Here is a 207,361-nt window from a genome sequence, read left to right on the forward strand (position 1 = left end):
GAACGCCGACGGTGAGGCGCTCTGCATTCGCTGGGACGACGGCACCGACAGCGGCGAATTGCGGATCGCCAACTTGGGCGACCACATCGAGCGGTTCGAGTTTGCCGATGGGACGGTTCTCAGCGACATAGATCTGAACACACCTGGCCGCGCTGTGCTGACCGGCACTGATGGAGCTGATATCATTATCGGATCTTCGCAAAATGACACCATCATCGGTGGCAATGGTGCCGATACGCTTACCGGCGGCGCCGGGGACGACATCTTTGTTTTTGAACATGAAAGCGGCAATGACCGTGTCAAGGACTTCACCGATGGCGAGGACCTGATCCGGATCGAAAGCGGCGCCTCGGCCTTTGCCGATCTGGTGCTGGAGGCGTCTGGACAGGATGCGCTGGTGAAGTTCGGCAGCACGACGATAACTCTCGAAGATGTCCTGCTTTCCGAACTCGATCAGGGGGATTTCCTGTTCAGCTGAGTTTCGGCGGTTTAAATAACCTTGAGCTGTGAATGGGTGAACGGCGTCAGATGACCATGTAGGGAGTTTTGACGCCGTTGCTTGAGCAGAACCGAAAAAGATGTCCCATCCAATTTTGTAGAAACAAATGCCACCAGCTCAGCAAGTGAGTTTGCTCAAACACCCTGGAACAACACGTCCAAAGCTCTCATTATTTCTGAATGATGCTCATCGAGACTGCCAATTGAATCACTCAATTGCGCTGCAGAAACTGCCGACAGGAATTGGGTCGCCAAAACGAAAGTCTCGTCTTCGAAGGTGAAGACTGGATTTAGGAACTTCGCAGGCGCAGGTGCATTCGATTCAGGAAGCAATGGCACCACAACTCTTGTGTTTAGGTTTTCCAGCAGGTCCGCTTGAACATCCAGAACGAGCACCTGATCGGGTTCAAGCCGATGAAGATGATTTCTTGCCATCAGAAGAGCCGGTTCTTCTCGAGCGGCAATCCATGTTCTTCGACAAAGGCGTTTGAACTTCTCAATGCAGCCTGGTTTTCAAGTTTCCATTGATCAGCAAGCGTTTTCAACACAGTAGAGCGAATACCTTCCTCAGCGGCTTGCGAGATGTTGATCCCGAGTTCCTTCGCCGAGCGAACCAGCGAGGCGTCGATCGTCAGATTGGTTGATTTGCGAGCAGCAGCATGTGCCATGTCTATCAGTCCTGCGATGCACTTTGACACGTTGAATAGTACCTCAAGACATGCGCGGGAACAATGCGCATACAAAATGCGCGTAACACTTATTATGGAACTTCTTTGAGTGTTGGTAAGGTCAATCGCGTTTGGCTCCGGCTCTTAGAAGCAACTCCACGATCGCATTCTGCTTCCGTTGCTGTGCATGCTGAAGCGGACTCACACCGGAGCCGTCAGCAAGGTTCGGATCGGCCTTGGCCGACAGCAACAAGTGCACAACTTCTGTGTGCCTTTCACCCCCATCACCCAGAATGATCGCCTCAAGTAGAGCTGTCCAGCCAAGGTCATTGATGTGATCAACATCGATGTCGGTTTCCAAAAGGATTCCGACCGTCTCTACATGCGCATAGTGGGCAGCAGGTGTAAGCGCTGTCCCACCAAGATGATTGGCGTCTTTCAGATCGGCCCCATTTTGCAGCATCATCTTTATGACATCAGCCCGCCCCTCTACGCCGGCATAGAGAAACGGTGTGTTACCATTGTCATCATCGGCATTTACGTCAGCACCGTTTTCAATAAGCAACCGTGCCACTGCCGTTTGATCATTGCGGGTTGCTATCAAAAGCGCGGTTTGGCCCTGGCTGTCCCGCGTCTCGATATCCACCCCGGCCGTGAGAGCCGCCTGCACCTCGGCAAGGTTTCCAGATTTTGCAGCCGCCAGAAGATCAGCGGGTTTCTCTGCAGCTACTGGCGAGGAAAATAACAACACGAGCAAGGTTGAGAGAATTGAGAACAGCGGCGCTCTACTGGCTGGCTTCATCACGTCCTCCTGTCAACCGGTCAGTGATCTTTCGCGCCAATGGCATCAAGAATTGAATCGACACAAAAGCGATTGGGAATGCAATCGCGAAAGACCGCACCCACCGTCCTGGATAATTGGTATCAAAGCCGGTGTTGATCGCTGTTACGATGCCGGACATGAGAAGACCCATCATGACAGACAGAACGGCAGACATAAGTAGCCCATAGTGTTTCTTAGGAATCATGCCACTGCCATTTCTTCCATGTCGGCAGCTGCGATACCCCGATAAACGGGAACGCTAGCTTCCTGGCTGATCTGCACCACGAACTGAGCCAAAGTAGCTGGCAAACGCAATTCTTTGACCATCGTCAGATTGCGCAGCTCAGCAAAAACCACCAGATCATCAAAGCTGATCGGACGGTTGCGTTGCAGATATATTTCGGTATCCGCCACCACACTGAGTTCTTCCAGACTCGATTTAAGCTGGCTTGTCAGATCATTTGTTTTGGCAAGAGCATCTAGCAAAGACATGCCGATGCTTTCAGGACGTGAAGACAGGAAGTATTCCATGGCCTTGGGCGATCCGAGTTCCGGCAACTTCAGCGCAGGCATACGCGGATAGCAAAGTGCATTGATCGCGGGCCGGTTGGTATCCAACCAGTCTTGAACATCCTTGGATGGAGAAGTGACGGAAAGCAAACGCTCGCCAGAGACACCATCCAGGTGATCAATGATTTGGCTGCTCTCTTGCATGACGCCGTCAAGGCCTTCAGCGGCATTCGGGATTTCTAGGATTGGCACAGAAAATCTACCAACCTTGCCTTTCAGGTGATCGGGCAATGCTCCTGCGACAACGCAATCGATGTCGCAAGGAATGTCCTTTAGCCCGATAAGGGTCCGCGTGCGCGTGCAATACGGGCAGCTATCAAAGACATAGAGTTTCATGGACTAGCCTCCGTGGATCATCGCAAAACCCATCTTTCGAATGTAGGTGGGCAGCGACGCCTCATAGTTTTCGAGATTTTCGTACTCGGGCAATTTTAGGGTCCGACTCATCTCAATGATCGTCGGAACTAGCTTGCTGCCATCGGTCTGAGCCACGTCCTGCAAAGTAGGAAGCATGGCGTCATAGAGATCATTCAAGAATTGGGCTTTGCGCCTAAGCGGTGCGAGGCTTGTGTCATCGGAGTGGACATTTATTGCATGCTCGAGATCCCATCCGGCGATCATATTGAGCAGTCGACGATTGCCGAGCAAGTTCGTGTCGGTCAGGGTGAATGCCCGATTCAAACCTTTGTCGGTGTACATGTCGGCTGTGACAACAATCTTCTCTTTGGGCATATGAATGATCGAAACGGCCAAGCCGTCTGATGCGCCGTAGTGCTTCAGATCAACCGTGGTTGTGCCCATATCGATGGTGAGTTCATCTTCATAGGTTGTGTGGATTTCGGGCGGCAGCATTCCTAGCGGATCAAGGCCGCGATACTCTTCCATGTTCTTGTGGGCAATGATCTCCGCTTCCGGGAAAACCTGAGTGCCGCCGACATGATCAAAGTGCTCATGCGTCATGACAATCTTGGTCACGGGCAAGTCCGTGATCTTCTCGATTTCCTTGCGGAGAATAGAAGCGCGGTAAGGGTTGGCGGTGTCGGTGATCAGCACGTCCTTGTCACCCAAAACGACAAGGCTGTTGTAGTGCATCAAACTGATGGAATAGACGTTCTCAGCAAGCTTTCTCGTCAACACATCTGCTGCGATGGCGGCATTGGCTGTCATCAACAGCGCGGATGACACAACAGCAAACAGCAACTTTTTCATAAGTCTGTCCTTTCGAGAAAAAGGAAAAGGCCAAGCGCATTGCGCCTGACCTTCTTCGTTTGCGGATTAATGGCCGTGCCAGATTGAGTAGGCCATGCGCTCGACGTGAGCGGGCAAGTTCTCTTCGTACATGAACCAATGGCTGAACTCTGGCAGCTTGACGGTCTGCTTCAGCTCTTCGACCGATTTGCCAGCCTGCATGCCTTCCCAGACAGCCTTGAACAACGCTTCATTGAAGGCGAGGTCTTCAGCCAGTTGCTCAGGCGAGGATTTGTGCATGTGGCCGGAAACCACGGTGTCAAAATCCAGTTCAGCGGTGACACGGCGCAGCGTGTTCAGAGAACCAACATAGTCATGTGTGTTGAGACGACCGGGCAGGTTCACCATGCCCTGCAGGTGCCAATCTACGGCCATCAATACCTTGTCTTCAGGCATGTAAATGGCGCTGTTGCACTGGCCATCATTTGCGCCGTAGTAGCGCATCTCGACAACCTTGCCGCCAAGCTCGATGCGGTGAACATCGCCTTCGTAAAGCACGTCCGGCTGGACAACCCGGTTTTCCAGATCACGGGCAAGCAGCTCTGCACATCCTGCATTGGTGATGAACTCTGCGCCTTCATCCTTGAAGATTTGACCGCCGCGAGAGTGATCGAAATGAGGGTGGGAATAGAGCACCTTGACCACTGGCTGATCCGTCAGTTTGGCGATCTCAGCACGCATGGCCTCGGCACGAAATTCGTGGTTGGGGTCAACAACGATGACGCCCTCGTCTGTGATCACCACAAGGCTGGTGTAGTGCGCCATGTGGAATTGATAGACGCCATCTTTCAGTTGGGTCATTTCAGGCTTGGGCGGTTCGTCGCCTGCTGCAAATGCGCTGCCCGCCATAAGCAGGCTGGCACCTAATGCGATCAGTAGTTTTCTCATAGGGATTTCCTTTCAGTTGACGACCACCCGACACTCACGAGAGGTCTGGTATCTGATCATCCGTCGATGTCTGGGTTAGGCAGGTACACCACGCCGAACTGCTCTTCGATCAGATCGAAGTCACGGTCTCCGGTGTGGTTCTGGCGTGAGGTTTCGGCCATAAAATCCTCAGCCCAATCGCCGGGGAAAATGTAGCTGATCAGCTTGGCCGGGCTGTCCCCGACGTTCTTCATGTAATGGGAAACGCCACGTGGACAGTGAACGGAATCGCCAGGACCAATCTTACGCACCTCATCACCGATCTTCGCGATCAACTCACCTTCGATGATGTGGAAAGTCTGGTCTTCCCATTTGTGATAGTGGTCGGGAATGAAACCATCTGGACCGATTACGCCGTCGCTGATGACGTATTCGTTCTGCGTAGCATCCTTGCCAACAACCACGCCAGTATATTCGGTTTCGGACATCCAAAACTTTTTGGAGCCTTCCCATGCGCTGACGACGGTTTGCTTTTTGGTGACCTCGGTTTTTTCGGTCATCTTTCCTCCAATTCAGCGCTCTAGAGCCGAGCAAGTCGAATTTTGGAGAGAAAATATGCTGAACTAAAACATTCATAAATGTCGTTGAAGTAAGATCATAAAGTACATTAAGTTTATAATATGGATAAGCTTAGGAACATGCGCTTGTATTGCCGGGTCGTCGAGCTAGGTAGCTTCGCCCGCACAGCACAGGACCAGAATGTCAGCCCGGCAATAGTCGGACGCCACATAGACAACCTCGAGAAATCCTTGGGTGTGCGTTTGATCAATCGAACCACGCGCACGATGGAAGTTACTTCTGCAGGCAAGCGCTACTATGAGGGGTGCAAGCGACTGATTGCCCAGGTCGAGTCGCTGGAACAATCAGTCGTCGAGGATCCAACCATCCTGCCCTCCGGTATAATCAAGGTGGCAGCCCCCGAAGGACTTGGAACCCCCCTTTTGTTGAACACAATTGAGACGTTCCAAGATCTCTACCCGGATATCAGCGTCGATCTTCTGCTAGAAAACACTCCGACTGATATTGTCGGCGAAAATGTAGATATCGCGGTCCGGTTGGCAACAGTGCTGGAAGACTCGTCACTCATCGTACGGAAGGTGTGTGACACTCGACTGCCTTTGCTCGCGTCACCCCGCTACATTGAACACAAAGGAATGCCTAAAAGCATAAATGATCTCAGAAACCATGACTGCCTGCATTTCAGCACAGCGCGTTATGGTGGAAATTGGCCATACTTGGCCGGTGGAAAGATCAGGAAGTTCAATGCAGACTGGAAGTTCGTTACCAACCACACTGCGACGTTCCTAAACGCGATCGTCCATGGCGTCGGCATCGGTCTGTCGCCGATGATAATGGCACGGCCATTTGTTCAGTCTGGCGAACTTCAGATTGTGGAAATCGAAGAGGACTTTCCAGACGTCAGTGTGTTTTTGGTTTTGCCATACCGCGACCTAGTTCCCAAGCGGGTGTCACTTTTTGCGGATCATTTAACACACCAGATCAAGCAAAACACTGAAGCGAACGGCATCCATTGAAAGTCTAGACTGTCTGCATAACGGACAATGCTGGACAAGAATTCTCACGACGTTCACGCCGCGCGGGCCGACTGTGGACCAAAGCCGATTGCATGTATTATGGAACTTACGCTGAGAGAAGCTCGGCAAATTTAACCGTTCACGGACGCACTCTTTTAGACGGATGCGGCCGAAGGCCGCAAAATAACACTCTGGATCAGAGACAAACGTGATCACATGACGCTGTGTGAATGGATAGCTGGCAAAGTTTCAGTTGCAGAAACTAAGACCCAATTAGATGCTGATGGCGAGCCGACTTTCGCCTTGGAAGTGCCCGTCGGAGTGTAGCCAATTTCTCGGTTAGGCAGCCAAGATGTACGATTGAATTTCGCCGCGGCCTTTGGCCTCAACAACTCCCCTAAGTTCAACCGTGTACTTTTCATCGAGGCTATTGGCGAACTCTTCCGAAACTTGAATCTGACCAGGTATGCCGGTGCATTCCATACGAGCTGCCAGGTTTACGGTATCCCCCCATAAATCATAGGCAAACTTTCTCTTACCGATAACGCCGGCAACAACTTTACCTGAATGAGCACCAATTCTAACTTGCAGAGGTTCTCCTGTATCGGGGCGTCGTAGTCTCTTTGTATGCTCCAGGACATCCAGAGCGAGCGCAACAACCTTGCTTTCAGGGTTCGCTTCCGCGTCCGTGGCTCCCGCGGCGATCATGTATGCGTCACCGATTGTTTTTATCTTCTCAACTTTGTGCTTTTCTACCAGATCATCAACAAGATAGAAGAATTTATTCAAAAACTCTACAAGCTGAGAAGGACTTAACTCCTTACTCATCTTTGTGAAGTCGACAATATCTATAAACATTATTGCTACATTGCCGTGCTCATCCGCGATGACATCGTTAGAAACCTTGAGCTTGTCTGCGATGGGTTCAGGCAAAATGCTCAGCAACAATCGCTCACTTTCCGAGTATGCCAATTCCAGCTCTTTTTCGGTCCGTTCGACGACACGAATGAAAGGAACGACCATTGCAAGCGCTAAAATAGGCCAAACCGTTATCCGGAACCCGTAGTCGGCCAATGAGACCTGAAAATGGGTATAAATAGGCGGATGCGTCAGTGCATAATACTGCGTCAGTGTTACTATTGCTAAAACCGTGAGGGCCAACAATATAGAGAAGCGTAGGGAATAAAACGGCTGCACAAAAACAAGGATCAGGATCAACATAGTTGCGTCGAGTGCACCATAATCAACGCCAACACAGATCGTTGCAGCAACCGCGTGTCCCACAAGCTCGGTCATCGCAATCCAGAAGGCAACTTGGTATTGACCACTTCTCAGAAGAACAAGGCAGACTGTAAACGCAGAAACACTAAAGATATTGAAATATACCATGAACCAAATGTCACGCTCTGCAAAATAGAGCAGAGTTAATGCATGCGACACTGCTGCTAAAAAATAGAAAATCCTCCAATAAACATGATAACGGGCGAAGTGTTCCGGAACGTAGTCTGGAGCAACAGTAATCCATTTGAGCATATCTCTAAGAAAGTCTGGAATTGCTTGGTAACGAAAGTAGTTCCGATCCATCACGTTGCCTTTCACTCTCATGCTCATTTGTCCAAACTAAAATGAAAAATGACAGCTCACACCTTTGTAAATTGCAGTGTCTATCAAGGGAAAAATCCCCGGCGCTGATTTTGAAGTGCCCGGGGATTGATTGATATTCAAAGCCTGAATTGCTGCCTAACCTGGCCAATGAACGTTTCGTCACCCCAGGCCATGCGATTGCTCAGAAGTATCTCAGCATCCGAGCCTACTCTGTAGCGCAGTTTATCGGAATCATCTGTGACCGCACGCCAGATCACCTCGGCCACGAGCTCCGGAGGGGAAGGGATGAATGCATTGGAGCCGAATGCAGTAATCACCTTCCCGACAACGCTTTGATATTCTTCAATGGGTGGATCGTTTGCAAAGTCCAACGAACGCCGAGCGAAGTCTGTCGCAATAACTCCCGGCTCGATGATCTTCATCTTTACGCCGATCGCTTCCAACTCAAAATGCAACGCCTCAGATAGCCCCTCTACCGCAAATTTTGTTCCGTGGTAGAGCGATCCAAGCGGGAAAGTCATCTGTCCGCCGATTGAGCTGATATTGACAATGATACCCGACTTCTTCGCGCGCATATGAGGCAGGACAGCCTTCGTCACCTCAAGAAGTCCAATGACATTGGTATCGAATTGGCGCCGAATGCGGTCCGTTTCAAAACTCTCTAATGGGCCATACGCACCATACCCCGCATTGTTCAGCAACACATCTATGCGGCCGAACCGTTCCATCGTGACGCCGACGGCAGACGTGATAGATGCAGGATCGGTTACGTCCAATCTTATGACCAACACATTGTCTAGCGGGGTTAAATCCGTCCAATCTTCTGCATTGCGCATTGTCGCAATGACATTCCAACCTTGTGCTTGGAAATGCTTCGCCGTTGCGTTACCAATTCCAGACGAGGAGCCAGTAATCAAGATTGTCTTTGGCATAGCATCTTCCTTAATTCTTTAACTTTCTTCGCGTCAAAGCGAATTCAATCCCACTTTCAATTTGTTCGAATTCACCATTGGGATTTTTCATTATTTCTACGCACTGAGGTTGGTGGAAAACGAGAAGCTCCTTGTAGTGGTTGTTTTGTCCATTCTCCTACAAGCAACATCCGCCCACCATCGAACAGACCTTGGTAAGGTTCGCTGGCGTACTGAGCTTTCATTGTGTCCACGGTAAATCATCGCATTCCAAGCCAAGAATCGGACGCACAATAGACCGGAAAACGCTGCGTCCCCATTCGTCCTGTGACCGATGCCTTGGTGACAATACGACCGGAATTTTGCTGTCTCAGGATCGGTGTAACTGCCTGGATGGTTTTCATCACACCTTTGAGGTTGATATCGAGAATAGGATCAACGTTTGATCCTTCAGTTCCGAGGACTGTTTTGAATGGGATAGGTTTCCTCCAACAATTGAGAACTGGCGTGCCCCGCAACGCGTCAGTTCCAATCAATCAGGGTCACACGAAGGCAACCCCGTTTGACAGCATCGGGAGGTGGGTGACACGCGGCCCATTCACAGCAATCGCATTGGCCAGGGCCGGGGCCGAAGGTGGCGTGCCGGGTTCCCCAACGCCTGTCGGAGCTTCGGCTGACGGAACGATATGCACCTCGATTGCTCCGATATCGCCAATGCGCAAAGGCTCATAGTCCGGGAAGTTGGACTGATCCACCTCGCCCTCTGTCAGCGTGATCTCATCGCGCATGGCATGACCAATGCCATAACCGATACCGCCCTCCATCTGGGCTGTGACGACATCCGGATTGACGGCTATACCGCAATCGATGGCACAAGTGACTTTTTCGATCTTGATACCGTTTTCCGCATCGCCGGAAACCTCGACAACCTCGGCCGCATAGCTGTGATATGAGTGGTGAACCGCAATACCCTGGCTGCGGCCAGTAGCAGCTTTGCCCCATCCGGCTTTTTCTGCAGCCAGTTTGAGAACTCCGGCCATACGTTTTTGCACGGGCTCATCGCCTGACAGGTGAGCAAGGCGGAATTCGACCGGATCACGGCCAGCTGCTTTTGCAACTGCGTCCATCATGCTTTCCATCACATAAGCAGTATGAGTATGCCCCACAGAACGCCACCAAAGCACCATGGTTGCTTTTTTGGTGTCAGTTAAACCCGCGCACATGTTTGGGATCGCGTATGGTGTGCCCTGGACGCCTTCTATCGACCAGAAATCGACACCATCCCTCACAACATATTGTTCCCATACCGATCCTCTTGCGATTGACTGGCCAGCGATACGGTGGTCCCAACCGACAATATTGCCGTCAGCATCCAGTCCGACACGGACTTTGTGCGCAAATGCAGGGCGATAGTAACCACCGGTGATGTCATCTTCGCGAGACCAAACGAGCTTGACGGGTCGGGTGCGGTCAGTCATCGCGTAAGCAAGGGCGGCCTCGACCTGGTAATCGCCTGTTGAACTTCCGCGTCGACCGAACGAACCGCCCCCAAACAGTGTATTGATCTGCACTTTTTCAGCCGGAAGCTCCAGGGTCTTGGCCAAAGCCTCGTGTACAACGCTTGTCGCCTGACATCCGTCATGCAACACAATACCGCCATCTGCTCCAGGCTCGACGGTGCACGTCAATGGTTCCATCGGAGCGTGGGCAAGCAGCGGGAAGTAGAAGGTTTCTTCAACCACTGTGGCCGCGTTGTCGATTGCCGTTGCGATCACGGCCCGATCATGCGAACTCAAGTCATATTGCGGGTCAGAGTTGACCGCAGTCATGAGCTCTTCACGGATCTCTTCAGAACTGCGATTTTCAGCCGCCGAGAAATCCCAATCAACTTCGACAACATCACGAGCCTGGAAGGCGGCCCATGTGTGTTCCGCGTAAACGGCAACACCAGCGTTGTTCGGAAGTTCCACTGCACGAATGAAGCCTTTCACATCCTTTGCTGCGCTGTCATCAAAGGACGCAACTGCGCCACCCAGTCTAGGGGTACGCTTGATGACGACGACCATCTGGTTATCAAGATGGAGATCCATGCCGAATTTGGCAGTGCCGTTGACCTTTAGCGGTGTGTCCTTGCGGCGAACGTTTGCATTCCCGATCAGCTTGAATTCAGATGGATCCTTCAGGCGCGGGCTTTCCGGCGCGATCAGAGTGCTGGCGACTGCAACAAACTCACCCAACGGCGCAGTAATGTCCGCACCGACGATTCGGCCATCTTCAATGGTTAGTTGATCAGCGGGTACTTCCCAGGTTTTCGCTGCTGCCTCAATCAGCATTTCGCGCGCAGCAGCACCGGCCTTTCTGTATTGTTCAAAACTGTTGCGCATCGCGGTGGAACCACCGGTGCCCTGAAGTCCACCAAACGCCAGGTTGCCATAAAGTTCGGCATTGGATGGCGCAAACTCGAAACCGATGTCTTCCATCTTAACGCCAAGTTCCTCGGCGATAAGGGTCGTCAGGCCTGTTGCGGGTCCCTGTCCTGCTTCAATGTGCTTGACGATGGCCGTGACGGTGCCGTCGGCGTCAATCTTAACGAACGGGTTCAGATGGGCTGGGGCGGTACCAGCAGCAAGTGCACCGTCCGGGCGGGCACCGATATAAAGAACGGCGGCAGCGGCGGTAGCGCCTTTGAGAAATCCACGGCGGGATACGTTCAGGGTCATATCAGGTCTCCATGATTTCAGCTGCGCGCTGGATCGCGGCACGAATGCGCTGGTAAGTGGCACAGCGGCAGGCATTGCCGCTCATGTACTCGTCAATCTCTGCAACAGTCGGCTTGGGATTTTCGCTGAGAAGCCCAATAGCGGACATGATCTGGCCTGACTGACAATAGCCGCATTGCACCACATCGAGCTCAGTCCAGGCAGCCTGAACAGCGTTAGAGACACTTGAATTCAGCCCTTCGATTGTCGTTATTTCGGCACCATCCACGTCCTCAACATAGGTTTGGCAGGAGCGCACCGGTTCTCCGTTCAGATGCACCGTGCAGGCGCCGCAAGACGCGACACCACATCCGAATTTAGTGCCGGTCAGTTTCAATTCATCCCGGATTACCCACAACAGCGGGGTTCCGGCTTCAGCCTCAACGTCGTGCGTTTGACCGTTGAGTTTCAGTGAAATTGCCATAGCTTTGGAAACCTCCCCTGGCTGTAACTTTCATGGGAACGGGACGTGTTCTGACAGGCCGCCGATTGAAGAATATTGTTGGTGAGATTTGCAGATACTTGCCTGCCGCGATGCCGCCAACGACCAGCTGAATTCCGATGTCAAATTGGGCTGGTGACATATTGACGGCCCCTCAACTTCAGTTACCGCTAATATGAGGAATTCAGTGCAATTCTCTGTGCCTGATCCTCCGGAATGCCTACCCGATCCTCCGAAGTCCAGGAATTACGGTTCTTGTCCGCCCATGCGTGAAATATAATTCAAGGACAGATAGGGGAATGCCATGATATCGAAGGGCTTGATTTCCGACGTTGTGAACTACGTCCGCAACACTGATCAACTTGACTTTACCTGCGAGACAGGGGTCGATGGGTTGTATGCCTTCTGTAGTGAACAAACCACTGAGTTTGAAGCAACCTGTTACGAACCTTTTTTGGGGCTGATATTACAAGGAGCCAAAGAGGCACACCTAGGAGATCAGGTGATCCATTACCCTGCAGGGGCATCATTGGTTGTCAGTCATGCGGTGCCCGTCAAGATCAGAGTGACCGTAGCGTCGCCAAAGGAACCCTATGTAGCTCTGGCGATACGAGTTGACTTGAGCATTGCGCGAAGCCTGATTGACTTGGTTGGCTCGGCCCTAAGAACAGAACGAGTCTCTCTTTCGATTAGCACCGCCGAGGGAGATGCCGCACTAACTGACGCGATGGCCCGTCTGTTTCGGTTGTCACATAATCCTGTGGAGGCGCAAGCACTGGCACCATTGGTTATGAAGGAAGTGCATTTTCGGCTTTTGCGCGCCCAGCACGGTAGTATGTTGCGACAATTATTGCTGCATGAAAGTCCGGCCAATCGGCTTTCCAAAGCCATTTCAATCATCCGCTCCGATTATAAGGCACCGATTTCTGTCGCCGAACTGGCCGCAGCAGCTGGGATGAGCCCTTCAACCTTTCATGAGCACTTCAAATCACTCACGTCGACCACTCCGTTGCAATATCAGAAGGAGTTGCGACTTCTGGAAGCACGGCGATTGCTAATGAACGAAGGGAATTCGGTCGCATCAGTCGCCTATGATGTTGGGTACGAAAGCCCGACGCAGTTCAGCCGTGAATATACACGCAAATTCAGTGTGCCCCCCAGTAAGGACAGAGATAGTTACGCTGTTCCCACAAACCTTAACGGCTAAATGCGAAAAAAGATAAAAACCCGGGTGGAGCGAAAAGGAGTGTCCGTCCGATGAACCTGACCAGGTATTGTGGAGTGGTTTGATTGACTTAACACCACGGCATGAGCTCAACAAGGCGGTTGATTTTATCATCTGCAATGCGCTCCGGGACCCAGCTCAACCAGACTTACGGTCCGACACCAATGTCACGGCCGGCAGGCCGATGATATTGGTGTCGAACTGAAGTTCGATCCGCTTCATCTCGAAGGGTTCCAGTGGACTGTAAGATTAAATAAAGGATACTCCATTGGCTGACATTGGGAGGTGTGTCACGCGTGGTCCGGCAACCGCAATTGCATTAGCGAGAGCCGGCGCAGAAGGTGGCGTGCCCGGTTCGCCGACGCCGGTGGGTGGTTCGTTCGAAGGCATGATATGCACCTCGATGGCTCCGATATCGCTAATGCGCAGAGGCTCGTAGTCGGGGAAGTTGGACTGATCCACCTCGCCCTCTGTCAGAGTGATCTCATCGCGCATGGCGTGGCCGATCCCATAGCCTATGCCGCCCTCCATCTGGGCTTTGATGACATCCGGATTGACGGCTATACCGCAATCGATGGCACAAGTGACTTTTTCGATCTTGATACCGTTCTCGACGTCGCCGGAAACCTCAACGACCTCCGCAGCATAACTTCGGAATGAGTGGTGCACCGCGATACCCTGGCTACGACCGGCCGGAGCGTTACCCCATCCACTTTTTTCTGCCACCAGCTTGAGAACTCCGGCCATACGTTTCTGTTGAGGATTGTCGCCATTCAGGTGAGCAAGACGGAATTCGACCGGATCACGACCGGCAGCCTTTGCAACTGCGTCCATCATGCTTTCCATCACATAAGCAGTGTGAGTATGCCCCACAGAACGCCACCAAAGGACCGAAGTAGCTTTTTTGTTGTCTGTCAGGCCCGCGTACATGTTTGGAATTGCATAAGGTGTGTCTTCAACACCCTCAACGGATAGCCCGTCAACACCATCCCTGACCATATACGCCTCCCAAACGGTTCCTCTTGCGATTGACTGACCAGCGATACGGTGATCCCAACCGACAATGTTCCCGCCGGCATCCAGTCCGACACGGACTTTGTGCGCAAATGCAGGGCGATAATAACCACCGGTAATGTCATCTTCGCGGGACCAGACAAGTTTTACAGGACGCGTGCGATCAGTCATCGCGTAGGCTAGGCTGGCTTCAACTTGATAATCGTTTGTTGGTGATCCACGACGCCCGAATGAACCGCCTGCAAAAAGCGTGTTGATCTGCACTTTTTCCATAGGGAGCTCCAGGGACTGAGCCACAGAGGCATGTGCCCCGCTTGGGGCCTGGCAACCGTCATGCAACACAATTCCGCCATCTGCTGCAGGCTCAATGGCACAGGTCAATGGTTCCATCGGAGCGTGGGCAAGCAGCGGGAAGTAGAAGATTTCTTCAACCACTGTGGCCGCGTTGTCGATTGCTTCCGCAATCTCGATCCGATCATGCGCGCCCAAGTCATATTGCGGGTCAGAATTGACCGCAGTCATGAGCTCTTCACGGATCTCTTCAGAACTGCGATTTTCAGCCGCCGAGAAATCCCAGTTCACCTCGATGGCATCTCGTGCTTGGAACGCCGCCCAGGTATGTTCTGCGTAAACGGCAACACCAGCGTTGTTCGGCAGTTCCACTGCACGAATAAAGCCTTTTACCTCTTTCGCTGCACTGTCATCAAAGGAAGAGACAGTGCCGCCCATGCGGGGAGTACGCTTAATGACAACGACCATCTGGTTTTCAAGATGGAGATCCATGCCGAATTTGGCAGTACCATTGACCTTTGGTGGGGTATCCTTACGCTGGACTTTGGCATTCCCGATCAGCTTGAATTCGGAAGGATCCTTCAGCGTCGGATTTTCGGGGGCAGCCAGCACACTGGCTGCTGCTACAAATTCGCCTAATGGAGCGGAATGGGCTGCACCGACGATCTGGCCATCTTCAATAGTCAGTTGATCAGCGGGAACTTCCCAGGTTTGCGCTGCAGCCTCAATCAGCATTTCACGCGCCGCAGCGCCGGCCTGTCTATATTGTGCAAAGCTGTTCCGCATTGCTGAGGAGCCACCAGTGCCCTGATATCCTCCAGCTTCAGTATTGCCGTAGAGTGCCGCATTGGATGGTGCGAACTCGAACTGGATGTCTTCCATCTTAACGCCCAGCTCCTCGGCGATAAGAGTCGTCAGGCCCGTCGACGGGCCCTGGCCCATTTCAAAGTGTTTGACGATGGCCGTGACGGTCCCGTCGGCGTCAATCTTAACGAACGGGTTCAGATGGGCTGGAGCGGGACCAGCAGCAAGTGCACCGTCCAGGCGAGCACCGATATAAAGAACGGCGGCAGCGGCGGTAGCGCCTTTGAGAAATCCTCGGCGGGATACGTTGAGGGTCATATCAGGTCTCCATGATTTCGGCTGCGCGCTGGATCGCGGCACGAATGCGCTGGTAAGTGGCACAGCGGCAGGCATTGCCGCTCATGTACTCGTCAATCTCAGCAACAGTCGGCTTGGAATTTTCGCTGAGAAGGCCAATGGCGGACATGATCTGGCCTGACTGGCAATAGCCGCATTGCACGACGTCGAGCTCAGTCCAGGCAGCCTGAACAGCGTTAGAGACACTTGAATTCAGCCCTTCGACGGTCGTTATTTCAGCACCATCCACGTCCTCAACATAGGTTTGGCAGGAGCGCACCGGTTCTCCGTTCAGATGCACCGTGCAGGCGCCGCAGGACGCGACACCACATCCGAATTTAGTGCCGGTCAGTTTCAATTCATCCCGGATTACCCACAACAGCGGGGTTCCGGGTTCAGCCTCAACGTCGTGCGTTTGGCCGTTGAGTTTCAGTGAAATTGCCATAGCTTAGGAGGCCTCCCTTGACTGTTAAGTTTCATGAGTGCGGGATGAATTTGCGAAAGCTCAGCGCAATCGGAACGCCGCCGTTATCTGTGGAGCAACGGATCGTGCGAACTCGACCGACGTACACAATGCCGGGCTGTGGCCGACTGTGAGAGGTCTGAGCGATCACGCGTTTTTCTCTCTCGCGCGCGTCAGTTCTTCAGCTGACTGATTGATCCAAAACACACTAAAGCCGGCATGGGCAAAACACGCTGCGACCGACATACCGGGTTTGCTCGTGCCACCTCTCGCGGCGACCAGACAGTTCACTGTGGATGCTTTCCAGCGCATTAGATTCCCTCCCCGCGTTGGCCGCGCACAAAACCGATCTGGCGGTTTCGTTGAAGCAAAGGTAAGGGTGGGCGCAGAATCCTCCTTGCCTGATCTTCCGTATGATCTGCCTAATTTTCCGAAGAGTAGGGGTGGAGGTTCATTGTCGCTCTTCCAATATCTATAAATTGAGGACAAGAGGAGGGACGCCATGGTGCCGCAGGACTTAATTTCCGAAGTTGCGGAATTTGTTCGTGAAATGGATGGATCTGGTTCTTGTCGGAAGACCGGGGTCAATGGGGTCTTTGCTTTTTGCAGCGATACGCCGACTCAGTTTGAGGCGACGTTCTATGTGCCATTCATGGGGCTGGTTTTGCAGGGAGCAAAAGAAGCGCAAATGGAAGACCGGGTGATCCGATATAGTGCGGGTATGTCGCTGATCCTCAGCCACGCGCTCCCGGTCAATGTCAGAGTGATCGATGCTTCGCCGGAAAAACCATATGTTGCGCTGGCAGCGTTGCTGGATCTTGCCACGGCAAGAAGTCTTTATGACGAAGTTGGTTCGATAGAAAATCAGGAACAGGCGATTTACTCGATGAGCGTGGCTGAAGGTGACGCTGCCCTAACCGATGCGATGGCTCGTTTGTTCCGTCTGTCAAGGGATCCAGCGGAGGTGCAGGCGCTTGCCCCTCTGGTTCTTAAGGAAATCCATTTCCGATTGATGCGGGCAAAGCATGGAGGAATGATGCGGCAATTGCTGTTGCAGGAAAGCCCCGCGAGTCGAATTTCCAGGGCAATCTCCAGGATCCGCACGGACTACAAGACATCAATTGCCATGGCCGAACTGGCCACGGCAGCTGGGATGAGTCAATCTTCATTCTATGAACATTTCAAGTCGTTCACATCCACCACGCCGCTGCAATACCAAAAGGAACTGCGCCTGCTGGAAGCGCGGCGACTACTGCAGTGCGGCGGAAAATCTGTCGCTTCTACGGCCTATGATGTGGGCTATGAAAGCCCGACGCAGTTCAGCCGAGAGTATGCTCGCAAATTTGGCATTTCCCCAAAAGACGAGAAAGCTGGTTCCGCTGTTCCACTCTTCATCTCCGAATAGACCTGGTAGCAGCCCACTTTTCAAAGTATCGACACACGCACACCCGAGTGACCGATAGTAAGTATTATGGAACTTTATTAGATCGAACGAACAAAACGGCATCCTACCGGCGAAGGATGCGAACCGATTTGCGCTCTTTGATCGCCCTCACGAGCTCAGTCTGGACCTGCTTGGTGAACCTGATGCTAAACGCGCCGATTCTACCACCTGGTTCGAAATAGTAAGAATGCTCGGGAATGTCTGAGTTGAATTCGTCACAGACTACCCAAAGCCGCAACTGCTCATCGAGCCTGGCCCGTCTTTTCTCGATTTGCGGCACTTCGATGAAGTAGGATCCTTGTTCCGGTTCCTTGGTAGTAATCGGGACAAGGATCACTTCTGTTTGGTTTTCTTGCTTACGGCTCACAAGCGCCAAGGCACAGGGTCTAGCTTTTCGGCCCTCAGTCTCACCATGGCCAGCCTGCCAAGCCCAGAGATAGGGATACTCCCAGACGTCTCCGATTTCCGGAGGACCTCGCCGATCAGTCATTCTCAATACTGTCTTCCAATGCGGAAACCAAGTCACCGGCTTCGACGTCGGACAGCTCTGATACATGGACTGTTTTTCTGCTGTCTCTCTTCTGCTGCAAGCGCTCAAATTCCTCAGCTGAAAGCATGACGAAGCGAGACTTGCCGTGTCGTTGAATGGCAACGGGTTCCTGGGCAGCGGCAGCAAGAACATCGCCGGTCTTGTTAGCCAGTTCGGTTGAGCTGAAGGCACGCATGGCAATCTCCCATTGGGTTTTGATAAAATCACCATACTAGCTAAAATAGCTAAAATCAACATATTTAAAGCTAATCATGAACGTTCTCATGCCAATTCCGGTAGAGAAAACAATGACCAATTTGGGGCCGGGAGGGACTGTGTGGCTCGAACCCTGCGATTGAGTAAGCAGACATTCACCCCTGTTCCGGCTTGGACAGTTTTCGGCCCTTAGCTGCCGTTTGCGCCAACACCGTTTTGCTGCAATGTGTTCGCGAAGCTGGATTTGCGCTGCGAATGCGAGCCCAGAGCATTCGCCGATGACAGCACTGCGGACGAAGCGAGCTTTCGCTGCAGTGCCCCCAAGGTCTTCTTGCTGCAATTATCTTGTTTTCAGGGATAACGCTATGTGATCGAGCAAGCGCTTTGTGAGGGTAAGCCTGCGAGAGGTATCCGGCCAAATCGCCTGCACGGTCCAAGTTGGAAGTTTCCATTGCGGAAGAAGTTTCACCAGTTTCCCAGCGGCTACTGCATCCCCACATAGTGCTGGAGGCATGATGGCGAAACCAACTCCACCCTCTGCCGCTGAAAGTGCCCCGATGATGTTGTTTGTACAAAGTTGCGACGTCTTCAAGTGGACCTCGACCTCATCACCATCACGTTCTAGCACTACGCTATCTCCGAAATTGTCCATTGCTACGAACGGCATTTCTTCCAATTGCTGAGGAGTCTCGGGGGTTCCGCATCTAACCAACAAGTCGGGCGATGCGACAAGAAGATGGGAAACCACGGATAGTTTTCGGGTGATGAAACTGGAGTCAGACGGCGAGCCCACCCTGACGCTGAGATCAATGTGATCGTCGAGCATATCAGTAACGCGGTCTGAATAGTTGAGGGCAATCGACACATTGGGATGGATCTTAATGAAGTTCAGTATGGAGGCCTCGATTCGAGGATCGGGCAGAAACGTTGGCAAAGCTATGTTCAATGCACCGATTGCCTCGTTCTGGGCATCCCTGATTTGCTCCAGAGCATTCCCGGTATGGTCAATCCAGTTTCGGCTTGCATCAAACAAAAGGCGCCCATGCTCTGAGAGCGAGAGCTTACGCGTGGTGCGGTAAATCAGGGTCGCGCCCAGATAATCTTCCAGTTTTGAGACATGGTGACTGACCACGGAGGGTTTCACGCCCAGCCGGTCGGCCGCCTTGTTGAAGGCGCCGGTTTCGGCCACCGCCACAAAGGCGGCAATGCTTTGCAGGTGTTGGTACATTATACGATTTTATCGGATAAAGAGTATCACGCAAGCCGGATTATCAATCTTGGTGTACCGCCTCATATTGTCGTCAAGGCCAAAAAACGGGGCCCACACACCTGCCACGGATCAGACGACATGATCACTTCCACCACAGAAATAACGACAGCCAAGGCCGACGCCTATGTGCAGCAGATGTGCAAGCATTTTGCACACAAAGTTGATGTCACAGAGGTGGGGGATGCCCATGTGGTCCGGTTCGGTTTTGGAACAGGAGAATTACGCGCAGCGGATGACCGGATTGTGCTCAGCGCACATGCCGAAGATCGCCCGCAACTCGAACGTATCGAAACCGTGCTCGGATCGCATCTGGAACGTTTTGCCTTTCGAGAAAGGCTCATTGTCACCTGGCCGCAATCCTGAAACTTCGAACTCCCTTAGCTTAAACAGTCCCAAATAGGAGATGCCCATGAACAAGACACTTCATACTATTGCGGGCGCAGTCGTTATCGCGTTTGCCAGCAGCACAGTCGCCTTTGCCGATACGGAGAAGGAAATCGCTGTTGCCGAGATGGCTTCGCTGTTCAAAACCTTCGATCAGGATGCCGCTCGCAAATTGATCGCCGAAGACTTGATTCAGCACAACCAACATGTTCCCAATGGAGCAGAGGTGTTAATCGACCTCATTCCGCAGCTCAAGGAAAGCGGTATCACCTCGACCACCCACCGTCTGATTGCCGAAGGCGATCTGGTGGTTGCACATAACGAATACAAGAATGCTCAGCTTTTTGGTGGTGATCACCTGGCGGCGTTTGACGTGTTCCGCGTGGAGAACGGTCAGGTTGTCGAACATTGGGACAACCTGTCTCCGGTGACCCCGCCAAACCCGGCTGGTCGCACCCAGTTCGACGGCCCCACCGAGATCACGGACCTGGACAAAACCGCCGATAACAAAGCACTTGTGACCGCTTTCGTGGAAGATGTGCTTCACGGGAAAGCTCCAGAAAAGATCACCGACTACATCTCGACCGAGACCTATCTGCAGCACAACAGCGGCGTAGATGACGGTTTGGACGGCCTCATGGTGGCAATCAAGGTAATGGTCGATGCAGGAACACCGATGACCTACAGCGATACCCACATGATCGTGGCTGAAGGTAACTTTGTCTTCACGGCCTCCGAGGGTCAGTTCATGAATGAACATTCGGCCTTTTACGATCTGTTCCGTGTTGAGGACGGCAAGATTGTCGAGCACTGGGACGTGATTCAGACAATCCTACCAGCGGACCAGGCCAAAAACGACAGCGGCAAGTTCTGATCGACAGTCTAGTTAATCACCAATCGGCAAATCAGTTTCTCGGCGGCGCAATCGTGCCGCCGGTCTTCATTGGGGGACAGACCATGCAACTCAACGACTACGCCAATCGCATCCATCTGTTTGAAGAGCCCGCGCAACCCGGAGCGCATTCGGGAAATGCGTTGGAACACGCGGTTTCAGCGGTCCAATCTGACCTTGGTTTAGCCAAGTTCGTTCAGCGCTATCCAGCACCCTCAAACTCAGCCGAGCAGCGCCAATGGGTGCAGGCGGCCCTGACGGTACGCCCTCCCGGCGGCCTTCCTGCGGCGCTCACCGCTGCAATGGAAGAGCTCCTTCAATCCGAGTTGTCGGCGAAACAGATTATTGATGCCAAATCTCTGCCGCGTCTGTCGGGACCCTATCCGCCGGCTGGCAAGGTCAGCATCTGGGATGGCGATATCACCACGCTCAAAGTGGATGCAATAACAAACGCCGCAAATGCTCAGATGCTTGGGTGTTTCCAGCCGTTCCACGCTTGCATCGATAATGCCATCAACTGCGCGGCAGGACCGCAGCTTCGGGAGGATTGCGAAATGCTGATGCGTCTTCAAGGTCACGAGGAAGAGACTGGCAATGCAAAAATCACCCGTGCCTATAACCTGCCGTCGCTCTTCGTGCTGCACACGGTGGGACCGATTGTCGGGCGCGGAAAGATGCCCACGGCAGAGCAGGAACACCAGCTTGCATCTTGCTACACATCCTGCCTGTCACTAGCGGCCGAAGCCGGTGCGCGCTCGGTGGCGCTTTGCGGCATCTCGACCGGCGTGTTCGGATATCCGGCACCAGCGGCGGCACAGATCGCCCTGCGCACAGTTGCAAAGTGGGTCGGCGTAAACGAGGACGCGCTGGATCACATCGTTTTCAACACTTTTGGTGCCGATATGACCGCGATTTATCTCGATACCGCTCAGAACTGGAGAAAAAATGACCACAATTGAACAAGCACGTGAAGTTGTGCACTGCGCGGATGCCATCCTGATCGGTGCGGGGGCGGGGCTCTCCGCCTCTGCCGGGCTGGACTATACCGACCAGGAGGCATTTGCTGAGCGTTTTCCCGGTATGTTGCAATATCATGCGCGGTGCCAATATCAGCTCATGGGCTATCCGTTTCCGGATGAAGCCCTGAAATGGGGGTACCTGTCAGTTGCCCTCGATCACGTCTACCAGGCGGGTCAAACACAGGTTTATCAGGACCTTTTGAGCCTGATTGGGGAACGCGACTATTTTGTCATCACCTCGAACGTGGATCGCTATTTCCACAAAAACGGGTTCAATCCTGATCGTATTTACACACCACAAGGCGATTACGAGCGTTTCCAATGCATGACGCCCTGCGGTGATCAAGTCTGGGATGGGCGGCCCTCTGTTGCAGAGATGTTACCGCATGTCGATCGAACCACCCAGCTTGTGACAGATCGCAGCACGTTACCAGTCTGCCCAAACTGCGGTGGGCCGGTCTTCATGAATGTGCGCGGCGGAAATTGGTTCATCGAGCACCCTTACAAAGCGGAAGCAGACGCGATTAATACCTGGCTGTCGGAAAATCAGAATAAGACTCTGGCCATTCTCGAAATCGGCGCGGGCTTCAACACTCCGGGCGTAATTCGTTTGCCGATGGAAGCCGTCGCCACTCAATTCCCAAAAGCGACCCTAATCCGCGTCAGTAAAGAACACCCACAGGGGCCAAAAGGTACGATCTCGATACAACTACCGGCACATGACACGCTTTCCAAACTCGTCGGGTAAAGATTGCCTAAGAAACACATCAGCGTCCTCTTCCCGCCCAGTCTGGGAGTTAGATGTGTTCGCGGCGAAAGTCAGGTTTGGGTGACGGTACCGCCTCCTCTCTCTGATCGCATGGCAACAGACAAGTCAAAGCGGAGAAATTTCAACTTCAATAGTGTTCGATCAGCAGTTGAAAGAACATTCGCAGCAAAGTGAACCTTCCCAATAATACAATCGATAATTGTTTCTCTTTGCCCCAACAGTTTTCAGTGTCGTAAAATGTCAAGTTTGAAACTTACGTTAAGTAAGGAGTAAGGATCCCCGTACAGCCTATTGATAATGATCGTTCTACTGGAGGGGACCCACAAATGAAACGCATCAGATTGCAGATTGCGGTACTGGCGGGAATACCAATGCTTGCCGCCATCGGATTCGCCACACTGAGTGTCTATGAAAAAGTAACGGAACGCTCAAATCGCGCTTACATGCGCCCTTTGACGCGTGTCGCGGAAGATGCAGGCAATCTGGTTCATGAGCTTCAAAAAGAACGCGGGATGAGCATCGGTCTGATCAAGTCTGAATACGATCCCAATCTGCGCTCTCTCCTGGCAGAGCAACGACCGAAATCCGACGCAGCGATCAAAGTGTTTGATGAACACCTCGCGTCTCTTGACTTGAACAATGAAGAGTTACTCGCCGATCTTCAACATGTTGCAGAAGAAGTTCATAAGACCGAAGAGCTTCGAAGCGCCATCGATTCAAGAAACTTGCCGATCAAAGACGTCGTCAAAAGATTTTCCAAGGAAATCAATGATCTCATTCATGTCGTAGGAATCGCGACAGAGATGAGCCCTTCCCAAGAAATCACCGCAGAACTTCTCCCCTATCTGACGATCGTTGAAGCAATGGAATCCGGTGGCCTCGAGCGAGCGAACGGCGCTGCTTTGCTTGACGATTTCAACAAAACCGGCACGGTTGATATGGCAACCTATTTGAAAACAGTCTCCCATTCTGGTGGTGAAAGCGCCTTCATTAAAGAGTTCGGTTCTGTGGCAACGAGCGGCCAGAAGGAGATCTGGAACAGTCTCGTCAAGGGACCTGACGTCGAAAACACGCTTAACTGGCGTGAGATCATCCAGACCCTACCTCAGACTTTGGATGCTCAGGGGTTGGAAGCCACGGCCTGGTTCAGCGCTGCGACCAAGCGCTTGAACCTCATGAAAAAAGCATCCGATGAGTTCATCCATCGGGCGGAAGCTGCAGCGGACAAAGATATTGCCAAACTGGACAGTCAAATCTTCTGGTTGTCGATCGCAGCCCTCGTCCTGCTCACGCTTTCAGCCGGTCTCGCCGTATCTCAAGTGGTTTCGATAACACGGACATTGAGCAGACAACGAGATTGCATTTCTGAGCTGGCAGAGGGTGAATTAGACGTTCTTGTCAGCGACACCGACCGCCCGGACGAAATTGGTGACATTGCGCGTGCTTCGGAAGTCTTCCGCGAGAAACTCGTAAAGCAAAGGCAGCTTGAAGACGAAGCTGAGACCGGCCGGATACAACGCCGCAAACGTGCCGAACAGATGGAAAACGCAATCCAGCAGTTCCAAACATCCGTTGCCAGCATTCAGGAACAACTGTTGAGCGAAACCGACAGCATGCGAAGCGGCGCGGACGAAATGGTGAACATCGCCCGACATGCCGACGAAAGCGCCAAAGCCGCGAACTCAGCCACCGAAGAAGCAACAACAAATGTTCAGACCGTCGCTTCGGCGGCAGCCGAACTCTCAGCTTCCATCGATGAAATCTCTCGCCAGGCGTCAACAGCAACAGAAATTTCTGCGACAGCATCTGAAACAGCTGTTGCCGCGGATCGCGATATTTCGGTTCTTGCTGAAACAGCCGACAAGATTGGCGAAGTGGTTGAAATCATCAGAGCAATAGCCGAGCAGACCAATCTCCTGGCGTTGAACGCGACGATTGAGGCTGCAAGAGCAGGTGAGGCCGGCAAGGGATTTGCGGTGGTCGCAGCAGAGGTCAAGGAATTGTCGACACAGACCGCAAGGGCAACAGATGAAATCGCCAGCCAGATTTCCGGCGTACAAAGCTCAACTCAGAAATCTGTGGTCGCAATCCGCTCGATTGTCGAGAAGATCGACGAGGTCCGCTCTGTCAGCGATACGATTTCAACCTCCGTCGATGAACAGAACGCCGCAACCAGCGAAATTACGCAGAGCATCACCTTTGCGTCTGACGGGGCTGCCTCAGCAGCAACAAATGTAGCGGGTGTTTCAAAATCAATCGACCAGACCCGCCATCAATCAGAGACAATGAGCCAAAGTGCCGAGCAACTCGGCCAAGTCGCAACAAGCTTGTCGGAAGCCGTCAGCCTGTTCCTCAACGAAGTTCGAGAAGACGAAGCGGCGTAGGTGGTCAACTCATAGCCACCTCGCCGCTTCGAAGACCAGAGTCCCTCGCACCCCCGATCTATTTCACCTTGGTGAAGTAAAGCATAGGATTTCCATTCAAGCACGGGTTGAGTGAGGGATTGGGCGAAAGGCGAGTATCAGGGCTCTTTTGCCCAACCTGTCAAATGAAACCTTGGGCCTGAATTTGGCGACACTGCACAACCGAAAACTAACAACCGATAGTTTGCATTATGGAATATTTACGCTCATCTCACGAGTGCTTGAGATTAGCTGTTTAGAATCGATACTGCTCACAAGCTGGCCAAACAACTCATTCTAAGTAGAAACTATCGCTGCAAGCTAGCTCATACGAACCATAAGGGTTGCAGCCAAAATCCCACACGAAGACGCAAGTCTCCAACCCGTTATCTTTTCTTTGAGCAGAACAGACGACAGCAAGAGTGCAAACAAAATGCTTGTTTCTCGCGCAGCAGCTACCAATGCAATTGGTGCCGATTTCATAGCGAAAAGAATCATTCCAAATGACAGAAGTTGAATAAGCCCTGCCGCTACTCCGGCCACACCTAGTCCCGGACGGACTTTACCTGTTTTTAGATAAACAAAACCCGACAACACGATTGAACTTGCTAAGCCGTCTAGCAAGAACAACCAAAATGTGAAGCCCAGTGTGTTTTCAGAAACCCGGATACCAGCACCATCGGTGACGTTATAAACCGCTGCACTACCGGCTGTAAGCAGCGCGTACAACAGCGGTTTAGCGTCAAAGTTTCCCGGTGTTTTGCCACCTCGCCAGCCCAATGCGCCAACAGATAATGACATGAGAAAAATCGCGAAAAACCCGAACGCAGAGAGAGTTTCTCCGAGAACGATAAATGATAGCAGAGCAACCATAACAGGAATGGTTCCTCTGACCATTGGATAAGACTGACTAAGATCTCCGGACAGAAACGCTCTAATAGAAAAGTATCGTGCTAATACATGGAATGGTGCGCCTAATAGCAGATACAGTAACGCCGTATTACTAATTGCTCCAAAGTAAGAAACGCCGACCGCACCGACTAAAGCGGACAAGATCGTCTGCCCAATGACAGTTTCCAAGCTGGCGTACTTTTTTAACGCAATATTCCAGGATGCATGAAGTAATGCGGCGAAGAGAACAATAAATAGCGTTGTCAAATCCACTTTAGATTCTCGACGCGTATCTTCTCTGCCTTCTCAATAGACTTCAAATAGCCTGTAGGCATTTTTAGTTGTTTTGCTTCTTCTAATGTGAAAATACCAAGTTCTTTATGCTCGTGGCTCAATACGAGATTGGGATTTTCTTCTTCAGTTTTCAGTAGATATGTGACAATCACAACTTCGGTTGAATTAACTGGATATAGCCAATTGTTCAGTTCAGACACAACAAAAGCTTGAACGTTCAATTCCTCACACGTTTCTCGCGTGACACACTCAACAAGATCTTCACCAGGTTCAAGCTTGCCACCTGGCAACTCCCATTCGTCTCTTTCATTCTTGAGCAGAGGATACTTCCCCCCCAAGTCAAGAACACCCTTAACCGACACCGGAAATTTGTGCGCAAGATTGTCCGTCATCTCACAATCTCCGCGATCTGTTCCTTGACAGCGATATCTCGATTGGAATCGTTCGAGATAGAGAAACCTAAATTGGGGTCATTTTGATTATTCGCAGCTACCAGGTACCGAAGATATTTGCGCTCTCCAACAAAATCCGAGCGGCCATGCAACCAACGTGAATTACTTACGACAAATCCCTGATTTTGTTTTACGCTTATTCTAACGGTGTATTCTTCGACTATTTCCCGAAGTTTCTGAATTGCGTCTATTCCAGCAATTGAACTATAGCAAAGTTCGTCAAATCTGACCCTCGCTATGATCCGATCATCTTCCAGTGCTGTAAAAACCGGAACAGAGCTGAATTGATCTTCAAATCTATGAGCGATTATCTCCGGGTTAGACAAGACTTCGAGGAATTTGGGATACTCAATACTTAATCTGCGGTACACGAGCTTCGAATCTACAAACAGAGACTCACCGCCCACTTGTGCGGGCTGAATGCAAAGTAATGCCAGATATGCCAATGGGGGTGATCTCAGAGCTTGGTCGGTATGGGGAGGAAGTGAGCAATTTGAGAACCCGCGTTGACCTCGCCCATAATCGCGCTTTCCGGTAGCCTCCAACTGAGTAGCCAATCTACCATCGCTATCAGGGTGATTTACAAGTTGCCCCATTCGACTAAGGCCATCTTCCACCTCAGATGTAGAATCAAATTCGAACCTGTAAATGCCGTTGGCTTTCAAATCTTCTTTCATTGCCTGAGCGTCAAACTTCTCAGCTTTTTCAGAAAATGGATCGAATTTCACTTCTTGCCTAAATTCCATATTCCTAGATCCTCAGATTGCAGGGGTGAAAGCACGAGTGATCTCACTCACGCGTGTTGAATTTCAAATCGTTTTCGGCCGAAAAAAGTTTCTCTCGAATGGCGGGAGCTGAGCCGCCTAAATAATTGCGTAACGCAATGTATTTTTGTTTGCAACATTAAATTGCAAAATTTTCTCTTAAAATTTTTTGGTTAGCTGGACAACAGTGTAGTGAACTGAACCGTTTGGATTTTAGTGACTCAATGATGAAATTATTGATCTCAAAACGCTCGCGGTCGGACTCGAGCTCAGTCCAACGGTCGTCCGCGAGTTGTTTCTTTCAACTTGAAGCGGCAGACATGAGCCAAGTTGTTTTTTTTCAATCACCACCGCTCCGAGAAAGGATTTTGTTTTGGAACAAGTGGAAAAGCATTGGGAGAAAACCATTGAATGGGTATTTGCAGTCAAAGTCTCACAAGCGACAAACGCCACATTTGCTCCACTTGCTGCAGCCACTGAAACAAATCTCGCTGATGCATTTGGCCGTTTTGGCGAGAAGTTTGGAATAGTAGAGTTCAAGAAAGATCTCGATGCCGGAGGCATACGTCGCGAGATCGCGAAATTTAAGAACCAGTCACCCAAGGGATTAATGGAAGCAAAAGCAACGTTGTGCAGTGTGGTGGAAACCCTTGAACTTGACTCTCCCTCAATCAGCTTTTCTACGCTACTTGAAGCAAAGTTACCTCATTTGATAATCAGCGGCGACGGATCCGGTGCCGATCTTGAGTTAGTCCAGTCAGATTTTTTCAATGTGCTGATAGCTAAGACCCAAGGCGTTTCTAACAAAAAAAGTCCATTATACGCCGGTTTTGATTGGGAGCGGATCCAGGACGCTTTTGTCTCATGGGAAAAGTTTTACAAATATCTAGTGGCGCTTTTTGTGCTTAAGAATACAACGACCGTGTCAGGAATTTCCGGTGCAGTTGGAATAACCTCCGAAGGTAGAGTTAGCGTCCTCCCACTGTCTTCACTTAGTAAGGCTCTGGCCTTGAATAATATTTCCAAACCGACTCCTCCTAACGAAAGCTCTGGCTTCACAATCTGAAATGTAGTGGTGAACTTCGTTTTAGCCACTGCAAATCTGATTTTCTTACGCCGCCTCTAATGTCTTCCGATCAAACAAGTATAGTCCAGTAAACAAGCCGCCCCCGCTAAAGGGCACTTCCGAGAGGAGGCTATCCGGTTAGACCGGATAGCCAGTGTCATTACTCGCCGTCCTGGTCGTCAGGAGTGCCAGCCTTGGGGGCAAACAAGACGAGCTCGCCGTTGGTCGGTGTTGCAAAGAGCTTGATGGTCATCGCGGCTTTGCTGTCGTCGCCTTGCGGGAATGCCACCCCAACCTTGTGAAAACGGGTTTTGCCGTCGTTGCCGGTAACTGGAGTGGTGACGTTGAGATAGTTGCTCATGGCGATTTCCTTTCGTTTTCGATGCACGTTTCGAAAGGGACCGATCGGACCGGAAGTCAGGCTGAACTTTGGTTCGCGAGGAATGGCCGCGCAGCGGACAGGGGAAAGTTCTGCTTGAAGGAAGTGAGCAACGCTCGCGCCCGTCTGCCGGGCCAGGTCCCGCAAATTGCATCACTCAAGAAAACGGATGGATATCGCTTCGCGCAGTTTGCTCCGGAATTCCCCTGTTCCGCTCACGCCTGGCTACATGCTCTACGCTCACGCGTTGGCAAGTGTCTTGATCAGAACAAGGCAACTCAGATGCTCGCCCCATAATTCGGGCAACTCTTCGAACGGCCGGAAGCCAGCGGAAAAATAGAATGCCCTGGTCCCAGCGTAATTCTTGTCCGAATGCGCCGGCGCAAGTGTCTTCACCGGTCAGAAACCCAAAGTTCTTTTCTGCAGCTCGCAACGCCGCAGCATTGATGAGAGCGGTTCCAACACCGTTGCGGTGATGGTCGGGCAACACGCCCATGGAATGAATCTCGCAATTGATGCCGAAATGCTCACTGAGAGAAACGAAACCGACAATCTCCCCGTCAACTCGGGCGATCAGCATGGGCGAATGTTCGGCATGATCAACATATGACGCGGTGGCGCTCGGAATGCCGAACCATTCAGGGAGTGCGGCCAGGATGGAATTGCAGATCGAGCCGCGGCCGTTCTTAGCTAGTAGAATCTCTGTCATGAAATTCGCTCGCTGAAAAATGCTGTTCGGCTTCAACCGGAATCGGATTTCATTATGAAAATACAGAGAGTTGAAAAACAAGCGACCTGAAACCATTTGGTGAAATTTTGATCAGAACGCAATGACGCACACTAGATCAGTATTTCAAGTCTTTGAGAAAGAACGATAATTTCTAAAAATGTTAAAACAGAATTTATTACAAATAATTCACTTTTAACGCTCATGTCAGCAGTTAAGGTCTAGTAGATAACAAAAAATGTCAGATGGGAGCGAAGCAGGTTATGGATTATCTGTTTATTACACCGATCGAATTTGACATGACGAACGGTCCTCTCAACGATAATGGCGCACCCAAATTACCCGAAACCCAACCTCAAATTGACGACAGCGATTTTGTCGACACCGTGTCAGACGGGTTCGTCTTCGTGGCGTCAGATTACGGCGGTGATCCTGAACCGGGTCCGGAACAACGGGATCTGACCGACATACAAAACGAATTAATTCTTCAAGTTCAAAACCAAAACGAGCACATGGAGACGGTTAATTCACAAGTCGACGCCATGGCAAAGCTGGCCTCTAGAATTACATCAGTCAGTTGAGTCCTCACACAGGACTAACACTTAAGCACGAAAAACCCCTACCGGACGGCAGTCCCGGTAGGGGTCAACGATCAGAGGTCACGATAGAAGGTTTGCGGAATCTTCAATGTGTGATCGATGCAACGACGGTAGAAATGGAAACGATCACTGTCAACGCAGCTCATTGAGCTTGTTCTGCAGCCGCTGCCCGTCCGGTGTCGCCAGCAGATTGAATTTATCTTTGTTGACACCCTTCGGATTGAGCAGCATCCAATTGTCACCGGTGACGCGGGTTTTGCCGTTTTCGGGCTGGAAGGTGAGTTCAACGACAGTGACCGACGCTCCTTTTGTCCGGTCTTTCAACGGGTTGTTGTCGTTGACATTGGCCGGTAGGACCTTGCTGAACAGCAGTTGATTGCTGGATTCACTGACAACCTTGAAGGCAAGCGTCGGCCTGGTGAAAATCGCCTTTGATGCTGCTTTGGCTTCCGGAATGCTTTTGCTCGTTACAACAGTCGGCTTGTTGTCTGGGGCATATGTGGATCCGCTTTCGGTTGTCTGGCACGCGGTCAACATGATCGCGGCACATGCTGCGAGAATGAGTTGTTTCATGGGGTTTGGCTCCTGATTTTAGGGATTGCGGGCTTTCACTTTCCGCGTCGCCGGAAACCGGGGGAGCGGTCTGTCAAGGTCGGCCGGTCTGCCGGCCGCCGGATACGGGAAGCCTTGACAGATCGCGGGGGCCTGCCCCCTGCCCTCAAGTATCTGTCTGACTGGAAGTCAGTCCGCTTTTCGCCGGGTTCATTTCGGAAATCAGACAAGGTTGGATTCCTTTCACGCCGATCGTTCATGTTCGCCATGGATCAGCCTGACCGTCAGGTCAGACCGCTTGCCGTTGCGGATTGGTCGGATTTCATGAGGCCGAAAATGCTCTTGTGAAGGTGAAGCTTACCCTTGCGCGCCCGCTCATGCAGGCCGCGAACAAACCCGCCCGGGTTGGTGACCGGCCGAACAGGATCGGTAAGCCGACGCTCGGTAATGACAATGCAGACCGACGCCGCGGCCGGGCCGATCTCCGCGCGCAAACTGGTCCAAAGTGCGGGGCTCACTCCGAGAAAGACGGCAGCTTGAGAGGTTGCTCTGTCAAGCGCCGCCCAGTTCAAACCGCCCTTCCCGGCTTCCTCGGTGATCATATCAACCATCATGGGGCTGCAAACGGAAAGCACCTGGTCAAAGGTGATGTGCTGGATCCCGGTACTGCCACTGGAGCCAGCACTTTGGCCCGCCTCCGTACCTGGGGAGTTGTCCGGACTGCGAACCCGCCCCCTACTCTCTTCTTCAATGCCGCCCGCATTAGCGGGCTCCGCTTGAGGGATAACTTCATCGCCGGCAGGCGATGTCCGTTCGCTATTACAATCCCTAAAGGGATTCTGCCTTGTATTGTCTGTATATTGGTGTCGGAAGTTTTGTTCCGACTGGTCGGAACTTTCTTCAGAAAAAAGAGGGTCAATCAGCTCCTTAAGTTCAACTGCTGCCTGCTCTGCGTCCAATCTGAGCGAACACAGTTCGATGAAGCTGATCCGCTTGGGAAATGTCCGCGGGATCCGTTTGAAAGTTTCTTCGGCCCGGCTGACTACCTCGGCCTGCAGTCCGTGGGTTTCTGCAAACGCCAAGCGGTCTTTCAGGATACGGCGGAGAGAGCGAATAGTGTCGATCTCCGCATTGCGCATTTCCAGGGCCATGCGGTCGGCTTCCGCCATTTTCTCCAACTCGGAAAGCCGCTCAATAATCGGAGACAGAACCACACCATAGCCGGCGATCAAGTTTCCGTCCTTATCCCGTTTTCCGTAGCGGCGGTGATTTCCGGAATCATTCCAGATGATCAATCCCTTGTGCCCAAGCTGGCGCTCATAGTTATTGATCTGCTTGGGGCTCACGCCCAGGCGGTCAGCCATTTTTTTAACCGGCACAAAGGCGACAGGTGTAGCTCCAGCGTTCCAGTCTTCTTTCTTCGTGTAGGAAATCAACAAATCCAGGAAGCCGAGAACGGCCGGACTGAGGCCGAGGGACAAACGAGCCCCCTTGATGGCCTTGATAGCATCGATCTTGGTTTTGCCTTCAGGTAATCCGGTTGAGGGTCTTAGCGCTCCGATTGATGAGAAATTGCGGCTCATGGCCTGCGCACCTGGTGCTTGCCTTTCCAGGTGCTGAGGGTATTCCGAAAATTCCAATTCCTGCTCCATACTCCCATAGACCTGCAGTTGTGGATAGACAATAGGAAGCCGTTCGCAGAAACTGCGTTCGTGCTTGCCAAATTGTCGGGGGAGAGCTAGAAACTAAGTGTCTGGTTTAGCTTCTAGCTTTTCCCCCCTGGATCCGGGTCGCCGGTTCTGGGGGTTTCTATTTTGGACCCATGAAATGGGCCGCTTTCTTCCTGCCATCGTTAGAGACTGCCAACCGATTACGCAGCACGTATTCGCTCGGTTGTGCAACCTGCCACTTCCCTACCAGCGGCATATTCGACAAGTCTTTAAAATTTGATTTTGGGGCATTTATTATTTATCTGCAATTTTTCCGAAGCTTTATGTCAAATTCTACTAACCTCTATTGCCTCGCAAATTCTAATAACAAGACACCTCAAAGCTAAAACGAACTCAATTTGCACTATTTGTAAGATATTATCCTTAACCATGCGATTTATTTCTACAAATTCCTGTGTGGTATATTTCCTTTTTTCTTGTTCTGGGTTATTACGGCTAGTATAATCTGAAGTTGTATCCAGGAGTAATTCCGATGAAAACCATCTTCAGAGTTGCAGTCATCGAAATCGCCAGACTGCTAAGCTTGTCGAGCGCTGCAGTGTCGTCATTTGCATTTGCCTGGCTCTCACTTTCTCTTATCCTCTTCCCCTTCAGCCTCTATTACGGGAAGGCGCCAGTCACCGATTTGCAGGGTGTTGCTCTCACTCTGCTGATCGCCTTCGGACCTGCCGTTCTGGTTGCATATTTTCCCGGCTATGCGGCAAAAGCCTTTGATATTCGCTTTGGCGGCCGCCGCTTATCGGAACGGGAAAAGGAAATCATCGGAAAGATTGAAGAGCAGCTTGAAGTCTGTGCGTCAGACAGTGGTGTCAAACTGCCGCAGATCGCTTGGCGCGTCCAGGACACGGGCGAGATTAACGCCTATGCCTATGCACATAACCGGGTCTGTTTCACCAAAGGCATCTTGCACAAGTACAGCGACACGCAAAAGGGCATCGAGCGACTTGCAGGTATCGCAGCTCATGAGATCGGGCATCTGCGCAATTGGGATACCCGGATCAACATGTTCCTTCATTACCTGTCGTTGCCAGTGAATTTTGGCATTGGGTTGATGAACAACACCCTGTCCAGGATCCCCGTTGTCGGTTTCCTTTCCACCGCAGTTACGATCTTGCTCCGCACTCCCAGCGACATTGCACATCTGCTGAATGAATCAACGTCGCAGCCACGCGAATATCAGGCCGATCGCTTTGCCGCCAAGCTGATGAATGGCGTCGGTATTTCCGAGTTCCTGGACGATATCAGCCACATGGATGAAAGGAAGGGCGACACATTCTCTCAATGGATGATGCGTTCACACCCGCCGACTGAGCTACGTCATGATGAACTGGCAAAGGCTGCGAATTGATTGCCACTGTCAAGGCGCTTCGATCCAAATGCAGAGCTTCCTGCTCCCCGCTCGAAAGTCGGGCTGTTAGGTCTCTGATTGCCTGCTGCAAAGCTCTCTTTCGAAATCTATTTCAGATGCAACACCATTGAACGACCAATCGTCTCCTTGAATCGATTTGACGGGATCGATTCAGAACATTCATTAGAATTGTCTCTGATTTTACGGGACACTTGGGCATGCCAAACAGTCAAGCCCCACTGCTATTGCTTCGCATCGATCCGAACAAGAACATGCGGCGCTTTTATGCAATGACCGTTCAGCCAAATCTTTTTGGGGGATCTTCGCTTATTCGTACCTGGGGTCGGATTGGCAACAGCGGTCAGCTTAAAGTGGAGTTGTTCGAAGACAAAGCAACAGCACTTCGAGCCCGAGACCGGCTTGCACTGACAAAACAACGACGTGGCTACATTACGCAAGCGGAGGGGAACGAAGGTTCGGTTAATTGACCGCTCGGTGTTTCCCCCAGTGAGACGGAAAAACGAAGCTATCTGAAAACATGTGACAAAGGGCGGCCAACTGGCCGCCCTTGCGCTGTCAGCTCTCCTTGGCAAAGGAGAGAATTTCCAGGTCATTAGCGACAAGGTCGGTGCGGTACACAGTTTGACTCTCTTTTTCGAATGAACTCGACTGGATCGATCCTTCGACAAGGATCAAGTTTCCAGTTTTGCTGGCTTTGGCATTCTTCAGGCGCTTGCGCATCGCGTCAGAAAAAACTGTGACACTATTCCAGACGGTTTCGTTAGACCAATTGCCTTCCACATCCTTTACATTGCGATCAGAAGCGATCGAGATATGGGTGACTTTCTCCCGCTGGTTGATTGAACCGATGCGGCCGATGATGCGAAAGCTTGCGAGGTTGATCATGTTCGTCTCCATGTCGTTTGTGTTTCGATGGGACGTAAACAGGCGAAGGTTCTGACCAAGCGCCATCACCGCAGACCGAATGGTGCGGCCCGCAGGCTTTAGCCGAGGACACGGTTCGGTCGGAGCAGCGAAGCTGTTTAGTGATTGCGAGAAGTCAGGTTCTCAGACACGAACCAATCTCAAGAAACACACCAAAGACGTGGAGATCGAACTTGTTTGATGGCGCAATATTCCGAAGAAGGGCCGTATAAGTGTGTCCAAGTCCCTGGGCAGATGGCGCACATAGATTGTACTCCAATCGATAATGAGAAGGCCCTTGCAAATCTCTCCACGATTGACGCTCCGTATAAACGCCTGTATATACGGGCAATTGGAGATAGACATGCCACAAAAGATGATTAAGCGACAAATCAAGAAGGTTGGAAACGGCGCTTCGATTTCGTTGCATAAGGCTGATCTGGATGACCTTGGCGTACGAGTCGGTACCACGGTCAACGTCACACTTTCCACCGATGATGACAAGTACGCGAAAACAAGAGCTTCAGCTCTTAAGATGCGGCAACGCTATGCAAAAACGCTGAAAATCCTTGGCGAATAATCCGGCATGTCGGACAACATTTATGAGTGGCCAGATCTCGCGGCGTTGATGGACGATTTTGCGGAGTATTTTGACGAAATTGGTCAGGAACTTCGGATTGCAAATACCGACGATTTGGAAGCAGGTTTTGAGCGTGCAAGAAACGCATTCAACTATTTGCCGGACGCTGACGCTGCCCAACTTGCAGCCTTGATCTTCGACGGCATCATCACTCGCCACGCACTTGTTGATGGCAACAAGCGACTTGCCTGGCAGAGTATGACAACGTTCCTCGACATGAATGATGTCTGGTTCGATGCTGGCGAGCTTGAAGCGGTAAAGATCGCATTAGCTGTTGTTGAACGAAAGGTAAGGGCTGATGACCTGGCTCAGTTCATTAGAGACAATACCAGCGTCTGGGTTTCTAAAAATTAGGCCACCGATAAGCGCGTATTAACGATAGTTCTTAGACCGTCAGGACACGTCACAGCTCAATCATGTGAGTTTGATCATTGAAAATTGGGTGAGTTTTCAGGAGCTGCAGGTGAAGGCAGCTTTACGCTGGCCAGTGCAGCAACTTCCTTTTCACTTTTTGCGGTAGCAAGTATGTAGCGATCAGGGCGCAATAGCACCGCATTGACGCCCAGGCGATCAAGGAAAGGTTTCACGGACGGTTCGTGTTGCGCATCTATCGTGGCAATATTCTCGGCACGGTCTCGTAGTATCTTTTCACGCGTGAACAGAACGGGTCCATATCCAACCAAGTCGTCCATACGCCTACAACCCGACAATGTCGGTTGCCCGAAAATTCGACCACTGCTCGCCGATGGGGCTTGTCACGGAAACTCATGCGGACACAGCGAAGGGATTGATACTGGATTTCAGCTGGCTTTGGTCACGGCTACCCATTCCGCCATTGCCAGAAGCCTATGGTTGCGAAACGGCTGGAACGGGGTGGAACGAAATAATTGCGAAGAGCAGATAAAATTGAGACGAAGCGTTGCAGGCTTCCCGGGGATCGAAAGCGCTGTATCATTCGTTCTCGCTTTCGCAGCGGCACATGCGAGTTCTCAGCTCGGTTGTTCAGCCCCTTGTGTGACCAGTGTTCGATGAACGCCATTACTTGCCGCCTTGCGGCTCCATAAGAGCGCAGCTTGTCGGTGATCATCCGCTTAGGCGCAATACCCTGTTTCTTCAGAAGCCGGATCAGCAGTCGCCTGGCGGCTTTGGTGTTGCGGCGGGTCTGAACGATCTCGTCAAGCACGTAGCCATCCTGATCGACGGCGCGCCACAGCCAGTGTTTCTTGCCGGCAATGACGACGCGCATTTCATCGAGAAACCAAACATCATTGCGCGATGGCTGCTTGCAGCGCAGACGATGCACGTAGACCGGACCGAACTTTCTACCCCAGCGTCGGATCGTTTCGTAGGAAATCGTGATGCCGTGTTCCAAGAACATTTCTTCAACCATGCGCAGGCTGAGCGGAAACCGATAATACAGCCACACAGCATGCGCGATGATCTGAGGCGGAAAGCGATGGCGATTGTAATTGACTGGGGCGGTCTTCATACCTGTCGTTCTATCTCGCCAAATCCTGACTGCTTGTTAACGTGACAAGCCCGGTTGATTTCCCGTCATGGCTGAATGCTTGTCGCTCGACAACGAAATTGGCCAAATAGGCACACTTTCCGTTGAAGGGTTGCCAGGTCAAGTTCGCCAATTAATCAAAACGGTCGATGTTCCTTGTATTCTTGAGCATTCAGGACTTGTACCGATGACACCACCGGTTCCTCGCCGTCCGTTTGAACTTTCAGATACTGCCCCTCTGCGTTTGAAAAATAGAAATTACACGGCGCCGATCCTGTCGGAGCACATGTGTCAACTTCAATATAGCCCCTTTCATGATACATGTTCCGGGTCACAAATGAGAGACTAACAGGATCTGGATTGGGTATGGGGTCCCAACCACTGCCAATAATCACAGCGCGCGCTCGGCTATAGCGCATGCCAATGACACTCGACATAGATGAATGGCTGGACCGGCTTTCCGCGAAAGACCCTCCCTGTCCTGACGGCAGAGGTCGGCCGGCGCAGTCGCAAGGCATTGTTTTGACACCGCCAAAAGAGCATTTGGGGAGTATCAGCCCTTCGATCTTCGACGGCCCCCTGGAGAATTCGACCAATACACCGTCCGGTGCCTGACACCAATGTCCCCCCCCCATACGCTCAGAATAGACATCGCATGATTTCCCAAGATAGAATGGTGGATTGCCATCTGACCGAATGACGTATCCATTCGAGTTACAAGAAATATTTCTCGACGCGGAATGCGACGGCTGGACTGTCAAAATTACAAATATAACCAACAATAACCGCATGCAAAAACTCCAAGATAATGTAACCGATACCCTCCAAATGGGATTGTTAGATGCGGTAATAGTGGCATGTCGTCCACCTTTTTCCAACATGGCGTTTGTGGATGTCTTCGGTGGCTGGCCTTTCCGACTTTCAGCAACGTCCATCGTGCCAACGGCCGCTACGCGTGAGGTTGCGGTGACCAGCCGCTTTCCGATCGAACGTGCCGACGAGTAGGGCACCACCGGACAGGCAGCAAACGACCCCAGAGCTGATAATCTGGCGGCGCCACGAACAGCCAGTCAGCAGCGCGCCCGCATTTCGGACTTACACGGTCTTTCACGCGCGCCCTGAAAGCGGACGCTGCGGTTTTATGTTTCCAAGGTCAGCAAGGCGGGACTTAGCGGACGTTTGCGTTTATTGTCATAACGTCAGCTATGAAAAGGGCGAGCATGAACACATTGATAAGCTATTTCGTTACCGCGATCTTTTCTTTGCTTGCAATTTCAGGTGTGGCTAAAGCGCAAACAAAGCAGTCTCTCGTTGGGCTTTGGTACAATGACGACAACCGTTTGGCGACGGTTGAAAAAGACGTGTTCCGGCAGCACTGTAGCGACGGTCGGCTGATCTGGATTCAACGACTTGAAACCAGTTCAATTGCGGAGTGGGAAATCTACATGGGGATCTGGCGCATCAAACAGAACACGCTAACGTATAAAGTTACACTGTTTGAAAGAGCGCAAGCCCCGTCTTTTACTATTTCTAGAAAGACGAATCTAACATCCAGCTTTGATATGCTTGTTGGGCGAGTAGACAGCAGTAGTTTTCAATTTGAACGTAGGTGGGGCTTCCCACCTCGTGGCAATGTGGCCCGACGTGTTGATGCTGTGCCTTTGCCGCGTGTCTTGCGCGACAAAGCAAGTTGCGAGCAGACGACAAGCTAAGGTGAATTCTTAATCTGTTGGCACAACGTCCAGCAGCATCTACTGGAGAGCCGCCATTCGATCATTCCGCAGCATCCGTCAAGATGGGGCTCAAAGCGGTCATTTGTTGCACCGAGCACGAAAATCAGCTTTGGGCCGGGAGCAACAGTCGACCTGATTTGTGTGAATTTCCGCTTCGCTAGAAGCTTATTCCAATAACCGCCATTCCCCTCCCGGCCCCCTTTTCCGACATTCAGTAAATTGTCCTACGGTGCAACGCACTCGACCGTTCGCAACTTTCGAAACTAGATGAGTTGTCCGTGTATGGTTCTAGCGATCTGATCCATGGGGTCTCTCTCCAATGAACCGACCAGCGAATACCGCCAGGGACCGTCCTGCCAGAAAACTGTCAAATATCCCTCGACCTTGTGGAAACGAAACGATTGACTCTCCCGCGGAGCACCGTGCGTGGCCAGTAGGCTGAGCCTGTCTCCGTTTTCGTTTTCATACATGAACAGAGCCGAGGCCCTGTCGCCCGCGGGCAGAAGCCGTCCACCAATGAGGGTAAAGCCGGTCTCGCCCAGGTGTGGAGCTATGATCGCAGCCCCCAGGCGGTTGGAGAGCCATGTCTGCAGATGATCGCGCTCGGTTGCCGCAACCTCAACCGGATGCAGAACCTCGCTGACATAAAGAGAATGGGCCGCACGTGCCTGCTCGGCGAATTGTGCCAGACCGTTTTCCGGTCCGGCACCTAGACGCGGCAAAACGTAACCAAGCCCCAGACCGATCACAAAAATGGCAATCGAAGCAGCAACACGGAGCAGCGAAACCGGTTTACGGGACTGCTGCGCGCGTTCCTTGAGTTCTCGCAGATGCGTGGCAGACGGTACGGGAATTGTTTGGCGGATCAGCTCGGCCTGGCGCTGCAAATCCCGATAATGCGCGGCATCTTCCGGGTGTGTCGACAGATGCTGATCGAGGGTTTGGCGTTCTTCCGCCGTCAGCTCGTTGTCGATCCCACGCTGGATCAGGTCTTCGATCGTTTTGCGCTGTCTCATTTCACGCTCCTGATCTTCGGGGCAGCAGATGCGTCCATATCAGCTTTCAGTTTGGCGCGTGCACGGGATATGCGCGACATCAGCGTCCCCCTGGGAATGCCCAAGGCGGATGCGACTTCTTCATAGCTCAGTCCCGCGGCCACCACCGCCAGCAATGCCTGGCGCTGTTCCGGCGGCAGCTTGTCCAGGCTCTTCCAGATTTCCTTGGCCTTCAGCCTTTCTTCCGGGCTGGCACTGAGCTCGGCTACGTTGCTGATCTGGTCCAGTGTAACCGTCTGACGACGGGATTCGCTGCGCAATCGATCCCGGTAGAGGTTGAGGAGTATTTTCGTCAGCCAGGGTTTCAAGGGCCGTCCGGGTATCCAGAGTAGGCGTTTGCGCAAGGCACGTTCAATGCAGTCCTGCACCAGATCGTCCGCAACGCTCCGGTCACGCGTCAGCGACCAGGCGTAGCGCCAAAGATCTGGGAGACTTTTTTCCAGTTGGGTTTCAAAGGATTGGATCATCAGTGATTGACAGGGGTGGACCGGGAATCCACCCCCGGAACCTTCCGGTTATGGGCGGGCGGTGTGCCAAACGCCTTTGACGCCGTCACCGGTCATGTCGCCGGGTTTCTCGTCCTTGAACCACAGATAAAGCGGCTGCCCCTTGTAGGCGACCTGCCAGGTACCGTCCTTGCGCTCCACGAGGCTGTAGAACTCGGTAAGGGTGGTGCCGTCTTCACCCAAAAGCGGAGGCCATTTTTCAGCGCAGGCATCGTAGCAGTTCGAGACACCGTTCTTATCCTTGTCGAACGTATAGAGCGTCATCTTGTGCGCATCCATGAGATAGGATTTGCCGTTGATTTCACCGGCAACGGCTGGTGCACCGGTATGGCCGTCGGCACTGGCAGCCATGGTGGAAACGATCAGAGTGGCACCGGTTAATGCAAGGGACTTTAACATCATGTCTTTACTCCAATTTGAAAAAAGCCTGCTGAGCGACAGACATGACAACTACGACTGGGTGACGGGATTATTCCGACCCGCAGGAATTTTTTTCGCAATCGGCAGGGCACAGGCACACAGAGCCGCCAAGGCGCCGCCTGCTGCCAACGTCAGGAACCCGAGGCCCCAACCGGAAGGTCCCGGGAAAATATCGAGAACCAGACCAAAGCTGACCGGCGCGACTGCACCTGCACCGATTCCCAGAACAGAGCGAAGTCCAAGGGCTTTTCCCAGGTGTCCGGGAGGAACGGCATCAGCCATGGCGGATGACAATACCGCCGAATCTCCGATCGCCGCAAAGCCGTAAATTGCGACCAGTAAGACGAGCAGCACCGGCGGCAGCGAAATTGCCCAGCCGACCGAAGCGGAACAAACCATCCCGAGGAGCGCAAACGCGATCAGCACACGACGCGCACCAAATCTGTCTGCGGCAATGCCTGACAGAAACGACGCGAAGAAACCCGACATGTGCAACGCAAGAGCCGTCCAGATCCCCAGCTCGACCGCGCTCATGCCCGTGTTTCCCATCAGGGCGACGGCTAGAAACGCCGGAACCCAGGCCCACATTCCAAGCAACTCCCAAGTATGACCGATGTATCCCAGGATCAGCAGGCGTGACGTTCTGCGCTGATCCGGCTGCATGGAGTTCGCAGCGGCTTCAGCTGTCGCATCGATGTCTTTTGCATGCCGGGTGGAAAACCAGGAAAGCAGCGCCCCCAGGACCGACAATATCGCGACACTCAGGAAGGCTAGGCGATAGTCCCCCAGGGAGATCATAAGATTGCTGAGAACGATCGAAATGACATATCCGGCCGACATTCCCGCAAGCACCCAGCCGACCGTAGCATTCCTGCGTTGCGGAGCCGCGTTGGCCGAGGCCAGCATGATCGCGGGCGTGTATGTGCCCCCCTGAGTCAGTCCGATCAGCGAAATCATGATCAGCCCGCTGTTGAAATCCCGGGCCCAGGCCGCGGCCATGAGGCCCGCGAGCGCCGACGCGAGCGATGCGGCGGCGAATACCCTGCGCGCACCAAACCGGTCGCACAGGTAAGATGTCACCAGGAGGGAAAGCGCCATGGAGATCGTGAAGCCGCCCTGAACCAGCCCGGCCTCGGTTGCGGTCATGTCCCACTCTGCAAGCAGGAAACTCAAACAGGCCGGATAGACCATGAACACGGAGGTGGTGCAAATGCGTGCCGCCACCAGCAACGGCAAATTCAGGGTGTTTCGGTCTGTAGACATTTGGCGGTCATCACGGCTATTTACATTAGTACTAATGCATTAAATTCATATTAGCGCTAATGCAATGGAAAAAGAGATGAGCCCAAAGGAAGTCGGTATCGGAGAATTGTTGCGTCACCTGAGTGACCTCTTCGACAGGGATGCCGAACGAATATATGCCAGCATGAAGCTCGGCGTGGACTATCGCGCCCGCTATACACCGGTCATCCGGGCATTCGGTGACGGCCCGATGTCGATCGGTGAGTTACAAAAGATAGTCCGCGTGACCCAGGGCGCTATCAGTCAAACGGTAAAGCTGATGAAGGAGGCAGGGCTTCTGGAAGCGGCTGACTCCACCGACCAGCGTGTGAGCAGGGTCGACCTGACGAAGCTTGGCCGCAGCGTGAAAGCGACACTGACCGCGGAATGGGAAATGCATATCGACGTGATCAACGACCTGGAACGTGAGATCGACGTCCCCTTGAGGGAAGCACTAGCGGAGATGATTTCCGCCTTGGAGCGGAAAAGTTATTTTGAGCGGATCGAAGAGAAGACGAAAACAGAAGGATGTGGAATCCGATAAGAAGAACCATCGTTAAGCCCCTTTGCCGACATTCGTTCCCTTTGCATTTGGAGCAGGAACTCCAACCTAGGCCCACTTCGGTAGTTGCTGTCCACATCAGTGAGAGAACAATTCTCAAAGAAATTTGTTCCGTGTTTGCACTAGCTTAGCGTTGGTTGGCGGGAAATCAACGCTAAGCCCTCTAGAAGCCGTTATTCGCGATAATTTCAACACCATGAATTTTGACGATGATGACCTTGTCGACACCTTCTCTCGCTTGAGTAAGGATCGACAAAAGAAATTGCTCAAAGTGTTGAACCGATCTGCCGAACTGGATTGACTTCTCTCACCTTCTGCGTGTGTAGTGCTTGCACTTATCAATCGAGAGGCAAAAAATGCGCGCAGCGTTCCTTACTCCCATTGCCCTGCTCATCTGCACCTCTACCGCACTTTCTCAGGGTTTAGTCGCTCCAGAAGGAAGGTATTTATGGAAATGCGGTACCGGTGTGGAATGGGAAGACGCTGATGGCCGGTTAGAAATATCCGGCAACGAACTTCGCTACTGGGAAGCTACTTGCACACTCACCAATCCGGTAGATGTTCGCGGTCTACCCAACACAAAAATTTATGATGGCTCCTGTGAAGGCGAAGGCGACGAATGGGAAACCCGGATCATTTTGAACACGACAAGTCACCTTGATCTACAAGTAGTGATCATCATTAATGATCAAGGCGTCGGTACCTACCAGTCCTGTCCTGATTGACACTTCTCGCCTTATCCGTGTGTACTCGCAATATTGCAAATTGTAGGGTACTATGGACGACGAAACTAGGATCGCAAACGAACGCGCAGCCGCTAGGCTGGAAGGTGAATTTGTACCCAACATCGGGACGCAACAGTATCAAGCAAGCGCAGAAGAGCGCTCAGCCCATGCATTGGAATACATAGGGGCTTGTCGCAAATATTCTTGGTTAACGACATGTTGACCCTCACTGAAGAATTTCCGGCTCCGAGAGTTGCGGAGCGTATTGATGATTCTGAATGCAATTACCGAAAAGCTGAAACGCCAGTCCAAGGGCGATTTCAAAGGGCGGCACTTCGAGGCGCGGCTGATCGTTCAGGCGGTTGCCTGGCATCTGCGCTATCCGTTCAGCTACAGAGACCTGGAAGAGATGTTCTTCGAGCGCGGGTTCGAAGTCGACCACAGCACGATCAATCGATGGGTTCTCGCCTATGCACCGCTGATTGAAAAACGGCTTCTCCAATTCCGCCGGCCTCATTGTGGATCGGTCCGGATCGATGAGACCTACGTCAAGATCCGCGGGAAGTGGCGCTATCTGTATCGCGCCATCGACAAATATGGAAACCCGGTCGACTTTCTGCTGACGGCGAAGCGCGACCTCAGCGCCACTAAGCGTTTCTTCCGTAAAATGCTGAAAGACGAGCACTTGCTCTCACCGGAAAAGATCGGCACTGATGGTGCTAATACGTTCCCATCAGCAATCAAGACGTCAATCGATGATCGGCTTCTTCACTCCGATCCCGTGCACTATGTTACCAAGCATCTCCAGCAAGGCATCGAAAGCGACCATTTCCGGGTGAAGAAGAACATGCCGAAGATCGGCGGCTTCCAATCGTTCAAAACGGCGCGGCGAACGATCGCGGGCTTCGAGGCCATGCTCTGGCTGAAGAAGGGCTTCGGCTTCTCCGGCGAGTGGAACGTCAACGATCAGAACGATCTGCTGGCGCACCTCTTCGGACTTCAAAAGGTTAACAAAGCTTGAAAATGTTGTCGCTCACGGGAAGAACGCGACCTACCCAAACTATTGCGACAGGTCCCTTTGCCGACATTCGTTTTTGCAATTTCGCTGTTGCAGCATTTTCTCGCAGTTGCGATACGATCGCTGTTGCAGTGCGGCCCGTGTCGCCAATCCGAACATTCACCAGCCGTGCTTTGGCCAGAACCGAAACCGCTCTTTCGCCGCACCCTTGTCAGACAAACATGACGCGGACATTGCTGCCTTCAACTTGTTAAGACAAACTAGCAACCGCGCCGACAAATTCTGTCCACCGTTCGCGATCCACAAACCCATAGTGTCCTGCGCCGGACCACTCGTGAGCTGTGCAATTGGGAAGCTCAGAGCAAAGGTGTCGTGGCATCTCCGGTGAGATAATATCGTCCGCAGTTCCATAAAACATCTCTACTGGTTGCTGGATCTCCTTTAGCGAAAACCCCCAGTCCCAAAGCGCCATCGTCATTTCGAAAACCCCTTCCTCGTGTTGCAGATAACCAAGACGAAAGTTCTCTTCGAACAAGGCTTGCTGTTCCGGATTGCGGAGTATTGTTTTGGCTTCGTTGGGCATTTGGTCAACGACAGATTCCACATATGAAGGGATGTCTTTCAAAGCACTTTTTGCGCCCATACGCTCTGCCCAGCGGATCAGAAAGGTCAGATGGCGCAGTTTCGCGATGGTCTTCAGGTCCTTCAGCACCAGCATCTTGGTAACACCAGGCTGATCGAATGGCGCCACAGGAGAAGCGAGCGCAACTTTACGCACACGTTCGGGCATGTGAAATGCCACCGCCAATGCGTGGGGGCCGCCTCCGGAATGGCCCGCTACATTGAATGTATCGAGGCCAAGATGGTTAGCCAAGTCTTCCATATCAGCGCCCCAATCGACCATTTTCCGATCCTTCTTCGGACTTGAACCTCCAACACCGGGCTGGTCTGCTGCAATCCATCGCACTCCAAGCGAAGCGGTTAGACTGTCGTCGGGTTGACGAATGACGTGAGAGTCGGAAAACCCGTGGCTAAAAATCACTGGTGTTCCGTTTGGGTCGCCGTAAGTGCTGAAAGCGAGCGTTCTACCATCTTTGAGAGTTATGTGTTCGGTCAAGTCATTCTCCCAAAACGAAATAGCCCTGGATTGGAAGTTCATTGGAGTGTTGGCATTGATTTGATCCAAGAGTACGAGCGTTCTCACTTATTGGGTACCATATTCTTTGGTCCGCATAATGAAACGCAGATGTCCGATCGAGCTCACTCCGGACAGAGCAGCCTGACTGGTGGCAATCAGATCAAGGGCTTGTGGAAAGCCCCAAATTCTCGGAGCTTTCGCCGTTACGTATAGAGCCCCACCTAGTCGGAGAATGTATACTCACCCAGATCACACAGGTTCAGCGAATACTCTTTGGCTTCGGAGCCGTCGGCAAAGATACCACGGATATCATAGACACAGGTCTTCAGCCCGTCTGCGATATCCACGCCAATTTCATATCCAGGGGCGAGATAACCACCCGCCAAAAGGTTTGCTTCCCAATCGTCGGACGATGCGGGGGAGACGTTGAATTCTACCAGGTCGGCACTGCTGTCATTGTAAAGCCGGAATTCCAGATCTTCCGCCTGAGCCGGCGAATAAACGGCCAATGCCGCAAAAGCCAGTGTCGCAGAGATTAGAGATTTCATCGTGTTGATCCTTCTGTTTGATCGGTAAATTGGTTGTGAGCCACCTTTGCCCGTGAGTAGGGGTGTGCGCGAGCGATGCGGTGGCCCACGAAAGACGGTTCAAGGGGGGTCGGCACCGTTTTTATCTCGTGGAAGATGATTCAGAACCGGAATTCGAAACCCAGTTGGCCAGCAACGCCATAGTCGTCAGAGCTGCTGCCAAATCCGGTCTGGGCGGACATTTCTCCGAACAACATGGTGTTTGCCGTTATGTCCATGAGGCCACCCAGTGTCAGCTCGACGTTGTTCCTGCCGCGTTCGGTCAGAACCGTGTCACTTCCAAATGACACGGACGTTTCATCATCAAACGCGTGGTAGTAGTCGACCTGACCAAAGAGGACACTGGTGCCGAACTCACGCTCGGCCCGCAGACCTAATCGCGTGCTCAGCGTATCGCCGTCAGAGACCGTTCCAGTGGCCCCGCTTGAAACATCGTTGAGATCGTCGGAATCGACTTTGCTGTAGAGAAGTTGCGCCTGGGGAATAAGGTTCAGCCCATTATTAAGGGCGAAAACCTTGCCAACTTCGATTGAGGTGGCATAACCATCCCCATCCGTATCGACCTCCTGGCCACCAGCGGCTCTGGTCGTGCTGTCGAAGATCGCATAACGCACCTGGCCATCCAGATAGAGTTGGTTATCAGCCAGCCACAACCCGCTCAGCGTCACATCATAGGCGTCGGTGTCAATCGTGCCGTCCGCCAACGGCGTTTCGCTTTTTGTCGAAAGCGTTGTTGCACCGAACTCAAATCCACCGATCAGAGAACCGTTGCCGATCTCGGCAAATGGCAGGCTGGCGCCGACACGCAAGCCCCCGCTGGTCGTTTCGTTGGTGCGATCACCAGTGGTGTAGCGGTCGCGCCCACCTTCTGCGTTCAGCCAGAACAGTGGTTGATCGGTAGAACTGAGTTCGATCAGGGACCGACTGACGGTTTCGGCATCCTCAGCCCCGGTTCTGCCGGTCAGTCGACGCAGCGCTCCGCCCAATGCAATCTGATCGCTGAACTGCTGGACGCCAGCCGCAAGGAACGCACGATTTGGATTCAGGTTCACCCCACCGTTCGCTGCGAAGGGGGAAAGAAGGAATTCACCGGTTGCCGGATCGTAGTCGAGCAGGAAGGTATAGGCGCCGCCGACGATTGCGGTTTCTCCGCCTTTGGTCACGAAATCACCGTTCACTAGCCGGAAGTCACTGGCAGAACTCATGCCGGAGACCGAGGCAAGCGCATAAGTTTGAAGATTTGCAAGAGTACCGGATTTCTGAACCAGCAGGCCCTGTTGTGCGCCTGTACTGTCGCCGGTCACAATCAACTGGTCGTTGGTTCCGGCATCAAAATCGACATCAAGCGCCACAGTGCCAGACCCCGACAGATCGCCGCCAATGGTCAGGCGATCACCCCCGTGCCCATCCATCAAGCTGACGAGGCCATCGTTGCTGACGTCACCGCCAACAACGACCGCACCCGATCCACCAAACCCGGCCCGGAAACGGCTTGTCGCGTCAATCTGCAGGTTGCTGCTCAGGGACAGGTTTGCCTCCCCTGCTGCGATGGTCGATCCGTTGTTTGCCGCTAGAGAGTTAATATCTGCTGCTGAACTGTCCAGAGACAGGATACTTCCATTGTCTGCTGTCAGGTTTTCCCAATTGGTGAACAGAGCGCCGTCGAAATTGCCGTTGAAGGCCGAAAAGGTCACGGCATCTTGCGTGCCATCACCGCCGTCGAACAGGGTTGCCGCGCTGATATCTGCGCCCCCTTCAATCGTCAGCGCGTCGGTACCGTCACTCAGCAGCACTGCACCGGCAATCGCTGATCCCGACCGCAGAATGACATAGCTATTGCCGCCATCACCATTGACAATCGCCTCGCCAGACACGGAAGAGACCGACGCACCGCTGTTGAGTGTAATCACGCTCGGCCCGCTGGTCGCCCGGGTCACAATCCCGGCACCAGTACCCCCTGAAACGGCGCCGGACACGGTAACCGATGTCAGGCCTGAACCAAAGTTCCGGGCGTGGATGCCATACTGTTGACCGCTGACATTTGCGGCTTCAATCGTCAACGAACCACTGACGTCGTTGCGCGCGTATATCCCGTTTCTAGCGCCGCTGATCATACCAGTGGATGTGACTGAAAGATCGGTACCAATTTCGTTCTGTGCTAATAGACCGTTGCCATTGGTGCCAGTGATGTCTGCCGACGAAATCGTCAGCGCACCGCTGCCTCGGTTAATGGCTGAAAGTCCGGTAGTGCCAGTGACTGTCCCCGAAGCGGTGATCGACAAGTCTGTTCCTGAGGAGCCATTATAAAGGAGCATTCCCTCCCCGGCCGTGCCAGTGACGTCCGACGTCGCAATCGTCAGCGCTCCACTGCCATCGTTGCGCGCGTACATCCCGAACGACCCACCTGACACGGCTCCCGACGATGTTATTGAAAGATCCGTGCCAGAGTTTTGGGCATAGATGCCACTACCCAAGGTTCCGGTGACATCCTTCGCTGCAATCGTCAGGGCTCCGGAGCCGTCGTTTCGTACCTGAATCCCGTGCAAAGCACCGCTGATCGTGCCAGTGGATGTGACCGACAGGTTCGCACCATAGTTATTCAGGTTCAGCCCGTTTTGGCGGGTTGATGTCACATCCGCGACCGAAAGGGTCAAATCGCCGGTGCCAGTGTTTCTCGCGAAAATCCCTCGCCCGCCACTTGTCACCAGCCCGCTTGTCGTGATCGAAAGATCGGAGCCTCTGTTAATGGCGGAGATACCCGAATTGTTGGCGGTTCCGGTGACATTGGCCGCAGAGATCACCAGCGATCCTCTGCCATAATTGCGGGCATTGATCCCGAACCCATCATTTGTGCTGATCGCGTCTCCGACGTCGATCGTTACACCGCCGGTAGTTCCGCGGCTACTTGCGTGTATCGCATCACTGGCACCCGTCACGGTGCCCGATGCCGTAATCGACATGCTGGTGCCGGAGCCGTGATTTTCTGCCCTTATCCCAAAACTGTTGGTACCCGTGACGTCCGCAGTTGTGATTGTCAGGGCTCCCGTGCCATCGTTGTATGCGTCGATACCGACGGTGTTGCCCTGAACCGGTCCGGACGCCGTAATGGTCAGATCGGAACCACTGTTCTGGACAGAAATTCCTTCGACTCCCTGGCCGATCACCTCTTCAACAGCAATCGTCAATGCACCGCTGCCATTGTTTACAGCCCCAATCCCCCGATTGCCTCCGATAACCCGATCAGTTGCAGTGATGGAAAGATCGGTGCCGGTATTCAACGCGGAAATGCCTTCCCCTGTTACACCTCCGGTGACACTTGCCGTCGAAATTGACAGCGCACCGCTACCGGTATTTTGAGCGAGGATGCCAGATAAGCCGCCTGAAACGTGCCCGGACGTGACAATTGACAGGTCCCCGCTAATCCTATTTTGGGCTAAGATGCCATGGCTGGAACCTCCGGTGACTTCCGTAGCAGAAATCGTCAAAGCGCCGCTGCCATTATTTGTGGCTGCAATCCCCCGATCGCTACCGAAGACCCGGTCAGTTGCAGTGATGGAAAGATCGGTACCGGAATTCGTTGCTGAAATGCCATCACCGGTTGTGTTGCCGGAGACACCTGCCACCGAGATTGTCGTCGCACCGCTACCGGTGTTTAGGGCGAAGATTCCGGACCGCTCCCCTGAAACAATCCCGAAGGTTGTGATTGAAAGGTCTGTTCCACGGTCATTTCTGGCATGAATCCCATCATCCGCCGCACCGCTGACATTCGCCGCTGTGATTGAGAGGCTCCCTGGCGACAATACACCGTAGTTTCGAGCGTAGATACCGTTGCGTGCGCCGCTAAGCGTACCGGTCGTGGTCACCGTCACATCGCCACCGCCATAAACGACAGCTCGAAGCGCGTCATTGCTCCGCGAAATGATTGTTGACTCATTGTTGTCGGTAAAGGTCACGCCCGCATTACTGAACAGGTCAATGGCGTTTGCGGAATTGAAAGGCTCAATGCCAAAGCCAGGAAGCGTTTCTACAGATATGGGCGCGCCGTTGATGATTGTCACACTGGTGTCGTTGATCGGATCAGCAGGCCCGGAACACAAGTAAATGCCGGGGACTTCCAGGCCACAGCTACCCGCAAGTGCAGAGCCTGCAGTCAGTAACGTGGTCGCGCCAAGTGCCGCCGCAGAAACGCCTGAAAGCACGCGCCCCAATGCTGGCGCGTAACTTGCCACTTGCCCCTTATACTTTGTCATCCGGCCGCCACGTAGAAGTATTGCTCGATGGTGTGGCAGGTTCGTGCTTTGATTTATCTTACTCATTATGTCCGTATCAATTTTGATTTTATTGTTGAGTTTTCGTCGGTTGCTTCGGCAGGGTGATCAGCGTTGCGGCCTCAGAGGTGCCGGGTGCCGCTGCCATTGGGCAGAGATGACTAGGTAGAAGCTCGAGGTCGTAGAGCTCAGCCACCGCGCCATCTATCCGTAGCCAGTCCACGCAAGCTTTGGTCTCAAGATCGATTATCTGGATTCCGCACCACGGCGCGCTGTCGGCCTTGCTCAGGCGAGCCTCAAGCTCCAGCCCCTCGAACCGCTTGTAACGGGGCTTGGACAGGCCGACGAAGGCGTAACGACCATGCACGGCCAGACCACGGGCAAAACCGGGACAAAATACATGCGGCTCAAAACGACCCTTGCCGTTCCGGTCGAATTCCACTGTGCCCAACTCGCCACGCCCGGAATTCAGCAGCCATAACCGTCCGTCATGCCATCGCGGTGAATGCGGCATCGACAGGTTGTCGCAAACGATGTCTCCCGTCTCGACGTCAATAACGATGCCGCCATCCGCACGCCGGTCGCGCCAGCCGTCGATCGTATCCGAACGGCTGACAGCTGTGACATATCGGGGGTGCCCGTCCTTCATCGCCAGCCCGTTCAGGTGGCAACGATCCTCATCCACCAGCGATGATATGAACGGGGGGCGCCAGACCTCACGAAAGCTATGGCGCGGGTCCGGCGTTGCGAGGCAATTGTATCGCGTATTGACGAAGATCGCCTTGCCTGCGGCATCGATGCCAAGGTCGTGCAGATCAAGCTGCCCGGTAAATTCGCTCTGACGCGGCATGAAGGCGGCGTCGAACAGATTGTTCACGCGCTCCTGCGGATCCAGCACGTTCTGCAGGTGCAGGATTTGATCATCTGCTGCCAGCGACAAGCCATGCGCCCCATGACGGTGAATGCCCATGGGTCGGGGGAAAGCCATCTGATGGATGTTGATCCCTCCAACCGGCTTGACCCCCACCATGTAAAGGACCCCCGACTGGTAGGAGGTAAAGGCGATGGACAGCCCAAGCCCTCCAAGCCGGTCAGCCAGACCCGCTGAGACCGAGTAGTCAACTTTGGGTGTCGTCGGAGAAGAACCCGCTTTGTTGTTTTCAGCGGCTGCGTCAGACTGAAATTGTTCGCTGAGAACATCGCTCATCGCGTGTCCTCAGGCAAAAACCAAGTCGCCACAGCAAGGTTGTGTGACCCAGTGTTGCCGCCTCTTATGCGACTGAAAGATGACTTGCTGCACCGCATCCCGAACCCCTCATGTACCGGATCAATATCCGAACCAGTAAATCCATTGCCGTAGAACCGATTGGGTTTCGAGCGGGCATTTGCGGAGTTGGACGCAGCGATACCATTTATGAACGGATTGAATCTCGCGCTGCGCTGGATACCGGGTACAGGTGAATGCTGGTCGAAAGATCAGGAAAACTCAGCCCTGACCGATACAGTGATTAGGTAGGATTCAGCCTAAAGATTCGACGAGAACGCCACCTCGCAGGACGGCAGCCGCTCTCATTCAAATTCAATGCGGTTCGGTCTTTTTTTTGAACCATCCTGCTGTCGCTTTGGAGACGCAAATGGCAAAGGCAAAAGACTGGACTTGGAGCGGGCCTAGAGCTGTTAAAAGCGGTGCTTTTAGTTGGCAGGAATTGTGGAGTTCTCTCGGTTTGATGGACACTTTTTCGATTTTGACAGAAGGTGTTTTTCATGCCGAGAACGAGGAACCCGTACCCTACGGAATTTAGGGATCAGTTAGTGGGGCTGGCGCGGTCCGGGTGCAGTGTTGAGAGTCTGGCGCGGGAGTATGAACCGTGTGCCGCGACTATTCATGGCTGGATTAAACAGGCCGGTGCGGATGCCGGCGAGAGCGATGATCGTTTGACGAGCACCGAGCTGGAAGAACTTCGCCAGTTGCGTCGTGAAGTGAAACAACTCCGTCAGGAACGGGATATCCTGTCAAAGGCCGCGGCCTGGTTTGCACAAAACGACGTGACATCGCGGAGGTCTTCAAGTTCATGACCGCGAACCAGGCCGAGTATTCTATCCAGTTGATGTCACGCACGCTTGGAGTATCCCGCAGCGGGTTCTATGCCTATCACAGCCGCCTGCCCAGCAATCGACAGCTGGCCGATGAGGTGCTGGCCGATCGGACCGCCGCCATTCATGATGCGCCAAAGCAAACCTATGGTGCACCACGCATCCACGCTGAGTTGATGGATGAAGGCATCCAAGTGGGTCGCAAGCGCATTGAACGTCTTATGAAGGCGAAAGGGCTGAGGGGTGTCAGCCGCCGCAAGTTTGCGGTCACGACCAAGCGTGATCCACGTGCCAGACCTGCAAGTGATCTGGTCGACCGGAACTTTTATGCCGATGCACCGAATGTGCTTTGGGTCGCGGACATCACATATGTACCGACCTGGGCGGGCTTTCTGTATCTGGCAGTGGTGCTAGATGCCTTCAGCCGTCGCATTATCGGTTGGGCCATGGACAATGACCAGAAAGCGCAGCTCGTCATCGACGCCATGAACATGGCGGTGACACAACGCAAACCCGACAGCGTCATTCATCACAGCGACCAGGGATCGCAATATACGTCCGTGGCATTTGGCTTGCGTTGTAAGGAAATGGGCGTGCGTCCTTCAATGGGATCAGTCGGTGATTGCTATGATAATGCGATGTGTGAGAGCTTCTTCGCCACGCTCGAATGCGAGCTGCTCGACCGCCGCAAGTTCAAAACAAAGGCAGAGGCGCGTGTCGCCTGCTTCGAGTTCATCGAAGGTTGGTACAACCCCGCGCGTAGGCACTCGGCTTTGGGATACAAATCACCGATCAACTACGAAAGGAGCACCGCTGAAGGGCTGGAGTCTATAAGACTATAACCGTCCATCAAACCGGGGGAACTCCATTGTTGCGAGTTTCATAACTCACATATGCTAGCCTTGCTGCAGGTCCAGGGAGGAACCCGTTATCCCGGCGTCAACCCAATGCCGTCACCTGTAGCGCAGCCCTAAGTCTTTCCCATGCATTTTCGGTCGGTAGGATTAGTCTTTGAAACTCAGGCAATTTTTCCCGTATCCCTTCGCGGTAATCTGTCGGGGAAACGCCGTAGCGCTCCATGAACGCTCGGGAAAATACCGGGCGAGTAGAGAAACCTGTTTTGTAGGCAACGTCACCAATATTGCAGTTGGCATCGGCCCTTAGCAGGTCCGCGGCTTTTTCCAATCGTATCAATCGAATAAGGCGCTGAGGCGTATCCATTTGCTGGCAAATCTGGTACAATTTAGAACGTGATATTCCGACTGCCTTGGCAATCACTTCCGGTGTCAGGTCACGACGATGGAAGTTCTGATGGATAAAATCTACAACCGTGAAAAGGACGGTTTCGCCTCTAATTTCGCGCGTTTCGAGTTCCTGTATCCACTGATGTCTGAACGCGTCGACAGTGAGACGATAGAGCGTTTCAGAAAGCGTTTCGATTTCGCGATCATCCGCGTGTTTCAATTCGCTGAACACACCAGAAATTGCAGTTTTGAGTATTCTGGTGACCGGGCTATCTCGCAAGACCATGTTGTGTAGCTGCGAGATTCCAGGAATCTCTTCCTGAACCTTCTTCCGGTGCAGATTCAACGTGTAAGCCGTCACCCCTTTATGCTGGTAGGAAAACGGTCGCTCAGTGTCGAGTGAACGCAGGTTCCCCGTCCTCGTAGGCGCCGAACCTTCGGAAAGCGGTGTCGACAGATCTTCTCCTTTAAGCCGGTAATGCACTCCAATGGCGTTCATCTCCCTGCGCACCATGCCACGCTCCGATCTGTGGAAGAAGCACGGCGTATTGCACTGGTATCTGTAAATCCAGAGTTTCGGAGTTCTGTTGTATTCGCCATTGAGGCTAAACGGGCGATCAACAGGTCCGGGGCGATCAACTTCATAACCCGCCGAGTCGAACAGTTGCTCACGAATAAACGCGTATTGCTGCTTTTTCGGCAACAAGTTGGTGTCAAATTTGAGGGAGGTTAACGTGTTTTGCTCTACCATCAGTAACCTTAGGCGACGGTACCTTCATCACATTGAGCTCCGCACATACTCAAATCCTCAAGACAGGCACAATAGTGCAGCGGGGAAACAAGTGCTCTACGGAACCAACTATGCCGGTACGGCATTCCAAAAAGCTTTTTTGCTGTATCTAATCTCGAGCGAAATGAAAGGCAACTCTCCCTCGAACACGCCGTGGTGATCAGACGATCAACGTGGCGTATTTCGGGTTGGCCTGAGGTCACGCTACGCATGTGAACATCGTGCGCGATCGCCAAGGTGTCTTTTCGTTGATCGTGAAATCCATCACACAAGGCAGAAAGGGCCGCGACTGTTATCAGCGGAACTAAGGCAGGCTTCTCCAATCTGCCGCTTTCTTGCGTTTAACTGACAAGCGACACCACCAGTTTGGCGATTATGACAGAAGGGTGTTTATCACGGGGTCACTAGGACTTTGACGAGATGATCGCGGTTTTCGACCAGGTCGGGGAATCTGCCGGGCAGGTTCTGCAGCATAACAGTTTCCGATGCAATGGCATCTGTGGGAATATCGCCCCCGCGCATGGCGTTCATAACACGCTCGAAATCGGATTTGAGAGCGTTCCGCGAGCCAATAATTCGGGCCTCGCGTTTGTGGAACTCAGAGTCGGCGAAGGTTATGTCGTCCTTGACGACACTGACCAGAACTGTGCTGCCGCTGTGGGCAACCAGCGGGAACCCGGCTTCGATTGCCTTAGAGTTGCCGGTTGCGTCAAAAACGGCGTCGAATCCATCCGCGATTTTGCCCGTCATAAGATGGCTGCCTGGCTTATGCAATTCGCGGAATCCGAAATGTTCCCCGGCAAGTGCAAGCCGAATATCGCTCAGATCCATGATGTGGACATCAGCTCCGGCCAATTGGGCGAATATTGCGGTTCCGAGACCGATTGGTCCGGCTCCGGTTACAAGCACGAGATCGCCCGCTCCGATACCGGAACGGGCGACCGCATGGGCGCCAATGGCAAGGAATTCAACCATGGCGGCCTGTTGGGGCGTCAAGCCCGCCGCAGGATAAAGATTCTGTTCGGGAACGGCTATTCGGGCACACATTCCGCCGTCCCGATGGACTCCAAGAACCTCGATGTGCGAGCAGCAATTGGGATTTCCGCGTCCGCAGGCCCTGCAAGTTCCGCACGATAAGTATGGATTCACCACCACCAACTCACCGGCCCGCGGCCCCGCGGCGATCGTGCCCGACAATTCATGTCCGATTACCCTCGGGTAGGCGAGAAAAGGATGTTTGCCCTGGAAGATGTGGTAGTCGGTTCCGCAGATGCCGACTGCGGCAATATCAACAAGTAACCACCCGTCGTTGGCTTCTGTCGGGAGAGGCCTGGATTGTAGCTCCAATTTGCCAGGCTCGAGGCAAATTGCACAACTCATTGTGTTATTTCTTGCGGCCATCGCGTGTCCTTTCGCAAAAAGGTTCAGTTGAATACAGGTTGAATGCCCGCCAGGCGGATCTCGATACGTACCGTTTTCAATGACTTGGTTTCAGCCTCTCAGATGGCACGCTACGGAATGACCTGAACCGATTTCACGAAACTCAGGAACTTCGACCTTGCAGCGCTCTACTGCAATGGGGCATCTTGCATGGAACACGCAGCCGGATGGCAATTTCCGGGGACTTGGAATGTCCCCTTGCAATACCTTTCCAGGTGCGCGTGTTTTCGAGGGATTGGCAATCGGAATAGCGGCTAGCAATGCTTCGGTGTATGGGTGCTGCGCATTCCGGAACAGTTCATTCCTATCCGCCATTTCCATCAGCCGGCCGAGATACATGACAGCGATCCGTCGAGAGATCTGCGCAACCACTGCCAAATCGTGTGCAATGAAAAGATAAGACAGGCCGAATTCCTGCTGCAGGTCCATCATCAAGTTGATCACCTGAGCCTGAACAGAAACATCAAGGGCCGAAACCGGTTCATCCGCGATAATCAAGCTGGGATTCAGCGCCAAGGCGCGCGCAATCCCGATGCGTTGTCTCTGGCCGCCAGAAAACTCGTTTGCATAACACAAAGTTTGAGCCGGCCGGAGGCCGACACGTCCAAAGAGTTCCTCTACCCTTTCGCGGATCTCGGCTGCCGGTGCCAGGCCGTGCACGGACATTGCTTCAGCTACGATCTGCCCTACGGGGATTCGCGGGTTCAAAGACGAGTACGGATCCTGAAAGACCATCTGTGCCTGACGGCGATGGCGGAACATTTGCTTCTTTGACAATCGGACAATGCTCTCTCCCTGAAGTCTGACATCGCCGCTCGTCGGTTCCACCAGGCGTAGGATCGATTTCCCAAGCGTTGACTTGCCGGAGCCGCTCTCGCCGACCAAGCCAAGGGTTTCGTTCTTACCGAGCGTAAAAGAGACACCGTTCACGGCATGGACGTGGCCCGTTGTGTTGCCCAACAGACCTTCGCGAATTGGAAAATGGGTTTTCAGATCGACGACCTCCAGAAGCGGAGGTTCTTGCAGAACAACGTTCATGACAGTTCCCTGAAACAAGCTGCGAAATGTCCGGGGGCTTTTTCCTCCAGGATTGGCCGTTCCGCGAGGCAGCGTTCGATGACAAATGGGCAACGAGTGGAGAAAGGGCAGCCGGAGGGCATGGCGTCCAGCGCCGGAACCATGCCCGGGATCTCTTCAAGCCTGGTGGGGGCACCTTCGCTTGAAGTAATGCTGTCAATGTCAGGTATCGCCCGAAAAAGGCCATGCGTATATGGATGCCGGGGTCTTGCGAATAAATCTTCGACAGTGGCTTCCTCGACTTTGCTGCCGGCATACATAACCACGACACGATCGGCAATCTCAGCGATCACGCCGAGATCATGTGTGACCATGATCACCGCCATGCCAAGCCTGTCTTGCAGTTCCTTCAGGAGGGCAAGTATTTGCGCCTGTATCGTGACATCGAGTGCAGTGGTCGGCTCATCAGCAATCAGAACCTTTGGCGAGCAGGCCAGCGCCATTGCAATAACCACACGCTGCCGCATCCCTCCGGACATCTCGTGAGGATATCCCTTCAACCAATGCCGAGCATCTGGGATCCGGACGAGCTGCAGAAGCTCATGAGCCCGTTGCATAGCGTCTTTTCTGCTCAGCCCCTGATGTTTCATGATGGGCTCGCAAAGTTGCGTACCGATTGTCATAAGCGGATTGAGTGTCGTCATGGGCTCCTGAAAAACCATGGCGATCTCGTTCCCCCGGATATCCCGGATCCTTGTCTCGGCAACCTTTGTAAGATCCTCTCCGCCATACCAGATTTCGCCACCGGATATACGCCCCGGGGGCTCCGGCAACAGCCTTAGAACGCAAAGGGACGAAACGCTTTTACCGCACCCCGATTCACCGACGATTCCCAGCGTTTCGCCGGCGTTCACGCTGTAGCTCAAGTCGTCCACTGCAGTGACCCAACCGGAACCGGTCTTGAACTCGGTTCGAAGCCCCTGAAGCTGAAGGATCGGTTTATCCATGTCCATTTTCACCTATCCGCGTTAGATCACGCTTGCTCCGCGAGGATCGAGGTGATCCCTCACACCGTCCCCGAGAAGGTTGAAAGCGAGCATCGTCAGAAAAAGAAACCCTCCGGGAAACAGCGATAGCCAAGGCGCGAAAGTCAGTAGTTCGTTGCCGGCTGCGATCATGGTTCCCCAACTCGGGGTCGGCTCCTGAATACCAAGCCCGAGAAAACTCAGCGTCGATTCCAGCAAAATGACGTTACCCATCAATACGGTTGCGAGGACGATAATCGGACCAATGCAGTTGGGCAGGACGTGAAAGAAGAGAATTCTCACGTTGCTCATGCCTATCACTCGGCACGCCGCCACGTAGTCGAGAGCTTTTACCCCCAGGACAGCGCCACGCGTCACGCGAGCGAACTGTGTTATCCGGCGGATGGAAAGCGCAAGGACGATGAAAAGAGGGCTGGGACCAAGCACTGCGACGAGAGCCAGTGCGAGTATGATGCCCGGGATCGACATAAAGATCTCGACCACCCGCATGATGACCTCATCTGCGACGCCGCCAAGATAGCCGGAGACCGCTCCCACGAACACGCCTGAAGCCAAGCCGACGAATATGGTCATGACCGCCATGGAAAGTGAGATCCTCGCACCGTAGAGGACCCGGGAAAAGATATCGCGACCGACCTGATCCGTTCCCATAATGTGTTCCCAGGTCGGCGGGGACAGGCTGTTGGCGGGATTGATCTGCTCATAGGGGTACGGGGCGATAACCGGGGCCAGCAGTGCGAGCAGAAAGAGAAGCGTGGTCAGGCCAAGGCTGAAACAGTTCAAGGGGCTGCTCAAAAACCGAGCAAAGTTCTTGGCGAACCGGGATCTGAGACTCGGAGATGTACTTTGGTCGACGGCAGCCGCAGTGGACGAAATCGTCATAGTTTGATCCTCGGATCGATAACAGAATAGAGCAGGTCGACCGCAAGATTGGTGACGGCGAAGGTAATTCCGACGATCACCACCACTCCCTGTATGACCTTCAGGTCGTTTTCGAAGATTGCATTGATCAGCAAGCTTCCCAATCCAGGCATGCCGAACAGAACTTCGATGGCAACTGCGCCGCCCATCAGATTGGCGAACTGAAATCCGATCACGGTGATAACCGGACTTAAGGCGTTGGGAAGCCCGTGCCGCAGGATAATTCTCCAGCGGCTGAGCCCCTTTGCGGTAGCTGTGCGGATCATGTCCTGCGAGAGCACCTCCAGCATGCTTGAACGGCTCATGCGCGCAATCAGCGCGGCCGGCTGAAGGGCGATTGACGCCGTGGGCAGCACCAGCGCGATCCAGCCGTGCTCGGCCACCGAACCGTTCATCGGAAACAGGTTCAGATTGAACGCGAATACGAGAATGAGAACCAAGGCCAGCCAGAACGGTGGAGTACTGACGCCGATGATCGTGACCAGTCTTGCGACCAGGTCAGCCGATTTGCCACGATGGAGAGCCGAAAAGACACCAAGTGAGATCCCGATCAGGGCGGCCGTGGAAATTGTCGTGAGAAGCAGAAACATCGTGTTCGGGAAAGCGCGCAAGATTAGCGCCGTGACTGACTCTCGATTGACCGAGGATCTGCCAAGGTCGCCCTGAAGCGCATCTCCGAACCAGGACATATACTGAACGATCACCGGTCGATCCAAACCGAGCTCGGTTCGAACGCGCTCCAGTTCCTCCTGAGACACGGTGGAGGCACCATCGAGGTCCAGTCCCAAGGCCGCGACCGCGGGATCGCCCGGGATCAGTTTTCCGAGCAGGAAGGCCACCGTGACAATCCCGACAATTGTGGGAATGGAAAACAGCACCCTTCGAATGACAAATTTAAAAAACATGGATGACGTCGGCCTTCAACCGGATGATTTGCGGTGAGCGGCCGGCAACAGGGAACCGGCCGCCGTCGAATGCTACCTGTCGAGCCATACTTTCCGGAGATCTTCCATACCTTTCAGTCTGGCTGTCTCCAGGTCTTTGACGGAAGGTGTTCGGGCTGTACGATGATTGCGCCAGTTCAGGAAAATCACGGGTACATCATTGAATATGATGTCCTGCAGTTCGATGATCTGGGCACGGACTTCATTGGGTTCGTTTGACTTCGCGATTTCCAACGTCAATTCCTCAGCCCGCGGGTTCTGGTACCCGCCTTCCTCGTTGTAGAAAGTGAAGTTGTTCGGTCCGCCAGACCCATAGAGATTCCACGCGTAGTCAATGATGGCCGGTCCCCCCAGCATCTGCCACAGGATCAGTTCGTAGTTCCCAGCCTGCAAATCAGTGAGGACTTGCGCATACGCGACGCTCTTAACCTTCAAGTCGATGCCTATGTCGGCGAGCTGTGCCTGCAGCAGGATGGCGCGTTGCGTATGCGCACCACCGGATCCCGTCAACAGCTGGAGCGTCAACTTCTTGCCGCCGGGTCCATATCCCGCATCAGCAAGCAGAGCTTTTGCCTTTTCCACGTCCTGTCGTACCGGAGACAGCTCTTCGGCAAGAGTAAAGGCAGGATGCCATGATGGGAAAATACTTGCGATTTCCTCGCCCATACCGGCATAGACGTTGTCGATAAGTTCCTTACCGTCGACGGCGTGTTGAATAGCCTGCCGAACGCGCAGGTCAGCCAGCGCAGAATTCTTTGTATTTACCGCAAGCACGGTGAGGGTAGATGACTTTCCTTCGTCAATGATGACGCCGGACCCTTGGAACTGGGGAAACTGGGTCTCAGGAAAGGTGTTGATCATGTCGAGGTCACCCTTGATCAGCGACAAGGCACGAACGCTTCCGGACTTTATCACGCGGGCCTGAATACCATCGAGACAAGGCAGACCCGCCTTGTAGTAATTCGGGTTTCGCTCGAGAATCATCAGGTTCTTCGGTTGGAACGATTTGAACATGAACGGACCGGTTCCAACGGCCCCTTTCAGGCCGTGATCCACTCCCAGTTCCTTAACTGCGGCCGGCGATGCAAACCGCAGCGAACTCGCGAAGTCCCAGAGCATGGTCGGCCATTCTCCCGCAGGCACGAAAGCAACGGTATGGTCGTCGATGACTTCCACCGACTTCAGCTGTTTCTTCCAGTATCCAGTGAGAGGTGACCGCACTTCGCCGGCGATCAGACGCTCGACATTGAACTTGACCGCTTCGGCGTTGAAGTCGGACCCGTCGTGAAATTTTACGTCGTCGCGGAGCTTGAACACATAGCGTTCACCGTCACGCGTGGGCAGGTCCACGGCAAGCCCGGGAACAACGTTCAAATCGTGGTCAAAATCCAGCAAGCCGTCATAGAGAAGCCGCATATAGTATTGCGGGTTGGCGACTTGCGAGGGGTCCAGATTTGAGTAAGAGATGTCGACTGTCTTGAATGTGCCGCCGTATTTTGGGCACGCATCGTCTGCCCGAGCAACCGATGCCCCGACCAATGTAAATGCAGCTACCGCCAGAATCAGGGCAACGACGCAGTCATGGATGCTTGATCGTAATCCATACGCACCAGTTAGCGAATTTCGAATTTTCATCTTATTTCCTCCCTGAGTGTCGAGCGCCGGAAAGCCACCGCTCGTCCTTCTCCCTTCAGTGTCTGTCGATGCCGTTCAAAACCGCCCGACGCGTTCAATCCCCGCCCAACTGGTTGCCATGACGGCGTCCATATGCCTCACCAGAAGTTCAGGCTTTACGTCTGCCAGTTCCGGTGAGTCCCAAAGGTTCGAGAACTCGCCCGGATCTTTCTCCAAATCGAAGATTTCTCCCAGGTTTAGGTCGTGATAGACGATGACCTTTATTCGTCCGTCGAAACTCATCGTGGCGTGGGTCGGCTGGTACTCTTTCGCCGATCCGAGCGCGTCGTTGAATTCAGAGACAACGATGGATTTGTGATAATCCGGTTGTTTTTGGCCCGTCAGAATTCCCATCAGGGACTTGCCTTGCATCGAGTCCGGCACTTCGCAGCCGGCAGCCTCCAGCAATGTGGGAGCAATATCGACCAGTTCGACGAGTGCATCGCTTTCAAGGTCTTCGACGAAGCGGCCTTTCCACATGAACATCAGCGGAACGTGGACAAGGCCCTCGAAGAACCGGCAGCCCTTATAGAGCAGACCATGGTCGCCTAGCAGTTCGCCGTGGTCGCTGTGGAAGACGATCAGGGTATTTTCAAGTTGTCCGGTCGAGTCCAGATGCTCCACGATCCGGCCGAATTGTTCGTCTATCAGCTCGATCATCGCATAGTAGGCTGCCTTGACCTGCCTACCGTCGAAATTTGTTGGTGGGATCATTGCGGTGTCGGCTTGTGCGACATCGTGCAGAATCTTGGGATCCGACCCGTTTGGATCGACAGCCACAGTCGACTGCTGTGACACGTGTCGGAACGCGTTTTGTCGCTCCAGATCAGTTTCACGGAACAGCGGCGGCGGAAGCGTGGAAGCATCGTACCGATCAAGATGAGACCGGGGTGGGTCGAAGGGTGGATGCGGATCGAAAACATTGATCGAAAGTAGCCACGGTTGGCTCCGCTTTTGGTCAATGAACCTTAGCGCCAGTTCGGTTGCCCAGGTGGTTTGATGGACTTCGGCCGGAACACCGGCACAGCAGAAACCGCTGACAGACGCGTAGAGTTGCTTCGGGTCGATATTTTTCTCATTCAGCAACCATTTATGGTAAGCGTTGTCGTCGGAATCCGCGCCTGGCATCGGATGATGGCTCCACTCAAAAAGGCGGTAACCGTCATCTACGCGGGGTTCCATACCGCCGGCTGCGCTCGCCAAGTGGAGCTTTCCCACGAGGCCGCAGTCATATCCAGCGTCTGCAAGCAATTTTGTGACAAGCGTTTCACTTTGAGGAAAGTGCGAACAACCGTTTCTGTGCACATGTGTGCTCGACGGATAACGTCCGGTCAGGAAGGATGCACGGCTCGGCGTGCAGACTGGGCTTTGCGCGTAAGCCTGCCGGAAGGCAACGCCACGGTTTTTCATCCTGTCCAGATTGGTTGTTGCGATATGTGGGTTGCCAAGAGCCCGGATCGTGTCGAACCGCTGCTGGTCGGTGCAATACCACAGAATATTTGGTCTGCTCGCGGACATCAAAGCGCTCTCACTGCCAATGCGGGTGTCAATTTTTCCAGTTTCATCTTCGTAGCTCGTAATAGTCATACATTTCGTGGGGTGTGTCGTGACGCGCGAATTCCTTCGCGAGGACATCAAGTAGCCGAGCCTGGATTCCCTTGTCCTTGATCGGCGTTTCTTGCGATGGATCGGCAGCCAGATCGAACAAAGCGGAGGCAGCGTCGGGAAACTTCACGTCGTGGCGGGAGGGTGGACGCCTTGCGTCCTTTCTCGCCGGCACCCGCAGCAGGGGCATCCCCTTGGTGAAACGGAAGGGTGCAGAAAGTGTCGCGTCGAACAGCTCTTCTGGTTGGAACGGCGCGGCCATGTGACATGGCATGAGCGTGTATTCGAATATGCCGTCGCCATCGACGTTCCATGGGTAGCGGAAATACGTGAACCGGCCGTCAGTGACGCAGACCGGGCCGCCGAACATTCCCAGGATCATACCGGCACGGTCGTTCAGGGGATCAACGATTCTGTCCAATATCGATGCACCGGTGACTTCTTGCGGCACCTTGCAGCCAAAAAGCGAAAGGAAGGTCGGCATCAGGTCTGGAGTCTGGGTCAAATGACCGCTACGGGTGCCAGCCTGCTTGCCAGAAAACTCCGGGTGCCAGATCATGAGCGGAATATGTGAGATTTCTTCGTAGTGGGGCATTCGGTTCTTTCCCCACCAATCGTGCTCTCCCAACAGAAAACCGTGATCCGTAGTGACGATCAGCGCCGTGTCTTCCCAAAGTCCATAGTGGTCGAAATAGTCCAGCAATCGGCCAAGGTGTTCGTCACAGAACTTTACCGACGCATGGTAATTTTCTCGTATTTCCCGAATTTCTTCGGGCGTCTCGCTAACTTTCAAATACCTCGGATAATCCAGAACCTTGCCGCTACAGGTATTCCCGACAGATTTCAGACGGTCGGGAGCGACAAAGGGTTCGTGTGGATCGAAGGTCTCGATTTGAAGAAACCAGTTGTCTGCCAAACGGTTTTCTTCGAGAAACCGGATGCCGGCGTCGAAGCACTTCGCGCTCGGATAATTTGCCTCGTCGGCTGAATACACCTCGCGGTTCTTTACCGTTTGCAGAGATCGCCATGCCACGTAGGGGGAGCTTCCTTCCGTGTAGGTCGTACTGCCTAGCGGCAGTTTGCTTAGCTCGTAGTGCCTATCGTCATAAGTGTCAGAATAGCGGCAGAGCGGTGGAGCCACGATCGGCGCCCATTTATCGCTGGCCTGTCCACGGACAAAGTCCCAGCTGTCATATTTGGTGACATACCCTGATCCGCCGTCTTCGAAATAGTGATCGTGGTCGGTCACCAAGTGGGTATAGACGCCATGTCGGCTCAGGCATTGGGCAAATGAATTGTCGTACGGCTCGAGCGGCCCCCACGAACGGTGCATGAAATTCAGCCGGCCTGTTTGAATGTCGCGCCTCGCAGGGATGCAAGGCAGGCTTCCTGCGTAATGACGATCGAAGGTTACGGCACGGCGCGCCAGGCGCTGAAAATTGGGTGTGTCCAAGGTACCGCCATACGGCTGAATTGCAAGCCGATTCAACGTATCAAACAGGACAAATACCGCACGCATCACACCTCACCCTGGCTGACCATTTTCGCAGCCTTTGACGCTCGATTAGGCAAATGCTGACATCGCCAATGATTGACTACAAGTTCAATTTGAGCCTAAATCAATAACTAATAGTCATATCAGGGGAGGTTGAATGGATCTCGTACGCCTTCGCTATTTCATCACTGCTGTCGAGTGCCGAAGTCTCGCCCGGGCCGCAGAAAAGCTGAATGTAACGCAGCCGGCGTTGAGCAAATCGCTTCAGCGGTTGGAAGTCGAACTCGGCATAAAACTTCTTGACCGGTTGCCGCGCGGTATCAGCCCAACAGCATACGGCGAGCTTCTTTACTCGCATGCCAGTTTGATCAATGAGGAAGTGCTGCAGGCCAGGCAGTCGATAGAGGCGATGAAAACGGGTGCAAGCGGAAAGGTCTTCGTCGGCGCCGGCTCCAGCATGCGACTGCACCTCCTGTCCCGTGCTTGCGTGGCGTTGTCTGAAAAGAGCCCCGATACGGAAGTGCAGGTCGTCGGAGAACTGTTTGACCACATCATGCCTGATCTTATCCAGGGTAAACTGGACATAGGTGTTTCCATGGTGCCACAAGGCACGACGGAACCGCGGCTCGTGCACGAGCCGCTCTATCGCGACCAGATACATCCGACAGTGCGCGTTGATCATCCTCTCACGTCGAAAGAACATCTGACAGCCCGCGATACACTAGGCTACGACTGGATACTGCCCGAAGCGGACAATCCCGGGCGTCAGCAGCTGGAAGCGTTTTTCCTGGCAGCCAACCTTGAACCTCCGAGGCCGAAATTCGTGTCGGATTCAACTCTCTTCGCAGCGGGTGTCATTCAGAACAGCGACTTGATCGGATGGCATCCGACGCAGATTATCGGTGACAGCAGGCTGAGCGGGTTGGTTGCTCTTCCAGTTCCGGAACTAACACTGACGCGAAGCGTAGGCATAACGACACGGCGGACTGGTTTCCTTTCCGCTGCTGCGCGCCTGCTTATCGAAGAACTGCGAAAGACTGGTGCCCGCATGATCGAGGAGAAGGTGGTCCTGCCGATTGAATAGCTGCAAACCGAAGCCGCCGATCCAATCATATTCCAATGTGTTATATCAATGGCACGTAATTTAACTTGTCGACATGGGTCACGGGTGGCACGCTGCAATCATTCGCGGTGACTTTCCAGTCGTCCGACCGACACCAATACCCATTGAAAGGATGTGTTGATGGCATCGGCCCGGCCCAACATAATTTTCATCATTACGGATCAGCAGCGCTACGACACGATCGGCGCGCTCGGTTTCCCCTTCATGGACACACCCAATCTGGATAGGCTTGTCACCGAAGGAACCAGTTTCGATTCCTGTTTCGTGACCGGCGCGTCGTGCGTTCCCTCCCGAGCCAGTTTATTCACCGGATACTTTCCGCACACGACCGGAATTCTGAGAAATGCGGACCGATGGACGAGAACTTGGATCGAGGACTTCGCCGCCGCCGGTTACCGCTGTGTCAACATTGGCAAGATGCACACTTGGCCCTTCGACACACCGGCTGGTTTTCACGAACGTTACAACGTTGAGAACAAGGACCGATACAAGGAAGGGCGATATTACTTCGACGAATGGGACAGGGCTCTGGCGGCGCGGGGGCTGACAAAGCAACAGCGGGAACTTTACCGCCAGCGTCCCGACTATCGTCAGCGCATGGGCGCATTTGACTGGGAACTCGACGAGGACATGCAATCTGACATGTTCGTCGGGAAACTGGCCAAATGGTGGATCGAGAGCTATCCGCGCGAGGGTTGGCAGAACGATTATCCACCCGCCGAGCCCCTGTTTCTGCAAATCGGGTTCCCCGGACCTCATCCGCCATTCGACCCGCCGAAGCGGTTTAGCGACAAATACTTGAACAAGGATCTGGATATCGCGAAAGTCGTCCCGTCGGCGCTGGCTGAACAGCCGGAACCATTGAAACGAAAACGCATCCACGATTCTCAGCACGATCACGACTCCGTGGTGCAATTGCTCGATCCAACCGACGAGCAACGCCGATTGCAGCGGGCGTATTACCTAGGCAATGTCTCGTTAATCGACGAGCAGATCGGCGAAATACTCGATGCCTTGGAGCGCAACGGTTACCTGGAAAATGCAATCGTCGTTTTCACATCAGACCACGGTGACTGCCTTGGTGATCATGGCCTTGGGCACAAATGGACAATGTACGATCAGGTGACCAGAGTGCCCATGATCGTCTGGGCTCCAGGACGGGCAATTTCTGGTCAACGAATTGCGGGGCAGATGCAGCAGTTCGACATCGTGCCGGCTCTCTTTGAATATGCGGGTATCGAGGTTCCGGGAACATTGGAGTGCCGGAGCGTCGGCGCGGCACTGGCGGGTGATACGTGGCAAGGGCGGGAATATGTCTATTGTGAGCAGGCACGCGACGGCAATTTTCGTGACAATGACTTCATGACAATGGTCCGGAGCGAGGATTGGAAACTGGTCCATTTTCTTGGCGAAAGCTATGGGCAGCTCTTCAATTTGACGGCCGACCCGGAAGAAAACATCGATCTCTGGAATGATCCAGATTCAGTGGCGATCAAGCGTCAGTTCCTGGACCAGTTACGAGAGTGGCGTATCGCAAGCCAGTACCATACTCGAAACTGGGCGGCACAAGCCCGCTGAGATCAAACGGCGCGGTCGAATAGCTGTTCTTCATGGATTCATTTCAGACAGAATACTGATCATGTTATTGAAACCCAGGGTCAAATCCTGCTGCTCTGGTCTAAGGACCTCAACGGCCGACGCGCGATCGCACCATTTGTACGCCATGTCCGTGCCGGCGGCTGCACCGGATGTTCGCGAGGAACTTCGGTCGCGTCTTGTTACGATCTCCGGCGGTGTCTACGAGATGGGGACTCGGAAATCGACACATGCCGAAGACCTCGACAGCCCATTCCGCAAGGTAAGGGTTGACGATTTCCTGATCTCGCCGGTCGCTGTCACAAATGCAGACTATGCGCGTTTCGTCAACGCCACGGGTTATCGCACGGTTGCCGAACGGGAGGGGTGGAGTTTCGTCTTCCAACTGTTCCTAAGAGACCTGAAAAGATATCCTCAGCACCCGCCAGGCTTGCCGTGGTGGCGTCATGTCGCGGGCGCGAGCTGGTGCGCACCGGAAGGACCTGGAAGTTCCTGGCGTGAGAGGGCCGATCATCCGGCTGTGCATTTGTGCTGGTATGATGCATTGGCCTACGCCAGTTGGGCAGGGCAGCGCTTGGCACGGGAAGCGGAGTGGGAATTTGCAGCGCGGGGCGGATTAAAACGGAAAAAGTTTCCATGGGGCAATAAATTGGTGCCGTCCAGCGGTCATGCAATGAATGTCTGGCAGGGAAGTTTCCCGTACGAGAACACCTGCGAGGATGGATTCATAGGCACCGCCCCGGCTAAAAGCTTCTCGCCAAATGGCTACGGGCTTTACAACATGACCGGAAACGTTTGGGAGTGGGTGTCGGATTTCTACGGTTCGCGGCCGCCCCCCAGTCGCATACCCGAAGGCAATCCAACCGGTCCCACCAATGGCTACGCGCGCATCCAGCGCGGCGGATCCTTCCTCTGTCACGTCAGCTACTGTGACCGGTACCACGTACATTCACGCACACCGAGCGAACCGGACAATTCTGCGTCGAACACAGGATTTCGGGTCGCTGCTGACCTTTGAACTGGCGGTCATGACCTACCCCCTGAATATCCTCGTTCATGAGTTAGCTCCGTTCACGGTGTGATCCTTGTTGCGAATTCGGATGGGTTGAGCCCGGCCAAGTTCGTATGCGGTCGGTTCAGATTGTAGTCGTTCCTCCAGTCTTCAATAATTTCACGGGCGTGGCGATAGCTGCGGAATGGGTGTTCGTTGAGACATTCGTCTCTCAAGCGCCGATTGAAACTCCCGACAAAACCGTTTTGCATCGCTTAACGGGGCAATGTAGTGCCATTCCACACCACGGTCCTGATGCCATTTGAGCATGGCGTGTCACGTCAGCTCGGTACCGGCGACCATCAATCAGGGCATCAGACACGAAATCGTGGGACCAGCGGTGATTGGCGGATTTCGGCACTCGCGTCCCCAGGGCTCGTTTCCGGTCACCACGTTTGCGCACCGTGAGACGCTCTTCCCGACAGATCCGGTCGACCTTCTTCCAATTGGTCCTAGTGACAGGAGTAAGAACCGGCATTGGCCGCGCAATCGAAGCGCAACTCGTCCACGATGGTGCCGCCATCGCGATCTTTGATATCGATGACGACAAGGGAAAAAAGGTCAGAGATGAACCGATCGAGGGTGGAACCAGCGCGACCTATGTTCATGCTGACATTACAAATCCTGAGGCTGTCAATCCTGGGATACAGCGAGTTCAAGATGAATTCGGCACAATTGATGTGCTGGTGAACAACGCGGCATTCACGATCGCGGAAAACCTTGAGGCCATTTCGCTGGACGTCTGACACAAGGAAATAGACGTCAATTTAAATGGCACTTACCATGGCATCCGATCTGTCGTACCTTTGATGAAAGCTGCCGGCGGTGGGGTGATAATCAACATCTCATCCACTAACGCCGAATTGTATTGTGGGAAGCCCACCTATAGCGCCGCAAGGTCGGCAATTATCAATCTCACGAAGGCTGTGGCAACCGAGTATGGCAAATACGGAACTCGGTGGAACACTATGGTGCCGGCCTCTACTCAAGCCGATGCACTGACCTGGGCGATCCGGCAAGAATAAGATCCAAAAGCATTCGAGAAAATGGCCCGATGGTTTCCTCTTGGACGGATTGGGAAGCCGGAAGGTGTTGCTAACGCGGTGTCTTTCTAGGGTTTGACGAAACCGCCTTCATAAGCGGCATAGCCCTTCTCGTGGACGGCGGATTTTCTGCTGGGCCTAATCCCATGATCAAAGAAATGGTTTTCGAGGGTTAATTGGGAACCAGGTTGGAATCTCGGGGGCCGATCCATCACATCAACCAGCACGTTCTTCACAGCCTCACGGATTTCCAGGAGGCAGCTGGATATAGCCTTAAAAGACTTCCGATCTTTGGTAGCCGAGAGAAGGAAGGCTTCTTGATCCATGTCGCCAACGAAAAGGTGGGACACGCTTGGCATGTCTGATCGTGCTCATTTGGGTAGTGCCAGTTGAATTATACCTGCTTCCAGTCTATGCGGCGTTGGCTCTGGATTGTCGGGCAATCTCGGCGCCTGAAGGAGCCGCGAGATTGTTGCATCAACCTTTTAGGTGAATGGCCGGTCAGGATGCATGGTCCAAGTGGTGATGTCAGGCGACGCTGCGTTATCCAAGTGGTTTCAATCAAATGGTAACGAAACAGGCTTCAAAAAAATCCCGGTCAAGCAGGTACGTGTCTCCTTGACCGGGCGACGCGAAGCTTCTGGATTTGTTACGGTGTTGAAGGTTGCGGGGACAACAACCGTAACTATTTGCTCGGAAAGACAGCTTCGCACAGCTTGCTTTGTAGGCATCGACCACTTTATGCGATTGAATTCGAGCTTACAATGCTCACACAAGTACAATGTCGCTTTTGAAAGCCAATGTCGCAAATGTAACGGTCTGAAGTACATGAATCTCCACAACAACGCCTAACAATTGTTCGACCAAATGCATTTACCAACGTCCAACCAGCACCGCTCAGTTCTTGCTCCCTGATATTTTTCACAATCTTGCAAAGCAAGTTCATTCACGATAGCCATCATTATCAACGCTTTTGATGTCGGAAAGATCCCACGTTCAAACCGACACTTCTGATCTGCAAACTGATTTCCCCGATGTCCCGCGTCGGGTTTTTATTTGCCTGCTGTCAAAGCTAATTTGAAACTCACACGGTGTCCCAACGAATTGAGACACCTAATCCAATGTTTCAATTTAGGGCAGTTAGACGGTTTTCGAGCATGCCCATCGCCTCAGCCAAAGAACAGAGAACGATGCCAAACGTTCTCTCGACAATTCGAGCTTCGCCAAAGATGTCATTCGTGAAGTTGAAGATGCCTGCTTTGCCCTTGCGCAGAGCATGCATGACCGCAAGAACCTTGATCGTTGCATAGGCGGACTTCGGCGTTTTGAACCCACGCACTGGCCAGATAAGTTGTGTCAGCTTGCCGAGATCGGCTTGAACGACGCTGTTTGGATGCTTGACCTTGCGATACTCGGTTTCTTGCGGGCAATTGCCTTCCGCCTTCAACTCGGAAATGGCCGCACCATAGGTTGGCGACTTGCTGCTTTAGTATTGCGGGTAGCAGATAGATAGATATCGATGGTGTTGCCGAACCTGTCCACCGCCCGGAAGTGATAGGCCCATTTTCCGCGAACTTTAATGTAGTTTCATCGACCCGCTGATTTCCCGAAGCCGGCCGGTGCCATTGCCAACGAAGCCACTCTTCCATTTCAGGGGCAAAAGTCTGCCCCCCCCCATACATCGTGGCGTTATCAACGCGCACGCCGCGTCCAGCCATCATCTGCTCAAGATCGCGGTGTCTGATCCCACACCGATAATACCAGCGAAGCGCTCACCTGTTAAAAGCATCCATGAATTCAACAGCCCACTTTTGAATAAGCTACTTCTCGAACCAAAGACAGAATTTGCAACAGAGCCAGTTCACGTGATTTCATTCAATGGCCGGCTTCATTTCATCCGAGAAAACACCAACTTTTTGGTTTCCGAAGGACAAACATTCGATCGGCCTGGCTGCCCCCTCCGAAGAGTTCACAACCTCAGACGAACACCTCTTCCGGAAGTCAAGCGTTTCCTGTCCGGACGCGCCTCTCGCTGCAAAAGATAGACCCCACTCACAATGATAACCAGGATCCCTGACAAGGTGAGAAGTGAAGGCACTTCCGACCAGACCAGAAAACCCCAGAAAACCGCGAGAGGCATCGAAACGAATTCGAAGGGGGCAACCAGGCTGACCGGTGCGACTTTGTAGCCCTGCGCAAGGCAATAGAAGCCGAAGGCCGCGATAACCCCGCAGATGGCGATCAGGACCGCGTCGCTGGCCGTCGGCAAGACCCATCCCCGCAGCAGGAATGCGATGCTGGGATGATACGACGCCGCGTTGGTCTGAGTACCCAGGAGCAATCCTGCCAGCCCACTGACTGCGATAAAGGTCAACATCGCATAGAACGCGAGTGATGAACCGGTCTGAGTTTTGCCAATATGACGGGTGATTATGATGCTTACCGCGTAGGCCACGGCCGCCAGAACAGGCAGGACCATCTCCGCGGAAAGGCCGTCATCGGTGGGACCGACAATCACCATCACGCCAATGAAACCCGTGAGAACGGCGGTGAAGCGCCGAATTCCCACAGTTTCGCTCAAGAGAAGCACGGATAGTAGTGTAACGATCAGGGGTGAAACAAAGAAGATCGCGGTCGAAATGGCCAGGGGCAAAGCCTGCAGCGCCATATAGTACAGAGTGTAGGATGTAAGCGCGAGAAGACCACGCAGAATGTTCAGCCAGGGATGAGACACCTTCAATGTCTCCAGACCACCGCTGAAAATCACAAATGCGAATATGGGACCGATTGCGACAAGCCCTCGGAAGAACATGATTTCAAAACCAGGATAGGTATCGCCGAGTGTTCTGATCAAAACGTCCTGGATGCTGAAAACACCTATACCCAGTGTAATCAGGACAACCCCCAGAACTGACTCATCAAATTCAAGATGGGGCCTAGCCCCCTTTAGTAGAATGCCCTGTTTGTGATTGGAGACCATAGCAGAACTGCCGTTTCGATGTCGCTGAGAAGGCGAATAATGGGTCTCAACAGACAATCTGAAAAACGAAAAAATGTGATAGGGTCAATCGAATATTTCGATTAACGAACCTGCTTCCTCATGACGCTCGACCAGATAAAAACCTTTATAGTTCTCGCAAAGACCGGGAATTTCAATCGAACCGCCGAAACTCTTAACGTCACTCAGTCGACCGTGAGCGCGCGTTTGAAAATGCTCGAGCAAGCATTAGGTCACGCGCTTTTGATACGCGAACATTCCGGTTGCCGATTGACTGCTGCCGGCCATCAGTTCCTGTCTCACGCCTCCAACATTCTGATGTTTTGGCAAAAGTCACTGCAAACAGTTACACTTAGACCGGAATTTCGAGGTATTTTGACAGTAGGAGCGCAGGTCAGTTTTTGGGACAGTCTCGTCGTAGACTGGATGGCCTGGATGCGCCGCCAGGCTCCGGACATAGCGCTCGACATTCAAGCAGATTATTCCACCGCACAGATGTCTAAACTGTCCGATGGTCTGATGGACATCGGAATTATGTATCAGCCACGGCACGCGAGCGGATTGACAATAGAAAAGCTCTTGGATGATGAGCTTGTTCTGGTGAGCACCAAAGCAAGGGACGTGTCTTCGGGATGGGTTGACGATTTCGTGTTCGTGGACTGGGGTGATGATTGTTTGGACGCCCACGCAGCAGCGTTTCCCGAAATGGAAACGGCCGCGATTACCGTCGGACTTGGAGCATTAGGGCTGCAATACATCCTGCAGTTTGGCGGATCAGGCTATTTCCCGTTGCGGATCGTTCGGGAGCTGATCGATGAGAAAAAGCTGTTCCGTTTGGATGCAGCTCCGTTGCTGAAAAGACCAGCCTATCTGGTTTATCAAAATGACCCGATCGATGCAGCAGCCGTGGAAACAGCAATAGATGGCCTAAGAAAGATTGCCTGTAAGTTATGAACTATCAAATTTTGCGGTGCTGTCACGTTGTTTAAGGTTTAGGCGCGCGACAGTCGCTTGCTCCTTTCACGCAATCTGTTCGGCGGCACTCCTCCACTCAGCCATGGCCTGACGGCGATGGGATCGAATTTGAGATGCAGAGCGATTGGGTTGGGGCGGGACGAAACGGTTGCGGATTGTAGAGAATACCGACACGAATTGCTGCACAGATCCGACTGATCGGAAACCTTGTCGTGTTCGCTCCCGTTATCGAAACGGCAGGTGAGAATTCTCCGCCCGGTTGTTTATCCCTTGAGAGCTCGATGCTCAACGTTGGGTATGAGCTGGCGTCGTGCAGCACCATAGGACCTGAGCTTGTCGGTGATCATGCGTTTCGGCGCCAGACCCTGCTTTTTCAAGAGGCGGGTGAGTAAACGCTTGACGGCTTTGGTGTTGCGGCGGTTCTGGACGATCTCGTCGAGAACATAACCGTCCTGATCAACCGCACGCCACAGCCAGCAATTCTGGCCGTTGATGCGAACCACAACCTCATCAAGATGCCAAACATCGTTCTTCTTCGGCACCTTGCGACGTAAGCGGCGTACATAGTCCGAGCCATGCTTGCGGCACCAGCGGCGGATGGTCTCGTGGGAGACAACAATCCCGCGTTCCTACAGCATTTCCTCCACCTCGCGCAGGCTCAGATTGAACCGGAAGTACAACCAGATTGCGCGCGCGACAATCTCAATCGGGTAGCGATGGTTTTTGTAGGTCGGGGTAGAACTGCTCATGCCAACCAATTATCCCGAACAGTCTTGACGAATAAACAACGTGACAGCACCGTTGTGACGCCACCTTGACATAGCATGCTGTCGGGGGCGGTCACATCATCAAAGCCTTCGCGGCCAATTTGACGCAGAAATCATACGCAAAGGACTGAAAAACTGCTGCATGGTTGGTTGTGTGAGGGTTTGCTCACAGCTTCTGAAAGTATATCAGGCGTTTTGCCACTCCACCCATGCTTTTCAACTCGCCGCGAACGACGCCGTACATTGATCCACTATTGATCACAAACAGATACAGGTCGAAATCAACCGAGCCTTCTGGGTCTTGAAACTGCCCCTTGGCATGAAGCTGAGGAGTGTAATCGCCGCAGGCGAGGGTACGGATTTCGTCATCTGACAGTAAATCAGGCTGTTCGCCGAACAGGGCTTTGCCATTTTTCAGAACCTGCTTTGACGGTAAGTCCAGAGAATATCGGGCATCCTCCACCAAGGACAAGTCATAGGGGCCTGCTGCGGGAAGGTCGCTAATCTGAAGACCTCGTGGACCGGCCGTGATATTCGCAATCGCATCATTTCCGTCCGGAAGCGGCATTGTACGCCCGTTGAAAGACAGTGTGCCGAACGTATTGTGCACATGCCATTGACCTGGAAGAACGTTTTGAAGTTTTGCCAGCAATACCTCGCCCTTTAGCGTGCAGAGGCTTTCACTGGCTAGGCCGGGCGTTGCCAGCAAAGCAGACAAGCCCGCTGCAAGCAGTCGGTTTCTTAGCCGCATCGTAACCTCCTTATTGGGTTGCAAAAGCGTATCTGCCGCGGGCAATCGCCGTGCAGCTTTCGGAGCCGCCGGCAATTTTCGCCAGCATCGGCGAAAGAACGAGATGCACACGGGTCCATACGTTGATCTGCTGCGGTGATACCGGGTTGAGCGCAACGGTCACGCTCAAATCCATACCGCTTCCTGCGGCATCCCCGCCAAGGTCGAATATCTCGGAGAAGTAACCGTTGGCGCCAACGGCTCGCCAGGAAAACTGCGCGAGGTTTTGTCCGAAATCAGAAGGATGCCAAGGAGCAGAGAATGTGACCTGCCGGTCAAAGCTTGCTAATGAGTGGGCGGATGCTGCCTCGGCAATGCCGGAGGGACAGCCTGTGACCCGCATATCGTGGACCTTCGAGATCCAGCGTCCGTCTTGAAGAGTGATGGTGTTATAAACCCCTTCAAACAGTTCGATCGGCCCCTGCGCGGCGGCTACTTCGTCCAAATCAATGCTGTTTGGTCGGTTTGCTGTTCCCGTACTTTCGCCGAAGATCTGGCGTTCAACCGCGTCCTCAAGAGCAAGATCGGTTGATCGGACTTTGCCATCTCCGTTTAGAATTCGGTCAATCTGTTCGAGCGGTGTGGATCTCCGCATGAATATCGGGTGCATGTTCCTGCCTCCCCGGAGCATGGCACGCGGGTATCCGTACCGCTCCACAAACCCTGCGGAAGTACGTTTCGAATGGATGTAATCCCGGTACGCGTTGCGGCTCATCACCTCGCCCGTATCAAGGATGCCGCCATTCGGGTCTTCCGCCAGAACAGCAATTCCAGGCCCGTTTTCGTCCAGATCTTGAGCGGCAGCCAGTGTCGCGGTTAGGCACAGACACAATGCAATGCATGGAAGATGTTTCATCTGAACACCCTCACCTTGAATTGCGACCGGTAATTGTTGGTGACCAGAACCCCGACAAATTCCTGGCTTTGCCCATCCCAGCTATCCGGCCGGTTCAGCAAAACGCCTGTCCGTTGCTGATCCTTGCCGTCCTCAAACTGGAGCGAATAGACTACTCCCTCTGCGCCATCTCGATGCAATGCGACGGAGCCAATGCTGATTTCACTCGGCGGGAGGCGGGTCAGATCTTCGTTTTCAAGGAAAATGCTGCCGGTTGCCGTGGCGCTGTCCGGCCCTGGGTCAAAGCGGATCATGCCCAAAGGTGCAGCGTCATCCAGCGTAGTCAGCGTCCAGACACCAAAAAGCGTATCCTCAAGACTGGCGGGGTCCGGACCATGCCCATCCGCATCGATATGACCCGAGGCGATCAATGCCTGCTCTTCAGCAGCGAGGCGGGCAGAAGTCCAGGCTTCCAACAATTCGAACTGATAAACTGTACGCCCGTTGGAATTGCGCAAAATGCAGATGGTATCAATAGCCGGGTAGTCCGGGTCACGTTCGCCGGATTGGCCATAGCCGAGGCATTCGGTCAATTGCTGCATATGGGTTGGGTTGTAGATAATCCATTCGCCATTTTCGACGTTGAAAACGGGAAAGCTTGGCCGTCCTTTGTCGTCTTTGTCTGCACCGTTGATTCCAAACCCCTTGAGGAGCGGAATCTGGTAGGCGCCAAGGCGCGGGATATCGATCAGGCAAAGTTCCTGATCCGCACAATAGTGCCGCATAAGATCCGAGGTCACGTTTCGCAAAGTTGCCGGGTCAGCCTGAGATGGCGCGTTGTCCACCTGAAACACCACGTCGTTCTCCTCCTTGACAACCGATTGAGGTAGTTCATTTGACACCTCAGCATCCGGATCATCCGGCAAGACGACTTCACCCACGCGCACGGTCGCAAGTATTGCTTCAACCGGCTGGTCCGAAGAGTCGCGATAGAGATAGGACAGCTCATATGACCCAGGCTGATCTGGCAGGGGCAAGAACAACCCTTCTTCGGAAATCAACTCTTCCAGCCTGGAGCGCTGAACTTCCTGCCCCTCGTTTTTGAGGATAAAACGGTTTGCGTAATAGAGGCTGCCTGTCACTCCAGCATGCAGTTTTCCTCCGGGTTCACCGTCCAGTTCGCCTGTCCAGGCCGGAGTATGCGTTTCGACATATTCAACAGCAGAGCGGCTAAGAACTTCTCCTCCTTGCAGGACGCGCACCTCATAGGTGCCAGGAACCGTAGGCGATGCAAACGTATGCCATGACAGTCCGGCACCATCGGATCCAAAGCGGTATTCCCAATCGAGCCTGCTGTCCGTCTGCGGATCATAGAGCTGTACCGAATACTCGGCATTCGGCTGCATGGCGCCATCGGCCTGCACAAAAAATGCATGCTCGGCTCCAAGGATATAGGGGCCGTGGTTGAGAGTTGTGAAAAAGACGTCTCTGGCCGCAAAGGGCACAGCAAGTTCGACCGGAGCGCCGGTCAGCTTCACTTTGACAGAGCCACTGCCTTCAGCGCTAATGGCCTCGAGAAGCCATGTGCCATTGGCCAGCTGTACTGAAAGACCGGACAGGACTTCTGCCGCACCGGTCATTTTCCCTACGAGGTGTTTCTCTCCGGTTTCAGGATTGGTCGCACGAATACTGACCAGATCAGGGCGGATTGTGCCTTCAGCCAATTCCAGTGTCAGGCGCAGCTCGCTGCTGCCTGATGGTTCGTCGGTCTGAATTGCAGCGGGAGATTCGGCAAGTTGGGTCAGCGCGTCCTTCAGCGACCCAGCGTCCTGCGCATCAAGATAAATCCCGCCTGTATTCTCCGCGATGCACTGCAGCTTAGCTCTATCCGTATTACTTGTGATTCCGAACCCGATGACATGTGCGGTGAAGTCTATGCCCAGTTGTTCAAGCTGTGCCGCCAAAGCGCAGGGATCAGCATCGCAGGTTTCAACACCGTCGGAAAACAAAACGACCGTTGCAACATTTTCCTGATACTTCAGGTGCTCCGCTGCCTGCTTTACCGCAGCTGACAGCGGTGTCTTGCCCTTGGGTGATAGGTCTTGAATTGCGGCAGACACGCTTGGATACCCGCCTTGCGACACCGGCACCAGCGTTTCAATGTCGCGGCAGTCTCCCTTGCGCCGGTGCCCATATGCAATGAGGCCGGTCCGGCCCGTGCGCCAGCTGTCGCCCATTGCACCAAACGTTTCGCGCGCGATTTCGATCTTGCTCCGCCCTTCAACCTGTCCCCACATGGAACCGGAGGCATCAAAAACAAGCATGGCTGCTTCGTCTGCCAAAGACGCGCCGCATATGAATAATAGCGGCAACAATACTTTGAAAATCTTCAACTTAAATCTCCCGTCTATGATACTGAGATGGGAAAATGGGGGGTATATTGTCTATCCCCCAAGATTAGGGGGTAGGATGGAAATCTGGAGAGAAATCAGCGACCTTGAACTCCAGAACAGCGTCGACGACGTCTGGGAGGTTTTGCTACGCACCCTATCCAAAATCGGATTCGATTATGCCATCTACCTGACTATCAATTCGGCAGGAAACAACACGTTTTTGAGGACAAACATCCCACAGGTCTATGACCTCATTCAAGTTCAAGAAGAACCTTTTTTTAAACATTGCTGCAACTCTTACGAGCCGGTTTTTACAGGGATCGAGTTTGCGGCTGGATACGACTTTCTGATGCCGGGTGAGATCGAATTTGTCCGGCAAGCCAGCAAAGCTACGGGTTTTATTTCAGGCGTAGCCCTCCCTATGCGTCTTTTGGGCTCCAACCGGTTTGGAGGCTTCAACATAGGCACATCGCTGACAAAAAACGCGTTTCTGGCCCTTGTCAACCAACGCATTGAGATGTTGCGTTTTCTTTGCCTGATCGCCCATCGACGCATCGAAGAAATCAGCGAAGATCAACATGGAGAAGAAAGAGATTTCAGGGCGCTCCTCGTGGCACCAGAAAAAGCGAATGGTGTCCAGCTCAGCCCAAGAGAGCGGGAAATTATCTACCTGTTCAGCCAGGGCCTGAGTGCCAAAGAATGTGCTATCGCCTGCAGGATTTCTCACCATACCATCGCTGAATACAGCAAAAATGCTTACCGGAAACTCGGTGCCCGGAACCGGGCGGAAGCCGTCAAAAAGTTCCTGGCGCTAAATTTGAGCCGTGATGAGCCTGGCTGAACCTAGGATTCATACACTTTTCGATCTGCCTATTGTTGTGTTCCCATTAGCAAAGTTTTTCAAGGAAGCGCGAATTATCGATGGTTATTGAAAACAACCCGAAGATCTCAGGTGTACGTCCGCGTTGCGCCTTCACTTCGGACGTTCTGCTACTCTTGACCTTCTCCCGAAAGGAGCTGTTTGCGGCAATGTAAGCAATGACCCAGGAACCGGTGTTTTGCGGTTGGCAGCACTGGGTATCCGGAATAGCAAAACAATCAAAAATGTCCGACTTGAAAAATCCCAGCAGAACCAGTTTGGGCTCTGGTTTTGACTGCATGCCGAAGTTGGGACCACCTTGCGGGACAAGGACAAGCAAAGAAAAACGCTGAACACACCCTGCCATCATCAACGCATCACGTGACACATGGACACTGATCTTCTGGTCGATGATGGCAGCTGCCGAAGTCGCAAGTGCAGAAAAGAAGCGGTTCTACCGTTGTGGGTAGCTCTTCCGTGTCCAACTTGAATGACGCAAATCCTACTGATTGCTCATTGCCTTGAGCGGCGGAGCGACGCCGTCAGGGATTGGACAGGCATAAGGATCTTTTTCCAGCTTGATGCGGTGAGCCTCAATCGCGCTTTGCAGCAATGCTTCGTCCGCAAACAGATCGACAGCAGTCCCTGCGATGATCTTGGCGGCGTGTGTCATCCCTTTGTGTGCCGCAGGCATTTTTCCCTGAGCGGTCAACTGCCAGGTGTGGAAGGGCGTTCCGACAGCACAAGTCGCAACACGTGCCTGGACGGTGGGGACAGCCCAGCTGACATCGCCGACATCAGTGGACCCTTCACCGCCTTCGCTCTTGCGGTCTAGTGGTGCAACGAAATCACACAGGGCAAGATCAGGGTCCACTTCCGCACCAATGCGCCGGAACGACACGGTGATATTGTCTTCGCTGAGTGTCGCCCTGATCTTGTTGGCAAACTCCCGATCGGTGTCATCGAAATCCGGAGCGCCCAAGCGATCCAGATGGCGTTGCATGGTTTCTTCCAGCGGGCGATTGCCGATCAGATTGGAAACACCGCTGACCACCCGTGTCTCGACCCGCGTTTCCGACATCAAGGCAGCTCCTTCCGCGATCTTGTGCACACGTTCGATCAGATTGCGCAATTCCTTCAGATTACGTGCGCGAATGAGTTGCCGAACAGTCGCCTTGGCCTGAACGACGTTGGGTGCGATGCCGCCGGCGTCCAGATAAGCGTAGTGGACGCGCGAGTCGTCAGGCATGTGCTCTCGCATATAGTTGATACCGACATTCATCAGCTCGATGGCATCCAACGCACTTCGGCCAAGTTCCGGTGCTCCGGCCGCGTGGGCAGCGCGTCCGTGAAAAGTGAAGTCTATTCGTGTATTGGCCAATGACCGGGCTTCATTGACCGCAGTAAAAGTGGCCGGATGCCAGGAAATCGCCGCATCCACATCATCAAACAGACCCTCGCGGACCATGAATGTCTTCGCAGCGCCGCCTTCTTCAGCCGGGCAGCCGTAATAGCGCACACGCCCCTTGATTCCATGTTCAGCAAGGTAATCCTTCACCGCGGCAGCTGCCATGAGCGCAGCAGCGCCCAACAGGTTATGTCCGCACCCGTGTCCCGGGCCACCAACTTCAACAGGTTGATGTTCGGCAATACCTGCGGATTGGCCAAGCTCCGGCAAAGCATCAAACTCGCCCAAGATGGCAATCACGGGTCCTTCGTCACCTGCTTCCCCAACAATGGCCGTTGGAATACCAGCGACCCCTTCGGAGATTCGGAACCCTTCCAGTTCCAGCATCTTCTTGTGTTCGGCCACGGATTTGAACTCAGTGTAGGCGATTTCCGGCAAGTCAAATACGCGATCGGAGAGCCCGACATAGTCTTCACGGCGGGCATCAACCAAATCCCAGACGCGATCGGTGTTTTTCATTCTTTCCTCCAAAATGGGATCAGCACACGCCAGCGGCACCGGCGTAAGCCGGGTCGGCAGCGGCCTCAAATTTGCCTTCAGGGTGCCTGCCAACGGCGTGAACAATTCCAATATGATCAATCGGTCCCCGGTCGGTTTCTTCTGCCGGGATACTCGCTTCGTTCAGTCTGTCGCGAAGAGCTGACGGAATATCGGCGTGCAGGCGAACGACAGGACCGACCCAGTTTGCCCGTGGGTTGCAAATGGCATCCGACAAGGGAACTCCCGCCAGGAGATGGCGCACAACGCTTGCAACAGCACCTGGTATCCTTTCGCTTCCAGCTCCTCCGAGTGCGTATTGGGTCGATCCCACGGTGAGCAGCGCCGGACACTGTTCCGTCACGTCTTCGGCATATGGTTCTGGATCGAATTCCATACGGTAGGAATGCGCCAGCAGAATTCCGTATTCGGGGTCTGCAATTCTCGCCCCAAAGTGGGGGCCGATCGACTGGGTCAGCGAAACCTGAAGTCCATCCTTGTCGACCACACTCAAATGCGTGGTATCGCGTTCTTCCGCAGCAGGCGACTTTGGCGCAATATCCAGATACGGCAGCCAGCCGTTGAGGTCCTTCATCTTTTGGGGATCCGAGACGACCGCGCGCAGATCGCTCCAGCCTTGTGCTTCAGGGATGAGGGCCCGGTCCACCAGCTCCTCATAAGCAAGCGGTTCGGATTTGGGCTTAAGCGATCTCAGATACTGCGGTCGATCGTCAAAGGCCTGGCTGATGGCCAGAAGCTGGGCCAGCTCGAGATCAGTTTCGCCTGTCACCGAGCGAGCGGCCCATTGATTGAGCGCCACGATCTGCAAAAGCGTGTGCCCCCAACCCTGACGTCCGATACTGACAAGCTCCCAGCCGGCATCGGCCAACCGCACGACTTCTCCATCTCGTGCCGCGATCCGAAGCCCGTCGTCCGGCTGCCACGCTCCGCCTTTGGGTTCGATGCGCAAGGCCATTTCTTCGAAGAAGGACCTATCCGAGAACGGATCGCGAGCTTTTAAAGATAAGTCCCGAAAGAAGCGGGCAAGACCCTTGTGAACAAACGTCTCACCGGCCCGAGGGGCGCGGCCACCGGGCAGGTACCAGCTCTGTGCGTCGATGTCCTTCAAGTCACCAGCTCGGTTTGCCCAGACCTGGGCCAGTTCGTCAGGTACTTCAAAGCCGTTTTCCGCAAGCGAAATGATCGGATCGAGAACCATTTCAAGCGGCAGGCGACCCGTCCTCGCATGAAGTTCGAGAATGGCACTCGTACAGCCCGGCAAAGGGATCGGTGCAGCACCTTTTGGGATGGAGCCAGGAGCCCTGGTCGTTCCGTTGATGGCGGTCGCCGACCCAGCACAGTGACGGTAGAGAACATGTGCGCGGCCGGCAGGCGAACAATTGGCCGGGTCCGTTACCATCATTGCAAAGGCCATCCCAGCGGCGGCATCCCCGGCCGTGCCGCCAGCTTTCAGGAGGTCCAGCCCAACCCGGACGGCATGCGGGCTGCCGGCGGCAACCGCGCCAAAATCACCGGATGTGTTTGCGATGATGCGTGGAACACTGAGGCTTTTGCGCATCTTCAGATTTTCAATCAAGCTTGTGGCCGTGCTCGTGCTCGGATCCGCTTCCTGACCGCTTGATGATGGTCCGACCAAAGCATTGGGCATGACGTCCTGTCCTGTCATGCCGCAGCCTCGGCTGATTGCTTCACCAGGCACGCTGCCATCCGGTCTTCAGAGTGTTTTTCCAGAACCGGCACTTCTTCGCGGCAGACAGGCTGGGCCAATGGGCATCTTGGATGAAAGGTACATCCGGATGGAGGATTGAGCGGTGACGGAATCTCGCCTTTGATCGGGGCGAATTCCTGACTGCGCCGGTCAAGTCGGGGAGCTTCCGCCAGAAGAGCATGCGTGTAAGGGTGGATTGGCCCACTGAAGATATCCCGGGTTTGGCCGAGTTCGACGACCTTGCCGAGATACATGATCGCGATCCGGTCGGAGATATGCTCCACAGCTCCAAGATCATGACTTATGAAAAGATAGGTCAGATTGAACTCGTCCTTCAGGTCCATGAAGAGATTCAGGATCTGGGCCTGAATGGACACATCCAGTGCGGAGATGGCTTCGTCGCAGACGATCAGGCGCGGCTTCACGGCAAGTGCCCGGGCAATTCCGATCCTTTGGCGTTGTCCTCCCGAAAACTGGTGCGGATATCGCTGCATGTAATCGGGGTCCAATCCGACCTTGTTCAAAAGGTCGGCGACATACTCCCGACGTTCGCTTCGTTTGATGATCCCGTGGGCGACAGGTGCTTCGCCAACTATCTTTTCGACACGAAGTCTTGGATTCAAGCTGGCGAATGGGTCCTGAAATATCATCTGGACCTCAAGAGCGTAGCGCTTGCGCTGCGCCGAGGACATCGCATCGAGTTGGTGACCATCGTAGCAGATGGCGCCTGCCGTCGCCGCCTCGACACCAGCCACCATACGACCAAGGGTCGACTTGCCGCATCCGCTTTCCCCGACAAGACCCAGGACTTCACCTTGCTGGATTTCGAGATCCACTCCGGAAACCGCTCTGACGACTGTTTCCTGATATTTTGCGCCCAGAAGATTGGCAATCTTCTCGGCAGTATCGGGCTCGCTGACATAGCGTTTGGTCAACCCGTCAAGTTGCAGAAGCGGTGTCATAATGCCCCTTCCTCGATTGGATTGTGGCACCGGACCATGCGTCCATCCCCGGCAGATGACGTCTCCGGGTCGCTGGCGCAGATATCGCTTGCTCTCGGACACCTCGGCCGGAAGGGACATCCTTCTTCGAGGTTCAGGAGATTTGGTGTCATTCCTGGAATCTGGGTCAGCCGTTCACCGTGAGAGGCATTGCTCGGGATCGAGTCGATCAATCCACGTGTATAGGGATGCGCTGGCCGGTCCAGAAGGTCTCCGACGGGGCCGAATTCGACGATGCGTCCCGCATACATAACGGCCACTTTATGAGCCAGACCGGCGACAACCGTCAGGTCGTGGGTGATCCAGATCAGTCCCATGTTCCGGTTACTCAACAGACGCTGCATTTCGAACAGAATTTGGGACTGGATGGTCACATCCAGAGCGGTCGTCGGTTCATCGGCAATGATCAAGTCGGGTTCCAGCATCAATGCGATCGCTATGACCACTCGCTGACGCATTCCGCCCGACATCTCATGCGGATAGGTCTTCAACCGCTCGGCTGGAGAAGGAATCCCCACTTGTGCCAGCGCATCTTCCGCAATTTGCCGGGCCTCGGCGCGCGAGACTTTCCGATGTGCAAGGATCGTTTCGATCATCTGTGTGTCGATGCGCAGAACCGGGTTCAATGTCATCATCGGATCTTGAAAGATCATCGCGATGCGATCGCCGCGCAATCGCCGCAACTCGGCATCGCCAAGCCGGCCAAGGTCCTTTCCGTTGAGCAGAATCTCGCCGGACTTCACTTTTCCCGGTTTGTCGAGGAGCTGCATGATCGAGAAGCCGGTGATCGTCTTGCCAGATCCCGATTCACCGACGATGCCAAGCACTTCGCCGGGCATGACGTCGAAGCAGACATTGTTGACCGCGCGCAGCACACCGGCGCGGGTGTCGAATTCCGTGACAAGGTCACGGACTGAGAGAACCGGCGCCGTCATTTCTGCATCCTCGGATTGAGAATGTCGCGGACATGGTCCCCGACCACGTTGATGCTGACCAGTGTCACCAGCAGCACGACACCAGGGTAGAAACTGATCCAGTACCTTCCTGACAGCAGATATCCGAAGCCGTTGGAGATCAGCAGGCCGAGCGACGGTTCGGTAATCGGCACGCCAACGCCAAGGAACGAGAGCGAAGCTTCGATGGCGATCGCGTTGGCGACCTGAACCGTGGCGATTACGATCACCGGCGGCAGGCAATTGGGCAGGACATGACCGAACAGAATACGCATGGGCTGTAGCGCCAGGCACCGGGCAGCCATGACATAGTCCTTGCGGATCTCGACAAGAGCCGCGCCACGGACTGTCCGCGCAAAATACGCCCACTGCACCAGAACAAGGGCAATGATGACCTTGTCGATCCCCTTTCCGAGGATCGCCAAAAGGAGCAACGCAACAAGCAGAGCGGGAAAAGACAGCTGGATATCGACGGCTCGCATGATGAACGCTTCGATCCGTCCACCGCTCCAGGCCGCGAGCATTCCAAGGCTCATGCCAATGGCGACAGCCGATCCGACAGCAATCAGGCTTACTGACAGAGAAATACGCAATCCGTAGATCATGGCCGATAGCATGTCCCGGCCTTGTTCGTCGGTCCCAAGCCAGTAGTGGAAGCCGTCAAACCCCACAGAACCGGGCGGCAGGCTGCCATCCATGATGTTTATTTCCGCAAGATCGTAGGGATTCTGTGGAGCGATCTGCGCTGCGAATATTGCAACGCATGCGATCACCAGCACTCCGATGGCAGCTATGACTGCGGTCGGACTGCGCACAAAGTCTTCGACGAACCGCTTGAAAGGGCTTTCGACAGGGATTGCACTCATGACTTACCTGCCTTGATACGGATCCTTGGATCCAGCATCGAGTACGCCATATCGACGAAGAAATTGATCATTACGAACATAAACACCGTGAGCATCATGTAAGCGACCACGACCGGCCGGTCTAAAAGACCGATACTGTCAATCAGGAGTTTGCCAATCCCGGGCCAGGCGAAAACAGTTTCGGTCACCACTGCGAACGCGATGACATTGCCGAGTTCGAGCCCCAGAACCGTTACGACCGGAATGAGAATGTTCTTCAGGATGTGAACACCCACGATCCGTTTTTCGGAAAGTCCGCGCGCTCTGGCGTATTTCACATAGTCCTGAAGGGAGACTTCTGATGTACCGGCCCGGCTTAACCGGATCACCAGCGCAATCTTGAAGATCGCCAGATTGAGTGCGGGCAAAATCAGATGCCTCAGTCCATCAAGCGTCAGGAAACTGACAGGAATGCCGAAAAGGTCGGTGGTCTGCCCCCGACCACCAGATGGCAGGACCCGCCAGAAAACCGCGAACAGCATGATCAGCATGAGACCTTGCCAGAAATTCGGGGTTGAGAACCCGATAATCGAACCGCCCATGATGACGCGACTGCCGGGAGAATTCGGATAGAGCCCGGCAATCATGCCGAGTGGGATTCCCAAAAGGATAGCAAGCAGCATTGCGAAGAATGCTAGTTCCAAAGTTGCTGGAAGACGCGACAGGATCAGTTCCAGAGCCGGCGTGTTGTGCACAAACGACACACCCAGGTTGCCGGTCGCGATCCCTTTTAGAAACTGGAGGAACTGGATGTAGATTGGTTGATCGAGGCCCAGTCGGCGGATCGCCGCTTCCTGGGCAGCCAGGTCATCCTCCGGATTGATCAGGAGATCGACCGGATTGCCGACCATGTAGAGGCCAAAAAAGACAATCGTCGCCATGACCGCCATAACCAGAAGCGACTGGCCAAAGCGGCGAATGAGATAAGCAAGCATGCTGCTGTTCCGAGTGGGAAAGGCCGGGGCATTGCCCCGGCCCAAATGATCAGTCGACCGGGCGAACCGTAGTCAGCACAGTGTGCTGATCAGCGCGCGGTGTGATCGTCAGACCTTTGCGCAAAGCCCAAGGTGTGACTTCGTAATGCAACGGCAGGATCGCGACTTCGTCAACGACGATCTTGCTTGCGCGGCGCAGCGCTGCATCATGGGCCTCTGGCTCAACAGTTGCCAACGCTGTTTCGATTTCCGCGTCCAGTTCCGCGTTCGAATAGCGGCCGCGATTGGTTCCGCCGAGACCCTTGTCCTTGTTCTGTGTCGCGACAAGCGCCCGCAACGGAGATGCCATGCCGGCGCCCGATGCTCCCCAGCCTGCAAGGTAGAGCGAGAACTCGTACTTGTTCCGGCGGGAGAAGAACACGCTCTTGGTCATTGCATCGACTTCAGTCTTGATGCCGGCACGGGTCAGCATCTGTGCGACCGCTTGGGCGATCTTCGAGTCGTTGATGTAACGATCGTTGGGAGTGCCGAGCACGAGTGTGAAACCGTCAGGATATCCTGCCTCAGCCAGCAGTTTCTTGGCTTCTTCCAGGTTCGCTTCTTCAAGCCCGATTTCCGGGTCGACACCGCGCATGAAATCCGGAACAAGCTGACGAGCGGGAACAGCCAGTCCACCCATGATCCGGTCGACAATCAGCGGCCGGTCAATTGCGAGGGAGATGGCCTTGCGTACCCGTACGTCCTTCAGCGGGTTTTTGCCGTCCGTTCCGCCAATCCCCGGGCTCGGTTCGCCCTGGTGATCGAAATGCAGGTAGATCACCCGCGACGAGGCACCCTGAACAACGTCGACACCATCTTCCGCACGAAGCGTTTCCAGATCCTGTACCGGCGGCTTTTCAATAATGTCCACATCACCTGCGAGGAGCGCCGCAACTCGGGCACCGTCATTTGTGATCGGCCGGATAACGATTTCTTCCCAATAAGGTTTTTCGCCCCAATAGTCATCGAACCGGGCCAAAGTTATTCTGTCGCCGGAAACGAAACTGACGAACTTGTAGGGGCCGGTGCCGATTGCAGCCTTGCCTGAATTGTAGTCTTCGGATGGCGGGTAGGACGCGATGCCTTCACAACCGCCTTTCTTGTAGGTCACCGGCCCGTCATGCCCCGCAGCGCTTGCTGAAACGACGCCGAAACTTGCAAAGTCGCTCAACAGCAACGGGTAAGGTGTTGCGGTCGTTACGCGGATCGTGTGGTCATCAGGAGCCTCGATAGTTTCGGCACGCTTGATGAACCCTTCCATCGAGGAAGGACTGTTGGGAACGTTCGGAATGCGGCAGGCCGTGTAAAGAAAATCTCGTGCCGTAAAGTCAGTGCCGTCATGGAACTTGACACCATCGCGGAGTTTGAATTCCCAAGTCAGGTCATCCGGGTTGCTCCAGCTTTCAGCAAGCATCGGAACGATACCCAGGTTTTCGTCTTCACCGACCAGCGCTTCAAACATGTGCTTGCGAAGCGCGTTGTTTGGTCCAAGATTGTGATAGAGCGGATCCACAGAGCTGGGTTCAGACGCGAAACCAGCTGTCAGTGTTTCCGCCTGCGCAGTCGCTCCACTGACTGCCAGGCCTGCGGCCAATGCCACCCTCCAAATCGTATTCTTCATGTCCACCTCCGTGCTTTTTTAAAGAGTTTCAGAGGTGGAAAATCGAAATTCAACTGTATTCACAATCGGAAAGCCCTATTCCAAATTGGAATGGGTGTCAGGAGTAACTCAAGGTCTCTACATTCAGACCGGTTGTTTCGCACATATGTTCGACACTCGAATGAAGGCACTTCAGGAAACTGTCGACTTCCGGCTTTCTGTCGAGACCAGCACCCTCCAGCAACGCAAGCGTGTGAAAGATCTCCGAACCAAACGGCCGAATGGCCACTCTCGAGCTGCCTGTATACCCAGCCATCAGTGCGTTCACGATGGCAATTCCCAGGCCCTGCTCGGCACATCTGCAAGCGGCCAGAACATTGGCCGTTTCGATCTTGACGTTCGGGCGTATTCCGTTTCGCCGAAACGCCTCGTCGATCTGTTGCCGGGTTGGTTGGCGCGTTGAAAGCAGCACAAGCGGTTCATCAATCAGATCTTCCGCCGATATGCGCTCTTTTTCGGCAAGTGGATGCGTCTCGGGTATGCAGCAATGACTTGTCGATCTGTAAAGGGGTTGAACGCTTAGTGTCGGGTGAGAGACCGGTAGCGTCACGAGCGCAAAGTCGGCCGCCTGGCGGATCATCGTATCAATGGTTGCGTGAGTCGTGCGAACGTCGAAAAGCACGCGCGTTTCGGGATGCAGCTCGTTAAACTGTTTCAGGACTGTTGGTATGACGGCGTGAGCCAGGCTGGGAACCGTGACCAGGCTCAGCACCTTCTGAGCTTTTTCACCGCTGTCGTCTCTCACGGCCCGAAGCGAGGACATGGCCTCCAGGACTTTTCGAACCCGTCCGAGCACGGATGATGCCCGAGGGGCAGGTACCAGCTTTCCGTTCTGCCGATAGAAAACTTCGTAGCCGAGATCCTCTTCGAAGCGAGCCAATATCTTGCTGACGGCTGACTGGGTCATCCCCATCTCTCTGGCAGCCGCCGAGATCGACCCGGAACGAACGATGGCGTCAAAAACTTCCAGCTGTTTCAATTGCATGCGCTGACACTGTGACGAGAATTTTCGAAGGTCAGAATATTGGCGGTGCCGGGCCCAATGCGCAAGTACCGCCACATTCGATAAGGGTGCCGTGGAAACCTTCTTTAAAGCGATCAAGGCCGAGTTGCTGTGGCCAAAATCCTGGGCCTGCCGTCGCGAAGCTGAGATGGCCATCTTCAGATACATCAACGGATTCTATGATCCACGCCGAAAGCATTCGGCACTCGTATGGAAAAGCCCCTTGGCATTCGAAACAAGGGCCGCATAGTTGAGAAACCGGAGCGGAAGAAAACCGGGACAGGTCCAGGATTGCGTTGTAGCGCAAAGGTGTCGCCGTTGCGTTCAAACCGGCACCCAGGGCCCATTTCCAAAGATGGCTCAAAGATTAAGAGCACAAGAGGAATACCAAAGTCGATATGTCTGTTTTCCAGGTCTGGTAACCCAAAACCACCAGTCCGCACTCGGCCCCATACCGGTCGTTCATTCAATCCGCGGCGAAAGACCGTTTCCCTCCCAACCCAGCCCTCAAACGGCAAGCAAAACTAGGACTGACACAAAGCCTCTGCCGCATTCCTCGGCTGTCACAACACGCCCCAGGCCCGATAACGCCCGCGACCCGTGAGCTCGCGGGGGAGCGCGGGGCCGAGCTGCTCAAGCATGCGGTCAACAGCAGCTGCAGTGACTTTGAGTTTCTTTCTTGCCAGAGGGATCGACACAAACGGATGAGCGACAAACAGATCGACAAACTGCGGGAGTTTGGAGTTTCGCCTGCAGTTCTGGCATTGGCGCATCATGCGTTCACGGGCAAAGTGCAATCGGTTCATCTGCTCCATCGTCTCCAGAGCTCCAACTTCAAGCCCGGTAAGCAGCATAGACAGGCGAGTTTGAACCGGATCGGACCGGCGCCAGCGGAACTTCGATTGGCGAAGACCAACGGCCACGAGCGGCAGATGATTGGGCGTCATGGACTTTCGTAGTGCTGCCGAAGCGATCAGGCGCCCAAGTTCAGTACGTCGTTCGAGCGGATCGAGCACCAGCCAGGCGTCTAGCAGAATGGCGGCGCCAAGCACCGGAGGCAAAGCTCGAGTATCCTCAACGACGCGATGCCAGCTGTTCAGAAGCCGTGTTTCGTCATGGTCGGGATCCCTGAGCAGGATATCAAGGTCATTCTGCCTGACAGCGCCAATGTTGCTCACTGTTGAACGACCTGCCGCACTCACTGCACTTTCCGCAAGCTTTTGCGCGCGCTCGGCGATGGCATCAATTTCAGCCAGCAAGTCATCTTCGCGGGACGTCTCATCAGCCTCATCGTCAAGAATTGCATCTGCTGGTTCGGGAGTGAATGGAGTTTCATCTTCACTCGAACGCGTCTGCCCTGCCCTTCCCGCAAGAGCCAAAAGCCCGGCGCGACTGAACACCCAATCATGGTCTTGCCGTTCGACGATTCGCCTCAACCGCAACAGTCGAGCTGCCAGCGTCAATTCGTGGGTCGGCGCACGAATATCAGCGCCTGCATCGTGCAAGACAAGATCCTCAATATGAACCAGATCGCCGTCCAACCACATGGCGGCACAGGTATCGAGAATGTGTCCACGCGCCCGAATGCCGTCTGCAAGATCAGGAGAACGTCTTAATCGCTCGTCAGCTCGGGTCAGCGCTCGACCTGCTGCGTCCATCGGCAAGGCGAGTCGGGACCAGTCAAGCCTATGAATCAGCTTTTCAACGTCATAAGATATTGAATCTTCTATAACGATTTCCCATAATGATAGTAAACTCGGATAAATATATCATTACTTGGATACACGTCAAAACACATTTTTAACTATCGATAACTAACTATTATCGATGATTAGGCTTTTGAACCCTTCCATGCTAAATTCGCGGCACGATCCCGAAGCCAACCACCAGATTGACCATGCCTCAGATTTCCTCTTCCCCCGCAGACGATCCGTCCCTGGAAGAAAAAACGGAAAAGCTCGACACGTTGACCGCGATCCTGCCCTCCCTGGCGGCCCAGGACCGCATCGAACAGCTGGCCAGTTTGCTGACAGATGATGACATCGAAACGTTGCGGCATCTGGCCAAGGAGGGAATGGGCGAAAATTCACTGCGCGCCCTCACCTCGGATCTTTCCTATCTGGAAGCCTGGTGCATGGCGGCGATGGGCGAAAACCTGCTCTGGCCGGCGCCTGAACCTTTGATCCTGAAATTCATTGCCCACCACCTCTGGGACCCTGAATGCAGGAAAGCTGACCCAACTCACGGCATGCCGGAAGCGGTTGCCAAGGAACTCGAGATTCTCAAGATACTGAGGGCACCAAAGTCAGACCGCCTCCGGCGGCCGCATGCGCCGGCGACCGTGCAAAGACGGCTGGCCTCCTGGTCGACACTGCACCGCTGGCGGGGTCTGAAAGGCGTCTTTGGGTCGCCTGGTGTCCGGTCGGCTCTGCGGCTTGCCGTGCGCGTTGCTGATCGGCCAAAGCAACCAAAGAGCAAAAAGGCAGTGACCGCGGACGTGCTTGAAATGGTTCTCGCCACTTGCAAGGGCAGTGACACCAAAAAACCGAGCCTTGCCGATATGCGCGATCATGCCCTGCTTCTTGTCGGGTTTGCGTCCGGTGGTCGCCGTCGCTCCGAAATTGCCGGCCTGCGCCTCACACAAGTCGCCTTTGAAGATCCGGTTCCGACCGATCCGGAAAACCCTGAAAGCGGCCTTTTAGCGTGCGCGTCCCTTCGGCTTGGCCGCACCAAGACAGAAGATTCTTCCACCGGGGACAACCATGTGATCATCATCGGCCGACCAGTGGACGCTCTTAAAACCTGGCTGCAAGCTGCCAACATCACCGAGGGTTCCGTCTTTCGAGCGATTGATCAATGGGGCAACCTGAAGAGCAGGGCCCTCACACCGCAATCGGTCAACGCCATCCTCAAGGCACGGATCAAGAAGGCCGGCTTCGACCCGAAGGATTTCTCCGCCCACGGCTTGCGATCCGGGTTCCTGACCGAGGCAGCTAACCGAGGCATTCCGATCCAAGACGCTATGCAGCAGTCGCGGCATCGCTCAGTGGCCCAGGCCTCAAGCTATTACAACGAGGCAAGCCGCAACCGGCGCCGGTCCGCACGGATCCTTGGGTGAAACACAGGAACGCGACGACAGAAACCTGGGGAGACTACACAGTCTCATTTTGCTTCTGTAACAGCGTCTGAAATTGTCATCTATAGTGATTCATGGTTGCGAGCAATCAAGACACTATCGGAAATTAGCACCTTCAGTTTCGGACGCAAATTGACGTGGGGTGCTTGGTACTGGAGGTGTATCTTTTTCTTTTTCGACGCAGAGTTTCGGAGCTTCTATGGTCACGTGGACAGCGTCGAGCGGATGGGTGGCGGACGAGTTGCAGTTCAGTTGGATGCAGTAGCCAAAGACGCGTTCGACAACGGGAATGATGGCTCATCTTCCGAAAAAGAGTTCGGTTTTCTCCGCATCGTTTCCACAATGGCGGTTCTGCAAAAAAAGCTTGGAGATGACCTACCTTTGTCCGTGGGAGATTGGGTGGAGCTTTTGCTATCCGCCAACACGTCGATCACCGGACCTTGGGTCTGGTCACTGCAATTGCGAGACAACAGATTTATAGGCTTAGAGGAAACTGGTCGGCCGTGGAGGGGAAAACTCGTCTCCCTGCGTCGGTTAGCATCGGTCCACGACCCTTTTGAGCCACGGCCGCTTGGAGCTTCTGTGCCGGCAATTCGCAGCAAAGGTGCGGCATTGAAAGCTCGCTATTCGCTATTAAATGTCGCCCAACCGAAGCCCCCGGCAATCGTAAACGCCTACTTGAGACGCTGGGGCCGTGCTTGGCGAACAAGCATGCCTGCTGCGCTTGACGTTGGTCAGGCTAGCTTCAATGTCATTACTCCCAGGCTCACGAATGAACCGATGCTATATTTTGACGTCGGACAACCCATTTGGTTTCATTTACACAATGCACCCTTTGGGTTCTCTCCACCTTGTTCCGATGCCGGGATAGTAATCCTGTCGCACTGGGACACGGATCACTACGCCTTCGGACGGCAGAACCCCAAGTTCCACGAGAAAATTTGGATTGCTCCCGCACAGTCGTCGGTTGGCCCGAATGCCAACAAGTTTGCGCAACTTCTCCAGAAAAGTGGCCATCTCTTGCTTGTAGGCACCGGCAAGAGCTCGCGCCATCGCCACGGTGTGCGCATTGTTCGTTGCTCAGGTCAATCTATGAATGGCAGTGGTCTTGCTCTACATTTGCGCACGTTCGGACGCGACATTCTGTTCACAGGAGATGCGGACTATCACGAGATTCCGTCCATGAGGGGCGTTCGCCTCAGTGGCCTACAGATCCCTCATCATGGTGGGAAAATGGCCAAGGAAGCGATCATCCCCCAAAGTACATTTCCCTCACGCGCAGTGATCTCATGCGGACGCCCCAATCGCTACAACCACCCCAACGGTAGCACGATCCAGGATCACCTAGGCGCTAATTGGAAGGTGGAGATTACTGCAGATATGCCCCAAGCCCCGCGTGGCTCAAAGTTTCTATAGCTATCAGCTCGGTTCTTGACCTAGCAAAGCCACGTTTCAACAGTCGCAAGAGGTCATTCCGCGAATAGTGTCGCTATATCACTCCGCCGTGCTCCATGGGCCGATTCAACAAGATCGGTCGGAATCGGTACCCTTCGAGACGCCTTTTGAAGTGAGAGTATAAACAGGACGATTACCGCCCACTCCAGACAGCGTCCAAAAGCGTCGGTTGGTTAGAAGGCTGAAAGCACTCTTTGAAGTCTGAGGATTTCACTCTCGACTGCTCCCACGGACTTTTATGAGCCGCAGGTGTGAAAACAACTGGGACAAACCTCCGTCACAATGGCCCGACGGGACCGTTTCCGGGCCAATCTCGCCAAGGTAGGTGGCTTCTGCAGCGGCGCTCATATTGCAAAGAAGACCGAAGCCCCCAAAACAAGAACAACTGCGAGTGAGATAGCGCCGAGGACAAAGAACAAAACTGCAGTGTCTGGCGTCGGCTTCCTAAGCTTCACCGTATTCCCCTCAATCGACTCAACCAGTCACACTCATATCCAACCTGCCTTACATGCGACTTGTCTGAAGTCAGACCAGACCATGCAAGGACTTGTGCAAGTGCAGCTTGCCCTCCCCTGCCCGATCGATCATTGCGCGGAAATAGCCGCCCGGAGACGTAATCTGCTCCGGATCCCGCAACGCCTTTTCAGCAACGACGGCCAGGCAGGCCGCCGCCAGATATTGTCCCTGGCGCTCGACAGCGTTCTGGTATCCGGCCGGACTGAGCCCGATCAGAATGCGCAACTGATCCGCGGCCCCACACAAATCCGACCAGTTTGTGAAGGAAAGCCCGGTTTCAGTTTGAACCTGCGAACATGCAGACTGAATAAGGCCTATGGATACGCCGTCAAGATTGGTTTCTGCCCGTTTGCCTCGCTCGTACCTGTCCGCTTGTGGTTTCGGTTGTTGAGTTTCTGAGTGCCCGCCGCAAGGCTCTTTTTCTAGAGCCATTTCAACGGCTTTGCCGTTGTCAGGGGTAAATTTGGTGTCTTGCTCGTTAGAGCAAGTCCTTTTGTTATTACTTTTAAGAGAGTCGGGATGGGTTGTAATAAATAAAGGGCTGACATGAATGTCACCCGCGCATGACATATCTTCTTGTTCTGATTCTGTTTCCTTTGTCTCCAGCAGTCTTAGAGCTTCTTCATAAAGGGCTTGCAAGCGCTCGGCCCGATCAAACAGGCTCAACTCCGATCGGCCCAGCAGATATTGCGCCTGGGCCACACACTCCTGGAACGTCTCGGCGTCTACCTCGGCCATATCGGCGATTGCACGGGAAAAGCGGGTCATGGCACGTCTGGCTTCTTGTTCGGCCTTCAGACGGCGCTGGAAAGCGTCTGCCTGGGCTTTGAAGGCTTCCAGATTGAAGCATGCCGGCGTGAAATCCAGGCCGTATGCCTGTTCTGCCTGCCCTCCCCTGCCGCGATAAACGTAGCGACGGCCGGTAGGGCTGTCTCGATAAGCCAGGACGCCTGCTTCGACGAGTTTCTTCAGGCAGCGGGTCACTGTACGCGAAGTACGACGGGTGTATTCGGCCAGCCTTTGATTGGAGATCGCCACGACGGGGCGTCGGCCGGGCTTGAAATCATCCGACTGAACCAGGCCGAGCAGAATATCAAGCACATGATAAGCGGTTCCATCGATGCCAAGCGCCGGCGCGACACGCTTCAGCACAAGTGAGATATCTTTCTTTGAGACTTCCGGCCGGTTGTCCTGCGCAGCCAGTTGCGCACTCGCGAGGATCCCGACAGATACTTTGCGGAAACTCGCAATCTGTTGAGTTGAAGACATACGTCCTCCTTCGCCGGAAGCAGTTCAATGCAGCCGGTCGTTCAAAACTTTGATGCGAGACAAGCAAAAAGGCGCAAGAAACCGTTCTCTGCCGAAAGACAGAGCTTGCTTTGCGCAGCAAGTGGCCATAGAATCAATGTTGCGACACAGAGATCATGAGCACTTGTGCTTATCTCATTTAGGACCCGCCCTTGTGGCGGGTTCTTTCATTAAAATCGGCTCTTCATTAGCCCTCCTTCCCGCGTGTTTTCTCGAATTGGCGATAGAGCTCTTCTATGCTTCCCTCTAGCCAATCTGCGAATTCTGTTTCCTTGGACGGTATCTTGAGAACTTTGCCACTTCGCGTTGTTTCCGCGATGCAAATTCTTGACCCATTAATGGAATACTCCGTCGGATCAGGTGCTGATTTGGTGCTCTTCCGCGCTCTGCTAGAGGAAGCAATTTTGATCACTGCATCGAGACGATCAGAAGAAGCCAAATTTTTGAACTCTTCAGAATCTACATAGTCCACGATGCGCTGTTTTGATGATGCCGATTTTTCGAAGAGCTCCAGCAGCTTCATCCACTTAGGACGACCTGCATCTTTCGCTCGACCTATTGCGATGACAATTTGCCCAGGTAGGCTGTCTGTAATCTTGAAATAGCGTGATACATCAGCCTCCGAGGTACCAAGCACCGGTGCCATATCTCGTTGCTTGATACCTGCCTGCTTCAGTTGTACGGCCCAGAGTGCTTTTTCTATCCAAGACAGGTTCTCACGGACACCGTTTTCGAGCGATTGTTCGCGAATAAGCTCAGCATCACTGAGCTCTCGCACATGTGCTCGTATAAACACTTTTTCAGGTGTCGGCGATGAACTCACTAACTCTTTGATTGCATTCCAGCGCCGATGTCCATAGGCCAGCTGATACTCGCCTGGTTTCTCGGGGTGTGGGCGCGCTAAGACCGGAAGTTTCTGGCCTTCCTGTTCAATAGAATTCCGAAGTTCAGCGAGTGCTTCCAAAGCCTCATCATCGTCATTCAATCGATCACGATACGGAGAAGGATGAAGTTTTTTCGGGTCAAGCTGAATGACTGTATCTGCTGCCAGCTCGCTAAGAGCTTTGCCAGCACTGCCAATCACCGGCGAACTTTTTGCCGGACGACGTGGTATTGGAGCTGCCGCAGAGCTCTCTCGGGACGAATTTTGAAGCTTTGTCAGAATGGACTTTTTCATCAGATCCGCCCCCATTGCTTGTGAATGAGTGAGAGGATTTCAGCGTTCACCTTGTCGACGCTCTCCAACGCTCGCTTCAAAGGTTCTCGGCCAACTTCCCCAGGTTCCAATTCATATAGCGATTTCTTCGCCACGCCCGCGGCTGCGACTGCGGTAGACTCAAGTGCATCTGCAATCATCACGTCATCTGCGAAGATCTTACGCACAACCGCCGACATGAACTTTTGCGGTCCATCGTTCGGATTCACTCTGGTCATCAATACTCGGAAGAACTCATGACTAAATTGAGCGCCGTAGGCAGCGAGTGTTTCCGACAATTCTGAAAGCATGATCAAAAACTGATTACAGGACGCAACATCAAGCATCGCCGGATGCACAGTCACGACCATACCAGTGGCCGCATACAGTGCTGCCAATGTTGAATATCCAAGAGACGGCGGTGTATCGATAACTACAACATCATAGTTGTCTTCAACAGTCGCAATGGACCGCCGCAGCCGTTCAAAAAATAGGCCCATGTCGTCCCGAGAACCTGACGTCAATGCGGCTGGCGTTTCAAACTCGAAATCCATGAGCTCGAGATTTCCAGGAACCAGATGCAAGTTAGGGAAGTATGTTTCCCGTATCACTTCTGCCATCGGCCGACGTGTTGTGTCGTAATTTAGAGCCGCGTACGCGGTTTCGCCTTCACCTACATCGAATTCGGGCTGCAACCCAAAGGTGGATGTAAAAGACGCTTGAGGGTCCAAGTCGATACAAAGAACCCTATAGCCGTGTATTGCGAGATAGTGCGCTAAATGCACGCTGGTTGTTGTTTTGGAACTACCACCCTTGAAGTTTGAGGCGGCAATAATTTGGATCGCCTCCCCTTCTCTACGGTGGGGAATTAGGCGCAAAGCATCGTCGGGTCTAAGTTCCGCCAAGAACACGCGGAGCTGATTGATCTGCTCGAGCGTGTACATACGAGTACCATTTTTTGCGCGCTGTGGTTCCGGTCCTTTTCCCTCTATCGATAGAGTGCGAAGCGTGCTTTGCGGTACGCCGAGAATTTTCTCAACGTCGGCAGTGGTGTAGGTCCGCATGAAGGCCTTGTGCGCTTCAGGCGGATAAAGCTCAGCCCTGAGTTCGTGCAGTTCACGAGAAAGTTCCGCCGTATAAGCGGCGATCTTCTCCGAAGTCGCATCTGATGCAATCATGAAACTCGAACCTGATCCTTGCGTGACGACAAAAGACAAAAATACAACGATTTGGCGTCAGGCTTTCACAGCGCTGCGATTCTTGCAAGGGAAAATGGGTAAACAAAACCTTAACAGACCAGGTAACTATCTGTATAAACTTAGTGAATCAAAATGTGGTGTAAAACATGAGCACTACATCCTCATCCAGAACAGTGGCGCACGACAGCAAGATGTCAAAGCACGAATAATCTTGCCAATTGGCAAGTTTCATCGCAACCAACTGAAAAATATGATTATTTACGAATCATAAGAACACCAAAGAGAATTTCTCAATTTCATGGCTCAAGAAAGCATGGGCCTAAAGGGCCCATTCCGATTCGCAATTCTTCACCGACAATAGATGAAAGACACGACCTAGGTTAGCGACTAAATCGCCTCACTGCCTTAACGCTCAATCCGAACTATCTTTGTTCGGACTGTGCACATCGAAAACGTGTCTTCAGGCAATGTCTCAAGCGTCTCCGCGTCCTCGTGCTCGTAGGTGATGGGCACGAGAGCGACAAGCGCGGCGGGTTCGTCGTGACCGTTCCGGCCCAAAAGCGACAAGGCGGCTTTGATGTGTTTGCGCACCTGGGAGAACGGCGGGTTCATGATGATGCGTGGAAACTCAACCTTGCCTTTGACCTCTTCCGCATAATCCAGAAAACACGCCTGAATGACCGGAACGCCAAGCTTACCAACCTGGGCCGCAAGTTTGTGATGCCTTTCGACTGCGCAAATTTCATTTTGACTATGACCGCTTGCCAGCAAGGCCGATACCAGCGCGCCAGTTCCGGCGCTCGGTTCCAAAGTGTTATAGTCTCCCTGCGGTCCAAGATATTCGACCATGCGGCGAGCCACCGCGAACGGCGTCACATGGCATTCGCTGAATTTGTCGACAACAAGCGGCTCGTTGATTTCCGGGGCTTTGGGAATGGCCCGGCTGTTGCGGCGCTGAACCGTAATGAACATTGGTTTGCTGGGGCGCGAATAGACTGATTTCTTCATGACTGACTAACCTGGAAACAAATGTTTGAGTTCTGGGAGGGGGGTAAAAATTTTTACCCCCCTCACCTGTCGGATGGTTCAAGCGGCTTCGGTTTGTGCTTTGAAGCCATCAGGAGCAGGGTGAACTTTGCTGTCTGTGAGGAAGACGGCGACGCGTGGCGCGGAATAGCCCGGCCCTTTGTATTCGGGATCTGGAGCAACCTTAAAACGGAAGTTCCCGCAAACACTGTTTTCCACCCAGCGAGACTCTTTGTGGACCGCGCTATATTCAGCCTTGGTCATTTCAACCTGGCGGAACTTTCTTTCTTGATCGTTGTAGCCCCGACTAGGCGAAACCAGTTCCTCCGCTCTGAAATTCAGGATCGGCGGCAAGCCCGGCTTCTTTGCTGGTACGGTATAACCGACCGCCTGCATCAGATCGCGCCATTCGTCCGCGCTCAAATCCAGCGTTGTTGAATTGGCGAGGTGAAGCGGCAACGTCACTGAGCTGGTCAACTCAAAGCCTCTTTCGCTGGCCTTGCCTTGGGGCTTATGGGCTCCGTGCTCACGGGCAAAGCCCTGCAGGATGACCGGCGTCAACTCGCCTTCGTAGCGCTCAACCGATCCCAGCAAATCACGCTCGTATGCGAGGCGGTTTAGAATGTGATCGATCCAGCGGCGGCGGGATTGGTTGTCAATGATGGCCTGCGAATTGCGCATGGAAATGTCCCGCAATTCCTGGGCGGTCATTTTCCCCTCACGGAACGCGCGTTGATGGTCCCAATAACAGAGAGAGCCACTTTTAAGGTGCATGCCGGAAAACTTTTCGATTGCTTCGTCTGACGTCGCTTTTTCCCAAAACTTCAAGCACATGGCCGCGTGGTTGAGAGTGCGTTGGCATTCCCGCAGATCAGCAAGCAAAGTTTTGATACGGTTTGCCCTGACGCGGGGATTGTTCTTCATGTTGGCGAAACGCTCAACGCCAGCAGCTTTCCATTGCCAATACTGAACCAACTTTGCAGCCCTGACAGATTTGTCCATGGCGTTGTGCATGCGCTCTTGCGTCTTCCGCGCCTTGCGCTCCGAGTGATGCCCTACAAGGATAGGCTGGCCCATATAGAACGCTTGGCTTAGATCGTCGGCGGCCTTCATGAATGCGTTTGATTCACTGTCCCGCTTATCCGCAAGAGCGTCCAGGCGCTCGGCCTTTGCCTCGGCCCTCTCTGCAATCGTGGTCATTTCCGGGTCAATCTCGCCAGCAAACTCAAGACAGAAGTCTTCGCGGGCAGGGGTCCATTTCGGAGCTACGAACAATTGCTGTTTCGGTGCCCACTTGAAACCCATTTCCCTAAAGCGGGCGTATGTTTCCGCACCAAGCCTGTAGTCGGCATAGATACGCAGTTTGTTGTCTTCCGGGCTGTAAGTTGCTGTGAAATTGTCTTGACTCATTGGTTTGCTCCGTTTCCTGACTTCGCCGTGTTGGCTCGTTTCATTTTCCGCGTCGTCGGAAACGGGGGCGGCGGGTCAAGGACCGGAAGCGGGGAGGGGGATCACCCGCGCGCACAAGCGGAGCGCGGAGCGTGGGGAAACCCCGCTGCAGGCCGCGGAGCGGTTTATCCTTGAACTGACGGGGGGCGGAGCCCCTAATAGGTGATATGACCGGCTCTCAGCCGGGCCGCATTTGTTTGACTGATCAAACCTCTAGACGGTTCGAAGGAACTCACTCCATTGACCGAAACCATTGCAATCGTTGCCGGGGCGTACCTGGTTGTCACTGGACTTGGTTTACTCATTTCCCCAAGGTCCTATCAGAGCATGATTCAGGATGCGTCATCTGCCGACCCGATATTGTTGAACCTCTCGGGCATGGTTCATTTCATCCTGGGCATGGTCCTATTGGTACTGCACTTCAGGTTCGCAAGCCTATTGCAAACCATGGTTTCGGTGACGGGTATTCTGCTGGTCAGCAAGGGGGCGGCATTGATCGTGCTACCTGATCTAATCCGGAGAAAACCTAATCGCATGTCAAACACGCGAGTAATTTCGGCAGTCGGTTTTTTGATCTATGGTTTCGCTCTGTTCACGATGACTGCGCTCGCCATGTGATATGACCGGCGTTTAGCCGGACCTTCTTCCGAAGGAAGGAAGCGGGTCAGGTTCGGAGAAGGAACGCGATCGGGCCGGACTGCCGGCGCGATCCTGTTGCTTTGGAGGACCTGGACCGCGCGCCGCAGGGCGCAGCCCTGGCTAAAGGATCAGCCCGGCCGTCAGGGCTGGTCCATTTCAAATCAGAGGTCCCTTCTCACTCAAAACATGCCGCGCACAAGCAAGGAAGCCGTCAGCGCGTACAGGGCAGCATGGTGCACAACCATTCCAATACTCTCTGACTACACTCGCAACCTTCTGAAAGATAGGCTATCATCACTGATAGTGCTCTATTAAGTCACATAATTGCCAAATACTTTCCATCATGAAGAAGGAATCGCACTTTGTCTGCAAGCAGAGGAGAATCGGCACTAGAAACGACAGCGCAGGAGATCTTTAAACTTCTGAAACGGCTATTTGACGCAAGAAATCAACTTCGCTCTAAGATATTCACGCAAAGAGTCGACCCTTTAATTGAACAAATTCGCTTGAGCCACTCTGAATTTACCTTTGTTATTGCCGAGTTAAAAAAAATCCTACTAAAGCTGACAAAGATAACGAACGAGCGCACCAATGATTTGAATGCAGAACTCGAAAAGTTAGAAACTCGAATTGAAGACGTTGTAAACCGCAGAAACGAAGGTCGAACATCGCGAAGAGAGCTTTTCTCAGAAGCAAATGTGCTACTCACCAAGATGAACAATGCTCCAAAGCACGAAGCCCTCGTACTCAGTGACGAAGAAACAAATTGTCTCAGAAAATTTTTCTCAGAGATACAGACATACCTGTCAAACTCGGAGCTAATTTACGCCCATGATCTTGGTAATTACTTACGGGTAGTTGATCGATTAGTCAGCAGGGCGATACGCAATGGATTGGACAAGAATCTTGAATCTGATTGTGAACAGTTAATTGACTCCTTGGAGAAGTATGAAGCCGATCGCGAGAAACGCTGGTTGCTAATATCCGAGCAATACGCGAATCTCAAGCACTCACTCCCACGGTGAGGCTTGGTTTTTGCAGTACATCACGTGTCTTGACGAACACCACGCGCCACAGTCTCATGGGAGTTATCCGGGAGCGGACGTTGAAACACTTTTGCCTCGTCCCAGCGTTCGGTGCAAAAGTTATGATATTTGCACCAGCACTGGATTTTACGCTTGCCTTGTGACCTGGAACATCCGGAAAATCACAGCTCTTCGTTCAGCCCGATCACTTCACATCCGCTAAACCTCATCACAAGATGTGGATTTCCTTCATATTCCGTATATTGTGAGATGAAAGAAGGTCAACAACTAGGGAAAATCAATTACTTACCAAAGCATTTTCGATTTTGGCTGCCGCTTCTTTGATGCTACTTACGGTGTCCATTTCTTATGGAGAAGAAGTTTCGTTTCGGTCGCACGACATAAACGAGAAAATATCTTTAAAGCATGCTTGGACACGGTTTATGAAAGTATGCGAATTGGCTGTATCCGATCCTTCGGGCTACCTTGCCACCTTACCTGAAACTGGGCTTTTCGGTGAAAAAGTAAGAGCAGAGCATGGTGATGGAAGTCTTATAACTGCTGATATTATGAATGGCCGCATATGGGAATCTGTCGTGATTGCTCGTGTCGGCGACAAAGTAGATATAGATTGTCACTTTCACTTTAAGCCACCCGAAAAAACAAGTGCCAAGGAGATGGCGCAGCAATTTCTGCAAATACTCAAAACCAAACCAGATTGGGAGTATGTCGGCGGATACGGCGAAAGAGACTTCCCGAGTTTCACGGGAGGTCAAAGTGTTAGTAAATCTAAAGCCTACCAATACAGTTTATTCAATGTCTGGGGTCGAGAGGATGTTTCGGTTGAGGTGACACTCAGCAAGTATCAAGTTTATTTGGGTGTATCTGCTATATACAGGAAATAAATGCGCATATTTTCCCTTTTTGATTTTTCAAGTCATTGATCATGGTTTCGTCTCTGGTTTCAAAAAGTGCGACCCGGCCAAGCTGGGGGAAGTAGCTCTTGGCCGGGTCTTTGTGAAACCCCTTATCTGGTTTCAGCCAAGCCCGGGAGGCTGGTCCGCATCTGGTTGAAACTCTCTAGATAACTCCGGGGCTCCGTATTCGTAGGCCATTGAAAGGGAAGAGCACTCTTTCGGATCGCCGCTCTCGTAATAGCCGTAAACAAGATAGGTAGTGCCGTAGGATTCTTGCAGTTCCCAAATTTGTTTTCCTGCAATGTCCCGAATGAGTTTCATGGCTATCAGCCTTGAGAGAAAATGGCCTGCCCCGCAGGAGCTAGGGCAGGGCAGGCCGAGGGGGGCAGCTCTACGCTGCCTCTTTGATCACTTCATCCGATACAGGGGGCTCGATGGTGAAGTGCATCATGCTTGGTACCCAGCCGGTTCCGGCTACCTTTTCAGCGGCGTAGGCTGCGGCCTCTTTCTTCTTCATCTTCAGAACCGGCGCGGCGGCTTCTTCGCCACATGCCTCAACAAGAGACTGATGGATCACATCGACCTTGACGCGGGAGAAGTAGTTTTCGGCGGTCGGCTGGAAATGATCGGTGATGGCAACGCCAAGGGCTTCACCGATACGGTCACCGTGTTCGATACCGAACCTGTTGTAACCCACGCCTGAGTCAATGGCGTTGATGGTCTGAGCAACGCAGAACGCTTGCAGCTCCAACAGGGTCTTTTGCGAGGCGTTCAAGCACCAGTCCCAAAGTTCGGCCGGATCAACCGGAAGGACTGACTTCCAGCTTTCGCGGGTCCGTTCCAGTGCGTCCAGATCTTTGCATTGACCGGCGTCCTTGATCTGGCTTTCCAGACAGGCGCTATCAAGACTGATTTCAACGCTGCCATTGTCGCGGGCCGCACCCCATTCATAGAGTGTCTTGATCGCCATGGAATGGACGGCGACGGCCAAGGCAACGTCAGCATTCCTGGCAAGTTCCAACCGGAGTGCTGCGGTCTTGCGAGCGGTCAGCTCGGCCAACAGGGTTTTCGTGTGGGTTGCTGTTTCTTTGACTTCCTCGCCACCAGCAGCACATGCCGCATTGCTGGCTTGATTGTCCTGCGGATCGATCAGGCCACGCTCTACGCGCAGATCGCCTTCATAACCGATTGAGATGATCACACCGCACAGGGCTTTTTGGTCATCCGAGTATTGAGCAACATACTTCGCCTGCAGGTCTTCAAACGCCTGATCAGCAGTTTCATAAGCTGTCCGGTCTTCTTCGTCACCGGTCTGATTGAAGCGTTCGGCGGCTTCATCACTCAGCTGTTCCAAACGCTCAAGCTCTGCCTGATCCTCTTCGGAATATGCAGGCTGTTGCGGATACTCCCGGCCATAGGACTGCAAATCATAGTAGTCAATTTCCGGCTGATACCGGACCCACTTCCAGCCCTCGGCGGCAATGTCGATGGAAGCGGCATCGATCTTGTCAGCCACCATTTTTTCAACGAGGGCCACGTCTTCAACGTACCCACCATCCTGATCCGTAAACAGATCGCAGATGACAGTCCCGCCAGCGTCCCGAACTGCATCGAGGCCACCGAGATATTTGATCCGTTTGTCGGATGCAGGAATTTTCCCATCTGTCAGGGCTTGACGGATATCGCTACCGTGGCGGTAGTATTGCGGCAGGGAGTTCCAAACCCGTTCCTGCGCCTCGTGATCATCGCTGACGGTGAATGCCTGAAGCTGGGAAAGCTCCATGTCTCCCTTTTCATAGAGTTCGAACAGGACCGAAGAAACACGGGCAAGTTTCAGGCGCCTGGAAACGATCAATTCTGTTTCGCCAAAATGCTTCGCAATGTCCTCAACAGACTTCCCGTCATCGGCAAGGGTCTTGAATGCCTTGAACTGGTCTGCCGGGTCCATGGCAACGCGCATGACGTTTTCGGCAAGGCTGATTTCTGTTGCTTCGTCTTCGCTGCGGACCTGACAAGAGATTTCGTAATCTGCGGTCAACGTACCTTCATTGATCAGGTGTTCCACGGCGCGGAAACGGCGACCGCCACCGGTCACGAGATAATGGCCCCGCTTTTCCCCCGGACGGACAATAAGGTTCTGCAGAATGCCCTTTGCTTCAATGCTTGCAGCCAGTGAGACAATGCTGTCCTGATCGACTTTCGTGCGCACGTTTTTCGGATCGGGCGCCAGCTTTTTGAAAGCAACTTTGATTTCTTTGGTAGTGGTCTTGGTCATTGGTTTAGCTCCTGATTCCTGAAACTCACCGGATCGGCTCGTTTCCTTTTCCGCGCCGTCGGAAACGGGGGAGGGCGGTCATGGACCGGAAGCGGGGAGAGGTATCACCCGCGCGCACAAGCGAAGCGCGGAGCGTGGGGAAACCCCGCTGCAGGCCGCGCAGCGGTTTATCCTTGACCGGCCGGGGGCGAAGCCCCGCTTGCAGATTGGATGTCTGGCGCAGCCAGGCCGAAAATTGCGAAGCAATATGCGCGAGCGATCGTTACTCGAATGAGCCGAAACGAATGCGGATTGTGGCGCTGGAATGTCTTGCCGGCTGGAGGCTCTTTGAGACTTCTGCCGGCATTAGATATTCCCGGCAGAATCCGTGTTTGGTTCGGTGGAGGCCGCAAAGCGGCTGGAATAGAGCGCGGTCCCCTTGACGCGTCCTCTTGCAAAAAATCTGGAATCGGAGCTTTAACCGCGACAAATCGAGTTCAAAAACTGCGGTGGTAACTGATTGGACAATTTAAATTTTTTGGGTCGAGCGCAGGAACTTATTAACAAATTCTCAATTTCTCAGTTTCGCGTATTGATTAATAAAAATTCCTGATAATACCATTGCGTGTATTCGACTTCACAGTTTCGTCGACGAATCAAGTTGACCGCAGGAGGTTCGCAGCATGCTTGCACAAGAGGAGGTCGACAGCGGATCAAGCTACAAGTCTTTGCGATCTGTTCGCATTCGCCTTGCTGAAAATGAAGAAGACTTGCTTTCCCTTCGACCGCTTTCGCAAGCATTCCATTCAGAAAGCCGCTATTCCAATGTGCCCTATAGCTTTGAAAAGCGAGATACACTCTTTCGACGAGCGATCGATGAGCCCAAATATTCCGGCCTTTTGATCGCAGAACGTGACGGTAGGGCGATCGGCTTTCTGTTTTGTACGGTTGGCGAATACATCGTCGGGACCGGCGATCTCTTCACAACGATCCATTCCTTCTATGTAGACCCGAAGCTACGCGGCACACTTGCTGGCGGCCGTACGGCAGCTCGCCTGCTTCAGGGGGTCATCAAATGGTCAAAGGTTCGAGGTGTGGACGAAATTCTTGCGCATGTAACCTCCGGCTTCGATCTCAAACGCATTGACCGCTTTTTCAGGCATGCCGGGTTCAAAACAATTGGCGGTAACTACGCGCTTTCTTTGCAAGTGTCAGATGGAGCTTCCGGATGAGCTCGCATGCTTTCTTGGATCTTAGAGCACTCGCACGTGCCCGAAGGAATCCAATTGCAAAGAAACTTGGGTGCCTATCCGAAGAGGATTGTGAACGTCTCGCTCGCTACTACGAGGACAATCAAGGCGAAAACATCCTCTTTGAAGCGATGCAGGACAGAGTCTCCCGTGGTCTGGAAATCGAGAACCCCGCATATTTGTCGGAAAACTATGCGCAAGTCGCTTTGCAAACTCAGGTGGCATCTGAAGAATGCGTTTCCAGTAATCCGAACCTCGACAACTGGCTGCCATTGGATAACAGTCTCGTGACATTGATTACTGATCGGATCGGTCCTGCCTACCGGATGCGTCTGAGCTGCCTTGCTGAAGGTGCCGAAATCCCGCGTCATGTTGATGACCCTCGGCAAATCCGTGTCATTGCTGTTCTCCGCGGCAGCCATGAGTTTACTTTTCATTTGCGTGACCGCGATCAATCCATTGCCATGACCAGAGGGGAACTCTGGCAGGTCAATACGGCTTTTGAGCACAGCGTTCGCAACACGGGGAAGATCAGTCGCATCGCTTTGCTCGCAAACTTAGCGGAACAGACATCACATACTTATCCGGGTGGACGAGAGGGGGTGGCACAATGATCCCTGTACGAAAGCTAGAACCATCTGCAAACACTTTTGAGACCATCGTTGTGGATGTGACGCATCGCTGCAATATGACTTGCGCAAACTGCTATCTTCCCGACCGAACCAAGCCCGACATGGACATTGGTCGATTGAAAGAATTTCTGCTAGCACTTCCGTGCAGAACCAATATTCGAATTGCCGGGGCAGAACCAACCCTGCGCAAGGATCTTGCCGAAATCATTGCCATCGTGCGTGAAGCCGGGCATCGAGCTGTTCTCCTGACCAACGGCTTGCGACTATCGCATCGTTCTTATGTCGAGGAGCTGCGTTCAGCAGGGTTGCGCCACGTCTATATTTCACTGAACGGCGCCGACAACGACGATTGGTATGAAGCTATCGATGGCATGCGGTGCGCAAAAAAGAAGCTCAGCGCTTTGGACAATGCCATGGCCTCACGACTGATTGTGAACACGGGAACTATCCTGGTTCGCGGCCTGAACGAACAAGCCGTATCTCGATTGTTGAACCGCGTTGCCAGTTACCAGGCGCGACACGCCTTGTTGCGCTTCAAGAACGTAGGCGCGATCGGTCGTTACGACCAGACTGCAGAAGAAAAAAACCTGACGCTAGCGGATCTTGAGCAAATAGCCGGCCAGGCAGTCTGTCAACCGTCGGATCGAATCCGCAATTACAACAGGTTCAAGGGCAAAGTCGAACCAGCGACCCGCTTGTTTCCGGCAGACATGACATCCGAACCGGGGCAAGGGCTTTGGATTAAGCTGACAGATTGGCAGGCGAATAGAACCGGCATGATAGATGCAGGCTCACTACGTCGTGGACGATTGACCCACGATTTCAAGGTCGCACCGTTTTTTGAAGACTTGAGAAATTCTACGCCTCGGCAACACGAGGGCAGGCCCAGTCGGTCTATCTGAACCGCAAAATTGAGGGTTAGTTGATGGCAAACAAGCAAATCAGAATCCCAAAACTTCCTCCAAACGACGAAACCATTGTTTTTGGCCCGGAAACGATTGACGGAGAAGAATACCTTCTAACCGGAAAAGACATCAACGACACCGTGCTGTCTATTCGAGCAAATGCTGAAGACAAGAAAAAGTTGTCTGACCGACTAATGAAGCAACTGCTTGCTGCTTACTGCGGTCACGAGCGGCCAGAGCCTGATGGCACAGAATATGAAGTCTTTCAGAAACATGCTTCGAACGACTGCTGGACTTCAATTGTTCATTTTGCACCAGACACTTACGTAATGTTGAGGTGGCACACACTTATTGATGATCCATCGATAACAGAATTCACCTCTCTACACGAGATTAAAATAGAACATTTTCCAAGCTTTTCTGAAAGGTAATACTCATGGACCGACGTGTTGTTGCCTTAGACTCCGACTATATCATATCTCTTTACTATGCTGAAACTCACGGCCTTCCAGGAGCGCTTGATACTATAGCTGGACCAGGTCGATTGATCGCAATTACAAGCACCGTAAAGGATGAGCTCACGAGCAATCCGGAGTTGTATGAACAAGATGCAATGATTGCAGCGTGGATCGATCGCCAGAAACTTGCCGGAAATCTAAAGGTATATCCTACACCAGGCTTCCCTCCAGGCCCAAACCAGGGAGAGTTGTCCATATTCAGCGCACTTTCACAGATGCATCGCGATGGATCTGGGGGGGCAGTACAAGTATATTCGAACGATGCGGGTGCGCGTGCATTGTTTGACGACGTTGCAGATGCACAAGCGTTTAGTTCACAAGCTGGAAATTTAGCAAGTTTCTTTGATGGCGCATTGTCTCTGCGCGAATACTTTGAGATCTCTGCATATTCTTCCCCTACCGCTGGTCCCCCGAAGTTCGAAGTTTTTAGCGGAGAGGGGCTCAATAGCAGTGATGGACATTCACTCCACGTTCTCCCTGATGGAAGTGCGCTCGTCACTGACAGGTTTGGAAACACCTATCGCGTGTCTGCAGACGAAAAAGTTCGCTTCAACTCTGACGGAACTATCTCTCGATCGAGCAATGTCGGCAAAGGTGCCAATGAATGCTTCCCAGCAGACACACCTATTCTGGTTGGAACTAACCAAAACCGCCCGATATCTGATCTTAGGGTAGGGGATGTTGTCCTTGCGTTTGACCCGTCTCTCGATGGAGGGTTGGGAGACCTTGTCCCTCGTCGGATAACACGACTTTACAGAAACTCAACGACAGAATGGATTAAGTTAACTTGGGTTGATGGCGAAGAAACGAAAGAACTTGTGGCAACTCCAGGTCACCGATTCCTCGACCGGTTTGGAGGATTTTCTGCTCTCGAAGATATGATCGAAAACGGTCGGGTAACAGCCGCTCTCACCTCGGGAGAGTTTGCCGAATTAAACGCTGAGAAGATACTGTATTCGGCTGCTACCGCACACCTATTCGATCGCACCTGTTCACGTGGCGTTATTGCTTGCAACGGCCCGACAGCTCAGCCTGCAGAACAAGATGCCTGGCAGACCTACAATTTCGAAGTTGAAGATCTGCACACCTACGTTGCCGGTGACATCCGCGTGCACAACGACTCTGGGTTCCTCGGCAATCTAGGCGAGCATATCGACAACTCTTTAAATGGTTTCGGGGAAACAGCAGATCAGGTTGGAGACTTTATTTCTGATACGTTGCACGACATTGAAGATGCAATCGAGTCCGTAACTGATCTCTTCTCATGGGACGGTTCTCAGGGAGTGGTTGGCAACGTTGGGGACTTCGTTTCCAACGTCGATGATGCAATCGAGAGCATTAGTAGTTCGATTGGCGACGCTTTCAGCTGGGCAAGTGATGCAATAGGGACTTACGTCAACGAAACCATTGATGGCGGTTTCAGTCCAGACGACCTCACGGATGAACCAACGGGTGGCGGCGATGGCGGCGGCGGCGATGGCGGCGGCGGCGATGGCGGCGGCGGCGATGGCGGTGGTGGCGATGGCGGTGGTGGCGGCGGCGATGGCGGTGGTGGCGATGGCGGTGGTGGCGATGGCGGTGGTGGCGATGGCGGTGGTGGCGATGGCGGCGGCAAGCCGATCGTTGTTGATCTTGATCACGATGGTCTCGAACTGATCCAACTGGGTGAAACTTCACCAGAATTTGACTTTGACAATGATGGCTATGTTGAACGCACAGCCTGGGTCGCCCCTGATGATGCATTGTTGTTTTGGGACAAAGATGCTGATGGTCAGCTCAGTGATTCCTCTCAAATTGCCTTTGCACTTTTAACCGCTGACGACCCGACCGACACGGATCTCGAAGCGCTTGCAACGGTTTTTGACAGCAACAATGACAAGGTTTTTGACGCTCAGGATGAACGTTGGCATGAATTCAAACTTTGGAAGGACGAAAACAGCAACGGAACGATCGATGCGGGTGAACTGCTAGAGTTAGACAGTTTTGGCATTACAGCGTTCAATCTAGAATATACCAATTCGACACCTACCGTTTACTCAGACGGTACGGTCATACACGGCACAACCGAGGCCACAGGATCGGGTGGGACGACCTATACGGTTGGCGACGTTTCATTCGCATACGACACGTTTGGGTCCAATCGGACCATCGATGGTGATGGCGTCCTGATCGAAACCGACAATGGTCGTGACGCCTTCATCACAACCAACGCGAACGGCGTTACACGCAGTTTCAATCGTTCCACCGTCGCAACTGGCGCTTCAGGTAACGATAGTTTCGATGCATCCAATGCCTACGGCTCCTTGTTCATGGACGGTAAGGCTGGCGATGATGTTTTGCAGGGTGGTCATGGCAATGACGTGTTGCTAGGTGGTGACGGCAACGACGTGATTAGTGCCGCATCTGGCGATGATGTCATATTTGGAGATGCGGGAACCGACCAGATCGATGGCGGCGACGGAAATGATACAGTCTCATATGCCCAATCTGTCCAAGGCGTTACTGTTGACCTCGAGGCCGGAACATCAGTCGGCGGACACGCAGCTGGTGATATTCTCATAGATATCGAGAATGTCATCGGGTCAGCTCAAGCAGATAGCCTGACAGGAGACACGGAAAACAACGCCCTTGAAGGGCTTGCGGGTAACGACACACTGAATGGTGGCTCTGGCGACGATATTCTTTCCGGTGGTGCAGGAGCCGATACTATCAACGGCGGGGCAGGCACAGACGCTGCAGACTATTCAACTTCTGGAGCGGGTGTCAGCGTAGACCTTCTGACGGGAACCGCAAACGGCGGTGACGCTGCTGGTGATGTTCTTTCCGAAATCGAGAACCTTTTTGGTTCCGATCATGATGATCAGCTGAAAGGAAATGCGGGTGCAAACCTGCTATTGGGCGGGGCTGGCGACGATCAGCTTAGCGGTCAGGGTGGAAACGACACACTATCAGGTGGTGCAGGGGCAGACGTACTATTCGGTGGCGGTGGTGATGACACATACCTTGTCGGTCTTGGTCATGGCACGATCGGCATACGGGACATTGGCGTTCATGTCGAAACCAGTGAAGAAAGGTACCTAGCGGGCTACCATGGCCAGACAGCAGTCTACGGGACACGAACGACAACGACACGCACGCTTGTGAATGGAGGAACAGACACCCTTAAACTGAAAAGCGGCACTACCTTCGACGACTTAACGCTGCACTCCAATAGCGATAACCTGGTTTTCACATTGCACGCTCGCAACGATCAGGATGTTGTCGAGGCAAACACTGTCATCAATATCGAGAACAGCCAGCAAGCTGACTATGCAGTTGAAAAGCTGGAGAATGCTTCTGGATTCGTCTTAGATCTCACAGGCATGATCGCGGGTACGGGCGGCACAAATCTGGCTGGAACCTCGAATGCAGACATAATCTTTGGTACTAACACCTCAGAAACCATCACCGCCGCTGCTGGAGACGATGTCATCATTGCCGGCCTTGGCAATGACACAATAGATGGTGGTGATGGCGCTGACCGCATTTGGGCTGGCTTTGGTAACGATAGTCTGAACGGTGACGCCGGCAATGATCAGCTTTCCGGTGGAGACGGCAACGATACTCTGACGGGCGGTCAGGGTGACGATCAGCTCTTTGGCGGTGACGGGATCGACACACTTCAAGGTGGATCAGAAAATGATCTTCTGGATGGTGGCAACGGCGACGATATTCTAACAGGAGGTGCCGGCGATGATACGGTTCTCGGCGGCGCGGGCGACGACACCATAAATGGCGGCGCTGGAGCCGACATCTATTCCGGTGGGTTCGGTAGTGACACTGTCGACTACTCGCAATCATCGTCCGCGATCAACGTTTCTCTCTCAGACGGCACGGGTGCAGGTGGCGATGCGGAAGGGGACACTCTGTCCGCAATCGAAAACATCATTGGAACGCAGTTTCATGACCTCCTTTCTGGCAATGAAGCAGCCAACAAGATTCTGGCCGGCTATGGGGACGATCTCCTATTTGGCGATGGTGGAGCGGACTATCTGCACGGCGGCTATGGAACAGATACGCTCGATTTCTCAGGAAGTGTTGGTGGTGTCACCGTTAGCTTGAGCATTAATGCTCTGTCGGGTGGTGTCTGGGAGGGTTTTGGATACAGGGGTGATGCAACCGGGGACAGCTATTACGCCATCGAACGCGTGATAGGCACTGTTAACGATGACATCTTGCAATCCAGGATTATCGGTTCTGAACTCGTTGGTGGCGAAGGAGACGACGTTTATGTCGTGACGTCTTCAGTGGATGTGGTCGAGCATGCCAATGAAGGCGAGGACGAAATCCAATCCTTGACTGGCGAGTACTCCATCGCGGATCTAGACGCCATTGAGCGCCTCAGCTTTGTCGGCAACGGCAATGCCAAGTTGACGGGTAATTCTGGAGATAATGTTCTAAGAGGTGGCTCCGGAAATGACTGGCTAACCGGCGGCGCCGGGGCTGACTTGCTGATTGGCGGAGATGGCACTGATTACGCCATTTATTCGACTGCTCCGGACGCAGTCACCATCAACCTTAAGACCGGTGTTCACTCCGGTGATGCGGCCGGCGACACTTATGAAAGCATCGAAGGAATCATAGGCACACAATACAACGATATCTTCGTGAGCGGAGGAGAGGCTATTCTCCTGAGTGGTGGAGACGGTTTCGATATCGTTGATTACTCCACTTCGCTCCAGGCGGTAAACGTAGACTTGGCCAATGGTAGTGTCGGAACCGGTGGAGATGCTGAAGGGGACTCCTTCTACGGCATCGAACGCATAATCGGTTCTTCGTTTAGCGATACTCTCCGATCCACTATCAGTAATACTGAACTCGTTGGCGGATTTGGCGATGACGTCTATATCGTCGGCAACTCAACTGCAGTCATTGAGCTGGCAGGTGAAGGCGACGATGAAATCCAAGTCACTTCAAACTACTCAATTGAAAACCTGCAATACATTGAACGTCTGACTCTGATCGGCAACGGCAATGCTACGTTGACCGGCAATGCAGGTAACAATGTTCTCACAGGAGGTTCGCGAAACGACACGTTAGTCGGAGGAGCCGGAGCCGACCATTTGTTTGGCGGAGATGGCGTAGACTATGCAAGCTATTTGACCTCCACCACTGGAATAGACCTTAATCTCAAGACAGGCGTCTATTCTGGAGATGCCGCCGGTGACACGTATGACAGCATCGAAGGATTGGTTGGGTCTTCGTACGACGACACCTTTATCAGCGGATCCGAAGCCATTATTTTGAACGGAGGCCTCGGTTTCGATACCGTCGACTACTCCTCCTCTTCTTCCGCAGTTAATATTGACCTGAGCTATGCGCAACCGTCCCCCGGCCTCTGGGAAGGCGTCGGAAGTGGGGGAGACGCTGAAGGGGACAAATACTACAACATCGATCGTGTGATCGGCTCAGACTTCGATGACACGTTACGGTCGACGTACGGCGCGCGCGAGCTTGTCGGCGGAGCAGGCAACGATGTCTATGTTGTGCAAGGAGCCGCCGAAGTTATCGAGCTCACCGGAGAAGGTGACGACGAGATCCAGGTCAACTCGAATTACTCCATTGAAAATCTTCATGCCATAGAACGATTGACGATGATTGGTGGCGGTAACGTTACCCTCACAGGTAATGCTGGCGACAACGTTCTCACCGGTGGCTCTGGCAATGATACGCTTGTTGGAGGTGCAGGAGCCGATCACTTAGTTGGTGGAAATGGAGTGGACTACGCGAGCTACCTAACATCTTCGGAGGGAATAAGCTTCAACCTCAAGACCAGTGTCTATTCCGGAGATGCTACCGGTGACACCTTCGATAGCATTGAAGGACTGGGAGGGACACTCTACGACGATACCTTTGTCAGCGGATCCGAAGCCATTATCTTGAATGGTGGGAACGGGTTTGACATTGTTGATTATTCAACATCGTCGACCGCTGTGAATGTCGATCTAACCAACAGCGTCGTATCCGGCAGCCTATGGGAAGGTGTTGGAACGGGTGGGGATGCAGAAGGTGAAATCTACTACAATATCGAACGTGTAGTCGGTTCAGCTTTCAATGATACTTTGCGATCCACAGTCGGCTACCGCGAATTAGCCGGAGGTGATGGTGACGATATCTACATCATTCACGGATCGGCCGAGGTCATCGAACTGGCTGGTCAAGGTAACGACGAAATCCGTTCACATAATGGAACGTTTTCTCTTGAGGACCTGGCGGCGATTGAACGGCTGACATTCCTCGGCAATGGCAATGCCACGCTTACCGGCAACGCTGGAGACAATGTTCTCACGGGAGCTTCTGGTGACGACCGGCTCACCGGTGGAGCTGGAGCAGACCACATTATCGGTGGAGCAGGTTTCGATTACGCAATGTACTCGACTTCGATTGCGAGTGTCTCCATCAACTTCAAAACCGGTGCCCACACCGGAGATGCAGCAGGCGACACGTTTGAGAGCATCGAAGGTCTGATCGGATCACAATATGACGATACATTTGTCAGTGGTTCCGAGGCGCTTGTTCTCAGCGGCGGGACCGGACAGGACACAGTCGATTACTCCAGTTCCGATGCTGGCGTCGACATTGAGTTGGTCAACGGCAGCACCGGCATAGGTGGTGACGCTGAGGGGGACGCTTTTTATAGCATCGAGCGTGTGATTGGCTCGGCACATGATGACGTTTTGCGTTCAAGGACCTCCGGCACTGAGCTGATCGGCGGAGCAGGTGACGATGTTTATATCGTAGACACTGGCGTTGATATCACTGAACTGGACGGTGAAGGTATTGACGAAGTTCAAACATACTCTGAGGGTCTCAATCTTGCGGACTATGCAAATATCGAAAACTTGACCTATCTGGGCAACAACAACGTTGCCATGACAGGAACTGACGAGAATAACACCCTCAAAGCTGGATCGAAGCACGATACGATTACTGGAGGGATGGGAAATGACCGCCTAATTGGTGGGGATGGAAGCGATACCTTCGTCTTCTATGTCGGTGACGGTAATGATGTTGTTGAAGACTTCGAGGCGACAGGGTCAGTCACTGATAAACTCGAGTTTTCAGGTTCGGTGTTCGCAACTCAACAGGCGGCATTAGACGCAGCTGTCGACGACGGAAGTGGCAACGTAGTCTTCACAGTGGGCACAGATACGATCACGCTGGAAAATGTGTCGCTTAACGAGCTGAGCACAGACCACATTGTCCTTCGCCTCGATAACTTCAACGGCACAAACTCAGCTGAAACCCTCACCGGAAACGCGGGAGCTAACAGGATCGACGGCAAAGGTGGAAACGATGTGTTGATTGGTCTGGGGGGTGCTGACCAGCTGATCGGAGGAACAGGAACCGATACAGTCGACTATTCCAGCTCTACAGCTGCGGTTGATGTCGATCTCATATCTGGCGCAGGAACTGGTGGTCACGCTGAAGGCGATACATACAGCTCAATCGAACGCGTCATAGGAACTACTTACTCAGACACCTTGCGAGGGGTTGTCAGTGGCACAGAACTTGTTGGTGGCGCCGGTGACGATGTTTACATAATTCAAAACAACCAGGTCGTTCGAGCTATCGAAGCATCAGGAGAGGGCAACGATGAAATCCGCACCACCTCCCGCACATTCTCAATGGAGGATTTCGAACACGTTGAGCGCCTGGTCTATTTGGGCAGTAGTAATGCAATTCTGACCGGAAATGCCGGAGACAACGTGATAGTTGGCGGTTCTGGAGTTGACCAACTGCTAGGTGGAGCAGGAGCTGACCATCTCGTGGGAGGCGCCGGAACTGATTACGCCAGTTACCTTAATGCCACCGAAGCAGTCACCGTCAACCTCAAGACGGGTATACATTCGGGAGACGCTGCGGGCGACACGTTCGATAGCATCGAAGCCCTTGGCGGCTCAAATTTCGATGATACTTTCATAAGCGGAGCCGAGGCATTCTTGCTTAACGGCAGGAACGGAACCGACACAGTCGACTACTCCTCTTCGTCAGCAGCTGTGGATGTCGATCTGAGAAAGAGCATAGTTTCAGGAGGCATCTGGCAAGGTGTCGGATATGGTGGCGATGCGGAAGGTGACACCTATTACTTCATCGAGAGAGTAATTGGATCGGCATTTGATGACACTCTGCGCTCTACGTCAGGCAGTTCAGAATTGCTAGGCGGCGCCGGTGACGATGTCTATGTCGTAAATTCTGGCGCCATTATCACCGAGAATACAGGTGAAGGTATCGATGAGATCCAAACTCAATCGGGCACGTTTGACATGTCAGGCATGGAGAACGTTGAGCGGCTAACATTCATTGGAAACGGTAACGCGCGTCTGACAGGAAATGCAGAAAATAACGTTTTGACCGGAGGGTCCGGTAACGATGTGTTCTTTGGCAGTGCGGGCGCTGATCAGATCATCGGGGGCGCTGGCACCGACTATATGAGCTATTACACGCTTTCAGCTGCTGTAACCGTCAACTTCAAGACAGGTATTCACAGCGCTGATGCAGCCGGAGATACGTTTGACAGTATCGAAGGGTTGGTGGGAACACAGTACGACGATACCTTCGTCAGTGGTGCAGAAGCTCTTATTCTCAATGGTGGCAACGGGTTCGATACCATCGATTATTCTGAATCCAGCGCGGGGATCGACATTAACCTGGTCAATGGAAGCGTCGGCATAGGAGGAGATTCGGAGGGAGATAGCTTCCACAACATTGAACGAGCAGTCGGTTCAGAGTTTAACGACATACTTCGTTCAACATCCAGCGGCACCGAACTGCATGGTGGGGCCGGTAATGATGTTTATGTCGTATCGACCTCCGTGACCATTGTTGAGGCGGCCGCAAACGGCATAGACGAAGTTCAAACCAGCTGGAGCACTTTCAGCTTGTCAGGAATCTCGAATGTTGAAAATCTCACTTATGTGGGAGGCAGCAACGCGACTTTGACAGGAAATGCCGAAGACAATGTCCTGACCGGCAACACAAAACACGACCAGCTTCTTGGAGGAGATGGGTCGGATCGCCTGATTGGAAATGCAGGATTTGATACGCTCACCGGTGGTCTTGGAAGTGACACGTTTGTCTTCAAGTCAAACGATGGTACCGATCGGATCAAGGATTTTACCGATGGTGAGGACCTGATTGAGATTGTGAGCGGTGCGTCTGCGTTTAGCGATCTCGTATTGGAGGCATCTGGTTCGGACACTGTTCTCAGTTTTGGCGGAACTACTGTGACATTGGAAGGCGTGCAGCTTCTGGACCTTGATCAGAATGACTTCCTGTTTACCTGATCGTTTGTGATTTGAGCATTCGGCATGCAGTCCGCACACGCAGCGTTCGTATGCAGAGATCAGCCCAGCACGATTTGTCTGCCCGGTGCGGGCGAAGCCCCGCTTGCTGATTGGATGACTGGCGCAGCCAGGCCGAAAATTGCGAAGCAATATGCGCGAGCGACTGTTCCTTGACAACGGTCCTGGTTGTCAAGGAACAGTCGCCAATCGACCTTGCTCGCAACCAAAATACTTGCATCGAGAAAACGCCCTAAAGTGATTCAACAATCAAGTTTGCAGCTCTGACGTGAACAGAATTCCAAACATATTATGTGATTGCATTTATACGGCCTCCCCGGTTAGGTTGCGCTGAAATAATTCATTTCTTGCTAGGTGGATCGCGTGCAACAATTGCTTCTGCGACTTTCAACACCATCATCCAAAACTGGTTTTCCCAAAGGTTTCATGAGTTTGTTGGGGCTATTTCTTGGCCCGCGAGCGCGTCAATCAGCAAGTCCGTACGGATGCCGAGATTTTCAAACTGCCCAATCTTCGAAATATCGATCTCAGCGAATTTGCTTCCCTTGTTCCCAAGGCAAGCTTTGACACACGATTAGCAAAAGTATGGGGAACTTATGTCAGACAATATACGGATCATCAGCGGTTCCGCTCATCCAGACCTAACATTCAAGATCTGTAGCCATATTGGCGTCGAGCCGTGCCAAACTCGGCAGGTTCGCTTCTCTAACGAGAACATTCTGGTGCAAATTGAAGAGAACGTTCGAGAAATGGACGTTTTTGTAATTCAGCCATCCTGCTCCCCAGTATCCGATGGGATAATGGAGCTACTGATTACGATCGATGCACTAAAACACGCATCCGCTAAGCGAGTAACTGCAGTCCTACCCTATTTCCCATACTCCAGGTCGGACAAAAAGGACAAACCTCGAATATCTATTACGGCAAGATTAATGGCTGATCTCTTAGAGGCTGCTGGTGCTGATCGTGTGTTGACCATGGATCTACATTCACCTCAAGTACAAGGTTTTTTCCGAATTCCAGTAGATCAGCTTCTAGCCGCACCAATCATCTGCGATCATCTGCGCGCCACTCGAAATCTGGACAACTATGTCTTGGTAGCTGGAGATGTGGGAGAAGCTAAAGAGATAGGTGCATATGCAAACCGGCTAGACCTTCCTATTGCGATCGTGGACAAACGTCGCGATGGTGACAATGAAAAGCCGCGAGCAGTCAACATAGTCGGTGACGTCGCAGGCAAGAAAGCTCTGATAGTTGATGACGAAATCGCAAGCGGCGGAACCTTGATTGAAGCGACAGAATTCCTCATCAAACATGGAGTAGTCTCGGTAGAAGCAGCAGCCGTCCATCCTGTGCTTTCCGGGAATGCAATTGATCGAATAACGGCTTCTTCACTCGAGTCGGTTGTGGTTTCAGATACAATTCCGTTGAGAGCAGAAACACCATGCGGAAAGATTGAGGTTTGCTCCATCGCGCCATTGCTTGCAGATGCAATCAAAGCGATCCATAGCGGTTCAAGTATTTCTCAGCTGTTTCGTTAAATGACAAGCCAACTGCTATTATGCAGTGGCTTGGTAGCACTCAGGCAATCGGAATTGTTCGCCGAAGTGTGGCGTTTGAATTTCCAGATATCTCAACCGGGCACATGGTTCCTTACGGGGTCGGCAATCACCGCCTCAACATGGGCTTCGCTGGGAACCACCTCATTGTCACTCCACGCGATATGGTTAGTCGCAACGATCGCTGCGAGGTTGGTGTCCCGTCGTCCCGGTCAGGACTATCCCACTTTCGCGGGATTCCTGATGCCAGAAAGCGCTAAACTACGCAGCCTTGGCCTTTCCATGCACGAATTCGGTTCCATCGATCCAAATCGAGTGCATCACTATTGCTAATTTGCGGGCCACGGCGATCGCAGCTCGCGTGAAGCCAGCTCTCTTATAGATACGAAACCCACAAGCTTTCAGCTTTGACCAGGTCGCTGTTTTCGTGAGCAAAATTGTAGCCGCCTGATACAAGTAAGATCGTACCATCGGGTCTGGTGCATGACCGATCCCGGCGCTCCAACTCGTTTCTCCAGATTGGCGAACGCGTGGCGCAAGTCCGAGGTATGGTCCCACCTTACTCGATGAACTAAAGCGGGAAGGATCATCAATCGCTGACATGAAACCCAGGGCCACGAGATAGCTGACACCAGGAACGGTCATGATACGACGAGCATTTTCGTCATTCTTGGCAATGATCTTCAACTGATCTTCATAGTACTTGATCTGTTCGATCATTGAATCGTGTACCGCCAAAAGTGGCGCGAGCATAGGAGCAACCTCAGGATGCTCGTCTACTACTTTCCGAACTATCTCAGGAAATTTGCGTGTTGCTGTGCTCCCTGTAAACAATCCAAACGTTTTCACGATCCCCCGCATTTGGTTCAGGATGTCTCGACGGTTCAACCGGAGCTGATACCTGGCCGAAAGCATAGACTTGATATATTGGGCCTCCGGTGTGCGGACATTCGCTTCTTTGAACCACCCAATCCGCATGAGTTCTGCTAAGCCTTCAGCGTCGTTGCGGTCCGTTTTGTTTCTTCTCATGGACTGTGCCTTGCTGGCATGGCGCGCATCAACGCAGATTGCTGGAACTCCTCGACGACGCAGCTCTCTCCAAAGCCAGGGGGTTGTAGCACCAGTTTCCACCGCAACTCGTTCGCAGCAGGTGGCATGAGCTAAGATGGTTTCTGTAATGACGATTGGATCAGATGGAACAACACCTCGAAACAAGCGCTTACCACTTTGATCCAACACACAAATATGTGTGTCGGATAGTGAAACATCGAGGCCAACATAAGTTTTGATGGTTTGAGATTCTGCGGTCATCTTGCTCCTCCAACGAACGGTGCGACAGGCAACGCCATTAGAGATGGAGCACTGGACCGTTGTCACTCCATGTTACCCGAATGGGCCGAGACGAATGCGGATTGTGGCACTAGATATTCCGGGCAGATTTCGTGTTTGGTTCGGTGGAGGCCGCGACGCGACCGGAGTAAAGCCCGGTCCCCTAGATGCACCCAGAATAGGACTTTCTTGGCGTCATTTCCGTACTTGATCGATTGCTTCTGCAATCAAAATCAAATGCTATCGCCACCCTAGACTGGGTGAGTTGAGTGACCAAGAAAATGACGTTCGAGTTCCTCGTACATGACTGCGCAGCGTTCGCTTTAAGTCTCTGTCATATTTGCGATGAGACGGTCGAAATACACGTGTTGCAGAAAGAGTGCGACTGTGCGCCGCTTATTAACGGGCGGACGGTGAAGCATATGATGCCGTTTGATGTTAGCCCCGTGCGACAGCAAATAGGTAAGGATGACATTTTGAGTGGAACGCACAACGTGTCATGGACTGTGTTGTAGAACTTTCAGAGGCCTGCGGTCGTCAAAGCCGACCGCAGGCCTCTGACAAAGCTTTTATGAAGTCAATTTTCTGAACGACTACGCGTTGACGGCTTCTCTAAACAAGGACAGCTTGTCCACCAATGCGTCGGCTGCCGTATGAGCATCTGAAACGGATTTGGCGTGACGATCGTCGGCAAATTCCTGGTACTCAGCGTTGATTTCGTAGACTTCATCCACGCCGAGATATCCCCGGAGTGTTTCAATGTGTGGCCCCAGATGATTCCAGCTTTGCCTGATGCCGCCAGGACCAAACCCGAACTCGCCACTTGAGGTAATGAGCACAAGCTTCTTGCCTGACATAATTGGCTCGAGGGGGTAGTCACCTCGCGCGAGGTCAAATGTGAAGGTCTTGTTGACGCGAACGACTTGATCGAACCAAGCCTTCAGAGCTGCCGGCATTCCGTAGTTGTACATTGGTGTGGACATGACAATGATGTCAGCCTGATCGAGTTCATCAATCAGCGTGTCTGAAAGAGAAATCAACTCTTTTTGCTCATCGGTCAGGTCCTCATCCGGCGTAAAAACCGCTGCGATCCAATCCTGATTAATGATGTCAGGTGGATTCATCCCGATGTCGCGACGAATTACTTTGTCACCTGGGTTGGTCTGCCCCCATTTCTCCATGAAGGTAGCCGCAATGGCTCTCGAAATGGAGTTGTATTCCGGCACGGCATTGTCAGTCCTTCGAACGCTGGCGTCGATCTGAAGAATGGTTCTCATGATGTCTCCAATGAAGTTTGACTTGGGTTCGTGCTGGATTTTGTGGGCCTCTGGATTTCCTGACAAATGATTACAATTATCCGACGGCTGAGGTTATCTCAGGCGTGCAGACGCTCACTGATGCAAGCGGCCAGCACAGACATAACCGCGCTCTTTAAAGCCTTTTTTGGTTTGCCCTGGTTGATGAAGCTGCTTTTTTTGCCTCGATTTTAAGCGTCAACCGCCATTTGAAGTGCTTCTGGCAATTGCATTGTCGCAGCCAATACAGATCATAGGGGAAGGGCGTGGTAAGGCGGCCCGATCTGTGCAGACAACAATTTCACTAAACCCTAACCCGACGCATGATTATGCTTCGTGCAGGGTCTCCACAAAGGTCATATTTCAACATCGGCAATCCCATTAAGAAATTGCGATGATATGGCCAAAGAGCGTTGAAGAATTGAACCTCGAGGTTGGCAGAAGTTGTGGTTACGAAAAAATGCAGGACATGAGAGCGCTATCGGATTTTGAAAGTCCGTCGACAACGTTAAAGTGGTGTTCACCGGAACTTTCTACGCAGAGCGTTTCCACACCAAACCCGGACCAGATGTTGGCAAGCAGAGCATTTTGCCGAAGAAACTCGGGACGTTCTTCGGCCCCGACCCAACAGATCAATTTTGCCTGCGTATCTGGAAGCTGCAGAGCAGGGCTTTCTGTCATAGCGGTTGCCTCCGTCAGCCTAAGCGTTTTGTTGATCGACGTTTTCAGCAACGGCCGCAGATCATGAACTCCGCTGATGGATACGGCAGTTACAATGCGATCTTTTGCTACCTGCGTGAGCGTCGAGTCACGACAGAGGAGGCGGCTAATCAAATGCCCGCCAGCGGAATGCCCAACAATGACAATAGGACCTGACACCTGAGCGGCCGCGTTTTCGACAGCGCATGCGATCTCGCGCGTGATAACATCGATAGTCACTTCGGGACAAAGCGTATAGCTGGGGAGCGCCGCAGCCCAGCCTTTTTCGAGCGCCCCTGATGCCGCATGAGACCAGCGGAACTTATCCAGGGCACACCAATAACCACCATGGACAAATACAAACAAACCGTCGGGTTTGGCGCCGGGATAGAAGACATCCATCTTCTGTCGTGGTTTATTGCCATAGGGTATGTCTAATCGCGCATTCCCTTCGGCGACACGAGCTTGGCGAAATTTCCTGGCCTCGGATGTCCACCTCAAGGGGAAATCATCGGCTCCTTCAATGAAGCGAGCGTTTGAATAAGCATCATCCCAGTTAGCGATTGGTGTGCGATGGGGCACAATCAAGCTCTCCAATCAAACTATACGTGGCATTAAACCAAAGCCACATGAGTAGCGACGACCTTTGATTTTCCTCAATAAAATAGCGTGCTGGAATGCGCCATAACGTAATTCTCAGCCAACAGATGAATTCTAATCGTTTGTTCAGAATGCTCTCCTCCAGCAGTTTCCCACCAGCTGCGTATGGAGGAACAATTGGGCGCGCCGACACTTGAACTGGTCGATATCCGCAAGGAATTCGGAAAAGTCAAAGCACTTGATGGGGTCTCTTTTAAAGCAGAGGCCGGTCAGTGTATCGCGATCCTCGGTGAGAACGGCGCGGGCAAGACCAGCCTCGCGAGCGTTCTGATTGGTTTATATCATCCGACAAGCGGGGCAGTTAAATTACACGGCAAGGACGTGTTGTTTCGTGGGCCGCCGGATTCTCTTGCTGCCGGCATCGGCATGATTCACCAGCATTTCAGCCTCGTCGAGCGCATGAGTGCAATTGAAAACATTTTGATCGGTCTTCCCGCGGACAAACGTGGCCCCAATGCCCCTGACAAAATTCGAGAACTCGGGCAGGACTTTGGATTTGAGATCGACTACGGCATTGAGGTCGGGAAAATGCCGGTCGGCATGCGGCAGCGCGTCGAGATCCTCAAGGCTCTTTATCGGGATGTTCGCATCCTCATACTCGATGAACCGACGAGCGTACTTGCACCGAATGAAGTAGCACCTTTCCTGGCTGGTGTTCGTCAGCTCGTTGAAGCTGGTCGTACCGTCTTTTTCATCACGCATAAGCTCGATGAAATCATGGAGGCCGCAGACCGTGTACTCGTAATGCGCCACGGACGCATAGAAGGTGACGTTTTAACCACGAATACAAACCCTTCAGAACTGTCTGAAATGATGATGGGCAGCAAGGGAAAAGAAAGCATTCTTGAGTTCGAACGAACAAACACTGCTAGAGCCGAAACTGTTCTATCCGTAAAAAATGTTTCGGCACTGTCCTCTAATGGTTCGCGCGTATTAGACGATGTGTCTTTGACGATCAACGCTGGCGAGATTCTCGGCATCGCCGGGATCGACGGCAACGGTCAAAAAGAACTGTCGGATGTTATTGGTGGCCTTATGGCTGCGGAAGACGGAGAGGTTCATTTAACCGGGCGCGATATTACCAGACTCAACGTTGCCGACAGATTGGAGGCCGGAATTGGTTTCGTCCCAGAGGACAGACACGCCGAGGGATTGGTTCTATCTCTTAGCGTCGCCGACAATCTGGCGTTTCGAACCATCTCCAAGGCACCATTTTCACGAAACGGGCGGATAAACAGGGCAGCCATAACGACGGTCGCGAAAAAAACTGCAGAGTCATTCGATATCCGTCCCCGCGACACGTCTCTTCCGGTTTCGGGTCTGTCGGGGGGCAATCAGCAGAAAGTAGCCCTGGCGCGTGAGATTGCGGCCGCTACGAAACTGCTCGTAGTCGTACAGCCAACAAAAGGGTTGGATGTCGGGGCAACGGAATTTGTTCAGTTGCAAATCCGCGTTGCCGCAGAACGTGGCGTCGCTGTTCTCTACATATCGACGGAGCTTGAGCATGTGCTCGCCGTTTCCGACCGGGTAGCCGTCATGGCCTTTGGCCGCATCACTGGATACATCGATCCAAAGTCCGTCAACCTGGAACAAGTCGGCCTGTTGATGACTGCCGCAAACGGAGCAGCAGCATGACCGCACAAAGCCTGCAAATCAGAGTATTAACCGCGATTATCCTGGCTTTGGCAGTCGGTGCAGTATTCATCACTGTTGATGGATCTAACCCGCTTGAGGCGTACAAGGTCCTTTTCACGGAATCCTTTTTTGACTACTGGGGCCTGTCTAATACGCTGGTTGACATGTCACCGATGTTGCTTGCCGGGCTGGCAGTGATCCTGCCGCTACGCGCCGGGCTATTCAACATTGGGGGCGAGGGGCAGATCTATATGGGCGGACTGTTTGGTGCTCTGTTCGCCCTTGCGTTGCCGGACCTTCCTGGCTGGATCGGCATTCCCATGATTTTCGTCTGTGCGGCCATTGGTGGTGGACTCTGGGCTGCTATCCCCGCCTATCTGCGGGCCTATCGAGATATCAACGAAGTCATCGTGACCCTGTTGATGAACTTCATTGCCATTCATATCGTCAGCTATGCGGTGGCAGGACCGCTTCTGGCAGAGAGTGCTCCTTATCCCTATTCGGAAGAGGTTTCGTCACAGTATCGACTTCCGATTATGTTGGCCCGAACCGATGCCCATATGGGCTTTTTGATCGGGATTGTTTGCGCCGTTCTTCTGTATTTCTGGCTGCGATCGACCCCTTCCGGCTTCAAGCTCGATCTGGTTGGCCGTAATCGGCAGGCTGCCAAATATGCAGGTGTGAACACCAAACGCCAGATCATGATCGCCATGATCGTCGGCGGAATGTTCGCTGGACTCGCGGGAGCTATTGAAGTCATCGGGCTGAAATACAGGCTCTTCCACCTGTTCAGCGACGGCTATGGCTATCAGGGCATTATCGTCGCGTTCCTTGCCACGTTGAACCCGCTTCTGGCGCCTCTTTCGGCATTCTTCCTGGCCGGCTTGTCCGCCGGTGCAGGCACGATGCAACGCGCAGTTGGCGTCGAAGGCTCAATCATCGAAGTCATCGAAGGGCTTGTCGTGTTGTTCGTTGCCGCGGCAATCGTGCCGAAAGCCATCGGCGGAAAGGAAGGAATCGGCGCGTTTCTGAAAATGCTTCTGGGCAGGAAAAAAAGGCAAAAATCATGGAATTTCTTCTAAACCCTGCAGCCCTAGGAGATGTACTAGCATCAAGCGTTCGTCTCGGAATCCCGATCGCATTCGCTGCGCTTGGCGGCGTTTTTGCCGAACGCAGCGGGACTTACAATATCGGGCTTGAGGGCATGATCCTAGCAGGAGCGCTCGGAGCCGCCGCCGGCTCCTTCATGACCGGATCTCCACTTGTCGGTCTTGGCGCAGGGATCATCTGTGGTGTGTTTTCCGGCTTGTTGCTTGGTGTTATGGCAATTCACTACAAGGTCAATCAGTTGGTCGCCGGGATCGCTATCAATCTTCTCCTGGTAGGACTGACCGCATTCCTTTCCCGTCTCATATTCGGCGATATGGCTGGAGGTGCTCGTGTCGAGGGGTTCGGTACGATCAATCTCGCCTTCCTGTCCGAAATCCCAATCATCGGCCCTGCATTATTTTCGCAAGATCCGTTGTTTTATCTCCTTATCGCATTGGCCGTTGGTGGATGGTTCTGGTTGTTTCGCACCAATTCCGGTCTTGATTTGAGAGCCGTCGGTGAAAACCCGCGCGCGGCTGATGTGGCCGGTGTTCCTGTGTTTCCGTTCCGCTACACTGCGATTGCCGTTAGTGGTGCAATCGCGGCTCTTGGCGGTGTGCATCTGGTCTTGTCACAGGTCTACCTCTTCGCCGAAGGCATGAGCGCTGGTAAAGGATTTATCGCACTTGCCGCGATTATCCTGGGACGCTGGTCCCCCGTGGGGGCGGTGCTTGCCGCGTTCTTTTTCGGATTTTGCGACGCGATGCAGCTGCGTTTGCAGTTCAGCAATCCAGATGTCCCTTATCAGGCTTTCCTGATTATCCCCTACGTGGCTTCGCTGGTCGCACTTGTGGGATTTGTCGGCAAGGTGCGGGCTCCTGCAGCCGTCGGTCTCGAATATGACCGGGAAAAGCGCTGATTCCTTCATCCGTCGCCTGAGAAAACCTCAGTTTCACTCCGAGTAGCTGCAGGCGAAAATTGAACAACAAAAAAATAACGAACCGACCAACAGGGAAAACAGAAATGATAACACGACGTATTTTCATTGCGGCTGCGGCCGCCATGATCACCTTTGTCACGCCCGCTTATGCTGAAGGCATCGAGAGTGCAGCTATCGTTATGCCTGGATCGATTTCCGACAACGGCTGGAACCAGGCTGGATATGAAGGTCTAAAAAAGGCCGGCGAAGATTTGGGTTTCGAGACTGCCTACAGCGAAAGCGTGCACCAGCCTGACCAGATCGAGGTTCTCAGTGACTATGCGCGTCGCGGCTATGATCTGGTCATAGGTCATGGCGGTGAATTCCAGGATGCTGTCGTGCGGGTTGCGCAGCGCTTCCCGGATACCATGTTCATGGTGAACAACGGGCTGGGTACCAGCGAAAACGTCGCGAATGCTGACTTCTATTTCAGCCAGCTCGGTTATCTCATGGGCTTTACCGCTGGCCGCATGTCTGAAACAGGCACAATCGGCATCATCGCTGCGCAAAAGTTCAAGTTCACCAACGATACTGTTGCCAGCTACGAAGCCGGCGCGAAATCAGCAAACCCGGACATCAAGGTTCTGGTCACCTGGACAGGTGATTGGGATGATGTCGCAAAAGGCAAGGAAGCCGCACTGAACCAGATCGAACAAGGCGCGGATGTTGTTTGGCCGACAATGGACAGTGCAACGCTCGGCTCCATGCAGGCCGTTCAGGAAAAGGGCGTTTACGGAATCGGCATTTATCGCGACGCAATCAACGAATGGCCTGAAATCTTGCAGTCCGCCATTCTCGATGTTCGTGGCAACATGCGCTCTTATCTCGAGCTGGCAGCCAATGGGGAGCTGGAAGGCCAGTCTTATAAAGGCGATCTGAACAATCCGCAGGCGATGAGGATCGGCAGCTATCATCCGGACATCCCGGGCGAGGTTGTTGCCGAAATCGACGAGTTGGTCCTGCGCATGCAATCTGGCGAACTTGCGCCCGAGCCCCGTTAAGACCCGATTACCTCCCAAACTCAGCTGGAGTGAGGTTCGCCTTGCTCCATTTTTTTTGGCAGGTTTTTGGTTCAGGATATGTTTTCCCTCGCGATCAGAAGTGCAGCCGCATCTGAAACGTCTTGAATGGGTTCAATTTGAATTGACCTTGATTGCATCAGCAACGGGAGTAAATAAACATCATGTCCCGTATTCCGTCGCTCAAGAGCATACAAGCCTTTGAAGCTGTTGCCAGAAACATGAGTTTCAAGGCGGCAGCGGATGAGTTGTGTGTCACGCCGACCGCGATCAGCCATCAGGTTAAAAGCCTTGAAGAATTCTTAGGGGTCCAACTGTTTCATCGGCTCACACGTTCGCTGCGCCTAACGGCAGAGGGGGCAGTTTACGCGCCGCTAGTCATTGAGGCGTTCGAAAAACTCACCGAAGCATCCGAAGCGATCATGGGAGATGATCTTGAGGGTGTGCTAACAATCACGACAACCGGGTCATTCGCGTCCAATTGGCTGAGCCCGCGTCTGAAAGGATTTACCGATCGCTTTCCGCAGATTGCAGTGAGAATTCAAAGTTCAGACGAGGTTATCGATTTCAAAAAAGATGAAATCGACGTCGCCATAAGGTACGGCCACGGTGAATATGACGATCTTCACGCAGCCTGGGTTCTAGACGATTATGTGTCACCGGTCTGCGCGCCAGATCATCTTTCGGCAACACCGGACCTCGATGAACTACGAAACGCACAGTTGATACAGTATGAATGGGCTGGATTTTCCGATGATGATCCGAGCTGGCAACGCTGGTTCGAGCACCATGGTGGATGTGGTGCCGTATCAAATCCGTTCGTTACCTACTCCGAAGAACATATGTGCATATCTGCAGCGACCAACGGGCATGGTGTTGCGCTTGTCAGTCTGATCGCTGCTGCGCAGGATTTGGAAGATGAACGCCTGGTAGCGCCGTTTGACGATCGCATGAAGAACAAGACCTACTACCTTGTGTGCCCGAAGGCGACAGCCAATCGTGCCAAGATCAAGGCATTCCAGGACTGGTTGTTGGAGGAGGCCGATAAGTTTCGCGATAGTCCGGTTGGATTACGGTTCTTCGAAATCGAAACCCAATAAATCAAGCCTTCGCCAAATCCTAAAAAGTCATCTATGGCCTGAAAAATCCTCATTTTCAAATTGGTTTTACCTATGCGTTTCTGGAGTTCATGAAATTCTGGAAAGGCACAGCAATGCAATTCAAGTTCGATCCCGGACAACCCGACGGTGAAAATCAGAGCCTTTCAGTCGCCATATCGGCCGATGGAACACCGGAGTTGGGCAAGCGCTACATGGTTCCAGCACGATGCGGCGTTGCGGTTAGGGTCAAGCGAGGACAACTGCTCTCCGTCGTAAATCCCCACGGTACGCAAGTTTGTGATTTCTGGGCCTTTTGTTCGGAAAACATCGAGGAATATCTCTCGATGGAACATCTGCACACTTCGCTGAATTCCATTATCCCGAAGGTTGGCGACAATCTTGTCACGAATGCGCGAAGACAACTCCTGACCCTCATAGAAGATACTTCCCCGGGCGTTCACGATACCGTCGTCGCATCATGTGATCATCAGCGCTATCAGCAGTTGGGCTGCACTGACTACCACGACAATTGCACAGACAATCTTCGTATGGCTCTGACAGCTATCGGCTTGCGAGCGCCAGCGGTACCGGCACCATTCAATCTATGGATGAACATCCCCGTCGATAGTGATGGGTCTATACAGTGGCTCGCACCAGTTTCCAAACCGGGAGACAGGATGGTTTTCCGGGCCGAAATGGACACGATTGCTGTTATGTCGGCCTGCCCTCAGGACATAACGCCGGTCAACGGTGACGACTGCGAACCGGTCGAGCTGCATTTTGGGGTCGAGGCCGGATAACGTGACCGATCCTTTTATTCTCACTGGTCGTTGGGTCATCGAATCTGCTGATCAGATCCACGAAAATGCGGGTGTTCTTATTAAAGAAGGGCACGTGGTGGAGATCGGCGCAAAAGACGATCTTCGGCGTCGCTATGAAGGTGTTCAAGAGTTTGGTGGATCGGACTTTGCTGTTTTGCCGGGATTCGTGAACGCCCATCACCATTGCTACGGTGTTGAGCTATCCAACCAGGCCGTCGCAGACGACTTTCTTGAGCCATGGATGTTTGCCGGGTTCGGTATGTCTGCAATCACCCAGCGTCTCTCTACGCTATACAGCGCCGTTCGCCTGTTGAAATCGGGCGTTACAAGTGTAGTTGACATGTGCAGTGCAGGTCCCAATCGCGATGCTGCAGTGACGGCTGTCTCTGAAAAGGCAGATGCCTATCGACAAGCCGGAATAAGGGCGGCGATCGCACCGGGCGAACGCTGGCAAAACCGCATGATTCACGCCGACGGAGAGGATCTGCCGTTCTTCGATAGTTTGCCTGGAGAACTGCAAGCAAGAGTGCTGCTGGTTCAGGCAAGACGAAAGCGACTTTCACCCGAAGATTATGTCTCAGTGATGTCCTGGTTGGCGAAGGAGTTTGCGCGCGACGAGTTGATATCCGTCTGGTTTGGCCCGACGGCGCCCCAATGGACACCGGAACATGTCATGCGTGATATTGTTGAGGAAGCAGAACGTTCCGATACGCGTATCCAGACCCACGTGCTGGAATCTTATTATGAAAGTCTCGAGAGCCCGCGTAGCCGTTCGAAACGAGTATTGCCGTTTCTTAACGACATTGGCTTGTTGAGCGAAAGAACTTCGATGGCTCATATGGTTTGGGCAGATCCGCGCGATTTCGATCTCATTGCAAATAGCGGTGCTCAAATCAGCTGCAATCCTAGCTCAAATCTGCGGCTGCGTTCCGGTATTGCACCAGCAGCCAGTTACAGGGACGCCGGAATTCCTGTAGCCATCGGCATGGACGGTACGACCCTTGCCGATGACGAGGACATGTTCGCCGAGATGCGACTCGCTCTGAACTTAAACCGTCCGCCGCATCCAAAGGGCGTTGCGTTGACCATCAAGGACGTCTTCTCCATGGCAACGTCCGGCGGGGCAGTCCTTTTAGGGCGTCGCAACGACCTTGGTCAACTGACACCAGGTTTTCGAGCAGATGCAGTACTGGTCGATACGAAGCGAATGACCACACCCTGGATCGATCCGGACGCAGATCCACTAACGCTTCTATTGACACGAGCCCGTCGAGACGACGTTCGCCACGTCTTTGTTGATGGCCGCCAAGCCCTCAAAGACGGAAGGGTTTTGAATGTCGATGAAGGTTCTCTGCACGAAGAGATTGCTGATGCTCTGCTCGCGAGCAAATCGAAAACGGAAGAGCGCTCCCTGTGCCGCGATCTAAGGCCATACCTGTTGGATTGGTACTCGAGATGGGACGATGCCGTCACTCAGAACAACGAGCCTGTTTACGCCTATGGCAGGGATCTAAGTGATTTGCCGTTTTGAAAGGATAGTTAGATGATCCGTAAACCAATCAAGTGGCCAAATGGGGCAAAATGCGCCTGCGCGATCACTTTCGATGTAGATGCTGATAGTCTCATTCATATTTCGAGGCCCAAAGACGGTTTTGACCGCCTGTATCCGATCACCATGGGACGATATGGGCCGACCGTTGCTGTGCCAAGGATCCTCGAAACCTACAAGCGGCTCGGCCTGAAGCAGTCTTTTTTTGTGCCGGGCTGGGTCGTTGAAAACTACCCCGAGACAATGGAGACAATTCTTGAGGGCGGCCATGAGATTGGCCATCACGGACACCTTCACGAAGATCCGACCGAGCACTCTGCGTCAGAGCAACGTTATTGGTTCGAAAGAGCTCTGGAATCGCATCAACGTGTAACGGGGCAAAAACCCAAGGGCTACCGAGCCCCGGTTTATAACGTGAACCAAACCGTTGTTGATCTGCTGGTCGAACACGACTTTTCCTACGACAGCTCACTTATGGCAGATGACATTCCGTATCTGATGAAAACGGAGGCAGGAAGCCTCGTCGAGTTGCCAGTTCATTGGGGCACTGACGATTGGCCGCCGTTCGCGCACTATTCAGAGATCGGATACATGATGCCGGTGGCAGGACCCAGCGATGGCGTTAAGCCCTTTTTCGAGGAATTCGAAGCACAGTACGAGGCAGGGGGCTTCTGGATCGCAATCTGGCACCCATTTTTGACCGGTCGACTGGCGCGCTGGCGTCAGGTTGAGCGCTGGCTCGAAGGCGTGCTCGATCGAGGCGACGTTTGGTTCGCATCGTTGAGTGAAATTGCCAATCACGTTCGTAACGAAGCCCAAGCTGACGCCAACGCAGTCCGTATCGAAAATCTTCCCTACTACGACAGGCCCGTTTCGCTGTGACAAGTGCCGACAAAATTGTCTTGACCGTTAACTCGGCTCTTCAGCGAGCACAAAGCTCCGCTGCCGCCTCGGTATTTGTCGCGTTCGACGGTCCGCGAATGAAACGGGAGCTGGAGGAGGCCAGGTCCCGTCATCTCGAAGACAGGGCGTTGGGTCCTCTGGACGGGTGTCCTATCGCAATAAAGGCGAATGTGAATCTTGCCGGCCGACGCACTCATGCTGGATCGGTGGCCTATCATCCTACGCCTGCGAAGCAGGATGCCGAAATCGTCCAACGGCTCAGTCGGGCCGGTGCGGTCGTTCTCGGACACACCAACATGTCGGAGTTCGCATTTTCCGGATTGGGTCTGAACCCCCATTTTGGAACGCCGGTAAACGGAATGGAGCACGGCAAGCAACTTGTGCCCGGCGGCTCATCTTCCGGAAGTGCATCTGCCGTTGCTTTGGGTATAGCAGACTATTCAATAGGCACTGACACTTCCGGCTCAGTCAGGGTTCCCGCCGCCTATCAGGGACTCGTAGGCTTCAGGCCAAGCATGAACCGTTATAGCGTCGAGGGGATATTTCCGCTTGCGCCAAGTTTGGATGTCCCCGGGCCGATAACACGCACAGTATCGCAAGCCGTATTGCTGGACCAGATTCTCTCTGGCCACCTGCCTGCCAAGCCGCTCAACTTTTCAAATCTAACCTTCGTTGTGCCGTCGGAGATCAGTTTTGGTCCGGTCGATGAGGAAGTGTTGCAGGGCGTCCTGGCAACGATTGAACAGTTACAAATTTGTGGTGCGCGGATTGTGCGGCGTGAGGTTGAAGCTCTCATGGAAACCCGAGCAGCGTTTGCCGAATACGGCACGCTTGTCGCTGCAGAGGCCCGAGAGACACTATCCCAGTTTGTCGACCTGAACGACCCGCGGATCGATGTGAGAGTTCGCAAGCGGCTTGAATCTGCATCAGGTATGACTGGGGACGATGTCGCCAGGTTAAGAAGTGAAAAGCAACGACTGGAAGCAAAGATAAAGCAAGAACTGCAAGGTTCTCTGCTTTTGATGCCGACCACCCCAATGAGCCCGCCAAGTCTCCATGATGTGTGCGGCAATGATGAAGTATTCGCTGAAGTCAATGCCAGGACGCTGAGCCTAGCAATGTTAGGCGCTTTTCTTAACATGCCGACAGTGGCGCTTCCGGCTGTAAAAAATTCTCGCTGGATAAGCCTTTCAATCGGCGGCGCCGCTGGCCAAGACACAATGGTTTTAGGTGCCGCTCTTACTGTCGAGAGCGTTTTGGAAAGCAAGTGCCAAGCCGACTAACAGTATTTCAATGAGGAAATAAATGAATACGTTTAGCGACGATAGAGCGGCAATTGCTCAACTGATCGACCAGCAATTCGGGTCATTGTGCTGGGATCAGAACGCCGATGGTGACTGGGCTACCTTTTTGGCTGGATTTCAGTCAGATGCAAGGCTGTTTGCTTCAGCTCGACCAGCGAAATCGCAATCGGCCCATGATTTCGTGAGCCGCATGAAGGCTTTGCGCGAAAACGGAACTCTATCTGAATTCAGGGAATATGGGGTTGGCATGGAGATCCGCATTGTCGGAAACATTGCCGTCGCCTTGGCTGGATGCGAAATGCACGAGAATAACATCGCTGTGACAAAAGATGTTAGCGCCTTTCTTCTGGTTAAAGAACCAGATGGTTGGCGTATTGCTGCACAGGCCTGGGAGGTTGTGAACGATATCAAAAGGGCATTTTTTGACACTGGTTTGGCCGTCGAGGCCTAGAAAACACTGCCGGGTACCGATTGTAGCACCGGGTCAGGTTTTTCTTCGAACGGGACGTGGGTGAAATCTGGAGGTCGAAATTGACAAAAATTCCTCCACTAAACAGTTTGCAAGCCTTTGAAGCGGTTTCCAGGCACATGAGCATTAAGCTGGCTGCTGAGGAATTGTGTCTGACTCCAACCGCCATCAGCCATCGGGTCAAAGCGCTTGAAAACCATTTTGGGGTACGTCTGTTCCATAGAATGACGCGGTCGCTCAAACTGACATCTGAGGGTAAACAACTGCTCCCCTTTGTTTCCGAAGCATTCGGTCAGCTAAGACAAGCGTCAGTCGCTATGACGTCCAACGATATTGAAGGCAACCTGGTGGTCACAACTACCCGTTCATTTGCTTGGAGCTGGCTTTGTCCAAGGTTACCAAAGTTCACGCAAAAGTATCCGGATCTTAAGGTACGGGTGCTTGCGTCTGACAGCGTGCTGGATTTTGCCCGGTACTCGGTCGACGTCTCAATTCGTCATGGTGCTGGTGATTGTGAAGACGCACATGTCGCATGGGTTCTCGACGACTTCGTAACGCCGATTTGTGCGACGAACATTGCAGCGGGCGTCAAATCGCCTGAATCGCTCCTGGACATGGATTTCGTCGAATATGAGTGGCTCGGCTTCACGGAAGGGGATCCGGACTGGGCAAACTGGTTCAAGAGCAACGGCGTTGCCCCTCCGAACAAGGAACCGATCGGAAGTTTCAGCGACGAAATAATGTGTATTGAAGCAGCTATCGACAATCGGGCAACAGCACTTGTCAGCATCATTGCAGCTTCGCGAGAGATCGATCGTGGTAGGATCTGTGCTCCATTTACATCAGTTCTCAAGGATCGGAGCTATTATTTGGTATGCCCCTCCGATACAGCCGGCGGAGCGAAAATAAGAGCGTTTGAGGAATGGCTGTTAAATGAGGCAGATGACTTTCGCGAAAGCGATTATTGGCTCAGATTCTTCAGCGACAATGAGATAGCTGCGCACTGAATTGTAAGGCCACCACAGACAGCAACCGCAAACTGCGGATATTCATCCCCACCACACAATGATCAAGACTTTGAACTTCGGCCAGATAGCCGACAAATCGGCTGAACCGCATCACTTGCAGATGCGGCTTGAACTAGTTGCAAGTGCATTGCGAAATTTCTCAGCCGTGAGATGAATTCAATAGGTTTGTATCAAATTGAGAAATAGAGCACGTTTCGTGAGCAAGCCTTGGCCCGCACGGTTGACTTAACCTGAGCAGTGTCGGCTTCCCTAAGAAAACTTTCCAGGAGCGAGTTTCAACTCGCTCCTTTTTTTGGTTGCCATGCATGGCTGAATTCGCCTCAGCCAATTGCTGATGAATCGTAGTGTGACATATCGCTGCCATTGGGTGAGGGTCTCCAGACTAGTAAATGGAGACAAAAATGACCGAGCAAGAACGCAACAAGGAAACTGTCGCCCGCATCTACGGCACATGCTGGAACAAGGGCGATATGAATGCAATCGACGAGATATTCGCTGAAGATGTCAAGCATGACCAGTTCCTTGAAGGTTGGCCGACCGGTAGGGACGGTTTTAAGACGTTGGTTAAGTTTTGGCGCGAAGCCTTTCCCGACATCCATGAGGATGCCATCGAGCTAATTGCCGATGGCGATCAGGTGGTCAGCCGTTTCCGTTTGCGCGGCACTCACAAAGGCGACTTCTACGGTATTCCCGGCACTGGTCGTAAAGTCGATATCTACGGCGCCGAGGTATTCCGTTTCGAAAACGGAAAGGTCGTCGATTACATCTATCACGAAGACACGCTTGGATTGTTTTTCCAGCTTGGCGTTTTGCCGCTTCCAAGTTTGCAGATCGCCGGCGTCGATGGGGCCACCAGTTGATCGTGATCTATCTGGTGTGAGGTTAAACCAATGAATAGCATCGTATCTTCAATTCAGACAAAACTGCCCACCGTATTAAGCGACGAAACCTTGTCGAACACCTATTTGGGCAACGTCGTAGAACTGGCAATTGTTACCGGCGATCACCGCAAAACGATGGAAGGTCTTGTGAGGCTTGGTATAGGTCCTTGGGCCGTCTACACGTTCTCCCCGGAGAACGTGACCGACCAGACCTATCAGGGGGAACCAGCCGAGTTCGCCATCAAGGTCTGCTTTGCCAAATCCGGTAATATGATCTGGGAATTGATGGAGCCACTTTGGGGGCCGTCTATTTTCAAAGACTTTCTCGATGAATTCGGGGAAGGGCTTCACCATGTTGCCTACGATTGTGAGGACCGTCCATGGGAAGAGCGTATTGCCGAACTTGAAAGGCGCGGGTTCAAGATGGTCCAATCGGGTAAATGGAACGGCAAAAACGCCTTTGCCTTCTTTGAAACAACCGAGGCGACAAGTACGATATTCGAAACCTACCATTTTCCTGATGATTGGGAATATCCCGAACCCGATGAGTGGTTCCCCGCACCACCTCCCGCAGGAAATCAGTGGTGACGTCAGTGGCTTCGCTTGATGGAAAAAAGGCGCTGGTTACGGGAGCTGGGCGCGGCATAGGCCGCGCAATCGCAAAGGCGTTTGTTAGAGAGGGCGCGGCTGTCGCCCTCAACCATCCGCCGTCTGAACCCTCTCCAGATCTTGGTGACATGCCGGGCTGTTTGGCGGTTCCTGCAGATGTCAGCAGCGAGGGTGACGTACAACGGATGTTCTCACAGTGTCATGCCGCTTTTGGCGGCCTTGATATCGTCGTTAACAATGCGGGCGTCGCACTATCACGCTCGCTATTGGAAACTTCCGTCGAGCAGTTCGACCAGGTCATCGGTGTCAACTTGCGCGGAACATTTTTGGTGGGCAAGTCGGCCATTGCGACAATGGCAGGGCGTAGCGATTTGCCACGGGTCATCAATGTGGCGTCGGAACTAGCCTATTTGGGACGTGCGGAGCAAAGTCCATACTGTGCAAGCAAGGCTGGAATATTGGCGTTGACCCGGTCTTGGGCCCGAGAATTTGCACCGAACATCCTCATCAATGCAATCGCCCCAGGTCCGGTCGAGACGCAAATGTGCAATCCGAATGCGATGTCGCCGGATGCCTTGGCACACGAACTTGATACACCGCTCGGTCGGTTTGGCCAACCCGAGGAAATAGCCGAAACCGCCGTGTTTCTGGCGGGCGCCAATTCACGTTTCTTTACGGGTCAGTGTCTCTCTCCGAATGGCGGCGCGGTGATGGCCTAGCTTTACCAACATTCACATATGAGCAATGAAATGGATATTGGATTTACTGGACAGAAAGTGCTGGTGACTGGGGGCAGCAGGGGGATTGGTCACGGTGTGGCGCGAGCCTTCGCTGAGGCTGGAGCCGAGGTTTCCATTCTGGCGCAGAATGACAAGGTGCATGAAATCGCTGAAGTCATAGCGAAAGAATCCGGGCAACCAGTCCGATCATGGCAATGCGATATCACCGATAGCAAGCAGGTGCGGACTGTCCTGCAGGAGGTCGGCACGCTCGATGTTTTAGTTGCGAACGCGGGCTTGGAACGCAGGACTCCGATCTCGGATTGCTCAACACAGACAGAGGCGGACTTTCGTCGCATCATAGATATCAATGTGATCGGCACCTACCTGGTGACACGTGAAGCTGTGAAGCGAATGGAAGCTGGCGCCAATATCATCATCACTTCTTCCATTTGGGGAAAAACTGCTGTAGCCGATTTTAGTGCCTACGTTGCCTCTAAACACGCCAATATAGGCTTCATGCGCACCTTGGCACGTGAACTCGGCCCGAAAGACATTAGGGTAAACTGCGTGTGTCCGGGCTGGGTCAAAACCGACCCCAGCATGCAATCTTTGCGCGAGTTGGCAGCAGAACGTGGTGAAAGCGAAGCTGAGGTTCTTAAGGAGATCAGCGCGGCGCAGTGTTTGCCGGGCCTTCAAACCCCGGAGGACGTTGCGAGCGCATACCTGTTTCTTGCTTCATCGCTGGCAAAAAATATAACTGGGCAGACGCTGCACGTCGACCGCGGTGAGGTATTTGGATAGACGCCATTGCAACCGGTTACTGCAAAACTCACGTAAGTATCCACGGCAACAATTCAACGTTGACCCCGTGCCCGTCGCCGTTGGGCCGGTGTGCACACAGTCTTGATGTGCGCTTCTTAAACACGGCGGTTTGCCCCAGGATTCAGCCGTCACCTGAAAACTTATCGGTTGTCCGCAGTCGCCGCACGTCCCCTAAATGAATCAACAACAAATCGTTCCACTGAAGGGGAGAGAACGCATGACCAAGGGCATTTTGAGTAAGTTCAGTATGAGTCGTCGGAGTTTCTTAAAGACGGCCGCTGTGTCTTCCGCCGTAACAGTAACCGGGCTCCATGCACCTGCCGTTCACGCAGCCAAAGAAAGCTTGAAGATCGGTTCCTGGGGAGGCTTTTTTGAGGAAGTTTTGGCCGAAAAGCTTTATCCTGAATTCACAAAGGCGACCGGCATCGAGGTGACCTCGACCGGAACACCGCAAGGCGACGCGCAAGTCGTGCAGCTTGCGCAGGCAATCCGGGCCGGAACGGTCCCGCTGGATGTATCCGCACTGATACCAATTCCCATGACGCGGGCGTCCAATGCTGATGTCATAGAACCATTGGATCTAGACAAAATCCCCAACGTCAGCCTGCTTTCGCCGGAAACCAGCATTCATAACAACAAGGATGGCAAGCCGGACGGAGCAGCCTGGTTCTTCTACTACAACATTCTGGTTACGTTGCGCGAAGACTTCCCCGAGACGCCAACCAGCTGGCAGTCGCTGTGGGATCCCACTAACAAAGGCCTCATTGGCATCATGGCGCAGCCGGAAGTCTCCAACATTATCGACATAACTGCGGCTACCTACTTTGATGGAAAAGCGGCTCTTCAATCGAAGGACGGGGTTCTCCGGGTCTTAGAGAAGGTCTCCGAGCTGGCTGACAATGTAAGCCTTTGGTATCGCGACGAAGCGCAATTTCAGAACGGTCTGGAGACTGGCGAACTGCCCATCGGCATCTACTATAACGACGTTGCCACGGTAGCACAGTCACAAGGCATCGACATCAATCGTGTATTTCCCACCGAGGGTGCGGTGAAGAACCCGGCATTCTGGGCTATCTCGAAAGGCAGCGCGTTGGTCGATGAAGCACACGAATTCATCAACTACACGCTTGATCCGGATGTGCAGTCCCTCCTGGCGCGAGAGCTGGGCGGTGGCCCGGTGGTGCCGCGCGCCACGACAAATCTGACCGATGAAGAATGGGGACGCGTTTCGACCGACGCACCGACAATCACCCCGGAATATCGGCTTTATACCGAATGGGGCGACTGGACCGCGACCGAGTTCTCACGCGCAATTTCTCGCTGACTTGGGGAGACGGGAGGGATCCTCATGACCAACTTACACCTGGAAGGTGTCTGGAAACGCTTCGGCGCATTCGAGGCTATTCGAAACGTCAATCTCGACTTGCCATCCGGCAAGATGATCACCTTTCTTGGACCTTCAGGAAGTGGCAAGAGCACACTCTTCCGTCTCGTTTCAGGTCTGGAGCAGGCCAGCGAGGGGACGATAAGGTTTGATGGTATCGACGTAACCGGCTTAGCCGCACACAAGCGCAATGTCGGAATGGTGTTCCAATCCTATGCACTATTTCCGCACCTGAATGTCTGGGAAAACATTGGCTATGGCCTAGCGCTTCGTAAGGTTCCGAAAACGCAGCGTCGTGCACGGGCAATAGAGCTCCTGGAGTTGATCAAGCTGCCAGACATCGCCGACAGAGGGATTACTCAGCTATCCGGTGGTCAGCGCCAGCGCGTGGCAATTGCCCGCGCTCTGGCGATGAAGCCGCAGCTGTTTCTCCTCGATGAACCGCTCTCCGCACTTGATGCCAAGTTGCGCGAGCACATGCAAAACGAATTATGTGAACTGCAGCGCAAGCTCGGGGTTACGACGATCGTCGTGACCCACGATCAACGAGAAGCCATGACCATGTCAGACATTGTCGTGGTCATCGATCGCGGTGCTGTCCAACAGGTTGGGAGTCCCCTTGATATTTATCGCCGGCCGGCTACGCGGTTTGTTGCAGACTTTATCGGGACTTCAAATCTACTGGAGGGAACTGGGAGCCCTGAGGGCAAGTTCGAGTTCTCTGGCGGCACCTTGAAAATAGCCACGCCGGATTGGTTAAAGCGTGATGAATCCCCAGCAGTGCTTTGTGTACGGCCCGAGCAACTTCAGGTCATGCAAAAAGCCGATGGAATGCCAAACAGCCTCGACGGGCAGGTGACATTGATCCGCGATCTGGGGGCAGAGCTGGAGGTTTTTGTCAGGTCTGGAGACACGGAATTCATATCGAAGGAAGCATCCGGCGTTGAACTTGGTTTCAGCGTTGGAGACACCGTCTCCCTTCAAATTCCTGAAACCGCACACCTGATGGCCGCTTGACCATGGAAACCCAATCCGAACTTCAACATGCCAGCACATTATCGCTTCCCGAGATCTCTTCGGCAAAGCGCTGGTGGTGGCCGGACGCGAAGACGACCATACTGATACCGCCTGGCATCGCACTCATCGGCCTGTTCCTGGTGCCGTTCTTGATCATGGGCGCCGTCAGTTTCTATTACCGGGTGCCGGACGGGTTCTATGTACCGGACTTTCGTCTCGACAATTACCTGTTGTTCTTTGATCCGATTTTCCTGACGGCGCTCGCACGATCGCTGATCCTGTGCGCAACGATCTCCGTTGTGTGCGTCAGCCTTGCCGTGCCGTTTACCTATATCGTGTCACGCATGCGCAGAAGCGCTCAGGTGCCGATCGTCATTTTGCTGCTTTGTATCTTGACACTTTCGGAGGTCATTCTCGGTTTCAGCTGGACGATACTGCTGTCGCGCACAGCAGGCGTTTCGAACCTCCTGGTGCATCTTGGAATGATGGATCGTGCCGTCGCTCTTTATCCAAGTGCCTTTGCTATTGTTCTTGCGATGCTGCACTTCTGCTTCCCGTTTGCGGTGCTAACCATCTATCCGCCGATATCAAGATTTGACAAATCGCTTCCCGAGGCCGCTGCAACATTGGGGGCGACACCGATTTGGGCATTCTTTAGTGTGGTTGTACCTGCGCTTCGCCCAACGATTATCTCCGCACTCGTTTTGGTGTTCGTCTTCGCACTCGGTGCCTATCTCTTTCCCCAAATGCTCGGACGACCGGAGGATTGGACGCTGTCCGTATTGATCACCGATCAGGCGATCTACAAATCTAACATCCCCTTTGCCGCGGCAATGTCGGTCTTCCTCTGCATCATCTGCCTTGGGCTCATTGCAGGTATTACGAAACTGACGAAAGCAAAGGGAACGCAAGGATGAAGAGCTCATACCTAACGCCGCTTTTTGTGGGCTCAATCGTGCTGCTCCTGTCGTTGCCGTTCATCATTGTTGCGGGCGTCTCTTTCAATGAAAAGAAACGGCTCCACTTTCCGCCGCGCGGGTTCAGTCTGGATTGGTTCGGCGATGTCGTAACCAAGTCAGAATGGCTGCAGCCAATTGGGACAAGTCTTGTTGTCGCGCTGTTGGCAACGGCAATTTCGATCATGATCGCTTTGCCGGTTTGCCTGATGCTCTGGCGGCACGGAATATTCTTTGCCAAGGCTCTGTTCGGCCTGGGTATGGTACCGTTCATGTTGCCTCCGGTGACGTCGGCGCTCGGATTTCTGATCTTCTGGTCGGAGGTCGGCGCCTACGGATCATTTTGGGCTCTGATATTGTCCCACGGCGTGTTCCTGGTAACCATCCCGTTGATCATGATCTCGTTGGGGCTGGAAACCATTGAAAAGGAGTTGCTTGACGCAGCCTCATCTTTGGGAGCAAGCGAATTTGATCTCTTCCGAACGGTCGTGATGCCCTTGATCACCCCATTCATATTCGGTTCGGCTGCGTTCTGTTTTGTGCTCAGCCTTAACGAATACATCATCGCCTTCATGGTCGCGGGCTTCACGGTTGAAACGCTTCCCATCAAGATCGTGAACAGCTTGCGATACGGGTATTCGCCGGCGATGGCTGCGGTTTCCCTTCTGTCAGTGTTGTCTGCAGCAATCCTGTTTGCTGCTGTCGCGAGGTTTGGTGATCTGTTGAAGATGGTGGGATCGCTCGATCAGAGCGATTAGCAGTTCCCGTGTCAGCAGCTGAAAAAGTAACCCGACGCGAATGCCAGTCCTCATGACACAAGGTCGGTGCATCTTCTTTTTCCAACGCGAGAACTTGGACACGGGCGGCCAAACATTGCCAAAACGTGATTGAGCGACTCTGGAAATGTCGGCTTAGTGACCAAACAATTCGGGCGCTTTTCTTCCAGGGGAGCGATGTATTTAATCAATTACTGCAAATGAAACTTGGTTGCTTCTCTTGCAGCTTCGGGGTCTTTATTTGCAATCGCTTCCACAATCGCAGAGTGCTCTTTCAGAGTGTTGTCCATGCGGGATTCCATTGGGAGAATTGAATAGCGAGCACGGTTAACTTGCATCCACGCGGTTTGAGTTATTCCTGTTATTCTCCTGTATCCTGTGAATGATAAGATCAACCGATGCATCTCTTCATCCAGTTTATAAAAGCCATAGCCATCGTCTTCCTCTACGAGCCTCGGCGAGCTCACCCCATACGAATTTGCAACCAAGTCCAACGAAGATCACACCGTGAACAGAGCTAACTTATGAATGCGACAATCAGGGGAGCAGGTCACAACTGTTCGTGTGTCGAGTACTCGGTTCGATGATGTTTGCGTTGAGGTCTCGTTTTCGGGGAATGAACGCATCTCCGCTGACGAATGTGCCGCGTGATTTTTGCGGCTGAAGTCGAAGAAATGAAAGCGCTGGCGCTTATCGTCCAAATTGGACGAAACAAGGGTTCTACTATCAATTGTATGTGATTGGGGTAAACAGAGCTCGTTGGTCGGGTGAATTTTTCTAGTTTGTCTCGACGAAGAGTCACCACCACTCTTGCGCCTGTGTTTCAACAGAAAGCCCAGGCTCAAATCATGATAGAAAAGCTACAGGTTGCGGCAACCGCATCTTTGCTGATGTTTACTGCTACGACTGGCGTCTTCGCGGAAACAGATCAGCTCAAGTTTGCCCAGGATGATGGCAGCTTCATTTCAGTCAAGGCGCCCGCCCTTTATCCAGAAGGTCTGGAATACGATCCACTGCGCGAACAATTTCTTCTAGGATCGGTTCGGCAGGGAAAAGTCGTTTCATTGGACCACGAAGGCTCTGTCAAAACTCTCGTCGACGACGACCGGCTTCGCCAGGTAATTGGCATAAGAGTAGATGCTGAGCGCGGTCGACTATTGATCAACAACTCGGACTACGGACTTGGTGAACGCAGTAAGCCGGAAGACAAGTTCGGATTTATTTCACTTGCGGTATATGACCTTGAAACCGGATCCCCGATCCAGTTCGTGAACCTATCGAATTTGCGCCCGGGTGAGGCGAAGTTCGTGAACGACCTGACAATAGACGTCGAGGGAAATGCTTACATCACCGACAGTCTTGCTGCCGCAATCTACAAAGTGACACCGTCAGGCTCTGCCACCGTGTTTCTGACAAATGAGCGGTTTCGAAGTGAAGGCTTCAACCTAAACGGAATTCAGTATCACGATGATGGATATCTTCTTGTCGCGAAAAAGAGCGATGGAGCGCTTTTCAAAATTCCTCTAGACGATCCGCAAAGGTTCACAGAAGTCAGGCTGCCGAAACCGTTAGTTGGCACTGATGGTCTTGTTCTTGTCAGCGGAAACGAATTGGTGGCAATCACAAACCTTGCTTCCGGTGTCGAGTCCAACACAGTTTTCCAACTCATCTCCAACGACGGGTGGGAGTCTGCTGAAATCGGGGAAACATTTGAAACAGGAAATGTCTATCCGACCACCGGCACCGTCGTTGATGGCAAATTATTCGTGAATTACGGCCAGCTCAACACTCTTGGCGGCGCTGTGAACGACGGTGCTGAATTTGAAAGTACGTTTCGCATCCAGGAAGTGGGAAGCAAATAATCAGTTTGTCGCGGACACAAGGCTTCCGACCACGTCTCTGGCCGGAAGCCCTTAGGTTACTCGTCAATTCATCGAAGCAACGACATCAAAATGTTGGATCACCTGAGAGCAGATTGGATTGATCCATACGCGATCGCTGCATGTTTGCGTAAGCCTTTGACACCTAGCGGAGAACAATCATGAAAAGCGCAGTTAATGTTCTTAGTGCAATATCCTTGGCAATAGCGTCCGGTTTGGCAATATCTTCATCCGCAAAGGCTGACTCAGCTTCCGTTGTGATGAAACCTTCAATGACGTTGGGGCTCGCAAATCAAATTGCAGACGCGTGTCAGGATTGGGCGGAAGACAGAAACTTGAATGTTACAATTGCGATCCTCGATGAGGGAGCGCATTTGCTTCACTTTCGCAGAATGGATGGCACGGCAGTCGGTGCCGGAGAGCTATCAATTCGCAAAGCCAAAACTTCAGCCATTTTTCCTTACCCGACTCATGAGTGGCAACCATTGATTTATGGCGAAGAGGGGGAGGAACCCATCCTTCGCGGCGTCGAACATATGCCGACAATTGCGATTTTTGGTGGCGGAGTGCCGATCATTACAGCGGATGGACATCATATTGGCGCAATTGGTGTCGGAGGCGCTTCCCCGAAGGAAGAAACCGAATGCGGGAATGCAGCAATTGAAGCTGCCTCCGACATTCTGCGGGCCCACTAGCTCATCTTGAAGATGCCTCTTCGGAGGCATCTCCTTTTTGCAATTACCGAAAGCCTGCTGGTTCCGAAGGCCAAAGTTGTTTGAGTGAAACTGGTACAGTTCTTGTACTCTGGGAGCAGTGAAGAACCATGCGCCGCGGATTTCCACCACCCTTCTTTGTTGCACTGCCAATTAGCACTTGCGTTTTACTGGCATCGATTTCATCGCAAGCTGCCACCTGCAACCCAGGTGAATTGTGCCTGATAAGTAACGGGGCTTATCGATACCTAGAGCCAGGAACCGCTTCCCAATCCGAAACGCCCGTAATTTTGTACTTTCATGGATTCGGTTCATCAAGCGAAGCTGTGCTGCGCAGGCAATCCTTTGTTGAGCGCGTTTTGGAACGTGGATATGCATTTGTCGCACTCGAAGGCGCAAAGGGCGGATTTTTCCCCAATCATCGAGATTGGTCAATTCGGGATGGATCCCCTTCCTGGCGAAATGAGGCAGCGTTTGCGCGATCGGTTCTGGACGATCTCGAACAGGAAGTTCCGATTGACCGGAAGCGGGTGCTGTTGGCGGGATTTTCCCGCGGTGGTTCTGCCGTTTGGGACATTGCTTGTCACGATCCGAAAGGTTTTACAGCTTTTGCCCCAGCAGCAGGAGCACTATGGCGCCCGATGCCTGAGCAATGCAAAGAAGCAGTTCGCCTGTTCCACACTCATGGTTGGCAAGACAATGTGGTCCCTCTCGAAGGTAGACTGATACCGAACTATCCTCTTCGACAGGGGGATGTGTTTGAGAGCCTTCAGTTGATGCGAGATGCGGCGGAATTATCCAATGACAAGCCAGATGGTTTCGAAACGCTCGATGAAATGCAATGTCGACACTGGGCAGATGGAAAACTGAGGCTCTGCATTCACCCATATGGCCACCTTTTTCCATCAGATTGGTTTGACCGGGTTATCGACTGGTTTGAGAGAAAGTAGTCTTGTTTTGCTGAATTGAGCCAAAAAAACACACTATATTACAAATACTTAATTCTATTAAGAGAATTTCTCATAGCGACCTGAGATATGCTCGTTTGTCGGTCGCGGCCACCTCGTTTCTAATTTCCCTACTCCGATAAAAGTCAATGAACAGGGGGAAACTATGGGATTTGGAAACTCGGTTTCACGCCGCGGATTCTTGAAGGGAAGCGCGGTTGTCGCTGGCGGTCTGACAATGCCATCAATCGTTCGAGCACAATCGAAAACAGAACTCACGATGCTCGCCTGGTACGGACAAGCTGAACCTGATGCTGTCGAGGAGTTCGAAGCGCTGCACAACGTCAAGATTGTTCCGAAATACTATGTCGGCGGCGAACAAATGCTGGCCTTGTTGGCACAATCTCCTCCAGGCACATACGACCTCATCCACGCCGATGCCGAGTATGTTCAGCAGCTACGCGCTGCCGGTTTCCTCGAGAAGCTCGATCCGGATGACTACCCGTTCGACGACTATTTCCCCGAGCTTCAGAAATTCCCGGGTCATTGGCATGGAGAAGACCTTTATGCGGTGCTGAGCCGGTTTGGCTTCCTTGGGATTTCTCACAATCTCGACGCCGTTTCAGTTGCCGAAGCCTCCAGTTACAAACTGCTATGGAATGAAAAGGTGAAGGACAAGGTCGGTCACTTCGACTGGCACCTGCCCAATCTTGGTGTCTTAAGCCTTTACAACGGGAACAAAGCTCCGTTCGACATTGGTGATGCTGAGTGGAAGGCGCTTCGGGATACTACCCTGAGCCTTAAACCTCAGGTTCGTGGATTCTACGACTATGGCGGTGTGCTTTCCTCTCTCAAAAGCGGCGAAGTTACCGTCATGCCAGGCATCGGCGAGTGGATTACCGGAGTGCTCAGGCGCGACGGTGCGAATGTCACGACCACGATTCCGGAAGAGGGTGGTCTTCAATTCACCGAGTCATTTTCCATCGGAAAAGGATCGAAGAAGGCGGAACTTGCGAAAAAGTTCCTACAGTACGTATCCGGTCCAGATGGGCAGTTCCGCCAGGCGACATTGAACGTTTTCCCAGCAATCATTCCGACCAAGAGCGGATGGAAAAGGCTGATTGAAGAAAGACCGGAAGATGCCAAGCATCTCGGTATTTCCTTCGAACCGGGCAATTCGATTGACCTAATCCGGGAAGGTCGGATCCATATTCGTCAGTTACCGGCACAACAGAGCCTCGAGGACTGGAACGATTTCTGGTCAGCATACAAAAGCGCCTGACCTCCTCCCGAGACTGCATTGACGGGCTGCCCGCCCGTCAATGCAGCGGCGAAATACAGCTCTCCTGATTCAAAACAAAAGTGACGGCACTTCATGAAGTCTTTCGTTACAAGGCGTCTGTATTCCCACGCCTTTTATGGCGTGACGTGGACCTCGCCTTTGCCCATCTGGCTGGCCTTCTTTTTCATTGGTCCTGTGGTTCTTCTTCTATGGCTCAGTTTTTGGGACGTGCGGAATTTCGTTCTCACACCAGACTTCCAGCTCGACAATTGGATCCGGATTCTGTCAGCCGACTATTTCTGGACCGCCTATTTTCGAACGAGTGCATTCGCTGCGGCAGCCGCGGTAACGGTATCGCTTCTCGCATTGCCCTGTTCTCTGGCCATTAGCTTTTTCTTTGCGATGCGGGGAAGGTTGATTTTGCTGTCCTTGTTTATCGTTCCCTTTTTTACGAGCTATCTGGTCAGGGTTTATTCCTGGCAGATCTATCTGACCGAAAACGGGATCATTAGCCGTTTGGCAGAGTTTTTTGGGGTCAATGCGGCCAGCCTGCTGAACACGCCGTTTGCGCTTCTCGTTGGTTTTGTGACGCTGACATTTCCGCTGGTGATTGTCACTCAGTCGATTTCGATGCTGTCTATCGATCGAACTTTGATAGATGCAGCTTACAATCTTGGTTGCGGTCCGGCCCGGATACTTACAGCGGCCGTATTGCCGGCAGCCAAACCCGGCATCGTCATTGGCGCTCTGTTCGCATTCATCTTCAGCTTCGGCGACTTCGTCACACCGACCTATCTGGGTGGCGGAAAATTCACCACCTTATCAATTCTGATCGCCGACACCGTGAAATCCGGACAGCAATGGCCTCGTGCCGCCGTGATCGCAATCATGATGATCGCCACCTTGCTGAGCGTCGCGCTTGTCAGCATCGCAATCGCCTACCGGAGGAAATAGGCCATGCGTGTTTCCGCCCGAACGAAAACTGTTTTCAGGCTGTTCTGCTTTCTGATCCTGGCGTTTCTATATGCGCCTATAGTCACCAACTTCGTTTTCTCGCTCAACTCGGACAGGTTTCCGACAATTCCCCTCGGCGAAGCGACACTCGATTGGTATCGGTTAGCTTTCACTGATGATTTGTTGCGTTCAGCGTTGCTGAACAGCGTGATCGTGGGCGCTATCGTTGCACCGGTTTCCACACTTATGGGTTTTGCTGCCGCGTATGCAGACTACCGGTTCAACTTCTTCGGAAAGCGCCTCATCCTTGTCCTTGCGCTTTTGCCTCCACTTATTCCTCTGGTGGTTATCGGCCTTGCAATGTTGGCTTATCTTTCACGCATCGGTCTTTCGGGTACGCTTCCCGCAATCGTCGCGAGCCACATCGTACTGACTTCGCCCTTCGCAATGGCGATCATTCGCCTGCGTTTCGCGCAGATCGACGGAGATCTCGAATTCGCGGCTCAGAATCTGGGTGCTTCCAATTGGCGGGCCTTCCGGGAAGTCATCATACCATCAACGAAAACCGCAGTGCTTGCGGCCGCTCTTTTGTGCCTTGCCGTTTCGTTCGATGAATATGCGGTGACCTGGTTCGTCGGAGGACTGAACGAAACCACGTCCGTTCGTATTCTCAGTTTTCTCCAAAGTGCCGTCAGCCCTCGAATAAATGCAATCGGGTCGGTCACATTCATAGTTTCCATCACGCTGATACTTGGCGCCCAGTTCCTTTTGCTTCGCAAGGGCACAGGAGGGATCGGCAATGCTCGTTGAGCCGGAAAAAAACATCAATCACCAAATCGCGCTTCACCACGCCCATCAGGATGAAACAAAGATGCAGCCGCTCATTTCGATGAAAGGGATCCATAAAAGTTATGGCAGGGCTGTCGCAATCGAGCGACTTGATCTTGACATCGACGAAGGCAAGTTCATTGCGATCATGGGACCGTCCGGATGCGGCAAGAGCACGCTCCTGCGCTGCCTTGCTGGAATGGAGGAACTATCCGGCGGCAAAATCCTTCGCCAGGGAATCGAGATCAATGACTTGCCCATCTGGGAACGAGACACGCCATTGGTCTGGCAGTCGCTGGCGCTGTTTCCGTTTCTGACAGTTCTGGAAAATGTCGAGTTTGGACTTCGGATGAAGGGGGTCGGCAGGGGAGAGCGTCGGGAACGCGCTCTGCGCTGGCTAAAACGCCTTCAACTAGAGGATCATTCCGACAGAGGTGTCGATCAGTTGTCCGGTGGACAGCGTCAGCGCGTGGCACTTGCGAGATGTCTGGTAACGGAACCGTCCGTTCTGCTGCTTGATGAACCGCTCAGCGCGCTGGATGCACATCTGTCCGTGCGCATGCAAGGCGAGTTGAAGCGACTGCAGCGTGAACTCGGGATTACGTTCATCTACGTGACCCACAGCCACTCCGAAGCTTTCTCCATGGCCGATCAGGTCGTCATCATGAACGAGGGGCGGATCGAACAGATTGGCGCACCGGAGGAGATATACCTGCGACCGGCTACACCATTCGTCGCGCGGTTTCTTGGCGGTAGCAACATTATCGAATGCAAAGCCCGCGAACGGAATTCCGGAGAGATTATCCTCGAAAGTACGGATGGTTCGTTCAAGTGCGATTCGAAGGTCACCAGCAACGTATCCTGCGGCGACAAGGTGAACTTGATCATTCGGGCAGATCAGATCTCCGTAACTGCAGAGGCTGGTTGGGCCGAGAACGAGATCTATTGCCAGGTTATCGGTGAAGAGTTTGTGGGCGCACTGGTCAATCTACGTCTGGAGACCAGTTCCGGCACGCCGATCATCGTACAGCTTCAACAACGCGACATGGAAGCTCTCGACATCGAAATCGGAGGGGGCGTTAACGCCTCCTGGCATCCGGAAGACGGCCACATCATCAACGCGTAGGACCGATGCTCTCATCACTGAAATAGAGGTACCGCAATGACAAAACGAATTTTGGTTTACGGTGATTCCAACACTTGGGGATGGAAGGGTGTCGAAGAAGCCTTTCCGACAGATCGTTACGGCGACGACGAACGTTGGGCCGGAGTCATGGCTGCTGAACTGGGCAACGAGTTCTCGGTAGCGATCGACGGACTGACGGTTCGCTCCACCAACCTGGACGATTCACTGGACTGGAACCAGATCAAGGCCGAAGCCTTCAATGGCGCGAAGACTTTACCCGCTGCCATTGCTCGTGAAATGCCGCTCGACCTTGTCATCATCATGTTGGGCACAAACGATTTGAAGGCCGAGTGCAATCGCTCAGCAGAAGATATTGCTGAAGCGGTCATTGAACTTGCCGGTATCGTCGCCAACTCCGCCGGCGGCGTGGCTTACACATATGGGCCACCGCGATGCCTGGTGGTGGCTCCACCCGCGCTGAATGATCTTCCGCATCCCGATTTTGCGGCGATGTTCGAAGGCGGAAGGGAAAAGTCTGAAAGATTGGGAGCAGCTCTGGAGGCAGCAGCAGGCAAGGCCGGTGTTGCCTTTTTTGACGCCGGTTCTGTCGTGCCTCGCGCAGCCGGTACGGACGGGCTCCACATGAGCGCAGAGCAACACAACGCACTCGGAACGGCGATGGCAGAAGTCGTGCGTAGGATTTGAGCACTCACCTCGCGCAAGAAAGAAGCCCGGACGCATCCTGCGTGCCGGGGCGGATAATCACGAAACTAAGGAGGACGGAATCGTGAGGAAACATGCCAATTGGAGAAAAGCTGTTAAATCGATATTGTCGGGAGCACTGCTGACAGCCATGGTTTCATTTTCGGCACATCAAGGTGCAACCGCGCAAGATCAAGAAGCGGCAACAACCATCGAATATGTGACCTTTAAGGCAGCCGATGGCGTTGACGAAGCCAAGCTCGCGCGCGTCGCGGTCGATGTGAATGAAGCTTTGACAGATTATGATGGCTTCATCGACCGGCACGTTGCATTGCAAGATGACGGCACCTGGGTTGAGGTAGTTTATTGGCGGGATCTGGATTCGGCCAAAGCCGCATTGGATAAGTTCCTGGCAGATCCCAATACCAAGGAATTCCTTGCGATGGTTGACCCGGATAGTGTGAAGCTGTCTTTTTCTACTATCAAGAAATGAACCACATTTCGGGGCTGTGAAGGTTTCACTGCCCCGAATATTCTTCGCGAAAAACCGGTCGGCTCATCCGTCGGATGAGATAGAAGAACTTGTCTAATTGTGGATCGGTTAGGAAGCTGAGCCTTGGGTACCGCTTGGAGCGGTTTATATATCGGGTAGGGACCTGAGGATAGGTCTTGTTCAAGGACATGAAGCGACGCCTTCCTCCGTTAAATGCTGTCAGAGCATTCGAAGCTGCTGCGCGACACAACAGCTTTACACTTGCGGCTGACGAACTCGCTGTGACACCAACAGCAATCAGCCACCAAATACGGCATTTGGAGAATATTCTGTCGCTGAAGCTGTTTGAAAGAAGCGGCCGGAAAATTGTTTTGACCGAGCACGGAGCATCAATCCTTCCGAAAGTCACATCCGGATTTGATAGCCTCGCAGACGCCTTTGAGCAGGTCTATGCAGAAGCCGATACGACCAACGTGAGCCTTTCGGTTACCAGAGCGTTTGCAAGATATTGGCTCCAACCAAGGCTAAACAAATTTTACGAACGCTATCCGTTGTACACTTTGACGGTACACGCCAGCGAAAATTGCGTGGACCTGCATTCAAATGAAGCTGACATAGCAATTCGATATGGCGCGAGGCCCACGTCGGAAAACGATGGTCTTTATTTGTTTGAAGATGAGTATGTGCCTGTTGTCCAATCCAACGCTTTGGTATCAAAAAGGAAAAGTCCCACAATAAATGATATTGAACCGAAAAGGCTGCTCGATGTCCGATGGACCAATCCAGCGCTCGACGCACCATCCTGGCAAGCTTGGTTCAACAAGAACAACTATTTGGGCTACGAGCGGTTCGGATGTTCAAGCTACGATGAGTACAACCTTGCACACGATGCATTAAGGCGCGGGCACGGCGCTGCACTCATCAGCACTGTAATCCTGGAAACCGCAGAAAAGCAGGAAAATCTCATTTCACTTGACGGAGAGCGGCTTGCTGGTCAAGCCTACAGAATTATCTTTTCTGCACGCGGACAAAGAAAACGTGCGGCCCGATCTTTTGCCGAATGGTTGCTCGATGAAGCGTCGTGCTACGGAAAAGATTAGCGCTGGATACATCCTGCGCACGCCGCAGTTCGCTAGATTATGCCTTATGCGCTGGTGCTGTCAGGCTGTCGAAATTGTCGATAACCCAATTATCGAGCTCGCCGATGATCCCGCTGAGTGAGCGCCCAAGCTTGGTGAGACGGTAGTCGACCCGTGGAGGTACTTCATGATAGTCGTGACGCTCAACCAGGCCGTGCTGTTCCAGCCGCCTGAGCGTTTGGGTCAGCATCTTCTGAGAGATGCCCTCGATGGCCTTGAGCAACTCTGCATGGCGCAATGGTTTCTTGATCAGGAGCGGGATGACGAGCAACGACCACTTGTCGCTGATGATTGACAGGATTTTACGTGACGGACATGCCGCAGCGTAGGGATCGGGCTTAATATCACTCATTTGTGTACTCTAATTTTTATAGGCACCAAAAAGTACGTACTTTATTGGGAGTTCCTATAAACATATCTTCCCGCCATCAAATTGCAATCACAAATGGATGGCACATCATGAACCGACTGATTAGTACCGCGATCATTGCGGCCTCGTTGCTCACGGCATCGGCGTCCTATGCTGCAGACTCTGCGAGAGTCCTGGTATTTGGCGATAGCAACACCTGGGGCTGGAACCCAATTGAAGAAGGTTTCCCGGCCGGACGGCACGCCGACGATGTCCGCTATGGCGGTGTACTCGACAAGGCCTTGCCGAACGCGAAAGTCGTCGTCGACGGCTTTGTGGGGCGTCGCACAAATATCGACGGACGCGGCGAAATCGGGCTTGTGGACGCATCGGACTTCAATGGCGCGAAGGCGTTGCCGGATTCGATCGCCCGCAACATGCCTCTCGACTTGGTCGTCGTCATGCTTGGCGTGAACGATCTTCAGGACGGCGTTGGTCGCAGCCCCGAAGAAGTGGCAAAGGCCGCTTTCGAGCTTGCCGGTATCGTCCAGGGTTCGGAAAAGCCGGTCTTTACCAAATATCCCGCACCGAAAGTCCTGATCGTTGCCCCGCCCGCGCTGGACGACACGTCCGCAACCCCGCTTTCCGGCCTGTTCAAGGCAGGTGAAGAACCCTCAAGGCAATTGGGCGGGCTTTTCGCTGCGGAAGCCGAGCGCACCAGCGTTCCCTTCTTCGACGCTAGCCAGATCGTCACTTCGGTCGGCGTCGACGGCATCCACATGACGGCTGAAAACCACAAGGCGCTCGGCGAGGCCCTGGCGCCGGTAGTCAACGAAATGCTGACCAACAACTAAATCGGAGAAGCGAAAATGAGAGATCTTTCAAGGCGAGAAGCGCTTGTTGGCGGACTTGTGGCAACTGCCGGCGCTGCGGCCGTGACCGTTACCTCCGGTACAATACCGGCAACGGCAGCCGCACCGAAGGTCGGTGCCCAGGTGCCCGGCATATATCGGAGGAAGCTGGGTGACATGGAAGTTACCGCTCTTCTCGACGGTTACCTGGATGTCGATAACAGCTTCTGGCACGGAATCGAACAGGAAGACGTGACTGCGGCGATCAACGACGCCTTCCTTCCGCAGAACGGAAAAATCCGGGTGGGCGTCACCTCATATCTGATCAACACCGGAAAGCAGCTTGTGCTGGTCGACAGCGGCTCGGCCGATCTGTTCGGCCCGACCGCCGGGCGTTTCCCGGAAACGCTCGCGGCCGCGGGCGTTGCTCCGGAAGATATCGATGTGATCCTGATAACTCACATGCATCCGGACCACATCGGCTCTCTCCTGTCCTCAGGAAAGGCGGTCTTCCCCAATGCCGAAATGCATATTTGCGGTGTCGATTTCGATTACTGGACAGCCGATGCGAACAAAGCCGGCGCACCTGACTTCGCGAAACCGTGGTTTGACGCCGCAATCGGTGTCCGCGATGCCTATGATGGCCGAATCAACCTGTTCACCGGCAGCCCCGAGCTGGTCACCGGTATCTCGGCGGAGCCGCTCGTCGGTCACACACCCGGTCATACTGGTTATCGCGTCAGTTCCGGCAGCGAGCAATTGCTGATCTGGGGTGATGCTTGCGGTGTCGCCGCAGTGCAGTTCTCACATCCGGATGCCGGGCTTGTGTTCGATGTCGACAGCGAAACCGGTCGCCGCACCCGCAATCGTTTGCTCGACATGGCAGCCAATGAGCGCGTGCTAGTCGCCTCCGCTCACTTGCCGTTCCCGACCTTCGGCCACGTCGCGCGTCGCGGCAACGCCTATGCGTGGGTCCCGGATGAGTATCAATACGAGATCTGATCGATAGCAAATCAGTCCTTCATCGTGATATCGAAACGGCTATCGTGTTTAATCGCACGATAGCCGTTTTACCTTTGACGTCTGTGGTGTTCAATTAAATCGAGGGGTAGACGTCAGTCTGCTAAGTACTGTTCGACCATACTCTTCAGGCCTATTACTATCAAAGTTAGGAAATCTGCGTGAACGTAGCCCTGCCGAGGTGCATCGTTAGACATACATCCCCGCCAATTGTCTGCTTTTAGACACTTTTATTGTCAACTGAATTTGTTCAAGTCAGCTGCTGAATCGATCTCAAGAGGCTTTGCTAGCCATTCAGGTATCATGAAACAATTGGCATGGTTTATGGCCAACAAAAATCACGAAAAAGAAGCGTTCCACGGCTCGCGACCCGAGATAAAATGTCGACCAACATAACAGTTCAAAACAACCGTTCTTCCGCAGCCGAGACAGGTCCTAGTTGTTCAATTAACACCGCTTCCAGTTCAACAGCAGCAGTCAATAGGGATGCTTCACGGCCGGTAGTCGTTGCGAACAGTATTCCGGTTGGAAGCCCATCGCCGTCTATTCCGCTAGGCAAGGTAATTCCAGGCATATCCAGATAGTTTCCGATCATAGTATTTCGCAGGATCAGTGCGTTTTGGCTGAAATATGTCTCTTCGCTTTCTTCGAGCTCGGCTATCGTAGGAGCGGTTCGCGCAACAGTCGGATAGGCGATCAGCGCCTGTGGGCCAAGTTTCCCCGAAAGTGATCCGATGAGCCGGTCACGCACGCTCAGCAGAGCCACGAGGTCGCGCGCGCGCATGTCCTGCGCCATGCGCAGGCGCACCAGAACCCGAGGATCGATCAGGCTGCTTTCTTCAGATGCCAGCAAATCACGATGAATATGAGCCGCTTCGCCGCCGGTAATCGCACCGTGCCGCGAAATGAGTTCCATGGTCTCGTCCAGTTCGTCGACCCGGCAACGCACGACGGTTGCGCCCGCTTTCTCCACCGCCCTCAGGGCCGTTTCATAATTCTCGGCAACCGCAGGTTCGATCTTTTCGGTTACGATACCTTCAGGTGCAAAAACCAATAGGCCGCTCAACCCGCCTGTGGGCTGCCGAACTGCCCCTTTCCGACCCTTGAGCGCAGCATCGATCAGCCGGACATCGTCGACGCAACGGGCGAGAATTCCGACGCTGTCGAGTGTCGTTGAAAGCGGGAAAACAGCGGTACGGTCATAATATGAGGAGCTTGGCTTGAAACCGACGAGACCATTCATTGCCGCCGGTATCCTTACCGAACCGGCTGTATCGGTTCCGAGAGAAACGGGGACAAGGCCTTTGGCGACTACTATCGCCGCTCCGGACGACGATCCACCCGGGATGCGCGCTTTATCGCTCCCGTAGGCATTTGGTGGTGTACCAAAATGCGGATTGATGCCGAGGCCGGAGTAGGCGAACTCGGTAAGATTGGTCTTACCGAGCAGACAGACCCCAGCGCGCGAAAGGCTGTTGACTACCGGTGCGTCCACGTTCTTGATCGGGCCGTCCTTGTAAACCAGCGACCCCGCCGATGTCGGCGTGCCGGCAACATCGAACAAATCCTTGACTGCAGCGGGAGCACCATCCAATGCGCCGCGTTGCCTCCCGTCCCTCCAGCGTTTCTCTGAGGCGGCGGCCTCCTGCCTTGCGCGGTCCGCAGTAACCAGCGTGAAAGCGTGCGGAGCCACATCGAGGTTGTCGAGTGCCCATTCAACTGTATCCACGGGTGACATAGAACCCGATGCGTAGGCAGCAGAATGTTCGCGCAGGGTTTGCGGCTTGTTAAGCATTTCTGATCCAGTCGAATTGTAGAGTTTGACAGCTCAGGGCAGGGCGACTTTCGACTGCGCCATCTCATCAGCGCCTATTGTCTGGTAGTTCGCATTGTGTCCATTATTGTAAAGGCGGTGAATGAAGTTGATGAGCTGTTCCACTTCCTCACGCGAGAACCCTTGATAAAACAGATCGTTGACGCGGCGCCGATTGGGCGTCAGCGTATAAACTGCTTCCCTGCCTTTTTCCGTCAATGACAGTCGTCGGATCCGACGATCATTTTCGTCGATGACCTTAGATACAAGACCTTTAGCTTCCAGGGCATTGACCATGGCGGTAATGAAATTCGACGTCACATCCATGTCGGCGGCAATATCAGAGACCTTCGGAGTGCCGTATTGTGCGACATAAGCCAACACGGAATACTGCGGCCCGCTCAGTTCGACCGTCCCAGCAATCCAGTCCCGTGATTCCAAGATCATGTTGGAAAGTTTCAGGAAGCTCGCCACAAATTCGCGGAACTCTTGGTCCTTGCCGCCCTTCAGCCAAGCCTCATGTGTGATGCTCAATGGCGGGAAGTCACCCTTTTTTTCTGTTGTGGACATCAATCACTCTCCAAATCGACCAGGCAGCGACTAGGCGACACTCAACAGTTTTTCGACGTCATGCCAGTTTTCACGAAGGGAATCGGCATCTCCGCTCAGGGCAATCTGCCCTCTTTCCAAAACCAGCCCATTGCCCGCGATTTCCACGGCCAGATCGGCATGCTGCTCAACTAGCACCATCGTGATGCTCTTGGTCTTGCGCAGCATTTGAAGAGCCTCGGTCAGCTGTTCAACGATAACTGGTGCCAGCCCTTCGAACGGTTCGTCAAGCAGCAAAACGCTCGGATTGGTCAACAGCGCCCGCGCGATCGACAACATTTGCTGCTCGCCGCCGGACAAGGCGCTTCCTTTGTTGGCCCTTCGCTCCTTAAGGCGCGGGAATAGCTCATAGGCGGTATCGATGCCGGGACTTCCGGCATTGCTGGCCGCAATGCGGAGATTTTCTTCAACGGTCAGTGTTGCGAAAATTTCCCGTTCCTGCGGTACCAGCGTTAACCCCTTACTGACGCGTCTATAGGCCTTGGCGTTTTGTACCTCTTTGCCCCTGAGGAGAATTTGACCGGAGGATACGTTGACACGCCCGGCAAGTGCCCCCAGCAGAGTGGTTTTTCCTACGCCATTGCGGCCGAGGACTGCCAGTGCATCGCCCGCCGCAAGATCAAAGCTGACACCGTTGACGATTTTCGTATGCCCATAGCCTGCGACGACATTTACGGCCGAAAGTGCATTTGCAGTCATCGTGTGGACTCCCCGAGATATACTTCCCGGACTTTTGGGTCGTTCTTCACGAACTCTCCCGAACCGTCGGAAACGACCTTACCCTCCGCCAGCACCGTGACATGGGAAGCGAAACGGAACACCAGCTCGATATCGTGTTCGATCATCAGAACAGCAAGATCTTTCGGCAAGGCATCCAGCGCCGCCAGAATGATATCGTGATCTTCAGACGGCAAACCCGCGGCCGGTTCATCGAGAACCAGGATTTTCGGATCAAGAGCAAGCGCGATTCCGAGTTCGACGAGCCGCTGGCGACCATAAGGCAGATCGCTGACTTCAATAAATGCGTCGCGCGTTAGACCGATCAGATCCATGACACGTTCGGCTTGCTCAAGCGCCCTAGTGCTGAAGGCGTTCTTTCGGAACATGTGCCAGCCTTCACCTTTTCGCTCGGCACCGGCAAGCGCAATGTTCTCAAGCACGGTAAGACTGTTAAAGAGGTTCGTTATCTGAAAAGTCCTGGCAAGGCCTTCCTGGATCCTGAGATGCGCCGGCAGGGACGTTACATCCTTACCTCCGAGCCAAATCGTACCGTCGGTCGGCGTGAAAGCACCCGTCAAAAGATTGACCAATGTCGTCTTGCCGGCACCATTTGGTCCGATCAGTGCGCGCCTTTCCCCCTTGCTCAGCGAAAATGAGACATCGGTAACAGCCTTGAAATCGCCAAAGGATTTGGAAAGTCCCGCGACTCTTAGAGCCGAAGACTGTGTGACATTCGCCTTCGCCATGTCTTTCTCGATCATTCCTTCATCGGTAAGGAGCGCAAAATGGGAGTATTCCATCCTATTTCTCCTTCTCAGACATAAGCTTCCTGACGATGGAGCTCTTGCCTAGATGGCTTGCCAGGCCCACCAGTCCACCAGGGGCAAACAAGACAACAACCACGATCATGGTGCCGAGCCAGAAATGCCAGAAAGCAGGATCGAACTTCGAGAAGATGTCCTGCGCGATCAGATAGACGATCGGTCCGAAAAAGGCGCCATAGATGCGTCCGGCGCCCCCCAGTGCGAGCATGATCAGGATTTCACCCGAAAGCTCGAAACCAATGGCGTTGATGCTGACGAACTGAGTGATCTGCGACTGCAGGGCTCCTGCCACGCCAGCGAGCAATCCGGCAATGACATAAAGAGCAAGCTGCCTCGACCCCACCGGAATACCGACCATCGAGGCACGAAGCCTGTTGTCCCTGATTGCGACAATCGACAGGCCAAAGGGCGTTGCCATAAGTAGACGGACGGCGAGGAAGACCACGGCAAGGACAGCAACGGAGTAGCCGAATCCGGTCTTGCCCCACAGATCAAACTCGAAAATGCCAAGCAGCGGCTGTGTGCTCACACCAACGAGGCCATCGATGCCACCTGTTAGGTCCGTCGCCTTGTTGGCGATCTCCTGCATCAGAAAAACTGAGCAAAGCGTCAGCATCAGTAGCGTGAATCCATGAACCCGCAAGACGATGGCGCCGAGAGCCAGTGATGCTACCGCCGCAACGGCGGCACCAGCCGCCAGCCCTGTCAGCGGATCACCATAACCATTTGCCGACAAGATCCCGGACGTGTAAGCGCCCAGCCCGAAGAACACGCTGTGGCCGATCGTGACGATACCGCCGAAACCAACGAGTAGGTCAAGGGAAAGGCAAAAGATGATGAAGATGGCAATCTGCGTTGCGAGCGGCAGGTATTGCTCGCCAAAGATCGGGGCAGCACACACGGCCAAAAGCGGTAAAAACTCGACCGGACGCAGGTGCCGCTTCTTGAGTGCCTGTGTGGCAACGTTGCCTGTTAATGCGATGTCGGTCATGACACCCTCCCAAACAAGCCTTGCGGCCGCACCAGCAGCAGCAGGAAGACACCGGCGAAGAGAACGATGGTTCCATACTCCGGCAGGAAGTAAGCCGAGATCGTCGAGATCAAAGCCACCAGGAAAGAGGCGATGAATGCACCGCGAACCGTTCCCAAGCCGGCGATAGCGACAACGATCATGAAGTAAACGAGGTAGACGAAGCCATAGGCCGGTGTGATCGGAAACAGCTCTGCTCCGATGGCACCACCAAGCGCGGCAAGCCCGGTGCCCAGGGCAAATGTACCGGAAAACAGCAAACTTGTGTTCAAGCCAAGCCCTTCGGCCATCGTGCGGTTTTCAACTGCCGCGCGGATCATTGCTCCGAGCGTTGTCCGCTCGAGGGCATAAAGAACTGCCAGTGCGACACTTGCCCCGACTGCCACTAACACGAGCTTGTAGGATGACGTACTCACGCCCAGCACTTGGATCGGTTCCAGAAGGGATGCCGGCATTGGAATCTGGATCAGCAACGGACCATAGAGTTCCTGAGCGACGGCGGAAGCCACGAACAACAAGCCAATGGAAAAGAGGACTTGGTCAAGTTCAGCCTTGCCGTAAAGCCTGCTGTAAAGGACCTTTTCGACGACGACGCCAATGCCCGAAACGATAAAGGGGGTCAGGGCGATAGCTGCCCACCACGGCAGATGAACTGCCGTGATGAGCGTCGCCGTGACGTAACCCCCAACCATTGCGAACACACCATGGGCTAGATTCACAAAACCCATCAGGCCCATGGTGACGCTCAATCCGACCGAAATCAGGTAAAGCAGCGCCGTGAATGCGACCGAGTGGATCAGAATGGAAAGGACGATATCCACCGTTACTACTCCAGAAAGCTTCAGTTACGCGGGATTGCGTTCCTTCCAAGGATCCTTCACACTTTCGAAGGTCTCGAACTCGATGTTCTGAGGGACGCCGTCCACCATTTTCACTTCCCGGATGTAGATGTTTTGAATGATATCCCGAGTTTCCGAGTCGATTTGAACGGTGCCGCGAGGACTATCCTTGGTCCAGAATCTCCTCAGGCTTTCGATTACAGCGTCTGAGTCATCTGCACCGTTTGTTTCGGCCACAGCTTGACAGATGGCGGCCATGCCGTCCCATGTCCCGATAGCCAGCTCATTCCACAGAACGTCCCCATACTCGGCTTGCCACAGATCGCGGAAGTGCTGGTTCGCGGGACGTTCGGCAGCCGCTGAGTAGAAGTGAGAAGTGAAGACGCCTTCAGCGGCGGCTCCCATGTTCGGCAACTCGTCATCACCAGTCAGATAACCTGACCCAATCAGTTTGATGCCTTTGTCGCGTAGACCAAGCTCGGCATAGGCCCGCATGAAAGTTGTTGCCTGCGGACCGCCCGGGTTGAAACAGAACAGCGCATCGGGATTTGCGTCTAGGACCCGCTGCAGGAACGGTGTAAAATCGGGATTGCGGATCGGCATCCGGACTTGTTCGATCACCTCGCCACCGCTTTCGGTGAAGCCGAGATGGAAAGCGGCTTCAGCGTCATGGCCGGGCGAGAAGTCTGTGACCAAAACGTAGGCTTTTTTCATACGGTTTCGTGCCGCCCAAACGCCCATGTAATAACAGCTCTGCCAGAGCGTTTGCGAAAAGCGAACGAGATAAGGTGAAAGGCGGGTAGTAACAGCGCCCGTCGCATTCATGATTACTCCCGGCGTCTTGCCGGCAGTCAGAACAGGCGCGATTGCGTTGGTGTTCGGGGTCCATTGCAAACCAGCGATGAAATTGACTCGATCCCGGGTGATCAGCTCGGTTGCAAGACGTTTGGCAACGTCCGGATTGGGCCCGGTATCATCGCGCTCGATCAGCTCGATGGTGTGGTCGCCGAGAATGGCGGGTGCCTCGTGTTTGAGGAACAGCTTTGCTGACTTGGACATGATGTCGCCCGAGGACGCAAAAACACCGGACGTGGTGTAAATCATGCCGACTTTGACCGGATTGGCGGCTGCCGCCCTCCCAAGGATCATTGGCGCAGCGAGCGCTCCACCAATAGCCCCACCGATCATTTTGGCCGCGGTGCGGCGCGTCATTTTAACAGTCATTGTCTCCTCCATTGACTGATTGCTGTTCACCCTTTCGCGTTATTTGTCAGGCGAACTGATGGAATTCGATGAGCACGCATCCCTTCTCGGATTTAAACGGCCCGTGATAAGCTCCGGGAGGGCGACAGGCGTAAGTTGGGCCCGTGTAGGCAACCTCTTCGCCTTCAGCGCCAACCGTCAGGTCTCCGGAAAACAGGAAAACTTCTTCCCAGTAATCGTGGACAAATGGCGTCGTCGTGTAGGAACCGGGTGCAAAGCGCAGCAAACGCGTGCGTGAACCGGAATTGCCGTCCTCATCCAGCGCACCGGCGAGAATTTTCTGCTGAATCCCGGCCGGATAGCCTGTCGGCGTCTCCCATCCGGTTTCCATGTCGACCGTAAAGAACTCCAAATGCTCTTTGTTCATGCTTGAAATCTCTCAATCATTAAGCGTTGGCTTTGAGGCGCCGCACGTCATAGCCGAGGGAAATCAGCTCACGACCATCGGGGTGGTACAGGGCCATGCGATATTCATTCGCTGGGCGAACGCCTCCAATTGCAGGAAGCGTGCCGCAGAAAAGAGCGACGTCCTCACCATTAGTGAGCGCACCACGCTTTTGAGCCAGTGAAAGCAGTTCCAATGGCGCCCATAGCGTGTCGAGAGAGCCTTCTTGATATAGGACCCACTCCCCGTTTTCCCTGATGCGGCAGGACATGCGCAGGTCGTCCGTCGAGCAATCGAGATCCGAAAGTCGAATGACTTGGTCGGATACCGGCTTGTCACAAACCTGCTTGGACATGGCGACGGAGGTTGCTTCCAGCTCCCGATCCGTATGGTCGGATCCAAGTCCCAGATAGAGGGCCCCTCCGATACGCCAAAGAACACACTCAACTTCACCGCCACCGCCCGGACCGACATCTTGAATTTCGACTCCGTCGGTGATCCTGTCTCTCGACACTTCATAGAATAGCGGCGTCTCCGATGGAGGGGCGACACCCAGTTCAGCCAACTCTTTGACGTGCTCGCCAACGGCAAGCAGATCACGACCCGCCCATCCCGCGATCAATGCGCGGGACACACTTTCAGGCCTAGGCAATATGCGATTCAAGGCTATCGCTTCGATTTGAACATTGCTGGTCACTTAGGAAATCCTATTGCTTCCTGTGTTGGTTAAACCGGGTGTCGCCCCTCCCGGGAGGAACTAGCCTGCGAGCTCTTTCAGGCCATCGGGGCGGAAGGCACGCAGCGGAGCCGGCATCGGCGGCATGGTGTTGTTTGGATCGTCATTGCGAGCTACGGCTTTGTGCCATTCGTCATAGGTCGTCGCGCCTTCCTGGAAGATTTCGACGCGGTTCGGGCGGGATGCACAAGGGCAAGACGTCATGGCGTAAAGCAAGTCGATTTCGGCCTGGAGAATGACATAGTCGCCGGCCTTATTGCGCGGCTGCTGCATACCCATCAGGCCTTTTTCGAGATTGTAGAAATCGTCCTGGAAGGCATTGAAGGGGCTCGGAATGTCTTCCGGCTGGACACTCCAGTCTTCAAGACACTCAGTCAGGATTTCCCAGCACCCACGGGTCGGCGCTTCCATGCCGGCGTATTTCTCCATGCCAGCCCAACCCTGGTATTTGCCGGACGAAAACACCCAGGAATTGCACATGCCGTAATCCAGGTCATGGCAACCGCCAGTCGTGTCTTCGACAATGGTCATGAAGGCCGTGTTGTATTTGGAAAAGAGCTTGTTGCCCGTCGAGATCTTGATGCGGCCTTGGTTCGCCTTGGTGCGCCCTTGGTCGAACCGCTCGTTCAGATTGTGCAGATTGAAGGTGACGATGTCAGAAATCGTGCCGCCTTCGACATCGGTGATCTTCACACGCTGCCCCTTGCGGATGACACCGCTCCAGCCCTCGCGCGGGCCGAGATCATGAGAATAGATCAGGTTCATTGGTAGGTCTCCTCTTATGTAGCCCGTCAATTCGCTGGACTTTATTACATAACTAGATTACATAATCAAGTGTTGAATTTGTCGCCTTGAGAACGAACTACGGAAGGCATTGAAATGACGGCAGAACTTTCTCCGCTGTGCCAGGCGGCCGCGACCGAACTGATTGACATGTATCGTGAGGGGACCGTTTCTCCGGTCGATGTAACGGAGGCGGTGCTGGATCGTATCGAAGCCCGAGATGCGGAACTGAACGCATTTGTTCTTATTGACCGAGAGGCCGCAATCAATTCCGCCAAGGCCTCTGAAAAGCGCTGGCGAGACAAGGCGCCCCTTGGCCAACTCGACGGTATCCCGGTAACGGTAAAAGACATGATCCTGACTAAGGGGTGGCCAACCCTGCGAGGTTCTAAAGCGGTCGATCCAGCGGGTCCCTGGGACGAGGATTCCCCTTCGGTTGCGCGCCTGCGAGAAAACGGTGCCGTGCTGACCGGCAAAACCACAATGGCTGAATTTGGCTGGAAGGGCACCGGCGACTGTCCGCTCAACGGCGTCACGCTTAACCCAGTCGCGCCAGGCAAAACGCCCGGTGGCAGCAGCTCGGGTGCAGCCGCCGCTCTTGCAGACTTCATGGGCCCATTGGCACTCGGAACAGACGCTGGCGGTTCGGTTCGAATACCGGCAAGCTTCACCGGTACGGTCGGCTTTAAAGCGACATTCGGCGCGATCCCGAACCTGCCGGCCAGTCCGATGGGCACGCTGTCCAATGTCGGGCCAATGGCCCGCACAGTGGCTGATACAAAACTGCTTTTTGACGCAATATCCGCTCCAGACCGGCGGGACCCATGGACCTTGTCTCAGCTGGAGCGGAAACAAGAAACCCGCACTCTTAAAGACCTGCGCATCGCACTTATCACCAATTCGCCGAGCCCAAGGCGGGTTGAGCCAGAGGTTCTCTCGGTCACTAGAGATGCAGCAAACGCCATCTCGAACGCCGGCGCCATCATTGAGGAAGTGGATGGCACTTTCCTGGAGGAATCTAGGTCCAGCCTTTTGACATTGTGGCGCTCCGGCGCCGCCTATTTGGCGAACATGATTTCCAGGGACAAGATTGAGCTGCTCGACGCAGGGCTTCAAAGGGAAATGGAGCTCGGCAAAGACCTTCTCGGTTCCGATTTCGTATCGGCCGAGCAAGCCCGCTGGCGTGTGTGCTCCAAGATAAACCAGCTTTTCGACTCCTTCGACGTTATTCTCACGCCGACTGTTGCAACTCCCCCTCCGGATCTCGGCTCAGACCTCTACGATCCAACGCAGGAACAGCACTGGATGGACTGGACGCCCTTCACGTTTCCCTTCAATCTCAGCCGGCATCCGGCGATTTCCGTTCCATTCGGCACGACCGAAGCCGGGATCCCAATCGGCGTGCACCTGGTGATGCCGCATGGCGCCGATTACCGCCTTCTCTCAGTCGCCCAGCTCGTCGAAGCGCTTGGCAGATAGTGAACAATCGACTTGTGTGTCCGCTAAAAGCTCATGTGAGGTGGCTACATTCGCCGCCTCCTTTTTCCGACACTCAGTTGATCCAGGAAATTTTCCGATCGCCAATCGCTCCTGAAACGTGCCGAGAGGCCATTTCAGTCAGCATTTGAATGTTCGGGCAATCGACACTGAAAAGACAACCTTGAAGCGGCAGGGCTAACGCACTTCACTTCCGACTAGTTTCGGGGTGGTTGGTCGGCTGGACAGCGCTTCGTTTGTTTCTTTTCACATCGATCCCGCATCAGTGTAGGACTGAGCTGGGACCTTCTGCACTGAAATTTACTCAGCCGATGGATTAGAAAATAGTATGCGCGCGGCTACTCCCAATGTGAGGGATAATAGCAGCGGACACCCGTGCTTGCCTTTTAGTCGGGAAAATCCTGCTTCGCGCAAATACCAGTCGTTTGTGCAAATTGATCTTGGGCATACGCAACGTAAAGCTGACTGACGGGCCAACACCCTATTGGCTCGACCTACGAAGAAAATTACATTTCACTGACAGAAGTTTCGTCACAAATCCATTTTGGTTAGGCTCGCTTATAGCTCACATGCCTTCAAAGAGTGCACGGTTTAGTGTGGAGAGCTCACGGCATTCAACGACTAAGCCATAGTGCTCCTTTTTAGACGAGATATAGCTATGGGGCACTTGGGAGCAGAACCGGCCCGAGAGCCGGATCTGTTTGGTGTAAGGGCGCAATTTTCCAGCCGCTGGTTCAAAACGCACCAGTAAACAACTGTGACAGGTCACCAACAAAAGGCCGTTTAATTTCGCATTTCACGAACCGCCAATCCCCGTTCTCTTTGATGAACTCATCGTAATAGTCGCCGGAAAAGATCGTCTGAAGAGGCACATCTTCTGTTTGCTGCACCACGATGCCATACCTTTTGCAAGTGGCTGTGCCTGCGGCCTCATCGACATAGATATCGACGTTTGTGGAAGCGTGACGAGTCTTAGGAGTACCATCTTCACGCAGGATGACCTTTGACAGGACGTTGTTCATGATTGCGTCCTTGCCTTTATGCATGTCGCCTTCGATACCCCACTCACCCTTCGCGAAGAGTTCGGCGAAGCCTTCCATGTCGCCGCTGTCCAAGGTGAAGCTGTAGTGATTGATGAGCTTGGCAATTTCGTCACGATCAGCCATCGATTTCTCCTGATTGTCTGAATGTATGTGAAGTTGATCCGCGGCCAGCGGACAAGATGAGAGAACTTGGCTTATCCCTGATCAAGTCTGGTACGAAGGTGGTGGCTCAGATCACCGAACAGAGGGTTCCGGATAGTCAGGCGGGTGTAATACCAACTGCCATCTTCACGGCGCGCGAATTCATCGAAATACTGGCCTGAGTATATGACCTGCAGGGGCAGTTTGTCGGTTTGCTGGACGACAATGACATAGCGCTGGCTGGTCGCGGTGCCCGCTTCTTCATCCACTTCGATATTGACGTTTGTTGTCGCGTGACGCGTGCGCGGCGTACCGTCCTCGTAGAGGATCACGAGAGTAAGAACATTGTCATAAAGCTCTTGCCGACCTCGATTTGGTTCTGAGCCTTCAAAAATCCACTCGCCGTCCTTGAAAAGGTCGGCAAAGCCGTCCAAGTCACCCGAATCCAACGTAAAGCTGTACTGGTTGATCAATTTGAGAATTTGATCTTTCGCATTCATGCTGGTCTCCATGACAGGAGAGCTAATGGCGGCGGTCGCGCCTGAGATCATTGCTTTCCTGCGCGCCATTTCTGCCATGCCTGACTCTCCTGCTATTTGATTGAGTGAAGGCTCGAAATCCACAGACTGATCCCGACCCGATGTGTTCTTTGAATTGGATTTAGTTCATTCGCAGAGTGACGCGCGCAACTCGTTCACCAAATAGCTCTGCAGTTTTTAGGTCACCGCCGTTCGGCGTCACAGAGGGATCGTCGTTTTCCGACTGCGCAACAGCGCCGAGCATGGTGCCGGTGCGATTTACCGCAGCCTGATGACCCGGCTGGCCTTCGGGTGAGGAGTTCATTTCGGACTGACCAACCCAGATCATCCCGTGTTGTGCGGCATAAACTGCCAATTGTATGAGAGTGCTAAGCTTGTCCCCTGCGAGGCTGGTTGAGTTGGTAAAGCCTGCGGCAATCTTGTCTTTCCATTCCTGCTGGAACCAAATGTTGGTGGTAGAATCCATGAAAGCCTTGAATGGCGCAGAAACCGTTCCCAGGTAGGTGGGCGACCCGAAAATGATGGCGTCTGCGTCGTTCAAAATTGTCGGTTTATTGGTGATGTCTTCAGCTTTGAGAAGACGTGTAGTAACCCCCTCGACCGAGGCTGCTCCCATTTCAACATGCTTAGCTTGCACTTCGGTATGACCGAAACCGCTGTGATATACGATAGCGACCGTTTTCATTTTTCCGTTCCGATTTTCTTGGGGTGTTTTTGATTTCACATAACCCGTAAGGGTTATGTGCGTACGCAATTAACTGCTAATTTTGCAGTGCAGCAATACGAGATTATTCAGGCGTTGCATGAGCAAAATTCAGCAGCTGACGGATAGTGCCTCTCATAGATTGAGTTAGAAATTTTCTATGATTTACAGTGCACCGTTTTGTACTGATCCGGCCGCAGACAAGGGGGTGTTCGTTACGGATTGAGACGATTGGAATGGGGCGTCTCATCCGAGGTCACGCGGCGAAACAGGCCACCTGGTTCTGGGTATTGATTGTTTTCAGTTCCCGCACTTCCATTCGGCATATTTCCCTTGCCTCTGAGCAGCGCGACACGAATGCGCACACAGGATGAGCGATGCCCGGTTTAACCAACACAGGAAGCAACAGGATTTTCTACGTGACCAGCAACGTTCGAATCGAAGCGATCGCCTTGAATTGCATGTTTCCTATGCCTGAAAGTGTCTCCCGCGCCTTGATCGCGGGATGGTCGGGTCACGATTTGCTTGCTGTTGGCGAGCACGTCAAAGAGTTGGCTGAACTGGGTGCCACCACTCCCTTTGCTCGAGTGGTTTTGAAATATTCACCTGTTCCAGATTGAGTGATCTGGATGACGGTCAGTCCAAGGCATTGCCTGCTCCAGCTGCGCAGCCAAACGAAGCAGGCCTCCTTCATTGCCGAATTTGCTGACGATCTGAATACCGATCGGCATTCCGTTCCTACTCTGGCAGAGAGGGAGTGAAATCGAGGGTTGCCCAGTCACGTTAAATATCGCCGTGAAAGGGGCGACAGCCTCAATCGCATCCCACCATTTCTTGGAATCGATATCGGCGTTCTGGTTCAGGACGCCTAGTTTGATCGGCGGCTTTGCCAGTGTCGGCAGTACGAAGTAGTCGTATTCTTCGAAAAACGGAGCGACAGACCTGCAGGTTGAGTTGAAGCCCGACCAGATCGTGCTCAGGCTGGACACCGCATCCAGTTCCAGACCTTCGCGATAGATATTCCGCATGGCACGTTCAAGGGTCTCAGGACCTGGCTCAATACCAGAGAATTGAGAAACGCCTTTAATCCAAGCCGTTTCGCCAATTATCCAGGCCAGGTTGATCGCCTCGGCCAATCCTCCAGGGCTGTGATTGAAACAATCTTCAGTAATGTTGTGACCCAGATCTTCAAGAATCCGTCCGACGGCATTAACGGCTTTCTCCACTTCGGGGCTTATTGAATGCCTGGTCCAATGTTTGGGGACTGCCACCGCAATCTTCGCCGGCCTCATCTCGGCCTTGAGTTCGTCGACATAAGGCCGGGCAGGTGCGGGAATTTGATAGGGATCACCTGGCGCCGAACCATTCACCGCGTCGAGCATTGCCGCAGTATCGCGTAGCGATCGGCTGAGAAAACCCTCCGACCCCATGCCGAACAGTGCTTCACCAATATCAGGGGCCATAGAGGTGCGGCCGCGGGTAACCTTCAATCCAACAAGACCACACTGACTAGCAGGTATTCGAATTGAGCCGCCGCCGTCATTGCCATGGGCAAGAGGCACATATCCGGCAGAGACTGCCGCGGCCGAGCCGCCGCTGGAACCTCCCGCCGAATAACCCAGTTTCCATGGATTGTGGACCGGGCCAAAACGTACTGGTTCTGTGGTAACGTTGTATCCGAACTCAGGACATTTACCGATACCGATGGGAACGACACCTGCAGCGCGAAGACGTGTCATCAATTCGGTATCATAAGGTGCGCTTAGGCCGTCACACACACGACTGCCATTGGCTACCGGTTTGCCCCTCGCCATAATGAGGCAGTCTTTGATGATAATCGGAAGCCCCTTGAATGGACCCTCCGGCAAGGACGAGTCTCTAAGGTTTTCTACATCGTCATCAAACGTGGCGATGAGGGCTCCAATATCCGGCTCGAACTCTTCCGCAATCTTCAGGGCGGTTCTTGCCAACTCCTTCGCGCTTACCTCTCCTTTCTTGACCAGTTGGGCTAGGCCTACCCCGTCATAGTTTTTGTATTCAGACACATTCATTGTCACATTTCCTCTCGCTACGACGGCCCTGGGGCGCCCTTTCCTTTTCTTCAGTCCGGCCGGCTCAATTGAAGGAGTTGTTGCTACTGCGTGCTTCGGCGCAGCGAAACGATTTGCAACCTAGTACAGCTCGGAGAACCCGAGTTTCTCGGCCATCGGAGGAAAAACTAGATTGTCTGCATACGGGTACAGAATACGTCGTGGAAGAAATCTGCACGCAGTCCGTCTCGACGTGGTGAGACTGCAAGCCCGGAAGTCTAAACTGAACCTAGAGGCAGGAAGCCAAATGCTAGCGCACGGCCAACAATGCTACCCAATTGGCTGGAGCTTATCTTGCGTGTGATGCTCAAAGTCGCTGGCATCGTGGCGCTCATGAAGCTGCCCTTCCAACTCGCCCCTGGTACGATTGGCCATACGGCCGCACGATGCTCAATATTCTCACTCCAGCGCAGAACGTTTTGTGGGACATCGCGTCGAGGACTTTGCGTAAATTGTAATTTGTTACGACTTGCCCGCATCCTTTTCAGCGCGGGCCAGCGCGCTTTCCCAATCACCTTCGTACACCACCACAACCTCATCACCCTTGGTCACGAAAAAGATGGGTGGATATACTCTTTTTAGCTCGCTTGCCGCCTTGCGCAAAAGATCATCCGCTTTGCCATAGGAACCAGGTTTTGGGACGTCACGCGTTTTTTCGATGATATTGACCGAGACCAGATAACCATTCTCTTGTGCGGATTTTTGAACGACAGGGAGCCCGCTACGCTTGAACGCCATACATGGAGGACAGTCCTCGGCACCATAAAAATGGAAGGTGATTTCTTGGTCGTTTGCGACCGCCAATCCAGTCTGAATGCCCAGAAAAAGTACGGACGCAACCAAAAGTCTTGTGAGGATAGAAGGCATATGGACTCCACCTTTGTACTGATAAACCACGAACAGAATATCCATGATGTGCGAACACACTTTAGGCCCGCCGGAGTCACTAACGAAACTTCAGATCTTTCATGCGTCGAATGAGTTTTTTTAATCCATCCAGACATTGCCCGCGTTCAGGGGATCTCAACCGACTGGACGCAACTCGACTTATACGTGGCAGATTGCGATAGAGGCTCGTCGTGCTTAAAGACCTCCATTCAACTCAATCCATCTCTCGAAAGGCTCGGCACAGCCTTCTGTTCGCAGTTTTTCTATCTTCATCGAGGCAGTTGGCCGGCCGGACTGAAAAAAATGATATGTCCATCGATAATCGAAGCCAAACCGTGCAGCATCATCCCTGTCAGCAGCGACAAAAATCTTCGTAATACCAGCCCAGCGAGCCACCATGTAGCACAATGCACATGGCTCTCCAGAGGCGAAAAGAACCTTACCTCGAAGATCCGGTGTACCAATCGCCCTACAAGCTTCTCTTATGGCTACCACCTCAGCGTGCGCGGTTGGATCGCAGCTGTCGACTACCTCATTGACCCCTTTGCCGATCACCACGCCATTTTCATCGACGACCAATGCAGAAAACGGAATGCCCCCATTGCGTACGTGGTTCAGCGATAGCTGAACCGTTTCCTGCATGTGCTTCTCATCCAAGTTGCCAATTTCCATCTCGTCCGACAGAGGCGGCTTATTGATTCCGGGTGGACACATTTTATCGCGCCTCCAATCTACCAATGGCGTTGTAGAGCCAGTCAGCGTTGGGAACTCCCTCATACCTCTGGTCGCCTATCATGATGGTGGGAACAACCTTGATCTTGTGAACACCATGCGCAGTTCTCTGGAAGTCCTGATGCTGATGCCGGAATCTGTTTTGAACCAGGGCGTCCTTTAGCGATGCGCCGTTCAGTCCGACTTGCTCTCCTATTTTGACAAGTATGGATATGTCACCGATATCGAGATTTTTCTGAAAAAAGGCAGACAGCACCGCTACTGAAAACGCATCTCCGAGATCATGTTGCTCCGCGTAGAGGAGAGCCTCGAACGCTTTGTCCGTCCTTGGTTGCGGCGAGATCGTTGGCAGTTGAATATCAATCCCCAACCGTTCGGCCATAGGATAAACCGAGGATCGCCAAACAGAGGGCAAATATTCATCCTCAACCCTCAATGTCGGTACGGGATGCGGCCGCAGTTCAAACCCACGCCACGTGATCTTGATGCCTCTTCCCTCGATTGCTGTGCGCAGCATCGGCTCCGCCAGCAAACAGTAGGGGCACACGTAATCCGTATAGACAACGATTTCTTTCATATTGAGCTGTCAGCTCCAATTGCTGTTTAGGACAGACCAAAGGAAGCTACCGCATATCTCAAAATGACCATCCCTCGTTATTTTCAGGCATCGGATGAGCTCAGATAATCCCTGTTCTGACAACCATTTTTGACAGCCGATAATAGGAGCCTTCATTTGGCAATAAGGAGAATTTCCGGCGAACATCACAAAGTCGAACCCCGAAAGCGTGATAATTATCGCACTGATACGGGTTGCGATCTCAAGATCCCGGATCAACGCACGAGCACACGTTGAGACCTATCAGTCGATGGAAATGTGGATGTTGCTGCCTCTGTAGATAGGCGCACAGGTACTTTGAACGATCTCTACGAGAACCAAGAGATTGAGATAGAGTCGATCACGCTGTTTGGACTCGCCGCGCCCAGGAGTGTACGTATACTCGTCGACCTAGACTTCGAGCATCGAGTCACTGGGTCTTCGATGACGTCGGAATTATCAAAGATTTCATTTCTGGCTATCCAAGTGGCTCTTTAGCTAATTTGCGATTGGATATTGCTCTATATCAAAATACAATTAGCCAAGTTGCAAACTCCACACGGGTTGTCATCGGGACATGCCTTTCGACTTCCGGGGAGTGATCTGCCGGGTTCTGACCTTCTTCGGATCCTTGCCGGAAAGGATTTGGAGGTAGGATTTCTGCAGCTCGAGTGCTTCGCGCGCCTCGGCATCAACACCGGCCTGCTGTTCCAGGAACCGGCGCCAGGACAGGTTTTTGCGGAATTGACCCTGGTGCATCCGCTTCCATGCGGCATGATGTTCAAGACGCGGATCGAGAGGACGGCGCCGGTATTTCGTCCGGGCCTTCTTCTGATCGATCAGGCGTTCTTGTTTCTGATATGGGCCGAATTTGTCTTCGAGTTGCTTCTTGGAAAACTGGCGATCGACGGTGCTAGCCTTTTCCATCGTGCCGCGTTCCAGGTCGCGGAATACGAAGCCGGCACCACGTTTGCGAATTTCAATGCCATAGTCCGCAATCCCTTCATGGAACTCCTCCCATGAAGTTGCGCGATCGCGGATCTTCAGCAACTCGCCTTGGTATTCCTTCAGGTATCCGGAGAAGGATTGCTCCCAGGTATTGGCCTCTTTATCGCGGGCTTTCTGATTGTCGCGTTCGTTGTCTTTGCCGCGGCCCTGGACAACCTGCAGGCCGTGTTTCTTCTCCAGCTCGGCGGCGGTTTCTTGAAGGATCTGGAAATCACGATAGGGGGTGTGCATCCGGAAGGTTTCCGGATGCACCAGGTTGAATTGAATATGCATGTGGAAGTTTTCAGTGTTGATGTGAGTGCCAACAACACGTTGATGATCTTCCAGGCCAAGGGCCTTCGCGAACTCCTGTTCAATGTCCTTCAACACATCGATGTCAGGTTTTTCGCCTTCGGCAAATGAGACAACCAGGTGGTAATTTGGATCCGCTTTGCTGCGCTGGTTGAGCGCCTGGGTCGCGCGGATCTCCGCAATGGCCGTGTCCAGGTCTTCGATCCCATCGCCGGCGTTGCAGTTGGAAAGCCAGAACTGATCGAGCTTTTCGCCTTTCTCCTTGGCGCCGGCGATATACTTCGCCAGCGCTTTGGCTCCCCAGGATCTTTTCAGCGCGGTTTTCTTGGCGATCATGGCTTGAGCTCTGCAACCCGGGCTTTGATATCGCCTTGTGTCTTGCGAACCTCGGTCAGCAGTTTTTGCATTTCGCGGACAAGATGACCGTCTGCGGTCTCATTGATCCCCTTCAGGAGCAAATTGCCTAGGCGGGCTTGGTCGGCGTTCACCTGCAGGAGGTTGACGATCACAAGATCAGTAGATCGATCCGGAAGTTTCCCGGTCTCCAAAAGACGCTCAACAACGCGCGAAGCCGAAAGTTTCGTGCGTTTCGCGTGCTCGGTAATGCGCTGGTGAACTTCCGGTTTGACGTAAGCTTTCAGAAGTTTGCGCTTTGAAGCTGTCACCGCGACATCTCCAATTGCCGCTCAAGCCCCTTGTCCTTTCCCAGCTTCTGTTCCCGCTGCATCAACGTGAAGGATTCACGAAGTGCAGTGAGCAAGCCCTTTTCGCCGCGGAGCTGCTTCAGGTCGTTCCAGTCAGTAGCGCCGCGGCCCTTCTCGGCCGGGGTGAAGGACGGAGCTAGAACTTTACCGCCAACGGCTTCAGCGGCGCGCTGAGCAGACCGCAAACCCTTATTCGGTAACGGCGGAACTTGCAGGGGCAGATGATGATCGTCATCGGCTGCAATCAGGATGTTTGCAGAAGGATATTTCTCGCGAACGGACTTGGCGGCGGTGACCAGGTTGTCACTGTCGAAGGCAACAAAGGTCGGCAGCTTGGTAGCTTTGTGAACATCAGCGCCGGTGGCATAGCCTTCACCGATGACAACAGTCAGCTTTTCGCCCTTGCGGTCCTTCTCAAGCTCGCGGTCCGGATCGATCGTGTGAAAGAGCCCGGTCTTGCGGCCGTTCTTCAGATAGAATTTTTCATCGCCAACAAACTGCAGGCTCCAAATCCGGCCAGTGTCATCGCGCAGCGGGACCACCATGCGGCCGTCGTCGGCCAGCTTCACGCCATAACCCCGGACCTGTTTCTTTGCCAGATACGGGCAGTTTTCCGGAGTGGCCCATGTCTTGATATTGGTCCAGATGCCGAATGAGCGTTTGGCGGTCGCTTCCTGATCCTGGGCGCGTTCACGCTCGCGGACCTCACGAGCCTGCGCGGCTTCTGCTGTGAGCCTCTGCTTTTCTTCCAGCGTCAGGGCCTCGCCCTTGCCGGTCCATTGCAAGGGAACTTCATCGCCCTTGAAATTCTTGAACTGGCCGTTCGGAACCCCGTCCAGGAAACCGCGATAAGTGGCATTGGTAACTTTGCCCTCGCCAACGAGGGCGATGCGATGCCACTTGCCGTCCATTTCCGGCAAACCTTTCAGGTCCGCGCCATTCTCACGAAGGAACTGACCGAACGCCTCGCGCGGATCCTCGCGACCCTTTTCGCTCTCCGGCTGGTTCTGCGGCAGGAATTTCGCAAGGCTCTGCGGAATATCGGTTCCCTTTGCGAACCATGCCTTTTCTTTTTTATCCCACAAAGCACCCGCAGCTTTTGCGGCTTCGCGCTGCTCATAAGGAACGGCTAGGTACGTCTTTGCGATTGAGTTGGTTTCAGCCATGATCAATTGCCTTTCGAGGATTCAAAGATGGAAGGACGGCTGTTTTTCTGACGGGGGCTGACCGAATAAAGGCTCTGCCGGACGACATTCGCCTTTTCGATCCGCGCAACGAGCTCAACACGGCGCTCCAGCTCCGCGTCCGGAAAGTGCTTCCGCACATAGTGACTTGCGACTTCATCAAGGGTTGCAGCCGGTAGCCGGTCTCTTGGAAATGTCGCGATGACATGTTCCATAAGGGCCTCTGCCCGGGCCGGATCATCTGCGCGCCAATCAGCGGTGAGTGTGTTTGTCATGGTCGGTTGTCTCTGGGTTTGGAAAGAAAGAAGGGGGTCGGCGGGTCAATCCAGGAACACGCCGTCAATGGGGCTGGATCCAGCGCGGCAATTCGGATCGCGCGGCCAGATCTGCATTCCATCGGTATTGGTGACAGTGATGTTGGAAAGCGGTTGGTCGTCGGTGAGCGTGCCGCCTGTGATGGCGATATCGCCGTAGAGTTTTTGAACGGTCTGTAGGGTGGCGATTACTTCACTGATTTTCATGAGGTCACCTTCTGGTTTAACGACAGGGAAGGGGAAACCGGATTGGGAAGGGTCTTTGCGGAGGGAATTTGAATCTCGGCGCGAGCCTGCAAATCCTTGTCCTGGAAATAGAGAACCTGGCGGCCATAGATGGCCGGACGGCCAGCAACGAATATGAGCATGTCGCCGGCACGGTTGACCTTGCCGCCCGCGCCGGTCTGGATCCCCGGCAAAGACATGCATTCATCCGGTGTCAGAAGAGGGCGGGCGACTTCCGTCAGCGTCTCGGAATAGTTCGTGCCGATCCGACCGGTGGTGTGGCTGGCTGAGGTCTTTTTCTGAACCAGCGTGGTCTTACCGGCCATGTCCGACAGGACTTTTGCCGTTTCCATGGTGTTCGGTGCGTAAGCAATCCTGATATGGCAGTTTGAGATAATCGACTGCTCGCGCCCGTAAGCTTTCTGAAGCTGGGTCAGGTCCTGGACGATAACGAAGGCTTTGAGGCCGTAACCAGCCATGAAGGCGATGGCCTTTTCGAAAATCTCCAGCTTGCCGACGGATGTGAACTCATCGAGCATCAAGAGCATGCGGTGTTTGTAATGCTTGACGGATCGACCGCCCTCGAACGCCATGTGAGAGGTGAGGCGGGTCAGGAACTGGTTGAGCAGGATCCGCACCAACGGGCGCAAACGGGCAATGTCGGAAGGCGGGATGACAATATAAAGTGTCGCCGGCTTCTCGCCGTTCATCAGATCGGCAATGCGGAAATCGGATTCCGATATGTTGCGGGCCACAATCGGATCGCTGTAAAGCGCAAGCTGAGAGGTGCCGGTGGAATGAACGCCGGAACGCTCGTTGCTGGAGCGCTTGCGCATGCGGGCCGCGCCAAGACGAACCTCGTCATTGACGATTTCGCGCCCGTGCTCGTAGTTCTCCATGTCCTTCAAGAGACGGTCGAAACTGTCGTCTTCCTGATCGTTGAAAGCGGCTTTCGCAGCAGCAGCCAAAGCCTTTTCGCTGATCGTCTCCGGCTCCTTGTCATCGCCGATCGACATGAAGGCGCGCACATCCGCCAGGGTCGCGGTGCGGTTTTCCTGTTTTTTGATGCGATAAAGAACATGCAGGATTGCAGTACACAGCCAGCCGTAGCCTTCCTGCATCCAGAAATCTTTGAGGCCGGTGCCGTCCGGATCGATGATCATGATTGCGATGTTCTGACAGTCGGCAATCTCATGATCAGTGCCAAGACGCACTTCCTGGAGGGGATTGTAGCGAACGGATCCACGATCGGCGGCAGGATCAAAACGATAGATCTTCTGGCCCTGCGATACCCGCCAGCCAGCCGTCAGGGCGTAGTTCTCGCCTTTAATGTCGAGGACAAGGGCGCTTTCTTCCCAGGAAAGCAGCGTCGGAAGAACAAGGCCAACACCCTTACCGGATCGGGTCGGCGCAAAGGCAAGAACGTGTTCGGGGCCATCGTGGCGCAGCATTTGAGTGCCGCGCCGTGTTGGCCAACCGCCGACGACAACGCCTTTATCGGACAAAAGGCCGGTGTCTTTGACGTCCCGGGTTTCTGCCCAACGGGCTGTTCCGTGAAGGTCTTTCTGTTTCCGGCCGCCGAAGATGGTTTCTGACCTGGCGCCGGTCGACACGATGGCGCCGATCAACATCAACACCAGAAACGCGGCCATACCGGCATAGGAGGGATAGAGAATTTCTGTCGGGAAACTCCGGGCCTGGATCCAGAAATCGCGGAGCCATTGCCACCACGCGGCCTGAAGAGGATTGAATCCCAGCGTGTAGTGCCATCCTGTCAACGTCACGCCGACAAGAGCAACACAAGCCAAAACGGCAAAGAACCGCATCAAATGCATGGGAAATTACTCGGCGGGGATCTGAACCGGCTCGGCCGGTTCATCCGTTGTTGCCGGGATAGAAGACTGTGCCGGCACAGCAACTTGGCCTTGAGGGGCTTCATCGATCAGTTGCAGCACGGGATTTTCTTCAAAGAGGCTGGCGGCCAGCTCGCGCAGCGAAGCGCTGTGTTTCAGGGTGGAGGTGCTCATTGGACCACCTCACCATCGCGCAGAATGTAGCGGCCGTTTTTCATCTCGTAGATTTCCGAGATTGCACGCTGGCCGCGCGGGTCGCGCCGAATGTGGATCACAAGATCAACAAGACGGCTCATGAAACCTTCGGCATCCGGCAAGGTCTGACCGGCTGCATTGATGTTTTCCTGGAACCTGGCCGGAACAAGCTCGGCGCTTTCCGCGTGCACGGTGCACATCCAGCCACGCGCGCCGGTGTTCAAAACGTTCAAGGCAGCAAAAGCGTTCTGCGTCGAGATTTCACCGAACAGAATATTGTCGGGCGAAATACGCATTTTATGATCGTAGAGCTGCTGCCATGTCTGCAGGCCTGCGCCTTGCGAGGTATCGCGCGCTGCCAGCAACGAGACGCCATTATAGAACCGGCCAACCTCAAGCTCTGGCGTATCTTCCGCACTGACCACGCGCCGGTCATCGGGAAGATAAGAAAGCAGGTTGTTTAGAAGAGTGGTCTTGCCGGTGTTTGTCGATCCGGAGATTGCAATGTTGCGCTGCTGATCGAGGGCCGTCTTCAGGTAGTCGATCATTTCCGCATTCAGGCCCATGTCTTCCAGGGTGATCTGATGCGGGTGCTTGCAGCGGATCGCAAGCGACAGGCCGGAGACAACAGAATTGCCAATAAGGCACTCGAAGCGATGACCACCGGGAAGGATTGTTGAGAGCTGCGGCTTTGCGGTCGGATCGAACTCCAAACCTTTCATATTCGCCAAGGCGCGGCAGATGGTCTTGATCCGGTGCAACGTCAAATCCGGCTCTTCGACTTCCGCGATCCGGTTATCCAGGTCACGGCGTTCCACGATCAATTTGCCAGGGGCTTTGGTCCGGACCTCGACAACCTCCGACGCGGCGTAATGCCGGGAGAGCGGTTCAAGGATTTTTTCCAGGAGAACTTGAGACATGTTCGAACACCTCGGAACGGAGCGGTTCATGTTTTTGGGGAAGGGAGTGCAGGGGCCGGAGCTCCTGCACTGAAAGCGCTAAACTGAACTCATCAGGAAAGGGGAAGACCGATAGCTTGGGTCACACCGCAGTTGCGGCGGGTTCCGTCCTGAACTTCCTTGATGCCGGTCCAAGTGGTGTAAGAGACCTTGCCGGTGCCCGGTTCGGTGATCTTCAGCCGCTCTTCTTCACGATTGATGTAGTAGAAATGACAAATCATACCGTCGTTGTTTGAGAACCCGGTGATCCGTGCATTTCCGCCCTTGATCGTGATCCAGTAGGCATTCTGGTGGCGGCGTCTGGAATGACCCTGGCTGTCGGTGTCAGACCGCAGTGAGAGATTGCCACGTTCCAGATAAGCCTTGATGCCCCAACCCGGATTAACGCGGGTTTCTCGGACGCGCTGACAGAAGTCACCGCCATCTGCGACCGGTCCCGCACCCTTCGGCACGCTGAGCGTGGATCCGTCCGGACGGCGATAAATCGCTGTGCGGTTGGTCGGGATCTTCTGGTTACAGCCGTCATAATAGGCTTTCGGCAGGTCCGGTTGATCTTCGTTGCGAACAAACGAGTAAGCAACTTCAGACGTTCCAGGCTGCAGATAGGACGTTGCGATCTGATACGCAGAACCGTTCACATTGATCGACACGTCTACGAGCTGCTGCGCGCGCAAGCTGCCGTCATTGTTCTTCCAACCGTTCGGGCTGACAGAATGAGTGAACGTCTGGTCATTGCGCTGACAACCGGTGACATAGACGCGGCCCTGACCTGGAACATTGTAGAAGAACCGTTCCCGGCCATAAGACACGCCTGCAACGAGATCATGATCGAACGAGGCCGCATCTTCACAACCGTCAACGGTTGCCTCAATGCCAAGCATCGCGCTTTCATCCGGCTGACAACCGGCAATGACCTCTTCGCGGCCGTTGACGGTGATTTCCGTCCGGTACTGGCGTGCAGCCTGACCTTTCGCCAGATCGACAATCGGCGTGCAAACGTCGATGCCGTTTTTCTCGAACACCTTGGAATGGGTGTAGGTGGTGTCCGTGGTGATGCACGGGGACGCCTGGAAAAGCTGTCCGTCATGCTCATAGGTCCACATCGCCATTTCCGACGAAGTACCTGAACCAAAGTCATGACGCATGGTGCAGTTCGAGGTATCTGCCGTCATCTGGATGGGCTGGATCGTCTCGGACGGCGAGCATTCACGCACGCTGACCTCAACTTCATCGCCATTGGTGTAAACCAGCGATGTGTTGATCACAGCCTTGCCCTGATCGAAATCGAAGTCGAATGTACAGTTCTGCTTCTCAACGATCTCATAGGACTTTTCATCATCCGGCATGCAGTCGCTGACCTTGTGGCGAGTTGCCTTGCCGTCCACATAGAAAAGCGAATACTGCGCTTCGGCTGTGCCGCCCTTCAGGTCAACATAGTCACCGCAAACACCATATTCGCGCTCCATCTTGTAGACTTTGTCAGTGGCCGCACATTCACTGACAATCACTTGCTTGCCACCCCGGCCACGATAAGCGAGCTGAGACAACATGGTGACCTCTTCACCGGCAAAGTTCATTTCCGGCGAACAGGCTTCATAGTCCTCGTTGATGACGTAGAACTGAGCTTCGTCAGGCTGACACGACGCCAGATCGTAACGAGCGCCCTTGTCGTCATTGTAGTAGCTGGCATATTGCGGCGTTGCCACAAGGCTGTCGCGATTTACAATATCTTCGCAGGCTTCATAGTTTTTCTGGATCGGGAACACCACACCGTTAGGCGCGCAAGCGTCCGTCTCGGTGACAACACCGTCTTCCAGGGTCTGGGAAAGCGATTGCTGACGAACAACACCGCTCGCAAGGTCAACGACTGCATCGCAGCCATCCGTTGTCACGTTGTAGGTGACGTTCGGCTCGCGCTCTACTTCTTCCTCTTCTTCCTGGGCAAGCCGCTCCGGAGTCTCATAACCGCCAGCAACAGGGTTTTCGCTGCTGCTCCCGCCCTCGTCTACGCTGCTGTCTTCGGTAGACGTGGTTTCCTTGTCCTCCTGGCCCTGTGGGTCGTCGGTCTCTTCCTTGGCCGAGAGCTGAGCAACGGCCTGAACAAACTCGGCTTCGTCACCATCGACTGAAATCGAGTTGGTCGGCAGGAGCCGCTTACTGTCAACGCCAAACTGGCTGGTGAAGTCATTGGCTTCAAGATCGACAAAGTTCGTGTCTTTCTTCAGCCGGGTGACAACAACCTGGGCGATTTCCTCACCATTGACGTTGACCGTGCGGGTGAAGCCTTCAGCGGTGATGCCCCTGATATCAACCGCCTGATCAGTATTCGGCGTAGAATTGAACTGAAGCTGAACCGGAACGGCAGAGTCGGAAGACAACTCCGTTTCCAGAACTGGAGAAACCGTAAACAGGTTTTCCTTGATCAGAGCTTCCGCGGCCTCCGCTGCAGGCGGATCGCCGGGCACTGTTTGCGCGACGGCCACGGCAGATGTTGACGCCAATACAAGCGCCAATAGTCCGCTAGACACTATCCTAGTGTATTGCATTCCAAACTCCCTAGTTCTGTGGGGGGTCGGCGAGGTACCAGTCAAACTTCGGGCGCACTTGAACGCGCGTGCCCTGAGCAATCCGGATGACTGGCTTAAGGTCCACTGTGTCCTCCAGGAGGGCCGCAGTGATGGTTCCAATGTTCTCGCTGGCTCCGGACAGGCCATTGGAGATGACATTGGAATTCGAAGAGTCGATTTGTTGGGAACCGGAGACGGCCGCCTCAACTGCGGTGCCAATACCGACAGTCAGGATCGCGGAGCCGTATTTCTCCCAAAAGCGATTATTCACTTCACCGGAAAGGCCCGCATAGCCCTGGGCGTCCCCGATATGGGCTTTGAGCTGGTAGATTTCTGCCCGGCTTTCGCCAAGCAGGATCCGGCTGCAGGAGAACCCGACACGGGTTTGACCAACCTTATCGACGGAAGCGTATTCGCAGATCATCCGCGAACCCTTCGGCACGAGCTTGGTGCGGCCGTGATAGCCGTAAACGTCGCGGCTGACCTGGACGACAACGGAACCGTTGTCGGCAAGCTGACTGTTGATGCCGCTTTCCAGAATGCCGGTGATATAGCGGTCAGCCGTCAGAATGCGGGTATTGTCAACGGCGCCGGTCGAATAGCGCGGCGGCGCGGAATAGCGATTGTTCTGCGGATCGATGCCATCAGGCGGCGGGAATGCGGGCAGGTTCGCATTCTGCGGCCTGGGGCGGTTGCCTGCATTGGAAAAGTCGCCGGTAATGTCCGCGCCGGCCAGCCCTGTTTGCATGGCGGCGCGCTGGCGTAAGGCCGTCTGCAAGGCAAGTTCGTATTCCGTCGGCTCGCGCGGAATGGCTTTCGGTGGTTCGATGTATTTGGTGACGGTCTGCGTTTTGACGACTTCCTTCGTCTCAACAACAGGCTTCACAACTTCCTTGATGACTTCTTTTTCGATGATTACCGGGGGCATGGTGATCACCTTGGGTTCTTGCTTCGGCTCCGGGGGCTTCGGCTTCTCGTAGGAGAACACGGCCGGATCACTGGCAGGCAGGCCGCGCGGTTGTGCCGGTTCCGGCTTGCAGGTCCCTCCGAAGGTCAGCCCGAGGGCGAGGAGGATTTCACAAACAGCCACGGTTATTTCGCCCCCTTGTACTGGATGCACATGAAGGCTTGGCCCGATTTGAGAGTGATCAGGCGGTGGGTGCTTTCGACAATGAAGGTGGTGCCCTGGACGCGGGTATTGACCAGCTCGTCAATGCCATCGACCACGACATAGGCGGTCGGGAGCTCCAGGTCATTCCACTTGTCGCCAAACTGAATGTAGGTGAAATTGTCGTCGCGAAAGACCTGTTCGGGACGCAGCTTCCGGTCACCCCAAAGCTTGTAATCATTCCAGCCGCGCAGTGCAGCCGGATTGAATTTTGCGGTTTGCAGGAAGTCATTAGAGCCATGGGTGGCAACCGCCGTGTTCGCGGTCGGCATCGGATTGCCCTTGGCGTCGAACTCGACAAAGGTCATGCCGGGCGAGCTCGGCCCAACGATGCGATAGGAAAGATCCGGAACGGATTTGGAGTTGATGCCTTCGGCTCTGAGATAGAAGGAATAAACGTCGCCGTCGTCGGTGTAGACGATCATGCTTGAATCAACACCGGCGCCGGTCGGCTTCACGGCCAGCGTGTTGTCAGACCGCTTCTTGACCTCGAAACGGGACGCATCGCCAAGGTCGGCGGACTTGATCTTGATGCCGTGCGGCAACTGGATCGCGCTGACCATGTACTGGCGCAGGCGGACTTTATAAACGCAATCGCCGCAAAAGTTCTCAACGTGGATGCCCTGGTTCTTGCCGGGACGTGACCAAGCTTCTTGAATTTGCCCGCCGACAGAAGAGGGCCGGGCGAGGGGGCCGTAATTGCCTCCTGCCTGTGCCTGCGCCTGGGTGACGGAACCAACCGGCAAGGTGGACGTGACCACATCGTTTGCGGCGGTAATACGCTGTGTCGGGGTGTTCGGCGTTGCCCCCGGAGTTGCCGGGCCGCGGTTGAGCGGTGTTTGAGCAAGAGCGGAAGAGGAAACAGCTAACATTGCTGTTACGGTGAGAAAACGAGCGATCATTTCGAAGCTTGCTCCTTGATGGACATATCGAGGACGCGGATACCGAGGGGGTTTTCAAACCGTTCGGTGGCGCTGACGTCTTGAGGGCGGGGGGTCATTTCCAGGAAGGCGCGCAGATGGCGGCGCTTCGGTCGTTCCTTGCCGATCTTGTCGGTCTGAAGGAACTCAACGACGTAGAGATAAACACCGTCATAGGCATCGACCTGGTAGGCGCCTTTGACAGTGATCGAGCGGTTGAGGCCGTCCTTGATTGCCTCCTCGATGGCGTTCTTGTTCGCCTTCACATACGAGTTGAAGAAATCAGGATCGGAATAGGTCCGAACTTCCTTGAACCGGGTGTTCTGGGTCGTGTCGTCAACAGTCAGGATCTGGCGCACATAGCGGCGGGCCAGCTTCTCAAGCATCAGCTCAAAGCCATCGACCTCAACGGAAATTGGTTCAACGCGGTAAATCCGGTCGTCGCTCGGATCCGCGCGAAGAAGCGCGATTTCCGTTTCCTTCAGGGGAACAAGGGAAACGAGCGCCTGCAGGGCTGCGACCACGCAGACCGCCAGGGCGATGTTTGTTCCAACCGACAGGCGCAACAGCCATGCCATGCGCCGGTGAGCCGTTTTGTAGGCGAACGGATCAGCCTTCAAAATGTTGGCGTGCTTCGGTTCCGGTTTGACCTCGGCAACCTCAGACTTGGGGAGAGTGATGGTTGCCATCAGGCGGCCTCCACCCACTCGAACGAACCGGGTTCGAATTCGATTTCCGCGCAAGCGCACGGGGATTTGCGCATCTTGTCGATGCCATCGGGCTCAATCGGCATTTCCACCTGAGCACAGCCGGAAACGAGGAAACCAAGGCACAAAACGAGTCTGAGGTGTTTCATTGTTCGAAGAACTTTTGAGAGAGAAGGGGAGGAATTACTTGCCGCCGGATTCGATGATCCCGCCGGGCCTGGGCGCGGCTGACGCCCATGTCTTGTCATGCATGAAACCGCCAACGCGCCCTGCCGCGCCTGCCGCCATCCGTCCAGCGGAAGCACCCATCGACGCACCCCGCATTGCACCGGCTGACATGATGCCAGCGGATACAGTTCCAAGGACGGAGCTGGAAACCTGACCGGCCATGTTGACCGCTTCGGAAATCAGAGCCGCGCCAAGCCACCCCATGATCATGGCGAGAAGGAACGAACCACTTGTGAGGTCGATGTATTCTTCCGCATTTTGAGTGGCGTCCCCGGTCACTCCGAGACCTTCGACGCTCGCGATCACCAGCGAAAACACAATCGAAACGCAAAGCATCGTCACGATCGATCCGAGAATAGTGCGCACGCCCGCGCCAATCAGATTGCGGCCAAACGGGAACGCCGCCATTCCGACAAGGAACGGAGAAACGCCAAGAATGAGCGTCAGCCGGAACAGGGAAACGGCGGTGTGTGCGAGGAAGAGAACGAGCAGGATGACATAGGGCAGAAGCAGCGCCACGCCGTACAGGATGTATTTCGGGGCATCCGTCCAGCCACCCGCGCCCATGATCGTGGTTGCGATCTGGAAGACGCCGCCAATTCCTGTTTCAACGCCTTGCAAAAGAGCATCGAGACCGGAAAGGCCAGAACCGCCCTGGCCCATGATTTCACTGGACAGGCCGCCCATGATGTTGACCGACACATTGAAGGCTTCACCGATAAGGCCGCCCTTCAAGCCGATGAAACAGCCAAAACCAAGGACAAGGAAAAAGACCTGTTTGAGAGCTCCGGCCAGATCGAGGGTGCCGACAAACACCTGAATGCCGATCCAGACGACCCACATTCCGACGATGCCGATAATGATCGCCTGAAAAGGTCCATAGACCGCATTCACAAGCGTATCGAGCGTTGACTCCGCGTGGCTCTGATAGGCGGTGAAAATCGTACAGATGTTGCAGGAAGAAGTTGCCACCGCTTATTCCTCCCCTTCGCCTTCACCGCTGTATTTGCGGTCTTCGGCAACTTCACTGGCAATCGGAACGCCGTTATTGAGTGATTCCGATGCCTGGATTTTCAGGAGCTGCGCGAGGATCTGATTGGTTTGCGCGGACGTGACAAGCTGGGCGACCTGCAATTCAATGAGCACCTGCAGGCGGTCTTGCATCGTTTCTGCAGTCTGACCGGCGCTTTTGTATTCCTGCGCGGTTTCAAGGGTTTTGACCGCAGTTTCATGGGCTTCGTCAGATTGAGCCAAGCCCTTGATCGTGGCGTCCGTAATCGTCGCAATCCGGTTCTGATGGACCGACTTCTGAATGCTTGTCTTTTCTTCCCAAGTGCCTTCAGCAAGAGAGTCCGGAGTGGCGACGAGACCGGACTTATAGGCGTTGCCGCGTTCACAGATCGAACCAAAGTCAACGTCTTCCATCTTGATGGAAGGCATCAGCGATTTGTAATCCGGAATGAGACACGCCATGTCGCCGGAAACGCTTGAGGCCAGCGACTGGAAATTCAGGGACGGAATGGACAGATTGCCGATTTCACCAATGGAAGACAGGGTTTCATCGGCAATCCCTTTTGCCTCCTGAACCACCTTCAACTGATCGGTCACGACGGAAAGGCTTTCCTTGGCCGTATCCAGTTGCGACTTCAACGTGCCAAGCTGCTCTTTCATATTGGCGAGCTGCTTCTGCATTTCGCCAATTCCCTTGACGTCGATCACAGCCATTGCGGACTGTGCCGGCGACACAAAAACGGATGCCAGCATCAGGCCAGCGAGAGCGGAAGTCAGAGTTTTGCAAGCCATTGGTCACCCCATTGGTTTTTTGTGTTCAGGAGGTCCTGGACGGCAGACGGGCCGGAGCGGTAGAAGCGCAAGGCATCGCCAAGGCCCGACAGGTCCACGTCCAAAATCGTGCTTTCGTTGAAGTTCGCGGCCTCGAAGCGCTTGACCACGAGCACCTGACGGCCACCCTTCATTTCGCTTTCACCCTTGATGAATGCGATCTGTTCCGGGGACAGGTTGAAGGGTTCCAGATTTTCAAGCTTGGCCTGGCTGTTCGGCAGGAAGAACAGCGTTTGCGCGTTTTCGATCATGGCACTGGCGCCGTCGAATTCGAGCAAGGCACCCGGTTCCTGGAAGGCCAGACCAACGAAGCCGTTGAGCTTCCGGTATTCCTGGTACATTTCCCGGACAACGGAGCGGAAACCGTTGTTGCGAAGCAGGTTCGCGGCCTCATCGATGAAGATGGAAAAGCCGCCGTCCCCCTTCTTCGCTGCCGCAGAAATCGCAGCGGAGATATGCGCGACCACTGGCGGACCCAGAACCGGATCCATCAGAGCCTCATTCATGTTGATGCCGACAAGAAAGGACTGTTCCAGAAATCCGGTGATCTGATCGCGCGGCGCATTGAAGACGTGGCTGAACTGGCCTTCTGCTCCGTCTTCACCGTTCACCCACTTTGCAAAGGCGCGGCGGATTTCGGATTGTGCCGGGAAAGCTGCGCCATAGATATTATCGAGCATGCGCAAGCCCGGATCGAGCTCCGCGGCCATGTCGAGCGCGGCATGCAGATAATCGTCCATGTCCTCATCGAAGCCCTGCCCAAGCATCGCTTGCAGGATCAGGCGGACACGATGACGGGCGGACTTATCGGCAAGATCGATATCGAGCGGGTTCAGGCGAAGTTCTTCATAGCCCTGGTAAACACCGCCGAATGCTTCGATCATGAAGCGGGCACCGTCCTTGGAGTCAAAGACGTAGTTCCGCACACCGTGGAACTTTGCGAGGCCACCCAGAAGGTGAAGGATCAAAGTCGATTTACCGCCACCAGTCGGGGCAAACATCAGATAGTTGCCCGGTGACTGCGGCTTATCGGAAACATGGAACTGGAACGCGTAGTTCTGGCCGGTCGGTGTCTTGAACAGACGCACGGGGCGGTCACCCAACGGGCTGGACCAAAGACCGATCGGTGAGAACTGGAATGGCCACAGGGCCGCAACATTGCCTTCCGTGATCTTCAACGGACGCAGAAGCTTGTCCCGGCCCGGCATGCGGTTGAACCACGCGGTTGCCGCTCCAACGGTTTCGATGCAATAGCGGATCCGCGCGTTGTCGAGGAGTGCGGTTACCTGATCCATCAGCGAGGCAAGCTCATGTTCGTCACGAGAGCGAACCGTGATTTGGAACTGCGTTTCCTGAAGCTGATGAGCGTTGTTAAGCAAGTCCTCGTTGACCGCTTCCAGCTCGGCCAGAACCGCGCCAGTTCCGAAAAAGTTGTGCTTTTGCTCGGTGATCTGACGGGTGAAGAGGGCAATTTGTTTGGTATTGTCGAGCGGCTTGATGACCTGACAGACTTCAATCTCTCCGGACAAAGCCAGAAGCCGAGAAACCAGCATGCCGGAAACGTTTTCCGGCCAGCCGCGCACAGCAATGACGCGGTTGAACGTCTTGTGTGGTGTGAATGTATCGATTGCGCCATCAGTCGAAACATGAATGTCCGACGCGGGAAGGTTGGCGCTGATCCCGGCGCTGAGCCGCGCAAGGTTCGGCATCAGCTCACCGCAAACCAGATAGTTGAGAACGCGGGTCAGCTCACAAGGCTTGCCGTGTTCCTGGGCGGCTTCGACAGGACGCACGTTGTAGTCATTGAAGCCGCTCATAAGACCGCGTGAGGTCTTTTCCAGCTCGCCGGAAGTCTTGGTAGTCAGAACCAGATACCAAACGAGTGAATAAGCGTTCTGGTAAAGCCTCTGTTCCGCGTCCCCGACCTCCTTCAGAGTGACGGAAGGCCATTCGGCCCGAAAGCTCACATCGCGCCGCCGTTTGATGCCAAACATGCGCAACGTGGAACCAGCGCTTAGGAATTGGTTGAAGGTACTGGCGCGACCTTTGGCGAGAACTTCCTGTTCGGTGATGTTCCGGGTCTCATAGGAAAGACCGGAGAGCGAAAACACGCGGCAAAAAGAGCCGTCCTTCAGAGAAACAGTCTGATTGTCGGCAAGAAGCTGGTCGAACTCCAGTTCGTTCGCAAGCCAGTCCTGTTCCACTTCGCCAAGCAGGTATTTGCGGCTCTTGGAACTTACCAGCGCCGCGGCGCCAACGGCGGCAACGCCTGTCATGAGGGTGCCAAGCAGCATTAGCTAGCTTTCCTTTTCTTTGGTGTTTTGAGCGGGAAACCGGCCATCAGACGGCGGACTTTCTTCGCCTGGAAGAACGTTGCCGGGTGGAGCAGGAGAGATTCACAATGTGGCTCGCGCCGTCTGAGAAGAATGATCCAGGCGATTGCCGGGGGCGTCGTGACAACGACAAGCGCAAAGCCCACCACATTCCCGGCCAGAAACCCGCCAGTGGTTGCGAGCAGCAATTCGCCGATCATCACCAGGGCTGCGTGGAGCGGTGGCATGCCGAGGATCTTCATCGGCTCCTGGATGTGGAGTGCGATAGGGCTTTGCGCTTTCATGCTTCGCGTCTCCTCAAGCTGCCGACAGGAGTGCGCGAAGTGCGGTAGGTCCGAAGATTACGAGAGCTCCGGCACCAACCAACTGAGCAAGTCGCATAATGTCGATGCGGCCCGTGACCATGGCCCAAATGCCATAGATGATGACGCCGACACCGATCACCGGAGCGGCGATGTTGATCAAACCGCTTTCAAGAGATTCCAGCATTCCGGTAGCAGGCGCGGACCAGTCCTGTGCCATGGCACGGACCGGAAACAGCAACGAAGCTGCAAGAAACAATTTGGTTGCAATTTTATTCAAATCGACTTTTACGGGAAACGCTGGACGGAGTCCGAGTCTCTTGACGATGTTCATTTTGAAAAACCCCTTATTTTAGGATGAAGTAGAAGGCCACCACGGCCATCCAGTTGACGAAGGCAAGTGCGCTGAAGCCATAGAAGGCTCTGCGGATCGTCCGAGTGATCTTGTCGGACTCAACGGCGTGTTGTGCGACCGCACTCACCACCGTTTGAATGTTGTCGTTGCCGAGATTTTCCGCGACCTTGTGAATGGTGGTCGCAATGTCATTGACCTTGTGGTCAATGGCTTCGTTCACCCCGGAAACATCGTTTTGGAACTGATCGGAAATCCGTTTCCGCTCGTCTGCCAGAAGTCCCTTGAGGCGTTCCCCAAAGGTGTTCAAGATTGCCACCACCGCCAACACAGGATCATCCTTCTGATAGGAAACCCCGGTTTCCCTATGTGCAACCTCTATCGCCTCGTCGAGCGTCATTTGCTTCCACTGCTCTTCCTCAAGGACGGGCTCGGCCCGCTTTGCGACGGCAAGGCTCATTCGGCGGCCTCCAGCTCGGCAGGTACAAGGAACGCGGCGTTGTCCAGGCGATCAACTGCCTTGGTCCAGTAGATCTTGAGGCGCTGGCGGGCCATGACATTGAAATCATTCGATTGAATGGCCTCTGCAAAGGTCATCTTGGCCTGCATCATCGCCCGGATATCTTCCCCGAAGGTTCCGGCCTGGACCTTGGGATGCGTCATCACGGCTGCAATTCGGTCCGCATTTTCGAGATAGAGCGCGCTTTCTTCAAAGCTCTTGCCGTTCTTGGTGACAGGACCGAAGAATTCATTGACCCAGACAACAACCGGGACATCAGGAAAGTGGCTCAGGATGGAAAGAAGGCTTGTGCATGTGTCATCGAGCGCTGCGCCACCGCATACCGGGCAGTGAATGAAAACCCTGACGCCAAAATTCTGCAGTAGGTCGAACGCGTTGTTCTCGGACAGATAAGAGCAAGTCGCGATGAATGAGGACGTACCTGTATCAATCACGGTGTGGGCGTCGTCTCCGGACTCAAAAATCCGGGTCATTAGATCATCAAAGTGGCGCGGATTGATATCGTCGCCGTCCATGATCTGGATCGGCACTGCGTTCAATGCCTTGATGCCGGAAAGGGTCGGGGTGGTCGGGTCCAGGTCGATCCCCTGCACATCATGCTCTGCGTGCTGGAGATACTGAACGAGCATGGAAGACGTGAGGCTCTTGCCTGCGCCACCTTTGCCCTGCATGACGATGTGAACGGTCTTCACCATTTCTTATTCACCTCCGCTTCAGTAGCCATTTTGAAAGGAGGGGTTACAGCCGGGATAGGTTTTCTTGTCCTTGGCTCTGCCTGCGAGACAACGGTTTGTTTTGCCGGTTCTGCTGGCTGCACGGTGGAGGTGGGTTTGGTATCCGGAGCGTCTGTAAAAACTTCCCGGTACACATTGCAGAAAGTGGAATAGGCGATGGTGACAACGCCCTGTTCCTTAAGGGCGGTCCAGACCTCTTTGAGGTTCGGGTACTGCCCGGCTACTTCCGCGATTTTTTCTTTCTTGGACATAAACTCAAGGCGCGATTGACCCCTCGATGCCCGCTTCGGATGCGCAGACGACATTCGACGTTTACGCCCTGCCAAGCAGAGCGCCCTTCTACTAATGACTATTGAATGTGGAAAAGATGGTGTATCGGTCACACAGATGTGAGCGATTCAAGTACCACTAGACGCACGCGTTTCGCGGGATAGTGTGACCAATACAACCTACAAGGTGGTTTGTGTTACCTCCTATGCGAGCATCAAGTTAGGTTTGGTGTTCGCTAGGCTCGGACGATCTGATCACCACAAAAGGTCGTCCGAGCCGCTTCACAGGTTCTTTCTACTACCTATGCGCGCTCTTGTATATACTTTTAAGCCCCAAAGTATTTCAGTTTTCCACACTCCCAGGTTCATATTTTTCATAAGGAAAACAAAACGTTAAATTCCGCCGACTTTGGCGGAAACGTTGAGCGCAGTGCGCGAATAAGTCAGCAATTCTAACAAGTTTCGAAGAATCGAGGGAATGGATTGCGCCTTGGAAGTGGTACCACTTCCTCTATCTTGCCGTCCTAACCTTCCATTTAATAAAATTCAAAAGCAGTCAATAAAAGCCAATATTAGGCATACGTATATTTTACGAGATTTTACGAGCCAAATAGAGCCGATAGTAGATTTTACGAGATTTTCGGAAAAAAATAGCGCCAAATGTCCAACTTCAGCGAATTGGTAACGCTCGAAATATGGCATAGTTAATTGTATTAATTGCGCTTTTTCGAATTAATAGGCAATAAAAGATTTTACGAGGCGATAATAGATTATAAAATTGATGAATACTGTAAGAAGCACTTAGAAGCGGTTCACCACAAAGAACATTGACAATTCAAGGAATCACGAATCTCCGAAAGTTGCGCGCAATGGTAGAACAGTCCAAGGCGCAAATCAGTGACAAAACAAATAAACTTTTAGTTGAATCTACGACGAGGAAAGCGAACACCGACAGTCATCACGTTCCATACCTTGGCAGTCGCGCTCGGCGTCCAGGCCGCCGCATTTCTTGAAACCTCGAGGCGGGAAGCTCCGCCGCAGGATTAGATGTCATGTCTTCGGCTTTGCGTTTCTCGAACCAAGTGTCGGATTGGCCGGAGCGACAGGCGTATGAAAGTGCTCTGGATCCCCGGTCAGCTCGTGCGCTAGCTTATCGATCTTATCGAGCACATCATCAGCCGCACGGGCCTCCGCGGAATAAATCTTAGCTTCGGTTTTCACCCGGACAGCGCCCTTGCGCCCAATTCTCAATTCCTCTAGTGCGGCCGAAACGTTCACATGTCCGCGTCGAGTTCTGTGCATTGCCGGAGCTCCTACATTTACGGATGTTCTCTTTTTGTTCTAGCACACTAACTCACTCCGAAAAGTCGGAAAAATTGCCAATCAATCGGACTTTCTAATAATGGCCTCTCATATCGTCGTCGCTGTCTACTTTTGCGCCGCAGCTTGCCAGCCGGAACGACTTCGGGTCCGGGACGGTGATTCATTCCTGATCGGGATGAAGTCCGGCTCTGAACGGGTCCGGATTGAGAACATTGATACGCCGGAATTATCCGGCTCTATAAGAGCACCAAGAGAACGGAAAGCCGGGCGCAAGAGCGCCATTGGATGCAAAACTTCGAGTGACTCCCTTGTACCTTCCACTTTTGCCAAGCTGCCAAAAAGTAAGGAGTGCCGGGGGATCATGGCGCTACCTAACGCGGAGTGACGTTTCACAGCTGATATCTGATCTCAGGCATCGCTTCTGAGTATTTCTTGGGTGTGCCGCGACGCAATCACGCGTTGAGGACATACTGAGAGGAAAGAAGCAATGTCCTTTGATAACGACGAAACCTTTGGCCCGATCAACATTCAGTCGGGAAAGGTGAGCAAGCCGCCCAACGACGACAAAGGCAAGACAGCGCATCGCGAACAGTGGATCTCGGCTCCACCGGATCGCTACTTTGTCGAAGACTCGTGGAAGATCAACATGGTTTCCGCTCACGGCAAAAATGCTTATGTGGGCGTGGTAGAAATCTGTCCACATCACGTTGCCGAGCGGCGCGATCGTAGAGCACCAGTTCGTGGTCAGTCTTCGTGTCGTGGCTCATGCCGAAACCGGGTCGGGCTACTCTTTGGATGCCAAGACCGCCTGGGCAGAAGCTCAGCTTACAGCTCAAATGCAAGAGTTTACGTAACTCTAGAAGGGGAAAAGGACGGGCGCGTTGTTCTGCACCACGCCCTTCCTAATCAGGTAGCAACTTGCTACCTGATCAGCGGCAACCTTCTATTTCGGATGCCAGCCTCCTATGATTTTGCCTGAACGGGTCGCGAGGAGCGAAGCATGGATAAATTTTACAGGCGAGAAGATCGCCTTGATGCTTTGATCGAGGAACTTAATCTGAGAGATTACGCATGGAATCGTGAACCTTGGCCAGATGACCTAGGGTCTGTTGACAAAGTCTCTCAGCCACAGACGCATAGCAGCTAGGTTCAGGAACGCAGCGAAGGACGCTTTGGTTTTGTCGTACCGGGTGGCGATCCTGCGGAACTGTTTGACCTTGTTGAACATTCGCTCGATCCGGTTCCTGTCCTTGTAGGTCCGGAAGTCGCAGGGAATAAGTTCCCTGCGGTTTGACTTTGGCGGAATGACGGGACTGATGCCAGCCAACAGCAGGCTTTGGCGCACGGCATCACCATCGTATCCCTTATCAGCCAGGAACAGCCGGGGCTTGCGGAAAGGCATATCCAAGAGGGCGGGAACGGCGCTGTTGTCTGATGCTTCGCCGCCTGTCAGGACAAAGCCGAGAGGGCGTCCTTGACCGTCAGTTCGGGCGTGGATTTTCGTCGTAAAGCCGCCGCGTGATCGACCAAAAGCCTCCTTATGAGTCCCCCTTTAGCGCCTGCTGCCTGACTATGGCCGCGGACTGTGGTACTGTCGATCATGTGTTGCCAGTCATCGGTAAGCCCGAGATCTACCAGCGTTTCCAACAATTCGTCCCATACGCCTTGTTCCGCCCACCGGCGAAACCGAACATAGACTGAGTTCCATTTTCCGTAGCGTTCATGCATGTCCCGCCATGGGCAGCCAACCCGCAAGACATGCAACATGCCGTTCAGATAACGACAGTTATCCTGTGCCGGACGGGACTTTCGACCCCGCTCTGAAGGAAGCAACGCTTCGATCAATTCCCATTCTGCATCTGTCAAATCGCCACGTGCCAAGCCTACCTCCTAAAAGACAGCCTTGAATCACAGCTCAGTTGATTTGGAAATCCACTTCGTCAAAAGAGCCTAAGTGAAATTGCCAATCAACTTGCCTGCGTCGATCTTTTCCGTAATTGGCCAAAAGACAAGGGAACCCTACTGAGGCTTGCGAATAAGCCCGAGTTTACCGGAAACAATTTCTTCCGTTGAGTTAATTTCTGAGACAAATTCACGATAAGCAATGTAAGCTCCCTCCCAGTACGGATGATCGGGCACGCAGTCGTCCACAACGATAATTCCTCCGTCGCTGAGTTGATCATAGAGCTTCGGGAGGATATCTTTAATTGGCAGGTAGATATCAACATCGAGCAGTGCGTAAGCGATAGGCCCACATCGTTTGTAATCGAATTTCGTTGCATCCATTTTTATGACTTCGACATTGTCAATGCCGGAAACGTCAAGACTCGATCTCATCCAGCTTTGATCATTGTTTCTGAAAGATTTGCGGAGCGACGGATTTTTCCCTAGCGTTTCGATATCATAGCTAGCGTGAGATTCCACAAAGCCATCAAACGTGTCGAGCGCATAGCCTTTCCTGGCCACACTAAGCTCATCGAAGGTTTTCATAAGAAGCACGGTCGAAGCACCATAAGCGCAACCTACTTCAACATAGTTGCCTGGGATGTGCCGAGTTTCGACTGCCAATTCAACGAGTTTAGCGACTTGTAGCGGGGTATGCATGTATGGCCATCGACCGAACAAGTCCTTTCGCCAAATTCCTGCCTTGGCACAAAAGGTTTTTATTTCTTTTTTCAGATTCATTTTCTTCCCTTTGCGGAATTTCACCCTCTTTTGCTGCATTGCAACTGTCAAGCCTCTTGATCTGGACCGTGCAAGCGTAGGATTTGTGCATGTATGTTTCTGATGTTGGGTTTGTGGTCAAGGCCTGTTGAGCGGAGCCGTTGCGTAGCTCGCCGGTTACGGCAAGATCAAAGCGTCCTTCGCCGCGCTCCTGAGTCTGGCAGCTGTGTGTCACTGGTTTGCGTGACTTTGTCAACTGGACCTAGAAGTTGGGCTACTCCAATTGGATTCCAGAAGCATCAGATTGCAGGGGGCGGTACTTGAAAAGTTCGCGCGAAGTTGGGCGAACGAGTTTCTGATTGAAGGTGATCCTCTGCTTGGTCCCGAGATTGACGGATACTTCGAGGTAGCGTTTAGCGAGAAGGTGGCGTCACTGACCCGCTTTGTTACTCGAAAGCATCTGAAGGGTGAAACACCTCTATCTCTCAAGGAGTTAGCAGCTCACATCTACGATCCGTCGAAAGCAAGCTTTCGAACTTCTGCCAATCGTCTGATCAAAGAAATTCAGGACGCTATGCACTTCACGAAGTTCTGGGACATCGAAGTGATTTACAGAACGGTACAAGGAAAGACGGAGATCGGCGGGTACGAAATCTCAGCTGGTCAGCTCTTAATCGATTGGGAGCGTCACGTTTGGCGTCGCTTTCGTAAAGAACAACTCTTTCAGTTCTACGAAAAATACGGAGAAATGCTATGAATTCGCTCAAACGCTTCTCAGGGCTGGTATTTCTAGCTTTGACTCTCACAGTAGTTGGTCTAACGTCGGCTAAGTCTGACATCAGGCAAGAAACTCTGACACAGAGCTACAAATTCTCAACTAGGTGAACTCAAAAGTTGGCTTGCCTGAATTCGTCTTTTGACCGAGGGCAAGCTTCTGGATTCATCTGTTTCTGTCGGTTGCAGATCCGCTTGGCCGGTTGGCTTACATCCCCACCTGATGTGCTGCTTTTGCAGCGTAACACCATGGCATCAGGTTTTGATCCGTATGATCTTGGGCTCGACGATTTGTTTCAGGGCCCAAGTCAACTCGACCAGCGGATCGACACCGTTCAGTCTGCGGCTTCAATTAGGACATACACGCCTGCAAAAACTGCTATAAATGCCACACAAGATCTCTACGTTGGGAAACCGATCACAATCGGCAATGTGCCCCGGCTATTGCGATAAAACAGAGTACGTGAGCTCAAAATAATCGGTCATTGATTGAAGCCGATAAGCGAAGTCCAACTATTACACTTGCTGGGGAAATCAAACTTAAGCGTAACAACGGTAGCATCGCCGAGCACTCGCTTAAACCTAAGCGTATTAATTTGAAATACCTTTTTGATGTGCGCTTTGGTCTTCCTGACGAAGAAGAAGAGCGCTGGCAAGTACAGGCGTTTCATGAGCTGAGTTTGGCCACCCGCTGACCGCAATCATTTGCAGACGTCACGGCATGTAGATTCACAACCATTGCATGCATTATTTCCTTGTGATTTTTCGCAAGATTTTGTTAACGTTTGCCCGCTGCGGAGAAGAGGCACTTCGTGGCAAGGAATTGGAATAGTGGAGCCTTTGCGGTCATTGCCGACTGGCTCCGATGGGCAGGGGGCATGGATTGCACTGAGTGTGATCCGTGTCACGACAAGGGGCAAAGTGGAAAGAGACGACAAGGAACCGGCCGGATCGGCAGGGCCATCGAGCGAACCTGAACATTGGGTGTCTGAGGTGGCCGCTCGTAATGAGGTGGCGTCGTCGGAAGTGAGCCCTTCATCCTCAGCAGATGCGGTTTCATCAGAAAGCAAACACACAAACCTGACGGTTCGACTGGTGAACGGTTCGGAAGAGGATTACCGGGCCGGTATCCATCTTGCCCACGAAGCCCATCAGGACACGATCTTCCGGGACATCCCGTTTTCGGAAGACAAGGCCCGTGCGATTATCGACCGGGCATTGGCGCAGCCGGATCGGAACGGTCTGATTTATGCGGTTTCAGGCTCAGATATCCCTCTCTCAGAAGACGGCCTTTATGGCTTTGCGTCAGTTCACGCAGGCGAGTATTTTCTGGGCACCGGAACACTGATCGCCACTGTGCAGACGCTGAACGTCTCACAGAGACTTTCGGGAACACTGCTCGGCGGCAATGTCGCCTTGCGCCTTGTTCAGGCGGTGCGTCACTGGGCCAAGACCCGCAACTGCGAACATCTGCTGGTGCATGTCACCAATGGTGTGGATGTAGAGGAAGCGGACAGGTTCTTCCGACGCTGCGGGATGAAGACGATTGGCGGCAACTACTCAACAGGCAACTTCTAGGTATTATCATGAGCAATAAAGATAAAGTAGGAAAGAAGGAAGTAATTGTTTTTGCTATTCTGCTTGCAATATTTTTACTATTTAAATTACTTGGCTTTGATTCAAAGTACATGGAAAAAGGAAATTTTGTTTTTATCCTGCTTGCAATATTTTTCTCAGTTATTTTCATCTCAAGATTCATAAAAAGACGCAAATAATTACTTAATTAATCTTCAGACTTACTTTTCGGTCGATTTGTTCTACTTAGCTTGAGTCAAAAACAAAATTATCTAAGGAGGGAATTTCATGGCTGGGGAAACGCAAGAGGTTTTTGGTGGTGGCGTTATCGTTCATGACTTGACAACGAATGGCGGAATAAGAGTCTATCTTCCAAGACCTAAAGGTCATTCAGATCATACACCATACAAATATGCTTTTGAAACAGTAAAAGGCCAAGCAGGGGCAGCAATTTCATTTAGTGGTTATTTCCACGACTACATGAACGGCACAAGGCATGTCGGTAAACTAGCTGGCAAGGCAGCCGTACCGATTGATTTAGGCGTTCGGTACTTTGATGAAGATGGATTGACGGTCCGAGATTGGTTGGCCGTTGGCGCTAGTGTCGTCTCGGGAGCGGCTGTAGGTACACTTGTCGGCGGTCCGGTTGGCGGTTTGCTAGGAGTGGCTGCTGGAATAATCGGTGGATCTGCAGTAGACAATTTACCCGATCCCACTGGGCCGAATACCTATTCGCCCGGCAACCGAATCAGTCTCACAACCTACAAGAGCGACGGAACCTATGAGGTAACAACCTATAAAAAAATGGGTTACCGAGACGGATTTGATTACATCAATACAGTTACCAGCAGATACGACGTAAATGGCAATTTAATCGGCAACCCGGTCAGAGCGAATATTAGGGTCGTTGATTGGGAGGAGTTGCAAAACCAGATTCGTGAAGCGCAGGCCAGAAACAACCTTTATCGTTGTTTTTCACCGGACACGCCCGTTTGGTTGGCAAATGGAGAACAGGCAGAAATAAGAAGCCTTGCACCCGGAGACCATGTTCTCTCCTTTGACCCGCTAACCGAAGGCGGCAAGGGTGCTTTGATCCCCCAAAAGGTCGTTCGCATTTTTGAGAACATCACCGAAGAATGGTTGCGCCTGACCTGGGTCGAGGGCGGTGAAGAAAAAGAACTCGTCACGACTCCGGGCCACCAGTTCCTGGCTGCACATGGCGGTTTCAAGGAAATCGAGAGCCTGGTCACAGGCGGCAAGGGTACTGTCGTTCTTGCCGACGGCTCCGAGGTTGAAGTTACCTCCGAGCGCATTGTCTATTCCGCCGCAACTGCCGACATGTTCGAGCAAGCGGAAGGTTACGTATATCCTGAAAACGGCAATCTGGTACTGAAGCCGGTCTACAAGAAAGGCTGGAAAACCTACAATTTTGAGGTTGAGGACTTTCATACCTATGTCGCCGGCGGGGTGCGGGTGCATAACGACTCCTGGAGTAATGGCGAAGGGTTCGAGTACGAAAGCTGGCGAAGCCGCGATGGAACCGCGACTGTCGAGTTGATGGACGGCAGCCATGTGCCCCTCAACGGAGAGGATGTCCTCAACTTTCGGATTGGTTTACCTGAAAGTTATAGAAACACTCCGGATGCCCATGGGGATTCACTGGCTTTCGGTATGGCAAAGGACGGTGGATTTAGTAACAAGGACATCTATTACGCTTCCTGGCGTGAGTATACTTTGCATAGAGGCGGCGCGACGTCTGAGCCCATTACAGACCCCAGAGAATTTTCCAGACGGGAAGCTAAAATTGCGCAAAACATCCGAAACGGAGAAAACGCAGCTTCCTCCGGCGGCGACCAGAACTCCAACCGGGACTCGGAAGGTTCTCGCGTTGATACCAGCCGATCCCAATCAACGAGTGATCGCGGCATTGGCACCGGGGATTACGACCGGGATGGCGAGGTTGATGCCCGCGAATTCCGCCGGGCGGAGAGAGACGGCGAATTCAATACCAACAAATCGTCTTCGAACAAGGACAGCGACGGCGAGTCCGGGGGCAATGGCGGTGGCGGCGGCAAGCCGGTTCTGCTGGACCTTGACGGCGACGGCATAGAAGTCACGGCGCTGGACCGGTCGACTGTGTTCATGGATACCGGCGGTGACGGCTTTCTGCACCGCACGGCCTGGGCGGGTGAGGGCGATGGCATCCTCTTTTACGACCCTGACGGCCGCGACGAAATCACCGAAAAGCGCCAGTTCGTGTTCACCGAGTGGGACCCGACGGCAACCAGCGACCTGGAGGCGCTGGCCTCGGTGTTCGACACAAATAACAACGGTGTCCTGGATGCCGGCGACGACGAGTTCGGCAAATTCAAGGTCATGGTGACCAACGAGGACGGTTCAACCACCTCATATACCTTATCCGATACCAAACTTGGTGGAGGCATCACCGAGATCGACCTGACGGCGGATGCGACCAATATCGAGCTGAGTGACGGCTCGGTGATCACCGGCAAGACGACGTTCAAGCGGGCGGATGGAACCACCGGCACGGTTGGCGACATGCTGCTGGCCGCGGAAGCGCAAGGTCACCGGGTTGAACAGGTGGAGTCTGTCGATGGGTCCGGCACCCGGACGCTGGTCTCGACCGCCTATGCGGCCGATGGCAGCAAGGCCTACGAAATCCATTCGGTCACCAGTGACGACGGGCTCTCCATCACCAACCGCTATGACGACAATGGCGATGGGGTGACCGACCGTATCCAGACGATTGTCACGGTGAAAAACGCCGACGGCAGCCGCGTGGAAACGGAAAGCAATTTTGCCGGCAGCAATGAGGCGACTGCCGTTCTGACTTCGCGCACAGAAACCACGACATTCGAAAACCCGTTGACCGGAGAAATCGATGAGGAATCCCAAGAGATCATTTTGCGGGATTCTTCCGGTGGCGGCTGGTTCGACCAACGAGAAAACCGCAGTTTCACCGACGGCAGCCTGACCATCGTCATCACCGATCTGGCCTATGACAACTCGGAGATCACCCGCCGTAGCGAGACCGTGTCAGTCAACGGCTCTGTGCGCATCGACGGCTCGGACCTCGACGGCGATGGCCTCTCCGACACGATCGTCAACCACACGGTCACCACCCACGCCGACGACAGCCGCACCGAAACGATCGCCACCACCAACCGGGACGGCTCGCTGAGATCCCATGTCACCGAAGAGGTCGGCGCAGACAACCGCTCCAAGGAGATCCTGCGCGATCTCGATGGTGACGGCGTTGACGATACTCATGAGATCCTCGACATCGTTGTTGCCCCGACCGGCCAGACCACTTCTACGTTGACCATCCGCAACCACGATGGCTCGCTCAGGAGCTCATCGACCACAGTCCAGTCCGAAGACGCGCTGAGCAAAACCACCGAATTCGATCTGGACGGCGACGAGGACTTTGATCTCACGGTGGTCGACGCCACCACGGTTCATGCGGATGGCAGCCGCGAGCGGCTTGTCACGGAGATCAATGACGATGACTCGGTGCGCACGATGCGCAAGGAAACGCTGGGGGCCGACAAGGTCAGCCAGGAGGTCTTTGTCGACCTGGACCAGAATGGGAACCTTGAGGCAAAGGAGCTGGTGTCTTCTGTCGTGGTCAACGCTACAACCCAGGAACGAATTGCCACAAACTGGTCGCGCAATGCGGATGGTTCGGTCAACGCAAAGTCGGTTTCAACCACCAGCGCAGATGGTTTGACAACGGAAACAAAAACCGATCTGGACGGCAGTGGTGAAAGTGACAGCGACTTTGATGTCACGGTCAAAGATGTCACCACGGTCAATGGTGACGGCAGTTCGACACGGACCGTGACCACTGACAATCAAGACAATTCGCTGCGCACGGTTACGACCATTGTCACCAGCGCGGACGGCCTGACCACGACGACGACAGTTGATGTCGACGGGGACGGCCAGATCGAGGAAAAGACTGTCGAGGCCCTGGTTCTGGAGGCCGATGGCGGCACGACCCGTACGACCTCGAATTATGCCGGTGACGGAACCTCGCTGCTGTCGCGGACAATTGTCGAAGACACCGCCGACCGGCGCACCCGGACGGTGACGACGGACCGGGACGGTGACGGCAAGGCGGAAAGCATCTCGGAGCGCACGGAAGGGGCCGACGGCGCGATCAATGTAGTCGAGACGTCCTACGGCAATGACGGCACGGTGCTCGGCGAGGCTGTAACCAGTACCAGTGCCAATGGCCTGGTGAGCAGCCGGGCGACGGATCTCGATGGCGATCAGGTTGCCGATGTCACAGTCAAAAGCACAACGGTGCTGAATGCCGATGGCAGCCGGACAATTGTAGAGCGCACGGAAAATGGCGATCAGTCCCTGCGCAGCACCAGTACGGTCAATGTCAGCGACAATGGCCTCGTCACCGAGACCAGCATCGATGCGGATGGAAACGGTGTTTATGAGCGCATTGTCTCCGATGTCACTGTGCTGGACGCCGATGGTGGCACCACCCGGACCGTTGAAAGCCGCTCCCAGAGCGGCCTTCTTTTGAACCGCACACAAACCGAGATCAGCGATGATCAGCTGGTCACCGTTATCAGAACTGATACGGATGGCGACGACACCGATGATCTGATCGAGGAGGTGACAAGGGTTCTGCAGAGCGACGGCTCGACGGTGACGACGACCGAGCTCAGCGACGCCTCCGAAACCCTGCGCAGCAGTTCCAAGCAAACCGTCTCCGACAATGGCCGTTCGATCGAGACGAAAGCCGATGTGAATGGTGACGGCGAGATTGACGTAATAACCACGCAGACGATTGCCGACGATGGCGAAGCGACGACGAAAACGCAGCACCTGGCCGCCAATGGCGACCTGCAGAGCCAGAGCCGGACAATCACCAGCGCCAACGGTTTGTCCACTACAACTGAAACGGACCGGGACGGTGACGAAACTTACGAGACCCTCTCCGAGACAGTTCGGACGCTGAACGCCGACGGCTCTGAGACCGTCACCACAAGCTTTGAGGGCAAGGACGGCACGCTGCAGGGCCGCACGGTGTCAACGCTCAGTGACGACGGCTTGCGGTCAGACTTAGTTGAAGACCTCGACGGCGATGGTGCCAACGACCTGACAACCGTTAGCGATCGGGTGATTTCCGATGACGGCACGGTCACCACGACCGAAACGGCGGCAGTACGGGATGGCTCGCTGCTCAGGAAAACCGTCGAGACGGTTGATGGCGACGGCAAGTCGAGTTCGCGCAAGGTCTATTTAAACGGGAACGAAACTTACGATCAGGTGATGGAGACCACACTGGACGATGACGGCACGACAACGACTGTCTCGTCCTATTACTCCGAAACCGACGAGCTGCTGTCCCGCACCACGGCCAGGACCAGCGGCAACGGATTGGAGACAGTGACGTCGTTCGATCTTGACGGCAATGAATCCACTGACCGGGTCATGCGCGATGTCACCAGCATTGCCGCCGATGGCACGAGCACGCGGACCATCACCCACGAGACCGGGCAGGGGAGCCTGCTCGCGCGCGAACACGTTCTGCTGTCCGACGATGGCTATGAGACGACGACCTCGCTCGATCTCGATGGCTTTGCGGGCAACGACTTCATCACCACCAAGGTCACCGATCTGGTCCATGATGGCTCGACTGTGGAGACCTGGACTTCGCGGGGGGATGACAACAACGTGGTCGGCAGCGCGACCCGCACCGCCAGCGGCGACGGTCTCAGCGTCGCCGAAAGCCGCGACTTTGACGGCGATGGCGATGCGGACCGGGCCACCACCGTGGAGCTGGGCGCTGCCGGCGGCAGCACCGAAACGGTCAGTCAATACGGATCCGGCACCAATCTGCTGCGTCAATCGAAGACGGTCGTCACCGAAGACGAACGCACGATTACCACGACTGTCGACAAGGACGGCGACGGCGGCACGGATCTGGAAATCAACACCCAAATCGATCTCAGCGGCAACGAGGCAACCACCTGGACGGACTTTGGTGTCGACGGCCCTGCCGAGGCAATCATCACCAAAACCGCATCGGCCAATGGCACCGCGCAGACCTACAGCCTCGATGTCGATGGTGACGGCAATGCTGACATCACCCGCAAGACGACTGTCTCCTACGATGACGCCGGCAATGAGGTTCGTGTCTTTGAAGAAAGCAATGCCGTTGGTGGCCTGGCCTTCACCTCGACCACGGTGACCTCGGCCAATGGCTACACCTCCGAGACGAGCGTCGATAGCGACGGCGACGGCGAGACCGACAGCACGGGCAAGACAGAGGCGGTCTTTGCCGCTGATGGCAGCCGCACCACCACCAGCCGGGACTGGCACGACGACGGCAGCCTGCGCTCCAGCTATGTCGAAACCGTCAGTGCGGACGGGCGCACGGTCACCGAAACCTTCGACTTTGACGGCGATCACAAGACCGACAAGGTCAGGGTGAGCGAAACCGCTGCCGATGGCAGCCGCACCGTGACGGAAACCGGTTACGGCGAGACCATGGCGGATGCAAAGACGTCCGTCACCGAAACCTCTTCCGATGGCTTGACCACCACGATCTTCCGGGACGGGGTCACCCAGACGATCAGCCGCTCGCCGGTCGGCAACAGCAGCTATGACTGGGACAACGGTGTCACGGCATCGGCGAGCGAAGCTCATATCACTGTCTCGCACAAGGTGGACGCGCAAGGCTTTGAGACCTGGGAAATGCGTTCCACCCAGAACGGCGTGACCACGACATGGTCAGAGCGGTTCGATGCGGCTTCAAAGGCCCGGCTCCTGGCAGAGGCTGCCCGGATCTATGACAGCGTGCTCGACCGGGACATGGATCTGTCCGAGATAGAGGTTCTGGTCCAGTACACCAAGTACAGTCAGCTGAACCTGACGGATCTTGCGGATGCGCTGTTGTCCTCGGATGAATACAGCGCCCGCTATGGCGACCTCACCGACACAGGCTTCATCGCTCGGGCCTACCAGAACACCTTCGGCCGGGAACCGACGCTGGATGAACTGGCTGAACACCTGGCCGAGTTGTCCGGCAGCACCACCCGGGCCCAGATCATTGCCGAACTGTCGGAAAGTGCCGAGCATCTGGTGGTCGGCAACAGCCAGGGCGAGACCAACAACCACAATGTCTTCCTGTTGCCGGAGGTGGCCGAGGACGCCCTCAGGGCCTCCTTCGGCGTCAGCGGCTTCGACATGGCAACGGACGAGGCCGACGTCAAAGTTGGAACCGACGCCGGTGAAACCCTGAGCATCGGCAGCAACGACGCTCTCTTCGGCCGCGCCGGCAACGACACGCTGGGTGGCAGCAGCAATACCGACATTCTGGTCGGTGGCACCGGCAACGACACGCTGAACGGCGGCGCCGGGGACGACATCTATGTCTACAACCGTGGCGATGGAAACGACACGATCAACGACACGGGCAGTGGGTCCAACGGTGACACGCTGCGCTTCGGGCAGGGGATCGAGCTGGAAGATCTCAAGCTGACCCGCTCGGGCAACAACCTGAAGATCGAGTTTCATGCTGAGAACTCATCAGAGCAGGCGGCCGCTGCAGCAGACGGGCTGGCTCCGCTGACAGGGTCGATCATCGTCAAGGATTGGTTCACCAACTCCGCCAAGCGCATCGACCGCGTCGCCTTCGACAATGGCGACAGCTACTGGATCGGGCATTTGGACTCCTTCCAGACAGCTGTCGGCGACGTAGACAGTGATGCCTATCTGACTGATGTGACATGGGCGAGCTATGAAAACAACGGCATTCACACTGCGAGCGCGCAGCAACTCCTGACCCTGGAAAGTTCACGTGCGCCAAATTGGCAGGTCGAAGCGCAAAGCATCAACAATCATACGGGCAAAGAGCATCACCTTTATGTCTACGAAGGCCAGATGTTCGTGGTTGAAGGCACGACATATACCTTCAAGGAAGATACAGACGATGCCGGTCTTCTCTATGTCGACAATCAGTTTGTTCTGTTTGACAATGATGACGACACACCAATCACGGGAACTTACAGTGCCACGCAAACCGGCTTCGTCAACTTTAAGTTTTACGCGCACAACAATGGCAATCAAGGTCACAGCAAGCTCCATATCTACGATCCTGAAACTGGATATCGGGATATACAGATCTACGATACGGAGGTGGCGGCACCGCTTCGTGTCGTATACGGAACGAGTGGCGACAACTATCTAGAGGCAAACTCAGTTGACAGCCTCCTAAGCGGAGGTAATGGCCATGATGTTCTGAAGGGCCGCGAAGGCGACGACAAGCTTTATGGCGGCAGTGGCCATGACACGCTGCTTGGCGGAGGCGGTGACGACCGGCTCTACGGCGGTGAAGGTGATGATGTCCTGGATGCTGGTGAAGGCAGTGGCACAAGTTGGCAATACCTTTACGGCCAAAGCGGCGACGATGTCTATCTCTACGGAATGGAATCCGGGAAGGTGTTCATCAACTCCTCGGAAGGCGAAAACGACGGCACGGCGGATACGGTCCGGTTCAAGGAACTGAACCTGGCCGACGTCACGTTCGATGTTCACGATGCCACCCAAGGGGGAACAGTCGAGCACGTTGACGGACGGTCGCTGCGAATCCTGTGGGACAACGGCACTGACATTGGCGAATTGCGGATCGCCAACATGGGCGAGCACATCGAGCGGTTCGAGTTTGCCGATGGCAGTGCGGTGCGCAAGATCGGTCTGACCGAGGATGGTCGGGTTAAGCTTTGGGCGGCTGATGCCGACGGGTCGAACCACATGGTCGGAACGCAACTGGACGACTATCTGTACGGCGGCGCTGGCGACGACACTCTGGATGCAGGCGCGGGCAACGACGTTCTGGATGCGGGCGCGAGTAACGGCAGCTGGCAGTACCTTCGAGGCTACGCCGGTGACGATGTCTATTTCTACGGCAGGGAAGCCGGAAAAGTGTTCATCAACTACACTGAAGGCGAGAACGACGGCACGGCGGATACGGTCCGCTTCAAGGATCTGGCCTTGGCGGACGTCACGTTTGCCATCCATGACTACACAAAAGAAGGAACGGTGGAGAACGCCGACGGTAAGGCGCTCTGCATTCTCTGGAGCGACGGCACCGACAGCGGCGAATTGCGGATCGCCAACATGGGCGAGCACATCGAGCGGTTCGAGTTTGCCGATGGCAGTGCGGTGCGCAAGATCAGTCCGACCGAGGATGGCTGGGTTAAGCTTTGGGCGGCCGATGCGGACGGGTCGAACCACATGGTCGGAACGCAACTGGACGACTATCTGTACGGCGGCACTGGCGACGACGTTCTGGATGCGGGCGCGAGTAACGGCAGCTGGCAGTACCTTCGGGGCTACGCCGGTGACGATGTCTATCTCTACGGCAGGGAAGCCGGAAAAGTGTTCATCAACTACACTGAAGGCGAAAACGACGGCTTCGACACGATCCGCTTCAAGGATCTGGCCTTGGCGGACGTCACGTTTGCCATCCATGACTACACAGATGAAGGAACGGTGGAGAACGCCGACGGTGAGGCGCTCAGCATTCTCTGGAGCGACGGCACCGATAACGGCGAAATGCGGATCGCCAACTTGGGCGAGCACATCGAGCGGTTCGAGTTTGCCGATGGAACCGTTGTCAAAGAGATCAAAGTACGCGACGACGGCAGCGGCATCAATTTGTGGGGCACGTCTCAAGATAGTCTGATCGTCGGTTCAGCCGACAACGACTACATCTTTGCCGGTAACGGCAACGACATCCTCGATGCGGGACACGGATCGGGCTGGCAGCATTTGCGCGGTTATGGTGGTGACGATGTCTATCTCTACGGCACGGAAGCCGGAAAAGTGTTCATCAACTACACTGAAGGCGAAAACGACGGCTTCGACACGATCCGCTTCAAGGATCTGACCTTGGCGGACGTCACGTTTGCCATCCATGACTACACAGATGGAGGAGCGGTGGAGAACGCCGACGGTGAGGCGCTCTGCATTCGCTGGGACGACGGCACCGACAGCGGCGAATTGCGGATCGCCAACTTGGGCGACCACATCGAGCGGTTCGAGTTTGCCGATGGAACCGTTGTCAAAGAGATCAAAGTACGCGACGACGGCAACGGCATCAATCTGTGGGGCACGTCTCAAGATAGTCTGATCGTCGGTTCAGCCGACAACGACTACATCTTTGCCGGTAACGGCAACGACATCCTCGACGCGGGTGCGGGCAACGGCAGCTGGCAACATCTTCGGGGCTACGCCGGTGACGATGTCTATCTCTACGGCAGGGAAGCCGGAAAAGTGTTCATCAACTACACTGAAGGCGAAAACGACGGCTTCGACACGATCCGCTTCAAG

At 53.6% G+C, this 207,361-nt stretch carries 183 protein-coding genes and 9 pseudogenes; 78 read left to right on the forward strand and 114 right to left on the reverse strand.

Annotation, left to right across the window (positions count from 1 at the left end):
- A pseudogene (locus ABLQ08_RS26675) lies at positions 1-478 on the forward strand (hypothetical protein); the annotation flags it as partial.
- A gap of 155 nt (positions 479-633) precedes the next feature.
- Here ABLQ08_RS26675 and ABLQ08_RS26680 read toward each other — a convergent pair.
- From ABLQ08_RS26680 to ABLQ08_RS26715, 8 genes are all read right to left on the reverse strand, one after another.
- Entirely contained in the window at positions 634-894 is a 261-nt protein-coding gene (locus ABLQ08_RS26680) for a CcdB family protein (protein ID WP_352948839.1), read from the reverse strand.
- Positions 895-932: 38 nt separating this feature from the next.
- Positions 933-1,166: a type II toxin-antitoxin system CcdA family antitoxin gene (locus ABLQ08_RS26685; protein WP_352948841.1), complete on the reverse strand. Its 234-nt coding sequence runs from the start codon at positions 1,164-1,166 to the stop codon at positions 933-935.
- 121 nt (positions 1,167-1,287) lie between these two features.
- Positions 1,288-1,968 (reverse strand): ankyrin repeat domain-containing protein, encoded by a 681-nt coding sequence (locus tag ABLQ08_RS26690; RefSeq protein ID WP_352948844.1) that lies wholly within the window; start codon positions 1,966-1,968, stop codon positions 1,288-1,290.
- Positions 1,952-2,194: a DUF2798 domain-containing protein gene (locus tag ABLQ08_RS26695; RefSeq protein ID WP_352948846.1), complete on the reverse strand. Its 243-nt coding sequence runs from the start codon at positions 2,192-2,194 to the stop codon at positions 1,952-1,954. Before ABLQ08_RS26695 ends, ABLQ08_RS26690 begins: the two co-directional genes overlap by 17 nt.
- Positions 2,191-2,895: a glutaredoxin 2 gene (gene grxB / locus ABLQ08_RS26700; RefSeq protein ID WP_352948849.1), complete on the reverse strand. Its 705-nt coding sequence runs from the start codon at positions 2,893-2,895 to the stop codon at positions 2,191-2,193. Before grxB ends, ABLQ08_RS26695 begins: the two co-directional genes overlap by 4 nt.
- Before the next feature lie 3 nt (positions 2,896-2,898).
- Positions 2,899-3,768: an MBL fold metallo-hydrolase gene (locus ABLQ08_RS26705; RefSeq protein WP_352948852.1), complete on the reverse strand. Its 870-nt coding sequence runs from the start codon at positions 3,766-3,768 to the stop codon at positions 2,899-2,901.
- A gap of 66 nt (positions 3,769-3,834) precedes the next feature.
- Entirely contained in the window at positions 3,835-4,695 is an 861-nt protein-coding gene (locus ABLQ08_RS26710; protein WP_352948854.1) for an MBL fold metallo-hydrolase, read from the reverse strand.
- A 56-nt stretch (positions 4,696-4,751) separates the two neighbouring features.
- Positions 4,752-5,234: a cupin domain-containing protein gene (locus ABLQ08_RS26715; RefSeq protein ID WP_352948857.1), complete on the reverse strand. Its 483-nt coding sequence runs from the start codon at positions 5,232-5,234 to the stop codon at positions 4,752-4,754.
- 138 nt (positions 5,235-5,372) lie between these two features.
- Between ABLQ08_RS26715 and ABLQ08_RS26720 the strand changes: the two genes are divergently transcribed.
- Positions 5,373-6,269, forward strand: a complete 897-nt coding sequence (locus tag ABLQ08_RS26720) for a LysR family transcriptional regulator (protein ID WP_352948860.1) — start codon at positions 5,373-5,375, stop codon at positions 6,267-6,269.
- 339 nt (positions 6,270-6,608) lie between these two features.
- Here ABLQ08_RS26720 and ABLQ08_RS26725 read toward each other — a convergent pair whose 3' ends face one another.
- The 5 genes from ABLQ08_RS26725 to ABLQ08_RS26745 all read right to left on the reverse strand — a co-directional run bounded on the left by ABLQ08_RS26725 (position 6,609) and on the right by ABLQ08_RS26745 (position 11,968).
- A complete protein-coding gene (locus ABLQ08_RS26725) occupies positions 6,609-7,868 on the reverse strand; it encodes an adenylate/guanylate cyclase domain-containing protein (protein ID WP_352948863.1) in 1,260 nt (419 codons plus the stop codon).
- Between the two features lie 122 nt (positions 7,869-7,990).
- Complete coding sequence (locus ABLQ08_RS26730; protein ID WP_352948865.1) at positions 7,991-8,806, reverse strand: SDR family oxidoreductase; 816 nt, start codon at positions 8,804-8,806, stop codon at positions 7,991-7,993.
- Positions 8,807-9,045: 239 nt separating this feature from the next.
- Complete coding sequence (locus tag ABLQ08_RS26735) at positions 9,046-9,321, reverse strand: SDR family oxidoreductase (protein ID WP_352948868.1); 276 nt, start codon at positions 9,319-9,321, stop codon at positions 9,046-9,048.
- 6 nt (positions 9,322-9,327) lie between these two features.
- Positions 9,328-11,505, reverse strand: coding sequence for a xanthine dehydrogenase family protein molybdopterin-binding subunit (locus ABLQ08_RS26740; RefSeq protein WP_352948871.1), 2,178 nt, complete (start codon positions 11,503-11,505; stop codon positions 9,328-9,330).
- Position 11,506: 1 nt separating this feature from the next.
- Positions 11,507-11,968 carry a (2Fe-2S)-binding protein gene (locus tag ABLQ08_RS26745; protein ID WP_352948873.1) on the reverse strand — a complete coding sequence of 154 codons (462 nt, stop codon included), beginning with the start codon at positions 11,966-11,968 and terminating at the stop codon, positions 11,507-11,509.
- Between the two features lie 322 nt (positions 11,969-12,290).
- On the opposite strand from ABLQ08_RS26745, the gene ABLQ08_RS26750 reads away from it, so the two are divergent.
- Positions 12,291-13,193 (forward strand): AraC family transcriptional regulator, encoded by a 903-nt coding sequence (locus ABLQ08_RS26750; protein ID WP_352948876.1) that lies wholly within the window; start codon positions 12,291-12,293, stop codon positions 13,191-13,193.
- 267 nt (positions 13,194-13,460) lie between these two features.
- Here the strand turns inward: ABLQ08_RS26750 and ABLQ08_RS26755 are convergent, their stop codons facing one another.
- Positions 13,461-15,638: a xanthine dehydrogenase family protein molybdopterin-binding subunit gene (locus tag ABLQ08_RS26755; protein WP_352948879.1), complete on the reverse strand. Its 2,178-nt coding sequence runs from the start codon at positions 15,636-15,638 to the stop codon at positions 13,461-13,463.
- 1 nt (position 15,639) lies between these two features.
- On the reverse strand, positions 15,640-16,101 hold the full coding sequence (locus ABLQ08_RS26760) for a (2Fe-2S)-binding protein (protein WP_352948880.1): 462 nt from the start codon (positions 16,099-16,101) through the stop codon (positions 15,640-15,642).
- 520 nt (positions 16,102-16,621) lie between these two features.
- On the opposite strand from ABLQ08_RS26760, the gene ABLQ08_RS26765 reads away from it, so the two are divergent.
- Positions 16,622-17,524 carry an AraC family transcriptional regulator gene (locus ABLQ08_RS26765; protein ID WP_352948883.1) on the forward strand — a complete coding sequence of 301 codons (903 nt, stop codon included), beginning with the start codon at positions 16,622-16,624 and terminating at the stop codon, positions 17,522-17,524.
- Between the two features lie 521 nt (positions 17,525-18,045).
- On the opposite strand, the gene ABLQ08_RS26770 is transcribed toward ABLQ08_RS26765, so the two are convergent.
- The gene (locus ABLQ08_RS26770) at positions 18,046-18,288 is read right to left on the reverse strand and encodes a type II toxin-antitoxin system Phd/YefM family antitoxin (protein ID WP_352948885.1); all 243 of its coding nucleotides are present in this window, start codon (positions 18,286-18,288) and stop codon (positions 18,046-18,048) included.
- Positions 18,289-18,648: 360 nt separating this feature from the next.
- Entirely contained in the window at positions 18,649-19,536 is an 888-nt protein-coding gene (locus ABLQ08_RS26775) for a LysR family transcriptional regulator (protein WP_352948888.1), read from the reverse strand.
- Between ABLQ08_RS26775 and ABLQ08_RS26780 the strand changes: the two genes are divergently transcribed.
- The 5 genes from ABLQ08_RS26780 (at position 19,525) to ABLQ08_RS26800 (ending at position 25,026) form a co-directional block, all read left to right on the forward strand.
- Entirely contained in the window at positions 19,525-19,941 is a 417-nt protein-coding gene (locus ABLQ08_RS26780; RefSeq protein ID WP_352949302.1) for a DUF2218 domain-containing protein, read from the forward strand. The two genes, ABLQ08_RS26775 and ABLQ08_RS26780, sit on opposite strands and share 12 nt — an antisense overlap.
- A 46-nt stretch (positions 19,942-19,987) precedes the next feature.
- Positions 19,988-20,836 carry a nuclear transport factor 2 family protein gene (locus tag ABLQ08_RS26785; RefSeq protein ID WP_352948891.1) on the forward strand — a complete coding sequence of 283 codons (849 nt, stop codon included), beginning with the start codon at positions 19,988-19,990 and terminating at the stop codon, positions 20,834-20,836.
- A gap of 83 nt (positions 20,837-20,919) precedes the next feature.
- Positions 20,920-21,813 (forward strand): protein-ADP-ribose hydrolase, encoded by an 894-nt coding sequence (locus tag ABLQ08_RS26790; protein ID WP_352948894.1) that lies wholly within the window; start codon positions 20,920-20,922, stop codon positions 21,811-21,813.
- Positions 21,800-22,621, forward strand: coding sequence for an SIR2 family NAD-dependent protein deacylase (locus ABLQ08_RS26795; RefSeq protein WP_352948896.1), 822 nt, complete (start codon positions 21,800-21,802; stop codon positions 22,619-22,621). Before ABLQ08_RS26790 ends, ABLQ08_RS26795 begins: the two co-directional genes overlap by 14 nt.
- 347 nt (positions 22,622-22,968) lie before the next feature.
- A complete protein-coding gene (locus tag ABLQ08_RS26800; RefSeq protein WP_352948899.1) occupies positions 22,969-25,026 on the forward strand; it encodes a methyl-accepting chemotaxis protein in 2,058 nt (685 codons plus the stop codon).
- Positions 25,027-25,365: 339 nt separating this feature from the next.
- On the opposite strand, the gene ABLQ08_RS26805 is transcribed toward ABLQ08_RS26800, so the two are convergent.
- Genes ABLQ08_RS26805 through ABLQ08_RS26815 form a run of 3 tightly spaced genes read right to left on the reverse strand, consistent with a single transcriptional unit; the run spans position 25,366 to position 27,427 of the window.
- The gene (locus ABLQ08_RS26805; protein WP_352948902.1) at positions 25,366-26,208 is read right to left on the reverse strand and encodes a DMT family transporter; all 843 of its coding nucleotides are present in this window, start codon (positions 26,206-26,208) and stop codon (positions 25,366-25,368) included.
- A complete protein-coding gene (locus ABLQ08_RS26810) occupies positions 26,199-26,621 on the reverse strand; it encodes an NUDIX hydrolase (RefSeq protein WP_352948904.1) in 423 nt (140 codons plus the stop codon). Before ABLQ08_RS26810 ends, ABLQ08_RS26805 begins: the two co-directional genes overlap by 10 nt.
- Positions 26,618-27,427 carry a TauD/TfdA family dioxygenase gene (locus ABLQ08_RS26815; protein ID WP_352948906.1) on the reverse strand — a complete coding sequence of 270 codons (810 nt, stop codon included), beginning with the start codon at positions 27,425-27,427 and terminating at the stop codon, positions 26,618-26,620. Before ABLQ08_RS26815 ends, ABLQ08_RS26810 begins: the two co-directional genes overlap by 4 nt.
- Positions 27,428-27,818: 391 nt before the next feature.
- On the opposite strand from ABLQ08_RS26815, the gene ABLQ08_RS26820 reads away from it, so the two are divergent.
- Entirely contained in the window at positions 27,819-28,511 is a 693-nt protein-coding gene (locus ABLQ08_RS26820; RefSeq protein ID WP_352948908.1) for a hypothetical protein, read from the forward strand.
- Positions 28,512-28,671: 160 nt separating this feature from the next.
- Here ABLQ08_RS26820 and ABLQ08_RS26825 read toward each other — a convergent pair whose 3' ends face one another.
- Together ABLQ08_RS26825 and ABLQ08_RS26830 are read right to left on the reverse strand one after the other, a co-directional pair.
- On the reverse strand, positions 28,672-28,872 hold the full coding sequence (locus tag ABLQ08_RS26825) for a hypothetical protein (protein ID WP_352948911.1): 201 nt from the start codon (positions 28,870-28,872) through the stop codon (positions 28,672-28,674).
- 175 nt (positions 28,873-29,047) lie between these two features.
- Positions 29,048-29,695 (reverse strand): GNAT family N-acetyltransferase, encoded by a 648-nt coding sequence (locus ABLQ08_RS26830; protein ID WP_352948913.1) that lies wholly within the window; start codon positions 29,693-29,695, stop codon positions 29,048-29,050.
- Between the two features lie 185 nt (positions 29,696-29,880).
- Here ABLQ08_RS26830 and ABLQ08_RS26835 point away from each other — a divergent pair, with 185 nt between their 5' ends.
- Complete coding sequence (locus tag ABLQ08_RS26835; protein ID WP_352948916.1) at positions 29,881-30,198, forward strand: hypothetical protein; 318 nt, start codon at positions 29,881-29,883, stop codon at positions 30,196-30,198.
- Positions 30,199-30,348: 150 nt separating this feature from the next.
- On the opposite strand, the gene ABLQ08_RS26840 is transcribed toward ABLQ08_RS26835, so the two are convergent.
- Together ABLQ08_RS26840 and repC (ABLQ08_RS26845) are read right to left on the reverse strand one after the other, a co-directional pair.
- Complete coding sequence (locus tag ABLQ08_RS26840; RefSeq protein WP_352948918.1) at positions 30,349-30,789, reverse strand: hypothetical protein; 441 nt, start codon at positions 30,787-30,789, stop codon at positions 30,349-30,351.
- Positions 30,790-31,052: 263 nt separating this feature from the next.
- Entirely contained in the window at positions 31,053-32,351 is a 1,299-nt protein-coding gene (gene repC, locus ABLQ08_RS26845; protein ID WP_352948920.1) for a plasmid replication protein RepC, read from the reverse strand.
- 619 nt (positions 32,352-32,970) lie between these two features.
- Between repC (ABLQ08_RS26845) and ABLQ08_RS26850 the strand changes: the two genes are divergently transcribed.
- Together ABLQ08_RS26850 and ABLQ08_RS26855 are read left to right on the forward strand one after the other, a co-directional pair.
- A complete protein-coding gene (locus ABLQ08_RS26850; protein ID WP_352948922.1) occupies positions 32,971-33,846 on the forward strand; it encodes a M48 family metalloprotease in 876 nt (291 codons plus the stop codon).
- 218 nt (positions 33,847-34,064) lie between these two features.
- Positions 34,065-34,334: a WGR domain-containing protein gene (locus ABLQ08_RS26855; RefSeq protein WP_417714959.1), complete on the forward strand. Its 270-nt coding sequence runs from the start codon at positions 34,065-34,067 to the stop codon at positions 34,332-34,334.
- 88 nt (positions 34,335-34,422) lie between these two features.
- Here the strand turns inward: ABLQ08_RS26855 and ABLQ08_RS26860 are convergent, their stop codons facing one another.
- Complete coding sequence (locus ABLQ08_RS26860; RefSeq protein ID WP_352948924.1) at positions 34,423-34,752, reverse strand: single-stranded DNA-binding protein; 330 nt, start codon at positions 34,750-34,752, stop codon at positions 34,423-34,425.
- A 382-nt stretch (positions 34,753-35,134) separates the two neighbouring features.
- Here ABLQ08_RS26860 and ABLQ08_RS26865 point away from each other — a divergent pair, with 382 nt between their 5' ends.
- Positions 35,135-35,350, forward strand: coding sequence for a hypothetical protein (locus ABLQ08_RS26865; RefSeq protein WP_352948927.1), 216 nt, complete (start codon positions 35,135-35,137; stop codon positions 35,348-35,350).
- A 6-nt stretch (positions 35,351-35,356) separates the two neighbouring features.
- Positions 35,357-35,764, forward strand: coding sequence for a type II toxin-antitoxin system death-on-curing family toxin (locus tag ABLQ08_RS26870; RefSeq protein ID WP_352948929.1), 408 nt, complete (start codon positions 35,357-35,359; stop codon positions 35,762-35,764).
- A 74-nt stretch (positions 35,765-35,838) separates the two neighbouring features.
- Here the strand turns inward: ABLQ08_RS26870 and ABLQ08_RS26875 are convergent, their stop codons facing one another.
- Together ABLQ08_RS26875 and ABLQ08_RS26880 are read right to left on the reverse strand one after the other, a co-directional pair.
- A complete protein-coding gene (locus ABLQ08_RS26875) occupies positions 35,839-36,102 on the reverse strand; it encodes a hypothetical protein (protein WP_352948932.1) in 264 nt (87 codons plus the stop codon).
- 108 nt (positions 36,103-36,210) lie between these two features.
- Positions 36,211-36,899 (reverse strand): annotated as a pseudogene (locus ABLQ08_RS26880) (IS6 family transposase).
- A gap of 714 nt (positions 36,900-37,613) precedes the next feature.
- On the opposite strand from ABLQ08_RS26880, the gene ABLQ08_RS26885 reads away from it, so the two are divergent.
- Both ABLQ08_RS26885 and ABLQ08_RS26890 read left to right on the forward strand, forming a co-directional pair.
- A complete protein-coding gene (locus ABLQ08_RS26885) occupies positions 37,614-37,922 on the forward strand; it encodes a hypothetical protein (RefSeq protein WP_352948934.1) in 309 nt (102 codons plus the stop codon).
- Positions 37,923-38,137: 215 nt separating this feature from the next.
- Entirely contained in the window at positions 38,138-38,629 is a 492-nt protein-coding gene (locus ABLQ08_RS26890; RefSeq protein WP_352948937.1) for a hypothetical protein, read from the forward strand.
- A 284-nt stretch (positions 38,630-38,913) separates the two neighbouring features.
- Here ABLQ08_RS26890 and ABLQ08_RS26895 read toward each other — a convergent pair whose 3' ends face one another.
- From ABLQ08_RS26895 to ABLQ08_RS26910, 4 genes are read right to left on the reverse strand one after another with little or no spacing between them, the layout of a single operon-like run.
- On the reverse strand, positions 38,914-39,666 hold the full coding sequence (locus tag ABLQ08_RS26895) for an anti-sigma factor family protein (RefSeq protein WP_352948939.1): 753 nt from the start codon (positions 39,664-39,666) through the stop codon (positions 38,914-38,916).
- On the reverse strand, positions 39,663-40,172 hold the full coding sequence (locus tag ABLQ08_RS26900) for an RNA polymerase sigma factor (protein WP_352948941.1): 510 nt from the start codon (positions 40,170-40,172) through the stop codon (positions 39,663-39,665). The genes ABLQ08_RS26895 and ABLQ08_RS26900 overlap by 4 nt, the downstream gene beginning before the upstream one ends.
- A gap of 48 nt (positions 40,173-40,220) precedes the next feature.
- Positions 40,221-40,613 carry a COG4315 family predicted lipoprotein gene (locus ABLQ08_RS26905; protein WP_352948944.1) on the reverse strand — a complete coding sequence of 131 codons (393 nt, stop codon included), beginning with the start codon at positions 40,611-40,613 and terminating at the stop codon, positions 40,221-40,223.
- Between the two features lie 48 nt (positions 40,614-40,661).
- Entirely contained in the window at positions 40,662-41,894 is a 1,233-nt protein-coding gene (locus ABLQ08_RS26910; protein WP_352948946.1) for an MFS transporter, read from the reverse strand.
- A 76-nt stretch (positions 41,895-41,970) separates the two neighbouring features.
- Between ABLQ08_RS26910 and ABLQ08_RS26915 the strand changes: the two genes are divergently transcribed.
- The 3 genes from ABLQ08_RS26915 (at position 41,971) to ABLQ08_RS26925 (ending at position 44,220) form a co-directional block, all read left to right on the forward strand.
- Complete coding sequence (locus ABLQ08_RS26915; RefSeq protein ID WP_352948949.1) at positions 41,971-42,456, forward strand: MarR family winged helix-turn-helix transcriptional regulator; 486 nt, start codon at positions 41,971-41,973, stop codon at positions 42,454-42,456.
- Positions 42,457-42,830: 374 nt separating this feature from the next.
- Entirely contained in the window at positions 42,831-43,199 is a 369-nt protein-coding gene (locus ABLQ08_RS26920; protein WP_352948952.1) for a hypothetical protein, read from the forward strand.
- A 268-nt stretch (positions 43,200-43,467) separates the two neighbouring features.
- Positions 43,468-44,220, forward strand: a complete 753-nt coding sequence (locus ABLQ08_RS26925) for an IS6 family transposase (protein ID WP_352948954.1) — start codon at positions 43,468-43,470, stop codon at positions 44,218-44,220.
- 247 nt (positions 44,221-44,467) lie between these two features.
- Here ABLQ08_RS26925 and ABLQ08_RS26930 read toward each other — a convergent pair whose 3' ends face one another.
- The 4 genes from ABLQ08_RS26930 to ABLQ08_RS26945 all read right to left on the reverse strand — a co-directional run bounded on the left by ABLQ08_RS26930 (position 44,468) and on the right by ABLQ08_RS26945 (position 51,417).
- Complete coding sequence (locus ABLQ08_RS26930; protein WP_352948957.1) at positions 44,468-45,334, reverse strand: alpha/beta fold hydrolase; 867 nt, start codon at positions 45,332-45,334, stop codon at positions 44,468-44,470.
- A gap of 242 nt (positions 45,335-45,576) precedes the next feature.
- Positions 45,577-45,903, reverse strand: coding sequence for a hypothetical protein (locus ABLQ08_RS26935; RefSeq protein ID WP_352948959.1), 327 nt, complete (start codon positions 45,901-45,903; stop codon positions 45,577-45,579).
- 140 nt (positions 45,904-46,043) lie between these two features.
- Positions 46,044-50,192 carry a beta strand repeat-containing protein gene (locus ABLQ08_RS26940; RefSeq protein ID WP_352948962.1) on the reverse strand — a complete coding sequence of 1,383 codons (4,149 nt, stop codon included), beginning with the start codon at positions 50,190-50,192 and terminating at the stop codon, positions 46,044-46,046.
- Between the two features lie 88 nt (positions 50,193-50,280).
- On the reverse strand, positions 50,281-51,417 hold the full coding sequence (locus ABLQ08_RS26945) for a TIGR03032 family protein (protein WP_352948964.1): 1,137 nt from the start codon (positions 51,415-51,417) through the stop codon (positions 50,281-50,283).
- Positions 51,418-51,974: 557 nt separating this feature from the next.
- Between ABLQ08_RS26945 and ABLQ08_RS26950 the strand changes: the two are divergent.
- Positions 51,975-53,146: pseudogene (locus ABLQ08_RS26950) on the forward strand (IS3 family transposase).
- Between the two features lie 97 nt (positions 53,147-53,243).
- Here the strand turns inward: ABLQ08_RS26950 and ABLQ08_RS26955 are convergent.
- From ABLQ08_RS26955 to ABLQ08_RS26995, 9 genes are all read right to left on the reverse strand, one after another.
- On the reverse strand, positions 53,244-54,299 hold the full coding sequence (locus ABLQ08_RS26955) for a helix-turn-helix transcriptional regulator (RefSeq protein ID WP_352948967.1): 1,056 nt from the start codon (positions 54,297-54,299) through the stop codon (positions 53,244-53,246).
- 432 nt (positions 54,300-54,731) lie between these two features.
- Complete coding sequence (locus ABLQ08_RS26960) at positions 54,732-55,739, reverse strand: zinc-binding alcohol dehydrogenase family protein (RefSeq protein ID WP_352948970.1); 1,008 nt, start codon at positions 55,737-55,739, stop codon at positions 54,732-54,734.
- A 90-nt stretch (positions 55,740-55,829) separates the two neighbouring features.
- Positions 55,830-56,816 (reverse strand): ABC transporter ATP-binding protein, encoded by a 987-nt coding sequence (locus ABLQ08_RS26965; RefSeq protein WP_352948972.1) that lies wholly within the window; start codon positions 56,814-56,816, stop codon positions 55,830-55,832.
- A complete protein-coding gene (locus ABLQ08_RS26970) occupies positions 56,813-57,802 on the reverse strand; it encodes an ABC transporter ATP-binding protein (protein WP_352948974.1) in 990 nt (329 codons plus the stop codon). The genes ABLQ08_RS26965 and ABLQ08_RS26970 overlap by 4 nt, the downstream gene beginning before the upstream one ends.
- Positions 57,803-57,823: 21 nt before the next feature.
- Positions 57,824-58,723 (reverse strand): ABC transporter permease, encoded by a 900-nt coding sequence (locus ABLQ08_RS26975; protein ID WP_352948977.1) that lies wholly within the window; start codon positions 58,721-58,723, stop codon positions 57,824-57,826.
- Positions 58,720-59,667: an ABC transporter permease gene (locus tag ABLQ08_RS26980; RefSeq protein ID WP_352948980.1), complete on the reverse strand. Its 948-nt coding sequence runs from the start codon at positions 59,665-59,667 to the stop codon at positions 58,720-58,722. Before ABLQ08_RS26980 ends, ABLQ08_RS26975 begins: the two co-directional genes overlap by 4 nt.
- Before the next feature lie 72 nt (positions 59,668-59,739).
- Positions 59,740-61,341, reverse strand: a complete 1,602-nt coding sequence (locus tag ABLQ08_RS26985; protein ID WP_352948981.1) for an ABC transporter substrate-binding protein — start codon at positions 61,339-61,341, stop codon at positions 59,740-59,742.
- 75 nt (positions 61,342-61,416) lie between these two features.
- The gene (locus ABLQ08_RS26990; RefSeq protein ID WP_352948984.1) at positions 61,417-62,898 is read right to left on the reverse strand and encodes a sulfatase family protein; all 1,482 of its coding nucleotides are present in this window, start codon (positions 62,896-62,898) and stop codon (positions 61,417-61,419) included.
- Between the two features lie 43 nt (positions 62,899-62,941).
- On the reverse strand, positions 62,942-64,504 hold the full coding sequence (locus tag ABLQ08_RS26995; RefSeq protein WP_352948986.1) for a sulfatase: 1,563 nt from the start codon (positions 64,502-64,504) through the stop codon (positions 62,942-62,944).
- A 133-nt stretch (positions 64,505-64,637) separates the two neighbouring features.
- Between ABLQ08_RS26995 and ABLQ08_RS27000 the strand changes: the two genes are divergently transcribed.
- The 3 genes from ABLQ08_RS27000 (at position 64,638) to ABLQ08_RS27010 (ending at position 68,217) form a co-directional block, all read left to right on the forward strand.
- Positions 64,638-65,564, forward strand: a complete 927-nt coding sequence (locus ABLQ08_RS27000) for a LysR family transcriptional regulator (RefSeq protein WP_352948989.1) — start codon at positions 64,638-64,640, stop codon at positions 65,562-65,564.
- A gap of 159 nt (positions 65,565-65,723) precedes the next feature.
- Entirely contained in the window at positions 65,724-67,181 is a 1,458-nt protein-coding gene (locus tag ABLQ08_RS27005; RefSeq protein WP_352948992.1) for a sulfatase family protein, read from the forward strand.
- A 145-nt stretch (positions 67,182-67,326) separates the two neighbouring features.
- The gene (locus ABLQ08_RS27010; RefSeq protein WP_352948995.1) at positions 67,327-68,217 is read left to right on the forward strand and encodes a formylglycine-generating enzyme family protein; all 891 of its coding nucleotides are present in this window, start codon (positions 67,327-67,329) and stop codon (positions 68,215-68,217) included.
- A 53-nt stretch (positions 68,218-68,270) separates the two neighbouring features.
- On the opposite strand, the pseudogene ABLQ08_RS32675 reads toward ABLQ08_RS27010, so the two are convergent.
- Positions 68,271-68,698: pseudogene (locus ABLQ08_RS32675) on the reverse strand (integrase core domain-containing protein); the annotation flags it as partial.
- A gap of 7 nt (positions 68,699-68,705) precedes the next feature.
- Here ABLQ08_RS32675 and ABLQ08_RS27020 point away from each other — a divergent pair.
- Positions 68,706-69,275: pseudogene (locus ABLQ08_RS27020) on the forward strand (SDR family NAD(P)-dependent oxidoreductase).
- A gap of 1,144 nt (positions 69,276-70,419) precedes the next feature.
- Here the strand turns inward: ABLQ08_RS27020 and ABLQ08_RS27025 are convergent.
- A pseudogene (locus ABLQ08_RS27025) lies at positions 70,420-71,062 on the reverse strand (IS6 family transposase); the annotation flags it as partial.
- A 200-nt stretch (positions 71,063-71,262) separates the two neighbouring features.
- On the reverse strand, positions 71,263-72,273 hold the full coding sequence (locus tag ABLQ08_RS27030) for a DMT family transporter (RefSeq protein ID WP_352948997.1): 1,011 nt from the start codon (positions 72,271-72,273) through the stop codon (positions 71,263-71,265).
- Between the two features lie 120 nt (positions 72,274-72,393).
- Between ABLQ08_RS27030 and ABLQ08_RS27035 the strand changes: the two genes are divergently transcribed.
- Complete coding sequence (locus ABLQ08_RS27035; RefSeq protein WP_352948999.1) at positions 72,394-73,245, forward strand: LysR family transcriptional regulator; 852 nt, start codon at positions 72,394-72,396, stop codon at positions 73,243-73,245.
- A gap of 66 nt (positions 73,246-73,311) precedes the next feature.
- Here ABLQ08_RS27035 and ABLQ08_RS27040 read toward each other — a convergent pair.
- The 4 genes and pseudogenes from ABLQ08_RS27040 to ABLQ08_RS27055 all read right to left on the reverse strand — a co-directional run bounded on the left by ABLQ08_RS27040 (position 73,312) and on the right by ABLQ08_RS27055 (position 77,982).
- Positions 73,312-74,037, reverse strand: a pseudogene (locus ABLQ08_RS27040) (IS6 family transposase).
- A gap of 162 nt (positions 74,038-74,199) precedes the next feature.
- Entirely contained in the window at positions 74,200-74,751 is a 552-nt protein-coding gene (locus ABLQ08_RS27045; RefSeq protein ID WP_352949002.1) for a hypothetical protein, read from the reverse strand.
- A gap of 43 nt (positions 74,752-74,794) precedes the next feature.
- The gene (locus tag ABLQ08_RS27050; RefSeq protein WP_352949005.1) at positions 74,795-75,679 is read right to left on the reverse strand and encodes a hypothetical protein; all 885 of its coding nucleotides are present in this window, start codon (positions 75,677-75,679) and stop codon (positions 74,795-74,797) included.
- Positions 75,676-77,982 carry a vWA domain-containing protein gene (locus ABLQ08_RS27055; protein WP_352949008.1) on the reverse strand — a complete coding sequence of 769 codons (2,307 nt, stop codon included), beginning with the start codon at positions 77,980-77,982 and terminating at the stop codon, positions 75,676-75,678. The genes ABLQ08_RS27050 and ABLQ08_RS27055 overlap by 4 nt, the downstream gene beginning before the upstream one ends.
- Positions 77,983-78,127: 145 nt before the next feature.
- Here ABLQ08_RS27055 and ABLQ08_RS27060 point away from each other — a divergent pair, with 145 nt between their 5' ends.
- A complete protein-coding gene (locus ABLQ08_RS27060) occupies positions 78,128-78,892 on the forward strand; it encodes a helix-turn-helix transcriptional regulator (RefSeq protein ID WP_352949010.1) in 765 nt (254 codons plus the stop codon).
- A 520-nt stretch (positions 78,893-79,412) separates the two neighbouring features.
- On the opposite strand, the gene ABLQ08_RS27065 is transcribed toward ABLQ08_RS27060, so the two are convergent.
- The 8 genes from ABLQ08_RS27065 to ABLQ08_RS27100 all read right to left on the reverse strand — a co-directional run bounded on the left by ABLQ08_RS27065 (position 79,413) and on the right by ABLQ08_RS27100 (position 89,062).
- Positions 79,413-80,837 carry a M20 family metallopeptidase gene (locus ABLQ08_RS27065; protein WP_352949012.1) on the reverse strand — a complete coding sequence of 475 codons (1,425 nt, stop codon included), beginning with the start codon at positions 80,835-80,837 and terminating at the stop codon, positions 79,413-79,415.
- 19 nt (positions 80,838-80,856) lie between these two features.
- On the reverse strand, positions 80,857-82,542 hold the full coding sequence (locus ABLQ08_RS27070) for a gamma-glutamyltransferase (protein WP_352949015.1): 1,686 nt from the start codon (positions 82,540-82,542) through the stop codon (positions 80,857-80,859).
- Complete coding sequence (locus ABLQ08_RS27075; protein WP_352949018.1) at positions 82,539-83,546, reverse strand: ABC transporter ATP-binding protein; 1,008 nt, start codon at positions 83,544-83,546, stop codon at positions 82,539-82,541. The genes ABLQ08_RS27070 and ABLQ08_RS27075 overlap by 4 nt, the downstream gene beginning before the upstream one ends.
- Positions 83,543-84,520 carry an ABC transporter ATP-binding protein gene (locus tag ABLQ08_RS27080; protein ID WP_352949020.1) on the reverse strand — a complete coding sequence of 326 codons (978 nt, stop codon included), beginning with the start codon at positions 84,518-84,520 and terminating at the stop codon, positions 83,543-83,545. The genes ABLQ08_RS27075 and ABLQ08_RS27080 overlap by 4 nt, the downstream gene beginning before the upstream one ends.
- Positions 84,517-85,404 (reverse strand): ABC transporter permease, encoded by an 888-nt coding sequence (locus ABLQ08_RS27085; protein WP_352949023.1) that lies wholly within the window; start codon positions 85,402-85,404, stop codon positions 84,517-84,519. Before ABLQ08_RS27085 ends, ABLQ08_RS27080 begins: the two co-directional genes overlap by 4 nt.
- Complete coding sequence (locus ABLQ08_RS27090) at positions 85,401-86,378, reverse strand: ABC transporter permease (RefSeq protein ID WP_352949026.1); 978 nt, start codon at positions 86,376-86,378, stop codon at positions 85,401-85,403. The genes ABLQ08_RS27085 and ABLQ08_RS27090 overlap by 4 nt, the downstream gene beginning before the upstream one ends.
- 49 nt (positions 86,379-86,427) lie before the next feature.
- On the reverse strand, positions 86,428-88,038 hold the full coding sequence (locus ABLQ08_RS27095; protein WP_352949029.1) for an ABC transporter substrate-binding protein: 1,611 nt from the start codon (positions 88,036-88,038) through the stop codon (positions 86,428-86,430).
- Positions 88,039-88,135: 97 nt separating this feature from the next.
- Positions 88,136-89,062, reverse strand: a complete 927-nt coding sequence (locus tag ABLQ08_RS27100; RefSeq protein WP_352949031.1) for a LysR family transcriptional regulator — start codon at positions 89,060-89,062, stop codon at positions 88,136-88,138.
- A gap of 76 nt (positions 89,063-89,138) precedes the next feature.
- Here ABLQ08_RS27100 and ABLQ08_RS27105 point away from each other — a divergent pair.
- Positions 89,139-89,330 (forward strand): annotated as a pseudogene (locus ABLQ08_RS27105) (IS3 family transposase); the annotation flags it as partial.
- A 313-nt stretch (positions 89,331-89,643) separates the two neighbouring features.
- Here ABLQ08_RS27105 and ABLQ08_RS27110 read toward each other — a convergent pair.
- The gene (locus ABLQ08_RS27110; protein WP_352949308.1) at positions 89,644-90,846 is read right to left on the reverse strand and encodes an RHE_PE00001 family protein; all 1,203 of its coding nucleotides are present in this window, start codon (positions 90,844-90,846) and stop codon (positions 89,644-89,646) included.
- A gap of 131 nt (positions 90,847-90,977) precedes the next feature.
- On the opposite strand from ABLQ08_RS27110, the gene ABLQ08_RS27115 reads away from it, so the two are divergent.
- Entirely contained in the window at positions 90,978-92,198 is a 1,221-nt protein-coding gene (locus ABLQ08_RS27115) for a site-specific integrase (RefSeq protein WP_352949034.1), read from the forward strand.
- Between the two features lie 225 nt (positions 92,199-92,423).
- A complete protein-coding gene (locus ABLQ08_RS27120) occupies positions 92,424-93,632 on the forward strand; it encodes a hypothetical protein (protein WP_352949037.1) in 1,209 nt (402 codons plus the stop codon).
- 564 nt (positions 93,633-94,196) lie between these two features.
- Here the strand turns inward: ABLQ08_RS27120 and repC (ABLQ08_RS27125) are convergent.
- The 3 genes from repC (ABLQ08_RS27125) to repA all read right to left on the reverse strand — a co-directional run bounded on the left by repC (ABLQ08_RS27125) (position 94,197) and on the right by repA (position 97,868).
- Positions 94,197-95,456 carry a plasmid replication protein RepC gene (repC, locus tag ABLQ08_RS27125; RefSeq protein ID WP_352949040.1) on the reverse strand — a complete coding sequence of 420 codons (1,260 nt, stop codon included), beginning with the start codon at positions 95,454-95,456 and terminating at the stop codon, positions 94,197-94,199.
- A gap of 226 nt (positions 95,457-95,682) precedes the next feature.
- Positions 95,683-96,672: a plasmid partitioning protein RepB gene (gene repB, locus ABLQ08_RS27130; RefSeq protein WP_352949043.1), complete on the reverse strand. Its 990-nt coding sequence runs from the start codon at positions 96,670-96,672 to the stop codon at positions 95,683-95,685.
- Entirely contained in the window at positions 96,672-97,868 is a 1,197-nt protein-coding gene (gene repA, locus ABLQ08_RS27135) for a plasmid partitioning protein RepA (RefSeq protein ID WP_352949046.1), read from the reverse strand. The genes repB and repA overlap by 1 nt, the downstream gene beginning before the upstream one ends.
- Here repA and ABLQ08_RS27140 point away from each other — a divergent pair.
- Positions 97,867-98,160: a hypothetical protein gene (locus tag ABLQ08_RS27140; RefSeq protein WP_352949048.1), complete on the forward strand. Its 294-nt coding sequence runs from the start codon at positions 97,867-97,869 to the stop codon at positions 98,158-98,160. The two genes, repA and ABLQ08_RS27140, sit on opposite strands and share 2 nt — an antisense overlap.
- Before the next feature lie 134 nt (positions 98,161-98,294).
- On the opposite strand, the gene ABLQ08_RS27145 is transcribed toward ABLQ08_RS27140, so the two are convergent.
- Positions 98,295-98,897, reverse strand: coding sequence for a methyltransferase type 11 (locus ABLQ08_RS27145; protein ID WP_352949051.1), 603 nt, complete (start codon positions 98,895-98,897; stop codon positions 98,295-98,297).
- Between the two features lie 78 nt (positions 98,898-98,975).
- Positions 98,976-100,220 (reverse strand): DUF3560 domain-containing protein, encoded by a 1,245-nt coding sequence (locus ABLQ08_RS27150; protein ID WP_352949054.1) that lies wholly within the window; start codon positions 100,218-100,220, stop codon positions 98,976-98,978.
- A 384-nt stretch (positions 100,221-100,604) separates the two neighbouring features.
- Here ABLQ08_RS27150 and ABLQ08_RS27155 point away from each other — a divergent pair, with 384 nt between their 5' ends.
- The 3 genes from ABLQ08_RS27155 to ABLQ08_RS27165 all read left to right on the forward strand — a co-directional run bounded on the left by ABLQ08_RS27155 (position 100,605) and on the right by ABLQ08_RS27165 (position 102,933).
- Positions 100,605-100,982 (forward strand): DUF2065 family protein, encoded by a 378-nt coding sequence (locus ABLQ08_RS27155; protein WP_352949056.1) that lies wholly within the window; start codon positions 100,605-100,607, stop codon positions 100,980-100,982.
- Between the two features lie 383 nt (positions 100,983-101,365).
- Complete coding sequence (locus tag ABLQ08_RS27160; protein ID WP_352949058.1) at positions 101,366-102,028, forward strand: hypothetical protein; 663 nt, start codon at positions 101,366-101,368, stop codon at positions 102,026-102,028.
- A 443-nt stretch (positions 102,029-102,471) separates the two neighbouring features.
- Positions 102,472-102,933 carry a hypothetical protein gene (locus tag ABLQ08_RS27165; protein WP_352949061.1) on the forward strand — a complete coding sequence of 154 codons (462 nt, stop codon included), beginning with the start codon at positions 102,472-102,474 and terminating at the stop codon, positions 102,931-102,933.
- A gap of 132 nt (positions 102,934-103,065) precedes the next feature.
- On the opposite strand, the gene ABLQ08_RS27170 is transcribed toward ABLQ08_RS27165, so the two are convergent.
- Both ABLQ08_RS27170 and ABLQ08_RS27175 read right to left on the reverse strand, forming a co-directional pair.
- Positions 103,066-103,266 (reverse strand): hypothetical protein, encoded by a 201-nt coding sequence (locus ABLQ08_RS27170; protein ID WP_352949063.1) that lies wholly within the window; start codon positions 103,264-103,266, stop codon positions 103,066-103,068.
- Between the two features lie 70 nt (positions 103,267-103,336).
- Positions 103,337-105,220, reverse strand: coding sequence for a ParB/RepB/Spo0J family partition protein (locus ABLQ08_RS27175; protein WP_352949066.1), 1,884 nt, complete (start codon positions 105,218-105,220; stop codon positions 103,337-103,339).
- Between the two features lie 662 nt (positions 105,221-105,882).
- Here ABLQ08_RS27175 and ABLQ08_RS27180 point away from each other — a divergent pair.
- The 6 genes from ABLQ08_RS27180 to ABLQ08_RS27205 all read left to right on the forward strand — a co-directional run bounded on the left by ABLQ08_RS27180 (position 105,883) and on the right by ABLQ08_RS27205 (position 119,389).
- The gene (locus tag ABLQ08_RS27180) at positions 105,883-106,431 is read left to right on the forward strand and encodes a GNAT family N-acetyltransferase (protein ID WP_352949068.1); all 549 of its coding nucleotides are present in this window, start codon (positions 105,883-105,885) and stop codon (positions 106,429-106,431) included.
- Positions 106,428-107,063 (forward strand): aspartyl/asparaginyl beta-hydroxylase domain-containing protein, encoded by a 636-nt coding sequence (locus tag ABLQ08_RS27185; protein WP_352949070.1) that lies wholly within the window; start codon positions 106,428-106,430, stop codon positions 107,061-107,063. Before ABLQ08_RS27180 ends, ABLQ08_RS27185 begins: the two co-directional genes overlap by 4 nt.
- Entirely contained in the window at positions 107,060-107,983 is a 924-nt protein-coding gene (locus ABLQ08_RS27190; RefSeq protein WP_352949073.1) for a radical SAM protein, read from the forward strand. Before ABLQ08_RS27185 ends, ABLQ08_RS27190 begins: the two co-directional genes overlap by 4 nt.
- Positions 107,984-108,006: 23 nt before the next feature.
- The gene (locus ABLQ08_RS27195; protein WP_352949075.1) at positions 108,007-108,417 is read left to right on the forward strand and encodes a hypothetical protein; all 411 of its coding nucleotides are present in this window, start codon (positions 108,007-108,009) and stop codon (positions 108,415-108,417) included.
- A 5-nt stretch (positions 108,418-108,422) separates the two neighbouring features.
- The gene (locus tag ABLQ08_RS27200) at positions 108,423-117,830 is read left to right on the forward strand and encodes a hypothetical protein (RefSeq protein ID WP_352949078.1); all 9,408 of its coding nucleotides are present in this window, start codon (positions 108,423-108,425) and stop codon (positions 117,828-117,830) included.
- A 614-nt stretch (positions 117,831-118,444) separates the two neighbouring features.
- Positions 118,445-119,389 (forward strand): ribose-phosphate diphosphokinase, encoded by a 945-nt coding sequence (locus ABLQ08_RS27205; protein ID WP_352949081.1) that lies wholly within the window; start codon positions 118,445-118,447, stop codon positions 119,387-119,389.
- Positions 119,390-119,668: 279 nt separating this feature from the next.
- Here ABLQ08_RS27205 and ABLQ08_RS27210 read toward each other — a convergent pair whose 3' ends face one another.
- The 3 genes from ABLQ08_RS27210 to ABLQ08_RS27220 all read right to left on the reverse strand — a co-directional run bounded on the left by ABLQ08_RS27210 (position 119,669) and on the right by ABLQ08_RS27220 (position 123,312).
- Positions 119,669-120,718, reverse strand: a complete 1,050-nt coding sequence (locus tag ABLQ08_RS27210) for an IS110 family transposase (protein WP_352949083.1) — start codon at positions 120,716-120,718, stop codon at positions 119,669-119,671.
- Positions 120,719-121,329: 611 nt separating this feature from the next.
- Positions 121,330-121,962: an FMN-dependent NADH-azoreductase gene (locus ABLQ08_RS27215; protein ID WP_352949085.1), complete on the reverse strand. Its 633-nt coding sequence runs from the start codon at positions 121,960-121,962 to the stop codon at positions 121,330-121,332.
- A 519-nt stretch (positions 121,963-122,481) separates the two neighbouring features.
- Positions 122,482-123,312, reverse strand: coding sequence for an alpha/beta hydrolase (locus ABLQ08_RS27220; RefSeq protein ID WP_352949088.1), 831 nt, complete (start codon positions 123,310-123,312; stop codon positions 122,482-122,484).
- Positions 123,313-123,507: 195 nt separating this feature from the next.
- On the opposite strand from ABLQ08_RS27220, the gene ABLQ08_RS27225 reads away from it, so the two are divergent.
- The 19 genes from ABLQ08_RS27225 (at position 123,508) to ABLQ08_RS27315 (ending at position 142,435) form a co-directional block, all read left to right on the forward strand.
- Positions 123,508-125,025, forward strand: coding sequence for an ABC transporter ATP-binding protein (locus ABLQ08_RS27225; RefSeq protein WP_352949090.1), 1,518 nt, complete (start codon positions 123,508-123,510; stop codon positions 125,023-125,025).
- Positions 125,022-126,107, forward strand: a complete 1,086-nt coding sequence (locus tag ABLQ08_RS27230; protein ID WP_352949092.1) for an ABC transporter permease — start codon at positions 125,022-125,024, stop codon at positions 126,105-126,107. The genes ABLQ08_RS27225 and ABLQ08_RS27230 overlap by 4 nt, the downstream gene beginning before the upstream one ends.
- Positions 126,092-127,033, forward strand: coding sequence for an ABC transporter permease (locus ABLQ08_RS27235; RefSeq protein WP_352949094.1), 942 nt, complete (start codon positions 126,092-126,094; stop codon positions 127,031-127,033). The genes ABLQ08_RS27230 and ABLQ08_RS27235 overlap by 16 nt, the downstream gene beginning before the upstream one ends.
- Before the next feature lie 104 nt (positions 127,034-127,137).
- On the forward strand, positions 127,138-128,094 hold the full coding sequence (locus tag ABLQ08_RS27240; protein ID WP_352949097.1) for a BMP family protein: 957 nt from the start codon (positions 127,138-127,140) through the stop codon (positions 128,092-128,094).
- A gap of 182 nt (positions 128,095-128,276) precedes the next feature.
- Positions 128,277-129,212, forward strand: a complete 936-nt coding sequence (gene gcvA / locus ABLQ08_RS27245) for a transcriptional regulator GcvA (protein WP_352949100.1) — start codon at positions 128,277-128,279, stop codon at positions 129,210-129,212.
- 113 nt (positions 129,213-129,325) lie between these two features.
- Positions 129,326-130,012: an urea carboxylase-associated family protein gene (locus ABLQ08_RS27250; RefSeq protein WP_352949102.1), complete on the forward strand. Its 687-nt coding sequence runs from the start codon at positions 129,326-129,328 to the stop codon at positions 130,010-130,012.
- A gap of 1 nt (position 130,013) precedes the next feature.
- Positions 130,014-131,564, forward strand: a complete 1,551-nt coding sequence (locus ABLQ08_RS27255) for an amidohydrolase family protein (RefSeq protein WP_352949104.1) — start codon at positions 130,014-130,016, stop codon at positions 131,562-131,564.
- Positions 131,565-131,576: 12 nt separating this feature from the next.
- Positions 131,577-132,464 carry a polysaccharide deacetylase family protein gene (locus tag ABLQ08_RS27260; protein WP_352949107.1) on the forward strand — a complete coding sequence of 296 codons (888 nt, stop codon included), beginning with the start codon at positions 131,577-131,579 and terminating at the stop codon, positions 132,462-132,464.
- Entirely contained in the window at positions 132,461-133,768 is a 1,308-nt protein-coding gene (locus ABLQ08_RS27265) for an amidase family protein (protein WP_352949109.1), read from the forward strand. The genes ABLQ08_RS27260 and ABLQ08_RS27265 overlap by 4 nt, the downstream gene beginning before the upstream one ends.
- A 22-nt stretch (positions 133,769-133,790) precedes the next feature.
- On the forward strand, positions 133,791-134,240 hold the full coding sequence (locus tag ABLQ08_RS27270; RefSeq protein ID WP_352949112.1) for a hypothetical protein: 450 nt from the start codon (positions 133,791-133,793) through the stop codon (positions 134,238-134,240).
- 80 nt (positions 134,241-134,320) lie between these two features.
- Positions 134,321-135,265, forward strand: coding sequence for a LysR substrate-binding domain-containing protein (locus ABLQ08_RS27275; RefSeq protein ID WP_352949114.1), 945 nt, complete (start codon positions 134,321-134,323; stop codon positions 135,263-135,265).
- Positions 135,266-135,687: 422 nt separating this feature from the next.
- Positions 135,688-136,146 (forward strand): ester cyclase, encoded by a 459-nt coding sequence (locus tag ABLQ08_RS27280; protein ID WP_352949116.1) that lies wholly within the window; start codon positions 135,688-135,690, stop codon positions 136,144-136,146.
- A 30-nt stretch (positions 136,147-136,176) separates the two neighbouring features.
- Entirely contained in the window at positions 136,177-136,755 is a 579-nt protein-coding gene (locus ABLQ08_RS27285; protein ID WP_352949119.1) for a VOC family protein, read from the forward strand.
- Positions 136,752-137,495, forward strand: coding sequence for an SDR family NAD(P)-dependent oxidoreductase (locus tag ABLQ08_RS27290; protein WP_352949122.1), 744 nt, complete (start codon positions 136,752-136,754; stop codon positions 137,493-137,495). The genes ABLQ08_RS27285 and ABLQ08_RS27290 overlap by 4 nt, the downstream gene beginning before the upstream one ends.
- Positions 137,496-137,525: 30 nt before the next feature.
- Positions 137,526-138,299, forward strand: a complete 774-nt coding sequence (locus tag ABLQ08_RS27295) for an SDR family NAD(P)-dependent oxidoreductase (RefSeq protein WP_352949125.1) — start codon at positions 137,526-137,528, stop codon at positions 138,297-138,299.
- A gap of 268 nt (positions 138,300-138,567) precedes the next feature.
- The gene (locus tag ABLQ08_RS27300; protein ID WP_352949310.1) at positions 138,568-139,644 is read left to right on the forward strand and encodes an ABC transporter substrate-binding protein; all 1,077 of its coding nucleotides are present in this window, start codon (positions 138,568-138,570) and stop codon (positions 139,642-139,644) included.
- A 24-nt stretch (positions 139,645-139,668) separates the two neighbouring features.
- A complete protein-coding gene (locus ABLQ08_RS27305; protein WP_352949128.1) occupies positions 139,669-140,721 on the forward strand; it encodes an ABC transporter ATP-binding protein in 1,053 nt (350 codons plus the stop codon).
- A 2-nt stretch (positions 140,722-140,723) separates the two neighbouring features.
- Positions 140,724-141,638 (forward strand): ABC transporter permease, encoded by a 915-nt coding sequence (locus ABLQ08_RS27310; RefSeq protein ID WP_352949130.1) that lies wholly within the window; start codon positions 140,724-140,726, stop codon positions 141,636-141,638.
- On the forward strand, positions 141,635-142,435 hold the full coding sequence (locus ABLQ08_RS27315) for an ABC transporter permease (RefSeq protein WP_352949133.1): 801 nt from the start codon (positions 141,635-141,637) through the stop codon (positions 142,433-142,435). Before ABLQ08_RS27310 ends, ABLQ08_RS27315 begins: the two co-directional genes overlap by 4 nt.
- Positions 142,436-142,644: 209 nt before the next feature.
- Here ABLQ08_RS27315 and ABLQ08_RS27320 read toward each other — a convergent pair whose 3' ends face one another.
- Positions 142,645-142,920, reverse strand: coding sequence for an FCD domain-containing protein (locus ABLQ08_RS27320; RefSeq protein WP_352949313.1), 276 nt, complete (start codon positions 142,918-142,920; stop codon positions 142,645-142,647).
- A gap of 381 nt (positions 142,921-143,301) precedes the next feature.
- On the opposite strand from ABLQ08_RS27320, the gene ABLQ08_RS27325 reads away from it, so the two are divergent.
- From ABLQ08_RS27325 to ABLQ08_RS27370, 10 genes are all read left to right on the forward strand, one after another.
- The gene (locus ABLQ08_RS27325; RefSeq protein WP_352949136.1) at positions 143,302-144,315 is read left to right on the forward strand and encodes a hypothetical protein; all 1,014 of its coding nucleotides are present in this window, start codon (positions 143,302-143,304) and stop codon (positions 144,313-144,315) included.
- Positions 144,316-144,605: 290 nt separating this feature from the next.
- Positions 144,606-145,028, forward strand: coding sequence for a GlcG/HbpS family heme-binding protein (locus ABLQ08_RS27330; protein ID WP_352949139.1), 423 nt, complete (start codon positions 144,606-144,608; stop codon positions 145,026-145,028).
- Between the two features lie 128 nt (positions 145,029-145,156).
- Positions 145,157-145,996 (forward strand): alpha/beta hydrolase family esterase, encoded by an 840-nt coding sequence (locus tag ABLQ08_RS27335; protein ID WP_352949142.1) that lies wholly within the window; start codon positions 145,157-145,159, stop codon positions 145,994-145,996.
- Positions 145,997-146,159: 163 nt separating this feature from the next.
- Positions 146,160-147,275: an extracellular solute-binding protein gene (locus ABLQ08_RS27340; RefSeq protein ID WP_352949144.1), complete on the forward strand. Its 1,116-nt coding sequence runs from the start codon at positions 146,160-146,162 to the stop codon at positions 147,273-147,275.
- 93 nt (positions 147,276-147,368) lie between these two features.
- Positions 147,369-148,229 carry an ABC transporter permease gene (locus ABLQ08_RS27345; RefSeq protein WP_352949147.1) on the forward strand — a complete coding sequence of 287 codons (861 nt, stop codon included), beginning with the start codon at positions 147,369-147,371 and terminating at the stop codon, positions 148,227-148,229.
- Between the two features lie 3 nt (positions 148,230-148,232).
- Positions 148,233-149,039 carry an ABC transporter permease gene (locus ABLQ08_RS27350; RefSeq protein ID WP_352949149.1) on the forward strand — a complete coding sequence of 269 codons (807 nt, stop codon included), beginning with the start codon at positions 148,233-148,235 and terminating at the stop codon, positions 149,037-149,039.
- A complete protein-coding gene (locus tag ABLQ08_RS27355; RefSeq protein ID WP_352949152.1) occupies positions 149,029-150,183 on the forward strand; it encodes an ABC transporter ATP-binding protein in 1,155 nt (384 codons plus the stop codon). Before ABLQ08_RS27350 ends, ABLQ08_RS27355 begins: the two co-directional genes overlap by 11 nt.
- A 36-nt stretch (positions 150,184-150,219) precedes the next feature.
- The gene (locus ABLQ08_RS27360; protein WP_352949154.1) at positions 150,220-150,888 is read left to right on the forward strand and encodes a GDSL-type esterase/lipase family protein; all 669 of its coding nucleotides are present in this window, start codon (positions 150,220-150,222) and stop codon (positions 150,886-150,888) included.
- A gap of 82 nt (positions 150,889-150,970) precedes the next feature.
- Positions 150,971-151,378 carry a hypothetical protein gene (locus ABLQ08_RS27365; RefSeq protein WP_352949156.1) on the forward strand — a complete coding sequence of 136 codons (408 nt, stop codon included), beginning with the start codon at positions 150,971-150,973 and terminating at the stop codon, positions 151,376-151,378.
- A gap of 176 nt (positions 151,379-151,554) precedes the next feature.
- Positions 151,555-152,478: a LysR substrate-binding domain-containing protein gene (locus ABLQ08_RS27370; RefSeq protein ID WP_352949158.1), complete on the forward strand. Its 924-nt coding sequence runs from the start codon at positions 151,555-151,557 to the stop codon at positions 152,476-152,478.
- Between the two features lie 37 nt (positions 152,479-152,515).
- Here the strand turns inward: ABLQ08_RS27370 and ABLQ08_RS27375 are convergent, their stop codons facing one another.
- Positions 152,516-152,869, reverse strand: coding sequence for a winged helix-turn-helix transcriptional regulator (locus ABLQ08_RS27375; protein ID WP_352949160.1), 354 nt, complete (start codon positions 152,867-152,869; stop codon positions 152,516-152,518).
- A 107-nt stretch (positions 152,870-152,976) separates the two neighbouring features.
- On the opposite strand from ABLQ08_RS27375, the gene ABLQ08_RS27380 reads away from it, so the two are divergent.
- Complete coding sequence (locus tag ABLQ08_RS27380) at positions 152,977-153,720, forward strand: GDSL-type esterase/lipase family protein (protein WP_352949163.1); 744 nt, start codon at positions 152,977-152,979, stop codon at positions 153,718-153,720.
- 15 nt (positions 153,721-153,735) lie between these two features.
- On the forward strand, positions 153,736-154,719 hold the full coding sequence (locus ABLQ08_RS27385) for an MBL fold metallo-hydrolase (RefSeq protein ID WP_352949165.1): 984 nt from the start codon (positions 153,736-153,738) through the stop codon (positions 154,717-154,719).
- 418 nt (positions 154,720-155,137) lie between these two features.
- Here the strand turns inward: ABLQ08_RS27385 and ABLQ08_RS27390 are convergent, their stop codons facing one another.
- Genes ABLQ08_RS27390 through ABLQ08_RS27435 form a run of 10 tightly spaced genes read right to left on the reverse strand, consistent with a single transcriptional unit; the run spans position 155,138 to position 163,721 of the window.
- Positions 155,138-156,532: an amidase family protein gene (locus tag ABLQ08_RS27390; RefSeq protein ID WP_352949167.1), complete on the reverse strand. Its 1,395-nt coding sequence runs from the start codon at positions 156,530-156,532 to the stop codon at positions 155,138-155,140.
- A 33-nt stretch (positions 156,533-156,565) separates the two neighbouring features.
- Positions 156,566-157,120 carry a MarR family winged helix-turn-helix transcriptional regulator gene (locus ABLQ08_RS27395; RefSeq protein ID WP_352949170.1) on the reverse strand — a complete coding sequence of 185 codons (555 nt, stop codon included), beginning with the start codon at positions 157,118-157,120 and terminating at the stop codon, positions 156,566-156,568.
- Positions 157,121-157,150: 30 nt separating this feature from the next.
- Positions 157,151-157,858 carry an ABC transporter ATP-binding protein gene (locus ABLQ08_RS27400; RefSeq protein WP_352949172.1) on the reverse strand — a complete coding sequence of 236 codons (708 nt, stop codon included), beginning with the start codon at positions 157,856-157,858 and terminating at the stop codon, positions 157,151-157,153.
- Positions 157,855-158,679 (reverse strand): ABC transporter ATP-binding protein, encoded by an 825-nt coding sequence (locus tag ABLQ08_RS27405; RefSeq protein ID WP_352949175.1) that lies wholly within the window; start codon positions 158,677-158,679, stop codon positions 157,855-157,857. Before ABLQ08_RS27405 ends, ABLQ08_RS27400 begins: the two co-directional genes overlap by 4 nt.
- Position 158,680: 1 nt before the next feature.
- Complete coding sequence (locus ABLQ08_RS27410; protein WP_352949178.1) at positions 158,681-159,694, reverse strand: branched-chain amino acid ABC transporter permease; 1,014 nt, start codon at positions 159,692-159,694, stop codon at positions 158,681-158,683.
- Positions 159,691-160,554: a branched-chain amino acid ABC transporter permease gene (locus ABLQ08_RS27415; protein WP_352949181.1), complete on the reverse strand. Its 864-nt coding sequence runs from the start codon at positions 160,552-160,554 to the stop codon at positions 159,691-159,693. The genes ABLQ08_RS27410 and ABLQ08_RS27415 overlap by 4 nt, the downstream gene beginning before the upstream one ends.
- Before the next feature lie 24 nt (positions 160,555-160,578).
- Positions 160,579-161,796 carry an ABC transporter substrate-binding protein gene (locus ABLQ08_RS27420; RefSeq protein WP_352949184.1) on the reverse strand — a complete coding sequence of 406 codons (1,218 nt, stop codon included), beginning with the start codon at positions 161,794-161,796 and terminating at the stop codon, positions 160,579-160,581.
- A gap of 46 nt (positions 161,797-161,842) precedes the next feature.
- Positions 161,843-162,202 (reverse strand): cupin domain-containing protein, encoded by a 360-nt coding sequence (locus ABLQ08_RS27425; protein WP_352949187.1) that lies wholly within the window; start codon positions 162,200-162,202, stop codon positions 161,843-161,845.
- A gap of 19 nt (positions 162,203-162,221) precedes the next feature.
- Positions 162,222-162,917 (reverse strand): DUF2848 family protein, encoded by a 696-nt coding sequence (locus ABLQ08_RS27430; RefSeq protein ID WP_352949190.1) that lies wholly within the window; start codon positions 162,915-162,917, stop codon positions 162,222-162,224.
- Positions 162,918-162,977: 60 nt separating this feature from the next.
- Positions 162,978-163,721 (reverse strand): urea carboxylase-associated family protein, encoded by a 744-nt coding sequence (locus ABLQ08_RS27435; protein ID WP_352949192.1) that lies wholly within the window; start codon positions 163,719-163,721, stop codon positions 162,978-162,980.
- A gap of 114 nt (positions 163,722-163,835) precedes the next feature.
- On the opposite strand from ABLQ08_RS27435, the gene ABLQ08_RS27440 reads away from it, so the two are divergent.
- Positions 163,836-165,218 carry an amidase gene (locus ABLQ08_RS27440; RefSeq protein WP_352949195.1) on the forward strand — a complete coding sequence of 461 codons (1,383 nt, stop codon included), beginning with the start codon at positions 163,836-163,838 and terminating at the stop codon, positions 165,216-165,218.
- Positions 165,219-165,970: 752 nt separating this feature from the next.
- Here the strand turns inward: ABLQ08_RS27440 and ABLQ08_RS27445 are convergent.
- The 3 genes from ABLQ08_RS27445 to ABLQ08_RS27455 all read right to left on the reverse strand — a co-directional run bounded on the left by ABLQ08_RS27445 (position 165,971) and on the right by ABLQ08_RS27455 (position 167,644).
- On the reverse strand, positions 165,971-166,402 hold the full coding sequence (locus tag ABLQ08_RS27445) for a nuclear transport factor 2 family protein (RefSeq protein WP_352949198.1): 432 nt from the start codon (positions 166,400-166,402) through the stop codon (positions 165,971-165,973).
- Positions 166,403-166,473: 71 nt separating this feature from the next.
- The gene (locus ABLQ08_RS27450) at positions 166,474-166,998 is read right to left on the reverse strand and encodes a nuclear transport factor 2 family protein (RefSeq protein ID WP_352949201.1); all 525 of its coding nucleotides are present in this window, start codon (positions 166,996-166,998) and stop codon (positions 166,474-166,476) included.
- Between the two features lie 82 nt (positions 166,999-167,080).
- Positions 167,081-167,644, reverse strand: a complete 564-nt coding sequence (locus ABLQ08_RS27455; RefSeq protein ID WP_352949204.1) for a flavodoxin family protein — start codon at positions 167,642-167,644, stop codon at positions 167,081-167,083.
- A 395-nt stretch (positions 167,645-168,039) separates the two neighbouring features.
- Here ABLQ08_RS27455 and ABLQ08_RS27460 point away from each other — a divergent pair, with 395 nt between their 5' ends.
- Positions 168,040-168,282: a hypothetical protein gene (locus ABLQ08_RS27460; protein ID WP_352949207.1), complete on the forward strand. Its 243-nt coding sequence runs from the start codon at positions 168,040-168,042 to the stop codon at positions 168,280-168,282.
- Here ABLQ08_RS27460 and ABLQ08_RS27465 read toward each other — a convergent pair.
- From ABLQ08_RS27465 to ABLQ08_RS27595, 27 genes and pseudogenes are all read right to left on the reverse strand, one after another.
- Complete coding sequence (locus tag ABLQ08_RS27465; RefSeq protein ID WP_352949210.1) at positions 168,265-169,713, reverse strand: amidase; 1,449 nt, start codon at positions 169,711-169,713, stop codon at positions 168,265-168,267. The genes ABLQ08_RS27460 and ABLQ08_RS27465 overlap by 18 nt on opposite strands.
- 309 nt (positions 169,714-170,022) lie before the next feature.
- A pseudogene (locus tag ABLQ08_RS27470) lies at positions 170,023-170,133 on the reverse strand (glutathione-dependent disulfide-bond oxidoreductase); the annotation flags it as partial.
- Positions 170,134-170,214: 81 nt separating this feature from the next.
- Complete coding sequence (locus ABLQ08_RS27475; protein WP_352949213.1) at positions 170,215-170,664, reverse strand: hypothetical protein; 450 nt, start codon at positions 170,662-170,664, stop codon at positions 170,215-170,217.
- A gap of 171 nt (positions 170,665-170,835) precedes the next feature.
- Entirely contained in the window at positions 170,836-171,282 is a 447-nt protein-coding gene (locus tag ABLQ08_RS27480; protein ID WP_352949216.1) for a nucleoside deaminase, read from the reverse strand.
- A gap of 73 nt (positions 171,283-171,355) precedes the next feature.
- Positions 171,356-171,949 (reverse strand): DsbA family oxidoreductase, encoded by a 594-nt coding sequence (locus tag ABLQ08_RS27485; protein ID WP_352949219.1) that lies wholly within the window; start codon positions 171,947-171,949, stop codon positions 171,356-171,358.
- Positions 171,950-172,534: 585 nt separating this feature from the next.
- Positions 172,535-173,602, reverse strand: coding sequence for a TraI/MobA(P) family conjugative relaxase (traI, locus tag ABLQ08_RS27490; RefSeq protein WP_352949221.1), 1,068 nt, complete (start codon positions 173,600-173,602; stop codon positions 172,535-172,537).
- The gene (locus tag ABLQ08_RS27495; RefSeq protein ID WP_352949224.1) at positions 173,599-173,931 is read right to left on the reverse strand and encodes a hypothetical protein; all 333 of its coding nucleotides are present in this window, start codon (positions 173,929-173,931) and stop codon (positions 173,599-173,601) included. The genes traI and ABLQ08_RS27495 overlap by 4 nt, the downstream gene beginning before the upstream one ends.
- Positions 173,928-175,136: a DUF5710 domain-containing protein gene (locus ABLQ08_RS27500; RefSeq protein WP_352949227.1), complete on the reverse strand. Its 1,209-nt coding sequence runs from the start codon at positions 175,134-175,136 to the stop codon at positions 173,928-173,930. Before ABLQ08_RS27500 ends, ABLQ08_RS27495 begins: the two co-directional genes overlap by 4 nt.
- 2 nt (positions 175,137-175,138) lie before the next feature.
- Entirely contained in the window at positions 175,139-175,429 is a 291-nt protein-coding gene (locus ABLQ08_RS27505) for a hypothetical protein (RefSeq protein ID WP_352949230.1), read from the reverse strand.
- Between the two features lie 45 nt (positions 175,430-175,474).
- Positions 175,475-175,675 (reverse strand): hypothetical protein, encoded by a 201-nt coding sequence (locus ABLQ08_RS27510; RefSeq protein WP_352949232.1) that lies wholly within the window; start codon positions 175,673-175,675, stop codon positions 175,475-175,477.
- Positions 175,672-177,528 carry a type IV secretory system conjugative DNA transfer family protein gene (locus tag ABLQ08_RS27515; protein ID WP_352949235.1) on the reverse strand — a complete coding sequence of 619 codons (1,857 nt, stop codon included), beginning with the start codon at positions 177,526-177,528 and terminating at the stop codon, positions 175,672-175,674. Before ABLQ08_RS27515 ends, ABLQ08_RS27510 begins: the two co-directional genes overlap by 4 nt.
- 6 nt (positions 177,529-177,534) lie before the next feature.
- Entirely contained in the window at positions 177,535-177,720 is a 186-nt protein-coding gene (locus ABLQ08_RS27520) for a hypothetical protein (protein WP_352949238.1), read from the reverse strand.
- A complete protein-coding gene (locus ABLQ08_RS27525) occupies positions 177,717-178,661 on the reverse strand; it encodes a CpaF/VirB11 family protein (RefSeq protein ID WP_352949241.1) in 945 nt (314 codons plus the stop codon). Before ABLQ08_RS27525 ends, ABLQ08_RS27520 begins: the two co-directional genes overlap by 4 nt.
- Positions 178,662-178,753: 92 nt before the next feature.
- Positions 178,754-181,246, reverse strand: a complete 2,493-nt coding sequence (locus ABLQ08_RS27530) for a hypothetical protein (RefSeq protein ID WP_352949244.1) — start codon at positions 181,244-181,246, stop codon at positions 178,754-178,756.
- A gap of 10 nt (positions 181,247-181,256) precedes the next feature.
- A complete protein-coding gene (locus ABLQ08_RS27535; RefSeq protein WP_352949247.1) occupies positions 181,257-182,357 on the reverse strand; it encodes a TrbI/VirB10 family protein in 1,101 nt (366 codons plus the stop codon).
- A gap of 2 nt (positions 182,358-182,359) precedes the next feature.
- Positions 182,360-183,337, reverse strand: coding sequence for a TrbG/VirB9 family P-type conjugative transfer protein (locus tag ABLQ08_RS27540; RefSeq protein ID WP_352949249.1), 978 nt, complete (start codon positions 183,335-183,337; stop codon positions 182,360-182,362).
- Positions 183,334-184,044, reverse strand: a complete 711-nt coding sequence (locus tag ABLQ08_RS27545) for a VirB8/TrbF family protein (RefSeq protein WP_352949252.1) — start codon at positions 184,042-184,044, stop codon at positions 183,334-183,336. Before ABLQ08_RS27545 ends, ABLQ08_RS27540 begins: the two co-directional genes overlap by 4 nt.
- Positions 184,044-184,211: a hypothetical protein gene (locus ABLQ08_RS27550; protein WP_352949255.1), complete on the reverse strand. Its 168-nt coding sequence runs from the start codon at positions 184,209-184,211 to the stop codon at positions 184,044-184,046. Before ABLQ08_RS27550 ends, ABLQ08_RS27545 begins: the two co-directional genes overlap by 1 nt.
- 34 nt (positions 184,212-184,245) lie before the next feature.
- Complete coding sequence (locus tag ABLQ08_RS27555) at positions 184,246-185,262, reverse strand: type IV secretion system protein (RefSeq protein WP_352949258.1); 1,017 nt, start codon at positions 185,260-185,262, stop codon at positions 184,246-184,248.
- Positions 185,263-185,265: 3 nt separating this feature from the next.
- Positions 185,266-186,093, reverse strand: a complete 828-nt coding sequence (locus ABLQ08_RS27560; RefSeq protein ID WP_352949261.1) for a hypothetical protein — start codon at positions 186,091-186,093, stop codon at positions 185,266-185,268.
- Positions 186,075-188,426 carry a VirB4 family type IV secretion system protein gene (locus tag ABLQ08_RS27565; RefSeq protein ID WP_352949264.1) on the reverse strand — a complete coding sequence of 784 codons (2,352 nt, stop codon included), beginning with the start codon at positions 188,424-188,426 and terminating at the stop codon, positions 186,075-186,077. The genes ABLQ08_RS27560 and ABLQ08_RS27565 overlap by 19 nt, the downstream gene beginning before the upstream one ends.
- Positions 188,426-188,749 (reverse strand): hypothetical protein, encoded by a 324-nt coding sequence (locus ABLQ08_RS27570; RefSeq protein WP_352949267.1) that lies wholly within the window; start codon positions 188,747-188,749, stop codon positions 188,426-188,428. Before ABLQ08_RS27570 ends, ABLQ08_RS27565 begins: the two co-directional genes overlap by 1 nt.
- A 13-nt stretch (positions 188,750-188,762) precedes the next feature.
- Positions 188,763-189,047: a TrbC/VirB2 family protein gene (locus ABLQ08_RS27575; RefSeq protein ID WP_352949269.1), complete on the reverse strand. Its 285-nt coding sequence runs from the start codon at positions 189,045-189,047 to the stop codon at positions 188,763-188,765.
- Between the two features lie 67 nt (positions 189,048-189,114).
- Entirely contained in the window at positions 189,115-189,579 is a 465-nt protein-coding gene (locus ABLQ08_RS27580) for a hypothetical protein (RefSeq protein WP_352949272.1), read from the reverse strand.
- Complete coding sequence (locus tag ABLQ08_RS27585; RefSeq protein ID WP_352949274.1) at positions 189,576-190,334, reverse strand: conjugal transfer protein TraL; 759 nt, start codon at positions 190,332-190,334, stop codon at positions 189,576-189,578. Before ABLQ08_RS27585 ends, ABLQ08_RS27580 begins: the two co-directional genes overlap by 4 nt.
- On the reverse strand, positions 190,328-190,678 hold the full coding sequence (locus ABLQ08_RS27590) for a TraK family protein (RefSeq protein WP_352949277.1): 351 nt from the start codon (positions 190,676-190,678) through the stop codon (positions 190,328-190,330). Before ABLQ08_RS27590 ends, ABLQ08_RS27585 begins: the two co-directional genes overlap by 7 nt.
- 1,014 nt (positions 190,679-191,692) lie before the next feature.
- The gene (locus ABLQ08_RS27595) at positions 191,693-191,944 is read right to left on the reverse strand and encodes a hypothetical protein (RefSeq protein WP_352949280.1); all 252 of its coding nucleotides are present in this window, start codon (positions 191,942-191,944) and stop codon (positions 191,693-191,695) included.
- A 508-nt stretch (positions 191,945-192,452) separates the two neighbouring features.
- Here ABLQ08_RS27595 and ABLQ08_RS27600 point away from each other — a divergent pair.
- On the forward strand, positions 192,453-192,944 hold the full coding sequence (locus ABLQ08_RS27600; RefSeq protein WP_352949283.1) for a hypothetical protein: 492 nt from the start codon (positions 192,453-192,455) through the stop codon (positions 192,942-192,944).
- Between the two features lie 120 nt (positions 192,945-193,064).
- Here ABLQ08_RS27600 and ABLQ08_RS27605 read toward each other — a convergent pair.
- Both ABLQ08_RS27605 and ABLQ08_RS27610 read right to left on the reverse strand, forming a co-directional pair.
- A protein-coding gene (locus ABLQ08_RS27605; RefSeq protein ID WP_352949286.1) for an IS5 family transposase occupies positions 193,065-193,846 on the reverse strand; the annotation gives its coding sequence in 2 pieces (ribosomal slippage) (positions 193,065-193,516 and positions 193,516-193,846; 783 coding nt in all).
- A gap of 138 nt (positions 193,847-193,984) precedes the next feature.
- On the reverse strand, positions 193,985-194,701 hold the full coding sequence (locus tag ABLQ08_RS27610) for a TylF/MycF/NovP-related O-methyltransferase (RefSeq protein WP_352949289.1): 717 nt from the start codon (positions 194,699-194,701) through the stop codon (positions 193,985-193,987).
- Positions 194,702-194,933: 232 nt separating this feature from the next.
- On the opposite strand from ABLQ08_RS27610, the gene ABLQ08_RS27615 reads away from it, so the two are divergent.
- The 4 genes from ABLQ08_RS27615 to ABLQ08_RS27630 form a co-directional block, all read left to right on the forward strand.
- Complete coding sequence (locus ABLQ08_RS27615; protein ID WP_352949292.1) at positions 194,934-195,386, forward strand: hypothetical protein; 453 nt, start codon at positions 194,934-194,936, stop codon at positions 195,384-195,386.
- Positions 195,387-195,888: 502 nt separating this feature from the next.
- A complete protein-coding gene (locus ABLQ08_RS27620; RefSeq protein ID WP_352949294.1) occupies positions 195,889-196,098 on the forward strand; it encodes a hypothetical protein in 210 nt (69 codons plus the stop codon).
- 154 nt (positions 196,099-196,252) lie between these two features.
- Positions 196,253-196,981 carry a hypothetical protein gene (locus ABLQ08_RS27625; RefSeq protein WP_352949296.1) on the forward strand — a complete coding sequence of 243 codons (729 nt, stop codon included), beginning with the start codon at positions 196,253-196,255 and terminating at the stop codon, positions 196,979-196,981.
- A gap of 993 nt (positions 196,982-197,974) precedes the next feature.
- A partial coding sequence (locus ABLQ08_RS27630) for a DUF4214 domain-containing protein (RefSeq protein WP_352949299.1) occupies positions 197,975-207,361 on the forward strand: 9,387 nt, incomplete at its 3' end.

It is taken from the genome of Roseibium sp. SCP14, assembly GCF_040329475.1.
Lineage (GTDB): Bacteria > Pseudomonadota > Alphaproteobacteria > Rhizobiales > Stappiaceae > Roseibium.

Excerpts from the sequence above, each read along its gene's own strand:
- ABLQ08_RS26685 (WP_352948841.1), bottom strand. The coding sequence starts at position 1,166 with ATGGCACATGCTGCTGCTCGCAAATCAACCAATCTGACGATCGACGCC.
- ABLQ08_RS26690 (WP_352948844.1), bottom strand. The coding sequence starts at position 1,968 with ATGAAGCCAGCCAGTAGAGCGCCGCTGTTCTCAATTCTCTCAACCTTG.
- ABLQ08_RS26695 (WP_352948846.1), bottom strand. The coding sequence starts at position 2,194 with ATGATTCCTAAGAAACACTATGGGCTACTTATGTCTGCCGTTCTGTCT.
- grxB (WP_352948849.1), bottom strand. The coding sequence starts at position 2,895 with ATGAAACTCTATGTCTTTGATAGCTGCCCGTATTGCACGCGCACGCGG.
- ABLQ08_RS26705 (WP_352948852.1), bottom strand. The coding sequence starts at position 3,768 with ATGAAAAAGTTGCTGTTTGCTGTTGTGTCATCCGCGCTGTTGATGACA.
- ABLQ08_RS26710 (WP_352948854.1), bottom strand. The coding sequence starts at position 4,695 with ATGAGAAAACTACTGATCGCATTAGGTGCCAGCCTGCTTATGGCGGGC.
- ABLQ08_RS26715 (WP_352948857.1), bottom strand. The coding sequence starts at position 5,234 with ATGACCGAAAAAACCGAGGTCACCAAAAAGCAAACCGTCGTCAGCGCA.
- ABLQ08_RS26720 (WP_352948860.1), top strand. The coding sequence starts at position 5,373 with ATGCGCTTGTATTGCCGGGTCGTCGAGCTAGGTAGCTTCGCCCGCACA.
- ABLQ08_RS26730 (WP_352948865.1), bottom strand. The coding sequence starts at position 8,806 with ATGCCAAAGACAATCTTGATTACTGGCTCCTCGTCTGGAATTGGTAAC.
- ABLQ08_RS26740 (WP_352948871.1), bottom strand. The coding sequence starts at position 11,505 with ATGACCCTGAACGTATCCCGCCGTGGATTTCTCAAAGGCGCTACCGCC.
- ABLQ08_RS26745 (WP_352948873.1), bottom strand. The coding sequence starts at position 11,968 with ATGGCAATTTCACTGAAACTCAACGGTCAAACGCACGACGTTGAGGCT.
- ABLQ08_RS26750 (WP_352948876.1), top strand. The coding sequence starts at position 12,291 with ATGATATCGAAGGGCTTGATTTCCGACGTTGTGAACTACGTCCGCAAC.
- ABLQ08_RS26755 (WP_352948879.1), bottom strand. The coding sequence starts at position 15,638 with ATGACCCTCAACGTATCCCGCCGAGGATTTCTCAAAGGCGCTACCGCC.
- ABLQ08_RS26760 (WP_352948880.1), bottom strand. The coding sequence starts at position 16,101 with ATGGCAATTTCACTGAAACTCAACGGCCAAACGCACGACGTTGAGGCT.
- ABLQ08_RS26765 (WP_352948883.1), top strand. The coding sequence starts at position 16,622 with ATGGTGCCGCAGGACTTAATTTCCGAAGTTGCGGAATTTGTTCGTGAA.
- ABLQ08_RS26770 (WP_352948885.1), bottom strand. The coding sequence starts at position 18,288 with ATGCGTGCCTTCAGCTCAACCGAACTGGCTAACAAGACCGGCGATGTT.
- ABLQ08_RS26775 (WP_352948888.1), bottom strand. The coding sequence starts at position 19,536 with ATGTACCAACACCTGCAAAGCATTGCCGCCTTTGTGGCGGTGGCCGAA.
- ABLQ08_RS26785 (WP_352948891.1), top strand. The coding sequence starts at position 19,988 with ATGAACAAGACACTTCATACTATTGCGGGCGCAGTCGTTATCGCGTTT.
- ABLQ08_RS26790 (WP_352948894.1), top strand. The coding sequence starts at position 20,920 with ATGCAACTCAACGACTACGCCAATCGCATCCATCTGTTTGAAGAGCCC.
- ABLQ08_RS26795 (WP_352948896.1), top strand. The coding sequence starts at position 21,800 with ATGACCACAATTGAACAAGCACGTGAAGTTGTGCACTGCGCGGATGCC.
- ABLQ08_RS26800 (WP_352948899.1), top strand. The coding sequence starts at position 22,969 with ATGAAACGCATCAGATTGCAGATTGCGGTACTGGCGGGAATACCAATG.
- ABLQ08_RS26810 (WP_352948904.1), bottom strand. The coding sequence starts at position 26,621 with ATGACGGACAATCTTGCGCACAAATTTCCGGTGTCGGTTAAGGGTGTT.
- ABLQ08_RS26815 (WP_352948906.1), bottom strand. The coding sequence starts at position 27,427 with ATGGAATTTAGGCAAGAAGTGAAATTCGATCCATTTTCTGAAAAAGCT.
- ABLQ08_RS26825 (WP_352948911.1), bottom strand. The coding sequence starts at position 28,872 with ATGAGCAACTATCTCAACGTCACCACTCCAGTTACCGGCAACGACGGC.
- ABLQ08_RS26830 (WP_352948913.1), bottom strand. The coding sequence starts at position 29,695 with ATGGTTTCAGGTCGCTTGTTTTTCAACTCTCTGTATTTTCATAATGAA.
- ABLQ08_RS26835 (WP_352948916.1), top strand. The coding sequence starts at position 29,881 with ATGGATTATCTGTTTATTACACCGATCGAATTTGACATGACGAACGGT.
- ABLQ08_RS26840 (WP_352948918.1), bottom strand. The coding sequence starts at position 30,789 with ATGAAACAACTCATTCTCGCAGCATGTGCCGCGATCATGTTGACCGCG.
- repC (WP_352948920.1), bottom strand. The coding sequence starts at position 32,351 with ATGAGCCGCAATTTCTCATCAATCGGAGCGCTAAGACCCTCAACCGGA.
- ABLQ08_RS26850 (WP_352948922.1), top strand. The coding sequence starts at position 32,971 with ATGAAAACCATCTTCAGAGTTGCAGTCATCGAAATCGCCAGACTGCTA.
- ABLQ08_RS26855 (WP_417714959.1), top strand. The coding sequence starts at position 34,065 with ATGCCAAACAGTCAAGCCCCACTGCTATTGCTTCGCATCGATCCGAAC.
- ABLQ08_RS26860 (WP_352948924.1), bottom strand. The coding sequence starts at position 34,752 with ATGATCAACCTCGCAAGCTTTCGCATCATCGGCCGCATCGGTTCAATC.
- ABLQ08_RS26865 (WP_352948927.1), top strand. The coding sequence starts at position 35,135 with ATGCCACAAAAGATGATTAAGCGACAAATCAAGAAGGTTGGAAACGGC.
- ABLQ08_RS26870 (WP_352948929.1), top strand. The coding sequence starts at position 35,357 with ATGTCGGACAACATTTATGAGTGGCCAGATCTCGCGGCGTTGATGGAC.
- ABLQ08_RS26875 (WP_352948932.1), bottom strand. The coding sequence starts at position 36,102 with ATGGACGACTTGGTTGGATATGGACCCGTTCTGTTCACGCGTGAAAAG.
- ABLQ08_RS26885 (WP_352948934.1), top strand. The coding sequence starts at position 37,614 with ATGACGTATCCATTCGAGTTACAAGAAATATTTCTCGACGCGGAATGC.
- ABLQ08_RS26890 (WP_352948937.1), top strand. The coding sequence starts at position 38,138 with ATGAACACATTGATAAGCTATTTCGTTACCGCGATCTTTTCTTTGCTT.
- ABLQ08_RS26895 (WP_352948939.1), bottom strand. The coding sequence starts at position 39,666 with ATGAGACAGCGCAAAACGATCGAAGACCTGATCCAGCGTGGGATCGAC.
- ABLQ08_RS26900 (WP_352948941.1), bottom strand. The coding sequence starts at position 40,172 with ATGATCCAATCCTTTGAAACCCAACTGGAAAAAAGTCTCCCAGATCTT.
- ABLQ08_RS26905 (WP_352948944.1), bottom strand. The coding sequence starts at position 40,613 with ATGATGTTAAAGTCCCTTGCATTAACCGGTGCCACTCTGATCGTTTCC.
- ABLQ08_RS26910 (WP_352948946.1), bottom strand. The coding sequence starts at position 41,894 with ATGTCTACAGACCGAAACACCCTGAATTTGCCGTTGCTGGTGGCGGCA.
- ABLQ08_RS26915 (WP_352948949.1), top strand. The coding sequence starts at position 41,971 with ATGAGCCCAAAGGAAGTCGGTATCGGAGAATTGTTGCGTCACCTGAGT.
- ABLQ08_RS26920 (WP_352948952.1), top strand. The coding sequence starts at position 42,831 with ATGCGCGCAGCGTTCCTTACTCCCATTGCCCTGCTCATCTGCACCTCT.
- ABLQ08_RS26925 (WP_352948954.1), top strand. The coding sequence starts at position 43,468 with ATGATTCTGAATGCAATTACCGAAAAGCTGAAACGCCAGTCCAAGGGC.
- ABLQ08_RS26935 (WP_352948959.1), bottom strand. The coding sequence starts at position 45,903 with ATGAAATCTCTAATCTCTGCGACACTGGCTTTTGCGGCATTGGCCGTT.
- ABLQ08_RS26940 (WP_352948962.1), bottom strand. The coding sequence starts at position 50,192 with ATGACAAAGTATAAGGGGCAAGTGGCAAGTTACGCGCCAGCATTGGGG.
- ABLQ08_RS26945 (WP_352948964.1), bottom strand. The coding sequence starts at position 51,417 with ATGAGCGATGTTCTCAGCGAACAATTTCAGTCTGACGCAGCCGCTGAA.
- ABLQ08_RS26955 (WP_352948967.1), bottom strand. The coding sequence starts at position 54,299 with ATGGTAGAGCAAAACACGTTAACCTCCCTCAAATTTGACACCAACTTG.
- ABLQ08_RS26960 (WP_352948970.1), bottom strand. The coding sequence starts at position 55,739 with ATGGCCGCAAGAAATAACACAATGAGTTGTGCAATTTGCCTCGAGCCT.
- ABLQ08_RS26965 (WP_352948972.1), bottom strand. The coding sequence starts at position 56,816 with ATGAACGTTGTTCTGCAAGAACCTCCGCTTCTGGAGGTCGTCGATCTG.
- ABLQ08_RS26970 (WP_352948974.1), bottom strand. The coding sequence starts at position 57,802 with ATGGATAAACCGATCCTTCAGCTTCAGGGGCTTCGAACCGAGTTCAAG.
- ABLQ08_RS26975 (WP_352948977.1), bottom strand. The coding sequence starts at position 58,723 with ATGACGATTTCGTCCACTGCGGCTGCCGTCGACCAAAGTACATCTCCG.
- ABLQ08_RS26980 (WP_352948980.1), bottom strand. The coding sequence starts at position 59,667 with ATGTTTTTTAAATTTGTCATTCGAAGGGTGCTGTTTTCCATTCCCACA.
- ABLQ08_RS26985 (WP_352948981.1), bottom strand. The coding sequence starts at position 61,341 with ATGAAAATTCGAAATTCGCTAACTGGTGCGTATGGATTACGATCAAGC.
- ABLQ08_RS26990 (WP_352948984.1), bottom strand. The coding sequence starts at position 62,898 with ATGTCCGCGAGCAGACCAAATATTCTGTGGTATTGCACCGACCAGCAG.
- ABLQ08_RS26995 (WP_352948986.1), bottom strand. The coding sequence starts at position 64,504 with ATGCGTGCGGTATTTGTCCTGTTTGATACGTTGAATCGGCTTGCAATT.
- ABLQ08_RS27000 (WP_352948989.1), top strand. The coding sequence starts at position 64,638 with ATGGATCTCGTACGCCTTCGCTATTTCATCACTGCTGTCGAGTGCCGA.
- ABLQ08_RS27005 (WP_352948992.1), top strand. The coding sequence starts at position 65,724 with ATGGCATCGGCCCGGCCCAACATAATTTTCATCATTACGGATCAGCAG.
- ABLQ08_RS27010 (WP_352948995.1), top strand. The coding sequence starts at position 67,327 with ATGTCCGTGCCGGCGGCTGCACCGGATGTTCGCGAGGAACTTCGGTCG.
- ABLQ08_RS27030 (WP_352948997.1), bottom strand. The coding sequence starts at position 72,273 with ATGGTCTCCAATCACAAACAGGGCATTCTACTAAAGGGGGCTAGGCCC.
- ABLQ08_RS27035 (WP_352948999.1), top strand. The coding sequence starts at position 72,394 with ATGACGCTCGACCAGATAAAAACCTTTATAGTTCTCGCAAAGACCGGG.
- ABLQ08_RS27050 (WP_352949005.1), bottom strand. The coding sequence starts at position 75,679 with ATGAAACATCTTCCATGCATTGCATTGTGTCTGTGCCTAACCGCGACA.
- ABLQ08_RS27055 (WP_352949008.1), bottom strand. The coding sequence starts at position 77,982 with ATGCTTGTTTTTGATGCCTCCGGTTCCATGTGGGGACAGGTTGAAGGG.
- ABLQ08_RS27060 (WP_352949010.1), top strand. The coding sequence starts at position 78,128 with ATGGAAATCTGGAGAGAAATCAGCGACCTTGAACTCCAGAACAGCGTC.
- ABLQ08_RS27065 (WP_352949012.1), bottom strand. The coding sequence starts at position 80,837 with ATGAAAAACACCGATCGCGTCTGGGATTTGGTTGATGCCCGCCGTGAA.
- ABLQ08_RS27070 (WP_352949015.1), bottom strand. The coding sequence starts at position 82,542 with ATGACAGGACAGGACGTCATGCCCAATGCTTTGGTCGGACCATCATCA.
- ABLQ08_RS27075 (WP_352949018.1), bottom strand. The coding sequence starts at position 83,546 with ATGACACCGCTTCTGCAACTTGACGGGTTGACCAAACGCTATGTCAGC.
- ABLQ08_RS27080 (WP_352949020.1), bottom strand. The coding sequence starts at position 84,520 with ATGACGGCGCCGGTTCTCTCAGTCCGTGACCTTGTCACGGAATTCGAC.
- ABLQ08_RS27085 (WP_352949023.1), bottom strand. The coding sequence starts at position 85,404 with ATGAGTGCAATCCCTGTCGAAAGCCCTTTCAAGCGGTTCGTCGAAGAC.
- ABLQ08_RS27090 (WP_352949026.1), bottom strand. The coding sequence starts at position 86,378 with ATGCTTGCTTATCTCATTCGCCGCTTTGGCCAGTCGCTTCTGGTTATG.
- ABLQ08_RS27095 (WP_352949029.1), bottom strand. The coding sequence starts at position 88,038 with ATGAAGAATACGATTTGGAGGGTGGCATTGGCCGCAGGCCTGGCAGTC.
- ABLQ08_RS27100 (WP_352949031.1), bottom strand. The coding sequence starts at position 89,062 with ATGCAATTGAAACAGCTGGAAGTTTTTGACGCCATCGTTCGTTCCGGG.
- ABLQ08_RS27115 (WP_352949034.1), top strand. The coding sequence starts at position 90,978 with ATGCCTCAGATTTCCTCTTCCCCCGCAGACGATCCGTCCCTGGAAGAA.
- repC (WP_352949040.1), bottom strand. The coding sequence starts at position 95,456 with ATGTCTTCAACTCAACAGATTGCGAGTTTCCGCAAAGTATCTGTCGGG.
- repB (WP_352949043.1), bottom strand. The coding sequence starts at position 96,672 with ATGAAAAAGTCCATTCTGACAAAGCTTCAAAATTCGTCCCGAGAGAGC.
- ABLQ08_RS27140 (WP_352949048.1), top strand. The coding sequence starts at position 97,867 with ATGAAACTCGAACCTGATCCTTGCGTGACGACAAAAGACAAAAATACA.
- repA (WP_352949046.1), bottom strand. The coding sequence starts at position 97,868 with ATGATTGCATCAGATGCGACTTCGGAGAAGATCGCCGCTTATACGGCG.
- ABLQ08_RS27145 (WP_352949051.1), bottom strand. The coding sequence starts at position 98,897 with ATGAAGAAATCAGTCTATTCGCGCCCCAGCAAACCAATGTTCATTACG.
- ABLQ08_RS27150 (WP_352949054.1), bottom strand. The coding sequence starts at position 100,220 with ATGGGTTTCAAGTGGGCACCGAAACAGCAATTGTTCGTAGCTCCGAAA.
- ABLQ08_RS27165 (WP_352949061.1), top strand. The coding sequence starts at position 102,472 with ATGAAAGTATGCGAATTGGCTGTATCCGATCCTTCGGGCTACCTTGCC.
- ABLQ08_RS27170 (WP_352949063.1), bottom strand. The coding sequence starts at position 103,266 with ATGAAACTCATTCGGGACATTGCAGGAAAACAAATTTGGGAACTGCAA.
- ABLQ08_RS27175 (WP_352949066.1), bottom strand. The coding sequence starts at position 105,220 with ATGACCAAGACCACTACCAAAGAAATCAAAGTTGCTTTCAAAAAGCTG.
- ABLQ08_RS27180 (WP_352949068.1), top strand. The coding sequence starts at position 105,883 with ATGCTTGCACAAGAGGAGGTCGACAGCGGATCAAGCTACAAGTCTTTG.
- ABLQ08_RS27185 (WP_352949070.1), top strand. The coding sequence starts at position 106,428 with ATGAGCTCGCATGCTTTCTTGGATCTTAGAGCACTCGCACGTGCCCGA.
- ABLQ08_RS27190 (WP_352949073.1), top strand. The coding sequence starts at position 107,060 with ATGATCCCTGTACGAAAGCTAGAACCATCTGCAAACACTTTTGAGACC.
- ABLQ08_RS27195 (WP_352949075.1), top strand. The coding sequence starts at position 108,007 with ATGGCAAACAAGCAAATCAGAATCCCAAAACTTCCTCCAAACGACGAA.
- ABLQ08_RS27200 (WP_352949078.1), top strand. The coding sequence starts at position 108,423 with ATGGACCGACGTGTTGTTGCCTTAGACTCCGACTATATCATATCTCTT.
- ABLQ08_RS27205 (WP_352949081.1), top strand. The coding sequence starts at position 118,445 with ATGTCAGACAATATACGGATCATCAGCGGTTCCGCTCATCCAGACCTA.
- ABLQ08_RS27210 (WP_352949083.1), bottom strand. The coding sequence starts at position 120,718 with ATGACCGCAGAATCTCAAACCATCAAAACTTATGTTGGCCTCGATGTT.
- ABLQ08_RS27230 (WP_352949092.1), top strand. The coding sequence starts at position 125,022 with ATGACCGCACAAAGCCTGCAAATCAGAGTATTAACCGCGATTATCCTG.
- ABLQ08_RS27235 (WP_352949094.1), top strand. The coding sequence starts at position 126,092 with ATGGAATTTCTTCTAAACCCTGCAGCCCTAGGAGATGTACTAGCATCA.
- ABLQ08_RS27240 (WP_352949097.1), top strand. The coding sequence starts at position 127,138 with ATGATAACACGACGTATTTTCATTGCGGCTGCGGCCGCCATGATCACC.
- gcvA (WP_352949100.1), top strand. The coding sequence starts at position 128,277 with ATGTCCCGTATTCCGTCGCTCAAGAGCATACAAGCCTTTGAAGCTGTT.
- ABLQ08_RS27250 (WP_352949102.1), top strand. The coding sequence starts at position 129,326 with ATGCAATTCAAGTTCGATCCCGGACAACCCGACGGTGAAAATCAGAGC.
- ABLQ08_RS27260 (WP_352949107.1), top strand. The coding sequence starts at position 131,577 with ATGATCCGTAAACCAATCAAGTGGCCAAATGGGGCAAAATGCGCCTGC.
- ABLQ08_RS27270 (WP_352949112.1), top strand. The coding sequence starts at position 133,791 with ATGAATACGTTTAGCGACGATAGAGCGGCAATTGCTCAACTGATCGAC.
- ABLQ08_RS27280 (WP_352949116.1), top strand. The coding sequence starts at position 135,688 with ATGACCGAGCAAGAACGCAACAAGGAAACTGTCGCCCGCATCTACGGC.
- ABLQ08_RS27285 (WP_352949119.1), top strand. The coding sequence starts at position 136,177 with ATGAATAGCATCGTATCTTCAATTCAGACAAAACTGCCCACCGTATTA.
- ABLQ08_RS27295 (WP_352949125.1), top strand. The coding sequence starts at position 137,526 with ATGGATATTGGATTTACTGGACAGAAAGTGCTGGTGACTGGGGGCAGC.
- ABLQ08_RS27300 (WP_352949310.1), top strand. The coding sequence starts at position 138,568 with ATGAGTCGTCGGAGTTTCTTAAAGACGGCCGCTGTGTCTTCCGCCGTA.
- ABLQ08_RS27305 (WP_352949128.1), top strand. The coding sequence starts at position 139,669 with ATGACCAACTTACACCTGGAAGGTGTCTGGAAACGCTTCGGCGCATTC.
- ABLQ08_RS27310 (WP_352949130.1), top strand. The coding sequence starts at position 140,724 with ATGGAAACCCAATCCGAACTTCAACATGCCAGCACATTATCGCTTCCC.
- ABLQ08_RS27315 (WP_352949133.1), top strand. The coding sequence starts at position 141,635 with ATGAAGAGCTCATACCTAACGCCGCTTTTTGTGGGCTCAATCGTGCTG.
- ABLQ08_RS27325 (WP_352949136.1), top strand. The coding sequence starts at position 143,302 with ATGATAGAAAAGCTACAGGTTGCGGCAACCGCATCTTTGCTGATGTTT.
- ABLQ08_RS27330 (WP_352949139.1), top strand. The coding sequence starts at position 144,606 with ATGACGTTGGGGCTCGCAAATCAAATTGCAGACGCGTGTCAGGATTGG.
- ABLQ08_RS27335 (WP_352949142.1), top strand. The coding sequence starts at position 145,157 with ATGCGCCGCGGATTTCCACCACCCTTCTTTGTTGCACTGCCAATTAGC.
- ABLQ08_RS27340 (WP_352949144.1), top strand. The coding sequence starts at position 146,160 with ATGGGATTTGGAAACTCGGTTTCACGCCGCGGATTCTTGAAGGGAAGC.
- ABLQ08_RS27345 (WP_352949147.1), top strand. The coding sequence starts at position 147,369 with ATGAAGTCTTTCGTTACAAGGCGTCTGTATTCCCACGCCTTTTATGGC.
- ABLQ08_RS27350 (WP_352949149.1), top strand. The coding sequence starts at position 148,233 with ATGCGTGTTTCCGCCCGAACGAAAACTGTTTTCAGGCTGTTCTGCTTT.
- ABLQ08_RS27355 (WP_352949152.1), top strand. The coding sequence starts at position 149,029 with ATGCTCGTTGAGCCGGAAAAAAACATCAATCACCAAATCGCGCTTCAC.
- ABLQ08_RS27360 (WP_352949154.1), top strand. The coding sequence starts at position 150,220 with ATGACAAAACGAATTTTGGTTTACGGTGATTCCAACACTTGGGGATGG.
- ABLQ08_RS27375 (WP_352949160.1), bottom strand. The coding sequence starts at position 152,869 with ATGAGTGATATTAAGCCCGATCCCTACGCTGCGGCATGTCCGTCACGT.
- ABLQ08_RS27380 (WP_352949163.1), top strand. The coding sequence starts at position 152,977 with ATGAACCGACTGATTAGTACCGCGATCATTGCGGCCTCGTTGCTCACG.
- ABLQ08_RS27385 (WP_352949165.1), top strand. The coding sequence starts at position 153,736 with ATGAGAGATCTTTCAAGGCGAGAAGCGCTTGTTGGCGGACTTGTGGCA.
- ABLQ08_RS27390 (WP_352949167.1), bottom strand. The coding sequence starts at position 156,532 with ATGCTTAACAAGCCGCAAACCCTGCGCGAACATTCTGCTGCCTACGCA.
- ABLQ08_RS27395 (WP_352949170.1), bottom strand. The coding sequence starts at position 157,120 with ATGTCCACAACAGAAAAAAAGGGTGACTTCCCGCCATTGAGCATCACA.
- ABLQ08_RS27400 (WP_352949172.1), bottom strand. The coding sequence starts at position 157,858 with ATGACTGCAAATGCACTTTCGGCCGTAAATGTCGTCGCAGGCTATGGG.
- ABLQ08_RS27405 (WP_352949175.1), bottom strand. The coding sequence starts at position 158,679 with ATGGAATACTCCCATTTTGCGCTCCTTACCGATGAAGGAATGATCGAG.
- ABLQ08_RS27410 (WP_352949178.1), bottom strand. The coding sequence starts at position 159,694 with ATGACCGACATCGCATTAACAGGCAACGTTGCCACACAGGCACTCAAG.
- ABLQ08_RS27420 (WP_352949184.1), bottom strand. The coding sequence starts at position 161,796 with ATGACTGTTAAAATGACGCGCCGCACCGCGGCCAAAATGATCGGTGGG.
- ABLQ08_RS27425 (WP_352949187.1), bottom strand. The coding sequence starts at position 162,202 with ATGAACAAAGAGCATTTGGAGTTCTTTACGGTCGACATGGAAACCGGA.
- ABLQ08_RS27435 (WP_352949192.1), bottom strand. The coding sequence starts at position 163,721 with ATGAACCTGATCTATTCTCATGATCTCGGCCCGCGCGAGGGCTGGAGC.
- ABLQ08_RS27440 (WP_352949195.1), top strand. The coding sequence starts at position 163,836 with ATGACGGCAGAACTTTCTCCGCTGTGCCAGGCGGCCGCGACCGAACTG.
- ABLQ08_RS27445 (WP_352949198.1), bottom strand. The coding sequence starts at position 166,402 with ATGGCTGATCGTGACGAAATTGCCAAGCTCATCAATCACTACAGCTTC.
- ABLQ08_RS27450 (WP_352949201.1), bottom strand. The coding sequence starts at position 166,998 with ATGGCAGAAATGGCGCGCAGGAAAGCAATGATCTCAGGCGCGACCGCC.
- ABLQ08_RS27455 (WP_352949204.1), bottom strand. The coding sequence starts at position 167,644 with ATGAAAACGGTCGCTATCGTATATCACAGCGGTTTCGGTCATACCGAA.
- ABLQ08_RS27460 (WP_352949207.1), top strand. The coding sequence starts at position 168,040 with ATGCCCGGTTTAACCAACACAGGAAGCAACAGGATTTTCTACGTGACC.
- ABLQ08_RS27465 (WP_352949210.1), bottom strand. The coding sequence starts at position 169,713 with ATGAATGTGTCTGAATACAAAAACTATGACGGGGTAGGCCTAGCCCAA.
- ABLQ08_RS27475 (WP_352949213.1), bottom strand. The coding sequence starts at position 170,664 with ATGGATATTCTGTTCGTGGTTTATCAGTACAAAGGTGGAGTCCATATG.
- ABLQ08_RS27480 (WP_352949216.1), bottom strand. The coding sequence starts at position 171,282 with ATGCAGGAAACGGTTCAGCTATCGCTGAACCACGTACGCAATGGGGGC.
- ABLQ08_RS27485 (WP_352949219.1), bottom strand. The coding sequence starts at position 171,949 with ATGAAAGAAATCGTTGTCTATACGGATTACGTGTGCCCCTACTGTTTG.
- traI (WP_352949221.1), bottom strand. The coding sequence starts at position 173,602 with ATGATCGCCAAGAAAACCGCGCTGAAAAGATCCTGGGGAGCCAAAGCG.
- ABLQ08_RS27500 (WP_352949227.1), bottom strand. The coding sequence starts at position 175,136 with ATGGCTGAAACCAACTCAATCGCAAAGACGTACCTAGCCGTTCCTTAT.
- ABLQ08_RS27505 (WP_352949230.1), bottom strand. The coding sequence starts at position 175,429 with ATGACAAACACACTCACCGCTGATTGGCGCGCAGATGATCCGGCCCGG.
- ABLQ08_RS27510 (WP_352949232.1), bottom strand. The coding sequence starts at position 175,675 with ATGAAAATCAGTGAAGTAATCGCCACCCTACAGACCGTTCAAAAACTC.
- ABLQ08_RS27515 (WP_352949235.1), bottom strand. The coding sequence starts at position 177,528 with ATGCATTTGATGCGGTTCTTTGCCGTTTTGGCTTGTGTTGCTCTTGTC.
- ABLQ08_RS27520 (WP_352949238.1), bottom strand. The coding sequence starts at position 177,720 with ATGAGCACCTCCACCCTGAAACACAGCGCTTCGCTGCGCGAGCTGGCC.
- ABLQ08_RS27525 (WP_352949241.1), bottom strand. The coding sequence starts at position 178,661 with ATGTCTCAAGTTCTCCTGGAAAAAATCCTTGAACCGCTCTCCCGGCAT.
- ABLQ08_RS27530 (WP_352949244.1), bottom strand. The coding sequence starts at position 181,246 with ATGCAATACACTAGGATAGTGTCTAGCGGACTATTGGCGCTTGTATTG.
- ABLQ08_RS27540 (WP_352949249.1), bottom strand. The coding sequence starts at position 183,337 with ATGATCGCTCGTTTTCTCACCGTAACAGCAATGTTAGCTGTTTCCTCT.
- ABLQ08_RS27545 (WP_352949252.1), bottom strand. The coding sequence starts at position 184,044 with ATGGCAACCATCACTCTCCCCAAGTCTGAGGTTGCCGAGGTCAAACCG.
- ABLQ08_RS27550 (WP_352949255.1), bottom strand. The coding sequence starts at position 184,211 with ATGAAACACCTCAGACTCGTTTTGTGCCTTGGTTTCCTCGTTTCCGGC.
- ABLQ08_RS27560 (WP_352949261.1), bottom strand. The coding sequence starts at position 186,093 with ATGGCTTGCAAAACTCTGACTTCCGCTCTCGCTGGCCTGATGCTGGCA.
- ABLQ08_RS27565 (WP_352949264.1), bottom strand. The coding sequence starts at position 188,426 with ATGCTGCTTGGCACCCTCATGACAGGCGTTGCCGCCGTTGGCGCCGCG.
- ABLQ08_RS27570 (WP_352949267.1), bottom strand. The coding sequence starts at position 188,749 with ATGAAAGCGCAAAGCCCTATCGCACTCCACATCCAGGAGCCGATGAAG.
- ABLQ08_RS27580 (WP_352949272.1), bottom strand. The coding sequence starts at position 189,579 with ATGAGCCTTGCCGTCGCAAAGCGGGCCGAGCCCGTCCTTGAGGAAGAG.
- ABLQ08_RS27585 (WP_352949274.1), bottom strand. The coding sequence starts at position 190,334 with ATGGTGAAGACCGTTCACATCGTCATGCAGGGCAAAGGTGGCGCAGGC.
- ABLQ08_RS27590 (WP_352949277.1), bottom strand. The coding sequence starts at position 190,678 with ATGTCGTCTGCGCATCCGAAGCGGGCATCGAGGGGTCAATCGCGCCTT.
- ABLQ08_RS27595 (WP_352949280.1), bottom strand. The coding sequence starts at position 191,944 with ATGCACAGAACTCGACGCGGACATGTGAACGTTTCGGCCGCACTAGAG.
- ABLQ08_RS27600 (WP_352949283.1), top strand. The coding sequence starts at position 192,453 with ATGTCCTTTGATAACGACGAAACCTTTGGCCCGATCAACATTCAGTCG.